220 protein-coding genes and 1 tRNA gene (1 of these 221 cut by a window edge) are annotated in these 230686 nt (G+C 48.5%); 198 read left to right on the top strand and 23 right to left on the bottom strand.

Going from position 1 to position 230686, the window contains the following annotated elements; genetic code table 11:
- From prmC to rplT, 17 genes are all read left to right on the top strand, one after another.
- On the top strand, positions 1 to 862 hold the 3' portion of the coding sequence (gene prmC, locus ACTQ1O_RS06730) for a peptide chain release factor N(5)-glutamine methyltransferase (RefSeq protein WP_441486631.1). 23 nt of this gene lie to the left of the window's left edge; 862 of the gene's 885 nt are visible here — the last part of the coding sequence; its start codon lies off the left edge, out of view; the stop codon is at positions 860 to 862.
- A gap of 16 nt (positions 863 to 878) precedes the next feature.
- Positions 879 to 1955, top strand: a complete 1077-nt coding sequence (prfA, locus tag ACTQ1O_RS06725; RefSeq protein ID WP_441486630.1) for a peptide chain release factor 1 — start codon at positions 879 to 881, stop codon at positions 1953 to 1955.
- A 281-nt stretch (positions 1956 to 2236) separates the two neighbouring features.
- Positions 2237 to 3151 carry a nucleotidyltransferase gene (locus ACTQ1O_RS06720; RefSeq protein ID WP_441486629.1) on the top strand — a complete coding sequence of 305 codons (915 nt, stop codon included), beginning with the start codon at positions 2237 to 2239 and terminating at the stop codon, positions 3149 to 3151.
- Between the two features lie 50 nt (positions 3152 to 3201).
- Positions 3202 to 4626, top strand: coding sequence for a tetratricopeptide repeat protein (locus ACTQ1O_RS06715; RefSeq protein ID WP_441486628.1), 1425 nt, complete (start codon positions 3202 to 3204; stop codon positions 4624 to 4626).
- A 37-nt stretch (positions 4627 to 4663) separates the two neighbouring features.
- Positions 4664 to 5899 carry a GTPase HflX gene (gene hflX, locus ACTQ1O_RS06710; RefSeq protein WP_441486627.1) on the top strand — a complete coding sequence of 412 codons (1236 nt, stop codon included), beginning with the start codon at positions 4664 to 4666 and terminating at the stop codon, positions 5897 to 5899.
- Positions 5900 to 5927: 28 nt separating this feature from the next.
- A complete protein-coding gene (locus tag ACTQ1O_RS06705; protein ID WP_441476125.1) occupies positions 5928 to 6995 on the top strand; it encodes a M24 family metallopeptidase in 1068 nt (355 codons plus the stop codon).
- A gap of 288 nt (positions 6996 to 7283) precedes the next feature.
- Complete coding sequence (locus ACTQ1O_RS06700; protein ID WP_441486626.1) at positions 7284 to 8000, top strand: IMP cyclohydrolase; 717 nt, start codon at positions 7284 to 7286, stop codon at positions 7998 to 8000.
- Between the two features lie 136 nt (positions 8001 to 8136).
- On the top strand, positions 8137 to 9315 hold the full coding sequence (locus tag ACTQ1O_RS06695; protein WP_441486625.1) for a phosphoribosylaminoimidazolecarboxamide formyltransferase: 1179 nt from the start codon (positions 8137 to 8139) through the stop codon (positions 9313 to 9315).
- A gap of 347 nt (positions 9316 to 9662) precedes the next feature.
- Positions 9663 to 10016 carry a hypothetical protein gene (locus tag ACTQ1O_RS06690; RefSeq protein WP_441476122.1) on the top strand — a complete coding sequence of 118 codons (354 nt, stop codon included), beginning with the start codon at positions 9663 to 9665 and terminating at the stop codon, positions 10014 to 10016.
- An 89-nt stretch (positions 10017 to 10105) separates the two neighbouring features.
- Entirely contained in the window at positions 10106 to 10585 is a 480-nt protein-coding gene (locus ACTQ1O_RS06685) for a DNA-deoxyinosine glycosylase (protein ID WP_441486650.1), read from the top strand.
- Positions 10586 to 10815: 230 nt separating this feature from the next.
- A complete protein-coding gene (locus tag ACTQ1O_RS06680; RefSeq protein ID WP_441098985.1) occupies positions 10816 to 11043 on the top strand; it encodes a hypothetical protein in 228 nt (75 codons plus the stop codon).
- Between the two features lie 250 nt (positions 11044 to 11293).
- Positions 11294 to 12127: a P-loop NTPase gene (locus ACTQ1O_RS06675; protein ID WP_441486624.1), complete on the top strand. Its 834-nt coding sequence runs from the start codon at positions 11294 to 11296 to the stop codon at positions 12125 to 12127.
- A 270-nt stretch (positions 12128 to 12397) separates the two neighbouring features.
- Positions 12398 to 15229 (top strand): ATP-dependent DNA helicase, encoded by a 2832-nt coding sequence (locus ACTQ1O_RS06670; protein WP_441486623.1) that lies wholly within the window; start codon positions 12398 to 12400, stop codon positions 15227 to 15229.
- Positions 15230 to 15316: 87 nt separating this feature from the next.
- Positions 15317 to 16255: a hypothetical protein gene (locus ACTQ1O_RS06665; RefSeq protein WP_441486622.1), complete on the top strand. Its 939-nt coding sequence runs from the start codon at positions 15317 to 15319 to the stop codon at positions 16253 to 16255.
- Between the two features lie 362 nt (positions 16256 to 16617).
- A complete protein-coding gene (gene infC / locus ACTQ1O_RS06660; RefSeq protein ID WP_441099142.1) occupies positions 16618 to 17115 on the top strand; it encodes a translation initiation factor IF-3 in 498 nt (165 codons plus the stop codon).
- Positions 17116 to 17136: 21 nt separating this feature from the next.
- Positions 17137 to 17334, top strand: coding sequence for a 50S ribosomal protein L35 (rpmI, locus tag ACTQ1O_RS06655; RefSeq protein WP_441098981.1), 198 nt, complete (start codon positions 17137 to 17139; stop codon positions 17332 to 17334).
- A gap of 142 nt (positions 17335 to 17476) precedes the next feature.
- Complete coding sequence (rplT, locus tag ACTQ1O_RS06650) at positions 17477 to 17830, top strand: 50S ribosomal protein L20 (protein ID WP_441098980.1); 354 nt, start codon at positions 17477 to 17479, stop codon at positions 17828 to 17830.
- A gap of 330 nt (positions 17831 to 18160) precedes the next feature.
- On the opposite strand, the gene aroC is transcribed toward rplT, so the two are convergent.
- Complete coding sequence (gene aroC, locus ACTQ1O_RS06645; RefSeq protein WP_441476118.1) at positions 18161 to 19264, bottom strand: chorismate synthase; 1104 nt, start codon at positions 19262 to 19264, stop codon at positions 18161 to 18163.
- A 163-nt stretch (positions 19265 to 19427) separates the two neighbouring features.
- Entirely contained in the window at positions 19428 to 20516 is a 1089-nt protein-coding gene (locus ACTQ1O_RS06640; protein WP_441486621.1) for a glycerol dehydrogenase, read from the bottom strand.
- Positions 20517 to 20909: 393 nt separating this feature from the next.
- Here ACTQ1O_RS06640 and ACTQ1O_RS06635 point away from each other — a divergent pair, with 393 nt between their 5' ends.
- From ACTQ1O_RS06635 to ACTQ1O_RS06625, 3 genes are all read left to right on the top strand, one after another.
- Positions 20910 to 21878, top strand: a complete 969-nt coding sequence (locus ACTQ1O_RS06635; protein WP_441486620.1) for a hypothetical protein — start codon at positions 20910 to 20912, stop codon at positions 21876 to 21878.
- A gap of 253 nt (positions 21879 to 22131) precedes the next feature.
- A complete protein-coding gene (locus tag ACTQ1O_RS06630) occupies positions 22132 to 23409 on the top strand; it encodes a diaminopimelate decarboxylase (RefSeq protein WP_441486619.1) in 1278 nt (425 codons plus the stop codon).
- A gap of 144 nt (positions 23410 to 23553) precedes the next feature.
- A tRNA-Leu gene (locus ACTQ1O_RS06625) sits at positions 23554 to 23637 on the top strand.
- Positions 23638 to 23699: 62 nt separating this feature from the next.
- Here the strand turns inward: ACTQ1O_RS06625 and ACTQ1O_RS06620 are convergent.
- From ACTQ1O_RS06620 to ACTQ1O_RS06600, 5 genes are all read right to left on the bottom strand, one after another.
- Positions 23700 to 24818: a tyrosine-type recombinase/integrase gene (locus ACTQ1O_RS06620; RefSeq protein ID WP_441486618.1), complete on the bottom strand. Its 1119-nt coding sequence runs from the start codon at positions 24816 to 24818 to the stop codon at positions 23700 to 23702.
- A gap of 242 nt (positions 24819 to 25060) precedes the next feature.
- On the bottom strand, positions 25061 to 25771 hold the full coding sequence (locus tag ACTQ1O_RS06615) for an NYN domain-containing protein (RefSeq protein ID WP_441486617.1): 711 nt from the start codon (positions 25769 to 25771) through the stop codon (positions 25061 to 25063).
- Positions 25772 to 25947: 176 nt separating this feature from the next.
- Positions 25948 to 26118, bottom strand: a complete 171-nt coding sequence (locus tag ACTQ1O_RS06610; protein ID WP_441486616.1) for a hypothetical protein — start codon at positions 26116 to 26118, stop codon at positions 25948 to 25950.
- A 30-nt stretch (positions 26119 to 26148) separates the two neighbouring features.
- Positions 26149 to 26820 carry a hypothetical protein gene (locus tag ACTQ1O_RS06605; RefSeq protein WP_441486615.1) on the bottom strand — a complete coding sequence of 224 codons (672 nt, stop codon included), beginning with the start codon at positions 26818 to 26820 and terminating at the stop codon, positions 26149 to 26151.
- 81 nt (positions 26821 to 26901) lie between these two features.
- Positions 26902 to 27591: a LexA family protein gene (locus tag ACTQ1O_RS06600; protein WP_441486614.1), complete on the bottom strand. Its 690-nt coding sequence runs from the start codon at positions 27589 to 27591 to the stop codon at positions 26902 to 26904.
- Between the two features lie 119 nt (positions 27592 to 27710).
- On the opposite strand from ACTQ1O_RS06600, the gene ACTQ1O_RS06595 reads away from it, so the two are divergent.
- Genes ACTQ1O_RS06595 through ACTQ1O_RS06585 form a run of 3 tightly spaced genes read left to right on the top strand, consistent with a single transcriptional unit; the run spans position 27711 to position 28403 of the window.
- A complete protein-coding gene (locus ACTQ1O_RS06595; RefSeq protein WP_441486613.1) occupies positions 27711 to 27917 on the top strand; it encodes a helix-turn-helix transcriptional regulator in 207 nt (68 codons plus the stop codon).
- A gap of 40 nt (positions 27918 to 27957) precedes the next feature.
- Complete coding sequence (locus tag ACTQ1O_RS06590; RefSeq protein WP_441486612.1) at positions 27958 to 28170, top strand: helix-turn-helix domain-containing protein; 213 nt, start codon at positions 27958 to 27960, stop codon at positions 28168 to 28170.
- Between the two features lie 2 nt (positions 28171 to 28172).
- Positions 28173 to 28403 (top strand): hypothetical protein, encoded by a 231-nt coding sequence (locus ACTQ1O_RS06585; protein ID WP_441486611.1) that lies wholly within the window; start codon positions 28173 to 28175, stop codon positions 28401 to 28403.
- On the opposite strand, the gene ACTQ1O_RS06580 is transcribed toward ACTQ1O_RS06585, so the two are convergent.
- Complete coding sequence (locus ACTQ1O_RS06580; RefSeq protein ID WP_441486610.1) at positions 28362 to 28775, bottom strand: DUF2513 domain-containing protein; 414 nt, start codon at positions 28773 to 28775, stop codon at positions 28362 to 28364. The two genes, ACTQ1O_RS06585 and ACTQ1O_RS06580, sit on opposite strands and share 42 nt — an antisense overlap.
- Positions 28776 to 28944: 169 nt before the next feature.
- On the opposite strand from ACTQ1O_RS06580, the gene ACTQ1O_RS06575 reads away from it, so the two are divergent.
- On the top strand, positions 28945 to 29079 hold the full coding sequence (locus ACTQ1O_RS06575) for a hypothetical protein (protein WP_441476107.1): 135 nt from the start codon (positions 28945 to 28947) through the stop codon (positions 29077 to 29079).
- Here the strand turns inward: ACTQ1O_RS06575 and ACTQ1O_RS06570 are convergent.
- A complete protein-coding gene (locus ACTQ1O_RS06570; RefSeq protein ID WP_441486609.1) occupies positions 29076 to 29426 on the bottom strand; it encodes a hypothetical protein in 351 nt (116 codons plus the stop codon). The two genes, ACTQ1O_RS06575 and ACTQ1O_RS06570, sit on opposite strands and share 4 nt — an antisense overlap.
- A gap of 59 nt (positions 29427 to 29485) precedes the next feature.
- Between ACTQ1O_RS06570 and ACTQ1O_RS06565 the strand changes: the two genes are divergently transcribed.
- From ACTQ1O_RS06565 to ACTQ1O_RS06515, 11 genes are all read left to right on the top strand, one after another.
- A complete protein-coding gene (locus ACTQ1O_RS06565; RefSeq protein WP_441476105.1) occupies positions 29486 to 29746 on the top strand; it encodes a hypothetical protein in 261 nt (86 codons plus the stop codon).
- On the top strand, positions 29743 to 29976 hold the full coding sequence (locus ACTQ1O_RS06560; RefSeq protein ID WP_441486608.1) for a hypothetical protein: 234 nt from the start codon (positions 29743 to 29745) through the stop codon (positions 29974 to 29976). Before ACTQ1O_RS06565 ends, ACTQ1O_RS06560 begins: the two co-directional genes overlap by 4 nt.
- Positions 29973 to 30242, top strand: a complete 270-nt coding sequence (locus ACTQ1O_RS06555; protein WP_441486607.1) for a hypothetical protein — start codon at positions 29973 to 29975, stop codon at positions 30240 to 30242. The genes ACTQ1O_RS06560 and ACTQ1O_RS06555 overlap by 4 nt, the downstream gene beginning before the upstream one ends.
- Before the next feature lie 166 nt (positions 30243 to 30408).
- Positions 30409 to 31125, top strand: coding sequence for a rolling circle replication-associated protein (locus ACTQ1O_RS06550; RefSeq protein WP_441486606.1), 717 nt, complete (start codon positions 30409 to 30411; stop codon positions 31123 to 31125).
- Positions 31126 to 31542, top strand: a complete 417-nt coding sequence (locus ACTQ1O_RS06545; protein WP_441486605.1) for a hypothetical protein — start codon at positions 31126 to 31128, stop codon at positions 31540 to 31542. It begins immediately after the preceding gene.
- 2 nt (positions 31543 to 31544) lie between these two features.
- Positions 31545 to 32042 (top strand): hypothetical protein, encoded by a 498-nt coding sequence (locus tag ACTQ1O_RS06540; RefSeq protein WP_441486604.1) that lies wholly within the window; start codon positions 31545 to 31547, stop codon positions 32040 to 32042.
- Complete coding sequence (locus tag ACTQ1O_RS06535) at positions 32039 to 33763, top strand: PcfJ domain-containing protein (protein WP_441486603.1); 1725 nt, start codon at positions 32039 to 32041, stop codon at positions 33761 to 33763. The genes ACTQ1O_RS06540 and ACTQ1O_RS06535 overlap by 4 nt, the downstream gene beginning before the upstream one ends.
- Positions 33764 to 33772: 9 nt before the next feature.
- Entirely contained in the window at positions 33773 to 35194 is a 1422-nt protein-coding gene (locus tag ACTQ1O_RS06530; RefSeq protein WP_441486602.1) for a hypothetical protein, read from the top strand.
- A complete protein-coding gene (locus tag ACTQ1O_RS06525; protein ID WP_441486601.1) occupies positions 35170 to 35553 on the top strand; it encodes a hypothetical protein in 384 nt (127 codons plus the stop codon). Before ACTQ1O_RS06530 ends, ACTQ1O_RS06525 begins: the two co-directional genes overlap by 25 nt.
- Complete coding sequence (locus ACTQ1O_RS06520; protein WP_441486600.1) at positions 35550 to 35891, top strand: hypothetical protein; 342 nt, start codon at positions 35550 to 35552, stop codon at positions 35889 to 35891. Before ACTQ1O_RS06525 ends, ACTQ1O_RS06520 begins: the two co-directional genes overlap by 4 nt.
- A 29-nt stretch (positions 35892 to 35920) precedes the next feature.
- Positions 35921 to 36298 carry a hypothetical protein gene (locus tag ACTQ1O_RS06515; protein WP_441486599.1) on the top strand — a complete coding sequence of 126 codons (378 nt, stop codon included), beginning with the start codon at positions 35921 to 35923 and terminating at the stop codon, positions 36296 to 36298.
- Positions 36299 to 36630: 332 nt separating this feature from the next.
- On the opposite strand, the gene ACTQ1O_RS06510 is transcribed toward ACTQ1O_RS06515, so the two are convergent.
- Together ACTQ1O_RS06510 and ACTQ1O_RS06505 are read right to left on the bottom strand one after the other, a co-directional pair.
- A complete protein-coding gene (locus tag ACTQ1O_RS06510; protein ID WP_441486598.1) occupies positions 36631 to 37023 on the bottom strand; it encodes a type II toxin-antitoxin system HicB family antitoxin in 393 nt (130 codons plus the stop codon).
- Positions 37024 to 37054: 31 nt separating this feature from the next.
- Positions 37055 to 37243, bottom strand: coding sequence for a type II toxin-antitoxin system HicA family toxin (locus ACTQ1O_RS06505; protein WP_441476596.1), 189 nt, complete (start codon positions 37241 to 37243; stop codon positions 37055 to 37057).
- Positions 37244 to 37334: 91 nt separating this feature from the next.
- On the opposite strand from ACTQ1O_RS06505, the gene dut (ACTQ1O_RS06500) reads away from it, so the two are divergent.
- The 35 genes from dut (ACTQ1O_RS06500) to ACTQ1O_RS06330 all read left to right on the top strand — a co-directional run bounded on the left by dut (ACTQ1O_RS06500) (position 37335) and on the right by ACTQ1O_RS06330 (position 67993).
- On the top strand, positions 37335 to 37748 hold the full coding sequence (gene dut, locus ACTQ1O_RS06500) for a dUTP diphosphatase (RefSeq protein ID WP_441486597.1): 414 nt from the start codon (positions 37335 to 37337) through the stop codon (positions 37746 to 37748).
- On the top strand, positions 37745 to 38245 hold the full coding sequence (locus ACTQ1O_RS06495) for a hypothetical protein (protein WP_441486596.1): 501 nt from the start codon (positions 37745 to 37747) through the stop codon (positions 38243 to 38245). The genes dut (ACTQ1O_RS06500) and ACTQ1O_RS06495 overlap by 4 nt, the downstream gene beginning before the upstream one ends.
- A 150-nt stretch (positions 38246 to 38395) precedes the next feature.
- Complete coding sequence (locus ACTQ1O_RS06490; RefSeq protein ID WP_441486595.1) at positions 38396 to 38821, top strand: hypothetical protein; 426 nt, start codon at positions 38396 to 38398, stop codon at positions 38819 to 38821.
- Positions 38822 to 39396: 575 nt separating this feature from the next.
- Complete coding sequence (locus ACTQ1O_RS06485) at positions 39397 to 39585, top strand: hypothetical protein (protein WP_441486594.1); 189 nt, start codon at positions 39397 to 39399, stop codon at positions 39583 to 39585.
- A 114-nt stretch (positions 39586 to 39699) separates the two neighbouring features.
- Positions 39700 to 39918 (top strand): hypothetical protein, encoded by a 219-nt coding sequence (locus ACTQ1O_RS06480; RefSeq protein WP_441486593.1) that lies wholly within the window; start codon positions 39700 to 39702, stop codon positions 39916 to 39918.
- Positions 39915 to 40352 (top strand): HNH endonuclease, encoded by a 438-nt coding sequence (locus ACTQ1O_RS06475; protein ID WP_441486592.1) that lies wholly within the window; start codon positions 39915 to 39917, stop codon positions 40350 to 40352. Before ACTQ1O_RS06480 ends, ACTQ1O_RS06475 begins: the two co-directional genes overlap by 4 nt.
- Positions 40353 to 40463: 111 nt before the next feature.
- Positions 40464 to 40946, top strand: a complete 483-nt coding sequence (locus ACTQ1O_RS06470; protein ID WP_441486591.1) for a phage terminase small subunit P27 family — start codon at positions 40464 to 40466, stop codon at positions 40944 to 40946.
- Between the two features lie 10 nt (positions 40947 to 40956).
- On the top strand, positions 40957 to 42693 hold the full coding sequence (locus ACTQ1O_RS06465; RefSeq protein ID WP_441486590.1) for a terminase large subunit: 1737 nt from the start codon (positions 40957 to 40959) through the stop codon (positions 42691 to 42693).
- A complete protein-coding gene (locus ACTQ1O_RS06460) occupies positions 42694 to 43968 on the top strand; it encodes a phage portal protein (protein ID WP_441486589.1) in 1275 nt (424 codons plus the stop codon).
- Positions 43955 to 44635 carry a head maturation protease, ClpP-related gene (locus ACTQ1O_RS06455; RefSeq protein ID WP_441486588.1) on the top strand — a complete coding sequence of 227 codons (681 nt, stop codon included), beginning with the start codon at positions 43955 to 43957 and terminating at the stop codon, positions 44633 to 44635. Before ACTQ1O_RS06460 ends, ACTQ1O_RS06455 begins: the two co-directional genes overlap by 14 nt.
- Before the next feature lie 29 nt (positions 44636 to 44664).
- Positions 44665 to 45813 (top strand): phage major capsid protein, encoded by a 1149-nt coding sequence (locus ACTQ1O_RS06450; RefSeq protein WP_441486587.1) that lies wholly within the window; start codon positions 44665 to 44667, stop codon positions 45811 to 45813.
- Positions 45810 to 45980, top strand: coding sequence for a hypothetical protein (locus ACTQ1O_RS06445; RefSeq protein ID WP_441476469.1), 171 nt, complete (start codon positions 45810 to 45812; stop codon positions 45978 to 45980). The genes ACTQ1O_RS06450 and ACTQ1O_RS06445 overlap by 4 nt, the downstream gene beginning before the upstream one ends.
- 3 nt (positions 45981 to 45983) lie before the next feature.
- Positions 45984 to 46280: a phage head-tail connector protein gene (locus ACTQ1O_RS06440; protein ID WP_441476470.1), complete on the top strand. Its 297-nt coding sequence runs from the start codon at positions 45984 to 45986 to the stop codon at positions 46278 to 46280.
- Position 46281: 1 nt separating this feature from the next.
- On the top strand, positions 46282 to 46599 hold the full coding sequence (locus ACTQ1O_RS06435; RefSeq protein WP_441486586.1) for a hypothetical protein: 318 nt from the start codon (positions 46282 to 46284) through the stop codon (positions 46597 to 46599).
- Complete coding sequence (locus ACTQ1O_RS06430; RefSeq protein ID WP_441476472.1) at positions 46592 to 46993, top strand: HK97-gp10 family putative phage morphogenesis protein; 402 nt, start codon at positions 46592 to 46594, stop codon at positions 46991 to 46993. The genes ACTQ1O_RS06435 and ACTQ1O_RS06430 overlap by 8 nt, the downstream gene beginning before the upstream one ends.
- Positions 46990 to 47325 carry a phage tail protein gene (locus tag ACTQ1O_RS06425; protein WP_441486585.1) on the top strand — a complete coding sequence of 112 codons (336 nt, stop codon included), beginning with the start codon at positions 46990 to 46992 and terminating at the stop codon, positions 47323 to 47325. Before ACTQ1O_RS06430 ends, ACTQ1O_RS06425 begins: the two co-directional genes overlap by 4 nt.
- 3 nt (positions 47326 to 47328) lie before the next feature.
- Positions 47329 to 47880 (top strand): major tail protein, encoded by a 552-nt coding sequence (locus ACTQ1O_RS06420; RefSeq protein WP_441486584.1) that lies wholly within the window; start codon positions 47329 to 47331, stop codon positions 47878 to 47880.
- 53 nt (positions 47881 to 47933) lie between these two features.
- Positions 47934 to 48335, top strand: coding sequence for a hypothetical protein (locus ACTQ1O_RS06415; RefSeq protein ID WP_441486583.1), 402 nt, complete (start codon positions 47934 to 47936; stop codon positions 48333 to 48335).
- 244 nt (positions 48336 to 48579) lie between these two features.
- Positions 48580 to 48858, top strand: a complete 279-nt coding sequence (locus ACTQ1O_RS06410; protein ID WP_441476476.1) for a hypothetical protein — start codon at positions 48580 to 48582, stop codon at positions 48856 to 48858.
- Between the two features lie 65 nt (positions 48859 to 48923).
- Entirely contained in the window at positions 48924 to 53042 is a 4119-nt protein-coding gene (locus ACTQ1O_RS06405) for a phage tail tape measure protein (RefSeq protein WP_441486582.1), read from the top strand.
- Positions 53035 to 55326: an RICIN domain-containing protein gene (locus tag ACTQ1O_RS06400; RefSeq protein ID WP_441486581.1), complete on the top strand. Its 2292-nt coding sequence runs from the start codon at positions 53035 to 53037 to the stop codon at positions 55324 to 55326. Before ACTQ1O_RS06405 ends, ACTQ1O_RS06400 begins: the two co-directional genes overlap by 8 nt.
- Positions 55323 to 56372, top strand: coding sequence for a hypothetical protein (locus ACTQ1O_RS06395; protein ID WP_441486580.1), 1050 nt, complete (start codon positions 55323 to 55325; stop codon positions 56370 to 56372). The genes ACTQ1O_RS06400 and ACTQ1O_RS06395 overlap by 4 nt, the downstream gene beginning before the upstream one ends.
- Position 56373: 1 nt before the next feature.
- Positions 56374 to 60264, top strand: a complete 3891-nt coding sequence (locus ACTQ1O_RS06390; RefSeq protein WP_441486579.1) for a hypothetical protein — start codon at positions 56374 to 56376, stop codon at positions 60262 to 60264.
- Positions 60265 to 60279: 15 nt separating this feature from the next.
- Positions 60280 to 60699, top strand: a complete 420-nt coding sequence (locus ACTQ1O_RS06385; protein WP_441486578.1) for a hypothetical protein — start codon at positions 60280 to 60282, stop codon at positions 60697 to 60699.
- Entirely contained in the window at positions 60692 to 60811 is a 120-nt protein-coding gene (locus tag ACTQ1O_RS06380; RefSeq protein WP_441476574.1) for a CD1375 family protein, read from the top strand. The genes ACTQ1O_RS06385 and ACTQ1O_RS06380 overlap by 8 nt, the downstream gene beginning before the upstream one ends.
- A gap of 5 nt (positions 60812 to 60816) precedes the next feature.
- A complete protein-coding gene (locus tag ACTQ1O_RS06375; RefSeq protein ID WP_441486577.1) occupies positions 60817 to 61227 on the top strand; it encodes a hypothetical protein in 411 nt (136 codons plus the stop codon).
- Positions 61228 to 61239: 12 nt separating this feature from the next.
- The gene (locus ACTQ1O_RS06370; RefSeq protein ID WP_441486576.1) at positions 61240 to 61506 is read left to right on the top strand and encodes a phage holin; all 267 of its coding nucleotides are present in this window, start codon (positions 61240 to 61242) and stop codon (positions 61504 to 61506) included.
- A 198-nt stretch (positions 61507 to 61704) separates the two neighbouring features.
- The gene (locus ACTQ1O_RS06365; RefSeq protein ID WP_441486575.1) at positions 61705 to 62754 is read left to right on the top strand and encodes a GH25 family lysozyme; all 1050 of its coding nucleotides are present in this window, start codon (positions 61705 to 61707) and stop codon (positions 62752 to 62754) included.
- A 244-nt stretch (positions 62755 to 62998) separates the two neighbouring features.
- Complete coding sequence (locus ACTQ1O_RS06360) at positions 62999 to 63685, top strand: transposase (RefSeq protein WP_441486574.1); 687 nt, start codon at positions 62999 to 63001, stop codon at positions 63683 to 63685.
- Positions 63686 to 63867: 182 nt separating this feature from the next.
- A complete protein-coding gene (locus ACTQ1O_RS06355; protein ID WP_441486649.1) occupies positions 63868 to 64044 on the top strand; it encodes a transposase in 177 nt (58 codons plus the stop codon).
- Positions 64013 to 64327, top strand: coding sequence for a DDE-type integrase/transposase/recombinase (locus ACTQ1O_RS06350; RefSeq protein WP_441486573.1), 315 nt, complete (start codon positions 64013 to 64015; stop codon positions 64325 to 64327). Before ACTQ1O_RS06355 ends, ACTQ1O_RS06350 begins: the two co-directional genes overlap by 32 nt.
- 76 nt (positions 64328 to 64403) lie before the next feature.
- Positions 64404 to 65606: a site-specific integrase gene (locus tag ACTQ1O_RS06345; RefSeq protein ID WP_441486572.1), complete on the top strand. Its 1203-nt coding sequence runs from the start codon at positions 64404 to 64406 to the stop codon at positions 65604 to 65606.
- Positions 65603 to 66568 carry a tyrosine-type recombinase/integrase gene (locus ACTQ1O_RS06340; RefSeq protein ID WP_441486571.1) on the top strand — a complete coding sequence of 322 codons (966 nt, stop codon included), beginning with the start codon at positions 65603 to 65605 and terminating at the stop codon, positions 66566 to 66568. The genes ACTQ1O_RS06345 and ACTQ1O_RS06340 overlap by 4 nt, the downstream gene beginning before the upstream one ends.
- The gene (locus ACTQ1O_RS06335; RefSeq protein ID WP_441486570.1) at positions 66558 to 67583 is read left to right on the top strand and encodes a tyrosine-type recombinase/integrase; all 1026 of its coding nucleotides are present in this window, start codon (positions 66558 to 66560) and stop codon (positions 67581 to 67583) included. Before ACTQ1O_RS06340 ends, ACTQ1O_RS06335 begins: the two co-directional genes overlap by 11 nt.
- Positions 67584 to 67759: 176 nt before the next feature.
- Entirely contained in the window at positions 67760 to 67993 is a 234-nt protein-coding gene (locus ACTQ1O_RS06330) for an IS3 family transposase (RefSeq protein WP_441475049.1), read from the top strand.
- A gap of 235 nt (positions 67994 to 68228) precedes the next feature.
- Here the strand turns inward: ACTQ1O_RS06330 and ACTQ1O_RS06325 are convergent, their stop codons facing one another.
- Positions 68229 to 68858, bottom strand: coding sequence for a hypothetical protein (locus ACTQ1O_RS06325; RefSeq protein ID WP_441486569.1), 630 nt, complete (start codon positions 68856 to 68858; stop codon positions 68229 to 68231).
- A 613-nt stretch (positions 68859 to 69471) separates the two neighbouring features.
- On the opposite strand from ACTQ1O_RS06325, the gene ACTQ1O_RS06320 reads away from it, so the two are divergent.
- The 12 genes from ACTQ1O_RS06320 (at position 69472) to glmS (ending at position 79224) form a co-directional block, all read left to right on the top strand.
- Positions 69472 to 69858: a hypothetical protein gene (locus tag ACTQ1O_RS06320; protein ID WP_279198801.1), complete on the top strand. Its 387-nt coding sequence runs from the start codon at positions 69472 to 69474 to the stop codon at positions 69856 to 69858.
- Between the two features lie 60 nt (positions 69859 to 69918).
- A complete protein-coding gene (locus tag ACTQ1O_RS06315; RefSeq protein ID WP_441475051.1) occupies positions 69919 to 70212 on the top strand; it encodes a hypothetical protein in 294 nt (97 codons plus the stop codon).
- A gap of 78 nt (positions 70213 to 70290) precedes the next feature.
- Positions 70291 to 71022, top strand: coding sequence for a LytR/AlgR family response regulator transcription factor (locus tag ACTQ1O_RS06310; RefSeq protein ID WP_279198803.1), 732 nt, complete (start codon positions 70291 to 70293; stop codon positions 71020 to 71022).
- A 20-nt stretch (positions 71023 to 71042) separates the two neighbouring features.
- Positions 71043 to 71360 carry a hypothetical protein gene (locus ACTQ1O_RS06305; RefSeq protein WP_279198804.1) on the top strand — a complete coding sequence of 106 codons (318 nt, stop codon included), beginning with the start codon at positions 71043 to 71045 and terminating at the stop codon, positions 71358 to 71360.
- Between the two features lie 105 nt (positions 71361 to 71465).
- Positions 71466 to 72167, top strand: coding sequence for a TIGR00266 family protein (locus ACTQ1O_RS06300; protein ID WP_441475052.1), 702 nt, complete (start codon positions 71466 to 71468; stop codon positions 72165 to 72167).
- Positions 72168 to 72477: 310 nt separating this feature from the next.
- Positions 72478 to 72804, top strand: coding sequence for a hypothetical protein (locus ACTQ1O_RS06295; protein ID WP_441098975.1), 327 nt, complete (start codon positions 72478 to 72480; stop codon positions 72802 to 72804).
- Between the two features lie 113 nt (positions 72805 to 72917).
- On the top strand, positions 72918 to 73778 hold the full coding sequence (locus ACTQ1O_RS06290) for a patatin-like phospholipase family protein (RefSeq protein WP_441475053.1): 861 nt from the start codon (positions 72918 to 72920) through the stop codon (positions 73776 to 73778).
- A 65-nt stretch (positions 73779 to 73843) separates the two neighbouring features.
- Entirely contained in the window at positions 73844 to 74212 is a 369-nt protein-coding gene (locus ACTQ1O_RS06285; RefSeq protein WP_441486568.1) for an ACT domain-containing protein, read from the top strand.
- Positions 74213 to 74370: 158 nt separating this feature from the next.
- Positions 74371 to 74979: a histidine phosphatase family protein gene (locus ACTQ1O_RS06280; protein ID WP_441475055.1), complete on the top strand. Its 609-nt coding sequence runs from the start codon at positions 74371 to 74373 to the stop codon at positions 74977 to 74979.
- A 112-nt stretch (positions 74980 to 75091) separates the two neighbouring features.
- Positions 75092 to 75769, top strand: a complete 678-nt coding sequence (locus tag ACTQ1O_RS06275; protein WP_441475056.1) for an acyltransferase — start codon at positions 75092 to 75094, stop codon at positions 75767 to 75769.
- Positions 75769 to 77106: a phosphoglucosamine mutase gene (gene glmM, locus ACTQ1O_RS06270; RefSeq protein ID WP_441475057.1), complete on the top strand. Its 1338-nt coding sequence runs from the start codon at positions 75769 to 75771 to the stop codon at positions 77104 to 77106. The genes ACTQ1O_RS06275 and glmM overlap by 1 nt, the downstream gene beginning before the upstream one ends.
- Before the next feature lie 279 nt (positions 77107 to 77385).
- The gene (gene glmS / locus ACTQ1O_RS06265) at positions 77386 to 79224 is read left to right on the top strand and encodes a glutamine--fructose-6-phosphate transaminase (isomerizing) (protein WP_441475058.1); all 1839 of its coding nucleotides are present in this window, start codon (positions 77386 to 77388) and stop codon (positions 79222 to 79224) included.
- Positions 79225 to 79507: 283 nt separating this feature from the next.
- Here the strand turns inward: glmS and ACTQ1O_RS06260 are convergent, their stop codons facing one another.
- On the bottom strand, positions 79508 to 80305 hold the full coding sequence (locus ACTQ1O_RS06260) for a type III pantothenate kinase (RefSeq protein WP_441475059.1): 798 nt from the start codon (positions 80303 to 80305) through the stop codon (positions 79508 to 79510).
- A 20-nt stretch (positions 80306 to 80325) separates the two neighbouring features.
- Positions 80326 to 80952, bottom strand: a complete 627-nt coding sequence (locus ACTQ1O_RS06255; RefSeq protein ID WP_441475060.1) for an ECF transporter S component — start codon at positions 80950 to 80952, stop codon at positions 80326 to 80328.
- A gap of 415 nt (positions 80953 to 81367) precedes the next feature.
- Between ACTQ1O_RS06255 and ACTQ1O_RS06250 the strand changes: the two genes are divergently transcribed.
- Together ACTQ1O_RS06250 and ACTQ1O_RS06245 are read left to right on the top strand one after the other, a co-directional pair.
- Positions 81368 to 82075: a 4'-phosphopantetheinyl transferase family protein gene (locus tag ACTQ1O_RS06250; protein ID WP_441486567.1), complete on the top strand. Its 708-nt coding sequence runs from the start codon at positions 81368 to 81370 to the stop codon at positions 82073 to 82075.
- On the top strand, positions 82068 to 83147 hold the full coding sequence (locus ACTQ1O_RS06245; RefSeq protein ID WP_441475062.1) for an HAD hydrolase family protein: 1080 nt from the start codon (positions 82068 to 82070) through the stop codon (positions 83145 to 83147). The genes ACTQ1O_RS06250 and ACTQ1O_RS06245 overlap by 8 nt, the downstream gene beginning before the upstream one ends.
- 723 nt (positions 83148 to 83870) lie before the next feature.
- On the opposite strand, the gene ACTQ1O_RS06240 is transcribed toward ACTQ1O_RS06245, so the two are convergent.
- Entirely contained in the window at positions 83871 to 84278 is a 408-nt protein-coding gene (locus tag ACTQ1O_RS06240) for a cation transporter (RefSeq protein ID WP_441486648.1), read from the bottom strand.
- A gap of 454 nt (positions 84279 to 84732) precedes the next feature.
- On the opposite strand from ACTQ1O_RS06240, the gene ACTQ1O_RS06235 reads away from it, so the two are divergent.
- From ACTQ1O_RS06235 to ACTQ1O_RS06135, 21 genes are all read left to right on the top strand, one after another.
- Positions 84733 to 85293 (top strand): prolyl-tRNA synthetase associated domain-containing protein, encoded by a 561-nt coding sequence (locus tag ACTQ1O_RS06235; RefSeq protein WP_441475064.1) that lies wholly within the window; start codon positions 84733 to 84735, stop codon positions 85291 to 85293.
- A 208-nt stretch (positions 85294 to 85501) separates the two neighbouring features.
- Complete coding sequence (locus ACTQ1O_RS06230; RefSeq protein ID WP_441486566.1) at positions 85502 to 86377, top strand: helix-turn-helix domain-containing protein; 876 nt, start codon at positions 85502 to 85504, stop codon at positions 86375 to 86377.
- Positions 86378 to 86909: 532 nt separating this feature from the next.
- Entirely contained in the window at positions 86910 to 87470 is a 561-nt protein-coding gene (locus ACTQ1O_RS06225; protein ID WP_441486565.1) for a hypothetical protein, read from the top strand.
- A gap of 388 nt (positions 87471 to 87858) precedes the next feature.
- Entirely contained in the window at positions 87859 to 92976 is a 5118-nt protein-coding gene (locus ACTQ1O_RS06220) for a hypothetical protein (RefSeq protein ID WP_441486564.1), read from the top strand.
- Positions 92977 to 92998: 22 nt separating this feature from the next.
- Positions 92999 to 97186 carry an Ig-like domain-containing protein gene (locus ACTQ1O_RS06215; RefSeq protein WP_441486563.1) on the top strand — a complete coding sequence of 1396 codons (4188 nt, stop codon included), beginning with the start codon at positions 92999 to 93001 and terminating at the stop codon, positions 97184 to 97186.
- A 222-nt stretch (positions 97187 to 97408) separates the two neighbouring features.
- The gene (locus ACTQ1O_RS06210; RefSeq protein ID WP_441475069.1) at positions 97409 to 98689 is read left to right on the top strand and encodes a DUF4430 domain-containing protein; all 1281 of its coding nucleotides are present in this window, start codon (positions 97409 to 97411) and stop codon (positions 98687 to 98689) included.
- Entirely contained in the window at positions 98679 to 99782 is a 1104-nt protein-coding gene (locus tag ACTQ1O_RS06205) for an energy-coupling factor transporter transmembrane component T (protein ID WP_441475070.1), read from the top strand. Before ACTQ1O_RS06210 ends, ACTQ1O_RS06205 begins: the two co-directional genes overlap by 11 nt.
- An 84-nt stretch (positions 99783 to 99866) precedes the next feature.
- Complete coding sequence (locus tag ACTQ1O_RS06200) at positions 99867 to 101747, top strand: ABC transporter ATP-binding protein (protein WP_441486562.1); 1881 nt, start codon at positions 99867 to 99869, stop codon at positions 101745 to 101747.
- Between the two features lie 45 nt (positions 101748 to 101792).
- Positions 101793 to 102659: an ECF transporter S component gene (locus ACTQ1O_RS06195; protein WP_441475072.1), complete on the top strand. Its 867-nt coding sequence runs from the start codon at positions 101793 to 101795 to the stop codon at positions 102657 to 102659.
- Between the two features lie 32 nt (positions 102660 to 102691).
- Positions 102692 to 103528 (top strand): class B sortase, encoded by an 837-nt coding sequence (srtB, locus tag ACTQ1O_RS06190; protein ID WP_441486561.1) that lies wholly within the window; start codon positions 102692 to 102694, stop codon positions 103526 to 103528.
- A 224-nt stretch (positions 103529 to 103752) separates the two neighbouring features.
- The gene (locus ACTQ1O_RS06185) at positions 103753 to 105117 is read left to right on the top strand and encodes an adenosylcobinamide amidohydrolase (RefSeq protein WP_441486560.1); all 1365 of its coding nucleotides are present in this window, start codon (positions 103753 to 103755) and stop codon (positions 105115 to 105117) included.
- A 30-nt stretch (positions 105118 to 105147) separates the two neighbouring features.
- Positions 105148 to 105570, top strand: a complete 423-nt coding sequence (locus tag ACTQ1O_RS06180; protein WP_441486559.1) for a C40 family peptidase — start codon at positions 105148 to 105150, stop codon at positions 105568 to 105570.
- Positions 105571 to 105739: 169 nt separating this feature from the next.
- Entirely contained in the window at positions 105740 to 106126 is a 387-nt protein-coding gene (locus ACTQ1O_RS06175; RefSeq protein ID WP_441486647.1) for an ABC transporter transmembrane domain-containing protein, read from the top strand.
- A gap of 202 nt (positions 106127 to 106328) precedes the next feature.
- Positions 106329 to 107408 (top strand): ABC transporter substrate-binding protein, encoded by a 1080-nt coding sequence (locus ACTQ1O_RS06170; protein ID WP_441486558.1) that lies wholly within the window; start codon positions 106329 to 106331, stop codon positions 107406 to 107408.
- Positions 107409 to 107966: 558 nt separating this feature from the next.
- Complete coding sequence (locus tag ACTQ1O_RS06165) at positions 107967 to 108917, top strand: ABC transporter permease (RefSeq protein ID WP_441486557.1); 951 nt, start codon at positions 107967 to 107969, stop codon at positions 108915 to 108917.
- Positions 108918 to 109715: an ABC transporter ATP-binding protein gene (locus ACTQ1O_RS06160; RefSeq protein WP_441098962.1), complete on the top strand. Its 798-nt coding sequence runs from the start codon at positions 108918 to 108920 to the stop codon at positions 109713 to 109715.
- A gap of 368 nt (positions 109716 to 110083) precedes the next feature.
- The gene (gene tadA / locus ACTQ1O_RS06155; protein WP_441486646.1) at positions 110084 to 110542 is read left to right on the top strand and encodes a tRNA adenosine(34) deaminase TadA; all 459 of its coding nucleotides are present in this window, start codon (positions 110084 to 110086) and stop codon (positions 110540 to 110542) included.
- Between the two features lie 131 nt (positions 110543 to 110673).
- Entirely contained in the window at positions 110674 to 110940 is a 267-nt protein-coding gene (gene rpsO, locus ACTQ1O_RS06150) for a 30S ribosomal protein S15 (protein ID WP_441098961.1), read from the top strand.
- Between the two features lie 233 nt (positions 110941 to 111173).
- Positions 111174 to 113321, top strand: coding sequence for a polyribonucleotide nucleotidyltransferase (locus tag ACTQ1O_RS06145; protein WP_441475079.1), 2148 nt, complete (start codon positions 111174 to 111176; stop codon positions 113319 to 113321).
- Positions 113322 to 113678: 357 nt separating this feature from the next.
- Positions 113679 to 116186 (top strand): TIM-barrel domain-containing protein, encoded by a 2508-nt coding sequence (locus tag ACTQ1O_RS06140; protein ID WP_441486556.1) that lies wholly within the window; start codon positions 113679 to 113681, stop codon positions 116184 to 116186.
- Between the two features lie 168 nt (positions 116187 to 116354).
- Complete coding sequence (locus ACTQ1O_RS06135) at positions 116355 to 117545, top strand: trimethylamine corrinoid protein 2 (RefSeq protein ID WP_441486555.1); 1191 nt, start codon at positions 116355 to 116357, stop codon at positions 117543 to 117545.
- Positions 117546 to 117551: 6 nt separating this feature from the next.
- On the opposite strand, the gene dut (ACTQ1O_RS06130) is transcribed toward ACTQ1O_RS06135, so the two are convergent.
- Positions 117552 to 117989, bottom strand: coding sequence for a dUTP diphosphatase (dut, locus tag ACTQ1O_RS06130; RefSeq protein ID WP_441486554.1), 438 nt, complete (start codon positions 117987 to 117989; stop codon positions 117552 to 117554).
- A complete protein-coding gene (locus ACTQ1O_RS06125) occupies positions 117986 to 118333 on the bottom strand; it encodes a DUF1292 domain-containing protein (protein WP_441486553.1) in 348 nt (115 codons plus the stop codon). Before ACTQ1O_RS06125 ends, dut (ACTQ1O_RS06130) begins: the two co-directional genes overlap by 4 nt.
- A gap of 398 nt (positions 118334 to 118731) precedes the next feature.
- Between ACTQ1O_RS06125 and ACTQ1O_RS06120 the strand changes: the two genes are divergently transcribed.
- Positions 118732 to 121578: an NYN domain-containing protein gene (locus ACTQ1O_RS06120; protein ID WP_441486552.1), complete on the top strand. Its 2847-nt coding sequence runs from the start codon at positions 118732 to 118734 to the stop codon at positions 121576 to 121578.
- Positions 121579 to 121960: 382 nt separating this feature from the next.
- On the top strand, positions 121961 to 122506 hold the full coding sequence (locus tag ACTQ1O_RS06115) for a TetR/AcrR family transcriptional regulator C-terminal domain-containing protein (protein WP_441475085.1): 546 nt from the start codon (positions 121961 to 121963) through the stop codon (positions 122504 to 122506).
- Between the two features lie 37 nt (positions 122507 to 122543).
- Here ACTQ1O_RS06115 and ACTQ1O_RS06110 read toward each other — a convergent pair whose 3' ends face one another.
- Complete coding sequence (locus tag ACTQ1O_RS06110; RefSeq protein ID WP_441486551.1) at positions 122544 to 123605, bottom strand: hypothetical protein; 1062 nt, start codon at positions 123603 to 123605, stop codon at positions 122544 to 122546.
- A gap of 293 nt (positions 123606 to 123898) precedes the next feature.
- Here ACTQ1O_RS06110 and ACTQ1O_RS06105 point away from each other — a divergent pair, with 293 nt between their 5' ends.
- From ACTQ1O_RS06105 to ACTQ1O_RS06040, 14 genes are all read left to right on the top strand, one after another.
- On the top strand, positions 123899 to 125020 hold the full coding sequence (locus ACTQ1O_RS06105) for a 4-hydroxybutyrate dehydrogenase (protein WP_441486550.1): 1122 nt from the start codon (positions 123899 to 123901) through the stop codon (positions 125018 to 125020).
- A 321-nt stretch (positions 125021 to 125341) separates the two neighbouring features.
- Positions 125342 to 125632 (top strand): 30S ribosomal protein S6, encoded by a 291-nt coding sequence (gene rpsF, locus ACTQ1O_RS06100; RefSeq protein WP_441098951.1) that lies wholly within the window; start codon positions 125342 to 125344, stop codon positions 125630 to 125632.
- 27 nt (positions 125633 to 125659) lie between these two features.
- A complete protein-coding gene (gene rpsR, locus ACTQ1O_RS06095) occupies positions 125660 to 125950 on the top strand; it encodes a 30S ribosomal protein S18 (protein ID WP_441098950.1) in 291 nt (96 codons plus the stop codon).
- A gap of 178 nt (positions 125951 to 126128) precedes the next feature.
- Positions 126129 to 127355 carry an FtsW/RodA/SpoVE family cell cycle protein gene (locus tag ACTQ1O_RS06090; protein ID WP_441486549.1) on the top strand — a complete coding sequence of 409 codons (1227 nt, stop codon included), beginning with the start codon at positions 126129 to 126131 and terminating at the stop codon, positions 127353 to 127355.
- A 289-nt stretch (positions 127356 to 127644) separates the two neighbouring features.
- The gene (acpP, locus tag ACTQ1O_RS06085) at positions 127645 to 127884 is read left to right on the top strand and encodes an acyl carrier protein (protein ID WP_441098948.1); all 240 of its coding nucleotides are present in this window, start codon (positions 127645 to 127647) and stop codon (positions 127882 to 127884) included.
- A 79-nt stretch (positions 127885 to 127963) separates the two neighbouring features.
- On the top strand, positions 127964 to 128701 hold the full coding sequence (locus ACTQ1O_RS06080; protein ID WP_441486548.1) for a Sir2 family NAD-dependent protein deacetylase: 738 nt from the start codon (positions 127964 to 127966) through the stop codon (positions 128699 to 128701).
- Positions 128702 to 128803: 102 nt separating this feature from the next.
- Positions 128804 to 130252 (top strand): glutamate--tRNA ligase, encoded by a 1449-nt coding sequence (gltX, locus tag ACTQ1O_RS06075; RefSeq protein ID WP_441486547.1) that lies wholly within the window; start codon positions 128804 to 128806, stop codon positions 130250 to 130252.
- Positions 130252 to 132114: an ATP-dependent helicase gene (locus ACTQ1O_RS06070; protein WP_441486546.1), complete on the top strand. Its 1863-nt coding sequence runs from the start codon at positions 130252 to 130254 to the stop codon at positions 132112 to 132114. The genes gltX and ACTQ1O_RS06070 overlap by 1 nt, the downstream gene beginning before the upstream one ends.
- Before the next feature lie 26 nt (positions 132115 to 132140).
- Positions 132141 to 132557, top strand: a complete 417-nt coding sequence (locus ACTQ1O_RS06065) for a zf-HC2 domain-containing protein (RefSeq protein WP_441475091.1) — start codon at positions 132141 to 132143, stop codon at positions 132555 to 132557.
- Between the two features lie 65 nt (positions 132558 to 132622).
- Positions 132623 to 135346, top strand: coding sequence for a DNA polymerase I (gene polA / locus ACTQ1O_RS06060; protein ID WP_441486545.1), 2724 nt, complete (start codon positions 132623 to 132625; stop codon positions 135344 to 135346).
- A 78-nt stretch (positions 135347 to 135424) separates the two neighbouring features.
- Positions 135425 to 136036, top strand: coding sequence for a dephospho-CoA kinase (coaE, locus tag ACTQ1O_RS06055; protein WP_441486544.1), 612 nt, complete (start codon positions 135425 to 135427; stop codon positions 136034 to 136036).
- Between the two features lie 30 nt (positions 136037 to 136066).
- Positions 136067 to 136864, top strand: coding sequence for an MBL fold metallo-hydrolase (locus ACTQ1O_RS06050; protein WP_441486543.1), 798 nt, complete (start codon positions 136067 to 136069; stop codon positions 136862 to 136864).
- A gap of 110 nt (positions 136865 to 136974) precedes the next feature.
- Positions 136975 to 137247 (top strand): ACT domain-containing protein, encoded by a 273-nt coding sequence (locus ACTQ1O_RS06045; protein ID WP_441475095.1) that lies wholly within the window; start codon positions 136975 to 136977, stop codon positions 137245 to 137247.
- A gap of 16 nt (positions 137248 to 137263) precedes the next feature.
- Positions 137264 to 138628 (top strand): PFL family protein, encoded by a 1365-nt coding sequence (locus ACTQ1O_RS06040; protein WP_441486542.1) that lies wholly within the window; start codon positions 137264 to 137266, stop codon positions 138626 to 138628.
- Positions 138629 to 138844: 216 nt separating this feature from the next.
- Here the strand turns inward: ACTQ1O_RS06040 and ACTQ1O_RS06035 are convergent, their stop codons facing one another.
- Positions 138845 to 140146 carry a tRNA(Met) cytidine acetate ligase gene (locus tag ACTQ1O_RS06035; RefSeq protein ID WP_441486541.1) on the bottom strand — a complete coding sequence of 434 codons (1302 nt, stop codon included), beginning with the start codon at positions 140144 to 140146 and terminating at the stop codon, positions 138845 to 138847.
- Positions 140147 to 140459: 313 nt separating this feature from the next.
- Here ACTQ1O_RS06035 and pta point away from each other — a divergent pair, with 313 nt between their 5' ends.
- The 21 genes from pta to ACTQ1O_RS05930 all read left to right on the top strand — a co-directional run bounded on the left by pta (position 140460) and on the right by ACTQ1O_RS05930 (position 162426).
- The gene (gene pta / locus ACTQ1O_RS06030; protein WP_441486540.1) at positions 140460 to 141458 is read left to right on the top strand and encodes a phosphate acetyltransferase; all 999 of its coding nucleotides are present in this window, start codon (positions 140460 to 140462) and stop codon (positions 141456 to 141458) included.
- Positions 141459 to 141634: 176 nt separating this feature from the next.
- A complete protein-coding gene (locus ACTQ1O_RS06025; protein ID WP_441486539.1) occupies positions 141635 to 142837 on the top strand; it encodes an acetate kinase in 1203 nt (400 codons plus the stop codon).
- Positions 142838 to 142982: 145 nt separating this feature from the next.
- Complete coding sequence (locus tag ACTQ1O_RS06020) at positions 142983 to 143288, top strand: hypothetical protein (RefSeq protein WP_441486538.1); 306 nt, start codon at positions 142983 to 142985, stop codon at positions 143286 to 143288.
- Positions 143289 to 143404: 116 nt separating this feature from the next.
- The gene (locus tag ACTQ1O_RS06015; protein ID WP_441486537.1) at positions 143405 to 143977 is read left to right on the top strand and encodes a hypothetical protein; all 573 of its coding nucleotides are present in this window, start codon (positions 143405 to 143407) and stop codon (positions 143975 to 143977) included.
- Between the two features lie 20 nt (positions 143978 to 143997).
- A complete protein-coding gene (locus ACTQ1O_RS06010; protein ID WP_441486536.1) occupies positions 143998 to 144240 on the top strand; it encodes a hypothetical protein in 243 nt (80 codons plus the stop codon).
- The gene (locus tag ACTQ1O_RS06005) at positions 144237 to 144428 is read left to right on the top strand and encodes a helix-turn-helix domain-containing protein (protein WP_441486535.1); all 192 of its coding nucleotides are present in this window, start codon (positions 144237 to 144239) and stop codon (positions 144426 to 144428) included. Before ACTQ1O_RS06010 ends, ACTQ1O_RS06005 begins: the two co-directional genes overlap by 4 nt.
- A 24-nt stretch (positions 144429 to 144452) precedes the next feature.
- A complete protein-coding gene (locus tag ACTQ1O_RS06000; RefSeq protein ID WP_441486534.1) occupies positions 144453 to 145046 on the top strand; it encodes a hypothetical protein in 594 nt (197 codons plus the stop codon).
- 81 nt (positions 145047 to 145127) lie between these two features.
- Positions 145128 to 145886, top strand: a complete 759-nt coding sequence (locus ACTQ1O_RS05995) for a ParA family protein (protein WP_441486533.1) — start codon at positions 145128 to 145130, stop codon at positions 145884 to 145886.
- A gap of 1 nt (position 145887) precedes the next feature.
- On the top strand, positions 145888 to 146859 hold the full coding sequence (locus ACTQ1O_RS05990) for a ParB N-terminal domain-containing protein (protein ID WP_441486532.1): 972 nt from the start codon (positions 145888 to 145890) through the stop codon (positions 146857 to 146859).
- 313 nt (positions 146860 to 147172) lie between these two features.
- On the top strand, positions 147173 to 147499 hold the full coding sequence (locus ACTQ1O_RS05985; protein ID WP_441486531.1) for a hypothetical protein: 327 nt from the start codon (positions 147173 to 147175) through the stop codon (positions 147497 to 147499).
- A 358-nt stretch (positions 147500 to 147857) separates the two neighbouring features.
- Positions 147858 to 148205: a hypothetical protein gene (locus ACTQ1O_RS05980; RefSeq protein WP_441486530.1), complete on the top strand. Its 348-nt coding sequence runs from the start codon at positions 147858 to 147860 to the stop codon at positions 148203 to 148205.
- The gene (locus ACTQ1O_RS05975) at positions 148199 to 148531 is read left to right on the top strand and encodes a replication initiator protein A (protein ID WP_441486529.1); all 333 of its coding nucleotides are present in this window, start codon (positions 148199 to 148201) and stop codon (positions 148529 to 148531) included. The genes ACTQ1O_RS05980 and ACTQ1O_RS05975 overlap by 7 nt, the downstream gene beginning before the upstream one ends.
- Positions 148532 to 148544: 13 nt before the next feature.
- The gene (locus tag ACTQ1O_RS05970; RefSeq protein ID WP_441486528.1) at positions 148545 to 149384 is read left to right on the top strand and encodes a replication initiator protein A; all 840 of its coding nucleotides are present in this window, start codon (positions 148545 to 148547) and stop codon (positions 149382 to 149384) included.
- A complete protein-coding gene (locus tag ACTQ1O_RS05965; protein ID WP_441486527.1) occupies positions 149311 to 149769 on the top strand; it encodes a DUF6017 domain-containing protein in 459 nt (152 codons plus the stop codon). The genes ACTQ1O_RS05970 and ACTQ1O_RS05965 overlap by 74 nt, the downstream gene beginning before the upstream one ends.
- Positions 149770 to 149790: 21 nt before the next feature.
- Positions 149791 to 150582 carry a hypothetical protein gene (locus ACTQ1O_RS05960; RefSeq protein WP_441486526.1) on the top strand — a complete coding sequence of 264 codons (792 nt, stop codon included), beginning with the start codon at positions 149791 to 149793 and terminating at the stop codon, positions 150580 to 150582.
- A gap of 96 nt (positions 150583 to 150678) precedes the next feature.
- Positions 150679 to 150894 carry a hypothetical protein gene (locus ACTQ1O_RS05955; RefSeq protein ID WP_441486525.1) on the top strand — a complete coding sequence of 72 codons (216 nt, stop codon included), beginning with the start codon at positions 150679 to 150681 and terminating at the stop codon, positions 150892 to 150894.
- A 56-nt stretch (positions 150895 to 150950) separates the two neighbouring features.
- Entirely contained in the window at positions 150951 to 153122 is a 2172-nt protein-coding gene (locus ACTQ1O_RS05950; protein WP_441486524.1) for a peptidase domain-containing ABC transporter, read from the top strand.
- Between the two features lie 46 nt (positions 153123 to 153168).
- Positions 153169 to 153858, top strand: a complete 690-nt coding sequence (locus ACTQ1O_RS05945) for a hypothetical protein (RefSeq protein ID WP_441486523.1) — start codon at positions 153169 to 153171, stop codon at positions 153856 to 153858.
- A gap of 8 nt (positions 153859 to 153866) precedes the next feature.
- Positions 153867 to 154556 carry an ABC transporter ATP-binding protein gene (locus ACTQ1O_RS05940; protein WP_441486522.1) on the top strand — a complete coding sequence of 230 codons (690 nt, stop codon included), beginning with the start codon at positions 153867 to 153869 and terminating at the stop codon, positions 154554 to 154556.
- Positions 154534 to 157095, top strand: coding sequence for an FtsX-like permease family protein (locus tag ACTQ1O_RS05935; protein WP_441486521.1), 2562 nt, complete (start codon positions 154534 to 154536; stop codon positions 157093 to 157095). Before ACTQ1O_RS05940 ends, ACTQ1O_RS05935 begins: the two co-directional genes overlap by 23 nt.
- Positions 157096 to 157518: 423 nt before the next feature.
- On the top strand, positions 157519 to 162426 hold the full coding sequence (locus ACTQ1O_RS05930; protein WP_441486520.1) for a VaFE repeat-containing surface-anchored protein: 4908 nt from the start codon (positions 157519 to 157521) through the stop codon (positions 162424 to 162426).
- A 446-nt stretch (positions 162427 to 162872) separates the two neighbouring features.
- On the opposite strand, the gene ACTQ1O_RS05925 is transcribed toward ACTQ1O_RS05930, so the two are convergent.
- Positions 162873 to 163658: a hypothetical protein gene (locus ACTQ1O_RS05925; protein WP_441486519.1), complete on the bottom strand. Its 786-nt coding sequence runs from the start codon at positions 163656 to 163658 to the stop codon at positions 162873 to 162875.
- Here ACTQ1O_RS05925 and ACTQ1O_RS05920 point away from each other — a divergent pair.
- From ACTQ1O_RS05920 to ACTQ1O_RS05820, 21 genes are all read left to right on the top strand, one after another.
- On the top strand, positions 163642 to 163914 hold the full coding sequence (locus ACTQ1O_RS05920; protein WP_441486518.1) for a hypothetical protein: 273 nt from the start codon (positions 163642 to 163644) through the stop codon (positions 163912 to 163914). The genes ACTQ1O_RS05925 and ACTQ1O_RS05920 overlap by 17 nt on opposite strands.
- Positions 163915 to 163947: 33 nt before the next feature.
- Positions 163948 to 164151, top strand: coding sequence for a helix-turn-helix transcriptional regulator (locus tag ACTQ1O_RS05915; RefSeq protein WP_441486517.1), 204 nt, complete (start codon positions 163948 to 163950; stop codon positions 164149 to 164151).
- A 68-nt stretch (positions 164152 to 164219) separates the two neighbouring features.
- Entirely contained in the window at positions 164220 to 164453 is a 234-nt protein-coding gene (locus ACTQ1O_RS05910) for a hypothetical protein (RefSeq protein ID WP_441486516.1), read from the top strand.
- Entirely contained in the window at positions 164454 to 164765 is a 312-nt protein-coding gene (locus ACTQ1O_RS05905; RefSeq protein WP_441486515.1) for a hypothetical protein, read from the top strand.
- Positions 164766 to 164768: 3 nt separating this feature from the next.
- Positions 164769 to 164927 carry a hypothetical protein gene (locus ACTQ1O_RS05900; RefSeq protein ID WP_441486514.1) on the top strand — a complete coding sequence of 53 codons (159 nt, stop codon included), beginning with the start codon at positions 164769 to 164771 and terminating at the stop codon, positions 164925 to 164927.
- Positions 164928 to 164950: 23 nt separating this feature from the next.
- Positions 164951 to 175516: a JAB domain-containing protein gene (locus tag ACTQ1O_RS05895; protein WP_441486513.1), complete on the top strand. Its 10566-nt coding sequence runs from the start codon at positions 164951 to 164953 to the stop codon at positions 175514 to 175516.
- 57 nt (positions 175517 to 175573) lie between these two features.
- A complete protein-coding gene (locus tag ACTQ1O_RS05890; protein WP_441486512.1) occupies positions 175574 to 176521 on the top strand; it encodes a hypothetical protein in 948 nt (315 codons plus the stop codon).
- A gap of 11 nt (positions 176522 to 176532) precedes the next feature.
- Positions 176533 to 176778: a hypothetical protein gene (locus ACTQ1O_RS05885; protein WP_441486511.1), complete on the top strand. Its 246-nt coding sequence runs from the start codon at positions 176533 to 176535 to the stop codon at positions 176776 to 176778.
- 88 nt (positions 176779 to 176866) lie between these two features.
- Positions 176867 to 177064: a hypothetical protein gene (locus ACTQ1O_RS05880; protein ID WP_441486510.1), complete on the top strand. Its 198-nt coding sequence runs from the start codon at positions 176867 to 176869 to the stop codon at positions 177062 to 177064.
- Between the two features lie 14 nt (positions 177065 to 177078).
- A complete protein-coding gene (locus ACTQ1O_RS05875) occupies positions 177079 to 177420 on the top strand; it encodes a TrbC/VirB2 family protein (RefSeq protein ID WP_441486509.1) in 342 nt (113 codons plus the stop codon).
- Between the two features lie 12 nt (positions 177421 to 177432).
- The gene (locus tag ACTQ1O_RS05870; RefSeq protein WP_441486508.1) at positions 177433 to 178266 is read left to right on the top strand and encodes a hypothetical protein; all 834 of its coding nucleotides are present in this window, start codon (positions 177433 to 177435) and stop codon (positions 178264 to 178266) included.
- 17 nt (positions 178267 to 178283) lie between these two features.
- The gene (locus ACTQ1O_RS05865; protein ID WP_441486507.1) at positions 178284 to 178658 is read left to right on the top strand and encodes a PrgI family protein; all 375 of its coding nucleotides are present in this window, start codon (positions 178284 to 178286) and stop codon (positions 178656 to 178658) included.
- Positions 178659 to 181331 (top strand): VirB4-like conjugal transfer ATPase, CD1110 family, encoded by a 2673-nt coding sequence (locus ACTQ1O_RS05860; protein ID WP_441486506.1) that lies wholly within the window; start codon positions 178659 to 178661, stop codon positions 181329 to 181331.
- 3 nt (positions 181332 to 181334) lie between these two features.
- Positions 181335 to 182984 carry a C40 family peptidase gene (locus ACTQ1O_RS05855; protein ID WP_441486505.1) on the top strand — a complete coding sequence of 550 codons (1650 nt, stop codon included), beginning with the start codon at positions 181335 to 181337 and terminating at the stop codon, positions 182982 to 182984.
- A gap of 21 nt (positions 182985 to 183005) precedes the next feature.
- Positions 183006 to 183341, top strand: coding sequence for a hypothetical protein (locus ACTQ1O_RS05850; RefSeq protein WP_441486504.1), 336 nt, complete (start codon positions 183006 to 183008; stop codon positions 183339 to 183341).
- Between the two features lie 67 nt (positions 183342 to 183408).
- Entirely contained in the window at positions 183409 to 183606 is a 198-nt protein-coding gene (locus ACTQ1O_RS05845) for a hypothetical protein (protein ID WP_441486503.1), read from the top strand.
- 320 nt (positions 183607 to 183926) lie between these two features.
- Positions 183927 to 184877, top strand: coding sequence for a hypothetical protein (locus ACTQ1O_RS05840; protein WP_441486502.1), 951 nt, complete (start codon positions 183927 to 183929; stop codon positions 184875 to 184877).
- Positions 184864 to 185124 carry a hypothetical protein gene (locus tag ACTQ1O_RS05835; protein ID WP_441486501.1) on the top strand — a complete coding sequence of 87 codons (261 nt, stop codon included), beginning with the start codon at positions 184864 to 184866 and terminating at the stop codon, positions 185122 to 185124. Before ACTQ1O_RS05840 ends, ACTQ1O_RS05835 begins: the two co-directional genes overlap by 14 nt.
- Positions 185121 to 185480 carry a hypothetical protein gene (locus ACTQ1O_RS05830; RefSeq protein WP_441486500.1) on the top strand — a complete coding sequence of 120 codons (360 nt, stop codon included), beginning with the start codon at positions 185121 to 185123 and terminating at the stop codon, positions 185478 to 185480. Before ACTQ1O_RS05835 ends, ACTQ1O_RS05830 begins: the two co-directional genes overlap by 4 nt.
- A 49-nt stretch (positions 185481 to 185529) precedes the next feature.
- Positions 185530 to 186927 carry a relaxase/mobilization nuclease domain-containing protein gene (locus ACTQ1O_RS05825; protein ID WP_441486499.1) on the top strand — a complete coding sequence of 466 codons (1398 nt, stop codon included), beginning with the start codon at positions 185530 to 185532 and terminating at the stop codon, positions 186925 to 186927.
- A complete protein-coding gene (locus ACTQ1O_RS05820) occupies positions 186927 to 187664 on the top strand; it encodes a hypothetical protein (RefSeq protein ID WP_441486498.1) in 738 nt (245 codons plus the stop codon). Before ACTQ1O_RS05825 ends, ACTQ1O_RS05820 begins: the two co-directional genes overlap by 1 nt.
- An 83-nt stretch (positions 187665 to 187747) precedes the next feature.
- On the opposite strand, the gene ACTQ1O_RS05815 is transcribed toward ACTQ1O_RS05820, so the two are convergent.
- The 3 genes from ACTQ1O_RS05815 to ACTQ1O_RS05805 all read right to left on the bottom strand — a co-directional run bounded on the left by ACTQ1O_RS05815 (position 187748) and on the right by ACTQ1O_RS05805 (position 189156).
- Positions 187748 to 187996, bottom strand: coding sequence for a hypothetical protein (locus ACTQ1O_RS05815; protein WP_441486497.1), 249 nt, complete (start codon positions 187994 to 187996; stop codon positions 187748 to 187750).
- A gap of 23 nt (positions 187997 to 188019) precedes the next feature.
- Entirely contained in the window at positions 188020 to 188319 is a 300-nt protein-coding gene (locus tag ACTQ1O_RS05810) for a hypothetical protein (RefSeq protein ID WP_441486496.1), read from the bottom strand.
- 228 nt (positions 188320 to 188547) lie between these two features.
- Positions 188548 to 189156 (bottom strand): DUF5688 family protein, encoded by a 609-nt coding sequence (locus ACTQ1O_RS05805; protein ID WP_441486495.1) that lies wholly within the window; start codon positions 189154 to 189156, stop codon positions 188548 to 188550.
- 898 nt (positions 189157 to 190054) lie between these two features.
- On the opposite strand from ACTQ1O_RS05805, the gene ACTQ1O_RS05800 reads away from it, so the two are divergent.
- The 35 genes from ACTQ1O_RS05800 to ACTQ1O_RS05630 all read left to right on the top strand — a co-directional run bounded on the left by ACTQ1O_RS05800 (position 190055) and on the right by ACTQ1O_RS05630 (position 230634).
- On the top strand, positions 190055 to 190900 hold the full coding sequence (locus ACTQ1O_RS05800; RefSeq protein ID WP_441486494.1) for a hypothetical protein: 846 nt from the start codon (positions 190055 to 190057) through the stop codon (positions 190898 to 190900).
- On the top strand, positions 190782 to 191651 hold the full coding sequence (locus ACTQ1O_RS05795) for a helix-turn-helix domain-containing protein (protein WP_441486493.1): 870 nt from the start codon (positions 190782 to 190784) through the stop codon (positions 191649 to 191651). Before ACTQ1O_RS05800 ends, ACTQ1O_RS05795 begins: the two co-directional genes overlap by 119 nt.
- 17 nt (positions 191652 to 191668) lie before the next feature.
- Positions 191669 to 193192 (top strand): hypothetical protein, encoded by a 1524-nt coding sequence (locus ACTQ1O_RS05790; protein ID WP_441486492.1) that lies wholly within the window; start codon positions 191669 to 191671, stop codon positions 193190 to 193192.
- Positions 193193 to 193204: 12 nt separating this feature from the next.
- Positions 193205 to 195637, top strand: coding sequence for a VirD4-like conjugal transfer protein, CD1115 family (locus ACTQ1O_RS05785; RefSeq protein WP_441486491.1), 2433 nt, complete (start codon positions 193205 to 193207; stop codon positions 195635 to 195637).
- A 52-nt stretch (positions 195638 to 195689) separates the two neighbouring features.
- The gene (locus ACTQ1O_RS05780) at positions 195690 to 195947 is read left to right on the top strand and encodes a hypothetical protein (protein ID WP_441486490.1); all 258 of its coding nucleotides are present in this window, start codon (positions 195690 to 195692) and stop codon (positions 195945 to 195947) included.
- Positions 195907 to 196995, top strand: coding sequence for an IS30 family transposase (locus ACTQ1O_RS05775; RefSeq protein ID WP_441486489.1), 1089 nt, complete (start codon positions 195907 to 195909; stop codon positions 196993 to 196995). Before ACTQ1O_RS05780 ends, ACTQ1O_RS05775 begins: the two co-directional genes overlap by 41 nt.
- A gap of 300 nt (positions 196996 to 197295) precedes the next feature.
- Entirely contained in the window at positions 197296 to 197547 is a 252-nt protein-coding gene (locus tag ACTQ1O_RS05770) for a helix-turn-helix domain-containing protein (protein ID WP_441486488.1), read from the top strand.
- A gap of 176 nt (positions 197548 to 197723) precedes the next feature.
- Positions 197724 to 197909 carry a 50S ribosomal protein L32 gene (gene rpmF, locus ACTQ1O_RS05765; protein WP_441100412.1) on the top strand — a complete coding sequence of 62 codons (186 nt, stop codon included), beginning with the start codon at positions 197724 to 197726 and terminating at the stop codon, positions 197907 to 197909.
- A 393-nt stretch (positions 197910 to 198302) separates the two neighbouring features.
- Positions 198303 to 199046, top strand: coding sequence for a hypothetical protein (locus tag ACTQ1O_RS05760; RefSeq protein ID WP_441486487.1), 744 nt, complete (start codon positions 198303 to 198305; stop codon positions 199044 to 199046).
- A 123-nt stretch (positions 199047 to 199169) separates the two neighbouring features.
- Positions 199170 to 200237, top strand: coding sequence for a phosphate acyltransferase PlsX (plsX, locus tag ACTQ1O_RS05755; RefSeq protein WP_441486486.1), 1068 nt, complete (start codon positions 199170 to 199172; stop codon positions 200235 to 200237).
- Positions 200238 to 200246: 9 nt separating this feature from the next.
- Positions 200247 to 200516, top strand: coding sequence for an acyl carrier protein (locus tag ACTQ1O_RS05750; protein WP_441486485.1), 270 nt, complete (start codon positions 200247 to 200249; stop codon positions 200514 to 200516).
- 222 nt (positions 200517 to 200738) lie between these two features.
- Positions 200739 to 201482, top strand: coding sequence for a ribonuclease III (gene rnc, locus ACTQ1O_RS05745; protein ID WP_441486484.1), 744 nt, complete (start codon positions 200739 to 200741; stop codon positions 201480 to 201482).
- Positions 201473 to 205039 carry a chromosome segregation protein SMC gene (gene smc / locus ACTQ1O_RS05740; RefSeq protein WP_441486483.1) on the top strand — a complete coding sequence of 1189 codons (3567 nt, stop codon included), beginning with the start codon at positions 201473 to 201475 and terminating at the stop codon, positions 205037 to 205039. The genes rnc and smc overlap by 10 nt, the downstream gene beginning before the upstream one ends.
- A gap of 119 nt (positions 205040 to 205158) precedes the next feature.
- The gene (gene ftsY, locus ACTQ1O_RS05735) at positions 205159 to 206088 is read left to right on the top strand and encodes a signal recognition particle-docking protein FtsY (protein ID WP_441486482.1); all 930 of its coding nucleotides are present in this window, start codon (positions 205159 to 205161) and stop codon (positions 206086 to 206088) included.
- A 111-nt stretch (positions 206089 to 206199) separates the two neighbouring features.
- Complete coding sequence (gene ilvA / locus ACTQ1O_RS05730; RefSeq protein ID WP_441475187.1) at positions 206200 to 207411, top strand: threonine ammonia-lyase; 1212 nt, start codon at positions 206200 to 206202, stop codon at positions 207409 to 207411.
- A gap of 77 nt (positions 207412 to 207488) precedes the next feature.
- Positions 207489 to 208124: an epoxyqueuosine reductase QueH gene (locus ACTQ1O_RS05725; RefSeq protein WP_441486481.1), complete on the top strand. Its 636-nt coding sequence runs from the start codon at positions 207489 to 207491 to the stop codon at positions 208122 to 208124.
- 173 nt (positions 208125 to 208297) lie between these two features.
- Complete coding sequence (gene argH / locus ACTQ1O_RS05720; protein ID WP_441486480.1) at positions 208298 to 209674, top strand: argininosuccinate lyase; 1377 nt, start codon at positions 208298 to 208300, stop codon at positions 209672 to 209674.
- A 97-nt stretch (positions 209675 to 209771) separates the two neighbouring features.
- Entirely contained in the window at positions 209772 to 210857 is a 1086-nt protein-coding gene (gene asd / locus ACTQ1O_RS05715; RefSeq protein ID WP_441486479.1) for an aspartate-semialdehyde dehydrogenase, read from the top strand.
- A 257-nt stretch (positions 210858 to 211114) separates the two neighbouring features.
- On the top strand, positions 211115 to 213157 hold the full coding sequence (locus tag ACTQ1O_RS05710) for a DNA topoisomerase (RefSeq protein ID WP_441486478.1): 2043 nt from the start codon (positions 211115 to 211117) through the stop codon (positions 213155 to 213157).
- Positions 213158 to 213269: 112 nt separating this feature from the next.
- Entirely contained in the window at positions 213270 to 213962 is a 693-nt protein-coding gene (locus ACTQ1O_RS05705; protein WP_441100399.1) for an iron-sulfur cluster assembly scaffold protein, read from the top strand.
- A gap of 18 nt (positions 213963 to 213980) precedes the next feature.
- A complete protein-coding gene (locus ACTQ1O_RS05700; RefSeq protein WP_441100397.1) occupies positions 213981 to 215000 on the top strand; it encodes a GGGtGRT protein in 1020 nt (339 codons plus the stop codon).
- 94 nt (positions 215001 to 215094) lie between these two features.
- On the top strand, positions 215095 to 217017 hold the full coding sequence (locus ACTQ1O_RS05695) for a YgiQ family radical SAM protein (protein WP_441486477.1): 1923 nt from the start codon (positions 215095 to 215097) through the stop codon (positions 217015 to 217017).
- A complete protein-coding gene (locus ACTQ1O_RS05690) occupies positions 217014 to 218957 on the top strand; it encodes a BMP family ABC transporter substrate-binding protein (protein WP_441486476.1) in 1944 nt (647 codons plus the stop codon). The genes ACTQ1O_RS05695 and ACTQ1O_RS05690 overlap by 4 nt, the downstream gene beginning before the upstream one ends.
- A 22-nt stretch (positions 218958 to 218979) precedes the next feature.
- Entirely contained in the window at positions 218980 to 219666 is a 687-nt protein-coding gene (locus ACTQ1O_RS05685; protein ID WP_441100393.1) for a metallophosphoesterase family protein, read from the top strand.
- Positions 219667 to 220150: 484 nt separating this feature from the next.
- Positions 220151 to 220705 (top strand): DUF3793 family protein, encoded by a 555-nt coding sequence (locus ACTQ1O_RS05680; protein ID WP_441486475.1) that lies wholly within the window; start codon positions 220151 to 220153, stop codon positions 220703 to 220705.
- Between the two features lie 29 nt (positions 220706 to 220734).
- Positions 220735 to 221157: a flavodoxin gene (locus ACTQ1O_RS05675; RefSeq protein ID WP_441486474.1), complete on the top strand. Its 423-nt coding sequence runs from the start codon at positions 220735 to 220737 to the stop codon at positions 221155 to 221157.
- A gap of 332 nt (positions 221158 to 221489) precedes the next feature.
- On the top strand, positions 221490 to 222890 hold the full coding sequence (locus ACTQ1O_RS05670) for an MATE family efflux transporter (protein ID WP_441486645.1): 1401 nt from the start codon (positions 221490 to 221492) through the stop codon (positions 222888 to 222890).
- 271 nt (positions 222891 to 223161) lie between these two features.
- On the top strand, positions 223162 to 223818 hold the full coding sequence (locus ACTQ1O_RS05665; RefSeq protein WP_441486473.1) for a DUF3786 domain-containing protein: 657 nt from the start codon (positions 223162 to 223164) through the stop codon (positions 223816 to 223818).
- Positions 223811 to 224914: a MurR/RpiR family transcriptional regulator gene (locus ACTQ1O_RS05660; protein ID WP_441486472.1), complete on the top strand. Its 1104-nt coding sequence runs from the start codon at positions 223811 to 223813 to the stop codon at positions 224912 to 224914. Before ACTQ1O_RS05665 ends, ACTQ1O_RS05660 begins: the two co-directional genes overlap by 8 nt.
- A 27-nt stretch (positions 224915 to 224941) precedes the next feature.
- The gene (locus tag ACTQ1O_RS05655; RefSeq protein ID WP_441486471.1) at positions 224942 to 226222 is read left to right on the top strand and encodes an NAD(P)/FAD-dependent oxidoreductase; all 1281 of its coding nucleotides are present in this window, start codon (positions 224942 to 224944) and stop codon (positions 226220 to 226222) included.
- Between the two features lie 407 nt (positions 226223 to 226629).
- Positions 226630 to 227313 carry a (d)CMP kinase gene (gene cmk / locus ACTQ1O_RS05650; RefSeq protein ID WP_441486470.1) on the top strand — a complete coding sequence of 228 codons (684 nt, stop codon included), beginning with the start codon at positions 226630 to 226632 and terminating at the stop codon, positions 227311 to 227313.
- Between the two features lie 13 nt (positions 227314 to 227326).
- Positions 227327 to 228178: a 4-hydroxy-3-methylbut-2-enyl diphosphate reductase gene (gene ispH, locus ACTQ1O_RS05645; protein ID WP_441486469.1), complete on the top strand. Its 852-nt coding sequence runs from the start codon at positions 227327 to 227329 to the stop codon at positions 228176 to 228178.
- Complete coding sequence (rpsA, locus tag ACTQ1O_RS05640) at positions 228159 to 229241, top strand: 30S ribosomal protein S1 (protein ID WP_441475120.1); 1083 nt, start codon at positions 228159 to 228161, stop codon at positions 229239 to 229241. Before ispH ends, rpsA begins: the two co-directional genes overlap by 20 nt.
- Positions 229242 to 229883: 642 nt before the next feature.
- Positions 229884 to 230495: a TetR/AcrR family transcriptional regulator gene (locus ACTQ1O_RS05635; RefSeq protein ID WP_441486468.1), complete on the top strand. Its 612-nt coding sequence runs from the start codon at positions 229884 to 229886 to the stop codon at positions 230493 to 230495.
- 4 nt (positions 230496 to 230499) lie between these two features.
- Complete coding sequence (locus tag ACTQ1O_RS05630) at positions 230500 to 230634, top strand: hypothetical protein (protein WP_441486467.1); 135 nt, start codon at positions 230500 to 230502, stop codon at positions 230632 to 230634.
- Positions 230635 to 230686 lie beyond the last annotated feature (52 nt).

Below are 230686 nucleotides of genomic sequence, written 5' to 3'. Positions count from 1 at the left end.
CCGTTTGCAGTCTTTTCATGACTGGTATCATTACGGGATTCGTCTGCTGTCCGCTTCCGGAATTGCCGACGCAAAAACAGATGTATGGCTTCTGATGGAACATGCGACCGGCATTACGCGCAGCTGGTATCTGCTGCACGGCGATGAGTGCATGCCTGCAGACGCTGCAGCGGAATACTCCCGGCTTCTGACGGAGCGCGGCCGCCGCATCCCGCTCCAGTACCTGACCGGTCAGGCCTGGTTCTATGGCAATTGTTTTTCCGTCAGCCCGGCTGTTCTGATCCCGAGGCAGGATACCGAGACTCTTGTAGAAGAGGCAGCCGGGATTCTGGAGACCGGCTGGCACATTCTGGACATGTGCACCGGCAGCGGATGCATCCTGCTGTCCCTCCTGAAAAGCTGTCCCAATGTGACGGGAACCGGCACCGATCTCTCGCCTGAAGCGCTCGATATCGCTCGAAAAAACAGAAGAGCTCTGGGCGTGCAGGAAGACCGCGCTGTTTTTTATTGCGGAGATCTTTTTGAAGCGCTTCCTGCCGGAGAGGAATATGACGTAATTCTCTCAAATCCGCCTTATATCCCCACCGGGGTCATCGACGGACTGGATCCCGAAGTGCGGGACCACGAGCCATATCAGGCCCTTGACGGACATGAAGACGGGCTCTATTTCGAGGAAAAAATCGCAGAGGAGGCCAGGAGGCATTTCCGAAAGGGACAGAAAGGATATCTATTTCTTGAAATCGGATACGATCAGGGAACGGATATACGGAGAATTCTTGAACGCCTCGGATATCATGATATCTGCATCACGAAAGATCTCGGGGGAAACGACCGCGTCGCCGGCGGCCGTTACCTCCGCTGACAGAAAGGTGGAAGCTATGTTTGAAAAGCTGGAAGATGTGCAGCTCCGGCTTGAAGAGGTTTTGAACCGTCTCAGCGACCCGGATACTGCCGGCGATCCGGCACGTCTGCAAAGTCTGATGCGAGAGCAGGCAGAACTGCAGCCGGTTGCGGATACCTATGCGGCTTACAAGAAAAATGAGGCCGCAATCTCCGAAAGCCTTGAGCTCCTGGAATCTGAAAACGATCCGGAAATGCGCGAGATGCTCAAAGAAGAACTGCAGAGCTCTCGCAGTCAGAGATCAGATCTCGAACAGCAGCTGAAGCTTCTGCTCCTGCCGAAGGATCCGAACGACGAGAAAAATGTTATCTTTGAGATCCGCGCCGGAGCGGGCGGTGAGGAAGCTGCTCTATTTGCTTCGGAAATTTACCGCATGTATATGAAGTACGCAGACAGCAGGGGATGGAAGACCGATCTGGTCAATCTGGAAGAAACCGGTCTTGGCGGATGCAAGGAATGCACCTTCAAAATCATCGGAAAGGGTGCCTATTCCCGTCTGAAATACGAGAGTGGTGTGCACCGGGTGCAGCGGGTGCCTGCAACCGAATCCGGCGGAAGAATTCATACATCGACCTGCACGGTTGCGGTCATGCCTGAGGTGACCGATGACATCAGCATAGAGATTCCGGACAAGGATGTCCGTATCGATGTCATGCGCGCGTCCGGAAATGGCGGACAGTGTGTCAACACGACAGACTCCGCCGTGCGTCTCACGCATCTGCCTACCGGAATCGTCATTTATTCACAAACTGAGAAAAGTCAGCTTCAGAACAAGGCCAAGGCATGGGCTCTTCTCCGTGCCAAGTTATACTTCCTCGAACAGCAGAAACGGCATGATGAAGAGGCCGAGATGCGCAGAAGTCAGATCGGAACCGGCGATCGATCCGAGAAAATCCGGACCTATAATTTTCCTCAGGGTCGCGTGACAGACCACAGGATTCATCTCACCCTGCATCAAATTGACAGCATCATGGATGGAAATCTTGACGATCTGATCGACAGCCTCATCGCCGCCGACCAGGCGGCAAAGCTCGCGAAATTACAGGAGCAATAAACAACCGTCATACTGCTGTACTGTATCAGCTCTTCGAAAACGCAGGCAGGATCGTCACACGCAGAGCGTGCGTAAGATGCGATTTCGAAGGCACCAGATATGACGATAAAGCGCGAAGTCGCGCAATCCCAATCCTCATACTTGGATTGCTGGATTACGGGAGTGCGAGACACGGAGCAATCCGCAGCTTATACTGTGTCTGGCGCGATGTATCGCACGGCATAGATTTTCAGATCATTCAGATAAATGCAGCACCAGAACAAATCATAGGAGGAACAAGTATGAAAAAGACTACACTGGCAGTTATGGCGGCCGGAATCGGAAGCCGCTTTGGAAAGGGAATCAAGCAGCTGGAGCCCCTTGGTCCGAACGGGGAAATCATTATGGATTACTCTATACATGATGCGATTGAAGCAGGTTTTGATAAAGTCGTATTCATCATCCGGAAGGATCTGGAGAAGGATTTTCGCGAGATCATAGGCAGCCGCATGGAGAAGAAAATTCCCTGCGAATACGCTTTTCAGGAGCTGGATGATCTTCCGTCAGGATTTACAAAGCCCGCGGGAAGGACGAAACCCTGGGGTACCGGCCAGGCAATTCTCGCCTGCCGCGGACTCATTGACACACCGTTTGCGGTTATCAACGCAGACGACTACTACGGCAAAAAAGCCTTTACTCTTCTGCACGACTATCTCGTTGCGGATCATCCGACACAGAACGGCATTCATCAGATCTGCATGGCCGGTTTCCGTCTTGGCAACACCCTCAGCGATAACGGAGGTGTTACCCGCGGAGTATGCGTCCTTGACTCCGACCGGAATCTGATCGGTGTCAATGAAACCCAGAACATCGTTCGTACCCCCGGTGGCGCTGCGGTTCATTCTCCTGACGGAGACGTTCCCATCGATGTCAATTCTATGGTTTCCATGAATATGTGGGGACTGCAGGCAGATTTCATCGATCTTCTGGACAGCGCGTTCCGTGAATTCCTTGCGCAGATTCCCGATGGTGATCTGAAGAAGGAATTCCTTCTTCCAACCTATATTGATCAGCTGCTTCACAAGGGCAAGGCTGTCGTAAAGGTTCTGGACACAGACGACACCTGGTTTGGCGTTACATATCAGGAAGACAAGGACAGCGTCCGCAAGGCTTTCTCCGACCTTTGCAGCAGGGGTGTTTACGGAAAGCTTATCTGAGTGCGCCTGCACAACCCGGAGGGGACCATATAATCAGAGGTAACCACATCATGATAAAGGATAAAAAATCAGAAAAATCTTTCAGAAAAGCCCGGATTTCATTGCCTGTGCTGCTGCTTGGCGCCACGCTGCTGTTTCCGGGCTGCGGGAACGCCTCTGACAGTGCCTATGCCAGCGGAATGTCAGCTCTGAAATCCGAAGATTACAACACTGCTATTACGAATTTTCAGTCGGCTGTTGATTCCGAGGGGAGAGAGGCAGAAGGATACCGCGGGCTGGGCATCGCTTATCTCAATCTCGGAGACTATGAAAATGCCGTGGATGCCTTCTCCAAATCACTGGCGGCAATAAAATATCCGCGTCAGAATAAGTCCTTCCGCGAAGATGTTCTCTTTTACCAGGCGCAGGCTTATGCAGAAGAGCAGCAGTACGACAATGCCATGACGATTTACAATGAATTGATCAAGTCAGAGGAACACGCCGGACAGGCCTTTCTGCTGCGGGGAAAGCTTTACGCCCTCGAGAACAAATTCGGCCAGGCCGGCCAGGATTTTCAGAAGGCATTGGAGCTGGATAACTCTTATGAGATTTATCTGGAAATCTATGACATTTATGTGCAGAATAACCGGCAGGCAGACGGAGCCGCATTTTTAAAGGATGCCTTAAATCAGAAGCCGTCCGAATCTGATGATTACTATCAGCTCGGACGGATCTGCTATGAACTCAAGGATTACGGCAAGGCAGAAAAATATCTCAAGAAAGCCATAGAAAAAAATATCCCCGGTGCCGTCATGCTGCTCGGAAGAGTCTACTCCGACACCGGAGACTACGACAGCGCAGAAGATTTGTATCAGAGCTGTATTGACAATGACACCTCCGTTTCTCTGGGATACAACGGCCTGGCTCTGATTGCCATCATGAAAGGCAATTATGACGATGCACTTCAGAAGATTCAGGCAGGGCTCGACACCGATGAGGCGGAGTACAAGGAAGAGCTGCTCTATAACGAAATCATCGCCTATGAGAAGAAGCTTGATTTCAAAACCGCGGCCTCGAAGATGGAAAGTTTTCTCAAATCCTATCCGACGAACCAGAAAGCTGTACAGGAGAATCTGTTCCTGCAGAGCCGCGTAATGGAGACAGAGGCAACGGCATCCGAGAACGTTACAAGTTCCTCCGGCAGTTCTTCCTCCCCGTCCGACGTCAGCGATACACAGAGCGAAGCATCCGGCAGCACACAATCCGAAACGACAGATACCGCCAATACGGATCAATCCAATGCGTCATACAATTCCGCAGGTGAAGGTCAGAGCAGCGGCGATGATTCCGGTTCATACCAGGGAACTGTCGATGCGGACAACGATGGTTACGACGATAATACCGGCGTCTACTATGGTACTGCCTACGGCACAGATACCAGCGCCTATGGCAATTACGATTCTGCCGGCTACTACGACGGAAGCACCGGGTATTAAACGGCAGCCTGAATGAACAGATGGATGGACAGCAGATATGTTTGACAATGCAGAGACAAGGGAACGGGTCATCCTGGTCGCCGTCAACACCGGCGATGAGGCAGAGACCCGTGATTCCCTGAACGAACTTAAGGCACTTGCGGAGACGGCGGGCGTCGAAACGGTGACTATGGTTCTCCAGAACCGGGAGAACCCGGATCCCGGGACCTACATCGGGAAGGGAAAAATCGAGGAAATCGCCGGCATGCTGGAAATGCTTCAGGCAGACGCCATTATTACAGACGACGAGCTTTCTCCAGCACAGATGAACAACCTGGCAGAGGAATTAAACTGCAGAGTATACGACCGCACAATGCTCATTCTGGACATTTTTGCCCAAAGAGCCCGGACAAGCGAAGGAAAAATTCAGGTCGAACTGGCACAGCTCCGCTACCGTCAGCAGCATCTGGTAGGAATGCGTTCCTACCTTTCCCGCCTTGGCGGCGGTATCGGAACCCGTGGACCCGGCGAGAAAAAGCTGGAAATTGACAGACGGCTGATCGCGGAACGAATCAGCGCCCTGAGAGCGGAGCTGAAGAAGGTCGAGGAGCATCGGGAGGTGCTCCGTCAGGGAAGAAAAAAGACAAATATTAAAACCGCGGCGATCGTAGGCTATACCAACGCAGGAAAATCCACCCTGCTCAATACCCTCACGAATGCGGGTGTTCTGGAGGAAGACGCGCTGTTCGCAACCCTCGACCCCACAACAAGACTTCTGAGCCTGCCCGAGGGCGGGCAGATTCTCCTGACCGATACGGTAGGATTTATCCGAAAGCTCCCGCATACCCTTATTGACGCCTTCCACAGCACATTGGAGGAGGCCGCTCTTGCCGACTACATCATCCATGTGGCAGATGCTTCCAGTCCGCATCTGGAACAGCAGATGCAGGTCGTCTACCAGACCCTGCATGAGCTGGACGCGGACCGGAAAAAGATCATCACCCTCTTCAACAAGCAGGACATGGTCTCTCCCGGCGTCCACATGCATGATCACCACGCCGATTATGTTATACCGGTCTCCGCTAAGTTCGGGGACGGACTGGATTTCCTCAGACAGATTCTGGAAAAAATCATCAGGGAGGACCAGATTCACATAGAGAGAACTTTTTCTTATGGCGATGCCGGAAAAATTGCGCTGATTCGCCAGTCCGGAACACTTCTGGAAGAAAAATATCTTCCAGAGGGGATCCGCATCGAAGCATATGTTCCGCAGGAAATCTACGGAAAACTATAACAGTATTTCATCCAAAGGAGGCTCTGACATGAGCAGAGAAATGATACAGGACATTTTCAAGAAAACCGGAGCACAGGCTCTTTTCATCACGGATCCTCACAATATGATGTATATATCCGGATTCCGCGGGGGCGAGGGTATGGTCTACATATCTCCGAAACAGCAGGTGGTGATCACCGATTCCAGATATACCGAAGCGGCAGGAAAGGAGAGCAGCTTCACCATCATCGAGGAGAACCGCACTCACAAGAGAACGCAGATTCTGCGCGAGCTGCTGGCGGTTGATGGCGCTGAAATTGTCGGATATGAGGATAAGTTCATGCGCTGCTATGAATTCAGCCGTCTCACGAACGCTCTCCCGGAAATTCAGCAGTGGCTTCCGCTCGATGAAAGCATCGATCTGATCCGACAAATCAAAACCCCCGAGGAGCTCCGTCTGATTGCCCGCGCAGAATCCATCGGAGACGCTGCCTTTACCGAAATTCTGAAGTTCCTGAAGCCCGGTGTCACTGAACTGGAAACCGCGGCAGAGCTGGAGTATCAGATGAAGCGTCACGGCGCACAGGGCTTCTCCTTCAATACCATCACGGCATCCGGAATCAACTCCTCCATGCCACATGCAGTTCCTTCCTCGAAGAAGATCGAAAGCGGAGATTTTGTAACCATGGACTTCGGCTGCACCTACGAAGGTTACTGCTCAGACATGACCCGTACCGTTGTTGTCGGAAAGGCAAATGAAAAGCAGAAGGAAATCTATACAACGGTTCTTGAGGCGCAGAACGCCGCCCTCAACGGAATCCACGCAGGACTTACCGGACAGCAGTGTGACGAGCTTGCCAGAAGCGTGATCCGGAATGCCGGTTACGGAGACAATTTCGGACACGGACTGGGTCACGGTGTCGGCCTCTACATCCACGAGGAGCCCCGCTTTTCTCCGCTTGACAGCTCTGTCATCCAGGAGAACATGGTGATTTCCGTGGAGCCCGGCATCTATGTTCCGGGATTCGGCGGCGTGCGGATTGAAGATCTGGTTGTCATCAAAAAGGACGGCATTGATGATCTCTCGCATTCCCCGAGAGAACTGATTGAGCTCTGATATCGTGAAGACGTGCCGCAGGTGTCAGTGTCACAAATGCGGAAAAGGCTGTCAGGCATTCATACGGAAGGGCTGTCAGGCGCTTATACGGAAAGGCGTCAGGCACTTATACGGAAAGGCTTGACAATTCTCTTTCTGCTACGTAATATAAAAAGTGACTCTTGAAAACTATATATAGTGGTCAGAAATGACGCAGGCGGCACATCATGTTATCCAGACGCTCCCCGGCTATCCTCCGGAATCCCGCGGATTCATGTCGTGTCCAGGAATCACAGGAGGAAGCTATTGATGCAGAAGATCAATCTGTCAGACGAATTGAAAAGCAACGCCTACCCCGGCCGTGGAATTGTAATCGGACGTTCAGCCAACGGAAGATATGCAGCCACGGCTTATTTTATCATGGGCAGAAGCGCAAACAGCCGTAACCGTGTATTTGTCAAAGAAGGGGACGGCATCCGTACTCAGGCATTTGATCCTTCCAAAATGGAGGACCCGAGTCTGATCATCTATGCGCCGGTCCGCGTGCTCGACAAGGCGCACACCATTGTTACCAACGGTGACCAGACCGATACCATTTTCGACGGAATGAAAAAGGGACTTACCTTCGAGCAGAGCCTTCGTTCCCGTGAATTTGAGCCTGACGGACCGAACTACACCCCGCGGATCTCAGGACTTCTGACCGTGGAGAACGGCATCTTTGGCTACACGATGTCTATTCTGAAAAGCGACAGCGGAAATCCAGCTCAATGTCTGAGATTTACCTTCGATTATCCGAATGCGCCGGCAGGAGAAGGCCACTTTATTTCCACCTATATTACGGACGGTAATCCGCTTCCAAGCTTTGAGGGCGAGCCGAAGCCTGTCGATGTCCCGGACGATATTGATGCCTGGACCAGCATGATCTGGAGCAGCCTGAACGAGGACAATAAGGTATCTCTCTTCGTGCGCTACATTGACATTCAGAGCGGAAGCTTCGAGACCAGGATTGTAAACAAAAATCAGTAACCGTGTGCGTTCTACAGAAAACGAACCGGAGCACCGCATATGCAGCCAGCGTGAAAGCCGCATACGTGTTTCCGCAGGAATTGATGTTTTCCGAAACATATTCACGATCTTCAAATATTAATACGAGGTGAAGCAGATGAAAGAATTACAGTTAAAATACGGATGCAACCCGAACCAGAAGCCTTCCCGCATCTATATGGAGGACGGCAGCGAGCTCCCGATCAAGGTAATTTCCGGCAGACCCGGATACATTAACTTCATGGATGCCTTCAACGGCTACCAGCTCGTTCGTGATCTGAAGAAGAACACCGGTCTTCCGGCAGCAGCCTCCTTCAAGCATGTATCTCCTGCCGGCGCCGCGGTAGGCCTCCCGCTTTCCGACACGCTGAAGAAGATCTACTTTGTCGATGATATGCCGGAGCTTTCTCCGCTTGCCTGTGCCTATGTCCGCGCAAGGGGAGCAGACCGCATGTCATCCTTCGGTGATTTCATTTCCCTGTCGGATGTCTGCGACGCAAGCACTGCTTCTGTCATCAAGCGTGAAGTTTCCGACGGCGTCATCGCCCCGGGCTACACGAATGAAGCGCTTGAAATTCTTCATCAGAAGAAGAAGGGGAATTATGTTGTCATTCAGATCGATCCTGAATACGTTCCGGCGCCCCTGGAGAAACGCCAGATCTTCGGCGTCACCTTTGAGCAGGGCCGTCAGGAGCTGGATATCAACGATGAACTTCTCTCGAACATCGTGACAAAGAACAAGGATCTTCCGGAATCCGCACTTCGCGATCTGAAGATTTCGCTGATTACGCTGAAATACACACAGTCCAATTCTGTATGCTTCGTAAAGGACGGACAGGCCATCGGCGTCGGTGCCGGACAGCAGTCCCGTGTACATTGCGTCCGTCTGGCCGGTCAGAAGGCGGACAACTGGTGGAAACGGCAGAGCCCGCAGGTTCTCAGCCTCCCGTTCAAAGATGACATCCGCCGGGCGGACCGGGACAATGCCATCGACGTCTATATCGGCGACGAATACATGGACGTACTCCGGGACGGTGAGTGGCAGAAGGTATTCACAGAGAAGCCGCCGGTATTCACCGCAGAAGAGAAGAGAGCATGGCTTGACAAAATGGAGGGCGTAACCCTCGGTTCGGACGCCTTCTTCCCGTTCTCCGACAACATCGAGAGAGCGAAGAAATCCGGTGTTCAGTACATCGCCGAGCCCGGCGGTTCCATCCGCGACGACGCTGTCATCGAGTGCTGCGACAAGTACAATATGGTGATGGCATTCACCGGAATCCGCCTCTTCCATCACTGATATCCGGGACTGTTTCCGGATTCTCTGAAAAACGTCTCCCGGAACATCTGCGCAGTTCCGGGAGACGTTCTGTATTTACGCGAACAGTGAGCCGCAGCCGAATGCGAAGTATTCGTGTGCGGCGAGCGTCGCGATAGCGAGATAAAACTCGCGCAGCGTGTTTTATCTCGTTTACGTGAACAGTGAGCCGCAGCCGAATGCGAAGTATTCGTGTGCAGCGAGCGTCGCGATAGCGAGATAAAACTCGCGCAGCGTGTTTTATCTCGTTCCCCCGTAATTCCGGGAGTCTGTCCGTGCAGGAAACTGGATTTCTTTGAAACAGGACTTATTCAGGGAAGGTCATACACATGCGTTATTCAGAATTTAAAATGGAGCGGGAAAATCTCGTCCGGGTTGGAGATGAAGTAACCATCACCGAGAGTCAGCTTCCATCCTCGTATTACTACACAATCATCCCGGCGATCGCGATGAGCAGAAACTATGCTCCCTATGAGCGGATTCATTCCAGAAGCGGAAGAGTCGTTGACATCCGCGATACCCCGCGCGGCTTCTACGTCGTGACCGCCTTTGATGAGGAGGGCATCGAAGGCGAGACCGAGGAGGACTTTCAGAAGATGCTCGCGAGAGACAGAGAAGATAACAAATCGACAGCCGGTGTACCGGCCGAACAGGCAGACGGCAAGACAGGAGAAGTCTCATGAGTGCAGAAAAATCCGGCCATTCTGTAAATCCTCGGAAGGAAATGCAGACCGGAAAACAGAAGCCGCAGACCAGACGGCAGCAGCCGCAGATGCAGGTGCATCCGATCCCGCCATTTTTTGACGAAAAATCCACCGTGCTGGTTCTCGGGAGTTTTCCGTCCGTAAAGTCCCGGGAAGCCGGTTTTTTCTACGGCCATCCCAGAAACCGCTACTGGATGGTCATTGCCGCTATCTTCGGCTCAGATCCTTTGACAACCATAGAAGAAAAAAAGGAGTTTCTCCGGAAAAATCACATCGCCATGTGGGACACGATTCAATCCTGCACAATTACCGGGTCCAGCGACAGCAGCATCCGTGATGTTGTGCCGAATGATCTCGACCGCATCCTGAAGGCTGCACCAATCCGCAGAATCTTCTGCAACGGGACCACTTCCTATAACCTGTATATGAAATATATTTACCCGAAGACAGGAAGGGAAGCCGTGAAAATGCCCTCTACAAGCCCGGCAAATGCCGCGTGGTCCTTACCACGGCTGATCGACGCATGGCAGATTCTGAAGGATGTGTGACCTGATTGTCAGCTGATTATTATACAAAAACACAACGAAACGGACACAGCCGGATGCCGCGCAGACCAGGACCGACCGGGTTTTCGCGGATTACCTGTATCCCCTCTATACGACAGCAGCGATGTTAAGCAAATCAAGAGCCAGGGTTAATGGCTACGAATTTACAAGGCTCCTCCCACCGCCCAGGGGCAGGTGGGTTTCCGCCCACAACAGTCGAAAGGATATAATTTATGAAAGAGTATGAGACCGTTTGGGAAATTTTCAATAAATGCCCGAACAACCAGATGAGGGATGTTTTCATCGATGAAGTGAGGACCGACGACCCGGAGGAATTCATACGCAATAAATTTAAGGACAAGGTCTTTACCTATGAAAAAACCGTGCAGGAAGACGGCACCATCATCTTTGACATCGTCACCTCCGGTATACGGCAGCGCTACAGCTTTACGGAGATCTGAAAACCGACAGCATGCTGTAAGCAATGGATGCGTAATTGTGATAGATACTACAGCTTTTACGGAAATCTGAAAACCGACAGCACTGCGGGAATGTGTGGTGCAAAGCAATCCGCAGCCCGCTTGATTTTGCGGTTCACATATCGCACAGTAATCCGTAACCTGTGTGCTTTGTCGTTCGCGTATCATGGTATATAATAGCTGCATCGGAGTCCCGATAGTAACCGAAACAATATTAAAAAAGGAGATTAGTATGGCAGAAGAAAACGTAAAATCCACAGAATCCGCCCGGCCCTCCGGGGATGAGCAGAAGCCGGATTTCCACATTGAGGAAAACGCATTTTCCAACATCGACCACATCATCGGCATAGTCAGCGGGAAGGGCGGTGTCGGGAAATCTATGGTGACCGCATCCCTCGCAAACGCGATGACGCTGCAGGGCTTCAGCACAGGCATTCTCGACGCAGACATCACCGGCCCTTCCATCCCGAAAATGTACGGAATCAAGGGAAGTGCCGAATCAGACGGCAACGGCATCTATCCGAAGATGGCCGCGAACGGCATCGAAATCATGTCCACAAACCTTCTTCTTCCCAATGAGGAGGATCCGGTGATCTGGAGAGGTCCGGTCATCGCGGGAGTTGTAAAACAATTCTATACCGATGTGATCTGGGGCCAGCTCGACTACCTGTTCGTGGATATGCCTCCGGGGACCGGCGATGTGCCGCTCACCGTATTCCAGTCACTTCCCGTTGACGGCGTCATCATCGTGACCTCTCCCCAGGACCTCGTGCGTATGATTGTCACAAAGGCATACAACATGGCCAAAATGATGAACATACCGGTTCTGGGTATTGTCGAGAACTACAGCTATATGAACTGCCCGCACTGCGGAGAAAAGATCTACCCGTTCGGCGAAAGCCACATCGATGAAATTGCTAAGGAGCTCGGCGTACCGGTTCTCGGAAAGATACCGATGAACCCGGAATACGCAAAGGCATCAGACGCAGGCGATTTTGCCGCTGTGAACAATACCAGCATCGATGAAGCTGCCGTTGCTCTGCGCAGCGCAGGGAAGAAGGCCTGAGCAGGAGCCTTCCATACGTACCTTAACCGGACGTACCTTAAACGAGATAAAACACGCTACGCGAGTTTTATCTCGCTATCGCGACGCTCGCCGCACACGAATACTTCGCATTCGGCTGCGGCTCACTGTTCGCGTAAATCATGAGAAACGAAAATTGACTGCGAAACATCCCGGGTCAAGCGCAAGTTTCTGGGCGTACCCTTAAACGATGAGTAATGAAACCCGTCTTTGAACAGAATTGCTGAAGTTTGTGAATGGAATCCGCGGCAGATGAAACAGAAAAGCAGGGAAAACAGCACAACCGAACAGAAAGAGAAAAATGTCCCGGAGAAAAAAGTTCTTCGGATTTCCGTGCGTAATCTCGTGGAATTTCTTCTGCGAAGCGGAGACCTTCAGGGTGCGCGGGAGGGATTTGCTGACCGTGAGGCCATGCAGGAGGGAAGCAGGATTCACCGCAGACTGCAGAAGCAGCGCCGAGCCGGTTATCAGGCGGAGGTCCCTCTGTCCTATGAGAAGGAGTACGAAAAATTCACACTCATCGTGGAGGGCCGCGCGGATGGTATCTATCACGGTTCCGGATGGGCAGATTTCTCAGGAGCTGAGTTCTGCGGCAAAGAAAGCGATACGACAGTTCAGGCATCCGGGGCACCGCAAAACGGCAGCATTTCGGCTGACACAGCGCAAAGCAGGGAGATCGGGACGGAGACAACGCAAGGTGGCACTGTCCAGACGGCCCAGACGGCCGCTCCCCGACACAGGCGCAAGCCCAGAACTGGTGCCAAAGCGATCACCATCGTTGAAGAAATCAAGGGGATCTCGCAGGATCCCGCACATCTGAACCAGCCTGTGCCGGTACACCTGGCACAGGCAAAATGCTATGCCTTCCTGTATGCACTTCATCACCCGGAATTATTTCCAGAGTCCCGCGATATCTCCGGCCAGCCTGTTCTCTACGTGTGCATGTCTTATGTTCGGCTGGAAACAGACAAACTCCGGCAGTTTCTTTTTGCATACACCATCCAGGATCTTGCGGACTGGTTTCAGGATCTTCTCTCACGATATTACAGATGGGCAGATTTTCAGGTCTCATGGGAAAGGGAACGGAATGGTTCCATCCACGGTCTGGAATTTCCTTACACATACCGCCCTGGCCAGCGTGAGCTTGCTGTAGATATCTACCGCACCATTCTCCGCAAGAAGGAACTCTTTGTTCAGGCCCCAACTGGGATCGGCAAAACCATTTCCTCGGTTTTTCCCGCGGTCCATGCGCTGGGAGAGCATCTCGCCGACAAAATCTTCTATCTGACAGCCAAGACCATCACCCGGACTGTCGCAGAAGATGCATTTTCGCGGCTGAAGGCCGGTGGTCTCCGCATCAAATCCCTGACGCTTACGGCGAAGGAAAAAATCTGTGTCCTTGACGAGCCGGACTGCAGACCCGAGATCTGTACCCGCGCCAGAGGACACTTTGACCGCGTCAATGACGCGATTTTTGAGATGCTGACCAGGGAAACGGAATACAGCCGCTCCGACATAGAGAAGCAGGCAGAAAAATGGTCGGTCTGTCCACACGAATTTCAGCTGGATCTGGCGCTTTTTGCAGATGCTGTGATCTGTGACTACAACTACGTCTTTGATCCCAATGCCAGACTGAAACGCTTCTTTGGCGACGGAAGCCGGAGAGGCGAATATCTGTTTCTGATTGATGAAGCTCACAACCTGGTAGAACGCGGAAGAGAAATGTTCAGCGCCGGTCTTTTTCTGAGCGATTTCCGGGGAATGCGAAAGAAATTGAAGGATTTCGCGGATACCCTTCCCTCAATGCCCGCCGGGAAGGGCGTCTCCGAGGATCTCCCGTTAAAGCTGAAGCAGTCTGTCCGCAGCCTGTCCGCCTGTATCAGAACACTTCTCAAATATCAAAAATCCTGTGAAAATCTGGAGATTCTCTCCCTTCCGGGGGATTTTCTCAATCAGCTGATGAATCTGAGCGGAAGACTCGAGGACCTCCTGGAGGATCTTCGCGAAGACGGCCCAAGAAAGGATACTCTGGAATTTTATTTTCAGATATACACCTTTCTCAATATCGCGGATCTGGCAGATGAAAATTATCTGATCTATGACGAGGTCACTGCCCCGAAGGATCTGCATATGAAGCTCCTGTGCGTGAATCCGGCTTCAAACCTGCAGCGCTGCCTGGACAAAGGCCGCTCTGCTGTCTTTTTTTCTGCGACGATGATCCCGGTCAATTATTACCGCAATCTTCTGACCACAAGAGATGACACCTATGCCGTATATATACCCTCCCCCTTTGACCGCCGAAAGCGCCTGATCCTCGCAGGGTCCGATGTCAGCAGCCGGTACCGGCGAAGAGGTCACGATGAGTATGTCCGCATCGCCTCCTACATCCGGATCATCACCGAAAAAAGGGCCGGCAATTATATGATCTTTTTCCCATCCTATCAAATGATGAACGATGTCCGCGAGATCTATATGACAGCATTTGCGGACATCGGCGGCGAACCTGTTTCGACCGGTTGTGACGAAACGGACAAAACCAATTCCGGCGCAGATGGAAACGTTGTCTCCTGTGTCAGCCAGACCCCGCAGATGTCCGAACAGGAGCGCGAGGAATTTCTGAGAAAATTCACGGAACAGCGTAGCGGAACACTGCTCGGGTTCTGCGTTCTGGGCGGAATCTTCTCGGAAGGAATTGACCTCGCAGGAGAGCAGCTGATCGGGGTGATAATTGTCGGAACCGGGCTTCCTCAGATCGGAACAGAGAAAGAGCTGCTCCGGCAATATTATGACCGGAAGCATGACGGCACGCAGAAGGAAAACGGCTTTGATATTGCTTACCGGTATCCCGGAATGAACAAGGTCCTCCAGGCTGCCGGGCGCGTGATCCGGACCACACGCGACTGCGGGATCATTGCGCTTCTCGATGACCGCTTTCTCACGGAAGAGTACCGCAGGCTTTTTCCGCGTGAATGGAGCGATGTGCAGAGAGTTACACTAAAGACCGCCGGAGAAAAGGTCGAGACCTTCTGGCGCTCTCTGGATATGCGCTTTCCTGACGGGTATATATTGAAAAATCCGGAATGATTGTGTTATCATAGGCTTGTTCTTCTGCGCCTTAAATAGCGCGGAACCGATATCCGTTTCAGAATTTAATAAGGGAGTGTGAAAAAATTGGGTAAAAAGGGACGTTTCGTATTATTTGTAATCAGCCTTCTGCTCACAATCGGCGTAGCCGGGTACATCGGATTCCGGATCGTACGGGTCCAGCAGGAGACAGCCACGTATCGCGCGTCACAGGCAGATGCCTCGGCAGAAGCCGTGAAATCGGATTCCTCTGTGGCTCCGGCTGAATCGGTCAGAGAATCCTCCGTATCGTCATCCAGCACGGGATCTAGTGTCGTCGCGAAAGCAACCGCGACGCCGACACCGACGCCTGCGGCAAAGACCATGATCAGTATCCGCGGAGATATTCTGGATGAAGACGGCTCCACAGATACCAGCTATCCGGATTATCTGTCACAGCTGCTTGAGAAGAACGGTTACACCAATTACACGGTAGAAAACAACACCTGGGACAACTCCGGAACCCTTTCACAGATGGCACTTGCCGGCGTAAGCGACAATGACATCAATACCTACATCACCGCGCATCAGAACAACGCGAATGGAGCGGAACTGGACGCGACCGAATACATCGTGCGCGATGATCTCAGCCAGTATAAGAAGGACCGCGATGATCTTGACGCCATTCCGGTGATCTGCATGGGTTATTACGGCGGATGGAACAATGATCCGAACGAGCTTGCCGAGCAGATTCAGAAGATCCTTGATACGTACACACAGAAAAACGACTACGTCGTTGTCGGCATGTATCCGTACAACGAAGTTGACACTGCCTCCTACGATCAGGCCATGACGGACGCTTTCGGCGATCATTACCTTGCGCTCACCTCAGACATCCTTGATCAGCCTGCCTTTGATGACGCCGGTCACCAGGAGATCGCGCAGGCGATTTACGACAAGCTGAACAGTCTCGGCTACCTGAAGTCACAGACCTCCGCAGAAAGCGCTGACAGCAACGCGGTCGCGTCTGCCTCCGAGGCACAGTAACAGATACCCATCGACTGTGTTACCGATGACAGCCGGTTTCAAAGGCCCGGCATTCATACATGCTGCATGGACAGGAAACCGTCATGAAAATAAATAGCTTTGAAGAATTCTGCAAATAAATATTGACAGCGCCTCATGATCATGGTATGTTAGTGAAGTTGAAAAGAAAGAAGAGCTTCCACTCTCACCTGATCACGGAGGCGTGTCTCAGGTTTATATCGTACGAGAAAGCAGGATTGTGAGCAGTCCAATGTTTTTCTCAGCGTATAGAGTGGATAGCCGTCTGGTTATTCACTTTTTTCTTTTCCGGAGTTGAACGGTAGGATCTCATGAAGGAGGGTAAGGAAATTAATAACGAAGCGATGATCAACGAGCAGATCCGCGACCGCGAGGTTCGTCTGATCGGTGAAAACGGGGAGCAGTTAGGCATCATGTCCTCTAGAGAGGCTTTTCAGAAAGCTCAGGACGCAGGACTGGATCTGGTAAAGGTAGCCCCAATGGCAAAGCCGCCGGTATGTAAGATTGTAGATTACGGCAAATACCGTTATGAGCAGGCACGCCGCGAGAAGGAAGCCCGCAAAAAACAGCATATCGTAGATATCAAGGAGATTCGTATGTCCCCGAATATCGACGCAAACGATCTGAACACCAAGGTTGGTGCAGCCCGCAAGTTCCTTACAAAAGGCGACAAGGTAAAGGTCACCATCCGTTTCAGAGGCCGTGAGATGGCTCACATGAACGCAAGCAGACCTGTTCTGGACAACTTTGCAAAACAGGTGGAGGATATTGCTGTTCTCGAGAAGCCGGCCAAGATCGAAGGCCGCAACATGAGCATCGTGCTGGGACAGAAAAGGAAATAACACACAAGGAGGATTTTAAAAATGCCAAAGATGAAAACACGCCGTGCAGCGGCAAAACGTTTTGAAGTTACAGGAACCGGAAAGATTGTAAGACATAAGGCTTACAAGAGCCACATCCTGACCAAGAAGACCACAAAGAGAAAAAGAAATCTGAGAAAAGCAGCCGTTCTGGATGCGACAAACGTTCGTCAGATGAAGAGATGCCTGCCTTACATGTAATGGGGTTTCCATCGCAGAAATTTTCCGAGATCTAAAGTTTCGGAGGGCAGACGAGAGGCAGACAGTGCATTCTGCCGATATACGACAGATTTCATCGAATCTGATTCATTTTGGTTCATTTGGTTAAGGAGGATAATCGAAAATGGCAAGAATTAAAGGCGGTTTAAACGCTAAGAAAAAACATAACAGAGTATTAAAGCTGGCTAAGGGCTACAGAGGAGCCAGAAGCAAACAGTATCGTGTCGCAAAGCAGTCCGTTATGCGCGCACTGACCTCTTCCTATGCGGGACGCAAGCAGAGAAAGCGTCAGTTCCGTCAGCTGTGGATCGCGCGTATCAATGCCGCAGCAAGACTGAACGGACTTTCCTACAGCAAGTTCATGTACGGACTGAAGAAATCAGGCGTAGATCTGAACCGCAAGGTACTGGCTGACATGGCGGTTACCGATAAGGAAGGCTTCACCAAGCTCGCCGAGCTTGCAAAGAGCGCTCAGTAAACCATCATGCCCCGCAGACGGGGCGTTACAATATGTATGAATATGTATGAAGACAGCTGCCAGAGTTGCTTTTCAGCTTTCGCAGCCGTCACATGCCGTCCCAGAGAAGAGGGGACACGGCAATCATATATTGTATAGCAGAACCCCGGCTGGAAACCAGCCGGGGTTCTGCTATATCTGCCAAATAATTCCAGCCACGCTGTTCCTGGCACATGACCTGCCTGCTCACCAGTGGGCAAGAACATTTGTGGCGGCGACAGATATGAACGAACATGGTACCGTGGAAATAACGCGAGAACGAGAACACGGCTAAAAACCAGGGAAATTTTCTCAGCGCTCAGGCATCCATATCCGGCGCACATTTTCCATCCGGCTACTCATTCCAACAAGAAGCTTGTCCGCAATCGTAATGGCCGTCATCGCTTCGACAACCACAACCGCTCTCGGTGCCACAATCGGATCATGTCTGCCGTGTATCTCAATCTCAACCTTTTTCCCGTCCCGGCTGACCGTCTGCTGCGGCCTTGCGATAGACGGAGTGGGTTTGCTCGCGCATCGGATCACAATATCCGATCCGTCGCTGATGCCTCCCAGGATTCCGCCGGCATGATTGGTCTGTTTCGTGATTCTGCCGTTCTCATCGATGGTAAAGTCATCATTGTTCTCCGCACCGGTTGCCTCTACAACACCAAAGCCGTCGCCGATTTCCACTCCCTTTATCGTTCCGATCGACATGATCGCCTTCGCCAGATCCGCATCCAGCTTGTCAAAGACCGGTTCCCCGACTCCCGCCGGCATTCCCTTCACAACGCATTCTATCATCGCACCGGACGAATTCTTCTCCGACATACATTTTTCCAGGTATGCGGAAGCCATTGCGGCCGCGGAAGCATCCGGCATATACAGCTTGTTGTTCATGATCTCCTTCTCATCAAAACTCCGGATCGGTATCGGCCCGATTTGTCTGACATAGGTAGTGATCGTGATTCCCAGCTGTTTGAGCAGAAGAGAAGCGATTGCTCCCGCGGCAACCCTTCCGATGGTTTCCCGGCCTGAGGACCGCCCGCCGCCCCTGTAGTCCCGTATGCCATACTTGCTGTCAAATCCGTAATCCGCATGTCCGGGGCGGTATTTATCCATGATGCTGCTGTAATCCCCCGAGTGTTGATCGGTGTTATGTACCATCATCGAAATCGGCGTTCCTGTGGTCATCCCCTCAAAAGTGCCGGATAAAATTTCAATTTTGTCGGATTCCGCACGCTTCGTTGTATACCGGCTCTGGCCGGGTTTCCTCCGGTCCATAAAGGGCTGTATATCCTCCTCTTTAAGAGGAAGCCCCGCCGGACATCCGTCCACGACAACGCCGACTCCCTTGCCGTGCGACTCTCCCCAGGTAGTGACGCGAAAGATTGTTCCAAAAGTTGATCCCGCCATGCTTTTTTCTCCTGACTGAATGGTAAAAATATGAGGCGGATGGCCGCGAAACAGTCCATCCGCCTCCAATATAAATCACTTTAGCACAGGGGAGCTGTCCTTTCAATCCCCCGCACCTCCTTCACCGCTTCACACACGAACCGGAAACGAACCGCTTTATTCCTTATTGCAGTTCTTTTCCAAGTGCATCTGCAGCCAGGATTGCGTCATACAGCTGCTCCGCCGTAACATCCGCAACCATGTTGTGAATGGATTCCCCTTCAACGCAAGCCAGCTCTGCAATCTTTCTGACCTGTTCATCAGTAGTTACACCGAGCTCTGCAAGCGTAACCGGAAGCCCCGTCTCACGGCAGAAGTTCTGCACTTCATCGAACTCTTCACGGGGAGCGCCCTCAAGCTGCAGCTGAACCAGCGTACCGAATGCAACACATAATCCATGCTGCGCCGGATGGTTCTCGAGACCGGTGTACCCATTGTAGAAGGAATGCGCAGCTGCCAGCCCGGCATTGTCCGCACCAACTCCTGAGAGATAGGTATTTGCCTCAATGATCGCATCCAGTGCGGGTGTTACCACATGATTCTCACACGCGCGAATTGCTGCTGCGCTGTAGTCACGCAGTGTCTTGTAGCAAAGCTCACAGAGCGCCATGGCAGAACGGGTGATTCCACCATTTTCAAGGCTCGGCGCATCGGTACGAACGCAGGCTCTTCCCTCGAAATATGTTCCGAGCGCATCACCAATGCCCGCAATCAGAAAACGGGTCGGCGCGTTTGCGATAACTGCGCTGTCCACTATTACAGCATCCGGGTTTTTCGGATAGAAGAGATAGCTGTTAAACGAGTGATCATCGTTGTAAATAACTGAAAGTCCTGTGCAGGGAGCATCTGTCGCGCAGACAGTGGGGCAGGAGACGTCATGGATCTTCTCATAATATGCGGTTGCCTTGGCGGTATCAATCGCCGATCCTCCGCCTACACCTACTACCGTATCGATGCCTTCCTCACGGACAATCTTCCGCATCTTTTCAATCTCGCCGATACTGGAGATACCGCTGAATACTTCATAATGACGGACGTTATCTGTTCCCTCAAAACTCTTCTCGATTTTATCATGGCAATTCTTATATCCGCTGTGTGAACAGATAAAAAGCCATTTTGATCCGAGATCCTGCAGCTGCTCACAGAAATGAAGCAGCGAATCCTTTCCCTGAACATACTTTAGCGGTGCTCTCATTAAACGTAATCTAGCCATAGTATCCTCCTTTATGGAATCTGTCTTGCATAATTCTCTGAGACCGTTCCGGAATCCTTTGTGATTCCGATGTTCTGTCCTAACCCCGGCCTGAAAAGTCCTAATATCCGCCTTCATCCAACCGGGATTACAATTCCATATTATGTCATTTTGTTAAATTGTTATCAACGAAGAATACGAGAAAGATGCGTCAAATATTGCAGACAGCCAACGCCAGGGCTGAGGCATTGTACGACGCCAGGGCTGCGGCATTGTGCGACGTTGACAACCCTTCGGCTGCCCCTTATAATTGTAGAAATTAACAAGAGAGCCGGCTATATCGTATCACCGGATGACAGGATATTCTGTTTCACCTGACATCCGTCTTAATACGGGAAAGAAAGGACAGGATCCATGGATTTTTTACACAAACTGGAACGGAAAATCGGAAAGTATGCAATCCATCATCTGACCATTTACATCATTATGACCTATGTAGCAGGATATATCCTCTACTTCATGGCACTCATGAATCCGGAATATGGAACGGTCTTTAACTATCTGACGCTTTCACCATCTCTTATTCTGAAGGGACAGGTGTGGCGTCTCGTATCCTGGTGGCTGATTCCCCCGTCATCTCTGAATATCTGGACCATCATCATGCTGATCTGTTACTATCAGCTCGGAACACTCCTGGAGCGGACCTGGGGCGATTTTCTCTATGACGTATACATTTTCTTCGGCCTGATCATGACCGTCATCGGCGCATTCGTCCTGTACGCCATCACCGGTGTGGATTATGGAATGATGTTCTCCACGTACTATGTCAGTCTGTCCATCTTCCTCGGATTCGCTCTGACCTTTCCCGATCAGAAAATGCTGTTTATGTTCATCATACCGATCCGGATCAAATACCTGGCCATCGTCGACATCATTTATCTGATCTATGACGTCATCAGTTCCCCCGCGTCAATGCGTCTTCCGAGGATCATCATGATTGTCTGCTCACTCGCCGGCACGATTATTTTCTTCTTCCTCACACATGGCACGCAGGGGATGAGCAGAAGCCAGCGGCAGACGCGGAGAAATTTCCGCCGCTACATGAACGGCTACAACACCGGCCGGAACAGTTCTCCCTACAATAGCGGGCAGAACAGCTCCCCTTACGGAAACAGCGCAAACAGAGGAGATAAAATTGACCGCAGCACCTTCGGCGCCGGCCAGGGCAATCCGAACAGCGGCCGACGGCCGATTCACCGCTGTGCCGTGTGCGGACGAACAGAACTCGATGACCCGAATCTCGAATTCCGGTTCTGTTCCAAATGCAACGGAAACTACGAATACTGTCAGGATCACCTTTATAATCATAAGCATATCCAATAAACCCTTATATAAGTCGTGCCACATACTGTATAAGCTACGGATTGCTCCGTGCTTCGCGCGTGACGATTCTGTATGCGTTTTCGAAGAGCTTATACAGTATATTTTAGCTTTGTAAAGTCACAAAGTGTTTTACATTTTAATCAGAGTATGTTTTAATGGTACAGGAAACCCGGTGTCCCGTGAATGGGGCTCCGCATACTGTATAAGTTCACCTCCGATCTGTTTGCCGGAGTCATTATAAGGAGATCTACCCATGAAGAAAACGCCTTTTGTCACAAAGGAGAAACTTGAAGAGATCATTCGCGATGTACCGACTCCTTTTCATATTTACGACGAAAAAGGAATCCGTAAAAACGCACAGGCGGTGAAGGAAGCATTTGCCTGGAATCCCGGCTTCCGAGAATATTTTGCCGTTAAAGCAACCCCGACACCCGCACTCATCAAAATTTTGAAAGAGTACGACTGTGGCTGCGACTGTTCCTCTATGACCGAACTGATGCTTTCCGAGGCAATGGGGTTTGACGGAGACCATATCATGTTCTCCTCAAACGACACTCCGCTTACGGAATACAAGAAGGCGAATGACATCCATGCCATCATCAACCTGGACGACTTCACCAGCATTGCGGATATCGAGGAAGCACTGGGATATGTCCCGAAACGTATCTGCTGCCGCTACAATCCCGGCGGGCTGTTCGAGCTTTCCAATGGAATCATGGACAATCCCGGGGATTCCAAGTATGGTATGACGACAGACCAGCTCTTTCAGGCATTCCGTATTCTGAAGGAGAAGGGCGTCGAGGAATTCGGCATCCATGCTTTTCTCGCAAGCAATACAGTCACAAACGAGTATTATCCGAAGCTTGCCGAAGTCCTGTTCAATCTCGCCGTAAAACTTCAGAACGTAACCGGCGCGCACATCGGATTCATTAATCTGTCCGGCGGTGTCGGCATCCCTTACAAGCCATGGGAAGAGCCGAACGACATCCATGTCATCGGCGAAGGTGTGCACAAAGTCTACGACAAGATCCTCGTCCCGGCAGGAATGGGCGATGTCAAGATCTTCACCGAAATGGGTCGTTTCATGATGGGCCCCTATGGAGCCCTTGTCACCCGCGCGATTCACGAAAAACACATCTACAAGGAATATATCGGTGTGGACGCCTGCGCGGTCAACCTGATGCGCCCTGCCATGTACGGCGCGTACCATCACATCACAGTGATGGGCAAGGAAAACGCGGAATGCGATCACAAATACGATATCGTGGGTTCGCTCTGCGAGAATAACGACAAATTTGCAATCGACCGCATGCTCCCGGAAATCAAGAAGGGCGACATTCTGTATATACACGACACAGGAGCACATGGTTTCTCCATGGGATACAACTACAACGGAAAGCTCTGGTCTGCGGAAATCCTTCTGAAGGCTGATGGCAGCTACGAGATGATTCGTCGTCCTGAAACGCCAAAGGATTATTTTGCAACTCTCGATTTCACCCTGGAATACCGTAAAATGTTCGGAGAGAAGTAAACCGTCATGCCCCGCAGGCGGGCATTGTGTGTCAGCGACGAGCGACGAGCGACGAGCTGTGAACTTTGCATTGATTTTAAATACCCGATATGCTACACTAACAGAGTGCCCGAAAAAGGCACTCTGTTTTATTTTCTGACAAACGCCGGTGTGTCGGAATCGGTAGACGAGACAGACTCAAAATCTGTTGTCAGCAATGGCGTGTGGGTTCGAGTCCCACCACCGGCAGTATAGTAATCCCCGGAATCCCTTTATTTATAAGGGTTCCCGGGGATCTTTTTTCTTTTCATCTAGCAAATATCTAGCATTTTCACGGATTTCAGCTTTTCGGCATCACTATTTCTCATCCGGTTTGTCACATGCATGTATACATCGCGGGTCACGCCGCTGTTTGCGTGGCCAAGTCTGCGGCTGATCGTTTCGAGCGGAACCCCTGCCTCTGCCAGAAGAGCGGTATGCGTATGTCGCAAGCTGTGGGGCGTGAGCCTCCGTCCAAGAAGATGTTCCGTGTTTTCCCGAAAATACTTTGCATACGCATCATAATTGACGTATTTTCCGTAATCGTCGGATACGAATAGATCTGTCCGATATACATACATCAGCTGCCGTTCCCTCTCGAATTTTTTGATTCGCCGGCATACGTCCAAAAGCTCGTCCTGAATAAACACGGTCCGTTCCGACATTTCGGTTTTTGTCGTGCTGATCTGCCGAATTTCCCTGGAAAAGGTTTTGGTAACAGATATTTCCCTGGTATTCAGATCCACGTCCGAATCATTCAGGGCGATAGCTTCGCCGATCCGCAGGCCGGAAAGAATCAAAAATTCCGTGAAGAGCTTCCAGCGTTCGATTTTCATGCCTGACAACAGCCTGTCTATCTCGTTGTGCTCCAGATATTTTTCCGCATCCCGAACGCGGGTAGATGGCACGCGCTTCTTCTGGATCCGGTCCAGATAGGCCACATCATCCACATAGCCGGCACGATAAGCCCAGCGCATGAGAGCCTTATAACGAGTAAGCCTCTCATTAAACGTAATATCATCTCCGGTATACAGCCTGTCAGCCACTACAGGCGCGCTCAGATGGCTTGCAATGGTATCGTGGCCAATTAATCGAATAAGAGTAGAAACACGTCTCCTCGTGGCTTCTGCGCTCTGCAGCTTCAATTCCTTATGCTGATACTCCACATACTTTTCACACAGATCCTTAAATGTGATGCTGTTGATAACCGGGTCTCCGGATGCCATAATTTTTTGTAATTTCTCCCGAAGGACATCCTCGGCCACTCTTGCATCAGACTTCCGTCCGGTCGGTTTCAACGTCACTGTAACTGTCTTTGTCTTCCCTGTCAGCGGGTCCTTGTACCGTTCGAAGTAACAGATGCTTCCCGATTTTAATTTCTGACTCCACATGCTTTCTCCCTTCCGGGATCAATGCTATAATTGAGTTGCGGGTGCATGATCCCTTGTCTTTCATGCTTCCCTCGGGGTATGCCAGTGCCCCGAGGTATTTTTATATGCAAAAAAGAGCCAGTAGCATAGGCTACCAGCTCAAACCGATAGAAGATAAGTGGATGGGCGGCGTATCCATCATCTCAGGTACCATTGCGGGTGCGTCGGGAACCTTTCCGACCTCAAATATCTTCTGGTAGCCATTATGAAACGCTATTTTCCCTGGGCTTGTCCAGGGTTGTTCGATCAGAGTTTTTACTACTCTTTCCCCAGGGAGAATGCAGACCGTCAATATGTTCAAATAAGCTATCTTTGATATTCGCCTGCATTGGATCAAGAATAAAATCAATCCCTTCTCGACGCGCCAATTTGGAAGCGGGTACAAAGTCGCTGTCTCCCGCAATCAAAATAATCTGATCAACTTGACGCTTGTAAGACAGCGACGCAATATCTAAACCGATTTTCATATCAACGCCTTTTTGCTGAAAGTTCACTTGGAAATCATTCTCGGTAAGATCCGCTATGCCGATTTTGCCGGTTAGTAGATTTTTAAGCTTTTCATCATTAAGCCTATAGCTCGCATTTTCTTCCGATAGTTCACCAAGCCGCAACGCCACTTTGCGTTGCATTTTTAATTCATCAAAGAAACTGTTTGTCCAACCAAAAGTTTCGGAATGGCGAAAGTCAATTCCTCTCTGTAGCAACGGATGATAAATGGTTTTATCCAACGGTGGACAGTCATAGTAAAAAATACGGTATAGAGTTCTCGAGGGCTCGAATCGTTGTTCGTGTTTCAGGTGAGCGTTGCAATATGCGATGAGTTCACTTGCTCTTCTGTCAGGCTCTTTTTTACCCCATAAATAAGAGGCCCGCTTTCTGTAGAATCCCCCATCGACTAAAATAGCAGTTTTCATATATTACCTCCAAAAACGAGTAAAGCCCTAGGTATCGGCAGCTCCCGTATCAGTGGGATGCCTAGCACCTAGGGCTTGTTTATGATTTTAAGATAGCACCCAAGGTCAAATTTGTCAATATGGTATAACGCTTAAATACGTGTATATGCGCCATGATGTGTTATGGTGATAGGTAGTTACAGCTTTCCCCTCACCTCCGTAACCCTTCCAATAACCTTCACTGGCAGCTCCTCAACCTCCTTCCGGGAGAAATACATCGGTGCAATACTGGCATTATCCGACAGCAGGGCGATGCTGTCCGCGTATCTCTTAACTTGCTTTCGGTGGAATCTGCTTATTCCAACCACAATATTTCTGGTGCTCTTCTTTACATGATTTTAATTGCTTTCCGCGTTTGCAAGCCCATTATAAAAATCCGCATCAGCTTTTACCCCTTTGTATAACTGGGTGAATTGTGCAAGAGGCATATCAGATAAATCCTTCATTTTAAGTTTTATTTTACTATAATCGTGATTAACACTATATGAATAACACGTAGTTTTGTGGTATTCGTTTCCTTTGTATGTGTATGTATCTAGCTGTTCTGCATTTATATCAAATGACAATTCTGCATCTGTTAGTGCATAACGACATTCATTGTCATAATCAAAAAATATGAAATAAAGATTATCGTTATCATAATAATCAGAAACTTTAGGAACGGATTCAAATTCAATATCATTTTTTTCTGAAGTAAGATAGCAATCAGCCGTCAATGGATTTGTTCCATCATCACGGTTAAGCAACCAATATAAATCATCATCATTAATTTTTGACCTATCTATCGTTATCACTGCGGCAAAAGAATAAGGATGCCCCTGCTCCGAAGAACGATTTTGATATAAATCAATTTTAGTTACTTTCATTTCGGTTCCTTTTAGCGTGATATCTGACGGAAGAGTGTCTACATCGATCATATTAACGCTATTTTCGGAATTTCCCGCACACCCAGATATTAGACAAGCAAATGATAAAACAGACGCAGTTACAAGCGGAATTACTTTGTTCATATTATTCCTCCTCATTTTATATCCTATTAATAAATCTTTACATTGAACTGTGATATGTCCCGATAACCTTTCCTATAGAATTTACAGCTTACCTCTTACCTCCGTAACCCTCCCGATGATTTTCACCGGCAGCTCGTTCACTTCCTTTTCCGAAAAATACATCGGCGCATAATTCGCATTATCCGACAGCAGGGCGATTCCATCCGCATACTTCTTGATCCTCTTGCAGGTGGCGTGATCCCCGTTTACAGTAGCGATCACTACATCCCCGTCTTCCCATCCCAATTCACTATCAAATATTACGGTATCCCCGTTCTGGATCCGCGGGATCATGCTGTTGCCTTCGATCCGGCAGGCCCTGACGTGTGCGCCCGGTTCCTTGTCGTAGTCGATCCACTCCAACACATCCTCTTCAGCAAAGATCGGCTTTCCTGCTGCCACAGTAGTCAGGACAGGGATGCGGTAATGACCGATCGGGATATCAGTGCGGAAGGCGTCGGATTTGCTTCTTTTGGCGTCTAAAAACTTGGCCTCGTCTTCGGATAGGAGCCTCGAGATTTTATCCCAATTCCCATTTAAATATTCCATGTTTACATTGAAAAGATCACACAAAGCCTCTCTCATTTCCATTTTGGGTTGTTTAACCCCACGCTCCCATTGAGACACAGCAACATTTGTGACTCCAAGTTTTTCGGCAAGCGTTTGCTGAGACCAACCTTTCGATAAACGTAACTGTTTTATTCTGTCTTTTATTTCTGCATATTCACCCATATTTAAACCCTCGATTAAATAACAAAGAACTTTGGGATTTGTTATTGACAATTATAAACCTCTGGTTTATTATAATCAACGTAAACCATAAGTTTACGAAAGGAGGATGAACACAGAAAATGAGCAATACAGCTGAGAGGATAAGAGCTCTAAGGATCGAACACAAGGAGACGCAGGCAGACCTCGGAAATGCGATAGGAGTCACGTCAATGGCGGTTTCAAAGTATGAAAGTGGGTTGTCAGTCCCGAGCGACGATACAAAAGTTAAGCTGGCAAGACATTATAACGTTTCTGTGGAATGGCTGTTTTTTTGTCCGCAGAAGTAAACCAAAAGTTTAACTATGAAATAGAAAGAGGGCGATCACGATGAATGCGGCAATGTCAGGCTCTCTCATAATTTACGAGAGATGTAAACGGCACATTAGCCAGAACACACTGGCTCATTACCTGGGCATCAGCATCCCGGCTCTACGGAAGATCGAGCGGGGCGAGAAGGTGCTGGATGAGGCAGTGAAGGCGAAGCTCTGCGAGGAATTCGGGGCGGAGCGGTTTGAAGGATGTTGGGAGGTGAAAGAGTAGAGATGCTTTCGACAATAGCGGCAGTTTTATTCGCAGCATTAACAGTTATTTTTGCGATACGAGCATTTATTTACAAAGTAGCAATGCATAAGGCAATTATGGTTTTTAAAGCATACATTGACCGGCACAATTACGATATTCCGTCAAAGGAAGAAATTGACGAATGCATTGCCTCTATCGATAACAACGATTTAGCTTCTGCTGTTTTTGGAAAAGTTTTCAAAAACTTCTGAAAGTTCGGAGGCAATTAACTGCGAGGCGATAGGGGAAACTAGATTCAAGGAAGAGGATCCAATAATTGCAAGAATTTTTAATACCTTTTTCCATCGAGGCACAGGGCGAATACTATCAATGAACTGATATCCATCATACGTAATACGAAAAACGCAGAGTTCATCAATAGAATCATCACCATAATTACCGATCGTTTGAATAAATCCGGCTTCGTCAAGAACTTTAAGTGTGTTTATTGTTTCCGGAATAGAGATTTTAGTATCTTCAGAAATTTGAGTATAGTCGATTTCCTCGAATCCATTTTCGGAAACAGCCAGGTTTTCCTCGAGATAGAGAAGGAGTGTGCGTATTGTATCCAAGTTTAGCTTCATACGAAATGTCCTTTTCAAAAATTGAAATTATTCAAATTATACCATCAAAACAAGATAGGGAGGGAATAAATACATGGATTGGAGAGATTGGGTATATCCAATTATTAGTTCAGCTGTAGCGGCGATCATCGTATCGCTGATTTTTAATCCGCGTAGGGGGCAATAAGAAGTGAAAAAGAGAGATGACAAAGACGACAAAGACAGTATTTGGGACGATATAAACATAGCCTATATCTGCGCAATTATCGCCATAGCGATAGACGCATTCGGAATAGGTCTCGCGATCGGAGCCCGCTTCTTCTAAAGGAAGTGCAGAACGATTGAAGCTATTATGCCAGATGCACTAATTACAAGTGCAACGATTGAGATAATCTTTGCTTCGCGGGCTTGTTTCTTTGCCTCTGCGTTTTCTATACGGATATTACGGACGTTTTCAACATATGCTTTGCCATTGTTCGTAATTTTGTAAGGGGAACGAACGGCAGAAACTCCCCAGTAGGAGTCATCGTCTTCATAGTGAAGATGAGAAGATACGAAGCCGAGTTCAGAGAGCGTATGCATGCAGTCCTCGTAATGAGATTCATCCAGAACATTCTCAGGGTGATCGTACATAATTTCAAGAAGTTGAACACATTCCTTATTAAGTAACATGGCACTGTCCTCCTAATGTGATTATACACAAAAGAGGAAAAGCCAGGAAGGGGAAGAATATGAAAACATACGAAAGCAAGAGACAGCTTGCCGCAAGATACGGCATATCGGTATCGACCGTGAACGGTCTGCTCAGCCGGATCAGGGATCTGATCGGGGTAAGGTATCCCAGGGACGCGGTGACGCACTGTGGAAGAATCGTGCGGATCCGGTCGGACGTGTTTGATGATCTCCTGGCATGGGGAGACGCCATAGACTGTGGCGTAGCTCCGCCATTCCAGGACAAAGAAACAAGAGTTATCTGGGAGCGGTTGGCATGATCAAAGAGATTTACAGAGGCAGAGGCATGACAGAACTGATCTGTATAGAGGGGGAAAATGAAAATGCTGTATTTGAAGATCATGAGCAGGATACTGGCCGCTTATTTGTTCCTGCTGCCAATATCAATGATCGGGATCGAGCGGCCGTCAAAGGCTATTATCGTGGTCGGGGCGGTGTCATTTTTTTATTTGATCACCTGCTCAGTTGCGGACGGAAACCGGGAGGATGAAAGTGATTAATCCGGATGTGAAACTGGTAGAAGAATTGGAAAAAATCACCGCCAAGGTCAGGGACCTGAGCGGGAGGATCGAAGAAAAAGTCGAAATAAAAACCTGCATAGGAAAAGACGGAGAAGTCTCTGCAACGGCAGCGGTAGGAGAGTATTCGTATGAGATCTTTTTCAACGGGGATACCTACCTGACCTACAAGAACGGGATCCACGGAACAGTAAAACCGGAAACGGTTAGATGGGGAAAGAAACCGACAGATTGGTAAAAGGAAAAGGACGCTGCGGAAGCGGCGTCCTGTGTGGGGTGGTACAAATTGGTATAAATTTATCTGCAATTAAATTGTATGCCACATCACACAAAAAGTCAATAAAAACAGGGGCCCGAAAGGCCCTTTCGAACTCGATTAGGTTATTAAAGATAGGTACAGGGCAGTGGCATACAGACAACGGAAATATGTGTTCCGGAATGCGATTGAGGTGGAGCAGTACCATTCACAGAGATACGGACCTCCCGGAGGGAGAAGCCCGAAAGAGAAACCGACACCGGAACAGATGGAAAAGATAAACCACCGGCTGAAGGTGAAGACATGCCGGCATAAACTGAGACAGAATTTTGACATCAACGATTATTTCGTCTGCTTGTCCTACCGGGTAGAAGAAAGACCGGAGAGTATGGAGCAGGCAAAGAAAGACTGGCAGCGGTTCATAACCAAAGTCAGAAGAGAATATAAAAAACGGGGAGAGGACCTGAAGTGGATCCGGAACATAGAGGTGGGAAGCCGGGGAGCCTGGCACACACACCTGATTATGAACCGGATCCCAGACACGGACATCATCATTGCGAAGTGCTGGACACACGGAAGGATTTGGCACGAGTTGCTTCACGACCGGGGAGAATTCCGGGAGCTGGCCGAATACGTGACAAAAGATGAAAAATCGGATCCGAGATTAAAAGAGGCCAGTTATTCAACCTCGAGGAATCTGCCAACGCCAGAACCAAAGAAAAGAGACTGCAAGAGGAAGACCTGGCCGTCAAAGATGTGGTGCCCGAAAGGATTCTACATCGACAAGGACAGCATCGAAGAAGGGATAAACCGGATGGGTTACGAATACCGGAGCTATACGGTATTGCGGACGAGGAGGATTTAAGTGGACATAAGAATTTACATAGGGGTATCGACCAAAAGCCCGAAAAAGTCGCAGCGGAAGATCTGCTATCTTCTGTCCTGTGAAAAAGACGGAAAAGAAGAAACCCGCGGAGGAGAGCCGGAAGAAGTGACCGAAACCTATCACGGTGCCACGGTGATAGCCGTGAGCCGTGCGCTGAAGCGGATCACCGGGCCGTGCCGGGTCACGATCTACGCGGAGGATTCCTGGACAATGAACATGATCACTACACAGATGCCGGCATGGGCAAAGAACGGATTCCGGGACAAAAAGGGGAAACCAATGCATCTGCAGCAGGAGTGGATGCAGATCTGGCTGATATCCAAGGAACATGACCTGAATACAGAGACCGGGACACATAAGTTCACTGAATGGATGAAAGAGCGGATGGAGGGATAAACATGTATGACATTTTCGGAGAGATGGGATCCGCGGAAGAACTGAATACTTTGGCGGAGAATCTGGTAAACGAAGGAGATATTGATTCGTTAAAGAAATTAGCGGAAGAAAACGGAATCGAAGAAGAATATGCTCTCGACTTCGCAAATGGTGACAGCGAAATCTTCGTAGACGCCACAATGGCAGCGGAAGGAAAGCTGTTTATCGAAGGCGAAGCCCTGAAACCGAAAGGAATTATGCAGGACTGGCTTTCCTACATCGAGGCCGAGGCGTTCGAGGATGAAGAAATGGCAAAGGCAATACGAAAAAACGGGAAGAGCCTGAAAGGATGCATAGCCGCATTGATGGAACTGTCATTCAAAAACCGAAAGCAGGTAGATAAAGAAATTATCGAAATGGTGAATTTAAAACCCAAGCCTTCACGCGTGGAATTCTATGTACCCAACATGCGCGAAGCGAAAGAAATCATCAGAAAGTACTATCTGGGGGATCGGAAATGAAAAAGAAAGAACTCCTCGCGGCGCTTCCCGATCAAATGCCGGACGACAACACCGCAAAGACGATAAAAACCACGGAAGGAAAAGCGCTGATGATTCTCCTGCCGGAGCATAAAGCAACATACAACTTTAAGAATGTACATGGAATCATACATTTTGTGTGGAAGAACGGGTATCTGACATACTATCCGGAAGTTGGTATCTGGACACGGCAGGCATACAGAAATATCCAATCTTGGTTCAAAAAATACGGATTCGGTGATAATTCCAAAGAAGAAGTTTCCCGGTTAACGGGAACGGAATGCATAGATGTAGAGCGCGAGATCAGAGAGTACGAAACAAATATTGATTACAAAAAGTGGAAAAAGTCGCAAAACCGAAGGGCGGAGAAAATAGCAAAAGAAGCAGAAGAAGCGCCGGCGCTTCCAAAAGGCTTTCGGGACTGGTGCAGAAAACAAATTCCAACGCTGAAAAAAAGGCAGAGACACCTGCACGGGAGGAAATATGTCCAGATGTTTCAGCCATGCGCAAATGGAATGTATGTCGAACGCAATTTCAGAATCGAATTTGACGTAACGAAAGAGGAGACATCATACAGCCTGACAGAAATCATCCGAGCTTTCAGCTTTGTGCCGATCGGGAAATGGGAGATGTGGTATTACGGAGTAGTTCGGGGGAAAATCGGACGCGAACAAATATGGTGGGACCGGAAAGGCGGGACGCAGGTAAATAATTGTCCGAATCGGATGATTTTATACAAAAAGAACCTGCCGGAGCTGGGCCTGCCGGAACATGTCGTGAAGACCCTGCAATCAATGAATATACCGATGGATTACGGACAGCTTGCGGTCACAGCTGACAATTATCCGGAGATAGAGCGGCTGATAAAAAACGGACTGGAACAGTTGACCTATGACATTGTAATGTACGCAAACGGAATGAACCGGGAAGAAAATCTGAAAGCAATCAAAAAACTTTCCACTCAGCAGAGAAGGAGAATTGCCGGGGTAAGCGGAGGAATATACGAAGCGGAAACTTTGCTCGACCATCCGGAAACCACAGACAAAACACTTGATGTTCTGACATCAATCAAGGACACAGAAAAGAAAACACTGATCATCACGGCAGCGGAAGGCCTGAACCTGAACCATATCGTAACACTACTGGAGAAAACAGAAGCCATGAAGACAGATGAAATCAGGGAATACCGGGATTACCTGAACATGGCCAAAGCAAGAGGAATGAATATTTCAGATGAGATTGTTTACCGGAACAAGAAATGGCGAACCTACCACGCGAAGTACATAGAGGAAAAGGAAGCGGACGAAGACAAAGAAATCAATAGGAAATACCAGAATATTATCAACGATTACGAAGAAAACTGCCGGGAGTTCCAGGCGGCAGCGGGAGACTATTTGTTCCTGGTTCCGCGATCCGCCTCAGACATCCGGAACGAGGGAAGATTGCAGCACCATTGCGTAGGCCGCGCCGGATACATCGAAAAGATGAATAAAAGAGAGAGCTTCATCGTTTTTCTGCGGAAGACAGCGGAACCAGAGGTTCCATATTACACCATCGAAACCGACGGAACCAGGATCATCCAGGCATACGGTGCATATGACCGCAAACCCGACTGGGACACGGTAAACAAGCTCTTACAGAAGTGGATCCGGGAAGTGCGAAAGCGAAAGGCGAGACTGGAATTGAAGACAGCGGTCGGATAAGGAGAAGAAATGGAATATGTGCAGATGACGCTCGACGACTGGGCGGAAATGAAGAAAAAGCTGGAAGAAGATCTGAACGGCGTCGCGGTATCCTTCGTGAAAATCGGGTACACGCTCCGGAAGATTGAAGACGGGAAGTTCTACGAGCGGGATGGCTATTCTTCCATCGCAGAGTTCGCAAAGAAGGAATACGGGCTTTCCCCTTCGACCGTTTCGCGGTTCATGTCGATCAACAAAAGATATTCGGTTGACGGATATTCAGAAAAACTCCGGCCCGAGTTTGACGGGCTGGGAAGCAGCAAACTGACGGAGATGCTGGCTCTGCCGGAGAGCGATTTTTCTATGATCACAACAGATACACCACGAGAAACCATTCGGGAACTGAAGGATTTCAACAAATCTGAAGAAGAGGGCACCGCGGACCGGGATAAATTCCTTGCTGAATTTTTTATCGGATGCAGTGGAGAGTGGAAATACACAGACCTGTCGGCCGATCAGATCAAAGAGGCACTGAATCCTTCCGGGAGCCGGGTATACCGGAAAGGAAAGTTCTTCATGGCTTTCTACGATTACGACGTAAAGATCAAGAAATTCGGCCAGGATCCAGAGACGCTGACCTGGGACCAGCTGTCTGCCTGGATCCAACAGCACCTCGAAGAAATCAAAGAAGTGCAGAAAGAAGAAACAACAGGAGGACCAGAAGAGAAGACCGTTGCGCCGGCGCAAAAACCCGCGGGATACAGGAACTTACTGTATCCGGAGGGCTCTGAAGAACCGCAGAATACGGAAGAAAAGGTGCCGGAAAACGCGGGGAAATACCAGGAAAATCCGGAGGATACGGAAAAATCCGAAGAAGAGGCAGTTGCGCCGGCGCAAAAGCCCGCGGGATACAATAACTTACTGTATACGGAGGGCTCTGAGGAAGAGGAAGAAAAGCAGGCAGACAACGAAAAAAGGACTGAAAAAGCGGATATTTCAGAGGATGAAGCTATTCCGAAGACCACAAAAGAGCCCGAAACGGCAGCGGATCCAGATGAACAGACACAAAAACCCGCGGGATACAGGAACTTACTGTATCCGGAAGGCTCTGAAGAGGATGAAAATCCCGCAAAAATTGAGGAAGAAGTACCGGAAAACACGGGAAAACACCAGGAGGAAGCTGAATCAACCGACAACGCGCCAGTTGCGCGGGCGCAAAAGCCCGCCACATACAATAACTTACTGTATACGGAGGCCTCTCGAGAAGAAGGAGGAAAGCTGTCAGACAACGAAGAAATAACTGACATCCTCGAGTTGGATAGCAGGCTGACGACTGCAATTTGTGACAAGAGGTGGGAAGGCGCCCTGAAAATCATGGAAGAGATGATGGAAGCCGTAAAAGAAAAGATCAGAAGGGAGGCTATAGAATGGATGAACAGGAAGGAAAACTAAAAGAAAATTTCGGAATCTGCAGGTTTTGTGGACAGGTGATTATGGTAAAGGCAGAGGAAGACGCGACCGAACAGGAACTGAATACCCTCGCCACAGATAAATGCGAGTGCGAAGGGGCAAGGAAATGGCAGGAAATGCAGGATCAGAAAGCATTCGCAGAAGCAAAAATAAAGGAAGTCTGCGCAAACGAAACCGTGAGGGATGTGCTGATTAGCCAGGTCGAAAACATCCAGCGTAACTCCTTCAGGAGCATCCAGATCACAACAGAGGATGGCGTAGCCTTTGCGATTCGAAGGACAACGACAGGTAAGTTAAAAATCAAAGCCAAAGAGATTACGGTGGTGGAGGCAGAGGCATGATCTATCCAAAGCGCCCAAGGAAAAAGCGACGGCAGCGGCACGCAAAGAGCATATTTATTCAGGCTCCGGGGACATGCTATTTGTGCGAGCTGGAAGGAGATTATTCACAGAAATACACCGAACTTCACCACATATTCGATGGACCAAACAGAAGAATCAGTGAAGCAAATGGCCTGACAGTAAGACTTTGTCTGAAACACCACAGAGAAGGGAAAGAAGCAGTCCACAACAATGCGGAAAAAATGCGGCTGCTGCAAAGAACCGCACAGACGAAGTTCGAAGAAAACCATTCGAGAAAAGAATTCATGCGCCTGATTGGAAGAAACTACCTGGAATAGCCGATTGGAAAGCAGAGCAGGAGGAAAGTATGACAAAGGCAGAAGCGTGGGACGTTGTGTCTGGAATTGTGGAAAACATAGATGCAGATGACATGACACAGCTGATTGAACGTTTGGACGATTTATTGCGGAAACAAATTGACACAGAGAAGAAATTAAACAAAGCAGCAAAGGAACGGCAGGTCATTGTGACATGGTACAGGCCTGCGGAGAAGGATCCTCCGGCAGACTATAGCGTAATAATCACCTTTTCCGGGAAATTGCAGAATGCTGAATACAACCACGCATTTGGCATAGCTTCGTATTTTCCGGGAGAAGGATGGATGATTGATGGTATGGATGAGAACGCATCAGACAGAATGACGATCGAAGCCTGGGCGGATCTTAATCCATATGGATTGGAGTGAATAGAGACGATGAATGACACAAGAGAAGAAGAGCTGAGAGCAGCGGCACAAAAAATGAAATCTGCTTGCAGGGCATATTACGACAGCGATGATAGCTGTAGTGAGTGCCCTGCATATATCGAGAACAGGTTGACCGGAGAAACAAGGTGCTATTTTTCTGAAACATGGACAGATCCGTGCGATTGGGATTTGTGAGGCCGGAATTGGCCCAATTATCGTTCAAAAATTAAGCGAACCCGTTGGAAAGTCTAACAGGTTAAACTGTTCGGAAATACAGAACGATTCATTAAAAAACGCCAGGGATTTAAGATCCCCGGCGTAGAGATAAAGATTTACGCAAGACGCTGAAGCAGTCCTTCTTGAAGCACCTTAGAGCAGTTGATATTGCGCTTATCAGCCATAGCGGCCATCCATGCAGGGAGAGAAACATTCTTCCGTACAGAACGGTCATCGGTCTGCGCGCGATATTCCAATGTGTCAATTTGGATAAGCGATTTAATAGCTCCGCTCGGAGCATCGATCATATCCTGCGGCGACGGCGGATTAATGGTGTCACCGTTATCTTCGGCGACAACAAGCCAGCCGCTTGCCGCATCAGTGATTTGATCAATGGCGTCGCTGAGGCTGTTCCCGGTTGTAATACACCCGGGTAGATCAGGAACACGAGCAAAGAATTTCGTTCCGTCATCGGAGGACATAAAAACAGCGGTATAGATATATTTCATAAACAACACTCCTTTCAGGGAGGAGAGCCTTTCAGCTCTCCTGATTGTGTTTGATTTCTTTCTTGATGTATCGCAGGTCGTATTCGTCGAAATCATGACGTTTCAGCGGAATTGTTTTTCTGAGTTCAGGATTTCGGTACTGATCATGATTCTTTCCGTGCCTGGCGAATTCATAACCGGCTTCCTGCAATGCTTTTACTGCTTTATCATGTGGCGTCATCTTTATCTCCTTTCTGATTATATTATACACACTAATACACAACGAGTCAATAGTAATACACAATATTACACAAAATAGGAGAACAAAATAAATGAAAGTCGTACTAGATGAAGGGGCTCATATACCGGAGAAGGCACACAGAGCCGATGCAGGATATGACCTCAGAACACCAAAGAGAGTTGTACTTCGCAGACACGAGAGTGTTTGCATCGATACCGGAGTGCACGTGCAGATTCCGGATGGATGGTTCGGCCAGATGTTCAGTAAATCTGGGCTGCATGTGAAGCATGATATTGTATCACTCGGCGGAACAGTGGACAGCCACTACACCGGAAGCATTGTTGTGAAGCTCTACAATCTCGGCAACGAGGACTATGTGTTCGAAGCGGGAGACAAGATTGTACAGATCGTATTCATGCCTTGCGGAAGCTTCAGCCTGACACAAGTGGATGAGCTGGAAGAAACCGAACGGGGAGACCGTGGGTTTGGGAGCAGCGGGAAATGAAAGAACCAAGAAAATATGAATACAACGGTATGATGCTGACGCAGAAAGAAATCTGCATCCGCACTGGAATATCACAATCAACTATGTCAAACCGACTAAGGAGCGGGATGACAGCTGCAGAAGCAGTTGCGCAGGGAATTAACCCGGGAAAAATCACACACAGGTCGACAGAGGCCATTAAAACGGGAGCGTTCATCGAATCCACAAAACGAGGAACTGACATGCAGCGGGTCATGGAGGTATTTGAGACCGACAGCACAGGGCAACGGAGAAAGAGGTGGAAATTCCTCAGTGAGAATGAAATTTACAAAATTAAGGAAAATTGCCGAAAATGTGAACACGCCTCAATGACCGGAACAACGGTATCAGGATGCAGCTATTATGATAATGTCGGACATTGCAGGAGGTGCGATCCCCGAGATTGTAAATCACTAGGGTTCTTTGAAAAAAAGAAGCGAGGCCCGAAGCGGCACAAGTTACCAGGTGTATTTCATTGACAAAGCGTCCCACGCATGGAAACCAACAAAAATTCTGGAGCAAAAATAAAAACAAAAAGTAGATGTAATTGTGTGCCTGCAACATGTTGACAAAACCTTTCCCTGGGCGTGGGCAGGGAGAAAGGAGGCACATAATTTGGGGGGAGAAAGATGCCAAAAGCAAGAGCCGGATGGAAACGCGGAGAGTATAAGCTGGAGAATCATGAATTTTATATGGCTCTTCACTTTGCTTTGCAATACAACAAATGGGTCGATAGATACAACGCCATTGCCGACACGTCAAAAGCAATCACATATGACACTGATCGGGTGCAGACAAGCCCGAATCCGGACGAGGTTGAAAATACAGCAATTGAGCTTGCAGAGCTTAAGGAGAATATTAATGCCGTCGAGGAGACGGCAAAGGCAGCGGATCCGTGTATCTGGATGTATATCTTAAAGGCTGCCACAAACGAGGGAATCACTTACAATTACTTGAAAAATGTAATGATGATTCCATGCAGCAGAAATTATTATTATGATCGTCGGCACAAGTTTTACTATCTTCTTTCAAAAAAAATCAAGGTAAAAACGTAAAGTGTGGGACTCAGGGGACAAGTCAATATGTTATCTTTATAGCATGGTAGTCTGGAAAGAGTGATGACGGCACTTTTTCCGAGATGCCGCGGGGCGTCGCGCATGGCCAAAACTATTGTTCCTCCGAACACATAAATGAACCCATATGATTCTTTTCTTAATTTGACGCCCCGCTTAATAAATACTGAACTTCTTTCTGATAATGCTTGACATACGTTAACGTATATGATATTATAATATCAGAAAGGAGGTAAGAAGATGGGAAAGAAAAAGAAACACAAAAAGAGCCTTATCCAGATCATTATCAAATTGATGTTTGCGACCGCCGCAATCATCACATCGATAGCAGAACTGATAAAGGCTCTCAAGTAGCGGAGGGGCGCAAGCCCCTTCAAAGGAATTATACCCCATCTAAAGAAATATGAAAACCAGATTTAATGTAATTTTTCTTGCGGCATCTGCATTCCTGTTTTGCGTCACAGACAAAAGCGTTGCATCGTGTGTTCTTCTTTTATCCGCTGGTGTCAACATGCTGATATCTGCATTAAACGAATTAGAACACTGGAGGGCGGAAAATGGAAGAAAGTAAAAAGCAGCGGCCACAAGACAAATGGGACGCAAAGGCCGGAGTGAAGACCCGTGGATACAAATTACACACAGCGATAGCGGATCAGTTTCGTGACGCGTGCAAGTCAGCGGGGATCAGCCAGGCAAGAGCACTTGAGGAACTAATGAAAGAGTTTATTGAACAACACAAGAAGTAACAAAGAAGGGACAGCTTAACCGGCTGTCCTTTTTCATGCGCAAAAGTGAGGGAGAGCGAATGGTTGGTTTTATTATCGGGCTGCTGATCGGGGCGGGTGGAATGCTGTTTAGTATTGCGGTGGTACAGTCTGGTGATCATTGAGGGCGAAAAGATGAACGGAGAACGGTATAGGGATCCGACAGCTGATGAGGCAGTGAAGCATGCAGACCGGACACCGGAGTCGGTGATGAAGGTGATCTACCTGCTTCGGGATATTGCAGGCCTTGCCGGGTTTGAGATTGTCGGGCGGATCTGTCTGAAGGACAAGAGCAGCGGGAGAGAATGGCGATGATTACAAAGCAGTGTAGCTTTTGCGGCAAGTGGATTCCGGTTGATCAGACATGCAGCTGCAGGGCAGCGGTGATGAAGAAACGCAACAGGGAGAGACACAAGGACTACGACACCCATCGGCGGAATAGAGAGGCGACAGGCTTCTACCAATCGAGAGAATGGAAGTGTACACGGGAGGCTGTACTTAATCTGGATCAGGGTATTGATGTTTATCGGTATATGACAGACGGAACGATTGTGCCAGCCGACACGGCGCATCATATCATTCCTCTCCGCGATGATTGGAGCAAACGACTAGACAAGAACAATCTTATGAGCGTCGCCGGGACCACGCACGGACGGATTGAAGACGAATATAAGAGGCTTGGCAAGCATGAGATGGAGCGAAGATTGACGGAAATGCTGCGAAGATATCGGAAGGAAATGGTGGAGTAATACCCAAGGGGGTATTGAAAAAGTTTTCTGACAATTCCCAAAAACCGCACGTTCCTCTCAAGCTTACGCAAAAATCCAAATGGAACTCTTTCCGGAAGGAGGTGAGCGCCGATGAAAGGGAAGGCAAGGAAACCATTATCCTCGCAAAAAGGGCATATTACCCGCGAGAAAATCATTCAGCTGCAGATGGAGCAGGAAGCGGTCCAGACAGAGTCGGACGAAATCGAGCGCCCGCCTGTCTGGCTTGTAGATAAAGAGGCCAGAAAAGAGTGGAGACGCGTAGTTCCGCAGTTAAAGGAAATTGGAGTTGTCGGAAACCTGGACCGTGCAAACATTGCAGGATACTGCAATGCCTACGCACAGTATCGGTACTATACGGAGGAGATCAAGCAGATCCGAACGCTGGAACGACCGCTGAACGACTATGAGCTGAAAGTGATTGGGGCTGCAGCAAATATGCAGATCAAGTACGCACAGGAGCTCCGGAGGTTTGCTGATATGTGCGGAATGTCCGTCTCGAGCCGACTGAAGGCGGCGGCGGAGAAGACCAACAAGACAGAAGACCGGATTCAGTCCGAGTTCGGAGCGATCTGAGGAATGCCATGTGACTATATTAGACGAAATCACACAATATGCAGAGGACTGCATTGACGGAACAATAGTTTCGTGCACGAAACACAGATATGCCTGTCAACGGCTATTGAACGACCTTGAAAAGACAGAAAATCCAGAATATCTCTATGAGTGGAATGAGCAGAAGGCAAAGGAAATTGTAGACTGGTTCGCCCTGTTTAAGCACAGCAAGGGAGTGCTTGCCGGCACCCCGATCATCCTGACGACATGGCAGAAGTTTATGGTCTGTCAACTGTACGGATGGAGAAACAAAAAGACCGGAGGAAAACGGTTTACAAAAATGTTTGAAGAGGTTGCCAGGAAGAACGCAAAATCGCAGACGCTTGGTGGTATTGCTCTGTACGAATTGGCTGTCGAAAGTACCAGACATGGAGAGGTGTACGAAGAGTACACTGCCGGAGTGAAACGGGATCAGTCAAAGATTGTATTTGACGAATGCGGACTGATGTCTCGAGGCTCCATCCTTCAAACAAAATTCAAATTCAACCGAAATGAGATTGTGCATATCAAATCGGGGTCGTTTTTGAAACCGCTGTCGAAGGACGATGGAAAAAGCGGAGACGGAACAAACGGAGCCGTGTACATTCTGGACGAATACCATCAGCACCAGAACACGGATTTTTACGACCTGGCATTGGGATCCAACACAAAAGAATCTCTGCTAATGATCATTACTACCGCTGGGAAAGACCTGAACGTCCCATGCTATCAGCAGGAATACACATACTGCTCAAATGTACTCAATCCGAATGTTGATGTATGGAATGACGAATATCTGATAGACATCATGGAGCTTGACCCGGAAGACTACGCAGATCCGAGCCATATCCCAGAGGAGACGTGGATAAAAGCGAATCCGATCCGGATGACATATCCGGAAGGCCGAAAGAAAATCCGGCAGGAATATAAGCTTGCCTGTCAGATCCCGGAAAAGATGACCGCATGGCTCACAAAAATGGGGGATGTGTGGGTACAGGCAAAGAAAAACGGCTACATGGATATGGAGAAATGGAAGGCGTGCGAAGTGAAAAGGCTGCCGATCGATTTGAGGGGGATGGATGTATATTGCGGAGTGGACCTGTCAAAAAAAATCGACCTAACTTCCGTAGCGTGGGTTTTCCCATACAGAAACGGGGAAGACGTGAACTATATTGTTTCCGAGCACAGCTTTATTCCAAACAGGGAAAAGCTTATGGAACATATAGCTGTGGACCATTTTCCGTACGATGCAGCGGAGCGGGCCGGGCTGATTACAGTTACGAACACGCCGATCGTTGATCAGTCCGCGGTTATGGAGTACATCAAAACAGCCGCAAAGGAAAACATGTGGAATGTTGTATCTGTTTGTTACGATCCTTCCGGAGCCTCAAAGTTCGCTATGGATATGGCGGCGGAAGGGTATGACATGAAAGAGGTATATCAGTCGCAAAAAAGCCTGAACGACGCAACGCTTGGATTCCGCGAAGCTGTGTATTCCGGGAAGGTCATTTATCTTCCGGATGCGCTGCTGAATTTCTGCATCTCGAATGCTGTCACGCGGACGGCAAACGGAATGATAAAGATCGATAAGGACGCAAGCCGGCAGAGGATCGACCCTGTTGATGCGGTCCTTTGTGCTTTTAAGCTCGCCATGTATTGGCAGACAGAACAAACGAAGAAACAGGACATTCTTGACGGAATAGACCGGTTTCTTGCTGAGGATTGGTAAATGGGAATATTTGATTTTTTCAAAAAAAGAAGATTGCGGAATCTGGCAGCAGCACTTAATGATTCAAGGATCCTCGAATGGTTGGGGATTGATCCAAAGAATACTCCGGCTATTCAAGAGGCCACATATTACACCTGTATCAAACTGCTGTCAGAGACGATGGGAAAACTCCCCTGGAAATATTATCAAGACACCGCAAGCGGGAGGATCAGAGCAGATCCTACGGAAATGACTGCGCTCCTTACAACAAGGCCGAATCCATACATGACACCATCCACTTTCTGGCAGACAATGGAGATGCTATGCCAGGAATACGGGAACGCCTTTGCTTGGGTGCAGTCGGACATTACAAAAACGGGAGAAGTACAAAAACCGTATCGCTGGCACTGGAGAGGACTGTGGATCATGCATCCGAAGGATATAACGATCTGGTATGACAATGCCGGGATCTTCGGGAAGAAGAACCAGATCCATTACCAGTACACCAACCCGCAGACGGGAGAGACCTTTCTTTTCGATTCATCGGAAGTGCTGCACTTTAAGACCTGGTATTCCAGGGATGGAGGATTGACAGGAGAACCGGTAAAAGTAATCCTGAGGGACACCATTCGTTCTCTGAGTCTGTCACAGCAGGCTATTACGAATAATTACGAACATGGTATGACGGCATCGATGGTGATGTACTACACGGATGAGCTGGACGATGACAGGATAAATAAATTGCAGGAAAAGTTCGCCAACCGCCTCATAACTCCGCAGAATGCCGGAAAGGTTGTGCCAGTCCCGCGAGGGCTGAAGCTCGAAAAGCTGAACAACAGTTTTGTGGATTCGCAGTTCTACGAACTGAAGAAATACAGCGCCTTGCAGATTGCTGCTGCATTCGGAATATCTCCGACGTTCCTGAACGACTATGAGAAGGCATCATACAGCAATTCGGAATCACAGAACATTTCGTTCCTTGTGAATACAATGCTTCCACGCGTGAAAATGTATGAGGAAGAGATCAATTATAAATGTCTGCTCCCGAAAGAACAGGAAGCAGGCTATTTTTATACCATGAATACAAACGCTCTACTCCGCACAGACGCAAAAACACAGGAAGAAATTGTTACCGGATACGTGAACAATGGCATTTACACACCGAACGAGGGCAGAAGAATGCTGCAGTTGCCGGACAAAGAAGGAGGAGACATCCTGATGTGCAACGGCAACTATATTCCGATCACACAAGTTGGAAAACAATATGGAAAGGAGGGAGACAATGGCGAGGATTGATATAAAGGGCGACATCATCACAAATGATGATGCATGGATTTATGATTGGATAGGATGGGATTACGTATGTCCGAAAGCGGTCAGGGACGCGATTGATTCTGCGAAACCAGACGAGACCATCGATGTTTACATCAACAGCCCCGGAGGTTATGTGAGCGCTGGACAAGAGATTTATTCCATGCTGAGAAATGATGCGCGGACGCGGATCCACATTGAAGGGCAGGCGTGCTCTGCGGCGTCAATTATTGCGATGGCGGGCCATTCGGACATTTCTCCGGTTGGCATGCTGATGATTCACAATGTGCAGGGGGCCGAACAGGGCGATTATCGAGACATGAAAAAAATGTCCGATGTACTGAAAGCCTTCAACAGCGCCCTGGCAGCGGCTTACGAAGAAAAAACCGGAAAAACCCATGAAGAAATCCTGAAAGCAATGGATAACGAGACATGGCTTACTGCGAACCAGTGTGTCGAGCTTGGCTTCATTGATGAGATTTCGGGGCCTTCAGGGCCTACCGGTATGATGATTAATGCAGTGGGCGGCATCCGACTGACCGAAGAAATCCGCAAAAAGGTTTTAGCAGAGAAAGCCAAAAAAGAGAGCGAGGAAGCCCAAAAGGCGGAACTCAACGAACTAATCAGCGATCTTGATGCGTTCGGCATCTGATCACATATTTTTAACATGGAGGTAATGAAATGAACAAAAAAGAACTTCTTGAACTGCTGAACAGCATCGAGACAAAGAAAGTGGAGGTAAAGAACCTCGCGAATGCCGGAAAGCTTGAAGAGGCAAAGAAGGCAAAAGAGGAGCTGAAAGCAATGCAGGAGAAGATGGATCTTCTGAAGGACATTGAACCTGCGGAGGATATCGAGAACCACGCAACACCGGTTCCGGGAGCAAATTTCGCCGGCGCAAAAGATCCGGTCAAGGATTTCGCCGACGCCGCGCGCCACGGATTCCGCAACTACAACAATGAAGGGACTGGAGCGGATGGCGGTTACACCGTGCCGCAGGACATTCAGACGCAGGTTAACACCCTTCGCGAGGCACAGTTCTCTCTTGCGTCCCTGGTATCTACGAAAAACGTCAGCACCTCTTCCGGCCGCAGGACCTATAAGACTCGTGCGCAGCACACCGGTTTCGAAAAGGTAGGCGAAGGCGGGAAGATCGGAAAGAAAGAAGGTCCGCAGTTCAGCATGATGAAATACAACATTTCCAAATATGGGGGATATCTTCCGGTAACAAACGAGCTTCTTTCTGATTCTGACCAGGAGATCACATCTATGCTGACACAGTGGCTTGCTGACGAAGACCTTGCAACCAGAAACTCCCTTGTGCTTGAAGCAATCGCAAAAGCACCAGAGGTCGATCTGAAGAACCTCGACGGAATCAAGAAAGCTGTAAATGTAACACTTGGTTCCAAGTTCTCCGGGCTGATTAAAATCGTCACAAACGATGACGGACTTCAGTATCTCGACACCCTGAAGGACAGCTCCGGAAGATATCTGCTTTCTGCGAATGCAAATGCAGCGGATCCGATCAAGAACGTGCTCGCGATCGGAACCAACAATATTCCGGTTGTGGTTGTTCCAAATGAGGTCCTTGCCAGCACAGCAGCGGATACCGCAAAGAAGATTCCGTTTAAAATCGGATCCTTTGCGGATTATGCGAAGATCTTTGACCGCCAGAAGATGAGCATTGCTGTCTCTTATGAGGCATCTGTCACAGACTTCAACGCATTCGAACAGGATATGACCCTGTTTCGAGCTATTGACCGGCTGGATTGCGAAGTCCTGGACGACAAGGCGATTGTAAACGGATATATTTCTGTGTCGGGGGAATGATAACCGCCGCCGAAGCTGACACCGACTCTGACGGAAAGCTTTCAGAGTCGGAATTATCCGCCCTGACGATCAGCCAGATCAGGGATGTGGCGGCGGAAAGAGGCTGGACAATAACGAAGACGAAAAAGGCTGACATCATAGCGGAGATTCTGGCACAGGAGGCGTAACCTATGACATTGCTCAATCTGGTAAAAATGCGCTGTGGGATTCCGGAATCAATTACCGCTTATGATAATGCGGAAATTATCCCACTGATCGAGGACTGTATCGCCGATATGAGAGGAGGAGGAGTTCAAAATAAACTTCTCCCCGACTCAACCGATGCAGAAAATACGGACTCTAGAGTAGTGACAGCGATTGCTCTTTATGTTCTGGCCCACCACGGGCAGGACAGAAGTGATACAGATAAATACCTGGATCTTTACCACCGAAGAGTATTTAAGCTTTCCCTGGAACCGGAGGAATGACATGTACGACAGAACAATAAGCCTTCCGGCGAAAGTAGAAGTAACAAGAGATTCGGAAGGGTACAGGAAAGAAACGATCGTCTGGGCATCCGGAATTCCCGCAAGTAGAAGAGACGCAACGCGAAACGATGAAATAATCGCACAGCAGGATGGATATACCGCAGATGTTGTTTATCGGATCGCATCCATTTGCTACAACGGAGAAAAGTACCTGAAAGATGATACCGATGATTATATCTATGACATTAAACGGCACTATCATGGAGATAAGCGGATGTATGTGGATCTAACGTGCCAGAGGAGGGAACGGAATGGCTAGGTTCGGCATAAGCGGTTTTGATGATATCTTGAGTCAGCTTGATTCTATGGAGAGGGAAGAAATTGCCCCCAAGATGCTGAAAGCCGGAGAACCGATTCTCGAAAGAAAAGTAAAAGCGGCGGCATCCTCCCATCGGAGAACCGGCAGCATGGCAGGATCCATCAAATCAACCGGAGTAAAGAAAAACGGAAGCGGACACTACCTGGTCGTGCGGCCGACAGGACGCGATGGCAAAGGCGTCCGCAATATGGAGAAGATGGCATACATGGAATTTGGAACGTCAAAGCAGACAGCAACGCCGGTATTGACTCCGGCTGTGCAAAGCTCTGAAGAACCTGTTCTTGAAGCCATGCAGAAGGTGTTCGATGAGGAAACGGAGGGGATGCAGCTGTGACGGCTCTTGATAAAGTTGCAGAGATTGCGGACGCTCTGGGGATTGATTCACAGCCTGATGTTTATACCGGTTCGGCAAAACAGTGGATCGTTTACAATTACACTTACCAGAACGGCAGAGAATTTGCGGACGATGCGCCACAGGCCGACGTGTCTTCGGTACAGGTGCATTTTTACGCACCGGTTGGCGAGAGCACCACAAAATTGCAGAAACAGATCCGCAATGCCCTATTTGACGCGGGATTTACCTATCCGGATATAACCATAGAACGCGAAGAAAAATACAGACACATCATCTTTGAGTGTGATATCGAAGAAGAAAGAGAGGCTTAAACAATGGCAAATATTGGACTGAGAAAACCGTTCTTTGCACCGTTTAAATCGACAGGGAGCGGCTACGATGCACCGACTGCTCTGGGACAGGCGGTCAGTGTAAAAATTTCCGTAAACAAAGCAGAGGGTGAGTTGTATGGCGACGATGTAATGGTTGAAAGCGACTCTGAGTTTTCAAGCGCAACGATTGATCTCGGAGTAACCACCATTCCGATTGCTTTCCATCAGAGCATGTTCGGCCACACTATCACTGAGCAGGAAACTTCCTACAGCGTCAACGATACTCCGCCGGAAGGTGGATTCGGCATTATTGGTGTGGAGAAGGTTGACGGCAAACGAAAGTATGTTGCGAACTTCTTCCCGAGAACCAAATTTTCGGAGCCGGATTCCGAGTATGAGACAAAGTCCGGATCCATTTCGTACAAAACTCCGTCGATCAGTGGCAAGGCTATGGCGGACACCACGGGAGTATGGAAGAAAGACAAAATCTGTGAAACCGAGGAAGATGCTATCAAGTGGATCAACACACAGTTCGGAGTCACTTCCGGATCATAAACGACAATAAAGTGGGAGGGGAAACCCTCCCGCTGATAACTGGAGAAAACAATATGTTCGAGAAAGAATTACCAAAGATGAAAATAAACGGGGTAGAGTACCCGTATAAATTTGATATATGTGTCTTGGAAAAGGTCCAGCAGAAGTATGACGATGTGATACAGTTTGAGTATGGCATTCGCGGGATGATTCCGGCATTCAAGGATGGTGTGCTTGATCTGAAAGAGACAAGGTGGACGGTTCCGAATATTGACATGACATGTAATGGAATCGTATGGATGATTCAGGAAGGGCTTGAGATCTCCGGATCGGAAGAGAAAGCACCCGATGCAAAGGCAATTAAAAGGCAGGATGATTACACCATCACCGATCTTGCAAAGATCGTATTTGAGGGGTACCAATCCTGTTTTTTATCAAGGACCAGCAGGACGAAAAAAGCGGAGAGCAGGAAATAACGGATGATCCACTGACCTTCGATTTTGCTGAAATCCTGTATCTTGGACTGCGGTTCGGCCTTCGTAAGAATGAAATCGGATGCCTTACCTATCGGGAATGGACGGATCTTTATAAGCAGTATCGGACAGAATGGAACATGAAGGCCAAGAAGATGATTTACTCCGAAGATGAAAAAATATCATCGTCCCTTGATCTATAAACGAAGAAACGGGTGTGATATATTAAATAAAAGGAGTGATCAGAATGAAAAAAGCCATAAAAAAAGTCTTCGTTGTTTATTTCCGGCTGCTTAAAAAACTCCCGGCAACAACTGCTGTTTCTACGGTATTTATTGTTATGTGCTTTGTACAAATGGACTTCTACATACTACTATTTCTATTGCTTTTTATTCCGGGATTGCTGCTTGCTGATCTGATTATAAAATTGCCATTCGTGGCATACCATGACGCAAAACACACGGCTGAACTGTATGGATATTCTGAAACACCTTTAAGAAGAGCAATAAAAGAAATTTTTAAATAAATACGATATTTCAATCCGTTTGCGAGAGCAGACGGATTTTTTGTGCAGAAAATTAGGAGAAAGATATGGCAGCACGCAAAATAGGCGCAACAATAGCGCTTGATGGCGAGAAAGAATTTAAGAGCGCGGTTTCAAATTGCAATAAATCACTGAAAGAAATGCGCTCAGAAATGAATCTCGTAAAAGAGAAGACCGCAGGTCAGGCTAATTCTCTTTCGACACTTAAAGAGAAGCATGAAGTGCTGACCAGAACCCTCGAAAAATACAAAGAAAAGCAGACTGCGGTTGCTTCCGGACTGGAACATGCCAGATCCGATTATGAGCGCGTCGGAAAGACACTTGAGAATTATAAAACTCAGTTATCAGAAGCACAAAAAGAACTGGACGACATGAAAGCTTCCGGGACGGCGTCACAGGAAGAAATGGACAAGCAGCAGGCCAAAGTAGACGAGCTTGCCGCAACGGTCAGCAATGGCGAAAAGGCATATGAAAAAGCCGGAAACCGCGTAAAAGACTGGCAGACCCAATTAAACAATGCAGACGCTGAGGTTGTAAAAGCCAACCGCTCCCTGAGCGAGAATGATCAGTATATGGCGGAAGCTGAGCAAAGCACGAATAAATGCGCAACCTCTATCGATAATTTTGGGAAGAAAACCAGCGGAGCTGTCCAGCAAATAAACAAAGTTGGAGATGCAGCTGTTAAACAATTCAAGTGGGATTCTCTTGTAAGCGGAATCGAAAAGGTGTCGGGAGCAATTACCGAACTTGCGAGCAAATCATACGATGCCGCAAGAGAATTAGATAAAGGATACGACACCATCACGGCAAAAACCGGAGCGACCGGCGAAGCTATGCAGAAAATGAGCGGGATTGCCAACAGCCTGTATTCGTCTATGGCGGTTTCTATGGACGATATCGGTTCTGCCGTGGGCGAGGTCAACACCCGGTTCGGCCTTCAGGGCGATCAGCTAGAGGAACTATCTGGACAGTTTTTGAAATATGCGGAGCTAAACGGAACCGATGTATCCAGCTCCATCGATACGGTACAGAAATCACTGTCCGCGTTTGGATTGTCAGCAAACCAGGCATCTGACGTTCTCGATCTATTCAACAAAGTGGGACAGGATACGGGAATCTCTGTTGATACCCTGTCGAATGATCTGGTATCAAATGCGGCATCGTTTACAGAAATGGGGATGTCCATTGATCAGGCCGCAAATTTCCTTGGAGCTTGCGAGAAGTCCGGAACAGATGTTTCCGTAGTTATGCAGGGCTTGAAGAAAGCCATGAAGAACGCCAGTGACGAAGGTGTTTCACTGGACGATGCATTGTCTTCTTTTTCCGCTACCATGCAAAGCAATGCATCTGACACGGAAAAACTGCAAGCCGCCTATGATCTTTTTGGATCCAAAGCGGGCGCGGCAATCTATGGCGCGTGCAAAACCGGATCGTTATCACTCAGTGATCTGACCGCATCAGTGGAAAATTACGGGGGGAGTGTTGCAAGGACATTCGAGGAAACAGAAGATCCGTGGGACAAGGCACAGGAGGCTATGCATTCACTTCAGATTGCGGGTAGTGATCTGACACAGAGTGCTCTTGGAGCTTTGACACCGGCAATCGAAAAGGTTGCAGATGTTGCGGATGGCGCAGCGGAAACCTTCGGTAAATGGCCAAATTCCATTAAGGCGATCATTGGAGTTAGCGGGTTAGCACTGACCGGAATGGCAAAAGTTGCCCCTACGGTTTCCGAGATAATCCGAACATATTCCGCGTGGATAGCGGCAAAAGGAACATCTACTGCCGCAACCGCTGCAGAAACGGCAGCCACGACAGCCCAGACAACAGCCACAGAAGCGGCAACCGTAGCGCAGACGGGGCTAAATACCGCAATGGATGCAAATCCCATCGGGTTGGTGGCATTGGCGATAGGCGCAGTTGTTACGGGACTAACCATTTATGCGAATGTTGCAGGAACGGCGACGGATAAGTCGAGCGAATTTACATCTTCTCTTGACGCGGCAGCGGCAAAATCTGAAGAATCAACAGCAGCGCTCCGAGATGCCACAAACGCATTTAATAGCAATTTATCAGAAACGTTCAACAGTGCAAACGAGAGCATAAGCGGAGCTGTAGCGTCGGCACAGATGGCGGGAAGCATTATTGATGAACTGGATGCTTTGAACCAGCAGGAAAGCCTTACAAGCGATCAGCAGCAGCGGATGGCACAGGATGTGTCTGTGCTAAATACACTGTATCCAGGAATGGGCGCAACGATTGATGAGACGACCGGTAAGCTAAATATGTCCACGCAGTCTATGCGTGATTTTGTCGAACAGGCAAAACAGACCGCGATGATTCAGGCGTATGTGCAGGCATACAAGAGTGTTATCGAAGAATCGACTGATGCACTGGAAAAGCAGATCAAGGCGCAGATGGATGCTAAGCAGGTAACGTCTGAAGCCGCCGATGTGCAGAAACAGCTCGGCCCAATCCTCGAAGATTACAACACAAAGCTGAACCGCGAAACTGAATTACAGGACAAAATGCAGTCGGGGCAGAGTCTGACCAATCATGAATTAAATGAGTACAACCGTCTGACGAATGAGGTCAGGGATGGTCAGATCAAGGTAAACGGGGAATGGGAAAACGCCTTCAGCCTTCAGCAGCAGTACAATGATGCTCTCTCAAAATCCACGAAGGCACAGAAGGATTACCATGATGCAACGGATGCGGCAAAAAGCGCAACATCGCAGATGAATAACGAGATGGAAGCGCTGAAGTCTGTTGCTGAAAAAAACGGTGTCTCTTTTGATGAAATTAATGATGCCATGAATCAGACCGGAAAAACAGCGGAGACAACCGGCGAATCATTAAATGGTCTTACGGAATCAGCTGACGGGCAGTCGGACGCCATCGACGGAGCTGCCGAATCAAATGAAGCCTATGCAGGCTCTGCCGATGCTGTGACGGGAGCCAACAGCGTACAGATACAGTCGTTTGCGGAATTGCGACAGGCGGCGATTGACGAACTGTCAAGCGCGTCGGATGCCTTCAAAAAATACGAGTCCGATTCCGATGTGTCCTTACAGTCTATGGCGGAAGCTCTCCAGTCACAGGCACAGGCGTACAACAACTATGCGGACAATATCAACACGGTAATGTCCGATACCAGGTATCAGACAGACTCAAACTTCCGCGCGATGGCCGACAGTATCATGAATATGGGGATGGACGGTGCGGACTATCTGCAGCAGTTTTCTGATGCTGTGAGAAGCGGAAGCAGTGATGTGGCGAGCATTACGGCTGACTATGGCAACATGGAGGCCGCAAAAGGAAGGTATGCATCCAATATTGCCGCAATGGAATACTACACGCAGGACGGCGTTTCCAACATGGTGAGCACGATAGCCGGAGCATCCGGAGACGTGGCATCTGCCGCAGGAAGCACGGCACAGGCAGGCGCAAATGCGGTGAAGGGAAAAGAAGGACAGTATACAAATTCCGGAAGACAATCAGCATCCAATTATGCTTCCGGTATCGGAAGCCAGAGGGGAAATGTATCCGGTCAGGCGTCGGGAGTCGCGAGCGGAGCGGATCGGGCGATGCAGCTGAATAAGACATACCAATATGGCATAAATATAGGAGTATCTTATGCGTCTGGTATTGCAAGCCAGTACGGCAACGCCCGGTCTGCGGCGCAGGGACTTGCAAATGGTGCGAGCAGTGCGCTATCGTCGATCGGAGGCAGCGCCTATACATGGGGCTCACATCTTGGAGCGGGATTTGCATCCGGTATTGCAAGCCAGTATGGAAACGTTGCGAGCTCTGCAAACGCTCTTGCACGGGCGGCCGCAAGATATATTCATCACACAACTCCAGACGTCGGCCCTCTTGCGGGGGACGATAAATGGGGCGCTGAGCTGGCAACACAGTTTGCGGCGGGAATGCGGCAGAATATTGGGGCGGTTGCATCAGCATCTGAGGCGATGGCCGGGGCTGTGGCCCGCCCAGAAATATCGGACTTATATCGCTCGCAGAAATACGGATCAGCAGCAGGAGAATCGAGGACTATCAATCTTTACATAGACGGAATCAAGTACAACACCGACAGTTATATCGATGGAAAGATTGATGATTTTGTAAAAGATATTATTCGAAAGGGGGCTATGTACAGTGGCTGAACTGGCAGATGGAACGTATGTCGTATTGACAGCGCTAAATACAAACTGCGCACTTGAGTGTCGTAGGGCATCTGACGCCGATTATGAAAATGTTCGCATCTTCACAAAAAACAACAGCGACGCACAGTTCATAACTGTTGTCACAAACAGCGACGGCTCCCGACGAATGTTATTCACAATGTCTGGAAAATCCATAGATGTAAACAAAGGAACATTCACAAACGGTACAAATGTACAGCAGTTTTCAAATAACGACAGCAGGGCTCAGAAATGGGACATCGTACCAGATGGAAACACAATTACCGTGGGCAGCACATCGTATTCTACATATGTAATCAAATGCACGGAAAACAAAAGCTTTGCAATGGATGTTTCCGGAGGTAAGGGTGCATCTGGTACCAACGTCCAGATTTATTCTGTAAACGGATCGAATGCACAGAGATGGGTATTCATTCCGAAAGATCCTGTTCCCCTTGGTACGTACCTTATCCGGTCGGCATTGGACACAAATGCTGTGCTTGATGTATGCGGTGCATCCAGTGCTAACGGAGCAAATATACAGCTGTATGGAGAGAATGACGGAAACAATCAGATCTGGCGTGTTCAGGAATACAGCAGTGGGCTCATGACTCTTTACTGTGTTGGAAGTGGAAAAGTAATGAGTGTTGGTGCCAATGCTCCAAAAAATGGCCAGAATGTGCAGCAGTGGGTTGGCTACCAGGGGCATCCGTTTAAATGGTATGCAGAGCCTTCTGGATCTATGAGCATTAACGGAGCAACAGTTCCAACTTATCGGCTCCATTATCTTACATCACAGGGTTTTGTACTGGATGCTGCCGGAGGAAAGTCAACACCAAAGACCAATATACAGGTATATGCAAACAACGGTTCAAGGGCTCAGCTATGGGCCTTTCAGCCGTTTTCGATTCTTACAAATAATTTACCGGTTCCAGAAAAGTTTGGGATTTCGGTAAAACAAGGAACATCGATCGCTGATCATGAGATAACTGCCAATGGAGTGACCTCTATATATTTGTCGTGGCAATGTTCTGGTACAACTTACCAGATCCGATACAGGTCAAGACAGCGGAAACCAAATCAGGCAATTGGTGATTGGAGCAGCTGGATGTCATATCCTGACGCGAGTACAGCAAATTCAGGATGGGGAGATATTGGATCTGCAAACTGTGTAACTGAAAACACGTCCCGCAAATTTGCTCCAAAAGCAATCGCAATGCTACAGCCGGTAGACGGAACAAATGTCGATTATAAAGAACTTCAGTTTGAGATCAGAAGATATGAAGCAAACTATAATGGAACATCTGGACTACATGCACACGGTAACAGCATTATTGAAACTTTCAGATTGACTTACACTCCGACGCTTACGATTAATTCGTGCAAGTGGTCTCCTGACGGACTCGATATTAGTTACACCTCGGACTATCACCGTGACGGAAACATTATTACATTTTCATCGGATGGTCTTTTCAAAGAATGCCGTTTCACAGATCAGCCATATACCGGAAATGTCATGATTCCTCAGAGCGCTCTTTCGAGGATACCTACAAACGGTGAGAGGATCACGATTCATTCCGCTATTATGTCAGATATCGAATCGAGTACGTCCGATCGTCCTGTGACGGTAAGTTATGTAAGCAGTCCAAGCCTTACAGTATCACCAAAGACTATAGACGATACTGACAGTTACACAACAACGGTTACATTTACTCCGTCAACAGATGATCATGTATATCTCTCTTACCCAGGCAATCTCATAGAATGCGAGGGAAGTAACGGGAATTATATTGTCACACCTCCACTTAATACAGAATGCACAATTTATGTGTTTACATCAAATGGATCTGCATGGGGAATGGCGTCTATAAAGAAAACCATGAAGGGAAAAGTATATGTATGGAACTGGAAGGGAAAGACGGCTGTTATCAAACTGAATGTAGATAAATCTCCGGAGTATTCAGATAACAGAGACTCTGATAATTCGTCTCAGGTGACAACAGGACGAGTTCGTCCCGTTTACACTTTTGGAAATACGATCACACGATCCCTGGATGTAAGCGGTGTTTATACTGACATTGTGCCAAATGGTAAAAGAGAAAATATGGACGAGCTTACAACGGCAGAACACGCAACATTTCGAAATCCACAGGGTGAGGTTTTACACACGGCGATATTGTCTGTGAATTTGACTCCAAAAGGTAACAGGTCGAGAATCGGAGAGTGGGGAGAAGTATCTGTTAAGCAAATGGAGGAATCATTATGAATGACCTTTCCGATTGGTCAGACAGATCAATCAAGAGCGAGATACGAGTCTTTATGATTGATCCTCACAATTTAAATATTATTCGTGGAGAATTGGAGCATCTGGTATTGTCCGGGTGCTCTGTTTCTTTTGGTTATGATACCGATACAAGAACATCTGCAAATCTGGAAACACTTGGAAGTAATTATATTTCAGGATCATGGCTGCGGATCGTTCTTTATCATGGAGACTCTGTGATTGAAATTGGTACATATGTCCTGAAAAATCCTCCGGGAATGACAATAAAAAACGGAGAGAAGCACTACACCTATGAACTCCAGTCTGTATTGTGGGGGTTGTCAGAAGATTATTGTGTCGGATATTTCTCGATAGGTTCAGGAACATATGCGGTTGATGCATTTGAAAAAATCTGCACTACCTGTCAGAAGGAGTATTTAATCAACGGGGCAAGAAATTACAGATATACAGCCACAAAGATTTTTGAAGCCGGAGAAAGTTATCTTTCTTTTCTTTTTGATATTTGTGACATATCAAGCAATCGACTGGATGTTGACGGGCATGGAAGAATTACTTTAAGTCCATACAATACGCCGTCTTCAATCACTCCTTCCTGGACCGTTGATGAAGAAGATCCAAACACGATGCTTTTATCGTCAGATATTAAAGAATCAACCTCTTCAGAAGATGTACCAGGACGGACGATCGTCATATACAGCAATGGGGATCAGGAAATTATTGCTTCGGCAGACAGAGATTCTTCTTCCGAATTTTCGTCTCAACGAAGGGGATTCATGATTTCCGAAAAATACCAGGTTAACGATCTGTCTCCTGCGACAAAGGCGAGGGCACAGCAGCTTGCAGAAGAATACCTGAAAAAATCTGACAAAGTAATTACATTGGAATGCAGCATGTTGTATTTCCCGTGCAAATGCGGGGAGACAATAAATCTTATCCTGGAAAACAAAAAGAAGAAATATATGATCCAGTCCATCAGCGAAATAAAATATGACGAGATGACAATGAATTTGACACTCAAAGAGGTGTAACATGGACAGTTTTGAGCTCGCAAAAATATTGTTAGGGAAAAAATCTAACGAAGGCACAAACGAAAAAGCCAAATCTACGGTCATGGCCACAGGAACGGCAACGTCCGACAGTTCAAACGGAAAAGTCATGGTTGATATGGGTGGAGACACAATCAGCTATGACGATGGGCAATCCGTAGAGATTGACACAAACATTTCTGTAAAGACCGGAGACATTGTACAAATTTTGCTTACCGGTGCTGCTGGAACGTCTAAGTATCCGGTTGTAATTGGTGTTATTGGACGTGGCGATGAGCAGAATGCTGAAATCCAGGAAGCCAAAGCAACCGCGGATCAGGCAAACAGTAATTCCGAAGAAGCAAAGAAAAAAGCAGAGGAAGCAAGTGAAAACGCGAATTCAGCGAAACAGAGCGCTAGTGCTGCATCTGAATTGGCCACTTCTGCAAACACGAACGCCAATGATGCAAAAGTCCTTGCCAATAGCGCGAACACAGCATCCAATCAGGCAAATGCAAAGGCAGAACAGGCAGAGACAGATGCGGCAAATGCAATCAAGACCGCCAATACAGCACAGAGCGGTTTAGCTGACGCAAATAAAGATATTTCGTCTTTACAGACATCTGTAAATGAAATGAATAATGATATTTCCGATGCCCAGAAGAAGGTTAAGGAAAACGGAGATGCCATTACCGGTATCAACCAGAACCTTGCTGCCAATTATGCGACAAAGACAGATGTTAGTGACACCAAAGCGGCTATTGAGTCTGATATTTCTACAACAGCAAGCTCGATTCAGGCAAGTGTAAAAGAAACATATGCTTCAAAGAATGATGTAAGTGAAATTAAAGGTGAACTTGAAAACAAAATTCAGGTCAATGCAGACGGAATCGAGTCCACAAGTAAGAAAGTCACAAGTCTTGAGTCAGATACACAGGACATATCAACAAAACTGAATGCTGCTTCGAAAACAGCATCAGATGCACAGGCTCAGGCAGACACCGCTGTTGCGAATGCCAAGGCAGCGCAGGAAACCGCAGATACTGCTGTTGCCAATGCCAAGGCAGCGGACGATAAAGCAAAAACGGCACAGGGTCAGCTTGATACAGCAAAGCAGAATGTAGCGTCTGCGGATGCATCATTGAAGACAGCAAAACAGAATTATGATTCTGCACTTAGTACATACAATAGCCTGACCTCAAGCACGACAGCAACGGAAGATCAGATCAGCGCCGCAAAAAAGAATCTTGACTCTGCACAGGCGGCATTAAATAAGGCTCTGGCGGATGTATTGACCGCTAATCATAATGTGACAGAAGCACAGACAGCAGCAAACGACGCTTTGAAGAATGCAACGACGGCATACAGCAATGCATCTACAGCCCTCACCAACGCCAAAACAGCGCAGGATACAGCAGACAAGGCGGTTGCGGATGCTGCTAAAGCGAACAAGGATCTGGCAGAGCTGACAAATACGGTCAATACGCAGGAAACAAAAATCACGCAGAATTCAGAAACTATCAGTTCACTGGCAACACGAACAACGACTGTTGAGAATAAGTTTACTGGATATTACACAAAAACAGAAGCTGATTCTAAAATTAAACAAACCTCTGATTCGATCACTTCTGAAGTCAAGAAGGTAGACCAGAAGATTGATGATTTGCAGGTTGGTGGAAGAAATTTATGGCTTAAAACAAAAGACTATGATGCTTCTGCTTACACTGGATGGGTTGATAATAATGGCGGAACTAGAGTGCAGACTACAGCGCCATATACAATTGTAAATGGATTTGGTGTTCAAAGGATTAGTGAAGCGTGGAGAGACATTAGTCAAAGAGTTGCAATAGAACCTAATACTGTATATACATTATCGGCATGGATTAAATGGGAATCGTCTACCGGTACTATGCATTTTTATACAAATACAGGTAGTATGTCAGGCACGAATATTACTAGTCAAGTCGGAACTGACGTTTATAAACGAGTATCCGTTACGTTTAATTCTGGAGATGCTACTATATCAACATGTAGATTTGAATGTGATTCAAATACTCCTTATTTAATATTTGGTTTAAAATTCGAAAAAGGCAATACCCCCACCGACTGGTCTCCTGCTCCGGAAGACCTAACTTCATATACCGATTCAAAAATCAAGCAAACCTCTGATTCGATTACTCAGCAGATCAGCTCTGTCAATAATGGTAAAAACATTATACAGCAGATCAACCTGAATTCCGGAGGACTAAAGATTAATGTTGATAACCTTGAAATTGGAAGCGCGATCTCGAACCTTGTAACTGGAACGGTTAATGAATATGCCATCAATACCTCGTCTTCGACATCCCCAACGTCAGGATGGAGTACCACACAGCCGGCATGGGCAGATGGTAAATATATCTGGATGAGAACAAAGACTACAAAGAATGATGGAACCGTGTCCTATTCCAATGCTGCATGTATCACCGGAGCAACTGGTGCAACCGGACCTAAAGGTAAAGATGGAAATTTCTGGGTTAGTAAACAAGACATTAACCTTACTTCGTCTTCGTATAATGTCAATACTTGGTATCCGGTTGTTGGAACCAGTATTCCATATGATGGGACTCACGAATTTAAAGTAGTTTCAATACTTAGTGGAATGTCCCATCCGTCGTGGTCGACGCATGGAAACGGATTTTCTGTTACGTTTGAGGTTGAAGATCAAGCATCAGGTTGGGGAACTACGAACCGTGGAACCAGAATATTAACTGACGATTACAGATGGGGAACTGGAGAATCGCCGGTCAGTTATACACAATTGATCACAGCGTCGTTTCCAGTTTTCTGGTTAAGAGGTGGTGGATATTATTCAATATATTCGACATATAATACGACATGGTCGATTAAGACATCAACGTATATAGCAAATAATGAATCGATTGCACCGTTATCATATAGGCCGGCTCCGGAAGGGGTTAATATCCTGTCAACACTAGGCTCCAAAAACAAAGTAATTTATTCAACATCCGACCCTTCGTCTACTTCTGGATATGCATCAGGAGATGTATGGTTTAATCAGTCAACCGGGGGCATCTGGCAGTTCAACGGATCAGCATGGACAGTACATCAGGTTGGGACAGTGAGTATCAAGGATGGTGCAATAACCGCAGATAAGATAGTAACACATGCAGTGACGTCAGAGAAAATTGGTGTTGGCAATCTTGCTGCTATCAGCGCAGACCTTGGTACGGTGACTGCCGGCGCAATCAGAACACCGGATGATGGGAAAACCTTCACGCTTGATGCTACCAACAAGAAATTTACTTGGAATTTACCACAGACAAGTATGTCTGAAGATGGAACAATTACCTCAACCGCCATGACTGCAAAAGGGGTAGAATACTTTTCTCAATTCGGTGCTGGAATGTTACATAATTATTCTTCATATTCAGGATATGAAACAACTGTAAACATGCACTCCGATAGAATTGAAGTAGTACATCATCTTACAGCAAATGGTGCAGATACTTATAATATGAATGTTATTGACGATACCGGCCTTCTCGTTAGTAAAAATGAAGTAGGAGGTATAGAAAAATTTATCTTTACAGCCCGCGAGCCTAATAATGGCGGATTAACCTACATGGGCTGTAAAGTCCCGGTAGTCGTTGACGGAACTGCAACTGCGTCTGTTGGTAGGACGTCATGCTATCTCACATCCTTATCTTCCTTACAAACCGCCGGATTGGATGGAAATCACATTATTGTTGTGGCAATGCTAATTACTGCAGGCAATGCAACACATATAGAGGGGGTTCAGTATTTGTCGTCTAATAGTTCATACTATGCTTTATTTAGTGGAGGAATAACAAGTGGAACATACGTTCGGTGGATGGCAATATCATATTTTTAACGAATGAGGTCAAAGATGGAAATATATGATGAATTAACAAATGAAAAGATCGATTACGAAGAAGCAATGGATATTGTCAACTCCGGAAAAGGTGCAATTTCATCCATAAATATGCAGATTGGAGTTGAAAAGAAATCGACCCCTTGGGGTGAAAGAGATATTCCAATAATGGGACAGAGAAATTTTCTTCATAAGTTTTCAGTCGAAGAAATTGAATTTCAAGAATCCTGCAAAAAAGAGTCCTTAATTCCGACAAACAACGACCTTTCCGACTCTGCTGTAGATCTTGGTCAGGGTGTTTCCGATAACGAGGATGCTCTTGCAGAGCTTGGAGATTATGCATCACAGTTAGAGGATCGTATCAAATCACAGGACGATACTATTGTGGAACTTGTAAACAGAATTAAAGCACTGGAGGGTAAGGATAATGGCTAAAATTTATTACAAAAGAATCAAAGCTGGTCTGATGACAATTGAAGATGTCCCGGACAAGTGGAGAAAAGCAGTAGAGGAAATGCTTGAAAAAGATGGACAGGAGGACAAGTGACACAAGTGGGACCATTTCAGGACACAATTTTTGGCGGGATATTGGGCGGTACTCTAGTGGGTGCCGTCCTTTTATTTATTCAATTTCTGATTAACCGATCAGATAAAAAGAAAGAACGAAACGATAAGATTATTGCAAAGCTGGAGGAGTTCAGTAATCAGTTAACTGCCTTCGGATCTCGAATGAACAAAGAAAATGCAGATGATGCCAGGAGGAGGATACTTTCCTTTGACGATGAGCTACGTCGTAATGTTGGGCACAGTGAGGAATCATATAACCAGATACTTGACGACATACGAGAATATGAGCATTACTGCAAGGCACACGATGATTATAAGAATTCAAAAGCAGTAGCCGCTACGGCGAATATTAAGGAAACGTATGTAACCGTAAAGAAAAACAACGATTTTATTTGAGGGGGTAGAGAAATGATTAACTGGAAAGTAAGAGTAAAAAATAAAAACTTCTGGCTGAGCCTGATTCCGGCGGTTCTGCTGCTGATTCAGGTGGTCGCGGCCCCATTTGGTTACAAATGGGATTTCGGCGTGCTCGGGCAGCAACTGACAGCAATCGTCAATGCTGCATTTGCTGTACTGACGATCATTGGCGTAGTCGCCGATCCTACGACAGAGGGCGTGTCCGACAGCCCACAGGCCATGACCTACAACATCCCGAAAAATACGGACGATAAGTAAACCAAGCGATAAAAAAAGCAGCCGGAGGCGGTGCAAGCCATCGACTGCTTTGAAACATGAAATACATTGTAATTGAATAATAGCACCCGGACAGTCTCCCAGTCAATACGTGTTATTACATACAGCTGTTGACACATTTATAAACGAAAAGGAGTCTCTTCGGGGGATCTTTTCATGCAAAAAAAGGAGGAAGTGAGCATGGAGCTGAATGGAATAGATGTATCTGGTTATCAATCGGATATTGATTTGTCGAAGGTGGCAGCGGATTTTGTGATCGTGAAGGCTACGGAGGGAATCAGCTACGTTTCTCCTTCGTGCGATCGACAGTACCAACAGGCAAAAAAGCTTGGAAAGTTGCTCGGGGTTTATCATTTTGCACGGCCAGAATACAATTCTGCGTACTCTGAGGTAGAGTTTTTTGTTAAAAACATCAAAGGATATTTGGGACAGTGCGCTATTTTTCTTGACTGGGAATCAGCCGGAATGTGGAACGTGTCATGGGCATTGCAGTGGCTTCAGTATTTCAAACAGAAGACTGGCATCACTCCGGTATTCTACACATACCAAAGTGTATTGCAGTCATACGATTGGTCGCCCGTTGCAAAGGCAGGGTTTAAACTCTGGGCAGCAAAGTATCGTGATTACGGCATTGATCGCAACTATGATATGTCATTGGCAGGATCAAAACCACAGATAGGGGCATTCAGCAGTATGATCATGTGGCAGTGGACATCTGTCGGACGGCTCGATGGATATGGCGATAATCTGGACTGCGATCGTTTTTACGGATCAGCTGACGATTGGCGTGCGCTGTACGGCAAAATTGCGCCGGCGCAAAAGACACAGACAAAAACAGCAACTACTCCTGTGTATCGCCTTTATAATCCAACAAGTCAGGATCATTTCTATACGATAGATCCTGGAGAGAAGACTCAGCTTGTCGGAACTGGATGGAGGTACGAGGGTATAGCATGGATGTCTCCTTCTTCGGGAACTTCGGTTGCTCGATTCTTTAATCCGAAGACCGGAGACCACATGTATACTGCATCAGAAGCGGAACAAAATAACATTGTGCGATCCGGCTGGAACCGAGAAGGAACGGCTTTCTTCGCGAAAACTTCCGGAACACCTGTATTCAGGCTGTATAAATCGAAAACCTGCGACCACCTGTTTACAGCGAGTGCACAGGAAAAACAGTCTGCACTTTTGATTGGATACAAGGATGAAGGTACGGCATTCTACGTGTAATAAATACAGAATGCCAATCCAAGAGCGACGTAATTCATCTAGCAAACATCTAGCAAAATGTAGCGTAATGGTGTATCATACCATAAGAAGAAGTTGCGTAACGGGTCTGTTTGTACGGAGGCGATAGGCTTATAAGGTCCCACCACCGGCAGTATATTAATCCCCGGAAAGCCTTTAAATTGATATGCTCCCCATATGGTAGACATTGGAAACATCCAAAATCTATCATATGAGGAGCATTATCATGTCTAGAAGAAAGTATTCCAAAGAATTTAAGTTAAAGGTACTGGCAGAGCATGAAGAGAAAGGTCTCTCCTTCTGGAAATTAGGAAAGAATTATGGTATAGAGGAGAGTATCATCAGAGGCTGGTGGCATGCTTTTGATGCATACGGTGAGAAAGGCCTTGAAAAACACAACAGCGATCTTTGCAACTTCTCTGCGGAATTCAAGGAGATGGTTGTAAAAGAGTACCTGGATGGAGGAATATCTCAACAATCGCTTGCAAAGAAACATGGGATTTTAGCTCCAAGCACTATCGGATGTTGGGTTAAAGCGTATAATAATCATGAGGAATTGACCGAGTCACGGCCGAAAGGGGAATATCTCATGATTAAGGAAAATAAGAGCAGGAAGACAACTCTTGAAGAACGCCTTGCTATAGTTGAGCACTGCACTGCTAATAACAATAACTATGCGCTTACAGCAAAGGAGTACCATTGCTCCTATGAACAAGTGTATTCCTGGGTAAAAAAATATGAAAAAAAAGGCATCGAAGGATTATACGACCGGCGCGGTCGGAGTAAGCCAATAGAAGAACTTACAGAACTGGAAAAGCTCAAAGCAGAAAACCGGCTGCTTAAGGCTCAGGCCAAACAGCAGCAGATGGAGATTGACTTCTTAAAAAAACTCGATGCCGTCGAGAGGAGGTGACTCTGAATCGAACACGGCATCTGGATATCTATATCACAATAAAAGAGCTTATTGAGGAACATCCTGATTATCCGGTAAACCGTCTGTGTAAATTTGGCCATATCACCAGAGCTTCTTACTACAAATGGAAAAATCGAGTGGATAATGAAAATGATGTTCTTAATAAACGAATAGCTGAAAAAATGGAGCAGATCCATGATGAACATCCAGACATGGGATACAGACGTATCCGTGATATTCTGGAACACGACTACAATATCAAAGTCAACGATAAGCGAGTTCTTCGTATATGCCGGAAAAAGAAAATCCGATCCATAATAAAACACCGTGGCCTATGTAGCAGAAAACATACTGAATAGGGAATTCCATGCCGACAAACTCAATGAGAAATGGGTTACAGATGTCAGCGAGTTCAAATTTGGTACTGGTGAAGACGAACGGAAGGGAAAGATATATCTGAGCGTTATACTGGATTTGTGTGACAGGCGACCGGTTGCATATGTTTATGGCGATCATAATGATAATCCACTTGTATTTTCCACATTTGACAAGGCCATGGAGAACGCTCCTGGAGCAACCCCGATTTTCCATAGTGACTATGCCGAAGAAAAAACTATGCCGAAGTTTTTCTTTGTTGCTTGAGTTTTCTTCGATGTCGAAAGATTCTTCGGCATAGTATTTTATACTTGAAGCATCAATTCTAAGGAGGTGCTTCAAGATGGATATAGATACTGTCTGCATGTTACTTATCAATGCCTTGAAAGATGCCGGATATAATGATTCCACCATTTTTAATTACCAAGGTGCTGTACGAAGGTTTAAGACATTCTGCAAAGAACACAATGCTGCGGAGTATAACCATGAAATCGGCAAGCTTTATGCTGATTCTGTAATCAGTCCCAAAACCGGAAAGTTCAGTAAAGAGCGTTATCATCTTCAAGGCCGTTTTATCAGGCTTATTGACTCGTACATCAGGACCGGTCAGTTTGTTTTTACGACCACTTCAAGGTCAAGATTGCAACCGGAGAATGCGTATTATCGAAAAGTCTACACGGATTACTGTTTCTATCTAAAAGATGAGTATGAAAACGAGAACACTCGCCATTTTTATGAGTATGGAATGTATGCATTCCTTTCTTTCCTTGAGGGAAAAGAGGATGTGGTCCCATTAGAAGATCTCACAGCAGCTATCTTCCTTGACTACATAAAGAATTCGAAACCCGAACGGCAACGTGGAATTCTTTGTGAAATCAGGAAAATCTGCCGATACCTTGAGCGGGATGATCTGCTGGCGGCACTGTCAGGCATTCACGCCCTGCGACATCATCGAATCATCCCGGTTCTCGAAGCAGAGGAACAAGAGCGTATTAAATCTGTTACTGATGATGATACTACACCATTGCGTGACTCCGCCATGATTCTCCTGGGATTATCCACAGGTATCCGTGCATGCGATATAATCAAGCTTCGACTAACAGATATCGACTGGCGGAACGATACGATCTCATGGAGACAAAGCAAAACGGGAAATCTCGTTTGTGTTCCCTTAACACCGGCCGTGGGTAATGCGATTGCCCGATATCTGACCACGCAGCGTCCAAAGACACCAAATGATTACCTGTTTGTGAGACTTATTGCTCCGTTTGATCCGCTTTCATGTCATTCATCCTGCTACATGATGGTCAAGCGTATTCTTGAGAAGGCAAGTGTATCTACTGATGACCGTATTCTCGGAATGCACATGCTTCGGCATAACGCTGCATCGACAATGGTCAGGAATGAAGTTCCTGTTGAGACGATCGCTGCCATACTTGGGCACTCGGATCCCGATACTACCGGAATCTATATCACAACTGACGAAAACCGGCTTAAAGAGTGTGTCCTTCCTTTTGATGGTATTTCAAGGGAGGTGCACACATGACGACTTTTGTTAGCAGGCTCGGCCCTTCAATATCTGACTTTCTGGATTACAAGCATGCTTTGGGTATTAAATATACATCAGCGTCCGTGTATCTTCGAGAATTAGACAGGTACAATGCCGCACACGGAGATCATCACACCCTTATCAAAGAGGTCGTTGATGGATGGGCACTGGAACATGCAGAAAAATCAACTACCAGCGACAGAAGCTGGGTCTCACCGATCCGTGAATTCGGCAGATACCTTGTCAATACCGGCGATATCAGCGCATATGTATTGGATAATTCATTTATCATCCAACGCTATCGTCCGGAAGTTTACCTGATGACAGAGGCTGAAATCCATTGCTTTTTTAAAGAATGCGATCAGTACGTACTCAGAAAAAAAGTCCCGGGCAGGGCATATGTCCTTCCAGCGCTATACCGTTTTATGTATTGCTGCGGCGTCAGATCAGCAGAAGCAAGACAGTTAAAGTGTCAGGATGTTCATCTGGATAAAAGCTATGTCGATATCCTGTGGGCTAAGGCACACCGTGACAGGCGACTTTTTTTATCAGAAGAACTGACGCAGTATCTTATAGATTATGATGCTGCCATACACAAGGTATTCCCGGAAAGAGAATACTTTTTCCCTGGTGGGCGTGGAGAAATCTGTTCCAGTACTGCTTTATCTGCTAACTTTAGAAATATCTGGCTGTCAGCAGGCTTAAAAAGAGACGGCAAAGTCAAGCCTCGGGCTTATGATTTTCGGCATCACTTTGCATGCGCAAATATCATGCGTTGGGCGTCGGAAGGCAAAGACATCCACGCAATGCTCCCGTATCTGATGCGGTACATGGGGCATTCTTCATTGGAAAGCACTTATTACTACATACACCTGATACCAGATTTCTTTCCCAAATACCGTGGCATGACTGCCTCCACAGAAGAATTGATACCGGAGGTGGATGCCGATGAAGTATAAGAGGAAGAAAGATAAAGACTTCTGGCAGATGGCACGGGCATATCTTCATGATTTTATGCCGGCGGTGCGCAACCAGTCGGATAAGTCTGTAGCAGCTTACAAACAATCCCTGAATTCTTATCTTACCTTTTTGGAAAGCAAGAAAGGGTTAAAGGAAAATCAGGTGACATTTGATGCATTCAGCCGAAATAACGTCAAGGATTTCGTTGAATGGCTGCATAAGAAGAAGTACGCTCCCAAAACGATAAATCTGAAGCTGACTGCAATCCGCTCTTTCCTTAAATACTGTGCTGATGAGGATTTTGAACTCCGCGGCATTTATAATGATGTCTGCACAGTCAGAAAAGTCAAGGAGGAGAAGAAACCAATCGAATACCTGCAACCGGAAGCAACAAAGGCCATACTGACGTCATATGATACCAGAACAGCCAAGCATCGCCGGAACCGTATGATCCTGATACTCCTCTACGATACAGGAGCTAGAGTACAGGAACTATCCGACCTGTCGATCTCATCGCTTCATCTGGATGTGCCCCATCCTTATGTTACGCTGATCGGAAAGGGACGAAAAACCAGAAATGTACCGGTTATGAATAAAACAGTTGCTCATTTAAGAAAGTACCTTAATGAATTTCATCCCGACTTGAAGGAAGCTCCGCTGTTCTATAGCCGACTTGACGGAAAGCCTCATCAGCTTTCTACGGACAGCATAAGCCTGATTCTAAAAACGGCAGCGAATGCAGCGCGTGTTACTTGTCCGGAGGTTCCGAAAAACGTTCATTGTCATTTGATCCGTAAAACAAAAGCAATGGATCTATATCGCAATGGAGTGCCGCTTCCTTTTATCATGCAGCTGTTGGGTCATGAAAGTATGTCAACAACATCCGGCTTTTATGCGTTCGCAACCCTTGAAATGATGACAGAAGCAATGAATAAAGCCGCCCCGGCATTTGAGGATGACGAAAAAATCTGGAAGAAAGCTGCTATAAAGAAGCTGCTCTATTCTCTGGATTGACCCGAAATACTATGCCGAAGAATCTTTTAACATCGAAGAAAACTCAAGCGACAAAGAAAAACTTCGGCATAGTTTTTTCTTCGGCATAGTCTGAATTATCCTGAATTCGGCATAATAGTGACAGAGGGTACCAATACACATCAAAAGAATTCCGGCAGAAAATCGTGGATGCAGGAATGACGCAAAGCATGTCAAGAGTGGCTCATTGTATAGATAATGGCCCCATGGAAGGCTTCTGGGGAATCATGAAACGAGAGATGTACTATGGACATAAGTTCAAGACGAAAGAAGAGCTTTTGCAGGCCATTGAAGAATATATGACCTACTACGCAACCAAGCGCGTACAGAGAAATCTGAACGTTATGACTCCAATGGAATACCACGAAATTAAGTTGAAGGAAGCAGCATAAAAACTGCCCGGCAGTAATACCGGGCAGAAAAAACTTTTGTGTTTTTTGATTGTCTACTTGACGGGTCGCACACCAGGATAATGACAATTTTGACTTTTTATTTGTCTCAAAAAAGCAAAAATCCGAGGCGTTGTGCCTCGGACTTTGTCTACAGTCTGAAGAGAGCCCGTTTTGGGCTCTCTTTTTTACAAAGTGTCTTCCTGGAGATGGTCAGACTCTGCAAAGAACTGGCTTTTTACTGACCATTTGCCGCAAGTAAACCAACTGCAGTGCCAAAGTAAGTGATGGTCTGGTCTGCATCCAGGTACTCCGCAGTGTAGGTAGTGCCATTCTGATCATAGAAAGCAGCAGAGCCGTCGTCTCCCTCAACACATCCGATGCTGAAGCTATTACCGGTATATACATCTGTTCCGTCCAGTACCGTCCACGTAATTCCGTCATCGCCGGATTCCTTCTGGGTTGCAGTGTACTGTCCGCAGAGGACGTCTCCGGTACCATCTGTATCCACAGTGATAAGTGCTACATAATTATTTGCATCCGGTCCCTGGAACAGAGCGAATACAAGCTCATTTCCGTTGTCATCCTTTGCGTACAGGCCAGTCTGAATCATATCAGCAGTAATATCGCCAAGAGAGAAGGTACCGTCCGAAGAAGTGCTTGCAGTATCCACGGAAGCGCTTGCGGACGCAACGGAGTCACCGGAAACATCTTCATAGCTGCCGGAATTTGCATAGCTGCTTGCGTCTTCTGTATAGCTGCCGGAGCTTGCAGATGCGCTGGATGCATTGCTGCCGGACCCGCATCCGGCGAGTACGGAAACGGAAAGTACACCAGTTACAAGAATCGTGACAAGTTTGTTTTTCATAATTTCTCCTCCTGATATTGTGGGATAATTCCCGGATTTATTAGATTTGCTGTGGGACGATGGCTTCAGGATCTGTCTCATTTCACCAAAAGCCTTATCATCTTTTTAGGGAAGAAAGATGATGTGTTGTCCGCAATATCTTTAAACACATTATGCATGAACAGCGGCGTGTGAAAAAGTACAGCTTCTCGACAAAAAAAATCAAAATTGGTACTTGACAATAGAAAAGATGATAGAAAAGGCGATAAAAAAGGCAGGAGCTGGGCAGAAGTTCAGACTATTGATAAATTTGCAAAATAAATAATTATATTATATCTCAAAATAATAATCAATAACCGATTTTACCGGCTGTATCCGATTTTCTGTACTACAAAGAGCCGATTAACTCTGACATAATGGAATCGAAGCAAGGAGATAGGAACGCAGCAAGGAATATTGAATTCCCTGAAACCAGACAAAGCGTTCCCTCAAACGAGATAAAACACGCTGCGCGAGTTTTATCTCGCTATCGCGACGCTCGCCGCACACGAATACTTCGCATTCGGCTGCGGCTCACTGTTCGCGTAAATAAGAGCTTTTATAATACTTATATACTTATGAGGAGGTTACAAAGATGCTAGGAGTAAAAATCAAAACAGTGAAGACAAAGAATGAGTACACCATCGAGGAGTTCTATGATGCGATTAAGGACAAGAGCTTCTCCGCCGGAGCACCGGCATTGACAAAGCATGGATTCAGCACCATCGTAACATTCCCGCCGCTGGATCGCAGAAATCAGATCTGGATTGTTCCGGTATTAGGCGTCGGCAAAAAGAAAGCAAGCAAATTCCAGCTTTCCAAGCAGGAGATCGCAGGAGCAGGCAACGCCGCCGTCAATATGGCATTAAATGATCTTACAGGCGGACTGCTGGGACTTCGAGGCATTGCCGGAAAGAATACAAAGACAGCGGAGAAACTGATCGACATCACGGTTGAAGAGCTGAATGCATTAGGACTTTGATAAACAGGTAATTCCTATTATGGGAAAACATAATTCGCTGAAATAAAAGGAGAAATAATTATGAACCAGAATGCACCCGCTCATGGGAAAGCCATAGCAAGTTTAATATGCGGTATTGTAGGATTTATTTTCTGCTTCTTTGGTTACTCGGCGATTGTCTCCGTCATTCTCGGAATCGTTGGAATAGTTCTTTCAAGGAAAGCTAAGGAGGAAGGCAACGATGAGGCTATTCGCAAGATCGGATCTATTATTTCAATTATCACAGTGATCGCGGGAATTATCGGCATTATTGTTGCGGCGTTTGTTGTAGGTGCTGTAGTAAGCGGACTTGGCGCTATAGGAAGCAGTATGTAATACAATAAGCAGCAGGATTGCCTGGCTGCGCAAATAACAGCCCTGGAAAGGAACGGTTGACACATGGAGCAGCTTCGGGTGGGTATATGTGAAGATGATAAGGAATCGCGTATCCGGCTTCTGGGTATGGTGACGGATTCCGCAGAGAAAGTTACCGCAGAGGCATTTGAAAGTGCTGAAGATCTGCTGGATCATTTCTTTCCCGGAAAATTCGATCTTCTGATACTTGACATCTATCTGGGAAAGATGACCGGAATTGACGCTCTGGAACAGATCCGAAGAAAGGATACACGTGTGGTGGCGGCGATTGCCACAACCAGTCAGGATTTTGCGCTGGAATCCTATCGTCTTCGTGCCGCCCGTTATCTGGAGAAACCTGTAAAAGAGGATGATATCCGGGACCTGATCCGGGATGTTATTCACAAGAAAGAATCTGAGCCGCATTTCGAAGGTGAATCGGGAGGCAAGAGGATACGGGTGCCTTTTGACTGTATTCTCTTCGCAGAACAGAGAGGGAAAAACATATGTCTGCATATGGATGACGGAGAAGAACTGGTCTTCCGCGGAAAACTGGATGACGAGAAGAGCAAATTTTCGGAGAAATATTTTTTTCGCTGTCATAAGAGCTTTCTGGTTAACCTCTCGAAAATTTGCGGTATAGACCGCGAGCTGCTGACCTTTGTCATGCAGGGGGGAGAACAGGTTCATATTCACCGACAGGGATTTTTTGCCGCAAAAAGAGCATATGAACATTATCTGTTTTCCATTGTTGAAGGGTGGAAAGATGAAGGACAGGGGACGGACAAGTAAACGAATGCCGGGAGGTAATCATGAAAAACGTTCTGAAAAAGCTTTGGCAGGCACTTTGCATCCTTTGGGAAGACGTCATGATCGGTCTGAAAATACTTTTTTACGTCTTGGTTATCATATTTTTTCTGTTCGGTGTGATTGCATTGTTTTCAGGAGGTCCTGAACTTGGTATCGTTCTGATAATTGTTAACTTTTTACTTTTTCTGCTTCTTCGTAAACTGGACCATGTCGCAGACTTGAAATTTGAGGAAGAGTTCAAGGAAATCACACGTAGAAATCGTGAAGAGTCAGGTGTGCAGGAACAGCAGTGCAAGGAGAGAAAAGACCTTGGGGGATGAAGATCCGAGCGATGGATTCTTCCTGTATATGTATGAGACAACAGGTATTTTTTAACATCAATAAACAATAACAGTTAAATTCTTATAGAACAAGGAGGTAACGAAATGAATCTGGAATTAATCGGTGATGCAGGATCTCAGCTGGCGAAAATTCACCTCGGAAATGGCGAGGCCGCTAAAATTGAAAATGGCGCAATGGTTTATATGCAGGATGTGAAGCTTGAAGGAAAGCTGAACAGCAGCAAGAAGGGTCTCGGCGGTCTTCTCGGCGCAATCGGAAGAAGTCTTGTCAGCAATGAGAGCATGTTTATTACGCAGGTTGTTGGTACGGCTCCGGAAGGCGTTGTTGCAATTGCCCCCTCAGTTCCCGGAAAGATTGCAAAGCTTGAGGTTGGTGCAAAACAGTACCGTTTGAATGATGGAGCATTCTTTGCCTGTGATGATTCCGTAAACTACAAGATGCAGAAGCAGAATATCAGCCAGGCGGTATTCGGAGGATCCGGCGGACTGTTTGTTATGGAGACAGAAGGACAGGGAGATCTGCTGATCAGCGCATTCGGCGATCTTATTGAGCTGGAGTGCACACCTGCGAAGCCGATCACCATTGACAATGAGCATGTTGTAGCATGGGATGCAAGTTTGAATTACAGTATCGAGGTAGCGTCCGGAACCTTCGGTTTCACAACGGGCGAGGGACTGGTTAATAAGTTTACCGGGAATGGAAAAATCCTGATTCAAACCAGAAATATTCATTCTCTTGCAGATGCTGTTAAGCCGTTCCTGCCGGATAAGTCGGATGGAGATTGAGCGTTAGAAATTGTTAAACAAAAGCCCCGGTTTCCGGGGCTTTTTATGTTGCAGTTGTAATTTACGTGCATTTCCCTTTATACTTAGGATTACAGGGACCTGTAACAACAAGATGGCGGGGAACTTCAATACAAAAACCGCCGCTTGAAATTCTAGCTCTGCCCCACACATTAAAAGTCCTATTGATTTAAGCGGTTTAATGCAGTATGATATAGAATAATGAATCAACACCGGCATATTACTTACCCGGAAATCTGTCGTATCGGATTTTCGGGTATTTTCATGGAAAACGAGGAAATGTAAAGCAATCATGATGAGTCTGGAGAACCGAGAAAACATGTATGATACGGACGAATTCTACCACCTTGAGAAAATTTTTGTCGGACTGATTATCGCAGCCGCGATACTGATCGGCGTTGTTTTCGGTTTTTTTATCGACCATACCCGGATACCCAGAATTGTGTTCGGGGCAGTCGGAGCCACTTCTGTGATTTCCTCTCTGGCGGGAATCATTCTGATCAATTCTCTTCAGCTCGGTTACTGCGATAACGCGCTGCCGGTGAGAATTCTTCTAATTGTATCAGCTGGTCTCATGGTCTGTTTCCTGGTTCTCGCAGTGATCGGCCTTTGCATCTGATCTCACCTGAACCTGTGGCTTCATCCGCAGGGACTATTTCACCTGAACCTGTGGCTTCATCCGCAGGGACTATTTCACTTACAGCTGCGTTTCCAGCAGAAAGAGGCAAAAGAATGAGCAAAATCGGACTTGTAGTCGAAGGCGGAGGTATGAAATGCGCATACAGCGCCGGCATTCTGGATAAATTTCTGGACGATACGATCTGCTTCGATTATGTGATCGGCGTGTCCGCTGGATCGGCGAACTGTGCCTCCTTTCTGGCAGGCCAGCGAGAGAGAAATCTTCGCTATTACACCGAACATCTGAAGAGAAAGGAATATTTTGGATTTAACAGTTTTCTGAAAACAGGTGATCTCTTCGGGTTGGATTTTATATACAGCACAATGACGAACCACGACGGCGACGATCCCCTCGATTATCCGAAACTTTCGGCGAATCCGGCCGAATATGAAGTCGTCGCTACCAATGCGCTCACCGGCGTTCCAGCCTATTTTTCCGGGAAGCAGATGTCCCAGGACAACTATGAAATTATCAAGGCGTCCTGTGCCCTGCCTGCCGCATGCAGACCCCGCTTTATCAACGGTACTCCGTATTTTGACGGCGGCGTCTCCGACCCGATTCCTGTCGACCATGCTCTTCGTCAGGGCCGCTGTGACAAGATCGTTGTCATTCTCTCAAAACCCAGGGATTTTCAGAAAAAGCCAGAACATATGCGGTTATTCTACTCTCTGCGTATTATGAAATATCCAAAAATCGTGGAAGCGCTGAACAACAGGCACATCAGCTATATGCAGCGTTTCCGCAGAGTCTTTGAGCTCGAGAAGGAGGGGAAGGCTTTTGTATTCGCGCCGAGCAGGCATCTTGAGATGAGTACCTACGCGATGGATCCGGAAGAAAACCGCCGCCTCTATGATCTCGGAATAGAGGACTACCGGAATGAGAAGGATCGTCTGGGTGAGTTTCTGACTCATTGACAACGGGTATCTGTTTCAACTGACAGGTTGCTGTAAACTATATCAAATATGTTTCGGAGGATGATATGAATATCAAGGTAATAGACGAGGAATTTTCCGTCTGCAAGGTAAAGGATTTCAGTGAGACAAATCTGGAGAAGAATTTCTGCTTCATGGAGCGTACCGATGAAGAGAATTCTCTGGTCTGCCTGACCAGATATATCCCGGAAAACGCCACCGATGTCGACTACGGATGGAAGGCTATGAGATTCGAGGGACAGCTTGATTTTAATCAGATCGGTATCCTTGCAAAGATCTCGGAAATACTCGCAGAGAACAGCATCAGTATTTTCGTAGTCTCTACCTATAATACAGATTATATCATGGTCAAGAAGCAGAACATCGAAAAAGCGCTCCACGCGCTGGAAAATGCCGGCTACCATATTGACCTGTAATGTTAAAAACAGACTCCTCCGGCACCTGTTACCGCAATTTCAAGATGATTCCGGCTGTTGCTGCCGGGTTTTCCAGATGATTCCGGCTGTTACCGATGGAATCTCCAGATCATTTCGGTCATTATTCCGATATCCATCCACGAGCGAAAGGATCTATTATGAAAATCTATCTTCTGAGGCATGGCGAAACCAGGATTAACGCGCTCGGCGGCCGGTTCCAGGGTCAGATTAACACCCCGGATGCCGCTCTTACCGAAAAAGGCAGGAGGCAGGCCAGGGAAGTCCGGGAAGAATTCCGGACAATGGGACTGCATTTTGATCTCGTATACACAAGCCCGCAGGAGCGCGCGGTGGAGACCGCCATGCTTGCGACAGGTCTTCCGGCCGAGCGGCTGACCATGGATGACCGGCTGAAAGAGATCAGCTTCGGGCCGTTTGAGGGACAGAAGTGGGAGAAGATGAACCCCAAAACCCTGCACACCATGTTGTATGACTTCGGCAACTATATTCCCGGTCCGGGCATGGAAAGCGGAATCCGTCTGATCCAGCGGGTGAGCAGTTTTCTCGAGGATTTGAAAAGAGAAAAACCGGCAGAAAGCATTCTGATATCCACTCATGGAGGCGTGATCCGTGCCGCTCTCGTTCACATTCACGCAGACCCCCTGAAGACCTTCTGGGAGAATCCTGTCGGAAACTGTGCGTGGTTCGAAATCACATGCGAAAATGGCGTCTTAACCTTGACAGGCTGCGACAGGAAAGAAAACTAAAGAAGACTGACCGGTGCGCGACATCACGGCGAGACCAGGGCAGTAGCGCTTCCTTACATTTTGTGATATAGTAATAAACTATATATTATTCCAACATATAGAGGAGCATCATATGTACACTATCAGAGATTTGTATGATCTGGATCATACTCTTGCAAAGGACTATCTCAGCCGTTTCACCTATCCCTGGGAGGCTCTTGCAGGAATTAAGGACCTGATTCTCTCCCTTGGCAGGGATCTCGACAAAAATGAATATACAGAGGTTTCCGAGCACGTCTGGGTTCATCGGACAGCACGGGTTTTCCCGTCTGCCTACCTCGGCGCACCGTGTATCATCGGACCGAACACAGAGGTCAGGCACTGTGCCTTTATCCGTGGCTCCGCCCTTGTCGGCGCTGACTGCGTAGTCGGAAATTCGGTTGAATTGAAAAATGTCATTCTCTTTGACCATGTTCAGACGCCGCACTACAACTACGTCGGGGACTCGATTCTCGGATATTTCTCCCATATGGGCGCAGGATCCATCACCAGCAACGTCAAATCCGACAAGCTCCCGGTGGTTGTCCACGGACAGGATGAAAATATCGAGACCGGTCTCAAGAAATTCGGAGCCATGCTCGGAGATCATGTGGAAGTCGGCTGCAACAGCGTCCTCAATCCGGGCACGGTCATCGGAAGAAACTGCAATATTTATCCGACCTCCTGTGTCAGAGGAGTTCTTCCTGAGAATTCCATCTGGAAGGACAACGGAACAGTAATCAGAAAAATTATCCCGGAGGAGAAGAGATAATGGGAAGATATTTCGGTACAGACGGCATCCGCGGCAAGGCAAACGAGGGTCTCACGGCGTCCCGCGCTTTTGAGGTTGGCAGATATCTCGGCTATTATTACAGCAGGAACGGCAGAAGCAAAATCATCATTGGAAAGGACACCCGTCTTTCCTCTGATATGCTGGAGAACGCGCTTGCTGCCGGCATTGCTTCCGAGGGATGCGACGCATATCTGGCAGGATACTGCCCGACCCCGATGATCTGCTACCTCACGGTTCATGAAGATTTTGCCGTAGGCGCCATGATCAGTGCCTCCCATAATCCGTTCTATGACAACGGAATCAAAATTTTTTCAAAGGACGGCATAAAGCTCCAGGGCGAGGTGGAAGCTCTGATCGAGGATTATATCGACGGCAAGGAGACCATTCATTTTGTGACAGATGAAAAAATCGGACGTGTAATTCCCTACCCGCAGGGCATTGAACATTATATCGATTTTATCTGCCGTACATTCCCGACAGACCTCACCGGAATGCGTGTTGCCATGGACTGTGCAAACGGATCCAGCACCTATACGGCAGAAAAGGTTCTGACCCGTCTGGGCGCATCCTGCACGGTTATGAACAACAAGCCCAACGGTATTAACATCAACAACAACTGCGGCAGCACCCACCCGGATGCTTTCCGCGAATTTATGAAGACAGGAAGCTTTGATCTCGGCCTCACCTTTGACGGAGACGCGGACCGGCAGATCCCGGTACGGCCTGACGGCGCACTTGTAGACGGAGACTTTGTGCTTTATATCTGCGGCAAATATTATCGTGACAAAGGAATGCTGAAGGGGAATACCGTCGTCACCACTGTCATGGCAAACCTCGGTCTCTGGAAAGCGATGGAGCGTGAGGGCATCCATGTGGAAAAAACCGACGTCGGCGATAAGTATGTCTATGACTGTATGCTGAAAAACGGCTATATCGTCGGCGGAGAGCAGAGCGGTCATATCATCTTCAGTGAATACGAGACAACGGGCGACGGACTTGTCACCGCCCTCGCGCTTCTGAAGATCATGAAGGAGACCGGCCGCACGATCAATGAGCTCTGTAAAGGACTGAAGATCTACCCGCAGCTTCTGGTAAATGTAAAGGTTACCGATAAGAATCAGGTCATGGGCGATCCGGAGGTTCAGGATGCCATCGATCAGGCGAACAGGAGCCTTAACGGCAACGGACGAATCCTGGTGAGACCGTCCGGCACGGAGCCACTGCTCCGGATTATGGCAGAGGCAGAAACCGACCGGATCTGCGAAGATGAATGTGAGAGAATAGCCTGCATCATCCGCAGAAAATACGGGGCCTGAGAACTCTGCCGGCTGTCTCGGTTCATGACATTAATTTCACAGCTCTGCTGTATTCACGAACCGGCAGACATTTCACTGCCCTGCTGTATTCACGAACCGGCAGGCATTTCACAGCTCTGCTGCATTCACAAACCGGCAGGCGCTTCAGATATGGCGGTCCGTGCCGCCCGGGTTGATTTTCTCCGGGTACTGATGTATGTTAGATTATATGCAGGCGGAAGGGTCTGTTCCCTTCCGCCTTATGCAGATTCATATGAAGAAAGACAGGAGATATTTATCATGTGTGGAATAGTAGGATATACCGGCGACTGCCAAGCGGCTCCGATCCTTCTTGAGGGTCTGACACGGCTGGAATATCGCGGATATGATTCCGCCGGAATCGCCGTACGAAATGGAGACAAGACAATCATCGTCAAGGCTAAGGGCCGTCTTTCCGAACTGAAGGACAAGACCGACAACGGCGCTGCTGTTCCGGGCTTCTGCGGAATCGGGCACACCAGGTGGGCAACACACGGTGAACCCTCGGAGATTAATGCCCACCCTCACTGCAGCGATGATATGAATGTCGTCGGCGTCCACAACGGAATCATCGAGAATTTCCAGGAGCTCAAGGCAAAGCTTCTGCGCCATAACTACACCTTCTACTCCGAAACCGATACGGAGGTTGCGATCAAGCTGATCGACTACTATTACAAGAAGTACGAAGGTACCCCGATCGACGCCATCAACCACGCACAGGTTCGTATCCGTGGTTCGTATGCTCTTGCCATCATGTTCAAGGACTATCCGGGTGAAATCTATGTAACCCGGAAGGACAGTCCCATGGTGCTCGGCACCAACAAGGACGGCTCCTTCCTCGGTTCCGATGTTCCTGCCATTCTCAAATATACCAAGAGCGTGTATTACATCGGAAACATGGAGGTCGGACGGCTTACCAGAGACGGAATCACCTTCTATAATCTGGACGGCGACGAGATTCAGAAGGAACTCAAGACCATTGAATGGGATGCGGAGGCAGCGGAAAAGGGCGGCTACGAGCATTTCATGATTAAGGAAATTCATGAACAGCCGAAGGCGGTCAGAGACACGGTCAATGCCTATCTCAGGGACGGCCATGTAAACCTCGAGGCACTTCATCTGACCGAAGGACAGCTTGCGGATCTCACCCGCGTATACATTGTGGCCTGCGGTTCTGCCTACCATGTCGGAATGGTCGCGAAATACGCGCTCGAGAAGATGACTGACATATGCGTAGAGGTTGACTTCGCCTCGGAATTCCGTTACCGGAACCCCAAGCTTCAGAAGGAACATTCTCTCGTTATTATCATCTCCCAATCGGGAGAAACCGCCGATTCACTGGCTGCACTTCGCCTGGCCAAAGACCGGAATATTCCGGTTCTCGCCATTGTCAATGTTGTCGGATCGTCGATCGCACGTGAAGCCGATCACGTGATGTACACCTACGCCGGACCGGAAATCGCAGTTGCCACTACAAAGGCATACAGCTGTCAGCTTATTGCCAGCTACCTCCTCGGCATTGCAATCGGTACCGCACAGGGCTCTATCTCTGAGGAACGGGAAGCACAGTATATCGACGCCCTTCTGGCGCTCCCGGATCACATCGAAAAGGAGCTTGAGGACAAAGAGCGCATCCAGTGGTTTGCGGCAAAATATGCCAGCGCCCACGATGTCTTCTTCATCGGCCGTGGTATTGACTACGCGATCTGCATGGAAGGCAGCCTTAAGATGAAGGAGATCAGCTATATTCACTCCGAGGCATATGCTGCAGGCGAACTGAAACACGGAACAATCAGCCTGATCGAAGACGGGACTCTTGTGGTCGGTGTCTGCACACAGCAGGATCTCTATGAGAAGACCCGCAGCAATATGGTCGAGGTCAAGAGCAGAGGCGCTTATCTCATGGGGCTTACCACCAATGGAAATTACAGCATCGAGGACGTCGCGAACTTTGTCGTATACGTTCCGAAAACGGAACCGGCTTTCGAAGCAAGCCTTGCCGTAATTCCGCTTCAGCTTCTGGGCTATTATATCAGTGTCGCAAAGGGCCTCGATGTTGACAAGCCGAGAAATCTAGCGAAATCCGTAACCGTAGAATAACCGCAGAATAACTTCAAGTGGATGTAAAAAAACGCCTGCAAACGCTGCCATCGCCATATGACAGTGCGCAGACGGTTACAGCCTGATCGTGCAGATTATTTACAGGTTGTTAGCGCAGACGATTACATCCCGATAAGGACTACAAAGCCGGGAAAAGCGGCACCTCCACGGTGCCGCCTTTCCCGGCTCTATCTTTTCCCCGATATTCTAACCATTCATCGGAATTCTCCGTTCTGATTCAATTTTTCGTTTCGTTCTGATTCAGTTCATCGGGATTTTTCGTTTACTTCTGATTCAGTTTCCAGATAATTCCCAGTCCTTTCAGAAGCAGTTCATTGTCTACAATGATCGAATGACGGCAGAACGGCGCGATCAGCCGTCCCATACCGCCAGTGGCAAGACATGTAGGTGAAACCTCTCTTCCCTCAATATCAGAAAGTTCTTTCGTGAACCGGTCCAGAAGACCGTCTATCTGTCCGGCAGAGCCGTAGACGATACCGCTGCGGATCGCGTTCACAGTATCTTTTGCTATTGCCCGGTCCGGCGCTATAAAATCAACGGCGGGCAGAAGAGAAGTATCCGCAATCAAGCCCTTCAGAGCAGTTCCCGGCCCTGGAAGTATGCAGCCTCCCAGATAAACTCCCCTGGACGAAAGAGCGGTCATCGTAGTCGCCGTTCCCATATCGATGATCAAGGCCGGCATCGGATATTCCGCCTTTGCGGCGACAGCGGTTGCCAGCAGATCCCCAGCAATTGCCGACGCGGGAATTCCGTTCATATCAAGTTCCAGACCGACCTCGACGCCTTCTCCGAGGATTCGTGCATTCTCACCGGTCAGAAGCCTTACTGCCTCAGCCACCACATGGGTGACAGACGGTACAACCGATGAAATCAGACACCCCCGGAATTCCTTCGGGTCTATCTTCTCCAGAGCAAGTATTCTGCTGATTTCGGCGGCATATTCATGGTAGGTCTCGATTTTGTTGGTACTCATCTGAATGTGACGAATCACTTTATTATCCGACTCACGGATACAGCCGAGAACCATATGTGTATTTCCGATGTCGATTGCGAGAATCATTTGTATTCCCCCGTTTACGCTCAGCTTCTGTCTTTCTTCACAATCCGGAGAATGCGGATGATTACCGGGGTGAGTGCGACATTGATTATGAACTCAACTACGAAGTTTAGTCCGATAAAGGTTGTCAGAAAAACGCCGAGCAGATTCTGGTCTGTTCCGAGCGCACCTGCAATGAGTCCGCGGAAAATCGTAAGCGCGGTGACACTGAAAATTCCCGTATTTATGATCGGCGCGATAATCGCCGCCAGGACAACTCCTGCGTAGAAATTGATTCTGGAGAACAGACGGAAAAACAGTCCGCTCACCAGACCGGCAAAGGTTCCCTTCAGGATGCAGACGAGAATCGTAGCCACCGGCTGGTACTCAAGCATCATTGTCGAAAAAGCGCCTGCCGCTCCGGTAATAACCTGAATCGATACCACGACCCCGAATACTGCTCCCAGAAACGCTCCGCCTGCCGGGCCATCAAGAATCGCTCCGATAATAATCGGAACCAGTGTCAACGTGATGGTGAATGGCCCGAGCGGTATGCTTACTGCCGCCTGCAGGATGATTACAATCGCCGCCAGGATCGCAAGCATGGTCATACGCTGAACCCTGCTCCTTGGTTTGTTTACAGAATCCTTTGTTACTGCTGCTGTATTCATTTTTTTCCTCCTTGCTGCTGTTTTGGTCAATCCAAATATAGCGCAGAATTACTGTAACATACTTTTCCCCGCATGTTAACCTTTTGTCAAAAAAAATGCTACAATGTACTGTATAAAGCCGTCGTCAAGCGGGCAGTTTTTGGGCATGCGAAGCATGCACAGAAAACTGCATGCTTGAACGACGCTAACATGTATGAGCATGGAGCGGTGTGAAACACCGCGAGAATGCGAATATGCGCGGGCAGTGAGCCACACCCGCTCACACAAAGTGTGAAGCGGTGGGGCGAACGCCGCGACAGACCGACGAAGTCGGTCACATGTGGCAGCTGCGAGAGTTGCGAAGCAACGGAGCAGCTGGCTTTATACAGTATCGTAGTCTCATCAGCTCTTCGAAAGCGCATACAGGAGACATTCTATGACCATTCGTCTGTATATATTCGACAACAATTGCCCCATTCAGAGAGAAGATCGTATCCGGGCTGCTGTCCGTTCTTTTACGCACGACTCTCAGGGCAGCCTGACCGCATCTATTAAAATTTGCAGGACGAACAGGGGCCGCCCATATCTGGTTCAAAACGGAAAAACATCGGAAGAGGACCCGTCTGTTCCGGAAATATCTATAACGGACAGTGGTTCCTGCTGGATTGTTGCTGTCTCGGATCAGCGAATCGGCATTGATCTCCAGGAAAACCGTATACGAAGACAATCCTGCCCGACGGATGACGCCGAACGCTGCCGAAGACTCGCGTCACGGTATTTTCACGTTTCAGAAAGTTCCTTCATTCTCTCTGCACAGACTGACGAAGAAACCATCCGTCGATTTTTTCAGGTATGGACCGCAAAAGAAGCTTACGTCAAATATACAGGCACCGGAATTGATGGCAACTTTTCCTCCTTCGCGGTAAATACCGGAACAACATATGCCAGCCGTGATCCCGATCACCCATTTTTCTACCTGAATCCGGAGCTTGACTGTGCGTTTCTCTATCCCCGCACTGACAGTTCCCGCACCCTCTGCGTCTGTACCGGCTGTTCCTGCAGGATTCCGGGATCAGTGCCGCCCGCCGACTTCCGGCTTTATTATTATGATCTCAAACAGAAAGGATTCCTTCTTTATGATTAAAATGATCGCTTCTGATCTCGACGGCACACTGCTTCTGGATTCCCGGACTGTCAGCGCACGCAATCGTATGGCCCTGACCCGGGCTGCAGCATCGGGCATCGAGGTCGTCATCGCAAGCGGGAGAGTATTGACCTCCCTTCCGGAGACAGTTTTCGGGATTCCCGGAGTGCGCTATGCCATCACCTCGAACGGAGCAGCAATCTACCGGATTCCTTCTGATGCAGATGCCTCATCTGGTGCAGATGCCTCATCCGGCGCAGATACTTCATCCGGTACAGATGCCTCTTCTGGTGCAGATGCCTCATCTGATGTTTCCTCAGCTCCCGCCCGGATACTCCCCGGCTTCCAGCCAGATAGACGGAAGAATTTTTACACAAAGTCGTATTCTGACTTTCAAAGTATTCTGGCCCGCAATCCCCAGAACTATTCTGACAGTTTCCGCGGCCGACTGTTGTCTTCGAAGCGAATTTACCACCGTCCCCTGTCAGAGAAGGCTGTACTCGACCTGCTGGAGCTCACCGCGGCATATCCTTCAGACCGTTTTCCACTTTCTTATGAGACCTTTATTAACGGCGTCGCCTATGCCTGTACCGCCTACATCAATGAACCCGGAAACTTCGGAGCGTCCTCAGCATATGTCAATTATGTGCGGACAACCCGTGTCATGAAGGATGATATCCGCGGCTTTATCTTTCAGCACAGAAAGGAGCTTGACGGACTTGATCTTGTCATCGGTGACGATGCGCTCTGCGAGCAGCTGCGCAATAAAATCCACAGCACGCTCAGGAATATCTATACCACCTCTTCCGTATCAAACCGCATTGAAAATTCCTCCCCTGAGGCGGGTAAGGGAGCAGCGCTTCGATTCCTGTCTTCTCAGTTAAAAATACGAAAGGAAGATATCGTCGCCTTCGGAGATGCAGACAACGATATCGACCTTCTGACCTCCGCAGGTACCGGAATTGCCATGGAAAACGGCACCGAGCGATGCAGAAAATCGGCCGACTACGTAGCCGGCCGCTATGACAGCGACGCAGTAGCAGAAGTTCTCCAATCCCGGTTCGCGATCTGACATCACATCCGAATTACAAGACTAGCCCGAGATCCTATGACGAAATCTTAATATTCCTCGTCGGGAAATCCGATCCGGACGAGGAATAATGTCCGATTGTGATTTGAGCGTTAATTTTTTGTGAAAGTTAAGGTCTTTCTTTGCTCTTCTTCCTGCCTTCTTTTGTGTCTTGGGAAAATATGTTAGAATACTCTGGGTGAAAATGAGAGCGTCGGCGGAGAATGCAGTTTGCTATGTGGGCGCCCGGCTGTGAAGCAGAATGCCAGGCTGTTGTCCGGCTATTTGAAGGAGTGATATGGGCTGGAGAGATTTTTTTCAGAGGTTATTCTAAAAAAGAGGCTGGATCTTTATAAGAAGAAAAGGGTTCTGGGGTTCAGCCGGACAGATGATTCGGCCATTGCCAGGGTTGCAGACGGAAGAAATTACCAGGTGACTGTCTGGTACAGGGATGAAAAACTGGCCGGAAGGTGCAACTGTGAACCTGCCAGGAATGGGCGTGTCTGCAAGCATATGGCAGCTGTTCTGTTTCAGTGGAAGGATATGACTGATCTGGTGGATAAGGTGGAGAAGCACGAGACGCTGCAGCTGGGAACCAAAAGCGCGATCTCCTTTGCCACGGACACCTTTGTGGACAGTTCTCTGCCCTTCTACCGCCTGATACGGAGCGAGGTTCGTCTGGGGGAGAAGCTGATGGACCAGATGATGAGTAAGCAGGTCTACTATTTAAGCGGCAGGGATCTGCTTGTCAAGAACCGGATTATCCTTTCCGGCAGCGGGCTGGATCGTTTTTATACCCAGGAGCTTGGGAAGGATGTGCCGGTGGCCGGCGGGGATGCCGAGCAGCTGCTCCGCCGCGACAGAAAAAATGGTGATGGATGTCGTCAGGCAGTCAAACAGAGAGTCCATCGCCGTGGCATGGAGAACGGTGGAGGAAATTTTTTTGCCGATTGCGTTGTAGAAAAAATACAGCCACAGCTTTGCCAGCACGGCAATGACCAGCAGCACCATCAGCACCGCGGAAAAACCCAGATTTTTCGGGTGAAGGATGTTCTGAAAAGACTCGCGGAAGAAGCTGATGCCGGAGGAAACCGCGTCGGAAAGGTTGTTTACGGCGTCCGCCGTTACCGCCATGGGAGAGAGCAGGATGCCGATGACAAGTTTGACCGCGAACAGAACCAGGTTTGTGCCGATTCCCACAATGCCGGCGGCGGTTCCGTAGGCGGCGCGCACGCGGACATCCTGCACATCAGAGCTGTTTTTAATCATTTTATCAAGAAATTTCCCATAGAAAGAACCCTCTTTCAGATTTTCCGCCGGATTCCTATTCGGTCTTTACTGTTCCCGTGCGGCATCTTTGTTTCCACCGATATTTCTGCCTGTGCTATACTGGCAGAGACGGTTTCCGGGGCTGCCAAGGCCAGGCCGGATCAGCTCGTGACGGGAATTTGATGTGGAGACGGTTTCCGGGGCTGCCAGGACCAGGCCGGATCAGCTCGTGACGGAAATTTGGCATGGAGACGGTTCCGGGGAACAGTCGGAAATGGAAATCTGCCGTGCACATTAGGAAAGGAGCAGCAGGAGAGAAATGAGCAGATATATACTGGAAAAAGGAAGGCCGACATCCATGGAGGGAAGGCTCGAAAAGGAAATCAGGGTCTATGATCTGCTGGACAGCCTTCACATGGAATACTGGCACACGGATCATCCGGACGCCCAGGCGTATACCATGGAAGCCTGCCGGGATATTGATGAGGTGCTGGGAGCCACCGTCTGTAAGAACCTGTTTCTGACGAACCGTCAGCACACAGACTTCTATCTGCTGATGATGCCGGGAGACAAAGTGTTTAAGACAAAGGAGCTGTCCGGGCAGATCGGCTCCGCGCGGCTATCCTTCGGATCGCCGGAGGAAATGGAGGAGATGCTGGACTGCCATCCCGGCTCGGCCTCTATTATGGGACTGATGAATGACAGGGACAACCGTGTCCGGCTGCTGGTGGACAGGGATGTGCTGAAAGGGGAATTTATCGGTGCCCATCCCTGCATCAATACATCCAGCCTGAAGCTCCGGACGGAAGAGGTTTTCGGAAAATTTCTGGAGGCGGTGCACCATCCCATGACAGAGGTGACGCTGACCGGGGAGGCCTGAGCGCCCGAAGATGCCTGCACTGCCGGTCAAGAAGAAGGCTGTTCCGGCAAAGAAAGCAGGAAAAACGGGCTGCTTGCGTAAAGGGACGGAATAGACTTAAAATAACCGGAGGATGACCGGCGCCGGAGCGGCCGGCTGCGGTCATTTGGAAGCAACAGGGCGAAATGCGGCGGAAAGCGGAAACAGATTGCGGAGACAGGGGATACTTATGAGGAAAGATCCGACACAGGACAGCGTTTTACAGTATATTGACTCAATTCTTGATACGGACGCGGACACCGGGCAGATTGCCCGGCAGTTCGGTTTTTCTCCCGACCACTTCCGGCACCGTTTTTCGGTGGACTACGGCATCAGCCTGGCCGCGTATGTGCGCAGGCGGCGGCTGACCCGGGCAGTGCGGGAGCTCCGGGACGGGAGCACAGCAGAGGATGCGGCGCACAAATACCAGTTCTCCGGCGTCGCGTCCATGTCCAAGGCCTTTCGGAAGGAGTTCGGCTGCTCCATGAAGCAGGCGCTGACGGAAGGGGACTTTGCCGGCCAGACATTCCCATGCCCGGAATACGACAGGGAACAGGTGCTGGTCAGCATTGCGGAGATCCCGGAGCTGTACATGGTCGGCAGGCCGGTGGAGATCGGCGGCGCGGAGGCGTCGGAGCGCCTGGACCGCGCGGCGTGGTGGATTGACCATTCCCTCCCGGAATTCAGCGAAGAAGAAAAACAGCAGATCGGCGCGTATCAGCGCGACGTGATTGCCATGTGGTATCACCCGGAGGAACTGCCGGAGATCGTCTATCTTGTCGGCCCGGTGGTGCAGCCGAGGCGCGCCGCAGGACCTCTGCCGGAAGGACTGATTGCGGTGCACATTCCAAAACAGCGCTACGCGGTCTTTCAGGTGCGCCGCCGGGTAAAGGCGCCCGGCAGGCAGCCGGAGATGGCGGAGGATATCCGGCATCTCTGCCGCTACATCTTCTGGGAGTGGGTGCCGGAGCACCACGCCGAGACGGACAAGTGGGGCTTTACCTTCGAGCGGTATCACGAGAGCAAGGCGATGATCTACCTGCCCCTGCTCCCCGAAAACGGATAAAAGTCAGCCGTTTTGGACAACGACAAATTCACAGAATTGTGCTACAATAGACACATAAAAGACACAAACATCTGTACAGAGACATCACAATTCAATAGAAGTGTCGCGGCTCCCGCAGACGTTCGCAGAGACAGGAAGCCGCGTAGATGGAAGAAGGAACCGTGAAAGCTTAAATAACAAAGGGAAGCTTTCCGTTTCTGACGTCGCCGACGCTGTGCGCGAGAGCGTTCCCCGAAGCAGGAAACTGTGAGCCGAAAGGCTACCACTGTGAGAGAACTCATGGGAAGGGAGGAGGAACGCGCAGGGGAGAGAAATTCTCCTCCTATCGCTAGTCAGAAGACTTACATTTCTAGTTGGATGTTACGCGGCGGGCGTGCGTCCAAAACAGAGTATACAAATACGGGTATACCGGTCAGAGATGATTGGTGTGCCCGCTTTTTTGTGTCCGGAAAAGCAGTAACAGGGCGAGAGTCCTGCCAAGGCGTACAGAAGCTTCATAAAAACTTTATGCATAAAAAAGGAGGGAAAAACTATGAAGCAGCTTAAAAAGAAACTTTTGACACTTGTATTGTCCCTGGTCATGGTGCTGGGAATGGCTGTGCCTGTACTGGCGGACGACACTGCTACAGCCAATAGTACACCGGCGTCTGTAACAGTTAGCTTTGAGTTTAACGATGTTACATTCGACGGTGATAATTATGACAATGATAAGGTAGATTCAATTAGTACAACTGTTGTTACTACAACTGATGCAACGCTGTATGATACGGTTGTCAAGGCACTGAGTCAGTTAAATATTTCCGAATCGGATTATGTGTTTAAGACCGTAACGGATTTTTATGATACTTCAAAAACACATAAAGCATTGGACAGTATTACTTATCAGGATGTGACTTATGCTACAGACAGCACGCACAATACCGCTAATTACTATCTTGGTGCCGGCTGGACCTATGACGGATCATACAGCAATAACGGCTTTGTCACTTCAACAAAATACAATAGTTACAACTATCTGGATTCAAATACAGTTACCGGAACATCAGCAAACATCAAATTAACCTATGGCGGATATAAATATAGCAAGAGCTGAAAAAGCCGCCTGCATTTATCCAGAATAAAGGACAACGGATACTGACAATCTAAGTCAACCCCCTTTGTTTCAAAAGCAAAGGGGGTTTTTAATAGGAATTAATAATATGCAAGAAAAACATAAAAAAACAGGTATCACAGGCTTCTTAATTTTACTGTTTTTATTACTCGGAATACTGGCCTTTTTCCCACAAAAAGCGTATGCGGATACGACTAAGCATGATGTCAGTTTTACCATATCCGATGCTTCGTCTACGCTGTTAGATAAGAAATCAAATTTATATACAATCAATAAAGGTATATGGACTCTCAATTTTAATCTGGAAATTCAGGTACAGCTTCCAAGCGATACTTCCAAGATCGTTTCAATTAAAAGCACCTACGATTCTATGAATGTGGACTATGACAAGGCAGCCACTATTACCTATGGAGATAATGGCCTGTGTACGGTTCTTTTTGCAAAACCGTCTTCTAATATCGTTCGTTCTACGCTTATAAACGGAAGTGCATATTTCGATTTTCTTGTCGATACGGACGGTGTTCAGACGACCTATCGGCTTTTGGTAGCTGCCGATACTTTTGATTCTCAATTTTGGGGAAATGTTAACAGGATCAATGTGAAAGACATGGAGAGCAATGAAATACTCAGCGACAACATGTCTATTGCAAAAGGAGATCTGAACAGCAAGGTATTATATTTAAGTCCATCGGATTGTTCAGGAAAGCTGGCATTCAACGTGCTGCGCACGCAAGATGATCTTGAGCCGGTGATCAAAGCGACACAATACGGACAGTGGATCAGTATCGGATGCAACTATATTTCGGTAAACGGCGGAGCGCCCCAGCGCTTTGATGTAGATTCTAGACAGTCTCAGAATAATGTCAGCGAAACGGTGACTTTAAAGAAGGGCTGGAATGAAATCAATCTGTTTTTTATACGTGGAAAAGGTGGCTACCTTGGTTCAAAAAAAAGGTTTTCGATATATTTTCCTTTTCCAGATTTTTCCAATCCTCTTGAAAGCAAGCCAATCAGAGATGATACTAACTGCACGGTTGCTACTTATCTGATTCACTGGGATGGAGCGGATGCTGAATCGGCGCAGGCAAGCTCAGATGCTTCTATTAAAGCGTTGGACCCGATCAATTACGGACGGGATGCGACAGACGAAATGACTGTGTACCCATATCAGTTGGGCGATAATTCAGCGGAAATTGTTCTGCCAAAATCTACGACAACAACCGCTATGCTTTGCGGAATTATCCCGAACAGTGCCGGCAGCCAGGTGACGGTGGAAGGACTGGACGAGAGCAAGTATGTCTGTGGGAACTATTTTTTCATAAAATACGCAAACAGCCGACTGTTTGGAGAAGACATAGAAAAAAATGTGGTGCAGAAAGATGACCAGGGCAGGCAGTATTTTACTGTTCATGTTACCGCACCTGACGGAGTGACGAAAAAGGATTACAAAATTTACCTTTTGTATAAATCCAGTGAGGCGCAGCTGAAGTCTGTCAATATCAAGGGAGCAACGGTAGACAATCTGGAGGAAGGGCTTGGAAACGGAGAGGACTCCTTTATCATGAAGCTGGATGCCGATAACGGAGATGTTACACTGTCGGATTTCCAGGTATCGGACGGCGCGACCTTTACCGTGGACGGAAAGACGGTGCAGGACGGAAGCATTACCGTGAAACCCGGCAATATTACCAGGATTCATGTCACGGCCGAGGACACCATTACAAGTAAGGATTACTATTTGGTGCATCAGAAGCAGGACGGAACATACCCGTACTTTACGGTATCGGACGAGACCAGGAAGCAGGCGGAAGCGCTGCTTGGCAACTGGTATGACCGGACGTACAGCAACCTGAGTTCCATGAAGCTGAAGAAAGACCTGACAGGCGATGTCTGGCCGGTGTTTGAGGTCGCCGCCACGGATAAACCGGGAGACGGGAAAAATGATCTGGACGGCATGGTTGTCTCTGATCCGAACGACAAAAATGCAAAGCTTTCGGAGTGGAGCCAGCCTTCCGATTACGCCAAGGTGATCCTCTACCTCTGCATGATCGGGGAGAACCCCTGGAATTATACCGATCCGTCCGGGAACAACCTTGTCACATATCTGCAGGCAAACTGGGACGGACCATACGCACAGCCGGTCTGGTCTCTGATGGCATTAAAGGCAGCAGGAGCGGAGATTCCGGAACAGTGCAAGACAACGGTTAAAGGAATGGCTAAGAGCGCTTCTGTGGATCTGGATATCCGCGGATGGTGCCTGAGCGCAATCGGAGACATGGTTTCTAAGGAGGAACTGGCAAAAATCGTTGAGAGTTTCCGTCCGGCTCTTCTTACCAGCGGTCCGGAGGCCGGCATGTTCTACAACAGCTGGTATCCGGAAGCCAATACAATCTCCCACGGCTGCGTGCTGGAGGGTCTGGCCGGGGCAGGCGTGGATCCGGAGAATATCTTCTCTGTATCAGACACCGCTTCTCCGCTGAAGTCGCTCTGGCAGTATGTCAATGCGGACGGAAGCTACGCATATAACAGAAGCGGCTCCGTACCAAACAACTACATGAAGGACATGATCATTGGTCTGGGCGATACGCTGAACGGCGACAACGTCTGGAAGCGCTACGGATTGACCCTGACCAAATACAATACGCTGCTCACCTCTGTGTCCGCTTATCTGGGCGGAGAGGATGCCAAAACCGCGGACGCGGACAAGCTGGCAGCGCTGAATACAGCTTATGAAGCGGCGAAGACTGCCTATACCGGAGCGGCAAGTCCCTACGGAATCGGGCAGCAGTACTACAATCTCTATGAGGCGATGGCGGCGCTGGATCCGACAGTTGTCGGAAAGCCGGATGTGCGCATCTGCACCATGGAGCAGTCGGATCAGGTGGATGCAGTGATCGAAAAGCTCGATAAGCTTCAGGATCTGGCCAGCGTAACCGACGACCAGGTGAAAGAGGCCAGAGAAGCCTATGACGCCTTGGGCGGCGATGACGAGACACTGCAGAAGAGACTGCAAAGCTATGTCAAAAATGCTTCCAATCTGACGGAGGCGGAGAGCTGCCGCGCCTTTGCGGGCAAGGTGGACGCCATCGGAGAGGTCACCGCGGACAGCGGGGATGCGATCGCGGCGGCGCAGGAAGCCTATGGCAAGCTGGACGAGCCGATGCGTGAAAAGGAAATCGTGCAGCAGAAGTACAGCGTTCTGCAGGATGCGGATGCGATTTACAAGGCACTCACTGCCATTGCGGCAATTCCGGAGACGGATCAGCTGACGGCGGCAGACGCGGACACGGTAAAGGCGGCGCGGGAAGCCTATGACCTGCTAAGCCGCACGCAGAAGGCAAAGATTACAACGGCGTCCAGACTGATCCAGGCGGAAGAGCGGCTTCGCGACCTGACGGCTATTTCGTCTGTGGTACAGGCGATTGACGCCCTGCCGGCTGCGGCGGATGTAACGCTGGACAATCAGGATGAAGTGGCGAAGGCGAAGGCGCAGTTCCAGGCGCTTACGCAGGCGCAGCAGGCGCTTGTGGGAGATGAGAGATCCTCCAAGCTCCAGGCGCTTGTGGCTGCCATTGCGCAGCAGCAGTCGGATGCCCAGCAGGTGGCGGCGGTTGTAAATGCCGTTGATGCCCTGCCGGATCCGGCGGCGCTGACGTTGGACAACTATGAGCAGTACGAGACGGCCGTCACCAATGCGGCAGGAATGTACAACGCCCTGGCGACAGACATCCTGCGCAGCCGTGTGACCAACGCAGACAAGCTGAAGAAGCTGCAGGACAGCATCGCGGATCTGCGCAGCCGGAACCTGCAGGCACAGGCGGAAGCCCTGCCGGATGCCTCGGCGCTGACCGGCAAGGAAGAGGACGGATCGGATGTGCAGGTTACCTCGCAGACGCTGAAGGAGATCGCCTACGCGCAGAATCTCTACGACGCGATGGCGGACGACGACAGACAGATTTTTGCCAACGAGCATCCGGAGCTGAATACAAAGCTGCAGGAACTCTTTAAGGCTGCCGGCGTCTACGACGAATATGTACAGGATGTGCTTCAGCCGCTGGTGGATAAAATCGGTGCGCTGGAGACGCCGCTGACCAGGGAAAATCTGGCGGAGGCAAACGAGCTGATCGACAAGTACAACAGCAATGATGCGGCGAAGACCTATCTGGACAGCATCACCTACAACGAGGGCACCGAAAACGCGTTTACTCTGAAGGACAAAATGGCCGAAGTGCAGAAGCAGGCGGATCAGCTGACCAAGGATCTCGCGGACGCCGCGGAAGTGGACGCGGAGCTGGAGAAGCTTCCCCAGACCGTGACCAGCCAGGAGGATCGGGACGCCGCAGAGAAGTCTCTTCAGGCGGCGGAAGAAAAGGTAAAGGCATTGAACGATCAGGCGCGCGCAAATCTGGCGTACGCAGACCGTGTGACCGCACTGCAGAACGCAATCAATGCCTTTGACGCGGATAAGACGGCGGCGGATGCCCTGCAGGAGAAAATCGAAGCGGCGCAGAACGCGCTGAACGAGAGCCAGACGGCGGACAGCACCGTGGCGGCGCTCAAGACGGCGGAGGAAGCATACAACGCCGCGGAGAGCACGCCGACGGTAAAGGCGCTTCTGACAGATGGGGCGAGAGAATTTATGGAGGCCAGCGCGGACGCGGAGCAGCAGATTCAGGTTGCCAAACAGAAGGCGCTCCAGACCAAGGCGGAGAAGAACGGCCTGCCGCAGCTGGCGGACGGCTCGGCCCTGCCCTGGGATGTGATGCTCACCGTTGAGCCTCTGGCGCAGAGCAATGACAGCTACGGAACCCTGCAGAATGCCATGAAGGGCAAGGACGCGGAGGCACTGAAGGCCTTCACGCTTACCGCAAAGCGCATCCTCGCGGACGGCACGGAAGAGAGCTGGACGCCGGACACGGCCCTGCCCTTTACACTTGACGCGGGACAGGATCTGACGGGAAGAACCGTCTACCTGGCGCTGCTTCCGACAGCCACGCAGCGGACGCACGGACTGATGCGCGCGGCAGTCAGCACAGCCGGCACGACGGATCCGGCATGGGTGAATACCTCCGTCAACAGCTCCCTGGTCAGCTTCTCGGCGGATCAGATGGGAAGCTACATGCTTGGCCTGAAGAACGCCGCGGCGGCGGACAATCAGGAAGAGGAAGACGACAACAAAAACAATAATGAAAATCTGAACGGCCAGGGCAGCGGCCAGAACGGCTCCGGAGGAAATGCCGGAAGGCCGGCTTCTTCCGGAAGCGGAAACACCAGCAACACGGGAAATGCCGCAAAGACGGCAAACGGCACGGCAGGCAAGACGGCTTCCGGTACGACAGCGGCCCTGAACGCAACGGCGGGCGGTGCGTCCGGCGTGCCCCAGACGGGAGATCCGATTCCGCAGGAGACTGCGGCGGCGCTGGCCATGGTGCTGCTGGGTGCCGCGGTGTTCGCGCTTGCGCGGAAAAAGAAAAAAGAGCTGCAGTAAGAAAATCAGGAGGATTGATTCGATGAAGAAGAGAATCACAATCGGAAAAAGGCTGCTGACCATGCTGCTTGCCGTCCTCCTGACAGCGGGGCTTCTGGCAGGGGTATCTCCTGCGCCGGTACAGGCGCAGGAGGCCGCTGCCTCCTCCTATGTTGTGCTCTCGGTGGAGAAGTTTGCCATCGGGCGCGGCTGGATTACGGAGCCGGACATCGTCCCGGTGACGGAGGGGGAGACGGTGGCGCAGGTGCTGCAGGATTACCTGCCGGCCAGGGGCTATCCGCTGGAGATCAAGGAGACGGCGTCCTACGGCGCCTACCTGTCCGGAATCCAGAACGCGGACCCGGACGGTACGCTGATGCTCCCGGAGAGCACAAGAAAGATGGCGGCAAAGGCGGGCATTACCATCCCGTCCGACCTGGCCAATAAGGATGCCCCGCACCTGCGGGAGTTTTCCTATGGGAACGACGCGGCCGGAACCAACACCTCCGGCTGGATCTATTCGGTAAACAATACGATTCCGGGCGTCGGAATCGGCTACTACAAGGTCAGTTCCGGAGATGTCGTCCGTCTGCAGTTTACGCTGTACGGCACGGGCGAGGACATTTCCGGGGAGGTCTACGGAGGCACGCCGGACTATGTCCGCGCGGACAAGTCGGCGCTGCTGACCAGGCTGGCCTATATTAACCAGAACCCGTCCCAGTGGCTGGACACAGAGGCAAAGCAGAGCGCCTATCAGGCGGCCTGCGCCGTCGCACAGCAGCTGGACGCCACGCAGTCCCAGGTGGACGCGGCGCTGAAGGCTCTGCCGGAGCGCGCCATGGTCTGGCCGGAGCTGGTGACGCTTTCCGTATCGGAGCTGACGCTCTATGTAAACGGGGAGTCCGAAAAGCTGACGGCCACCGTCAGCCCGGAGAACGCGGATTTTTCGGAGCTGACCTGGGAGAGCTCCGACAGCAGCATTGCCACGGTTGACCAGAAGGGAAATGTGACGCCCCACGCACGGGGCGACGTGCAGATTTCGGCGAAGACGCAGAGCGGCCTTGCCGGCCAGTGTACCGTGCATGTGGTAGACAGGCCGTACCAGAGCATCACGATGAACACGGCCTCCGTTTTTCTGGAGGCGGACCAGACGGCGCAGCTCTCGGTAACGGGTTCGCCTGCCAACGCCACGGAGGCGCTGCGTCTGACCTGGAGCAGCGACCGGGAGTCGGTGGCAAAGGTAGACCAGAACGGACTTGTCACATCGGTGGCAAAGGGCACCGCGAAGATTACGGCGGTTCAGCAGGGCTCCGGCATCCAGGCGGCCTGCACCGTAACGGTCGGGGACGCCAAGGAAGTGGCGGAGCAGGTGCAGGCGCAGATCGAGGTACTTCCGAAGGCAGGAGATCTGAAAATCAGTGACGCGGACGCGGTACACGCCGCGCAGACAGCGTGGGACAGCTTGAGCGATACGGCGCGCGGCTACCTGAAGGATGCGGACGCCCTGGAGCGCCGGCTGAAACGCTGCACGGAGCAGATGACGCAGCTGGAGAAAACCTACGCTGGCGTACTGGCTGTGGAGGCACAGATCGAAGCCCTGCCGTCCCTGTCTGCCCTGATGCTGGCGGACCAGACGGCGGTGGACGCCGCCCAGGCAGCGTATCAGGCGCTCTCCACCACGGAGAAGGGACTGATGGACGCCAGCCTGCTGCGGAAGCTGACGCAGGCATCCGGCAGAATCGAGGAGCTGCAGAAGCAGCTGGCCGCGGCGCAGCAGGCGCTTGCCGGGGTGGATCCGGACGGGGGTCTTTCCCAGGCGGCTGCGGTGGCGACCGCGGCGGAGGCATACCAGAACCTGGACGACGGGCAGAAGAGCCAGCTGGACGGCGCGCTTATACAGAGACTGAACACAGCCCTTGCCAACCTGACGGCGCAGGTGGAGGCCGCGGTCAACGCACTGGACACCGGGGCGGCCTTTAATCTTCAGGCGCAGACCGTACAGGACTACCTGGCGGCGGAAAACGCGCTGAACCTCTGCGGCGGCCTGCTGACGGTGTCGGATTCCGTCCAGCAGAAGCGCCCGGCGGCGCAGGCGTATATCGCCGGCGGCATTTCCACATCCGGAAAGGTAACGCAGAGCGGGTCGGACTGGTACTTGAAGCTGGAAGCCTCGCGGCTCTCGTCCCTGACAGCGGTCAGCAAGGCGGTGCGGAAAAAGGACGCCACGGCGGATGATGCCGCAGCGGCATGGAAGATCAGCTGGAAGGATCTGCGCAGCGGATCAGAGGCGGTTCCGGATCAGCCGGAGACGCTGACCTTCTCGGTCGGCGGCCTTTCCGACCTGTCGGATCCGGCGCTGTATCTGGTGCAGGACGCATCCTCCGGCGCGGGAAAGACAACAGTTAAAAAACTGCAGGCGCAGTTTAACGCCGCGGCCGGTATCGTAACGGTCCGGACGGATGTGCCGGGAACCTATGCGGTTGCCGGGCATGTGGTGCCGCTTACCGGACTGACGCTGCAGACAACGGCGTCCCTGCTTAAAGGAGAGTCCCTGCAGCTGACGCCCAGACTGGTGCCGACAGAGACGACGGAGCGGCCCTCCTACGTGTGGAGCAGCTCTTCGGAAGATGTGGCGACGGTCAGCAGCAGCGGCGTGGTAAAGGGTGTAAAAAAAGGAACCGCCACCATCACGGTGCGCGTAAAGGGAGACAGCTCCCTCTACGCATCCTGCAAGGTTACGGTGCGCACCGGGGCGAACGCCCTCTCGAAATCGGTCGGCACGATCCTGAAGGAAACGGACGCCTACGTGCAGTCCGTCGATACCAGCCCGACGGTCGGAAGCGAGTGGTATGTGCTTGCCTCCGCCCGCTACGGAAGGAATCTTTCGGACAGCTATTTTTCCACCTACTATAACCATCTGGCCAACTACCTGAAGGAGAAGAACGGCGTGCTCTCGGACACGAAGATGTCGGAGTACTCCAAGACAATCCTGGTGCTGACGGCTATCGGGAAGGACGCGCAGAATGTGGCGGGCTACAACCTGCTGCAGAATCTTGCGGATTTTGACAAGGTAAAGAGCCAGGGGCTGAACGGCCCGATCTGGGCGCTGATCGCGCTCAAGTCCAACCCGGCCTACAGCATCCCGAAGGTGAGCGGGGTCGGCACGCAGACCACGGAGGATGTGCTGGTGCAGTATCTTCTGGACCGACAGCTTTCGGACGGCGGCTGGGCGCTCTCCGGCACCTCGGCGGACACGGATATTACGGCCATGACGCTGCAGGCGCTTGCACCCTACTATCAGAAAGAGGGAAGAGAGAAGGTAACTGCGGCCATCGACAGGGCACTGGACCGACTGGGGAAAATGCAGCTCTCGGACGGCGGCTACGGCACCATGGGCGTGGAGACCTCGGAATCTGTCGCACAGGTGCTTACCGCTCTCACGGCGCTGGGAATCGACCCGAAGACGGACGCGCGCTTTATCAAGGGCGGCAGCTGGACGGTGGAGAACATGATCTCCTACCACATCGACAACAGTGGCTTTATGCATGTAAAGCCCGGCGCGGCCAATAACGGGGGCGCCGCCGCCGGATCGGTGGACGGGCTGGCGACAGGCCAGGGCTTCTATTCGCTGGTGGCCTATCAGCGGATGCTGGACGGAAAGGCTTCCCTGTATGATATGTCCGACGTCACTCTGACGGCGGGAGGACAGGGAGACGGCAAAGGCACGGGGCTGGAGAATACCAAAACCGGCACGTCCGGAACCGGAAGCTCCAGCGGAAAGACAGCAGGAGGAATAAACACCAGCAGCGGCTCCGGCAGTTCCGGGGGCTCTTCCGGCGGAAGCGGTTCGGGGGCTCGCGTCTACAGCGGCACAGCGGCCGCGTCCGGCGCAGCCGGAAAGACGGCGGGAAAGACGGCGGCCGGCTCCACGGGCGCAGCCAAGCCCGCAGAGTCCGTTTCTTCGGACAACTCCGGGAACAGCGGCTGGCAGTTTACCGGAAAGGATATGGACCTGACCGGGGATGAGGACGGAGAGGCCTCCGCGGAGATGGCGGTCGGCAGCACCTCCGGCGATCCGGGCAAGTCCGCCGCGGCTTCCGGAAATGGGGCCGAACAGGGCGTGAATTCCCATGCGGGCGCGTTCCTGCCGTATATCATCTGCATACTGGCAGGTGCGGCGGTGCTCGGTGTGTGCCTGTACCTGGCTTACAGGAAAAAGCGCAGGCCGTAGCGTGGGACAGAGTTTTACATAACGAGATATGTTGGGGTCAAAAGGTCTTTTGCCCCCAAATGATGTCAATAATTATTTATTTTTTGAAACTTCTGGCATCATCAGATAACTTTTGTGGTGAATTTCAAATCAGACGGAAGCCGGACTGCGTGGCGCCTCTTACGGGGTACTGCGCCGGTTTCGGTCTGATGGTTTCGGTCTGGTACCGGGAGGCAGATGATCATGCGGAGGAAACTCAGAAAGGGGTTTGCCGCGTTTCTCGCCCTGTTTGTGCTGCTGGCCTGTCTGGCCGGATGCGGCGGCGTAAACAGCAGTCAAGTAACGCGGATGGACCGGGACGCGCAGAAGACGGCAGAGGAGGTTGTCTCTTCCTCTTCCGGCGGCGCGGAGACACTGGAGCGGGAGACAGAGTTGCCCGCGGACGGCGTGATAACGCAGAAGCAGATGGAGTCCATTGCGGGGAAGCAGGGAGAATACAGCTTCTACGCGATGGACAAGGAGACTGGAATCCTCTATACGTGGATTTACGACGGAGCCAGGATACAGAACCCTGTGGAACAGAATCTTAAAGTCAGCTTCCCGCAGGACAAAACGGAGGAGGTAAAGAAAGCGGCGGATCACGCATCGGTCGGGCTGGGGATCTCTCTGCCCAAGACCAACCTGGCCGCTCCGGCGCGCCTGCGCCTGACGCTTACGGAGAAGTGGGACGCGGACACGGTGATCCTGGTCGGCATGGCGGACGGCTCCCCGGAAAAGGTGACGGATGTCACAGTGGGGGAGACGGAGAAAGACGGCGGCAAGGTGACAACGCTGGAATTCCAGGTGCGAAAGACGGGAGACGTCTTTTATCTGGTCGGCGGGAAGTCCGCGGCCGCGGACAGCAGCTCCTCTTCGGTTTCTTCCTCTTCGGGATCGGCCGGAAGTGAAAAGGGATCACAAAGGACGGCCGCTGGCGGCAGCACGCAGGGAAGTGCTGCGCAGGGCGGCACCGGGACGGCCGGAAACACAGGCGCCGCGAAGAATACGGAAGGCAGCGGCGGCACAGACGGTACGGACGGGACAGGCGGTTCCGGCAGCGGAAACAGCGGATCGGCGCATACCTGTACCATCTCGATCGACTGTATGACTATCCTGAACAACATGGATAACCTGAAGAGCACCAAGACGTCCTTTGTTCCGGCGGATGGGTATATTTTGTACGCCTCGACGGTGGAGTACACCCCCGGCGAGACGGTCTACGACCTTCTGTACCGGATCTGCCGCGACACCGGCATCCAGATGGAGGCTGACTACACGCCGGTCTACAGCTCCTACTATGTGCGTGGCATCAACCAGCTGTACGAATTTGACTGCGGCGAGCTTTCCGGCTGGATGTACAGCGTAAACGGGTGGTTCCCGAACTACGGCTGCTCGAAATACACTATCAGCGACGGCGACGTGATCCAGTGGCGCTATACCTGCGACCTGGGCCGCGATGTGGGAGACCAGTATTATGACAACTGAGAAAGCCGGACAGTCCGCCCCGGCCGGCAGCGCGGGTGCAGAACATAGCACGGGTCCGGAAGGCAGTCCGTATATGGAGGGCAGACCGGGGGCGGGGCGCAGTTTTTGTGCGAAACGCAGGGCGGATGCCTTTTCGTCCTGCCATCCGGCCGTAAATTTTGTGTATTTTCTGGTGGTGCTTCTGACAACGGTTCTGATGACCCATCCGGTACTGCTTGGCATCTCCTTTGCGGGGGCGCTCTGCTATGCGGGGCGCCTGCGCGGCTGGAGGCCGGTGCTGAAATTTAATATTCTTTATTCTATTCCGGCAATGATTCTGGTCGCGCTGATCAACCCTCTGTTCAACCACTACGGCGTGACCTTTCTGTTTTATCTGAAAACAGGGCCGGTCACGGTCGAGGCGATTGTCTACGGCGTTGTCCTCTCCTCGATGCTTTTTATCTCCATCCTGTGGTTTTCCTGCTGCAACGTCGTGATGACGACGGACAAGTTTGTCTACCTGTTCGGGCGCGTCATTCCGGCGCTTTCGCTGGTTCTGTCCATGGTGTTCCGGTTTGTGCCCCGCTTTCACGCGCAGGCGAAAATTATCCGGAACGGGCAGAAGGCGGTCGGCAGGGACGCGGGCAGCGGTAACCTGATACAGAGAATCCGGCACTCGATTACGATCCTCTCAGTGCTGATCACCTGGGCGCTGGAGAACGCGATCGATACCTCGGATTCCATGCAGTCCCGCGGCTACGGGCTGCACGGGCGGACGGCGTTTTCGATTTTCCGCTTCGATGCCAGAGACGGGATGGCCTGCGGTGTTCTGGGCGCGTCCATGGCGGTTTTTCTGCTGGGCGCGTCGCAGGGCGTGACGACGGCGGTATATAATCCGTATATCAGCATCGGGGGCTGGCCGCTTACGCCGGCCGGCGTCCTCTGCTTTGCGGCGTGGGCGGTTATCTGCTTTTTTCCGTCCGTGCTTGGTGCGGTGGAGGATGCGCGGTTCGCCTCCCTTGCCAGGAAGGCGCGGCTGGAGAGGCATCTGCCCTGGTACCTGCAGGACCCGGTACAGCACGGGAAGGAAAGCTCCTCCCCGAGCACCGAATAACATAGACATAAGTACAGATACATGATGACTGCCGCGGTGCTTCCATCCGGAAATGCTCCGCGGCTGCCTGGGAGAGATTAAGACGTGCATATTTTAGAGGTGGAAGCGTTCAGCTTCCAGTATCCGGAGGCTTCGGCTCCTGCCCTGAAGCAGGTAGACATGACAGTAGAGGAAGGCAGCTTTGTGGTGCTCTGCGGAAAAAGCGGATGCGGAAAGAGCACGCTGCTCCGGCAGTGCAAGAGCGTTCTTGCCCCGCACGGGCAGCGCAGCGGCGCGATACGCTACTGCGGCGTGCCGCTGGATGAGGTTTCCCACCGCACGCAGAGCGCGGAGATCGGCTACGTCCTGCAGAATCCGGACAACCAGATTGTGACGGACAAGGTCTGGCATGAGCTTGCCTTCGGGTTGGAAAGCCTGGGGTGCGACACGCCGACCATCCGTCTGCGGGTGGCGGAGATGGCGTCCTATTTCGGAATCCAGGACTGGTTTATGCGCAATGTGTCGGAGCTCTCCGGCGGGCAGAAGCAGCTGCTGAACCTGGCCTCTGTCATGGCCATGCACCCGCGGCTGCTGATTCTGGACGAGCCGACCAGCCAGCTGGATCCGATTGCCGCCTCGGATTTTCTGGAGACGGTGCGGAAGATCAACCGGGACATCGGAACGACCATTCTGCTTACCGAACACCGGTTGGAGGATGTCATACCGTGGGCGGACAGCCTTCTGGTTATGGACAGCGGGCGCATGATCGCAACGGGAACCCCATCGGAGATCGGACAGCGCCTTCACGATATGGGACACGACATGTTTCTCTCCATGCCCACGCCGATGCAGATTTACGCCGGGGTGACGGCGCGGGAGCAGAAAGCGCATGCACTTCCGTGTCCGCTGACGGTCAGCGAGGGACGCAGATGGATGCAGGAGTTGCTGGGTGCGGAAGCGGTGCGGACAGAACCGCAGCCCTCGGACGCGGCGGGCGCCAAAGAAAGAAATGGGAAACCCCAAAATCCGTCTGCGGGCAGAACAAGCCCGGAAGAGACTTTGGCGGCCTGCGGGGAAAGAGAAAAAGGAGCTTCGGCAGCCGCGGAGATGCCGGAACCTGCGGGCAAACGTAATCCGAAGGATGCCCGCGGCGGGGACATCCCGGCGATCCGGGTCCGGGATGTCTGGTTCCGCTATGACCGCGATCTGCCGGATGTCGTGCGCGGCCTCTCCATGGACGTGCGGCGCGGCGAGATTTTTGCGATTGTCGGCGGCAACGGCACGGGCAAGAGTACGACCATGAATCTGATTGCGCACATTCGTTTTCCCTACCGGGGACGGATCTGGCTGAACGGCCGCGACATCAATAAGTATTCCGATGATGAGCTGTACCACGGTTTTCTGGGAGTGATGCCGCAGAACCCGCAGAGTCTCTTCGTAAAAAAGACGGTGCGGGAGGATCTGTACGAGATGATAGACGGAAAACGGCAGAAAAAATCCTCCGCCTATCCGATTGACATGCCGAAAAAGGAAGCCGTGGAGGGTATCGTCTCGCTGACCATGCTGGAGGATCTGCTGGATCGCCACCCGTATGATCTGTCCGGCGGAGAGCAGCAGCGGCTGGCTCTTGCGAAGGTGCTGCTGCTGCGCCCGCAGATTCTGCTTATGGACGAGCCGACAAAGGGTATCGACAATTACTTCAAGCGGGATCTGGGGCAGATTCTGCGCCGGCTTACCGCCCATGGGGTGACGGTTCTGATGATCTCTCACGATGTGGAGTTCTGCGCTCAGTACGCGGACCGGGTGGGGCTGTTTTTCCAGGGCAATCTTGTCACAAGCAATACGGCCCGCGCCTTTTTTGCGGGGAACAGCTTCTACACGACAGCGGCGAACCGGATGGCCCGTCACTTCTATCCGGACGCGGTCACCGCGGAGGATGTGATCACGGCGATGAACCGCACATTAGCCCAGAGCCGCGGAAGCTGATATGGCGGAAGCCGGACGGAAAAGACTGGAAAGGAGAGACGATTCATGCTGGAGGAAGAAAAGCTTGACCGGTTTCTGGATGCTTTTCTGGAAAACAAGCGCCCGCAGCAGCCGGTAGACACGGATTTCCGCGACAGCGAGGCTGCGGCGCAGCCGGAGGATTCTGTTTTTGCGCAGGCACAGCAGATCCTCGTGGCTCCCTTGCACAAGGGAAAGCTGACAAAGCGCACCATTGTCTCCATTTTTATCATCCTGCTTCTGATACCGCTTACCATCTGGGTCGGCATTAATGTGTTCGGAGACAGAAAATATTTGGTCATCAGTCTGGTGATCCTGGTTTTTTCCATGCTGCCCTTTTTTATGGTGTTCGAGGGAAGAAAGCCGAAGGCGCGGGAGCTGATGATTATCGCGGTGATGACGGCTCTGGCGGTTGCTTCGCGTGCCGTGCTGTTCGCGTTTCCCAGCTTTAAGCCGGTGGAGACCTTTGCCATCCTTACCGGCGTGTGCTTCGGCGCGGAATCCGGTTTTCTGGTCGGATCGCTGACCATGCTCTCCTCCAATATGCTGTTCGGGCAGGGGCCGTGGACGCCCTGGCAGATGTTCTCGGCCGGCATCATCGGCTTTCTGGCCGGGATTCTGTACCAGAAGGGATGGCTGAAGGCCAGCCGCTGGTCTCTGTGCGTCTATGGTTTTCTGACCACGGTTTTTATCTACGGCGGCATTATGAATCCGGCGGCGCTGGTGATGAGCTCTTACGCGATTAACTGGAAGAACCTGCTGGCGATCTATATCTCCGGCGTGCCGGTGGATCTGGTACACGCGCTGGCAAACGTGCTGTGCCTCTGGTTTATCAGTCAGCCGATGCTGGAAAAGCTGGAGCGGATTAAGGTAAAATACGGTCTGATTGAATGAAGGGAAAGGAGTGCAGAAAAGTGCACAGTTGTATGGAACGGATTCGGAAATGGGCGCAGAGCCTGACACAGCGTCAGAAACGTATCATCCTTCGGGTGGTGATGGCCGCGGCGGCTGCGCTGATTGTTTTCGGCGCGGCGCGGATGTTCTGGCTGCAGAAGCAGTATGCGGACGCGGATCGGGAGTATGCAAAGGTACGGGAGCTGGCAGGTGTTACCGATCCGTCGGGGGATAACGACTTGGAGTCTGTCGGTACAGTTTCTTCTTCCTCATCGGGAAGTGCCGCGGCGCTTTTGCCCGGGGAGCTGCCGACGGTCGCGCTGGACAAGCTGCAGAAGGAGAATCCGGACACGGTCGGCTGGCTGTATGCGCCGGCGCTGGGAATCAACTATCCGATCATGCAGGATACGGACAACACGTACTATATTAAGCATACCTTTTCCGGCGGCCGCAATGACAGCGGCAGTATTTTCCTGGACGCGGAGGCAGCGGCGGACTTTTCCGATAAGAATACCTACATCTTCGGGCATAACATGCGGAACGGCTCCATGTTCGGGAGTCTGAAAAAGGTGCGGGAGACCGGGCTGGTATCGGAAAATCCGTATTTCTGGATTTACCGTGAGGACGGCTGGCACATGTACCAGATTTTCTCGTATCATAATGCCAATGCGGACCGGAAGGACATGGCCTTTCAGACGTCATTTGAGAATGATCAGGCGTATCAGCAGTTTCTGACCTACCTGCAGGAGCAGTCGGAGGAGGATCTGCATGTGGCGCTGGATGTGAACGACAAGATTGTCTCGCTGTCCACCTGCACCGGGGATTCCGCCGTGCGGCTTGTTGTGCACGGGAAGCTGGTGGACGTGTAAATCCACCGGCAGGTGAAAAGCGCTTACGCACGGACATAGTGCGCGGAGGTGGAAAAAGAGAATCTGCAGGAAGAAGGCCAGGCAGATTTCATCGGAGGAATGCCCCCGGAACCCCGGAAATATCTGCGGAGGCTCCGGCCGCCAGAAAGCTCGTCGCACCCACATCACAAATCTGAAATTCGGGCTTGACAGGAAGGAAAAGAAAGCGGAGAAGGAGAACAGAGATGGAAAATCTGAGCGGAGAAAAAAACGAAGCGGAAATGACATTCCGAAGGACAAACAGCAGCAGTATCTTTCACTTTAACAGCCCCAGAAAGACACTGTGCACCTCTCCTTTGAACGGAGGCATCCGGGAGGGAATTACCACCCTGATGAACATCAACTGCCAGGGCGACGGCTCCTATGAGGTTGTCATGAAAGAGGACGATTACGGGGAGGAGCTGGCGCGGCAGGTGCGGGAAGAGGGGGAGAATCCGGAAACTACGGTGGCCATGAGCACGGCGGCCTGGATCGAGCTGTCTGCGGAAGCAGAGGAAACCTATGAGGATCTGACCGTGCGCGCCGTGGTGTCCGGGGGAATTGAGCACAACGCGGTCAGTCCGGGAGATCCCACCTGGTATATGGAAAAGAACGGGCAGTATATCCCGGCTCCGGACGGCCGGGAGGACTGTCAGAAACGGATCGGGGGCACATCTGTCCGGAGCATGAGCCGGGAAGAACAGGCAGAGAAAGCAGGAAAAAAAGAACAGGGAGAACAGGCAGAGCAGGCAGGAGAAGAAGACCAGGCAGAACAGGAAGAGAAAGCGGGAAAAGAAGGACAGAAGGAGAAGGCAGAAGCGGACGGGAAGGATCCCGGATTTATCGGAACCATTAATATTATTCTGATGGTAAACCAGCGCATGACGGACGCCGCCATGCTGCGCGCGCTGGTTTTATGCTCGGAGGCGAAGGCGGCGGCGGTTCAGGAGCTGCTTCTGGGATCCTGCTATTCCCATGAAATTGCCACGGGGTCCGGGACAGACGGAACGATCATTGCTGCTCCGATGGAATCAGAATACCTGCTTACCACCGCCTCCGGCCATGTAAAGCTGGGGGAGCTGATTGGAAAGACCGTCAAAAAGGCGGTGAAAGAGGCTCTGGTGAAGCAGTCCTCCGCCTGCCCGGCCAGACAGTTCCAGATTCTCCAGCGAGTCCGGCGATTCGGGCTGAACGTGGGAAGCTTCTGGGATTTCTATGAAAAAAACAGGGAATTGTTTCAGAAGGCCGGCGTCTGTTTCTCCGGCGCGGAGGATCTGGTGACCAGGCTCCAGGCAGTCAACCAGTCCTCCACAGGCGTTATCGTCACCTCTCTCTATGTTCATCTGATGGATCAGTTCCGGTGGGGTCTGGTGATGTACCCGGAGGTCATCCGGGAAGGGAAGCGGCTGCTTCAGCAGAATCTGTACTGCGGGAACGGGAAGTTCCTCTGCGATGTCTTTCCGGAAGCGGTCTTAAATCCGGAGGAAGGAAAGAAATTCAATTCCGTGACACAGTATATGTATTTTCTGATGTTATATATGTGGGTTCTGACAGGAGCAAATTTGCACTGACAGACGGCCGGCGCATCGGATTCATCCGGGGTGTCTGAGACATTTGCAGGCATCCGGCCTGGCAGCTGCAGTACATGCCATCATCCGGGTTTTCCGCGATACTTGCGGGCATCCGGCCTCACCTGCGGACGGAACCTCTGGGGCGGCAATGATATCTACAACGGCTGCGACTGCTCCGGCCTGGTGCAGCAAATCTACGCACGGGTCGGTATTTCCCTTCCCAGGGTAGCGGAAGCGCAGGCGCAGGTCGGAACCAAGATCACACCAGCCTCCGCTCAGCCGGGAGACCTGATCTTCTACGCGGAAAACGGCTATATCTACCATGTGGCCATCTACGCAGGGGAGCGGAAAACAGTAGAAGCTTACGGCACGGATTACGGCATCCTCCCGACAACAGCCTTTTCCGGCCGCCCGGTCTGCTGGTGTACCAATGTCATAGACGAACTGAATTAACGCCGGAACGGCAGAAGGCAGAGAATGAGTATTCACAGAAGCTCGTTCTCTGCTTTTTCTTTTTCTGTTTCTGTCCAAATTCTGTCAGTTTCTGATGAGAAAGCCTGGGATTCTTGTCAGCAAATTGAAATGCAGGCAACTGGATTGTGTTTTTTGAGATGGAGGATAGATTTCTATCATTCTATCTGTTCTGCTTTCTTTTGTGAATCAGATTGTGATTGATCATTTTACAGAACAGCGTAGTTATACGGGTTCCCTGAGCGCTGTATTCCGGGAAAGCTTCCGCTGGATCCCTATGGCGGTTGTATCCTTAATTCTTGTTCAGATGGTACTGGGACTTTTGCGTAATTGGATGCAGATGCGTATGTCGCTCAGGGTCAGCCATCATCTGATGGAAAGGTATTCTGAAAAGATTCATCATGTCCCGCTTCATGATCTGGAAAATTATCAGACGGGAGATTTGATCCGAAGAATTCTGAATGGTATCTTTTTTGGATATCCGGAAATGACTTGGCAAGAAAAGCAAGCCCTGAATGACCTGAAATCGCTGAAATGATGAAAAAAGCAAAGGGAGGAAAATAAGGTGAAAGTTAACAATTATTTTTTATAAGCTTCAGATTGACGGCCACCCCGGTATGTGGTAAATTATCTTTTAAATACTTTAATACAGCAACGTGTAACGCTTTTAAGCGTTAAAGCGTTTTGTATGATCCAGCAAAATCCAGCATCAAAACAGTAATATTTAGGGAGGACAAGAAATGAAATTAAAGAAAATCACATCCGTCTGTCTTTCGGCCGTCATGGCAGGAGCGCTTCTCGCCGGCTGTGGAAGCGGCTCTACAGCTTCTTCTGCGGCATCATCCGCAGATTCTTCCGCTTCGTCCGCGTCCGCTTCAGCGTCGGTAACCGCCGCCTCCGCATCGGCCGCAAAAGCATCCGGAAAATATACGATCGGTATCTGCCAGCTCGTACAGCACCCGGCTCTTGACGCCGCAACAAAGGGCTTCGAAGACGAGCTTAAATCCGAACTCGGAGAAGACAACGTAACCTTTGACGAGCAGAATGCCGCAGGCGACGCCGCAACCGCGACACAGATCTGCACAAATCTTGTATCTGAAAACGTAGATCTGATTCTGGCAAACGCTACCGCCGCTCTTCAGTCTGCAGCTGCAGCGACAAGCACAATCCCGATCCTCGGAACTTCCATAACAGACTACGGCGTTGCGCTTGATATCGACGACTTCAACGGAACGGTCGGCGGCAACATCTCCGGAACATCCGACCTTCCTCCGCTTGATCAGCAGGCGGACATGGTTACCGAGCTTTTCCCAGATGCAAAAAATGTCGGCATCCTGTACTGCTCAGCTGAACCGAACTCCAAATATCAGGCGGATCAGGTGAAGGGCTATCTGGAAGACGCAGGACTCACCGTAAATGTCTACACCTTCTCTGACTCCAACGATGTAGCCTCTGTCACCGGAGAGGCATGCAACAACAGTGATGTTCTCTATATCCCGACCGACAACACAGCGGCTTCCTGCACCGAGGCCATCAACAATGTAGCCCTTCCGGCAAAGGTTCCGATCATTGCAGGTGAAGAGGGTATCATGGCCGGATGCGGCGTTGCCACCCTTTCCATCGATTACTACGGCCTTGGTCAGACGACCGGCAAGATGGCGGCACAGATCCTGAAGGGAGAGGCAGACATCTCCGAGATGCCGATTCAGTACTATGACAACCCTGTGAAAGAGTATAACCCGGACATCTGCGAAAAGCTCGGCATCACTGTACCGGACGGATACACCGCATATAAGGCCGACAGCTCCGACAGCGAATAAAATTCAATGATTTCACGCGCGAAAATCAAACATTTATGACACCAGCTGTCAATGTGTGATATACTATTCAACGTGTTCGTGAAACAGATCCATCAATGTTTCCCCACCAGGGTGTGAAGAGCACATGGTGGGGCTTTTACTGTATAAGCTCTTCGAAAACGCAGACAGGATCGTCGCACGCGAAGCGCGCGTAAGAGACTGGATGCGATTTCGAAGGCAACAGGTATGAGCACGAAGTGACGCATAAGCGGCACGGAAGTGCGAATGTGCGCGGGCAGTGAGCCACATCCGCTCACACAAAGTGTGAAGCGGTGGGGCGAACGCCGCGACAGACCGACGAAGTCGGTCACCTGTAGGATTGCGGGAGTGCGAAGCACGGAGCAATCCGTAGCTTATACAGTATGTAGCACGATGTATCTATAAGCTCTTCGAAAACGCAGACAGGCCGCCTGCCGCGAAACGCGGCACATATAATCCGGACATCCGACAGATCTCCGGACACACCTTCGCCAGAAAAGCAACAACAGAGAAAACGAAAACCAGGAGGAACAATTATCTATGGAGGCATATTTCGCATCGCTGAACCCGATGGATCTGCTGGGCAGATTCCCCTCAGGCATTGCACAGGGCCTTATCTGGGGCATCATGGCTCTCGGCGTCTATATTACTTTCCGTCTGCTCGACATTGCAGACCTTTCCGTCGACGGAACCTTTTCAACCGGTGCAGCTGTAACGGTAATGCTGATCCTCGCGGGCTGGAACCCGTGGGCGGCACTTGTAATAGCTTTTATCGCGGGCCTGATCGCAGGGTCGGTCACCGGCCTCCTTCACACGGTATTCGGAATCCCGGCCATTCTCGCAGGAATTCTGACACAGTACGGTCTGTACTCCATAAACCTCGTAATCATGAAGATGAAGGCCAACCAGGCTGTCAGTGTTGACAAATATAACCTGATCATATCCGGGCGGAATGTACCGAATGCTATTCTGGTAGGCGGCATCTTCGCCATCGCCCTCATAGTCATTCTCTATCTATTCTTCGGAACCGAGCTCGGATCGGCGATCCGCGCAACCGGCTGCAACCAGCAGATGGCAAAGGCACAGGGCATCAACATCAATATCATGAAAGTTCTCGGCCTGGCGATCTCCAACGGAATCGTAGCCGTTGCCGGTGGCCTTGCCGCTCAGTATTCCGGCTTTGCAGATGTCAACAGCGGACGCGGATCCATCGTCATCGGACTTGCAGCTGTCATCATCGGAGAAGTGCTCGGAGAAGCGATCCTCCACAAAAAGCTGAATTTCTTCGGCCGCCTGGTTTTTGTTATTGTCGGCGGCATCATCTACTATCTGGTATACACTCTGGTTCTGTGGCTGAAGATCGACTCGAACCTGATGAAGCTTTTCACCGCCATCATCGTCGCCGTCTTCCTTGCAGTGCCATATCTGAAGGGACAGGCAAAAAGCTCCTTCAGCCGTGCCGGAAAAAACTCGAGATCGGAGGGAAGGTAAATGTTAGAGGTCAAAAACATCAGCAAAACATTTAACCCCGGAACCATAAATGAGAAGAAGGCCCTGAGAGGTGTCAGCCTCACGCTCAATGACGGCGATTTCGTGACCGTTATCGGCGGCAACGGTGCCGGAAAATCCACTCTTCTGAATGCCATTGCCGGTGTATGGCCGGTAGATACCGGATCCATCACGATTGACGGACAGAATGTGACGGGGTTCCCGGATTACAGGCGCGCCAGCCTCATCGGCCGGGTCTTCCAGGATCCCATGACAGGAACTGCCGCAACTATGCAGATTGACGAGAATCTTGCACTGGCCAGACGCCGGGGTGCCAGAAGAGGTCTTCGATGGGGCGTAACCGCCGCGGAAAGAAACGAATACCGCGAACAGCTCAAGATTCTGAACCTCGGCCTCGAAGACAGACTCACAGCTAAGGTCGGTCTCCTGTCAGGCGGCCAGCGGCAGGCACTTACCCTGCTCATGGCAACCCTGCAGAAACCGAAATTGCTGCTTCTCGACGAACACACAGCCGCTCTTGACCCGAAGACAGCCGAGAAGGTTCTCAACGCGACAGAAAAGATTATCAACCGCGATCATCTCACAGCACTGATGATCACCCACAACATGAAGGACGCCATCACCCACGGAAATCGTCTGATCATGATGCACGAGGGAAATATCATCTACGATGTGTCCGGAGAAGAGAAGAAAAATCTGACGGTTTCGCAGCTTCTCGATAAATTCGAGGAGGTATCCGGCAACGAATTCGCAAATGACAAGATGATGCTCGGTATCTGACCACAGAAATTCTGAGAACAAAAGCAGGATAAAGCCGTCAGCCAGGCATATCGAGCGTTAAGCACAGCATATGTTAAGCACAGCATATCCTGCTGACAGGGCACCATATTATGAATGACAAGAAAAGAAAAATCGAAATATCCTCCACGGCAGAACAAAAGGTCTTTCCGGCTGCCGGGGAGGATATTTTCCTCTTAAATAATAATAACAATAATATAGAGACCGACCGGACCGCACTTAAGGAGGACCGGCGCGCGGCAGACCGCGCCGCCAAGCAGGTCAAATGGGAGAAGAGAATGCGTCGGAAAAAGGCACAGGAGGACAGCGCCCGAAAAGAAGAAGAACGAAAAGATGCCGAAATCCGGTCCATGCATGAAAAATACATGAGAGCTGCCCTTGAGGAAGCGCAGAAGGCAGCCGCCCTCAGAGAGGTCCCCATCGGGTGCGTCATTGTAAAGCAAGGCACAATCATCGCCCGCGGATACAACCGGCGCAACACTGACGCGAACACACTGTCTCACGCAGAGCTGAACGCCATCCGGGAGGCCAGCCATGCTCTCGGCGACTGGAGACTCGAGGGCTGCACCCTGTATGTAACTCTTGAGCCCTGCCAGATGTGCGCGGGTGCCATCGTCCAGTCCAGAATCGATGAGGTCGTCATCGGCTGCATGAATCCGAAAGCGGGCTGTGCCGGATCCGTTCTGAACCTCATGCAGGTACCCGCATTTAACCATCAGGTGAAGATTACGCGGGGAATTCTCGAGAAAGAATGCAGTCATCTCATCAGCAGCTTCTTTGAACAGCTCCGCTCCGAGAAATCCGGATAAAGAAAATCATTTACTTTTTCTATACGCTATGCTATATTGAGTGAGCATGAGTTTTAACCTTGATTCAGATCCCGGAAACTCCGACCAGATCTTAATCACAGGCGATTAGAAATATTCAGGAGGAAAATGAAATGATTACAAAAGAACTCAAACAGCAGATTATCAAAGAGTATGCAAGAACAGAGGGCGACACCGGTTCACCTGAGGTACAGGTTGCAATCCTCACCGAGAGAATCAAAGAGCTCACAGAGCATCTGAAGACAAACCACAAGGATCACCATTCCAGACGCGGTCTTCTGAAGATGGTAGGTAAGAGACGTGGACTTCTTGATTACCTCAAGAAGACAGATATCGAGAGATATCGTGCTCTGATCGAGAAGCTGGGACTTCGTAAGTAATCGAATCGCTTTCAGGGCGGGTAGGACTCACCTATCCGCCCTGTTTCCGTGTTTACAAGCAATGAGCCGCAGCCACCGCGAAGCGTGACTCATCTCGTTTTTCGGAAACCGGGACAGATGTTCCGCACAAGGATCCGTCCGTTTTCAAAGAGTAACATCCGGCGCCGCAGCATGGCCTGCACGGTCATGGCGGTTCGGAACAATGGCATTCGCCGAGAAGTAAAGGAGTAAAGATGGAAGAAAACAAGACATTCTCAACCAGACTTGAGAACAACTACAAGACCTATGAAATGGACCTGGCTGGAAGAAAACTTTCCGTAGATATCGGGAGAGTAGGCAAGCAGGCAAACGGATGCGCGTTCATCCATTATGGTGACACCACACTTCTGTGCACCGCAACCGCTTCCAAAGAGCCGCGGGAGGGAATCGATTTTTTCCCGCTTTCCGTTGAATTTGAGGAGAAAATGTACTCGGTCGGCAAATTCCCGGGCGGCTTCAATAAGAGAGAGGGAAAAGCTTCCGAGCATGCCGTACTCACATCCCGTGTTATCGACCGCCCGATGAGGCCTCTTTTCCCGAAGGATTACAGAAACGATGTCACACTGAATAATATGGTGATGTCCGTTGATCCGGAATGTGACCCGGAAGTTGTCGCCATGCTCGGCGCGTCTCTCGCCACATCCATTTCCGATATTCCTTTTGACGGTCCCTGCGCCGCCACACAGATTGGAATGATCAACGGCGAATTTGTCATCAACCCGGGTTATGAGAAGAAGGCAGAATCAACGCTTGCACTGACCGTTGCCTCTACAAGAGAAAAGGTCATCATGATCGAAGCCGGCGCGCAGGAAATTCCGGAGCAGAAGATGATCGAGGCCATTTATCTTGCCGATGAGACAAATAAAAAGGTTATTGCTTTCTTTGATCATATCGTGGCAGAGTGCGGAAAACCAAAACACACCTACGAGAGCTGCGCGGTTCCGGAGGAGCTTTTTGCCGCGATCCGCGAGGAGGTTCCGGATTCTGAGATGGAAGTTGCCGTGTTCACGGATGACAAGCAGACCAGAGAGAACAACATCGCCGCGATCACAGACAGACTGAAAGAGAAATTCGCGGACAACGAAGACTGGCTTGCCCTTCTGCCCGATGCTATCTACCAGTATCAGAAGAAGACTGTCCGCCGCATGATTCTGAAGGAGCATAAGAGACCGGACGGACGCCAGATCCGCCAGATCCGTCCTCTGGCAGCCGAGGTGGATGTCATCCCCCGTGTACACGGCTCCGCGATGTTCACCCGCGGACAGACACAGATCTGCGACGTTGTGACTCTCGCTCCTCTTTCCGAGGCGCAGAAGGTAGAGGGACTTGATCCCTATATCACAAAGAAGCGCTACATGCATCAGTACAACTTCCCGAGCTACTCTGTCGGTGAGACAAAGCCGTCCAGAGGACCGGGGCGCCGCGAAATCGGTCATGGCGCTCTTGCAGAGAGAGCTCTCCTTCCGGTTATGCCTTCGGAAGAGGAATTCCCATACGCAATCCGTGCCGTATCCGAGACCTTTGAGTCTAACGGTTCCACCTCACAGGCTTCCGTCTGTGCTTCTTCCATGGCACTGATGGCTGCCGGCGTGCCGATTAAGAAGCCGGTTGCCGGAATTTCCTGCGGTCTTGTTACCGGAGATACCGACGACGATTATATCGTGCTCACAGACATTCAGGGTCTTGAAGACTTCTTCGGAGACATGGACTTCAAGGTTGCCGGAACACATGACGGCATCACCGCAATCCAGATGGATATCAAGATCCACGGCCTTACCCGTCAGATCGTGGAGGAAGCCATTTCCAGATGCAAGGAAGCCAGAGAGTATATTCTGACCGAGGTAATGGAGAAGGCAATCGCCGGACCGCGTCCAACCGTCAACGAGTACGCGCCGAAGATCGAGCAGATCAAGATTGATCCTGACAAGATCGGTGATGTTGTCGGCAAACAGGGAAAGAATATCAATGAGATCATCGCCCGCACGGGTGTAAAGATCGATATCGACGAAGACGGATCCGTCTCCATCTGCGGAACGGACCGCGCGAAGATGGATGAGGCCGAGAAATACATCGAGGTCATCACCACAGATTTCGAAAAGGATCAGGTTCTGAAAGGAAAGGTTATCAGCATCAAGGAGTTCGGTGCTTTCCTTGAGTTTGCTCCCGGCAAGGAGGGAATGGTTCACATTTCCAAGATTGCAAAGCAGCGTATCAATCACGTGGAGGATGTCCTCACCCTCGGCGATGTTGTAAAAGTTGTCTGCCTTGGAAAGGATCGCATGGGAAGGCTGAGCTTCTCCATCAAGGACTGCCCGAAAGACGCAAAGGCGATCAACGAATAATCAGCAGTATACATATTTATATGGGGAATCCCCTGCCATACACCAGAAGGTATGGCAGGGGATTTTTATGTTCATGCCCCGTCGTCGGGACGCCACGATGTGTATAAGCCAACGTGTCACTTATGTTCTTGGCCCACTTGTGAGCAAGCTCCCCGTGGGCCAAGAACATTGCGGCTGGACTTCTACAGAAAAAAAGTACATAAAACGGACAAACCGGTGCATGGCAGTTTTTGGTACTTTTTTATAAAATGTAGTTGTAATTCGATCACGGAGCAATCCGAAGCTTATACAATAGGTGGAGCCCCGCCTGCGGGGCATGGACATTTATGAACAAGATATGGAAAGAGAAAATCCAGAATGAAGATACAAGATTGTCAGAAAATCAGCGATAACAAGATCCGGATCCGGACAGACCGGGGACTGCTTCTCGTCTCTGCAGAGGCGGAAAATATTATAAGCTGCGTCTATACCGGAAGAGAGCAGGAAGCTTCCGTGTCTCCTCTTCAGATCAGGCACAACGAGTCCGCATGTCCGCTCGCGCTGGAGGTGCTGGATGGGGGTCTGCAAATTTCCACAAGCCTTCTCACACTCCGGATCAGGCAGGCAGACGGCTGTTTTGTCTGGATTCGAAGAAAAGATGGTTTTCAATTACTGGAAGAGGGAGAGAAAGAACTTACCGGGATTCCTGTCATGAAATACTCCACCTGTGGAGAGAAACCCGTCATCCGCAGAGTGAAAACAGTAGACGGTGAAAGAAATTTTGTTGAAAATCTGAGAGAGGTTGAAGACCACAGAGCATATCGGGCGAAGCTTTCCTTCCGATTCCAACCCGGAGAGCAGATCCACGGACTCGGACAGGGGGAAGAGGGCATCTACAACTACAGAGGCCACACCCAGTACCTCTACCAGCACAATATGCGCATTCCGGTTCCTTTCCTGATCTCGGACAGAGGCTACGGTATCCTCGCGGACTGCGGAAGCCTCATGACCTTTAACGACGATGAGCGTGGCTCCTATCTCTTCTGCGACACTGTGGAACAGCTGGACTATTATTTTATCTCCGGGGACTCTGCGGATGCACTCATCGATGGATTCCGGCAACTGACGGGAAAGGCGGCGATGCTCCCGAAGTGGGCCTTCGGATACATCCAGTCCAGGGAAAAGTATTCCACGCAGGATGAACTCGTGGAAGTCGCCGAAAAATACCGCCGGATCGGTGTCGGTCTCGACTGCGTCGTGCAGGACTGGAAGACCTGGCCGGCAGACGACTGGGGATGCAAGATTCTGGACAAAACACGCTATCCGGATATCCGGTCGGCAATCGACAGAATTCATGAGCTTCATGTCCACACCATGGTGTCTGTCTGGCCAAATATGAATTACGGAACGAAAGATTATTGCGAGATGTCCGACGCGGGCTTCCTTCTCAATGACCTGGCGACCTATGACGCTTTTGACGAAAAAGCCAGAGAGCTGTACTGGAAGCAGTGCAGCCGTGAGCTTTTCTCCGGTGGCTTTGATTCCTGGTGGTGCGACTCCACAGAGCCCTTTTCCGGTCCGGACTGGAACGGAGAGTATGAGCGGGAACCCTGGGAACGGTTTCTTCTTGTCGGCGGAGAGCACAAGAAATTCCTCGGCGCAGACCGGGCTAATCTCTATGCTCTCGCCCATGCCAGAGGCATTTTTGAAAACCAGAGAAAGGCGGATCCGAACCGCAGAGTCTTGAACCTCACCCGCTCCGGATATGCCGGAAGCCAGAAATACGGAACGGTTCTCTGGTCCGGCGACATCTCCGCAAGATGGGATGTGCTGAAAAAGCAGCTCCCCGAGGCGCTCAACATGGCGATGAGCGGCATGCCTTACTGGACCTTCGACATCGGAGGATTTTTCGTCGTACATGAAAACTGGGCTGCACGCGGCTGTGAGTGCAGCGGGGATCCTTCAATGAAATGGTTCTGGCGCGGCGACTACGAAAACGGGCTCAAGGACCCGGGCTACAGGGAACTGTATGTCCGCTGGTTTGAATTCGGCTCCTTCCTCCCGATGTTCCGCTCCCATGGAACCGATGTGCCGCGTGAAATCTGGAACTTCGGAAAGCCCGGCGATCCTTTTTACGATGCACTGGAAAAAACGATCCGCACAAGATATCGCCTCATGCCCTATATTTATTCCATGGCAGGCGCGGTCGTACAGCAGAACAGCACCATGGTCCGGAGCCTGCTCTTTGATTTTCCCGATGACAGCAAGGCAGCTTCGCTTGATTCCGAGTACATGTTCGGGGAAAGCCTGCTGATTTGTCCGATAACCGATCCCATGTATTACGGCAGAGGCGGCGAACAGCTCAACGCCCCGAAAACCTGGACGGTCTACCTGCCGGAGGGAACCGGATGGTATGACTTCTACACGGACAACTATTATGAAGGCGGACAGACACTGACGCTCACAGTTTCTCTGGATCACATTCCTGTGTTTGTGCGGGCAGGAAGCATCCTGCCGATGGAGTCCGGCCTCACCTATGCAGAGGAAGTGCCCGACACCCCCTTTGAATTTCATCTGTACCCGCTTCGCCATCCGCGACAGAAAGCCCTCTCCTTGCACCGGATTCTGTACTACGAGGATGACGGCGACGGATATGGTTATGAAAGCGGAGCATTCCAGCAGATTCCCGTTATCTGGGATGAAAAAGATAATCTCTTTTCTATCGGTTCGTCGCCCTTCCGCTTCAGGGGAGGTATCGCCGGCAGGGATATCCGCCTCGTATTTGCCGGCGGTGGAGAGCAGCTCTTCCGTTACCGGGGTGAAGAGCACACCGAACATCTTTCATCTTCTTGCCGGTCACTGAGCCACATACCGGAGAAAGAATAACATACGAAAGGAAGCACACAAATAATCAGGCGTGGAACAACACCCTCGAATAATCGATTGACATACTCGATTGATATACAGGCCCTGAAATAAATCCGCAAACAAGGGATCTCCAATTCAGAGATTTGTTATTTCAATCCATAAAAAAGCAAAGTAAAGGAGAATGCAATGCAATACAAGGACAACTGGGATGAAACGAAAAAGAAATTTGACGGCTGGTGGCACCAGAGCAATACCGGAAGACCGCTGATGCACATCGTCGCGCGGAAACCGGAGATTGAACACCTGTCCGATGGTCAGCCGCACGAGGGAGGAATGGATCAGGTCTTCTGCCAGGGCCTGTATTATGATCTGCCAGAAAATCTCAGATGGAAAGATATGGAGGACAAATATATGAACCCGGAGCGCATGGTACTCCGGTACCGCGACTTCTGTGAGAAGCATCTGTTCCTCGGAGAGGCATTTCCGAACATGGAAACCAACTTCGGACCGGGCTCCGTCGCGGCTTATCTCGGTTCTGATATCGGATTCAAGGAGGACACGGTCTGGTTCAAGCCCTGCATCGACGAAGATGACGACTGGGAAGACGTTCCGCCGCTGAAATTTGACCCGGAAAACAAATGGCTTCGCAGACATCTCGAAGTGGTCGAGGGCTGCAGAAAATTCGCGGGCAATGATTTTTGCCTGGATATGCCGGATCTCATGGAAAACGTTGATGTGCTTTCCTCTCTCCGGGGCGCCCAGACCCTCATGATGGATATGATTGAAGACCCGGACTCCATTGAGGAGCGGGTCGGACAGGTGACCGACGCATATTTCGAGTTCTTTGACCGTTTCTATGATCTCGTCAGAACCCCTGACGGGGGCAATTCCTATTCCTGCTTCCAGATCTGGGCTCCGGGAAGAATGGCAAAACTTCAGTGTGACGCCTCGGCCATGATGTCGGTTGACTTCTTTGATGAATTTGTTCTGGATTCGCTGAAAAAACAGACGCAGAAGCTCGACTATGCCATGTATCATCTGGATGGTCCCGGAGCCATCCGCCATCTCGATCATCTTATGGAAATTCCCGGCATCAATGCCCTTCAGTGGACACCGGGAGACACCGGTCCGGACGGCACTTACGAAGAGTGGGACAAGATCTATGACAAGGTAATTGCCTCCGGCAAATCCTTGTGGATCAAGGTATACAGCGGCGGCTTTGACGACTGGATCCGGAACTGTGACAGAATTGTCCGTAAATACGGCTCCTCATCCATCATGTTCTATTACCCGGAGATGTCTCTGTCACAGGCTGAGCAGCTTCTGAAATACGCGGAAGAAAACTGGTCGGATATCAAAGGATCCTTTCGCGGATAATTAAGATCAGGATTTTCCGGTGCTTCCAAAGCCCCCTTCTCCCCGTTCCGTCTCGCCGAGCTGTTCCACTTCCTCAAACTCGGCGGGAAGGAAGGGAAGGATCACAAGCTGCGCAATCCGCTCTCCCGGAGTCACGCGTCGGGCTGTCTCCCCGTCATTGTGAACTGCGATCATAAAGGGACCCCGGTAATCCGCATCAACGACGCCGACACAGTTCGCCGGTCGGAGAGATTCCTTTGCAGCAAGTCCGCTTCTGGCAAAAATGGCTCCGAAATAGCCTTCCGGAATCTCCATCGACAAGCCTGTGCCAACCATAACCGTCGCATGAGGCTCAATTTCCACCGGAGTTTCCACGTCAGCATAAAGATCGTAACCCGCAGCCGACACGCTTCCGCGCGTCGGCATCTTGGCGGTCTCGGTCAGTTTCTTCACTCTGATTTTCATGTCTCATCCTCCGTAAGGTCAATGTTTTTCGTCATAGCCTCGAAAATCTCCGAAGCCTCTCTGTATTCATCTTCACTTTCAATCTGTGTCACAACCGGCGCGCCTTCATCATCTGTATCAAAATGATACAGATACGCCGTACCTTTCGTACTTCCGTCCTCCGGAATCAGAACGATATATTTCTGCGCTGGTGTCTGGAAGATCCTGACGATTGTGCATCTCACGTCCCTTCCGTCCTCATACGTCAGTGTCAGACTTTCCTTATCCGTATCTATAAAAGAGCAGCCCTCCGTGCGGGCCCCACCTTCCGGCGCATTGTTCTTCTGTTCCCTTTCTTCCGCCATATTTTCCTCCATTTCAGACTGTTGAGTCAGCCATCCATATTCCTCTGGTTCAGGCTGCCTTGAGCCGGTCATCTATTTCCTTCTGATTGTACCTGTTTCCGGAGCATGTTACAATACTTCACAGAAAGATCTGTCTCCCCGGATGGCATGCGGTCAAGCTGATGTGTGGCATCCTCCGGAGGCAGTACGGCACGACGCCCATGCCCTGCAGGCATGACGCCGCAATATGAACGAGATAAAACACGCTGTGCGAGTTTTATCTCGCTATCGCGACGCTCGCCGCACACGAATGCTTCGCATTCGGCTGCGGCTCACTGTTCGCGTAAATAAGCTACAGATTGCTTCGTGCCTCGCACTTTCGCAATCTTACATATATGAGCAGAACAGAAGGATAAGCAATGAGCAGCAGACATATCACAGCAGGAATTCTGGCACATGTAGACGCAGGAAAGACAACTCTTTCCGAGAGTCTTCTGTACCTTTCCGGAAAAATACAGAAACAGGGAAGAGTCGATCATAAAGATGCCTATCTTGACACCTGGCAGCTTGAGAAAGACAGGGGCATCACTATTTTTTCCAAGCAGGCGGAGCTATCCTTCGGCGGCACCGACGGGCTCTCCGTAACCCTTCTGGACACACCGGGTCATATCGACTTTTCACCGGAAACAGAGCGGGTTCTTCAGGTTCTCGACTGCGCTATCCTGGTTATCAGCGCGGCGGATGGCGTCATCGGGCAGGTCCGGAATCTCTGGAATCTTCTCGCACATTACAGAATTCCGACATTTCTTTTCGTAAATAAGATGGATCAGCCGGGTGCGGACACCGCAGATCTTCTCCGCGATATCCGGGATAATCTCAGCTCGCAATGCGTGGATTTTACCGGAGTTCAATTTGACCCTGTGCTGCAGATCCCGGAAAATCAGGCAGAGAATATTGCTGTCTGCGATGACCGTGTTCTGGAACACTATCTGGAGACAGAAGAGATCCGGGAGGACGATCTCCGCACCATGATCCGGGACCGGAAGCTCTTTCCCGTTTTCTTCGGATCCGCGCTGAGAAACGAAGGTGTCAGCACGCTGATGCGGGCGATGGACGCTCTTACGCTGATGAAACATTATCCGGACGAATTCGGCGCGCGAATTTTCAAGATATCCCGCGACGATTCCGGAAACCGCCTGACCTGGATGAAGATCACCGGCGGCAGTCTCAGTGTCCGTTCTGTCATCTCTGTCAGAAATGAGGACAGCACAGGAGGCGGCGGAGAGAACACGGACCAGAAGGTCAACCAGATCCGTATCTACTCCGGCAAAAGCTTCGTGCAGGTGCCCCGGGTGGACGCAGGCTCCGTCTGTGCGGTTACCGGACCAGACAAAACCCGGATCGGAATGGGCCTCGGCTTTGAACATGACTCAGATGCATCCGTTCTCCAGCCGGTATGGAAGAGCCGCATCCTTCTTGCGCCGGACCAGGACAGAACCGAAGCTCTCCGGAATCTTCGGGTTCTTGAAGAGGAAGAGCCGCTTCTTCACATTGACCAGGATGACGCATCCGGTGAGATTTCTGCCCGCATCATGGGAAAGGTCCAGATGGAAATTCTGAAAGAGCTCTGTGCACAGCGGTTTAACATGCGAATTGATTTCGCACAGCCTTCGATCATGTACAAAGAGACCATAGCGGATTCCGTCGAGGGCGTGGGTCATTACGAGCCTCTGCGGCATTATGCAGAGGTGCACCTTCTGATGGAACCCGGCGAGCCGGGAAGCGGGCTGGTTCTGGAATCCGACTGCAGCACCGATGATCTGGCTCTCAACTGGCAGCGCCTTATCCTGTCTCATCTGGAGGAGCAGCCGTTTCCGGGCGTTCTGACAGGATCGGAAATCACAGATATTAAGATCACCGTGATCGGCGGAAGAGCATCGGAAAAGCATACCTCCGGAGGGGATTTCCGACAGGCGGCACACAGAGCCGTCCGTCAGGGTCTGATGATGGCAAAAAATGTTCTCCTTGAGCCGGTCCTGCGGCTGCACGCAGAACTGCCGTCCGGGAGCATGGGCCGCTTCATGACAGATATCCAGAGAATGGAGGGATCCGCGGATCTTCGTGAGAATGACGGCAGCACTGCGGTCATCACAGGTTCTGTGCCCGCCGCTTCCCTCGGAGATTATCAGCAGGATTTTATGTCCTATACCCACGGACACGGAAGACTGAGTCTGACACTCAGGGGTTATGAGCCCTGCCGCCATCCCGAAGAGGTGATTCTCGAAAAGGGTTATGATCCCGAGGCGGATACCGATCATCCATCATCCTCCGTATTCTGCTCCCACGGAGCCGGAATCCGGGTGCCGTGGAATCAGGTCCGGGACTATATGCACATCGACACCGGATGGCGTCCCGATATGAAATGGCTAACCGCAGAGGACCAGGAACTCTCTGCCGACGGTCTGAAAGCAGAAAATACAGAAAAGACAGGCGAAAAAAAGATTTTTTCCGCGGGCTGGCAGAAAAAACACAGGACAAGAGAGAAATCATGGACAGAAGAGCAGCGCACCCGCGAAAACGAGGAAAATGAGCTGCAGCAGATTTTCGAAAAAACCTACAGCGGATCCAGCTGGAACACTCCCATCCACAGCGCTGCGAACAGCTATTCAAATGAGGCCGGAATATGGAGCCGTGACGGCTCTCTGGAAAGGGCGGAGAGAGACAAAACAGAGCAGAATAAATCGGAGAGCTGTGGAACAGCGGCCGCAAAATCAGCTGGTGAACAGACCTCCTCCGGCAAAAATCAACGCTCCGGAATCACCGGAGTCACTCCGAAGAAGGAGGATTATCTGCTGGTTGACGGATACAACATCATCTTCAGCTGGGAAGAACTCCGCAGCCTTGCGGCTTCCGGCATGGATGCCGCAAGAGACCGTCTGATCGACATTATGAGCAACTTCCACGGCACAAGATCCGGTACCCTGATTCTGGTTTTTGATGCGTATAAGGTGCCTGGCGGGAGAGGTGCGGTCTGCCGTTACCATAACATCTATGTTGTTTACACGAAGGAGGCGGAAACTGCAGACGCCTACATTGAAAAGACTGTACATAAAATCGGAAAGCAGGGCAATGTCACCGTCGCGACCTCCGACGGCCTCGAACAGGTGATCATCTTCGGGGAGGGCGCGCGCCGTATGTCTGCCCGGGAATTGCTGCTGGAAGTAGAGGCCTCCCGGAAGGAACTCCGTTCGACCTACCATTTATAATTACCTTTGATAACGGACTTCAATGATGGGTTTCGATGGCGGTCCTCGATAACAGCCATCGATAATGGTCTTCTATAATAGCTTTCGATAACAGCCCTCGATAATGATCTTCTATAATAGCTTTCGATAACAGCCTTCATAATGGCCTTCAAGATACAGAATCTGGCTTTCCCTGTATCCTGTCCTGTGATATAATTGGAACAGATTTTGGAATGTGTTACCGGATAAATATCTGTACATATATGATATTTATTTACAAGATCAGACACCTCTGCCTGCCATAAGCCGGCAACAGTCTGCTTCCGGCCCGGCGTGCAAAACGCCCTGCGTCGATCTGGCGCAGTCCGGTGTCTGATTTCAGAATGGACAGGAGTGTGATTTTGTGCCCGACGCTAACATAACGAAGAATGCACTTGCCTCTTCCATGAAAAAGCTGATGAAGGAAAAGCTTTTTGAGAAGATCAGTGTCATCGACATCTGTGAGGGCTGCGGAATGAACCGCAAGAGCTTTTATTATCACTTCAAGGACAAGTACGATCTGGTCAACTGGATTTTCTACACCGACTTTATCAAAACCGCCAGCAAACGATCCTATACCAACGGGTGGGATCTTCTGACCGCGGTTGTCGAGCTGTTCTCCAGTGACCGTGCCTTCTACAAGGCGGCTCTTGAGATCCAGGGTCAGAACTCCTTCCGTGATTATTTTTATGAGGCGACCGTGCCGATCTTCTCCATGTTTTCGGAGGCAATGATCTCCGACACGGAAAGCGCTGTCCTCGATCCACATTATTTCACGGACGCCTTTCTGGTCATCATGTACCGCTGGCTCAGCCAGAAGACCGATCAGAGCCCCGAGGAATTTATCGAGAGTCTGAAGAATGTACTCGTAAAGATCGGAAAGGATATTGTCAGATCAGAAAATTCCTGATACATCTCCCCCGTGGATCCGGTGACAATCATCGGATTCATGAGGGATTTTCTCTTGGAAGGCCGATCGTAAACAGCTGATCCAGCGATGTCGTGTGTCTGAAATCAGAGATCGTCTCCGTCGTGGTTTTGATGTCTCCGTTCTCGAGAAGCTCGAAGTAACATTCATCCTCTGAGATGATGTGGTTGATCTGCACAGCATCTCCTGCCAGATCGAACAGGATCATCGGATACTCCGGATGCGTACGCAGAGACCGGCAGTACTTCGCGACCTTTGCTCCGTTCCTTTTCGAACAGGTGTCGTCGCTGACCAGAAGATTGATACCTGCATTGAGCTCCGCGAGCCCCTCGGCTTTCTGATCATTGTACCAGGCAGCCGCGTCTTCATTCCCGTACACCGCGTAAATGCCATAAAGGATCTTGTTTTTCTTCATTGCGCTTACATTATCTGCCGTTGCAGCGCCCCTGTTCTGGAACATAACCATGCTGTTGGTACACTCTTTGATTCCCGCAACCTGAACCGGATTCAGCGGCTCATCCGGAAGCAGCGACACAAAAGCACACTCCGGATGCTGCTTCACCAGATCCATGAGTCTTCCAATACAGGTAATTGCGCCGGAGAGACGGATGAAATAGCAATATATTCCCATCGCCGTTCCCTGACGGACACAGCTTTCCAGTTCGCTGACCGACAAACCGTCCTTCAGCGTCGGATTGATCCGGAGTGTAAGTGCCCACGGAATGTGATAGGGAAGCGACAACTCATGTTCCCGTATCACCTTGCCGCCATAGGTAAGTCCACTGTATCCAAAGCTGATCCCGAAATCCTTCAGATTTTTCCGGTCCGTATTCCGCAGCATCTGCTCAATTGCCTCATAGTAAGGGCTGTCATCATTGCGAAGGAGATCCTGCACGATGCTCAGCACCTCGTCCATGAATCTTCCCTTGATGAACATCCGGCCCATGTCCGTGAGCTTCCGGATACTCCGCTTCGGGTCCTCCTCGATCTCACGAAGCCCCCGGTCTACAGACGCGTCGATTAGCGCCCTTGTTATATTATTCGGTCCCTGTGGCTTATTGTCATCCCTCGAATTTTTCATTGCTTTTCCTCGTTATTTTCTAAAATTCAATTCATTATAGAAAAAATGAAAGCAGATTCACACGGTCAGATTTTTCCGTTTGTCTAAAGAATCTGTCATTCCCAGTCCGTTCCGGAAATCCCAGAGCACCAGAAGGTTGATATAGGTACCCGATCAGGCTGAATCCATAAAATTTAATGAAATATGAGTACCTGATCGAGCTGAATCCATAAAATAAAAGAATGGAATATCTCAAAGCAGGATATATAATTGTTATAAAAAGCGCATGATATGCAAACAAGGAGGCAGAGAAATTGGAAGGTTTTTGCATTCGCACCAAAATAAAGGAGTATGACACATTTAAGGAGTTCGCGAATGATGAGCAGCTTGGACCGGATGACCTGATTCTGACCAATGAATACATTTACAGTCCGTCCATCGAGCCGCTGGGGCTTGGATGCCAGACATTGTTTCAGGAAAAATACGGAGCAGGTGAACCGACAGACAACATGGTAAACGCTATTCTCGATGATCTGCGTGACAAAAATTTCACCCGGATTATCGCAGTCGGAGGAGGAACAATCATTGATATCGCAAAGGTTGTTGCTGTAGCGTCTCCGGAAGACCATGTCGACGATCTGTACGATCATAAGGACAGCCTGAAGAAGCATCACGAGCTGATCATTGTGCCCACGACCTGCGGAACCGGAAGCGAGGTGACAAACATCTCGGTCATCAACCGTGTCAGCAGGGGTGTAAAAATGGGTCTGACCTCACCGTCCATGTATGCGGATGCCGCCGCCATGATTACAAATATGCTGGCAACCCTTCCCTACAAGGTATTCGCTACCTCCTCCATCGACGCGATGATTCACGCCGTGGAATCTTATCTAAGCCCGAACGGTTGCAGCATTTCCAGAATCTTCTCCGAGGCTGCCCTCCGCACGATTCTGAAAGGCTGGAGTCTTTCCGTGGAAAGCGGAGGAAACGAGGCCTGGAAGGCGTACAGCGCAGACTTCCTGAAGGCATCCAACTGGGCAGGCCTTGCCTTCGGCTATGCGGGATGCGCTGCCGTTCATGCCCTGAGCTATCCTCTCGGAAGTGTGTACCATGTGCCGCACGGCCAGTCCAATCAGCTGATGTTCGCGGATGTAATGCGTAAGTACAAGGAGATCAAACCGGTCGGAAGAATCAACGATCTCGAGAACCTTCTCGCGGAGTGCCTGGGCACGAAGCCGGAGAACGCGCTCGACGCTCTGTACGCATTGATGGATAAAGTTCTGAAGAAGGAGCCGCTCCGCAGCTTCGGCGTGAAGGAGTCCGACCTTCCGGTATTCGCGAAGAATGTACCGCAGACGCAGCAGCGTCTTCTGAAGAACAACTATGTACCCCTGACCGAAGCACAGATCCTCGAGATCTACAAAGCCGCCTACTGAACATGCTCTTCGAAAACGCAGTGCGGAGCAATCTGCAGGTTATCCCGTACGGTATCATGAATCCCTCTTCGGAAGCGCCTTTGATAGCGCCTTCGATAGCGCAGCTCAGGGTTTAAAAAAATTTGCAGCACAGAGTATTAAAAATTTACGCAGCACAGGGCATTAAAAATTCACGTTAAAAATTTACGCAGCACAGGGCATTAAAAATTTACTTTACATTCGAAAAACCATATGCTAAAATATCTAGCCGTGAGACAATCTCTTACACCTTGTTTTCTGCGAGACGCAGAAAGCCACTAATGTCCAGAAGGGAGAAATACAATGCATAAGTATGAACTGGCACTGGTAATCAGTGCAAAGCCGGATGATGAGACCAGAGCAGCTATCCTTGATAAGGCGAAAGGTTATATCACCCGTTACGATGGAACCATCGGAGAGATTGAGGAGTGGGGCAAAAAGAAGCTTGCTTACGAGATCCAGAAAGAGACTGAAGGATTTTATTACTTTATCCCGTTTGAGGCACCGGTAACCGCACCGGCAGAGATCGAGAGACATTGCCGCATCATGGACAACGTTCTTCGCTATCTGATTGTACGCACAGACGAAGAGTAATTCATTTTTAATAAGGAGGATAAAGTAATGGCAGAAGTAGAAAATACAACAACTGCAGCAGCAAACGAGAGACCGGCAAGAACCGAAGCTCCGGCAAGAAGAAGAGTACAGCGCAGAAGAAGAAAAGTATGCGTTTTCTGCGGTAAGGACAACGTTATTGATTACAAGGACGCGGCAAAGCTCAGAAGATACATCTCCGAGAGAGGCAAGATCCTTCCGAGACGTGTCACCGGCAACTGCGCAAAGCACCAGAGAGCAATCACCTCTGCGATCAAGCGCGCAAGACATCTGGCAATTCTTCCGTATGTTGAGGATTAATTCCGGATATTTCAGTCAGGTTATTTCGCTGTAATGGCAAGGAAGCTGTCAGGCTATATAATAGCCGGGCAGCTTCTTTTGTTTTGCGTAATCATCCGCTATGTGCTATACTTTGCTAAAAGATGAACCGTGAGCCGTACCTGCTGCGGTCCGCGCATCGAAGGAGAGAGTAAGATCCATGCCTTTTTCCAGAAAAACTGCCCGGAAACCTTCCGCGTCCCGCGCATCCAGAAAGAAGGAACCGGGATATTTTGATTATAATCTGCTCGCTGTTATCATTATTCTGATCTGCTTCGGCCTTGTCATGCTGTACAGTGCCAGCGCATATGAGGCAAAGAACGATCCCGTGATCAACAGCGACATGTATTATTTTATCCGACAGGCGGGATTCAGCGCCGCAGCCATTGCAATCGCTCTTATTATATCCCGGATCAACTATCATCTCTGGATTCGCCTTGCGCCGGCAATATATGTCCTCGCCATGATCCTCATGGCGATGGTACGTTTCACACCATTCGGAATCACGGTAAACGGTGCCAGGAGATGGCTGAAGATCGGCATACAGTTTCAGCCGGCAGAGATCGCAAAGATTGCGATCATCGTGTTCATGCCATACATGATTCTTCTCATGGGCAGAAATCTGAACACCTTGAGAGCGGTCTTCTTTCTTGCGATATTCGGCGTTGCCCAGGCAGCCGGCGCGTATTTCTTTACCGACAACCTGAGTACTGCGATCATCATCGCGGGAATTGTAATCGGAATTATTTTCCTCGCACACCCGAAGACAAGGGAATTTATCGTGTTCGGTCTGGGGGCAATTGCGCTGGTCATTATTATCCTGATCATTATGAACTACTCCATGACTTCGAGCAGCAGCTTCCGTCTGAGACGTATTCTGGCCTGGCTCCATCCGGAGGAGAATCTGAGCACTGACAGCTATCAGGTACTGCAGGGATTGTATGCAATCGGTTCCGGCGGGCTGTTCGGAAAGGGCCTTGGCAACAGTGTGCAGAAGCTTTCCATCATCCCTGAGGCTCAGAATGACATGATCTTCGCGATTATCTGCGAGGAACTCGGGCTTTTCGGAGCGATTCTGCTGATGCTGCTGTTTGGCTATATGCTCTACCGGCTTATCGTTATCGCGCAGAACGCACCTGATCTCTACGGAACGCTGATCGTCAGCGGTATCTTTATCCATATAGCTCTTCAGGTCATTCTGAATATCGCCGTCGTTCTCAACGTCATTCCAACGACAGGCGTCACGCTTCCGTTCATCAGTTACGGAGGTACGTCGGTCATATTCATCATGATTGAAATGGGAATTGCGCTGAATGTCGCGCGTAACATCCGTAATACGGAAACTGCGGAAAACCGGCGGTTTGAAAGGGTATTTCGTGAGAATTGATCTCCTGCCCGCACAGAACCGCTTTACCGGCAGAATCCGCGTCTTCGCTTTCCGGATCTTGTGCTGCCCCATGTGTGCCGCCAGCCGGCGTCCGGCTTGCATTCCGCCGCGTGGCTTAGCCAGGATTAAAAGATAACCTGCAATATAAATTCTAAAATGGAATGCCATAATATAGTGCGGCAATATTAAAACAGAGTACCAGGATATAGTGCTGCAATATAACACTGCAATACTGTACAGAGAAGTATAAAAGGAAGTATAAAAGAAATAATGACAGAGAGGTGATAATATGTTAGAGAAAATGAAGAAAATCCTGTCGGAGCAGCTTGATATTGACGAAAATGAGATTACACCGGAATCCAGATTCAAGGAAGACCTTGATGCCGATTCCCTTGACCTCTTTGAGCTGCTAACCACACTCGAGGAGCAGTATGACATCGAAATCCCTGCCGAGGACATGGAGGGACTGACTACTGTCGGAAAGGTAATTGACTATCTAAAGTCAAAGGGGATTGAATCCAGGATGTAATACCGTAAATGATCAGGCGGGCTTCGCGTGTCCGAAACCGCCCGACGATGGCTTGATACAGTAGAAGGGGGCTTTTACTATGAGCATCGGTTACTTAAAATCCATTCTGGAGAATGGAAGAAATATCGTATGCCTTCTTGGGAGAGGTCCGGCGGCTGAGCAGGGATGCGACCTGTATCGCGAGGATTTCAGCTACGATGTCGAAGTGCGCTACGGGCGTTCTCCCAGTGAAATCGTCAACAGCACATTCTACAACAACCGGCCAGAGGTCTTCTATGAATTTTACCGCGAAGATATTCTGAACCGAAGAGGGGAGCCCGACGAGGTGAACTTCTGTCTGAAAAGGCTTGAGGATGACGGAAAGCTCAGAGGCATTGTAACAAGAGGATTTTTTGATCTGTCACGGCGTGCCGGCTGTCACAATGTGATTCACCTGTACGGCAACATTGACCGAAACTTCTGTCCGCATTGCGGAAGGATTTATGACGCGGAATATATATTAAGCCATAAGCCGCTTCCACTCTGTGAGAAATGCGGAACCCTGATTCACCCGGGAATCGCGCTGTCAGGCGAGATGCTGGACCGCCGCACCATGAACCGGGCGATTGAACTCATCAGCTCTGCGGACATTCTTCTGGTCGTGGGCACTGATCTGCAGTCCAGGCTCGGCTCGATGGCAAAGTACTTCACCGGCGACAGAATCTGCCTGATCAATACGACAGATCATTATTCTGATGAAGCGGCGGACTGTGTATGCATCGGCAACATCGCAAAAATCATGCACGAGGCATATCCGGTTTCCCTTGGCATTAAATAATGCTCCGAACCCGGCCAGAATACGCCCTGTTCTGCATAAAAGCCCGTGTCAGAAACGCCGCAGGCAATTACTAACCATACCAACATGAAGGAGATTTTGAAAATGACACCAGTAAAAACCAGATTTGCTCCAAGTCCCACCGGACGCATGCATGTAGGCAACCTCCGCACAGCATTATACTCCTATCTGATCGCCAAACATGCCGGAGGCACCTTTATGCTCCGCATAGAGGACACCGATCAGGAACGTTTTGTCCCGGAAGCGCTGGATATTATCTACCAGACGCTGAAGGACACCGGTCTTGAGCATGACGAGGGTCCGGACAAAGATGGCGGTGTGGGCCCCTACATCCAGAGTGAGCGCTGCAAGCTCGGCATTTACCAGAAATATGCCGACCAGCTCGTGGAACAGGGCGATGCCTACTACTGCTTCTGCAGCAAGGAGCGTCTGGAAAGCCTGAGACGTACCGTCGGAGGCAAGGAGATTTCTGCATACGACAAGCATTGTCTCCACCTCTCGAAGGAAGAGGTGCAGGCGAAACTGGCAGCGGGAGAGCCCCATGTCATCCGTTTCAACATGCCTCTGGAGGGCACCACGACCTTTCACGATGAAATCTACGGAAACATCACGGTAGAAAACGCGGAGCTTGATGATCTGATTCTGATCAAATCTGACGGCTATCCGACCTACAATTTTGCGAACGTCGTCGATGATCACCTGATGGGCATCACACACGTGGTCCGCGGTAATGAATATCTTTCCTCAACGCCGAAATACAACCGGATTTACGAAGCCTTCGGCTGGGATATCCCGACCTACGTCCATTGCCCGCTGATCACCAATGAAGAAGGGCAGAAGCTCTCCAAGCGTTCCGGTCACTCCTCTTTTGAGGATCTGATCGATCAGGGCTATCTGAAGGAAGCCGTTGTCAATTTCGTTGCCCTTCTCGGATGGAGCCCGGCGGGAGACCGCGAAATCTATTCGCTCAAAGAGCTGACCGAAATCTTTGACTATCATCATATCAATAAGTCCCCGGCTGTCTTCGATATGACCAAGCTGAAATGGATGAACAGCGAATACATCAAGGCCATGAGTGACGAGGATTTCTATCCGCTCGCGGAGCCGTATCTGAAGAAGTATGTTACCGGCCCATACGATCTGAAAAAGATTGCTGCGATGGTTCGGACCCGTATTCAGATCCTGCCCGATATTGAGGAGCAGGTGGATTTCTTCAATGCCGTTCCGGACTATGATGTGGATCTGTTCAACCACAAGAAATCAAAGAGCACCATTGATTCTTCGCGCGCCATCCTGAAAGATGTTCTTCCGCTTCTCGAAGACGCCGGAAACTTCGACAACGACACCCTGTTCAATATCCTGAAGAACTACGCGGCGGAGAAGGAATACAAGGTCAACACCGTGATGTGGCCGCTCCGCACCGCAGTTTCCGGCAAACCGGCGACGCCGGCGGGCGCCACCGGACTGATGGAGGTGCTTGGCAGAGACGAGACCATCGCCCGTATTCAGGCCGCGATCCGGAAGCTCGGCTGATGCGGTACAATTCTTCTCAGCTGAAGGCGATTGAGCACGGAGGCGGTCCTGCGCTTGTACTTGCCGGGCCCGGCTCCGGCAAGACCGCCGTCATTACCGGCCGAACCGTCCGGCTGATTCAAAACGGAATCTCTCCTTCCTCCATTCTTGTTGTGACCTTTACCAGGGCAGCGGCAGCGGAGATGAAGGAGAGATTTTTAAAAATGACCGGACGTTCCGCCAGTCCGGTAACCTTCGGAACCTTTCACGGGATTTTTTACGGGATTTTGAAAAACACCTATCGCATCAGCGGCAGCAACATTCTTGCGGACGCCAGAGCTCTGCAGCTTCTCCGCGAGATTCTGGAGCACACCTGTCCCGATACGCAGGAGGCGGATCTGCCATCTTCCGTCGCACGGGAAATCAGTCAGGTCAAGGGCAGCCGGATGGACATCAATCATTTCTACTCCGGTGTTCTTCCCACGGACGCCTTCCGCAAGGTCTTCCGCGCCTATGAAAATTGGAAAAGGGATAACCGGATGCTGGATTTTGACGATATCATTACCCGCTGCTACGAGCTTCTGACGACGCGTCACGATATCCTGAGTCTCTGGCAGCAGAAGTTCCGGTACATCCTTGTCGATGAATTTCAGGATATCAGTCCTCTGCAGTATGAGATCATCCGGCTTCTCGCCCTTCCCGAAAACAACCTCTTTATTGTCGGAGACGACGACCAGTCGATTTACCGTTTTCGCGGCGCCAATCCGGATCTGATGCTGAATTTCCCGAAGGTCTATCCGGGCTGTCAGGTCATCGCGCTGGAGGAAAACTACCGCAGCACTCCCGAGATCCTGAAAGCCGCGGAAAATCTGATCTGCCACAACCGGAAACGCTTCAGGAAGAATATTCTCTCTTCCAGGCCCTCCGGTTCTCCCGTTTCCTTTGAATGCTTTGACAATCCGAGAAAGGAATGTGTGCGCATGGCACAGCAGATCCGGGAAGCACATGACGGAGGAGTGCCATATGAGAAAACCGCAGTACTGTTCCGCACGAATGTCGGATGCAGACAGGCTGTTGAACAGCTGATGGCCTATCAGATTCCTTTCCGGATGGGTGATGTCATCCCCTGTGTCTTTGATCACTGGATCGCAAAGGATGTCATGGCCTACATGGATCTTGGAGCCATGAGCCGCGAACGCAGAGGAAAGAGAAGTGATTTTCTCCGCGTATACAACCGCCCGAACCGTTATTTTTCCAGAGAAGCGTTCTATGACCCGCTGGTCACCTATGAGAGTCTGTACAGTTATTATGAAGATAAGGACTGGATGGTACGGAGAGTCGATGAGCTGGAAACCAATCTCACCATGATCCGTCACCTCGCCCCCTATGGTGCCCTGAACTACATCCGGAGAGAGATCGGTTACGAAGGTTATCTCCGTGATTATGCGATGCAGCGGAACATTCCGCCGGAGGATCTTCTGCAGGTTCTCGATGAACTGACGGAAAGCGCCCGCAATTACAGGACCTGTGAGGAATGGAAGGAGTCCATCGAAAAATATCGGGAAAAGCTGGAGCAGCAGCGGGCTCTCCGTTCCGAGGAACATTCCGGCGTTGTTGTATCTACTCTGCACGCCTCCAAGGGTATGGAATATGACACCGTATATATCCTTGACGTAAATGAGGGAATCATCCCCTATCACAAGGCAGTTCTTGACGCCGACCTGGAAGAGGAACGGCGCATGCTCTATGTCGGAATGACCCGCGCCCGGAAAGACCTGTACATCTATTCTGTCCGGGAGCGGTACGACAAGAAGATCGCTCCGTCCCGCTTTCTGCGGGAAATCGAGGCAGGGCTTACCGATACCGCCCGTCAGCAGACGTAAGCCGTATTCTATCAGGGAGAGAACATATGGATTCTTCTGAATTTATCAGCAAAAGCAGGAAAATCACCTGCCGCGAGGCGGAAGCAATGATCCCCGATTACCTTGAGGACAGGCTGTCGGACAAGGATCTTGCGGTTTTCCTGAACCATATAAACAACTGCAACAAATGTCACGATGAGCTGGAGACGAATTTCATGGTGGACCTTACGGTCCGTTACCTGAATGAGGAGGATCCCCAGGGGTCTTTTAATCTGAAACCAATGCTGCAGAAGAACATCAACGAAAAAACAGCCCGTCTCGTTCATAAGCACCGCATGAGGAAGCTGAGAGCATTGATATTCTTTATCACCATGATGCTGATTATTCTCTGGCTCCTGGACCTCGCCCATGTTCTGGGAATCACCGACGCGGCTGCAGAGTTCTTCCGCGGAATCGGACTGTAATCAGCATCCCTGCAATCCTGCACCATATGATCATCCTGCAGCATATAATTTAAGGAGAGAATGCTTTGAGTGAAACATTTCTGGTAATAGACGGACACAGTATGATGAACCGCGCCTTTTACGGTCTTCCCGACCTCACCAATGCCGAAGGCAGACACACCAATGCCGTCCTTGGATTCCTGAACATCATGCTGAAGGTTCTCGAGGAAGAGAAACCCGCGTATCTGGCGGTCGCCTTTGATGTGCACGCCCCGACCTTCCGGCACCGTATGTTTGAAGCCTACAAGGGCACGCGTCATCCGATGCCAGAGGAACTAAAAGAACAGATTCCCCTCATTCAGGAAGTCCTGAAGGCGATGGGAATTCTGATCCTGACAAAGGAAGGCTACGAAGCCGACGACATCATCGGCACTATATCGAGAAGAAGCGAAGCGAAGGGGATGAACGTCACCATCCTCTCCGGCGACCGGGATCTCCTTCAGCTCGCCACGGACAAGGTTCTGGTCAGGATTCCGAAGACGAAGGGCGGACAGACCGTTGTCCAGGACTATCATACCCGGGAGGTCATTGAAGAATACCAGATCACCCCTGCCCAGGTCATTGAACTGAAAGCCCTGATGGGAGACAGCTCCGATAATATCCCGGGTCTTCCCGGAGTCGGTGTCAAGACCGCGACAAAGATCCTGCAGAGCTATGGAACTATTGAAAATGCCCACGAGCATCTCGAAGAGATCAAGCCAAGGAAAGCCATGGAGGCGATGCGGGATCACTGGGATCTTGCAGTGCTCTCCAAGAAGCTGGCCACGATCAACACCGACAGTCCGATCGTTCTGGACTATGATCAGGCAAGACTTGGCAATATTTTCACGCCTGAGGCATACCAGCTCTTCAAGGAACTGGGCTTCAAAAAGCTATTGCTTCATTTTGACTCCTCTGCCCAGAACACAGAAGACGCACTCACGGTTCAGACGGTCAGAGACAGCGAGGAAGCCGACCGCATCTTCACGAAGACAGCCTCCTCCGCGGAGGCCGGGATTTATCTGCTGCAAAGCTTTGAACCCATATCCCGCACGCCAGAGATCTTCGGTCTTGCTGTCTCACTGGCAGATGTCGGAACCTGGTACATCCCGGCTTCCGAAACGATTTCCGCCTCAAAGATCAGGGACGGAGTACTGCGGATCGCACAGAGTCCCTGCGTGCTTTCCACCTTTGCGCTCAAGGACCAGATGAAATCTCAGCCGCTTCCCGAGGATTTTTTTACCGAACCCGCAAACGGCAATCCGGAGGTTTCCTCAAAGGGAAACGGCACGGATCCCTCCGTCACCGGAATCTTTGACATCAGCATAGCCGCTTATCTTCTGGATCCTCTCAAAGCAGACTATCCCTTTGACAGCATCGGCGCCGCGTATCTCACAGAGCCCGTTCTGTCCGCCGGAGAGATTTTCGGCACAAAGAAGCTGCCCGCTCCGGGGGAAATGGAAGAGTCGAAGGCTGCGCTCTACGCCGGACAGATTGCCCGGATTTCGCTGAAGGCAAGGGCTCCGATGATCCGCGCGCTGAAGGAATCCGGCATGTACCAGCTCATGACAGATATCGAGATGCCGCTTGTGTTCACCCTTCATGATATGGAGACAGAAGGGATCCGCATTCTGCCGGAGGAGCTTGCAGCTTACGGGCAGAGACTTGCCGGAGGAATTGCCTCCCTTGAGAAACGGATCTATGAGGAGGCGGGAGAGGAATTCAATATCAATTCTCCGAAGCAGCTCGGCGTCATTCTTTTTGAAAAAATGAAACTTCCCGGCGGCAAGAAGATAAAGACAGGGTATTCAACCTCGGCAGACGTGCTTGAAAAGCTCGCTCCCGATGTCCCCCTTGTTCAGGATATTCTGGATTACCGGCAGCTCTCCAAACTGAAATCCACCTACGCGGACGGTCTCGCCGGCTTTGTGTCGGATGACGGACGAATCCACACAACCTTTAAGCAGACCATCACCGCAACCGGCAGAATCAGCAGCACCGATCCGAACCTTCAGAACATCCCGGTACGGATCGAACTTGGCAGACAGATCCGGAAGGTCTTTGTCCCCAGGGAAGGGTATATCTTCGTGGACGCCGACTATTCGCAGATCGAACTGCGTGTGCTCGCGTCAATGTCCGGAGATGAAAAACTGATCGAGGCATATCGGGAGGCGAAGGACATACACCGCATCACTGCATCGCAGGTCTTCCACGTTCCCTTTGACGAGGTCACACCGGTCATGCGGCGGAACGCAAAGGCTGTGAACTTCGGAATCGTATACGGGATCAGCGCCTTCGGCCTGAGCAGGGACCTCGACATCTCACGGAAGGAGGCCGCGGATTACATCGAGCGCTACTACGAAACCTATCCCGGAATCCGGTCGTTCCTGGATGGTCTCGTCACAGACGCGAGGGAGAAAGGCTATTCCGTCACCAGATTTGGCCGCCGCCGTCCAATGCCAGAGCTGAAATCCTCCAATTTCATGCAGCGCTCCTTCGGTGAAAGAGTCGCGAAGAACGCGCCGATTCAGGGCACGGCCGCCGATATCATCAAGATCGCCATGAACCGGGTGAACCGGCGCCTCCGGAGAGAGCATCTGAAATCACGGCTTCTCATCCAGGTTCACGATGAGCTTCTCGTAGAGACGGCAAGGGATGAGGAAAAACAGGTGAGGAATATTCTCCGGGAAGAAATGGAAGGCGCGGCAGACCTTGCCGTCCGCCTTGAGGTCGATATCCATGACGGGTCAAGCTGGTACGAGGCAAAATAAAGCGCCTGATACTGCGGCGTCTGGCTTTTTACAGTACATGGTGCCCCGCTCTTGCGGGGTACGGCAGGAGGAATGACATTGAAAATAATCGGAATTACCGGCGGCGTCGGAAGCGGAAAAAGCGAGGTCATGAAGTATCTGGAGACCCATTACGACTGTGATCTGATCCGCTCGGATGAGCTGGCACATACGATGATGAAGAAGGGACAGGCCTGCTACGGCCCGATTCTTGACCTGCTTGGGCCTGGTGTTCTGGCCCCCGACGGTGAGTTTGACCGGAAAGCCGTTGCGGCAAAAATCTTTGCGGACAAGGGGCTTCTGGAACAGATGAACCGGATCACACATCCGGCTGTCCGCAGAAGCATTGCCCTGTCCATGAAAGAGGCGGAGACAGAGGGCCGGCCGTTTTTCTTTCTCGAGGCAGCCCTTCTGATCGAGGAAAAATATGATGAAATCTGCGATGAATTATGGTATGTTTATGCAGATGCGGAGGTAAGGAAGAAACGTCTCCGGGAAAGCCGGGGGTATTCTGACGCGAAAATAAGGGAGATCATGGCCAATCAGCTCCCGGATTCCGAGTTCCGGAGAATATGTGCGTTTGTTCTCGATAACAGCGGCCCGTTTCCGGATACCATTCGCCAGATTGACGCCAGAATGCGTTCCTTCGGGCCGCAGACGAACACCGATTAATCATTTTAGAACAGAGGAAGCGTATTATATATGAAAATGTGCAGTCTCTCCAGCGGAAGCAGCGGCAACTGCATTTTCGTCGGAAGCGAGCATACCAGTCTTCTTGTCGATGCCGGGATTTCCGGCAGGCGGACAGAGCAGGGGCTCAACACCATCGGATATACCGGGAAGGATATTGACGGAATCCTGATCACCCATGAGCACTCGGACCATATCAAGGGTCTGGGCGTTCTTTCAAGGAAACTGAATCTTCCGATCTATGCCACAAAGGGAACCTGGGACGCGATCCGGAGTAAAAATTCAACCGGAAAAATCCCGGAAGATCTTTTTCACGAAATCCGTCCGGACCAGACGCTGCGGATCGGAGATCTTGACGTCGAACCCTTCAGCATTATGCACGACGCCGCAGACCCTGTAGGGTATCGGATCTGCAGCGACGGGCGTTCCTGCGCCGTGGCGACCGATATGGGAACCTACACAGATTATACAATCCGTCATCTGCAGTATCTGGATGCCATTCTGCTGGAGGCCAATCACGACGTCAACATGCTGGAGGCCGGACGCTATCCATATCCGCTGAAGGTCCGCATTCTAAGCGACAGAGGCCACCTCTCCAATGAAACTTCCGGACAGCTTCTCTGTCAGATTCTGCATGACAACATCCGGCATATTTTTCTGGGCCACCTGAGCGCGGAGAACAACTATCCCGCCCTCGCCTATGAAACCGTATGCAGTGAAGTCACCATGGGAGAAAATCCCTACAAGTCCGGCGACTTCCCGATTACCGTCGCAAGAAGAGATACGGTAAGCGAATTCGCGGAATTCTGAAAAAAGCCGTGCATCTTCCACGAATCGTAGTATAATCGAACAAACAACGCAAACCGAAGGTGTCCCTGATCTATCATTCAGGCACCGCTATTCACCGAGGAGACAAGATCATGAAAAAAACAATCATCACAGTCACCGGAAAAGATACTGTCGGCATTATCGCCAGGGTCTGCAACTACCTTGCAGAGAATAATGTGAATATCGAAGATATCTCCCAGACCATTCTGCAGGGATATTTCCATATGATGATGATCACCGATGCGTCCAAATCCGAGAAGAATACTGCGGAACTCGCCGAGGATCTGAAGAAAGTCGGAGAGGAGATCGGTGTAATGATTCACTGCCAGCGGGAAGACATCTTCGACATGATGCACAGAATCTGAACAGAAAGGTACAGCCATGATTAACATTTTTGAAGCAAATGAAACCAATGAAATGATCGAAAACGAAAATCTGGACGTGCGTACCATTACTCTCGGCATCAGCCTTCTGGATTGCATCGATTCAAACCTGGACCGTCTGAACCAGAAGATCTATGACAAGATCACAACACTTGCCCGCAACCTGGTGCAGACCGGCAAAGACATCGAGGCCGAGTACGGCATCCCGATCGTCAATAAACGGATTTCCGTGACACCGATTGCCCTGATCGGAGGCGCAGCCTGCAAGACACCGGAGGATTTTGTGACAATCGCCGAAACGCTGGACCGAGCAGCTCATACCGTCGGCGTCAACTTCCTCGGCGGTTATTCCGCCCTTGTATCCAAGGGCATGACAAAGGCTGACGAGCTCCTGATCCGTTCTATTCCGATGGCAATGGCGCGCACCGAACTTGTATGCAGCTCCATCAATGTCGGTTCCACAAAGACCGGCATCAACATGGACGCGGTGAAGCTGATGGGCGAGATCGTGAGAAGCACCGCGGAGGCGACGAAGGACAACAACTGCCTCGGCTGCGCGAAGCTCGTTATTTTCTGCAACGCGCCGGATGACAACCCCTTCATGGCAGGCGCCTTCCACGGCGTCACGGAGGCGGATGCCATCATCAATGTCGGCGTATCCGGCCCCGGCGTTGTAAAGCATGCGCTGGAAAAGGTAAGAGGGGAGAATTTCGAGATTCTCTGCGAGACCATCAAGAAGACCGCCTTCAAAGTCACCCGTGTGGGACAGCTCGTCGCCAGAGAAGCATCAAGACGTCTCGGCGTCCCCTTTGGCATTATTGATCTGTCTCTGGCTCCGACTCCCGCGGTCGGCGACTCTGTGGCGGACATTCTTGAGGAGATCGGCGTGGAATCTGTCGGTGCTCCCGGAACGACAGCTGCACTTGCCCTTCTGAACGACCAGGTAAAAAAAGGCGGCGTTATGGCTTCCTCCTATGTCGGCGGACTCTCCGGTGCCTTCATTCCGGTCAGTGAGGACCAGGGAATGATCAATGCCGTTAACCGCGGTTCACTCTGTATGGAAAAGCTCGAGGCGATGACCTGTGTCTGCTCCGTCGGTCTTGACATGATTGCTATCCCCGGAAACACAAAGAGCACTACCATCTCCGGCATCATCGCCGATGAGATGGCAATCGGCATGATCAACCAGAAGACAACGGCAGTCCGTGTAATTCCTGCCATCGGTAAGGATGTCGGAGATTCCCTGGAGTTCGGAGGTCTCCTCGGAAGCGCGCCGATCATGCCGGTCAGCCGCTTCGGATGCGACGCACTGATCAGCCGCACCGGCAGAATCCCTGCCCCGGTACACAGTTTCAAGAACTGACAGCGTTTCATCTGCAGAAAACAGACGGTCTCCCTTCTTGCGGGAGCCGTCTTTTTCTTTGCCCGGATGACCACGCCTAACATTCTTGTCGTATCGTCCTTCTGCCGCCTCTGTCAGAATCCAGGTGACCACCCGGACTACCTGTTATATTTTCCAACTGCCGCCTCTGTCAGCCTCTGATCTCCGCCACGCATGGACCGGACTTCAGCATTCTCATCATACCCGGATTACCTGTCTCCTGAATTCATGAATAAAATCCTGACCGCTCTTCACTGACCGGACCGATTCGTACAGATTCGACGCGAATACATCGGCCCGGGTCAGCTCCGGCGGAAGAGATGAGATTTTTGCCACAGGACAGAGCCGTCCCGTTCCTCCTGTCTTGATCTCCCTCAGTACCTCCCGTCCTTTTTCAGAGAACCCAAGCAGATGTACATATTCCGGATGAAGTGCCCGGCTCAGATCATCCTCCCGGATATTCAGAAGAATATGGAGCAGTGCGCGGTTCATCTGCGTCACCGGATAATTTTTTGCCGAGAGCAGTTCTGCAAATTGTGAAAATGACCGGTATCTGCTCAGATGATTTCGTATCCTCAGAGCAAGATCTTCCGTCACATCCAGATACTGTGAAAATGTCCGGCTCTCCGGCGCTTCCTTCCCGCTCCCTTTTACCTCCGTCACACCTGAATGCCTGAAGATATTCCCGCTCTCCTCCCGCAGCAGCTGATACCGCAGCATCGCGGAAAAATCGTCTTCCCGGACAGGAGCGGACGAACGGCAGGCATCCCTGAGAATGTTGTACACCCGTGGCGGAACAGAGTCCTCCAGAAGTTCGGGACCATTCTTCTCAAAAATCTGACAACGGATTGCGGATGCCGAATTATAGCCGTTTTCCTGTTTAAAGATGCTGTCATTGAAGCCGGCTCCGAGCCTTTGAATCGTCCTCGGTACAACGGCGCTGGCTGTTTTTTCGAGAGCGATGCAGTACTCCAGACCCAGAATATTATTCGGCATGCTCAGAAACTCCCGGATTTCTTCACCCATCCTCGGTGTTCCCTTATCTTTGAAATAACCGATGAGTGCCTCTTCCCTCGCACGGGGAAAAGAGAACCCTGCAGCCAGCCATTTTCTGAGAAGGGACCGGTATTTCTCCGGCTCAGTGGAGAGAACCGGCGCGAGCAGACGGAACATGTCCATTTTCCCGGATTCACTTCCGAACCACAGTTCATCGACCACGCCGATTCCATTCAAAACAGCCACGGAGCCCTCCGCAAACCGCTGGGCGGACGAAGCGGCGGCTGCCGTCGGAAGCTCCAGCACCAGATCACATCCGCCCGCGAGAGCCATTGCCGTCCGCGTATACTTATCGAATACTGCAGGCATCCCCCTCTGTACAAAATCGCCGCTCATAACCGCCACCACAGCGTCAGCGCCGGAAATCTCCCTCGCCTTCCTGACCAGATATGCGTGACCGTTATGGAACGGATTGTATTCCGCTATGATACCGATTATCTTCATGAACATTCTCCTCGAAAAACCTGCTGCAGGACTGATTTTTCTGCACTTTATCATATCGTATCATGATATGCCTTCTCCTGGCAAAAGGAAATGGATCTTCCGGGACTTTCCCCTCGGGCAACCCTGTCTGGAGACGACCGGATCCTCCTGTTTTTCTGCTTTTGTATTATTTATAATACAATTTTACTGCTTGTCGAAGGCCTGAGAAGGTACTATACTTTATTCATGAAAGTGAGTGCGTACAGGTATGTTGCGGACTTTTCAATCAGTGTGTTCGGAATGCGTTAAGGCATATCCAGAAAGGAGCCTGGAAATGGCATTTATTGACAGTATCAAAGAAAAAGCAAAATCCAACAAGAAAACAATCGTATTACCGGAGTCGATGGACCAGCGCACCTATGAGGCCGCTGTAAAGTGCACCAGAGAGGGCATCGCGAACATCATTATTCTCGGTACCCCTGAAGATATCCAGAACCACGGTACCGGTTATGATCTGACAGGAATCACGATCCTTGATCCTTTCACCGATCCGAACCGCCAGAAATATATTGACAAATTCGTTGAGCTTCGCGCAAAGAAGGGCGTTACACCTGAGATCGCAGAGCAGCAGATGACCAAGGACTATATGTATTATGCATGTCTGATGTGCAAGTGCGGAGATGCCGACGGCGTTGTTTCCGGCGCATGCCATTCCACAGGCAACACCATCCGTCCTGCGCTTCAGCTTCTGAAGACAAAACCCGGCGTAAAGAGCGTTTCCGGATTCTTCATCGTAGAAGTTCCGAACTGCCCGTATGGTGAGAACGGTACCTTCCTCTTCGCCGACTGCGCTGTCAATACTGATTTCGATTCTGAGAAGCTTGCAGAGATCGCAGGCCTTTCCGCTGACTCTTTCCGCGCATACATCGGAGCGGAGCCGAAGGTCGCTATGCTTTCCTTCTCCACAAAGGGCAGCGCAAAGCACGACAATGTAACCATGGTAGCAGAGGCAGCAAAGATCGCGAAGGAGAAATATCCTCAGGTGAAGATCGACGGAGAGCTTCAGTTTGACGCGGCTATTGTTCCGGAAGTTGCGAAACTCAAAGCTCCGGTCAGCGAGGTTGCCGGCCACGCCAACACCCTGATCTTCCCGAGCCTTGAGGCAGGAAATATCGGATATAAGATCGCGCAGAGACTGGCTCACGCGAATGCGTACGGTCCGGTTCTGCAGGGTCTTTCCATGCCGGTTAACGATCTGTCCCGTGGATGCTTTGCAGATGATATCGTAGGCGTCGTAGCCATGACAGCAGTAGAAGCCATGATGAACAGCTGATTTCCGGTCATTCTTTTGCAAAACAAATCGAGAAATAACCGAACCCCCAGAAGGCTCGGTTATTTCTTTGCGTCCTTTGTAAATCCGCTGTCCGTCACGGATGGCGTCTGCGGCAGGCTTTTCCACCTGTGTGCAGGATATAATCTATATAATCACATGATCAGGAGGGTTTATTCATGAAAGTTTTAGTCATTAACTGTGGAAGTTCTTCTCTGAAATATCAGCTGATCGACTCGGATTCCGAGGAGGTTCTTGCCAAGGGACTCTGCGAGCGTATCGGTATCGACGGCCGTCTCGTATATCAGAAGGAAGGTCTCGACAAGGAAATCACAGAAGCACCGATGCCGACACACAAGGAAGCCATCAAGATGGTTCTCGATGCGCTCACCAATGACAAGACCGGCGCGATCCGCTCCCTGAAGGAGATCGATGCGGTAGGTCATCGTGTCGTACACGGCGGCGAGAAGTTCGCGTGCTCCGCAAAAGTAGACGATGCCATGATCAAGGCACTGGAAGACTGCTCCGATCTGGCACCGCTTCACAACCCTGCGAACCTGATCGGAATCAATGTCTGCAAGGAGCTTATGCCGGGCGTTCCGATGGTCGGCTGCTTCGACACTGCCTTCCATCAGACCATGCCGGAGAAGGCATATCTGTACGCGATTCCGATTGAGTATTATGAGAAGTACCGCATCCGCAAATACGGCTTCCACGGCACAAGCCACAGCTTTGTCTCCAGGGAAACCGCAAAGTTTCTCGGTCTCGATCTCAACAACAGCAAGATCATCGTCTGCCATCTGGGCAACGGCGCGTCGGTCAGCGCTGTGAAGAACGGCAAATGCGTGGACACCTCCATGGGCCTTACTCCTCTTGCCGGTCTTGCCATGGGAACCCGCTCCGGCGACCTTGATCCTTCCGTTGTTGAATTCCTCGGAAAGAAGCTGAATCTCGATGCTTCCGGTATCCTTAACATTCTGAACAAGAAGTCCGGCGTATACGGTCTCTCAAGAGGACTTTCCAGTGACTTCAGGGATCTGGCCGATGCGGCGAAGAAGGGGAATCACGACGCAGAGGTTGCGCTTGAGGTATTCGCGTACCGCGTAAAAACCACCATCGGTGCTTATGTGGCGGCTATGGACGGCGTTGACGCAATCGCGTTCACGGCAGGAATCGGAGAGAACGACGGAGCCACCCGCGCCAGAATCATGGACGGCTTCAGCTACCTCGGCATCAAGATTGATCCCGAGAAGAACAAGCTCCGCGGACAGAACGTAAAAATCTCCACAGACGACTCCAAGGTAGCTGTCTGCGTCATCCCGACAAACGAGGAACTCGCGATCTGCCGCGACACCGTAGCGATCCTCGGCGGAGACAAATAATTTTTCCTCGGCGGAGACAGGTGTGTTTTAAAATGAATTGCGAAAGGAGATATTAAATCTCCACTCGCAATTCTTTCCCCTTAAAAATAGTGTTGCGAGAAAATCTCGCAGCACTATTTTTTTATTTTTCAGAAGGAGAAAAACTATGAAAAAGATCATCAATGGCAAGGAGTACGACACGAACACAGCAAAGTGTGTGGCAGACTGGGAGAATGGATATGGTCATAACGATTTTATAAGTGTGGAAGAGCATCTGTACCGCAAGAAAACCGGAGAGTTTTTCCTTCACGGTGAGGGCGGTGCTATGACAGAGTATGCGGAACATTGTTTCAACGGATACTGCTATGGCGAAAAGATCATTCCCTTTTCTGTGGGTGAAGCAAAGGAGTGGGCAAAGAACCATCTGGACGGTGACACATACGAAGATATATTCGGCTCTGTCGAAGAATAATCCAAAGCTGTCCTAACGGCAAGATGGGGAGAAAGGAAAGAGATCTTATAAAATGGCTTTATGAATTCGGACCATTTTCGGGAATTAGAATGTAAAAAAAGGAAGGAACAACAGGAATGAGGGACATGAATAGCGGATATGACGGATACAGAATGTCGAAAAGGGCTTCCGAAGCGTACAGGAATGGCGAGAAGCCGTTTTCGAAATGGACGAAGAAGGAGATTGTCTCACTTTCCGGAGATGAAAGGATGGCGGGATATCCTCTTTCCGTCTTGAGACAGTACTTTCTTTGTCAATCAAGTTGGCACCACACATCACGGTATGCCAACAGAACAGATTTCTTCTCAATCAGCGAGGACGCCATCAGAAACATCGACATCGACGAGCTGGACAGAATCAACGAGCTGGACAGGAAGCAGAGACAGGCATCCGCCATAGAGAAGCCGAAGAAGGCTATCATCTCATATGGCGAATGGATAGGAACGAGAAGCCATCCCCGTCTCGCAATGCGAGAGGAATACGCCATAGTTATCGGGCGTTGGGCGTACCTCGAATCGGGAAAGAGGAAGGACCTCTCCGGCAAGCATGTCGAGTCGTGCAGGACGCTCGAAAGAGCACCAAGAGGAACGGCTCCCGTGTTCCGCAATATCGAGAAGGCGATGAAGAAGAGGAGGAAAGAAACAAGCTAAATAGAAAGGAGGATTGACAAATGCCTTTTAAAAGAAAAAAGAGAGAATATAAGATGCCGGATAGCTACGCACTTTCTGTGGTCCGAGACGTAAAAGCAAGTGATCAGCGAGCTGGATATATCCGGCCACCGCAGTACTACGACTGCTACCGGAAATTGCTTTCTGACAAGTTTCGGAGATACAAACAGGCTGACTTTGAGCTGGACGTAAAGCGTCTTGGACCCAGTCACTACACAAAATTAAATGAGGTAACGCTTGGATGAGACATTTGACTTTTGCAGACCGAAAAAAGATCGAAGCATATATCCATGATGGATGCCTGCCTAGGGAAATTGCAGAAAAAACAGGCTTTCACATAGCAACGATCTATCGGGAATTACAAAGGGGGATTAAGGGAGAAAACTTTAATACTTATTCGGCAGAATATGCAGAAAAGATGAAATTGCGATAGTTCTGATGCTGGGAAGGGGATGTGATGGAAAATGATGATTTCGATCTAAATGGAAATGACTTATTCTTTCTGCTTGCCCACTACGAAGAAGAACTAAGAAGCCTGACTCAGAAAATCAGCCATCTGTACGATATGATCGTATCCATACAGAAAGAATCTGCAGAAAAGATACGACAAGCCTCTTTCCATCCGCAAAATACGGATCTGGGTGCAAGAATCCAAACTTCCGGTGGTTCTGATCTTTTTATTGTTCTTCAGTCTGTATCTCAGATCAAAAAAGAAGAGGTCCAGGACATCAGCGAACAGATTGCTGTGGTCAAGGCTCGAAAAGATCAATTAACCAGAATTAAAATTTCGTATGATCTGATTTCAAATTGCTGGGAAAAAGAAATATTTGAGGTTTTTCTGAAAGCAGAGAAGATGAAAAGAAATCCAGAGCCAATGATCTTACAAAAGGGAATTCAGCGTAGCCGTGCATATAAGATACGGAAAAAAATGTTGGAGACATTAACCGGGATTTATGCGAGCGATCTCACAACGCTCCAACTGCTGCAGATATCTCCGATGGGGCTGAAAAAGGCACAAAACTTGTTTTTGAAAGAGCAAGGGCACAATTAATTAAAAAAGGAACCCGGTACTGCATGTGGGATGGAGCCCAGGATGCAATACTTGAAATAAGTGTAAAGAAAGGTGGCAACCATGAAAACAATCACGATTTGGAACCGAAAAGGTGGAGTAGGAAAGACAACCATTTCCTTTAACCTTGGATCAGAACTGGCAAAGGAAGGGCATCGGATTCTCTTTCTTGATCTCGATTCCCAAGCTAATTTGACCTATTTCTTTGAACCGGAACTTCGGCGGAAAAAGTGTTCCTATCCGGATATTTCGGAGTTGGCAGAAAAACATGCTGAAAGCGTAAAGCCTGGTATTTATATTTCGGAACGGTTCAAGAACGTGTCCTATGCCAGGGGATCGAACCAAACATCTGAATTTGAGTTTCTGGATGATTTGAAAAAGATGCTTCTTCCGGTAGAAGATCTGTATGATTTCTGTATTATCGACTGTCCTCCGGACGCACATTCTGCAAGTCAGAATGCGATTGTGGCAAGCGATCTTCTCCTGGTGCCGATTTTTTTGGACGGATTTTCAATTTCCAATTTAAACCTTATTTCTTCTACGATCGAAGATTTGGAAGATGCTTCTGGAAAGAAAATCAACTGGTCTGCCGTAATCAATCACTTAACAATGACAAAGGACCAGATGAATAAGCTGGATGATCTTACGAATCATCACGATTATCCGGTTTCCGATATCTTTATCCGGAACACGGCAAAGGTCAATAGCAGCCTTTCTCTGTTCAAGCCACTCCTTATGCATCGAAAAACCGCAGACGTTACCAAAGATTTTGAAGAGTTGGCCCAGGATGTCCTGAGTCGTTTTGCAGAAAAGGAGGCATGATATGGGAAGATTGCAGAGAATCCAGGCAATGTCTTCTTTCGCTGAACCGAAAGCAACTACGCCTTCGCTCCATATTCGGAACATTGACTATCACCAGTTGGAGGAAAGTCCCTATCAATATCGGGATCTGACACCGGAAAGCGTACATCGGTTGGCTGATATTATACTTCTGGATGGAAGAGTATTGGAACCATTGATTGTCCGGAAGAAGGCAGGAGATACCTTTGAGATTTTGTCCGGGCATAAGCGGTATCGGGCTTGCAAATATCTCGTGGAAGAAGAGCAGGAAGAATCGTTTTCCATGATCCCATGCTGCGTCATGAACGATATGGATGATGTCCGGGCAGAATTTACGGTTTATTCGACCAATGCCTATGACCAGAAAACTTCCTACGAAATCACACAAGAGATTAATGGCATGAAGAAACTCCTGGATTCCTATCCGGAAACGTTTCAAAGGCCGAAGGGAAAACGGACCGTCGAGATGATTGCCGAAGAGCTGCATCTGTCTCCTTCTACCGTAAAAATCCATCAGGCGATCAGCAACCGTCTGGGTGAGAGCGGAATGGAGCAGTACAAGGACGGTGCTCTGACCAAAGATGCTGCCTACGAACTGTCCAAACTTCCGGTAGAAAAGCAGGATTCTCTTTTGGAAAAGGGAGTGACCACAGCAAAGGAGATCAAAAAAAACATTAAAAAAGTAGAATCGGAACATTTTGTGTCAGATTCTGACACAGAAGAATCTGAACCCGGAACTTTTCAGTTTTCTCGTAAGACAGATAAAACTGAGAAAAACGAACCAAAGCAGTTGGATCAGAACAAAAATAAAATCATCAATCCACAGAAAGAGACTCTCCAGGAAGCAGTTCACATTGGTATCTGTCCTTTCTGCAGAAGAAGGCTGATTTTCGAATCCGGCTTTAATTTTTGCGGATATTGTGGAAGCCAAGTCCTGTGGGTCTTGGAAGAATGAGGAGAAGAAAAGAAATACGGAATTGAAGAGGAATAGAATTAACAATCTACCATTATTCCTTGTCGAATGTGCGTAGAGAGAAAAGAGGGAGAGGAGAAATGGAATGATTTTTCGAAAAAAAAGAAATCGAGCAAGGTCATTTCGGTCTGTTTTGGAAAGAAACAATCGGATCGAAGACTCAATGGATGAAGATTCCCTGGAAACGATTGAGGTTACAACTTGTCCTTATTGTGGAGCAAAACTAATGATTTTTGATTCCAAAACCAAATTCTGCGGTCGTTGCGGAAAAAGGTTCTAAGAAAAGGAGAAAAACATGGAACAGGAAAAAAGGTATGGCCGAATGGTGGATTCGGTAAAAAACGGATCAGCAGTCCCTTTCCAGGTGGAAGGAAAAGACTATTGCGTTATTAAGGAATCCCTGCAAAAGCTTGGGGATGATCCCTTCATTACCGGATACGGTTTCGATGCAGCAAACAATGGCTATCGTTTTGAGTGGTTCATTGCTCCGGATTTTCAAAATATAGAAGAATTGGACTGGTTCAAGGAAAAACACCTTTCGAGGGTCGAGACTCTTCTTTACGGTATTTTTCTCGAAAAACCGATCCGCATCGATTTTGATAAGGTCTGGCCAAATGAATAAGAAAAAAAGGCAAAAAATCGGAAAGGACCTTATTAAAAAGCTGATTCTAGCTCTTATTTCGGTTGGCGTTCTGGTCCTTCTCGATGTTTTCAAATGCAAAAGCCTTCCGTTTTTGTTCCTTCGATTAGCCTGTTTTGGTGTGATGGTTTGGATTCTCTATTCCTTATCCTCCCGCGGCGAATAAGACAGGCTCCCTCTTTCGGGCAATGTCGGCCCATCGCTCATTACGGGAAAGAGGGCTTCCGGGATCTTCCCGGAATGGTTTTACCACCTTTTTTCGCACCTGCGGTGCTCCATCACCGTAGGTGCAACCATAAGTGGTATTCACAAACAACTTGGTATTGGAAAGGAGACATTAATGAATCCTAACAATTTCTCGAAAAAGGACTACCAGAATTTCTTTCAATTTTGCCAGGAAAATCGTCCCGATGTGACAGAACTCTTTCTTCGTTATGAATTGCAATCGCTTCATGAACGATTCGAGCTTGCCATCGATTTCTCCGATGCAGCCTCGAAAAAATATACCGACCATCTGAAAAAGATGCAGCTTGTAATCAAGGAACAGGGACTAGCAGCTGCAGAAGCAATGCTGGAGGAAAACAACCGTCTGAAAAAAGAAATGCAGAAGGCGGATCGAAAGGTTGCCAAGTTACAGCATCAGATCGATTGTTTCTCTAAAAATCTACGGGAGGGCAAGTCATGTTAATGGATTTATTTATCGATTCATATTATCTTCCTTCTTCATTAGTCTCCTCCGAAGAGTATGAGAAGCTTTCCGATTCATCGAAAATCCTTTATAGCATTTTGATGAAAAAATACATAGAGGCTGCAAAGACTGGAAACCGGGACCGATCCGGGAAGGTTTTTATCAATTATTCCCAAAGAGATATGGCATCCGATCTTGGGTGCTCCACACGAAGTATCAGGCGTTACATTTATGAGTTGAAGCAGGCGGGATTGATTGACCATATCAGGAAAAATGCTCCCGGCGATAATGGCTCGATTTTTTTAAATGTTGTAGAAGCATTCTAGACTGGAAGATATCATGGCACCAAAACTTGAACGATTTCATGATTACCGAAAAGGTATTCGATACAACTTCATCCCGATTCCAATGATCCTTATCTATGATGATGCATATCGCTCTATGTCTGCCTATGCAAAGATTCTATATAGTTTAATTTTGAACCGGATGCATCTCTCAGAGCGAAACCATTGGGAAGATGAACAAGGAGTATATATCAAGTACTCGACCACAGAAATCTGTGAAGATCTGCAATGTTCCGACCGATCTGCACTTAAATATCGGAAAGAACTGGTAGACTATGGTCTGATCGAAGTCCAAGTAATGGGACAGGGCAAAGAATCGAAAATCTATCCTTTCGATTTTGCAGAACCACTTCCAGAGCAGGAAGAGACAGTCCCGGAGAAAAAAGACGAAGATATTCCGGTTTCTAATGCCGATATGGATCATGGGAACGAAAAAGCAGAAGAGAATCCAAATGTATCGCAAAAGGAAAATTTCGATAATATCGGCAAAAAATTAGTTGATTTCAATCAAGTAACTGAATATACTGAAAATATAGATAGGACAAAAATGGCCTGTCTTGAACGGAAAAATCTTCCGATCAAGAACGGAAAAAATCTCCGATCAAGAACGGAAAAATCTTCCGATCTAGAACGGAAAAATTTTCCGGCAGAGAAAGAATATATAGAGAAAGATATAAATATATATAATCCATCTATCCATCAAGAAACCCAAAATAGATCTTCCAGCGAACAAAAAGAAAAACAGATGGATGGATGGATGGATGGACAGAAAACAGACGTTCGAACAGCAGATCAAGGAAAAGCTGTCGATTGCTGCCATGAGGCAGCGTACTGACTGGCCAGACTTGGAGATGTATCTGGAACTGTACCAGCTCATTATTGATAGCTGTCGGACAAGCAGTCCAACAATCCGGATCGGAGGCGAAGACTATCCGGCAGCGAAAGTACGAGAACGGTTTCTGGAACTGAACTCGTTTCACCTGGAGTATGTGATCGATGCCATGAAGCATACCAAGACAAAGATCCGCAATATCCGAAGCTATCTTCTGACCGCCTTGTATCGATCTCCGCAAACCATCACAAGCTACTACCAGGCAGAAGTCAATCACGATCTTTACAATCCGGAGAAGCCCAGAGCGGAGAGCGGACCCGGACGATCCAGTCCATCGTATACGGACGAAGAATTAGCTGATTTGGAGCGAAAACTGTTAAGCGATTAACGTGCTAGAAAGGACATCGCCATGAAAAAGTATTTCACAAAGTTTCTTGATCTCATAAAATCGCATAAAAAAATATCTGTTGCCGTCCTTCTGGTTCTTGTATTCTGTCTTGTTGGCGGGATTTGGTTTGCCCAGACAGGAAGTCGGAATAAGGTAACATTGGCTGACAAAGCAAGTGCCGAAAAAGCAAATATCTCTGTAAAGTCCGATAGCAAAGAAGACGAAAAGGTAGATTCTTCCGAGGATTGGAAAGATCCCACGACCGAAGACTCTGAAGAAAAAACGGAGCAGGAAGCTACGGAGAGTACGCCTGCACCCATTGAAAGCAGCACTACTCCCGCTGAAACATCCAAAACGTCAGTTAAGTCAAGCTCTAACAGTTCTGCCAAGACTTCTTCCGGACAGAAGGGATCTGCACAGAAACCAAGCACAAGCAAGGCAAGCTCTGCTTCGACACAGAATACACATCCCAGTAGTCTGGCAGTAAAGCCGACTCAACCGAAACAGAATACACAGACCGCACAACCCGCTCAACCTTCACAGCCTTCCGGCCATTATGAAACGAGACAGGTTCTTGTTTCGGCTGCCTATGACGAACCAATTTATGAAACACAGGCAGTAGGATCTAAATGCAATACTTGTGGGCAGGTTTTTCCGACTTCTGATGCATGGGATGAGCACGCTCAAGATATGGCATTCAATCACAACGATTATACTCATGGAAGTTATACAGTCGTTTTTGATCAGGTTCAAGTTGGCACCAAGCATCATGATGCTGTGTATAAGACACAACAGGTATGGGTGCAGAATTAATAGTTTGTGCATCCACATGCTTTAGAAAGGAAGGTGATTCCAATGCAGTAGTAATTATCCAGTTGATAACTGTTGTTGAATTGGAGGTGTTAAGAAATGAGTAGTATTATCGGAATGACTAAAATGAACGATAATGAAATGAAATTGTATCGGGGAGGGGTATGTAACAGTAATTATGGGTATTATTTTTGCTGCCCATCTTCTGCTAGTAAAATGGTTGCACAAATAAAGAAGTACGAAAATGCTGGTCAACATGCAAAGGCAAGTAAATATATCCAATTTTGCTATGAAGTTTGTGGATACACGGGCTAAAATTTACTGGACGGGTGAGAGAAATCTCACCCTTTTTTTAAAAGGCCAGAAGCCATTTGTATTCAGATGATGTCTTATCACATATTTTACAAGGATATATAATCGTGTTGAAAAAAAATTATAAGTGTGTTCGTCAATATGACACTACAGATTGCGCATGTGCTTGCATTGCTACTATTGCATCTTATTTCGGTATGAAAATTAGTTTAGCTGAGGTAAGAAGAATAACAGAAATGACGGAAGAAGGAGCATCAATTTATGAATTGTGTCATGCTATGAGTAAATTGGGACTAGAAGCTGAAGCATATATCAAGACTGGAGATGAGATTGACATAAGTCAAATAACATATCCGTGTATTGCTTTAACAACTGACTATAATGGTGCTTTCCATTTTATTGTTTTATATGGTGTAAAGAATGGAAAATTAATTGTCGCTGATCCTGCACAGGGATTTCTACGAGTTAATGAACAGATTTTTTTCGAAGGGAATAGAAGCGACAAATTTTATTACAAATGGGAAGGTATTTTAGTAACATGTGAAGTCACTGCAAGATTTAAAGAAATAAAACAGGCTGAAGCTAATTCGCCAGAAAAAAATAATTTTTTGAAAAAGAGTATATTAGACAATAAGAGAAAAATTATTACTATTATTTTGTGCTCTATAGCTTCGGCAATATTTGCTGTTGCGTTTTCTTTTTATTTCGGAACAGTTATTGATTCAGTAGTGCCTTACAAATTATTCTATACCCTAATTTATTATACAGCTATCAGTATACAGATGATTTTGCTAAAGGTTTTGGTAGATTGGTTTCGAGTAGAGAACTCGTTGCAATTGGGAAAAAATATTAGCGAGACTCTATTTAAAAAATATTATCATTGTATTTTAAGATGGCCTCTGTCATTTTTGGAATCAAGAAAAAGCGGGGAAATTCTATCACGTATTCGGGATGTAGCGCAAATAGAAGATGCATGCGTTACGTCGATTTTAATTATTCCTTCTGATATTTTATTGATAGCTATTGTAGGTATTATACTGATCCGGAAAAGCATTAAGATTTTTATTTTATCAATTATAATATTATTAGCATACTTAATTGTTATTGAATCATTCAAAAAAATATATGATTCGCAAAATATTTTATTAAGAAATTCTGATGCACGAGTAACTACTCTTTTAGTTGAATCAATAGAAGGCGCTCAATCTCTACGTGTTAACAGCCTTGAAAATAAAATGATGATTGATGGAACAGACTGTTTTCACTTATGGCAGCAACGTGTTTTTTATCTTGGGGATTTGGAGAATAAACAAGCTGCAATAAAAATGATAATTAATGGTATCGGTGAGGTTGCATTAATATTTATCGGAATAAACGAAGTGATGAATGGAATGCTATCGATAGGAGAATTGGTTACATTAAATATTTTGATTGGGTTTTTATTATCACCCATGAAAGATATTGTTGATTTGCAAACAGTATATCAGGCTGCTAAAGTATCAAAGGAAAGATTGCTTTCTCTAATTAACGTTAAGAGTGGTGAAGATGAAGGTATAGAGATCTGCAAATTTAACAATATTAGGACCAAAAATATAGGATTTGGATATAATTCTTATTCTCGTGTATTGGAAGGCTGTTCTATTGAAATAAATGAAGGGGATAAACTGTTTATAAAAGGCGCTTCCGGGACAGGTAAAACGACGTTTGCAAAAATATTATGTGGATTGTATGAACCGTGTGAAGGCGAAATTTTGTTGAATGATGTGCTTTATAAAAAAATTTCATCTAGATGTATTCATCAAATGATTTATTATGTTTCAGACGATGAATATCTTTTTTCAGGAACAATTGCTTCGAATATTTTTGCTAGTAATGATGCAGATGTTGATTCACTTAATATGCTGATCTCAAGATTAAAATTGGATGCCCTTATATCTAGACTTCCACATGGTATTAATAGTGTTGTAACTGAAAATGGGAAAAATTACTCTAAAGGAGAGCGCCAAAAGATCGCTATGGCTAGAGCGCTATATGCTAAACCTGAGGTTTTGATCATGGATGAAGCATTAGAAGGAGTGGATTCTGAAGATTCAACAGATATTATGAATTTTTTATTGAATATATCGGATTTAACTTTAGTCATGATAAGCCATAATGACTCCTTTTCACAACGATTTGATAAGCAAATAAACATAAATAGTATGGGGAAATGGCTTATTAGTAGAAATTAATTCGTCTGATAAAATCAATTATAAAAATTAGGAGGAGAGAGTTTATATGGCAAACGTAAAGAATAATGAAATGGAAACAACACATAACCGAAAGAAACTTGTACTAATCCTTATTTTTATAGTAATTATGTTATTGTTTTCGTTGATTGTATGTTTTTTTATTCATCCTAAAATGGAGTCAGAGAAATCCACTTATGGAGTAAAAGTAAATGAGCTTTTCTCTAATAAGGAACACTATTATGTATATTTTTATAAAGATGATTGTCGCTACTGTAAAAATATAGAATCTGCTGTAAATGATTTCTCAAAAACACATAAATTAAAAAAAGTAAATGTGGAATCATGTGTTGGATTAAAAGATTTCGATTGGGAAAGTTTTGAAAAAGATAATGACGTTAAAATTGGATATGAGAATGGGTCTGGTGACATTATTTACAATCAAAATATGAATGCTTCGCAAGTAGAAAAGAAGTATCCTCCTTTGTTGTATAAGATAGTTTTAATTAATCAAGACTATGCTACTTTACATAAAGGGAAAAAAGCAGGAGAAGTATATGCAGTATCAACACATCCTCAATTACAATTCAGAAAGAACAATTTTGTAGTTCCTGGAGTCCCGATGTTGATTGAGTTTAACAAAGGTAAAGTTGTCAATTACTATTTTGATGATAAAGAGATAATTAATTTTCTTCACGTTAACATTAAGCCTTTAGACAATTATTGGAATTTAGAGTGAGATATTGTATGAGTAATGACATACTTGTGAGAACCAGAGCATTGACGGTAGATTTTTCGTGTGGAATGACTTTTTTACGAGCTTTAGATAATGTTGACATAACGATTCAGAGGGGAGAATTTGTGTCTTTAGTTGGAGTTTCCGGGAGCGGCAAAACCACTCTTTTGAACGCAATCGGCGGATTAATTGTCCCGACTTCCGGTTCCATAATCTTTAACAGCATTTGTTTTGATTCTATGAATGAAGAAGAACGAACAATTTTCAGAAGAAACCATATCGGGTTCATTTTTCAAAATTACAATCTCATTCCCTCGCTAAACATATTTCAAAATATATGTTTTTCCGCTCAACTGTCGCAAAAATCCATCACCGCTCAGCAAGTGGAGAAAATCGCGCAGCAACTGGGCATAGAGGATAAATTAACGCAGATGCCAGCTGAATTATCCGGAGGGCAGCAGCAGAGAGCTGCGATTGCAAGGGCAATGCTTGCAAGTCCATCCCTGTTACTTGCGGATGAACCTACGGGAAGTCTGGATTCGGTCAATGGCAGATCTATCATGCAATTGCTCCGAACTGCAGTATCTGAAAATAACATGTCCGTTCTTATGGCGACACATAATGAAGAATTTGCTTTACAAACCGATCGGATTATACATATTGAGGATGGTAAAATCATTGCGGAAGAGAGTAAAAAATGACAATTTCATAGATCTTGCCTATAAGAAAAAGAGCGCATTATACCGTCGGTTTCTTAAGGGAACTATCGTAATCGGCGTTTTTTTGCTGACCCTTCTGCTGAAGCTGTCTGCGTCAAAGATCATGAATTCAGCAGCCAGGAGTGTGCAGGAGCACGGAAATACCGCAGAAGTTCAAGTAGAAAACGCAGATGCAGAGGTAGTCTCATCTCTTTCGGGGTCGCTTCACATTAAGAAAATCGGAAGAATCCATGATTTAGGAAAGCTCACCGATAAAGAACAGGTTTATGCGTCATGCGTTTACTGCGACACAGATACGTTTCAGACAATGATCCGTCCTTCTTTTACCTCTTTCAGCGGTACATATCCCGAAAAAGTTAATGACATCATGCTTTCCACAGCAGCTTTAAAATATCTGGGGATCTATCATCCGGAAATCGGAATGACGATTTCTGCCGATTTTTATTGGAATGATCTTTTTCATACGCAAAATACAGGAAAACGAACCTTTACATTAACCGGTTATTACGATAGCTTGTCTGATACCTCAACGGCATATATTTCCGAAAATGCAAAAATGCAAAGCGGATTCCATGATTTTCCCTGCACACTGCTGGTTTCATTTACAAATCCTGTGATAACCAAAGCGGAAAGTCAGAACATCCTTTCCAGACTGGTAGCTGATAAACAAGTTCAGATTACATATGAGGATTCCGCACTTTATACATCGCTGGTGCATTTTTCCGGGAATATCGTTCTGGCCGTTTTCTCATTCCTTATTATTTGCTGTGTCATGATATTTTTCATCAGCCGGATTATTCTTACCACTTATAAGGAAAGTGTGCGGTTTTGGGGTCTGATGAAGGTGTTGGGAGTTACCAACAAACAAATTGCCTTTGTATTAAGGAAGGACGAATGCAATACCTGTCTCTGGCCTTATCTTCTCGGTGAAATGTCGGCCTATCTGATTATGTTTTTGAGCAGCCGGATCGCTCTCTATAATCATCATGACGGCCTTTTTATTTTCAATTTGAAATCCGATGTGCTGATCTGCGGATTTGTTTTACTGATTGTCCTAGCATCTATTATCATTCCGACTTCAACGGTTCTTAAAAAAGTCAATTCGATTTCACCGCTGGTTACCGCTTCCTATTATGGGAAGTCTCATGAAATGACAGGCAGAAAGGTGCGACCAGCCAAATTGTTAAAGTTTACTGGTAAAAACATCCCTGTGCAGCTGTCCCTGATGTTTCTATCGAAGCAGAAGAAGGCATTTATGGCAACTGTCATTTTTCTCTTTTTGGGATGTGAAATGGCTCTTGTTTCCCATACCTTAGCCTCCGGTGCTGATTACGAAAAGGCATTTTTAGCAATTCCGGATTTCCAGGTCAGTATCACACAGAATGCATGCGCGAATATGAGAGAAAATCTGTCGGAAAACACCGAAAATCAGATGTTTACGTCGGGTATGGTTCATGATTTGACGGACAACCTGCATGATTCCATCTGTGACATTCGTTTTGTGAAAGGATATTTTCCATCCCTGGACACAGATCAGAAGAGTGTGCTTGGAGTTTTAAATATTAAGGATGATACACAGATCGTTATCCAGCCAATGGATAAAAGCACAGTAGGCAAGTTGTGTTCCTATGAAGAAAAGGCAGGAAGAAAAATAAATAAAAATGAATGGGAACAGCATCATGGTGCGATCATCATAAGCAAAAACCTGCTTTACAGCAATTCAGATTCAGCTATCCGTTCAAACATGGGAAAATCCTTTACCGTATATGATACCTTGCCAGATGGTTCTGACCTCGATGATTATCCATCCGCACAACTATCAGTTTGTGGGTATGCCGAAGCTGAGGAAAAAGCTTTTCCCAATATTCCTCTGGCATGGGATGGGGACAATGTTGTCATTATTGCGGTGACACCTGATACCTATAACTCACTTGGTGCCTTTATGCACGAACAGATCCTGTCTATCAGTTTTAATGCGGCTGGTAACTTGGAAAGCAGCGTGAAACAGCAGCTTAATGTGTGGATCCGAGATGAAAACTATAACTACAATATGGAAAAGGGGCTGACCACTATCAATCTTCTGGAATGTATATCAAGGACTGATCTGATTGCGGAAAATAAAAATTATATTACGTTCAGCCGGATCACAATGACCGGGGTAAGCATCCTGTTTTTCTTTCTCGGAACCATTGTCTTCCTCAATACTTTATTGACGGAATATGTACGTGACAAACAGGAACACACTCTTTTACGTTATCTTGGAATAACAAAAAAAGAAATGATAAAAGCCTTCATGATGGAAGGGGTATTATATTTTTCAGTATTAGCTTTATTGTTAGGTACACTAGGAATATACTTGGACTTTATCATTGGTAAACTAGCAAAGATAGAAATTCCTTATTTTGAATTTGCTTTTCCTTACCATACTTTCATTCTGCTGTTAACTATTTTTTTTACAATAGGTGTTTTATTGCCCCCAATAATCAGCCAACTTCAATTGAATAATCAGGCAAAAAAGTAATTAAATAAATAATTAACATTCGAATATATAATGTACCTAAAATATCTAATTATCACTTTCTATTTAGCGCTTACAACTTAATGCTTTTATGTACTCTAAAAAAAACATTAGAGAGTACACAAAAGTACACAAAAGTACACAAAAAATATGCTATCCTTAAAATAGCAAAGGAACCGGAGCAGGAGTTAAACCTGTTCCGGTTTTTATATTGAAAGAAAAAGGCATCGTCCGTGGAAATTTCCATGGTCGGTGCTTTTTTATTCCCTTTTTTGGAAGAGGAATGAGGTTTAGAAGGGAGGATTTTGATGCTTTGTTTGATCCGTGCTGGTCCAATGAAGGCTTTGTAATTAGAAGAACGATAAAAGGGAAATGGATTCTCTTCCATTTCTTAAGTTCTGGAAATACGTTATGAAGGAGAATTATATGAAGTTCAAATTTGGGAAAAAGGTTCTGGCAGTTACAATGGCTGTTTTAACCATCCTCACGACCGGAATCTCTTCCTTGCCGACAACGGTACATGCCGAGGAAGGCACGGGAGAATCGGCATCGGTCGTGACGAATGATACCTACTCACAGTTCGGTAAGCACTCCGGACATTATGTGTTCAGTACTGGCGGAGCACAGTATACCGCTTTCTGTTTGCATCCGGATAAGGAAAGCCCTGGAAAGCACGATACATTCAATTCCATTGGTTATTCCGATAACCAGATGTTACGGAAAGTCATGTACTATGGAGCAACAGGTCCTGCGGATATCGTGACTTCCTTCTATGGCGGTGATGCACAGAAAGCTTACCTTGCGACGCACTATCTTGCGTCGGCTGCAAATGCCGGAGCTGCAACCATCGACGATTCCCCCTACAAGGGCTACTATGGAGATCTTAATAATGTAAGAAATCTCTATAATTCCATCGCAGCCCAGGCAAGCCCTCCGGAAGAGTTCAAAGTAACCTTATGGGCTTTAAAGGGCAATCCGAACAAGCAGACCCTGTCTACTTTTAAAACGGTCGCAAAGCCGGATACGTATCTCACAATGAAAAAGACAAGTGCACTTCCGGAAATCTCGGATGGCAATAGCTGCTATTCCCTGGCCGGAGCCGAGTATACGGTTTATACCGACGGGGGATGCACCAGTCCGGCAAAGGATGTCAACGGAAATACCGCTGTTCTGACTACCGATGCCAATGGCAATGCGAATACCATTCATTTCAATTTCGAGGGTACGGTTTATGTCAAAGAAACCAAGGCTCCACAGGGTTATGAAATGGATTCGAATGTCCATTCGGTTGCTTTAACAAAGGACACAACAGCTACCTTTACTGCATCGGATCAGCCAGGAAACGACCCTGTAAACCTATTTCTTTCCAAGAAAGACGCTGAGACAGGGGAGAACAGTCCAGCAGGTGGTGCAAAACTCGAAGGCGCCGAATATACGGTTCGATATTATGATACCATTTCGACTTCCGATCCGGCAGCATCAGGAGCTACCCCGAAGAGGACCTGGGTATTTCGGACGAATAAAAATGGATATTTTTCTCTCTCAGACTCCTACAAAGTGTCCGGTGATGCTTTGTATCAGCAACATGGGAACTATGTTCTTCCCCTTGGAACTGTAACATTTACAGAAACAAAAGCACCGGAAGGCTATCAGCTCAATCCGACGGTTTATGTTGCCAATACTTCTATGGACCCAGCAAGCCGTGCAGTAAGAACGACAAACCTTCCTACCGAAGCAACGGCTGCCAAGGAACAGGTTTACCGTGGAGATTTTCGTATCCGTAAGATCGAAGCTTCTTCCGGCAGAACCTTAGCGAATATTCCGTTCCGTATTACATCGGTTGAGACTGGTGAATACCACGATATTATGACCGATGAGAATGGTGTCTATGATTCTTCTTCCAGCTTTGTTAAGCATAGCCAGGACACCAATGGAGGAAAGGCAAGTTCCGGTCTTTGGTTTACTGGAGAATCTACTGGAACCAAGGCTCCGGTTGATGATTCCCTGGGTGCTCTGCCGTATGGCAACTACAAGATCGAGGAGCTTCCATGCAAGGAAAACGAGAAGTATGTACCGTTCAATGATACGTTTACCGTATCAAGGGATGGCTATACCGTTGATTTCAACACCATTCCGAACTGGGAGAAACCGGAGATCGCATCGGATGCGACCGGAGATCTTGGAAACAGCCATTTTGCAATGTCTGACACAGGCATGAGCATCAATGATCGTGTTTCTTATAACAATATCACGGAAAATGCCCTGAAATATTACGGCGTCAACGGCACAAGTAACCTCACAATGGTTTCGAAGATCTTCGATAAGACCACCGGAGCGTTCCTTAAGGACACCAACGGCAACGATCTTTCCTTCTCTAAGACCTTTGAAGCAAAGCGTCAGTCTGGTTCGATCAGCATGATGCTGACCGCAGATAGCAGCAATCTTGCCGGACATACCTTAGTCATTTACGAATATCTCTATGGCAAATCCGCAGACAACGCAGATATTCTTCTTGCCAAGGAGGAAGATCCGGACGAAGAATCTCAGATGATCTTCATTCCGAAAATCGTAACCAATGCAACCGAAAAGACCATTGGCGATCATTTTCTGAAGGCAGGTTCAGAAGCTACTGTAAACGACACTATCACTTATACGAATCTGCCGGAGAACAAGACTTTCTTCATTGACGGCAAGCTCGTTGATTCTGAAACAGGTGAGACTGTGACCGATGCCAATGGTCAGCCTGTTGTAAACACTCTGAAAGTTACAACCAATGCCCAGAACGGCACATTTACGAATTCTTTCCATTTCCTAGTACCTAGCGAGTGGGAAGGCAGAACTTTTGTCATTTGTGAGACAGTCCGTGATCGTGGAAACATGTTCTATACTTCCGAGGAAGATCTGAAAAATGCAGACCAGTCCTTGCATGTTGTTAAGGTACGGACAACTGCATCGGACGGACAGACCAAGGATCATGTGGGAACGCTCACAAAGACCGCAACGATCGTGGATGCCGTTAAGTTCTGGAATCTGATCCCAGGAAAGACCTATACGATCAGCGGAACCTTGCAGGATAAGGATACCGGGAAGGCTCTAAAAGATGCTTCCGGCAAGAACATTTCTGCTACTAGGACCTTTGTTGCCGACAAGGCCGATGGCACAATGGATCTGACCTTCGCTCTGGATTCTTCGATCCTGGAAGATAAGCAAGTTGTTGCATTCGAATCTATCACCGTGAAGGGCAAGGAAATTGCTGTCCATGCAGATCTTTCGGACGAGGATCAGACAATCCATTATCCGAAGGTACGGACCAAGGCCATCGACAAGTACACAGGCGATCATGTCGGAACTTTGTTCGGAAAGGTAGAAACTGCCATTCGGAATATGCTCCACATTGAATCTAAAGACAAGCAGAGTATTGTCGATACTGTTTCTCTAAGTGATCTTATTGTCGGTCAGAAATATACTGTTTCTGGTGTTCTGATGGACAAGAAAACCGGAGAAGCTGTTAAGGATTCTGATGGTAATCCGATTGTTGGAACAACCGGAGAATTCACGGCTACCGCAGCCAATCTGACAAAGGAAATCACGTATTCTGTAGATGCTTCGAATTATGAAAATACAACCTTTGTTGTATTCGAAACCTTAAGTCATCATGGCGTCGATGTTGCAAAGCATAATGATATCCATGATGAAGATCAGTCGATCTACAACATGGAATCCCATACCACCTATGTTTCTGGTGAAACCAAGGACCATGTTGGTGTTGTGACTGAAGCCGGAAAGACCACGACTACAACCGATACGGTTGCCGTTAACAATCTGAAGGCAGGAGAAACCTATACCATCACCGGAACCCTTCATGTCAAGGAAACCGGAGAGGAACTGAAGGACAAGGACGGAAAGGCCATCACAGCCACAAAGACGTTCCAGGCAGGAGATACCTCCGCTATGAATGTTCTCAAGGCAAATGGCAATTCCATCAGCGGAAGCATCGATCTGACCTTCACTTACGATAGCTCGCTTCTGTCTGGCAAGACCGTTGTTGCTTTCGAGACGGTTGACCATAATGGAAAGACCATCTATGTCCATGCAGACCTCTCTGATGAGAATCAGTCCGTCCACTATCCGGATCTTTCTTCTAAGGCCCTTAATACAGAGACAAAAGATCAGTCCGGAAGCCTTGGAACCATGAAGCTCACCGATACCATTACCATGAAGAATCTGATACCCGGACAGGAATATACTGTCAAGGGAATCGTCATGGATAAGGATACCGGAAAGACCGTATCCGCAGAAGGAACCAAGACCTTTACGGCAAAGAAGTCCAAGGAGCAGATCGTTCTGTCCTTTACTGTAAAGAATGATGGCAGCATGGAAGGACATACATTAGTTCTTTGCGATACCATGTATCACAACAATACCTTGATAAAGAGCCATAAGGATCTGAACGACAAGGATCAGTCCATCTACGTTCCGATGATTCGGACCACCGCAGTTGACGGGAAGTCCGGCAGTCATTCCGGCATTATCGGATCGACAACATTGGTTGATACGATTTCCTATGAGAATCTGATCCCTGGAAAGGAATACACCGTATTTGGTTCTTTGATGAATGCCCGGACCGGAGCAAAGATGATTGACCTGGCCGGAAACTACATGGAAGCGAAGAAGACCTTCACGGCAACAACAAGAAACGGCAAAGTCTCTCTTACCTTTGCTATCGATTCGCGACTTCTAAAGGATGTGACTGTTGTTGCATTCGAGGATCTGTATCACGAAGATGTGAAAGTTGCAGTCCATGCAGATCTCACAGATAAGGATCAGAGCGTGCATTATCCTGGCATGGGAACTAGTGCTACTGTAAACGGAAGTCACTATGCTCCAACCGCAAAAAAGACCAAGCTTGTTGATCGTGTTTGGTATCAGAACCTAGTACCGGGACATACCTATCGTGTGGAAGGTACTCTGATGGACAAGGCAACCAATAAGCCAATCCTTATTAACGGCGGAGAGGTAACGGTAAAAAAAGATTTCGTACCGAAGTCCGCAAACGGATATGTCGATATGGAATTTGAATTCAATTCTTCGTCCCTGGATAAGCATACGGTTGTTGTGTTCGAGCATATGTATGATGGCAAGGTCCTTCTGACCAGCCATGCAGACATTAACGATGCTGCACAGTCAGTTCGATTCGATAATGCTCCAGCAAAGGGACTTTCCCCGAAAACCGGAGATCCTACGAATCCATTCCTTCCGGCTGTTTCTTTTGGAGCTGCATCCCTGATGCTTGTACTTCTTCTGCTCAAGAAGAAAAAAAGAGTAACCCGTTAATCTAATTTTTTAGCCAGTAGATCATTTGATCTACTGGCTACTGTTTTTTTATCGGAGCCTGGAAAAAATGAAACCTCCTTCTATTGGTTATCATCTACCACGCAAATTCCAGGCTTCCATAAGAAAATAGGTTTTCAGAAAGGAGAGATATTTTGCTATGAATGATTAAAAAATGCACACGTTTCGGAGCAAAAATGTACAAATGAAAGATGTGAATAGTATGAAAAAAGAAGAAGGAAAAAATCTATATGTGCGAGTTCTGCAATAACAAATTTTATCATACAGGATGTGGGAAAACATTTTTTGGACAGGGAATAGAAGGCAATTTAGTCGATCATACCTTTGATGGTGGGCATATGGTTCTTTATCCATATCATGAAGATCCAAACGAACAATATATCGTGCAGATTAATTATTGCCCGTTCTGCGGTCGTGAAATGACATGCTCATCTACCGATAAAGAAAATCTGTGATTGTTTGGCTAACTGGCATTGAAAAATATAGTCTGAATCGTCTGATCGTGCCCAGACAGCAGCAACAGCAAAACGTACTTTGTGGTAATAGCATTTATCAAATCCACCAAATAATTTTTTCTTGAATGAATTGATAGATGTTCGGGAAGGGAAATGTACAAGAAGGGAATAACAGGTGTCTGATGTACTATATCTCGGATAGTTCATACAAATCGAAACATCATTTACGAGATAAGCAAATGTTCCTTCAATAATGCAAAACCCAGGAGTACGTTGTTGAAAACAATCCTTATTTTCTAGGCAGGCATAGATATCGTTAATTGGGATATGGTTGTAGGTTCCATTAACTCCAAGATGATTGCATACGGCCCATAATTTTTTCGCAGTTCTAATAGGAATATGGCTTCCGGTTCCAATGGTTCCGTTTGTTGAATGAAATTGTCCAGTATGAATATTATTCTGCTGTTCATGACTGCAAATTGTCTGAATTGCAAGATTCAGATCAAATTTAGATTCGTCATATTCGTCTGGATTAAAAGAAAGCGATGAATCTGTACAATAATCGTATTTGTGATCTGCTTTGTGGATGCTTCGAAAATAAGCAGTCCTATTACTTGAAGGATCACATAGTATCATTTTGGCTGAACAACCAGGCATAGCACAAATATAAGAAGCATTTACACCATAGGTTTCTAGGGCCTTTTCAGCCCGAATTTCCTGATGGTCGGAGGATGAAACAGGTATGGCAAATTTAGACATAAAAAAATCTCCATGTAAATATTGTAAACCGGATGGTACAAGAAAAGAATTTCAGACTATGCAAGGGTCATGGGGTAAAGCAAAACTTTGTATCATCTTTCAGAGAAAGGAATTATTGGAAATCGTGTCACAAGATTTTGCCTTTGAGCCAAATAATGATTCTTTTCCCGGTATCATTTTTTCAAATTCTAAGGTTGTTCGCTATTTTACAATTCAATATTGTCCGTTTTGTGGAAGAAACCTGACAATAACTTGATTCTTATTATAGTTGCATAAAAGGAGCAAATCAATGAAAAAGCAGATTAATCAGGATGCAATTAAAGAAAAAATGGAACAATATCACATGACGCAATATGGTTTAGCAAAAGCTGCGGGAGTGTCAAGATCCATGGTATCTCGGATTCTGACAGGAAAGATGAATAATCCGACTCTGCGAACGCTCCTTGCGATTGCGGAAGTATTGGAAACGACCGTAGACGAATTACTCTGTTAAGAGATTGTGGTCCTTGTGAAATTACGGTTTGGAAAGGAGTTTTTATGATAAAAGAGGTGATACATCGGATGAAAAATTATGTCTGGCCACTTGTGGCTTTGCTAGTAGTAGGGGATTTCGTTTTAACTTTTTTCTTCCTTCTGGTCTTGATTTTCTTTATTGGTGTTTTGGGAGGGCCTGCTTTTTCATGGATAAAAGTCTTAGTGGCGAGCTTATTTTTTACGTTTTGCCAATGGATTATTTTTCTTGTATTTGCAATTGTATCTGACATCGATCAGAAAAAGGAAAAGGGGACGTTTTAGATGGAAGGAGCTGTTTACGACGAGCCTACGATGGCAGAAAGGATAAAGGACTACAAAAAGGTTTGCAAGGACTTAAACCGGATCGAAAATTTTACCAGGGACGAATTTCATTTGATCGTGCGTACTGATGGCTCGATTACGGCAGAAACCTTGACTTTTTCGGATGCAAAAGCGATGGCAAAAAGATACCTGTGTAAGAATAATTTTGCAGATATTTTCGCCGTATTAGGAGGAAAAATCGTCTGCGAATATACCTACGACAGGAAGACGGATTCGATTGATCCGGAACCGAGCATTTTGGGGCGGAGGTGAGACATGGAAGAAATTGAACTCCATAGCATAGAAGAACTCCAGCATTTCCTAGCAACTCAGAAGAGTACGTTGGTTCACCTGGAGGTTGGTTTTGTGTCAAAATCTGACACAAAAGCAGAGCTAGAAAATCCTGTGTCAAAATCTGACACAAAGGAAAGTTAGATTAATAGAGAAAGGAATGCGATATGGCGAAAGCAACAGATGATCTGTCCAAGTATGGACTGAAAGAGGTTACGGTCCGGCTGAAGCTGGATAAAAGCGATCCCAGGATGCCGGACATGGTTGTAAATTCTCCTTACGACGCAACGATTTTTGCCCGCAGCTTAATGGAGAATTTGGATCGGGAATATACGATGGTTGTTAATCTCAGCAACAAGCTGAAGCCGATCAATTACAACATTATTTCGATTGGTGATCTTACAACGGCTCAAGTTTCGTTAACAAATGTATTCAAATCATCCATTCTTTCCAATGCTTATGGATTTATGTTTTTCCATAATCACCCATCCGGCGAAGCTACTCCATCGGAAGCTGATATGGAAATGACAAAGCAAATGATTGAAGCTGGAAATCTCATGAATATTCCCCTGTTTGATCACATTATTATCGCAGGAAAGAACAGGGATTATTTGAGCCAGAGTTATTTTAGCTTTCGGGAAAATTATAAAGAACTGTTCTCCACTAACAAGGCAATCGATCTGGCATACATCCGCTCATTTTCTCATGGTATGACAAAGGCGGAAAAAGTCGGAGAACAAAATCGTACATTCCACACAGAAAGAGGTCAAAGAATGGATTTAAAAGGACAACGGGATTCCGTTTTTTCTGCTACAATAGAAACGAAAGATGCATGGTGCACGTATCTAAAAAATGCTTCGTATTTTGTGACGTACAATTTGCTTTCCGCTATGCAGATTGTGGATCGGTATCCGAATGGAACGGCTGTAGCAACAAAAGAAATTTGGGAAAGCATTGGTTATCATATAAAAGAGGGAGAAAAAGGGCTTTCGATTCTTGCAAAGAGAAACGGCGTTGAATCTGAGAAAATTGTCTATGAGCTTTCTCAAATGGACGATCAAAAAAATTTTTCCAATTCGTATCTCTGGTCTTTGCAGGGAATCCATGCAAAGGATCTCTACCAAACCCTTGCAAAGGTCTATCCGGAAATCGGACAGGAAGGAATGTCACCAAGCATGGCTGTTCAGCTCATGGTTCGAACTGAGTTTGCCAAGGCAGCTTCGAAATACACGACTCTCAATTCGAACACCATTCTTTCCCTGGAACATTTTGTGACGGCATCCGTCACCTATTCGATTCTAACTCGGATGTTCAAAGAAACGGATCGGAAAATATTTTTCCCTGTTTCTGATCAGCAGTTTTCGGATCTGAAAAAACATAGAACTTTGGAGCCTGCTTTGCGACTTTTCTATGAGGTCGAAAAGCAGGTTTCCGGAAGGCTTTCCGATTGCGTGAAGTCAATTCGGAAAGAATATTTGGAAAGGAGCAAGGAAAATGAGGAATCAGAGAGCAGCGTACTTCGAGGACGTGCTTCCGCTGTGGGGATATTGCCGGAAACGGGCAATTTGGCTCCGGAAGAACCATCCGGAAGTGTTACAGGAACTCGTAAATCAGGGGCAAGGCAAAACGATGACGTACTTTCTGCAGTTCCAGTCGGACTGCAGCGAAGCGGAGTATCATTACATGGAGAAAATGAAGGAATTGAGGAAAGACGAAATGCCGGATCGGCAGACGCAGAGCGTGCAATGGGGCATGTGGATGCAGGCGCTCCAGATCGAAGCGAGAAATTACGTGGATCACGAGATGGTCTGCAAACTGTAGAATCGGAGAATCCTGTGTCAAAAACTGACACAAAAGCAGAATCGGAGAATCCTGTGTCAAAAACTGACACAAAAGCAGAATCGGAGAATCCTGTGTCAGAAACTGACACAAAAGTAGAAACGGAAAATTCTGTGTCAAAATCTGACACAAAAAATTCGGATCGATATGAGATTCATAAGCTCTCCGGGAATCCTTATCAGAAATATCGCTACCTCAAGTCGGTTGCTCCTTTATCAGAGGAACTTCTTTCAAATCTAAGCTCGGAAGATTGGACCAACAATCAGAAAGATGAGCATAAAACGGGCGTTTTCCCGGTAGAGAAAGAGAAAGAAAATTCGATTGTGCCGAAAGAATGGGCAGAAGTCTGCGATGCTGCCCTTCGGGACAATCCTTTGATGTGGTTTCATGGTCGGCAAGAACTGGTCACAGAATTTTCGGTCGCTCTTTCGACTGGTTTTGGTAACATCACGGATATTGTAAAAAAGAACCTTGGGTCTGTGGAATATGGAAGCGGCTACCGTTTCCGGGAGCCGGACGGAAAAGCAAAAGATTTTTGCTCCTGGTTCACACCGGATGGGATTATTCTTGCAAAGGGAAGAAGCATCCGGGATACTTCGGAAAGAATTCTGGTGAGATGGGAGGATGCAGCACTTCGAATCAAGGGATTGCTTTTGTCCGGGATGTATTTGCCGGATTCTGAGATGGATCAAATGCGGAACAAATATCTCAAGGATGCTGCGGAAGCGTTTGCCTTGACTACATCTGATTTTGGCAGATTTTCCTCTACATTGGATGATTCTTTCTTGCATGATCTTGCGAAATGTACTGGAACGAAGGATATCAAATCATATTACCCGGATCGGACTAACCTCATCATGCTTGCATTGAAGGGCAAAGATGGTGCCGGAAAATTAGCAGATCTTGCCCGATATTATTATGATCTGATTGCTTTTGCTTTTTCTTCAGATCAGTCACCAATGATTAAGCATGTTTTGAGACAGTTTCGAGAGAACATTTTGCCGAAGTTCGATGTAATTGAGCAATCTTATTCTGCGTTTCCGAGAACTGGCTTTACATACGATAATCGTCCGGAAATCTATATCTCAGATGAAGAGATGGAGAATCTTTTTCGGAAGATTCCAACCGGGAAAAAGTTTTCTTTTTTGGAAGCAGTTGAAAACAAGGTTGATCCCGTAAAGGCATTTCATGGAATTTATAATACCTTTGAGGGTGGCACATTTGGTGGTCGATATTTTTATGATGTAGATTCCTCTAAGATTTCTCTGACAAAAGAACACATTATTGGGCATGAGGACATAGAAACGTCTTATGCTCTGAATAAGGCGGGAAAAACGGTGATGGATATGAAAAACCATCATCGTTTTCTTTTTTCGGATGATATTAAGAAAGAGCCGATTTTTGCCAGCGATTGGCTGTCCGGAGAAATCCTTAAGATCTTTTCCAATGAAGATAAACTTGGTAATCTGATCCGTTATTCCGAAAAGATACTTGGTCGTGAGACGGTTAACGAAAAGGATTTTGGTGCTTCTGCAAATCTTCACGTTATTCTTTCGAGGGAGATTTTTTCGAAAGAAATGGCAGAGAATACGGATACCTTTTCTGATCTGCATCAAGAACTTCAGAATCTGGCCGAGAGTGCTTCCAAAGAAACGCAAGATAGAATCCAAAAGGCAATCAGTCACCTGGAAGCCTTTGCTCGTCATGATTATCATCCCTTTGGCAATCTTTCCGAGCAGATGGCCTACAATCCTTCTCGTTTGCCGGAAATCATTCAAAAGGAAAAAGAAAATCCGTCAAAGAACATTGGTTTTGCAACGGAAGATTCACCGGAGTCGGAGCAGTTATCATTCTTTAATCTTTTGAATCAGCAGAGTATAGAAAATTCTGTGTCAAAATCTGACACAACGTATATTCTGTCTTACCCGAATCCGGAGGAAATGCCAAGCCGGAATCCAGCAGTTAAGAACGTGGTCAATGAAATGGCTACCCGTCTGCAAGGTAAGGAAATGTCTTATATGACTTTTTTCTTGCCGGAGAACAGGTTCTATCTTGAGATCATGCGTGGAAACAACAATCTTCTTTCTTCCGAAGAAATAGAATCCGGTATGATGCAATGGGATGTGACCTCATTTCATGACAATTTTTCTGATAGAAACCGTATCCATGCAATGACAATTAAAACGGCAGCACAAGAGAAACTTCATCCGGAAGATCTTCTCTATACAGCTATGTACGGCCTTGGACTTCTGGATAGTTCTTACCAGGTGGTCAACCATTTTCTAGGGAATCCGGATTCCGTTGGAGAAATGGAAAATGGAAACAAAATCGTTTTCCGCTTTGCTCAGGATCGATTCGATCAAGAAATTTATGATGCTTTTCGCTTCAACGATTTTCATGCTGATGATGGAAACTATCGTTCTACGTTAGCTTGGGTTACATCCTTCGGTCGGATCGATAGGATGGATGATCGACTGACTGAAGATGAAAGAAAGGAAATTGAAGCGAAATCATCTTCCTTGCGGGAGGAGTTTCGAAAGAAATATGATCAACAAAGTCCAGACAAAAAATTTGAGTTTGTACGAAGGCATGCAAGTCAAGATATTCAGCTTGCCATGCTGCACGACAAAGAGGAAGGACTTGGAGCTGATCAAGTAGCGGATCGTTACTTCTATTTTGCTTTATATAAGGAAGGCGATCAGCCAAAGCCTTATCGGAAAGAACCGGAAAAGTTAGCCGAAAACGTTAAAAATGTTATTGAGAAAGCATCGGATACGCCAGATCGCAAGCGTCCGGTGCTTTCTTTGGGTCCGAAGCACAGGTGTTATCAGATGTTTAATTATCTGTTTCCGGATCTTCTGAACAAAGAGAGCGATACCACCTGGCTCCATTACAAAATGAAAGGCTATGAAGATCTGAACGTCGAACATTTATACGACAATGTTTACTCCATCGCTCATACATATGTGCAAAACGGCGATCTTATGAACGATCCGAGCATGGAAGTGATGGTCGATGATCTTCTGCAAGTGGTAGAAGCCTTGGACTTCCGCAACGATGGGGTCGGCGTCTATGAGGATTTCCGGGATAATTATGGAATTCCTCTGGTATCCCGTGAAAAGCGGGATGCTGAGGATTTCCTTCTAACATGGCTTAAGAATATCGATGCACAGGGATATGTCCTGACGCCGAATCTTGCGAAGAAAGAGGAACGGGATTTTGTGCCAGATTCTGACACAAAAGTTGAGACGGAAAATCCTGTGCCAGATTTTGACACAGAAACAGAGGGTAAGACCGATAGCGAAGAAACAAACTGGTCCAAATTAAATCCGGATGCCGTAAAACAGCACTTGGAAGAAGATGGTGTCCTGCACGGGGAAGTCATTGACGAAGAGGAACTTCAGAAAGATTCTCTTGTGACGATGATGGAAACCTCTGCGGTTCGCCCGAATTCAGAACAAGAAGTTACAAAACCGGATGATAACTTTGTAATCTCGGATGATCTGATCGCCACCGGAACGCCGAAAGTCCGCTTTCAGAAGAATGTGGATGCACTTCGTACTTTGTTCCAGATCGACAAGGAAAAAAGAGCAGCCACAAGAGAAGAAAAGGTTGTTCTTGCAGAATATTCCGGCTGGGGCGGTCTTTCCGCAGCTTTCGATGAAAAAAATGAATCCTGGCAGAAAGAATATGCTTTGTTAAAAGATCTTCTCCCGGAAGAAGAATATCAGTCTGCTATCGGTTCTACGTTAAATGCCCATTATACCGGATCAGAGATCATCCGTGGCGTGTATCAGATGCTGTCCCGGATGGGATTTTCCGGTGGAAAGGTATTAGAACCTTCTATGGGAACAGGTCACTTTTTCGGGCTGATGCCGGATAGTATGGCTAAAAAATCTACTTTAACAGGAGTGGAACTTGATACCATCAGCGGTCGGATCGCCCAGCTTCTGTATCCTTCGGCGAAAATTACGATTGATGGATTTGAAAAAACTAAGTCAGTCAATACCTATGATCTGGCAGTAGGAAATGTGCCATTCGGCAAGTATGGCGTGAGTGATCCAAAGTTCAATGCGATGAATTTGACGATTCATAACTATTTCTTTGTGAAAGCTCTCGATGAAGTTCGGCCTGGTGGATTGGTTTGCTTTCTAACATCCCGGTATGCGATGGATGCGAAGGATTCCAAAGTGCGGAAATATCTTGCAGAACGGGCGGAGCTTGTTTCTGCGGTTCGTTTTCCTCAAGATGCTTTTAAGGAGACAGCAAATGCAGAAGTAATCACGGATCTTCTTGTTTTCCAAAAGAAGGAACGCCCGGAGGTCCTAACGGAATATCCAGATTGGGTTAGTCTTGGTCTTACGGAAGATAATATTCCGGTCAATGAGTATTTCCTCGATAACCCGGATCATGTATTTGGAACTTTTGCAACAAAGTCGGGTCCTTTCGGGCCGGATCTTGCGGTGCTGCCACAGAAAGATCGGAGTTTAGAGGAGCAGTTTTCATCGATTTCTGTTCCTCATACCTATTATCCGGCGATTCGACCTTCTGTGATTACAGATCCGGAGCATCCTGGTGCGGTTCCTGCAGATCCATCCCTACGGGACTTCAGCTACGGCATTATTGATGGCAAGCTTTATTATCGAGATGGTGAAATCATGTATCCACCGGCGATTGGAACAATGCCGGAAAATCGGATTCGTGCCATGATCGGCCTTGCATCGATGATGCATAAGGTTATTGATTTGCAGATTAACGGTGCGGAGGATCAGGAGATCAAAGCAGCACAGGCAGACTTAAATGAAACTTACGATTCTTTTGTTAAGACCTACCAGAGAATCAATAGTACGGCGAATTCACGGGCCTTCTCCCAGGATTCCGACTACTTTCTCCTTTGTGGTCTGGAAATTCTCGATACGAAAGGAAAATTTGTATCGAAGGCGGATATCTTTACGAAGCGGACCATCAGTCCGATAAAAGCTGCTGTCCATTGCGAAACGGCAGAAGACGCCTTGGTGGAATCCGTTCGGGATATCGGCCACGTTGATCTCGACCACATGAATGATCTTTTGGGATGGGGTTCCAATGGAAAAGATCGGATTCTAAAGGATCTTTCCGGTGTGATTTTCCGTGATCCAACATATGAAGGAGATAATTACTATGAGGGCTGGGAGACTTCCGACCAGTACCTTTCCGGGAATGTTCGGATCAAGTTGGAAAAAGCAGAAGAAAAAGCATCGAGTGATCCACGTTATATGGTCAATGTGGAAGCCTTAAAAGCGGTTCAGCCGGAACCGATTGAAGCTTCTGATATTGCCATCCGGCTTGGTGCTACCTGGATAAAGAAATCGTATTATGAGCAGTTCATGCGGGATCTTTTTCAATTAAAAGGTTGGCAGGCACGGTCCCACGAAATTCTTTTTGAACCGATCACAGGAAAATGGAAAATCACAGAAAAGAATCATTTTGGATACGACAACGTGGCTGTTAATGAGACATATGGAACAAACAGAAAGAATGCAGCCTATATCCTGGAAGATTGCCTAAACTTGTCTGCAACCATTGTCTATGATTCGGATGGACATGGACATTCTTGGAAAAATGAAAAGGAAACACAGCTTGCCCAGATGAAACAGGAGGAGGTGAAGCGGGCATTTGCTGACTGGATTATGAAAGATCCGGTTCGCAGGAAAGACCTCACGGATACCTACAATCGAATTTTCAACAGTACAAGGGAACGTACTTTTGATGGCTCTTACCTTAAGAATCATCTTCCAGGAATAAATACCTCGATACAGCTTCGTCCGCATCAGTTAAGTGCGGTTGCCCGGACCTTGCTTTCCGGGAATACCTTGTTGGCTCATGCAGTTGGAGCCGGAAAAACCTTCGAAATGATCGCATCTGCAATGGAAGCAAAGCGACTTGGCCTTTGCCACAAATCTATGTTCGTTGTTCCAAACCATCTGGTAGAGCAATGGGGCAAAGATTTTCTCCTTCTCTATCCGGGTGCAAACATTTTGGTCGCTGACAAAAAAACATTTTCCAAGGATAATCGGAAAAAGTTCACGGCAAGAATTGCAGCCGGAGATTATGATGCAGTCATCATAGGCCATAGCCAGTTCCAGATGATTCCGTTAAGCGATGAGATGCAGGAAGATTACTTCAATCGTGAGATCAGTTCCGCAGTTGAGGCGATTTCCAGGGCGAAAAGTGAGGAATTTGGTTCTCAAAGAGGATTTACCGTTCAGCAGCTCCAGCAATTCATCAAGTCCATGCAGCATCGCCTGGAGAAGATCATGGACAAAGGAACGAAAGATGATGTGATCCGGTTTGAGAAATTGGGAATAGATCGTTTGTATGTAGATGAAGCTCATAATTACAAAAACCTGTATTTCTTCTCGAAGTTATCCAGAGTGCCTGGTGTCAATTCCGGTTCGGACACGAATAAGACGCTCGATTTGTCGATGAAAGTGAACTATATCAACAAGTTAACGGACTACAAAGGCGTGATCTTTGCCACCGGAACACCTGTTTCGAACTCCGTTTCCGAGTGCTATACGATGATGAAATATCTGGAGCCACAGGTTTTGGAGGAGAACGGATTCAACAACTTCGATGCCTGGGCTACGACATTTGGAGAAGTGACAACGGCAATGGAACTGGCTCCGGAAGGAAACGGATTCCGTATGAAACAGAGGTTTGCCAAGTTCTATAATGTGCCGGAGCTGATGAAAATTTTCCGTGAAGTATCGGATATAAAAGTATCGGAGGATTTGCAGCTTGATGTACCAGATGCGGAACGGGAATCTATCGTTGCGAAACCGAGTCAGGATCAAAAGAGCATGATGGAAGGATTAACAAAACGTGCCGAGGCAATTCATAAGCATTTGGTCGATCCAACGGAGGACAATATGCTGAAGATCACTACTGACGGTCGGAAAATCGGTCTTGACCCAAGGCTCATTGATTCGGATGCTTTCGATGATCCAGAGTCTAAGATCAACCTTGCTGTTGAAAAAATTTATCAGATCTGGGACGAAACCAAGAAGAACAAGTCCACGCAGATGGTCTTTTGTGATTTTTCCGTTCCAGGGAAAGGGGGCTTTAATGTTTATGACGATATGAAGGATAAGCTGATCGACAAAGGAATTCCTACGGAAGAGATTGCGTTTATCCATAATGCAAACACAGACGCAAAGAAGGAACAGCTTTTCTCAAAGGTTCGTGCCGGAAATGTCCGGGTTCTCTTTGGCTCGACTGCCAAGATGGGCGAAGGGACAAATTGCCAGGAACGCTTGATCGCACTTCATCATCTGGATGCACCGTGGAAGCCTTCGGAGCTGGATCAGCGGGATGGACGTATTATCCGGCAGGGCAATACGAATCCGAAGGTCCATATTTTTACATATGTCACCGAAGGAACATTCGATGCATATTTGTATCAGACATTACTTCGGAAGCAGAAATTCATTGGCCAAATCATGACAAACAAAACTTCTGCACGTCAGATGGATGATGTCGATGATCGGGCGATGAACTATGCGGAGATCATGGCGGTCACCGCAGGTTCTCCGGAACTTCGGGAGAAGCTGACTCTGGACAATGAGTTAGCAAGCCTACGGGAATTACGAACCACTTGGGCTAACAACCGGATGCGGTTGGAAGATAAGGTGAGAGAGACTTATCCGGAAACGATTCGCAATCTGAAAGCTCGGATTGAGAACTATAAGACGGACAAACTGGTTGTAGAACAGAATCCTTTGCCAGCAGAAGATGAAGTAGACGAGGATGGAAAGAAGAAATTTGTTGGAATGGAGGTCAATGGTAAGCATTATGCTACTGTTCAAGATGCTTCTGATGTAATCCATGCCTGGGCGAATGCCTACGATCCTTTGACTCCGCAATCGATTGGCCATTATCGTGGGTTTGAGGTTTTGCTCCGGTATTCTTCCTTAAGTGATGATTTTGAAGTCACCTTACAAAATTCTGGCTCTTATAAAGAAAATCTCGGAAAAAGCGGATATGCCTTTTTTGCAAGACTGGATCATATACTAGATGGTCTTTCGGATGCGGAGAAAAGCTGCACCGAACGATTGGAATCGACAGAAACAGCATTAAAGGATGCGAAGGTAGAAATTACGAAGCCGTTCCCACAGGAAGAAGAGTATCAGGCAAAAGAAAAACGACTTGCAGAGTTGAATGCGGTCTTATCTTTAAACGATAATTCTGAAGATGGCATTGAAGAAGAATCTAAAGAAAAAACGGATGCCGTACAGAAAGCGGAGGAAGAGGACATCAAAAAGACTCTCACAAGTGCTCCGGAAAACTTTCTGCACTTTGCGAAAGAATGTGATCCGGATATTTTTTCTTCTGCTTCCATTGCTTCAAAAACATCTATCAATATGGATCAAAAGCGGATTGGATTTACAGTTCAGTATGGTACCGATCCGACAGACTACAATCATGTTTTTGCCGAGATTCAGAACGATCATACCGTGAAATACTGGATGGATGGAGCAGATGGACTTGAGATAATCCGTGAGAACTATATGAAGCGTGTACTGGATAAGACGGAGGAGCTCTATCATGCTGCTGATGTTCCTATCCAAAATCTGCATGGTGAATCTTTCGGTCCGTCCGGCCATATGATTACGCTAACATTTTTGGAAAAAGGCGAATCGGTAAAACTCTTTGGCTGTATCGATCACGGATCTCTTCGGTTGTCGTTTGAGAATGGTGTTGTGTATTCCGATTTTCTAAAAAAAGCTGCTAAAGAAATTGCTAAATCACAGATGGAAGGACTAGGAGAACAGGACAGTATGATAAGTTCGCCTGTGGAAGCGGTGGCGGAACCTGTTGAGAATATCAACCATGCCTATCACCCAAAATTATAAACTGACTATAGTACCCGGTGGAGTTTTCCATCGGGTACTTGCTTTAAGGAGGAACCCTTGGAAGAACAAAATTATGATCCCTATGCGGAATTAAATTCGCTCATTTCGAAAGAAGATGCAGCACAATCCTCTGACAGAAGGAATCCAAAGAAAGCGAAAAGAGAAAAATCAAATAAGGATATTCCCAAAAAGGGAAAACCAAAGAAAGATAATCCGAAAAAGGAGAAGAGGAAAGGACCAATACGATGGATTCTTTTGATTTTGCTTCTTCTCTGTTTGGCTCTTGGAGCTATTTATTTTTTAAAGCCAAAGCCGATCATGAGACAGATTGATCGGATGGAAAAAATCATACAGAAAACGGAGAAGAAAACAGAGAAAAAAACGGTGACTAAGCCGAAGAAAAGCTCATCGCAGTCAAATAACAAAAATGTGTCAAATTCTGACACAAAATCAAAAACGAAATCATCGAAATCGAAGTCCGATGAGAAGAATCCTGTGTCAAATTCTGACACAAAAACTGATAAGCCGGAGAAGATTCAGCCTCAGCAATCAGTTAATGGTGGCTTTTCTTATCAGGATGGAGCAGTTAATGTTGTTCTCTGCGGGAATTCTTTTGAATTTCCTTTTGCTCCGAATGCCGTTGCAGACAAGGGATGGAATGGTATTTCCGTAAATGCGGACCCAGACAATGCTTCGCTTTCCGTTTCGACTTGGACCAATGTTGATGGCTCCACCTTGTATCTTTATTATCCGAGCAATATGAATGGAGCGATGGTCACAAAAGCCGAATGTTCCTTTGTCGGAACGGCTTCTTCTTTTCTTGGATTGTCTATGGAGAAATCTACAACGGATTGCGATTTTTTGTTTTCAGATGCCGGACGAAAAGATATAAGCGGTTTGGATGCCAATGGCAACGGAAAGGAAATTTTTTATTATGACACCTGTCAGATTGCTGTATCTTTCCAGAATGGCTTTGTGACTTCGTGCTCGATTGAAAAAATTTAAGGAGGAACATTTTGGAAAACCGGAAATCCTTAGAAGAATTGTCAAAAAGCATTTCAGAGATCTTACAAGCAATGCTTGAGGAATCCAGGAACGAAAAAGAAGAACTGTCGAAACAAATTAAATCCTTACAAAAGGAGCAATCCAATCTTCAAAAAGAAGTGGAAGCATTAAAGAAGGAACTTTCAGAAAAAGAAGATCGAATTCATTCGTATGAAGATGAACGGATCAAACTATTAAAACAGATCATGGAGGGATAAGTCATGAGCAATCATCCGGTGCGTCCACCTTAAGAAAGATCATTCACCAAGTACAAATCACAAACACAAATAGAAAGAGGTAATTATTATGCGTAGAGGAACAAACCCGTTAGCGGTTCTTTTGATGGTTGTCGTCTTTGTTGCAGCGATCGTTGTGGCATTAATTGTTCGCAATAATCTTCCGGCTTCAGTTTCCCAGTTCAAAGACTTGATCTTTTGGGGAATCGTTATTGTAATTGGCGGTGTCGGCGGTGTGCTGATCGGGAAGAACATGAATAAGAGATAAGGGAGGATTTTGTCATGAAAAATTATTTTTTGAATATCAAGAAAAAATTAACCCCGGAAAAAGCAGAAAGGATCATGGTACTGGGCGTTTTGTTTAGTTCCATGCTTTTTTTCCCATCCAATGTTTTTGCAAGCTCAGGGGCAGAAACGGTCACAAATGGATTCAATAACTTAATGGATATCGTAAAGGCCTTGATCTCCTCCATCGGTGCGATTGTCCTGTTATGGGGGTTCTTCGAGTGGGGTACATCGATGCAGTCCCAGGATGGCGTCTTGCAATCCACAGCTTTTAAAAGGATCGGCGGTGGCCTGATTATGGTTCTCGCTCCGCAGTTAATTTCAGCTTTCGTATCTTAAAGGAGAAAGGTCATGCCAGGTTGGTTAAAAGATTTTTTTCAAATTGGCTCTCTTTTTAATCTTGGTCAGCAGATCTGGAATTTCTTCATGGGTATCACAAGCTCCCTCATGGGAGCTGATGCCCTTGAAACGATCTCTCCGGATGCTTGGAATTTCGTTTCCGAGACAGTTTATCCCTGGATGTTGTCGGCTGCTACAGTTTTTCTTAACTTGTTTTTTATGATCGGTTTTATCCGACAAAGCACTAATTTAAGAGAAAACTTAACGATTGAGAACTGGATCGAACTGATCATCAAAGTAATAATCTCAAATTCTTTAATGATCCAGGGCATTTCATTGATGCAGAGTTTCTTTACCGTTGCTTCAGATATGAAAGCAGTATTCTTTCCGGGTGGAACGAGTATTAATATTCAGCCAATGGATGTAGACGTTACGTATGTTTTGTACGAACTGGCGGCAGGCTTGATCTATCTTTTACTCTGCATTATTTCCGGTATCATCATCATGGTTGAAGTTTTTGGACGGTTCTTAAATCTCTATCTATTGATTTGCGTTGCTCCGATTGCCTTATCCACGATGGCAGGCGGTCGAGGACTGGAAAACACGGCCATATCTTGGTTTAAGAGTTTTTTAACGAATGTTTTTCAGATTGTTATCATTGCTCTTATTCTCCGGATCGGAGGATTGATGATTGCAAACTGGGGGTTCTCCAACCAAACAGGGACACCACTTGACTGGTTTGATGGTTATCAGTCCGTTCTCACATCGATGGCCCAGATCACTCTAATTACTTCCGCTGTGAAAGGCTCAGACGCCTTCATGCGGCGTGCTTTTGATTTAAGATAGATTGAGAGGAGGAGACAATGACAATTCAGATTAATAAGGATTTTCTCACAGAGTATAAGGACGATGTATGGAAAGGCTTCAATGGCAGAGAATTAATATCTATCATCACGGGAGGGGCCATCGCCTTTGGAGTCGTGATCTTGCTTTACTTTCTAACAAAGATGAACCCGGCTACACTGGTATACTTTGCCGTGCCTTTTGCTCTTCCGGCAATTGGAATTGGGTTCTACCGATACCAGGGATATTTGTCCATCACAGATTTTTTTAAGGAGATTATGTACACTTGGTATACAAAAGAGCTGCATTTTGAATCAGAGGAAGATCTTCCGGGAACAACTATCTTTTCTACGGAGATTAACCCTGCGAATGCCGGGAAAGGAGGAAAAAAATAAATGGCTTTTATTATTAACCCGGATGCCAAATTCCGGCAGTCGAGCTATATCACGAAGTTGTCGAAAAAAAAGGAGCATCCCATGAACTGCCGGGATGCTTTTTGTATATCCAAAGTTTATCCTAACGGTATTTTCCAGATCGAAGAAGGCATAAATCCGTGCCAGTATGATCGTTGCTACATCTTTTCCGATATTAACTATGCGAACAGGGATGAAAACGAGCAGACCGATATTCTACGCAATCTTGCGAAGGTTCTAAATGCGATGAACTGCGATTTTAAGATTACGGTCGCAAACGAATATCGGAATATGCAGCAATACATTGACTCTGTATTCTCGGATATTAACAAGAAAAACTATCCATCCATCTATAAGGGGATGCAGGAATGGATCAATGAGAAGATTAAGGATGCAGACCTTCACAACTTAAAGAAGCTTATGTATCTGACTATTACGGTACGTTCTTATTCCTACAAGGAAGCCAGGAGCTATCTTCTTGGTATGGATACGGAGTTGGACCGCCTTTTCAAGAGCCTCCAGTCTGTCATACTGCCTCTCAATGCAAAACAGAGACTAGATATTCTCTCCAACTTCTTTTATCGGTCTGAAGATACCGTAAACTACGATTTTGTCGATGAGTTGGCGGATCCGGTTCATGACGTGATCCCTGTCTCCATCAATGCGGAACAAAATTTTATGATTTTTAACGGAAGGCAGTATGCGTCCGTTCTTTTTGCCCGCTCGGTTGCTTCGACATTAAATGAACGGCAGACGATCTATTCGCTTACCAATATGGATTATCAGTCCTTTTGCACGATTGATTATGCTCCCGTTGACAAGGCTGTTTTAAAGCAGAAGTTAAAATCTGCGAATATTAATAATGAGCGGGCCATAGCAAATGAAATTGATTCTAAACGAAAAAGCGGGCAGATCATGGCGGGTGTTTCCTATCTGAAGGAAAAGCAGAAGGAAGAGCTGGAGGGCTACATCGACCAGGTCGATGACAATAACGAATCCTGCTTTCTTGTCGGCGTTCTTTTGGTCGTAACAGCAAGCACCGAAGATCAGCTGGCGGAGCGAATCAAATCTGCTATTCAGACCGGAAAAGATGTCGGTGTGACTTTGGAAACGATGAACTATGTACAACTAAAGGCATTCAACACAGCTTTGCCTGTCGGCTGCCGACTGGTAAAACATCGGAGGGCATATTTTTCTTCTTCTCTTGTTGCACTTCAGCCCTTCTTTGCACAAGATTTGATTGATCTAAACGGTATGTTTTTTGGTGTCAACCGAACCACAAAGAATCTGATCTTTGCTGACCGGAAAAAGCTCGCTTCTCCGCATGGAATGATTGTTGGCCATACCGGCTCCGGCAAATCCTTCTTAATTAAGGAAACCGAAGTCGTACAGACGCTGCTTTCTACGCATGATGATCTTACGATCATCGATCCACAGAATGAGTTCCAGACGATCTGTGAATTTTATGATGGACAATACATCGACTTTACTCCGAAATCAGAATTCCACATGAATCCGATGGAGATACCGGACGAGGTTTTCCAGGATCAGACACCGAATCGGGATGCCGTCATTAACGGATTTGTGGCAGACGTGACCGGATGGGTGTTCTCGTTTTGTTCTGCTGCAATGAAAAACATGATCTTCTCACAGGAACACCAGTCTTTTATTGGTCAATGTATCCGAAGTCTTTACCAAAGGGCTTTTCAGCAAAGAACGCTGAAATGGCAGCCAACGCTGACAGACCTTCGGGATGAGCTTTCCAAGCTCGAACAGACCATTGAGAATGACCATGACAAGGAAATGCTTCACGCTATGTACAACGCCTTACAAGAGTACACAGAAGGCGCATATGATATGTTTGCATATCCTTCCAACTTAAATCTCCACAAACGCTTCGTTGTCTTTGGACTAGCGAATGTTTCAAGCGAGTTCTGGGAACCTGTAATGATTACGATCATGTTCTTCCTTTCCAACAGGATGGCATACAACCGGAAATACCAAAGGGCAACCCGTCTGATTATCGATGAGACACAGGTCGTTACAGCAAATCCTTCATCCGCTAATATGCTTCTGAAAGCGGTTGTAACCTACCGAAAGTTCGGCGGTATTGTCACGATGGCTATGCAGAACTTTTCCCGTGCAATCGACAATCCGGAGCTTAGAGACATGTTTTCGAACTGCGGCTATAAATGTTTTCTGGACCAGGGCGGTATGGATGCGAATGCCATCCGGCAGATCCAGGATCTTTCCTCTATGGAATATAAAAGTTTGTCCGAGCCACAGCCGGGCTATGGCTTGATGGTCTGGGGAAAGAAAGTGATTCTTTTTGACTGCCGGATGAGTAATTCTAATCCGATCTACTATCAGATTTCGACAAACTTCCATGAGAATGCCGCAAAAGCAAAGAAAGAGGAAGAAGAAAAGCACATTAAACCTGTAATCGTAGATTCCAAGGAAGCGGATAGTTTATCAGCAAAAATTCTCCGTATTACGGCTACGGTCCCAATTACAGAAGAAGAGATCCAACAAGTTCTATCAATCTCGAAAGCGGAAACCGATAAGACCATTCAGACGATGCTTGAATCAGGGGCTTTGATCCGCATGGAAGAAGATTCACGAATCGTTTACAAGAAAGCGGACCAGAAGGAGTAAGCAATGCAGATTAAGAAGGCTTCGGAAACACGGATTTTTTCAAAAAGCACGAACCTTTCTCTCGCTGCGGATTTGATTAAGAAAACGGAAAATCCGGTTCTTTCTGCCGTAAAAAATGCAGATATTAAGATCAATACGAAAGACCAGGAAAGACTTGCCGTTGAATCTTATTTATCTCCCGCAGAGCTTCGAAAATGGCAAAGAATGTCTCCGAGCCGGAGAGAACGGTTACTGAAAAAAGCATCGAAACATCCATCTGTTGCAAGATTGGAAACAGAAATCAAGAAGGAGAAAGAAAAACAAAAATACCGGACTTCGGAAGATCAAACCAACAAATCATTTTCAGAATTGAAAAAAGAAAAAGGATTTTCCGAGAAAAATCTGGAACAAGACGTTGGGAAAGTTGCTAGTAAAAGTGTAGAAACCGGAGCGAAAGCTGGAGCAAAGGCTGGAGCAAGAGCGAGTGCTGATGCAGCGTCCGGAGGTACTTATGAAATTGTTCGGGCTGCGGAAAAAGCAGCAAAAAAAGTAACGGATCAAATAAAAAATTCTTTGGACAAAAGCGAAGAAGGAAAAAAGGAATCACTTAATGAAGATCAACAGAAACAAATGGCTCAATTTTCCTCCGGCTCCCATGCTATTAAGCAAATGGCTAAAACCGTTGTTGTTGCAATCGGAGCAATCACTCCATTGCTTGTCCAAGGAATGCTGCTTCCTTTTCTGATTGTTGCTTTGCTTTTCACAGTTTTCACAACCATCTTTTCATCCGCCACGCAATCAGCACCAGAATCTGCAAACCTATCTCAAACAACGGTTGCTTATGCTTCCATTGTACATGAGGTGAGCGAGAGCATGGGACTTTCCGTAGAGGATGAAACAAATATTTTGGCAATCATCGAAGTGGAATCTCATGGTAGCGGGAATAATCCAATGCAATGGTCGAATGATATTACTGGTGATGGCAAATTTGATGAAAAAGATGAAGCTCTTATGACACCGGAAAAGTCGATTCGTTTAGGAATTGGGTTATATAAGCAGCTTAGAGATCGGCAAGCACAAACAGGATGTGATATCGAAACGATGATCCAGGCATACAATTATGGTCCAGGCTTTATCAATTTCGTCATGGCAAACGGAGGGAAGTATAGTGAAGATTTAGCTTATCAATTTTCTTCCAATATGAAAAAAAAATATGGATTGAAAGTTTATGGGGATCCGTCCTATGTTTCCAAATGGAAAAAATATATCGCTTCTGAATCTATAAGGCCTATCGATTCTTCGGATTTCCAAACGATTCATGACGAGGCATACAAATATATTGGTAAGGCATATGTCTTTGGAGGTAGTGATCCAAACACAGGATTTGATTGTTCCGGTTTTACGAAGTGGTGTTTTGCAAAGGCCGGAATTCAATTACCGAGAACCGCCCAGGATCAGTATAACGCCACGACTCATATTGGAATTGAACAGGCACAGCCTGGCGATTTGGTATTTTTTACCGGAACGTATGATACTTCTGACTATATCACTCATGTTGAAATCTATGTAGGAAACCACACATCGATTGGTGCAGGCGATCCGATTCGAGAGCACAATCTCGATGGAACGTATTATAAAAACCATTTTGTTTGTTTTGGAAGAGTAGGGAAGTAACTTGGAAAGTGAGGAAACAGGATGCAAGATATCGTAGATGAACTCATTCAAAAAATAGATTCTGAATGGCAGTACTACTACATCGATCAGCTCACTCAGAGCAAGGCAAATATTTTTGCCAATTCAGATTTGATCTCAAAAAAAAGAACGATTAGTTTTCTGCTGAAAAAAATCGGACGCAGGATGTCAGAGGACATCCTGCGACGAGTCCTTTATCTAGAGGATTTGACGGACGAAGCATTTCGTTTCTGCAATGATCATCCGGAGGATTCTCTGGAAGATTCCATTCGGATTTTCTTCCAATCATTTTCTGACGAAAATTGCAGAAAAGATCCGATGGACACTTCAAAAAAATGAGCAGAAAAGAGAGCGTACTTTTTTTAGCATCGAAAAAATATTGAAGATTTTTTGGGGTGATTGGAAAATGGCTGCAAAAAAAATCATAGGATTTTTCAAGGCATTTGAAAAATGCCTGTCAAAAAAATGGGAAAAAATGAAAAGCTCCTTCGCAGATTTCTGCGAAGGAGTTTCCATTTTCCAAGGCAAAGCCTTGGATTTTTCTTTTCTATTTTCCGAGCAAATTAAGGCTCGGATGGGTCTTAGGGGAACCCTAACAAGATGAATTTTGTATCACAAAATGCGTATCTTGCAGTTAATAATACTTGGTTACCAAAGTTGGTTACCAAAGCAAAAAATTAAGGCAGAAATGCCGTAAAATCAATGGTTACCAATGGTTACCAAGTTGGTTACCAAACCAAAAGACATAGCTTTAGCTTGGTTACCAATGGTTACCAAGCTAAAAAGCATGGCAGAAATGCCGTAAAATCAATGGTTACCAATGGTTACCAAGTTTTATAAAATCGGCTAAATATTGTTTTTTGGTTACCAAGTTGGTTACCAAAAAAATTAGTCGTAAATTGTTCTAGAAAAGAGGTGTTCTTTATGGCGAGAGAAGATGAAAAAATCTATCGAGTTTCCGGTGAAGCAGGTGATACATTCGAAAAGTTCCGATCAGAATTAATACGTTCTGGAATCTTAGAAGAGAATTCTTCGAACAAAGATTTCATGGAATATCTTTCGAATCATCTATCAGCTATTGTGCCAAAAACAGATTCTTCGAATGAGAACCTGGAAGAAGATGATTCCAAAAAATCAGATGTCTTTGTTCCAGATCAGAAAATGGAACAGAAGATTTTTTCCTGTCTGAACGAAGTAAACGATTCTATCCATCACATGGAATTGATGCTCGAAGAATTTATTTGCTCGTATTTTCGTCGTGGAATTTTTATGCCGGGCGGAGAGCAGCCTGGAAAATTTTTGGTCGAAAATACTTCGGATCTTTTTACATCGACCTTTGGATCAGCGACACATCCAATGGTAGATGATCCGGATGAGGATCTTCCAGAAGCAGTCGTGCCTTATGACAAATGGATTCCAGATTTCAGTCCGGAAGAGATCGAATACCTTAAGCAATTTGAATCAGATGACTGGAACAAAGGGTATTTTGTAACAAGAGATTCCAAAGGACGATTGAAACTTCCGAAGGGCCATTTTTATGATGCCAATGATTTTCCTCATGATTCCTCCGGCTTTGCTTACGTGAGAACTCCCTTCGGATTCTATCCGCAACTGATTTGCGAAACGACTTGGCACTTAATTAATCCGGCTAGATTTCCGCATCGCTTTTTCAAAGAACGGAATCGGAAATTCCAAAAATGGTACGGCAGAGATCCGAAGGCAGATTGGTACAACGCCATTGATCCATCTTATCGCTATGAAGACGATCCGACAAACTTTGTTGTATCGGATGTAATCGGATTCATTAAGGAACATAATCTCTATTTTTGGGAATGCACAAAGAAAGGAAAGGCAACCGAGTATGAACAAGTATAACAAGAAGATTGAAACGGTACAGGGTGAAATTTCTTCATTGCAAAAAAAATTGACGGAAAAGAAAAGGCTTCTCCATGACCTGGAACTCAAACAGAAAGAGGAAGAGAAGAAAGAACGAATCGAAGAAAATGAAAGGTTAAGAAAGCTGATCGAGGAGCGATATGGTTCTGTCTCTCCGGAAGAGGTTCTACAGATTCTGGATCAGAATATGAACGAGGATCATTCCAACGATGGGAGCAACCTATGAAAGAAAAAAGTCATCGATCCAACTGGCTGCACGTTCGGTTGACAGATTTGGAAGCAGAAAAATTAGAGGAAGAGCTTCATCGCCTGGAAGAAAATAATCGGAAGATTTCTGCCAGCACTTATGCCAGACAGCAACTTTTTTCCAGTTCTCCGGAACGGATTCGTATGATGTGCAATGATATTCGTGCGATCCGTTCCGAGATCCATTATTCTCTTCGTAGGCTCCAGGAATCTGAAGATCCGAACCAGAAGGAAATCATCGAGATACTGAAAAGCTGTGATGACCGACTTGCCAAAATTCGAGAGGAGGTGATAAATCATGGCGGTAACGGTTCTGAAAAATCTGAAGGAGAGTAAGATCAAAGGCGATCCTGCAAATCATCTTCGCAGAGCAATCTATTATATCTTGAATCCAAAGAAGACCAGAGATGGTCTTCTTTCTTTTTCAAATTGCGGAACATCACCGGAGTCCATCTTTGATGCGATGATCGTCACAAAAAAAGATTATCAAAAAGAATGGGGACGCCAGGGCTACCACTTTGTTATTTCTTTTCAGCCTGGTGAGTGCGATGAAGATACGGCGATGAAAGTCGGTCGGGATTTCTGCGAGAAATATCTTGGGGATGCTTATGATTATTGTTTCTCCGTTCATAACGATCACCCGCATATGCACATCCATATCGTTTTTAATTCTGTTTCAAGATACACGGGACTGAAATACAGATACGTCAATGGCGATTGGGAAAAATCTATCCAACCGATTACGGACATGATCTGTGAAAAATATGGATTATCGAAATTGGAATATGAAAAGAGTGACAAGCGGATCGGTAAATCATATGCCGAACATATCGCATCGAAAAAGAATGCTTTTACCTGGTCAAAGATTATCCGGGCAGACATTGATCACGCTATCACCATAAGTGAGAATCTGGATGATTATTTTCAGATCATGAAAGGATATGGTTATCAACTCCGTATCGGGCAGTCGGAAAAGCATGGAAAATATGTTGCATATTCTCATCCTGGAGTATCAGAGCGGGAGAGCAAGAAGGCTCATCGTGATTATTCCCTGGGGAAAGATTATACGCTGGCCAGGGTCGAAGACAGAATCTGGCTGAGAGAGAAAAAACAAAAGACCTATATCATTCCGTCCATGAGTGAGATTCCTTATCTCCCGAAACCAAAAAAGAATCGCTTTCAAGTCTGCCTCTACAATCGAGTGCAGCAGGCTTATGCATTCCAATTTTTGGATCTTCGGATTGAATCTCAGATTCGGGCGAGAAAGGATCTTTTGCATATCAACCAGATTGCCGAAGAAGCCGAATACATCATCAAAAATGATATGTCTGATTTTGAATCATGTGAGAAACGACTGAGTGAAGTAAAGGCAGAGATCAAACAGATGAAAGATACTGGATTTGCAGATTCTGAAATGGAGCTGACAGCGGATGAGGTGGCTGATCGGAAACGGTATGAAGAGATCCGGTCAATCTTAGCGAAGAAGGAAGATCAGCTTTCCGATGAAGATTTTGAAAATCTATCTGATGAGCTGGAGAATCTGGGAGAAAAATATAAAGAAGATCCTCTTGTTCTATCAAACCAGCAAAAAAATTCAAAATATGAAACGTTAAACGAGGAACGGAAAATACTGCTCCGAATCTTGCGTGAAAAACCGATCATTAATTCTGTTGAAGATGTAAGAACCACTAAATCGAAAGATGAGAGCAAACAGTTTTCAGAAGCTCCGATAAATAATTCTCTGGAGGATACTCCAGACCACAAAGAAAGTAGGAGGTTATAATGGAAAAATTATCCCAGGAACAGGTCTTTTCCATTGTCCAGAATTTTGCCACAGACTTTGGCGTTGATTCTGGCTATTTCGATCTTCTGTCTGAGGCAAAATCGGATCAGAAATATTTCGAATTGCTTTTCCATTTTGCTTTACGGGGACTGCCTGCGTTCGCAGCAGAAGAGTGCATTAAGAAATCAAAAGGGAATAAGACGGTTCTGAACGATCTATTGATCGAAGCACTCTTTGACCAGTATACGCCGAAGGACGGTCTGCAACGTAGAATTTCAGATACAGAGAAAAAAGTCACACAGACGGTATCGGATACGAAGGTCGTAACAGATCGGTATGTTTCTTTGGTGGAAGGACTTCAGAGCACTCTATCAGCACAAAATCAAATCATAGAAAATCTCACAAAGGAACTGGATTCTTTTAAGAATAGCACGAATGTGATCCAAACACAGGATTTGGACTACAAACAACCAGAGCCTTCCATCAAACTTCCCTGGAGAAAAAGAAGAAAGGCGGAAGAGATCGAACGTCAAAAACAACGAGAAATGGAAAGCCAGAAGTTCATCGAGCTGTACGCCAAGAACAAAGCATATTCGAAAGAGCAGATTGCATTTCTTACGCAATGCCTTAACGAAGGAATCGAAGTTGGTTCCTTTGTTAATTTCTGCTATCCTGGCATAGATCTGGATTTAATGAAGAGGTTGAAAGATTATTATGTAAATGGTTCAAAAAAATGAACGCTCTTCGTTCCAATAGTTAAGGCATAGGAAGTATGGTTGTCTTTTCCATCGATTCCTATGCCTTAGCACTCTTCTCCGTATCATCTGGCGATAGCATTAAAATCCAAACATCTTGTGATAAATTCGATCTCATCCGGTCCAAACTTTGCATCTCGCAGAGCTTGTCTGATTTTATCAAGACTGATAGGATAATCTTCTGTCACATCCTTAATTGAGATAACTTCTCCATTCCCCTCTACATACTCTCTGACTTCCTTTTCGCTATTCGCTGGGATAGCTGCCTTAAAACAATTCCTTCCGTCATCCATATAAACCATGTATTTTTTCATCGTATTCTCCTTTCTGTATTCAATTACTTCAAATAAAACTGAATCGTTTCAACATCCTCTTCGTCCGTTCTACCTTCAAGCAAGTATCCAAGAAAATCTTTTTCAAATACAGTTAATCTAATAATTCCAGTAAAGTTATCTGCTTTATGATATGCCCTTAGTGCTTTATCACAGATACTTCTGCCTGCACCCTCTGTAAATCCTTCTGTCAGCACTCTCAAATTGTCTAATCTCTTCATTCTCTTCATGAGTTCTGGTTTATCAAGTTTGCTTGTACATTTAAAACCGTCTGTAAATGTGTATGTACCCATATACTTTTTCATTCTAATCCTCTTTTCCCCCGTCTAGCCGATAGAACAGCCGATTGTTTACCTAAAAATATAATTAACAAAGCTTTCTAAAAGTCCTGGTAATACAAAAAACACAGACCATAACAAAATCCCTTCGACGATTTCCAAAACTTTTGCTAAAATTCTTCTTGTAGTCATAAAAATCCTATCCTTTCTTGTAGGTCATAGGCGAGACTGTGGAATCCCGCCTATGTTTTTTTGTCAGTTAAAATCGATGATGTAAGCTCTGTCTGTTAACCGTTCGTTCGGTTCTACCATTGAGTGATTAATTTCTTTGACCATGTTGGAAAGATCCCCTTCTAAGAGTTCTGGGTTTGGAACAATTAACATTTCGTGAATGGAAGATGGAAGAAGAGCGATTCGATGGGTATGGTACATTCTTGAAAAACCTTCTAATGTTTCGTGGATCAATGCACATCCGGCTCCCAAGTAATTCCAGGTATTTGAGATAACATACGGCATACCCTCATTTTCTGGTAAACTCAGATTAAGTAAAAAATTAATAGGAAGGATTTGACTGCATTTTTTAGTATTTTCCTCGGCTAGTTTCCATGCATCGTTCTCATTCCAGGAAAGCGAGTCCAAATATTGTTTGATGCTATCCCTATGCCGGACAAATCCTTGTTTTCCACTTTCTGAATCACGAATTTGGATCATCAAATATTTGCTGATACCTTCCATCTCGCTTTCTTTTGTCAGATAGTTGCAAGATTCTTCTGTTTTGCAAGCTCCAATAGATAATCCGGTTTTCAAGTTGTTTTCAGCTTCTTCTCTGTTTGTGATTTGTATTTTCATTTCTTGAATCTGCATAATTCTTTCCCTTTCTATGCGTTCATATAAACGATTGTTACGATCCGAAATCTTGCGGAATCTGGAGCCGAGGGAGGGGAGCGGGTATTTTGGAATTTACAGTTTCTCATTTTTTGTTTTCTCCTTTCTTATTGAAATCTTGCGTCTATCTATCGCGTCGGTTTTGGGTTTGCGGTGAAACCGACACAAATCGTGCTCTTCCCATCCGCAAGGGACAAGGATGAAAGGCCGATACGCCGTAGGGCAGCCCTTGCGGATGGGGAGGGTGCGATTTAGGTTGAACATACGCAAACCAACCGATGCGATAGAGGAGCAAGACTTAAGAAAGGGGAATAGGAAAAGAAACGGTAAAGGACAAAAAGGGGGTCCCCTGGGGGAACCGTTGGAGAAAGGGGACTTCTCATCCTTCCTCTTTTTGAAGGTGTATTTGTCTTTGCTACTGATTAACTTTTTTGAAACATTTTCAAAAAAGTACACAAAAGTACACTAGACCTGTGCTAAATTATAAAATAGAAAAGGAACCGGAGCAGGAATTGATCCTGTTCCGGCTTTTTCTACCATTAAAAATAAAAAAATCTCAAAAGACTGCACAAAAGTGCAGTAAACCTGTGTTATTTTGTAAAATAGAAAAGGAACCGGAACAGGGATAGAACCTGTTTCGGTTTTTTTGTACCCGTGTGGCGTTAGAAAGGGGTTAATTATGTCGATGCTGGAAGGTGATATCTACGAACGAGCGAATAGTATCCTGGAATACTATCTTCCGATCCGGCTGAAAGAGCAGGGATTGGATTGTACGGTGGTTTCCAAGAGGGATGGGCCAAGAAATTTAAAAGTATCTTTGTCCATTCCAGGTTCGGAAGAAGTTCGGACCTTTAATACGGAACCGGAGATCAAAAAAATGAATCTTGATCGGGATGCTCTGAAGGCCGAGAAAAATCTGGTTACGTTTTTTTCGGTCCAAGTTCGGCTGATGGAAATGGAGTTAACCGAGTGTCACGGAATCCATCGCAAAAAAGACGGATCTTTGCATATCCCGTCTAAGTATGCTTTATTGGACAGTTTCTATCTTTCCCTGATTCCGAAAGAATCGATGGATTCGCTTTCTGGCATCCCGCACAAAAGGCTTGTAGATGGGGCAGATATTATCGTAGCGATCGGCTATAACGTATTCGATGAGATTGAGAATGTCCGACGCTTTTCATACGTCCCGTATGAATATTTGGATTACTTCAAAATTCCCGTGGAAGAAGCATGGAAAACTGCGGAACAGAATACAATCTCTGTCACAAAGCCGGAAGTGATTCCATTTGCCCAGAAATCACTAGATGGAAGTGTCAATGACGGAGATATCTATTTCCTCGAGGCCAGAGAAGATCCCTATGTTGCTGCCGGAAGTATTGCACTACCGGGATTTCTAAAAAGAGTATCGGAAAAACTTCATCATAATCTATGGATCCTTCCGGTCAACAACATGGATGTGCAATTTTTCATGGAGGGAAGCACGAATCCTTGCAGCATGGAAACTGTAAATCGGCTCACGGAACAAATGCAGAAAGTGAGTGCGGTCTGCTCCGTTCATCGGGTTCTGCCGGACCGGGAAATTCTGCACTACGACAGGGATACGGATGCTCTGGAGACAGGCAGGGAGTACGTTCAAAGAAGGCTTAATGCTACGAAAATGCCAGAGCCTGTCATTGACTATGGCTATGATTCTGTGTTTGCAAAGAATTTCAAATCTTTTTAAGAGAAAGGAGAAAAATGGTATGGAACATACAATTCCATTGGAACATATCAACTGGTCTGCCTGTGGGCAGGTTGTTCGGGAAAGAAGGCAGGAGCTGGGTCTAAGTATCCAGGGACTTGCCGATTCCGCCGGAATTTTGGATTCTGAGGTTGTATCTGAATTAGAGGAGGGGAAGCAGCAGAGATCATTAGGATTTGCATCCATGCAGAGCCTGGCGAATGCTTTAAAACTTGACCTTTCTTCGATGCTTGTCGGAAAAAAGATCCCTACGCCAGAACGAATCGAATTAACAAAACAGCTCGACCGGATCGATGGTACAATTCAGTCTCTCTCTGGATGGAGAAATGATCTTTTGCTTCGGATTGCTCATCTTTCCGACAGCCGTTATGAAGTTCGGCAGACAGAGGAGAGCCAGGAGCCTGTCTATTGCTTGTATGATTCGGAAAAGCAAGAATTTGTAACCTCCCAGGACGGTTCCCTTGTAACATTTCAAGATTCCAGTACGGCGTTCGACTACTGCGACAGACTGAACGAACATCCGGAACTGGAAGAATCCATATTGGAAGGCTACCAAAACATAAAGGAAGGAAAAAAATCAGACGAAAAAAATGTGTCAAAATCTGACACAAAAGAAACAGAGAAAGAAGAAGACGAAAAGAAAGAATACCAAGAAAAGGAAGAATACCAAGAAAAGGAAGAATACCAAGAGCAGTCCGAATATTATAAGCCGACTGCAGGATTAAGAATTTAACAAGGAGGAATTAAATTATGTCTGAAGAAACCAGAGATATGTACTTCGACATCGAACGAAGTGCCCAGGCAGCAGCATTGTCTTTAAAAATGACTTATTACGGAGGTAAGCAAATTATAAAATTGCTTCAATTCATGATGCGTTTGTTAGAGAAAGGTGTCTTGTCGAAGTCTGATTTCGAAGACTTCAAAGCATTTATGAAACTTACCAAGGGAAATTTCACGAACATGGCGATTCCTGTCGATATGAGAGGAATCACACAACAGGAAAAGGATAGTCTTTTATCTGCAGCGGACTCTGCCATGAATCCAAGCCTTAGCGAAGAGGACTTTCAGAAGAAGATGGATCAGCTTGGCAAGGACTTTAAAGATTTCCGTGACAACCTGCAGGGCGAAAATATTGATAAGATCGATGATCTCATAAAAAAAGCAAAGGAAAGCCCAAAACAAGGAAGAGAGCAGATCCTTTCTAATCTATGGGATTCCATCTCGAATCTAGATACTATAAGCCTCGAAGATAAGCTCCGAGAATTGAAGGATTCTTTACAAGAACAGGGTATTCACTTCTGCGTGATGCCAGGTTGTAAGTCCGAGAATCGTCCTGTGGTTACGATTGCGATCGACAAGGCAGATACAAATAAATTCATGCCATTTTTTCAAAACTACATTAATAATCAGATGTCTGGTGGACAGCATCGTATGGATGCCATTCGAGCACTAACGGATGGGAAAGCCAGTCTTGCACCGATCCACGAAGAGATCCTGGACAAATTCTGTGAGATTTTGGATCGGCAAAAGATTGATTATGCCATTGCTCCGGACAATAATCTCGATGATGGCATCCGGCATCTGGTGATTCCGAATGATCAGCTTACGATGGCGAATTCGCTATATTCTCAGCTCCGGGCTGCATTGCTTGAAACCGAGAAAAAAGATTATGGTCAGATGAAATCCGTTCCTTTGGAAAGTTACTTCAAAACGTCTTCGCTAACGACGGACGAAGTGATGCAGAAAGCCAGAAAAGACAGTCCGGAGATTGATGAGGCTATCCGATCTTTTGAAGGTCCTCATGCAGCTTCTCCGGCAGAAGATCTGATCAATGGTATGGGCCGGGAACCGGAGGATGCGGAAAGTTTTGCTTGTGGAGAGTTCTTTAACAATGATGATTATGTTCCTTTGTCTGTGTATGATTCCCTTACGAATAATCCGAAAGATCCGGTTCTTTCCAAGGTGAAATCCGGTTCACCGGATCTGTTCTGCTGTCGGATTCCTGGAACCTGGGGACAGGAAGAGCAGATTCTTGCGGTTCCTCCTGAGCAGGTCTTTAAGGACAGCCTGACTAATCGGTATATCGTTTTTATGCCGAAGAACGAATCTCCGGCAGTATTAACGAAAGACGGAATTAAGAGGGATATCTATAAAAGCGGCCAGGATCTTTACAAACATTTTAATAAAGAGAACCAGGATGCCTTCATCCCGATCAAACCGGAGAAACTGCAGTCCATTATCCAGGAAGTACCAAAAGCAGCACCAGTGATGTAAGGAGGAGATAATTTGTCGAGCAATCGAAAAAAAGAGACCTTTCAGCCTCTTACAAAGCATACGATCTCTCCTTGGATTTATGTGATCCTAGGCGGAGCGATCTTTCTGGCATGTTATGTTTTTTCTGTGATTTTTCTGTATCCGCAGGCCAATATCATGAATTTCTCCGAATACCTCCAGCTTGGACTGAAAGAACATAGTTGGAAGCTTTGGACCTATTACAATGAGAAAACCATTCCCTGTCTTGGCGTTGGTCTGATCGCTTGGATCTTCCTTGTCTACTATATCTCTTACAATTTTCGGAATTACCAAACAGGAAAGGAATATGGTGTGGCTGATTGGGCGGATCCGTATGAAGTAACCAAGCGAAGAGCTAACCCAGATGATCGATGGAACCGATATCTGACCCGGAATCTTTCGATTGACACGCAAGGGGATGGAAAACCATCGAATAACAACATGATCATCTTAGGAGCTTCCGGTTCCATGAAAACAACCTCTGTTGTAACTCCGAATATCCTTCATGGATCAAGCAATCTGATCATCATGGATGTGAAAGGAGAGCTGAAATTCAAATATGGCCTATGGCTCAAGGCACATGGCTACGATGTACGCATTTTGGATTTGGAGAATCCGGACCAGTCGGATCGGTATAATCCTTTTTCCTATGTAGAAAATGAGGACGATCTGTTGTATCTCATCACAGCACTCTACGATTCCTTAACGCCGGAGCAAGCGACCGAACAAGACCCGTTCTGGCCGGAAGGTACAAAATTTTGGTTAATGTCTGTATTCTTCTATGAGTGGTGGGATGCCCGCTTCGGAGGGAGCGAGCCAAGAGATCCTTCCATCAATAATGTCATGGAGTTAATCACCGAAGAAAGTCAGCCTGTCGATATTGGTCGGCCCTTGAAGCCAGGAGAACGCCCGATATCCAAATTGCAGGCGAGGATGAATGAATTAGCCAAGAATCCAAAGAATAAGGAAGGCGAGAACAATCCGGCGGTCAGATACTATCGAAAAGTAAAAGAAGGTGCAGAAGAAACAGTTCGATCCATTAAGATCATCGCAAATTCCAAGCTCAAATATCTGGAGACTCCTTCTCTGAAACGGATCTTTTCCGGGAAAGATGAAATGAATCTCCGGGATTTTGCTACTGGTGTTGGCGGGTCCATTACAAAACGTCCCGATGGGACTTATGACAAGCATCTGACGGATAAAAAGGTCGCCCTCTTTATTTGTGTGCCTAAAAATAATGATAACTATCATTTTGTAGCTTCGATGCTTTATACGCAGGCGATTATGATAAACTGCCGGATTGCCGATAACGCTTTCCGGGAAACGGGCGGGGCACTTCCGATTCCTTTGGAACTGTGGATGGACGAATTCTATAAGGGTGCCAGGCCATATGATGTGACCGGACTTTTCGGTATCACCCGGTCTAACAATATCAGCTTGATTCCGGTTCTACAGTCCAAAGCACAGCTGGAAGATCTGTTCGGTGACAGCAAGGCAAAGACTATCTTTGATAATATATCTACCTTGATCTTTCTTGGAGCCGGACGAGCTGCCGATGATACGCAGAAATGGATCTCCGAAATGATCGGACAAATGACCGCAGACAAGGCTTCGGACAGTAAAAATGGTATGAATATCTCTTCCAGCCATGACCGTGTTGGTGTGTCTTTATTAACGCAGCAGCAGGTCGGAAAGATGCCACTTTCAGATGCGATTGTCTTCCTGGAGGAAGAGGACCCGATTTACGACCGGAAACGGATGCCCTGGGAAGACCCAAAGTTCTCTGATAAAAAAATAGAGCGTATGAAGGAAAAGGCACAAGAAAAGGGAAAGCCTTTTGTCAGCCCGGAATCCCATTATTATGAAGCTCTCCGACTGAATTCTGAGAATAAAAAATATCATGGATATGTGCATTTTGTTCAAATCTGTACGGATCCGGACGGTGTGCAGCATACCATCACCGGGAAAGAAAATACGGAACCACTTGAGATTTTGGATACGGTTCCTAAGGAGACACATCCCTATTCGATTTCCGTGGATGATTTTCTTCGAATGGATTTCAGTAAAGAAGATGCTCTGGATCGTGCAGCCAAGACTGCCGTCAAAGCCTTTTCTCAAGATTTTCCCAAAGATCTTCCGGAACAGGAGCCTCTCATCCAGGAAAGTCGAAAAGCATCCAAAGCGGAAGCACAGAAAAAGGATAAGAAGCCGAAGAAAGAAGCAAAGGATTCTTCTTCTAATGATTCTTTTACCGAATTATTGGAGAGTAAGAAGGATCAGCTATCTGAAAAGCGGAAAAAGCTCTTGAGAGCTGCCATGATTGATGGGCGGTCGGAAGCTGAGTTAAAATTTCTTCTGGAAGCAGACGAGAATAAAATTAGAACTTATCTCGCTCTCAGTCCTTTGAATGTTTCTTCGGTGGGTTGATATCAGTACACACCTGTGGTATAATTCGTCGTAAAAAGGATTGGTAAAACTTATGGAAAGAAATAATTCTCGGAAAAAAACTGCCAGAGAGGAAAAGAAGGAGATATATATTAAAGAGCATTACGAAAGTGTGATGTTCCGTGTCCACAATGGTGAGCGGGAACGGCTTCAGGCATATGCGAAAAAACTAGGACTTTCCGTAAACGAATTCCTTTACCAATCTGTTGAGGAAAAGATCAAGCGAATTGACGAAGAAGGTCCACACAGCGATGGAGAAACAGAGAAAATTTCGGACACTAAATCGGAGTGACAGGCTTCAACTGGAGGCACTCTATAACAATGGAACACCTGTGAAGGAGATAGCGAACTATCTGGGATTCCATATAAGTACCATTTACCGGGAGCTGAAACGGGGATTCTATACCCATACCAACTCTGATCTCACCGAATGTACGAAGTATTCTACCGATCTGGGGCAGTTAAAACATGATACTTTAAACGAAAATCGTGGCAAGCAGCTTAAAATTGGACACGATCATAAGTACGCAGAATTTCTCGAAAAAATGATCTCGGAGAAGGGCTACAGTCCGGAAGCAGCACTCTATGCGTCCAAAACCTGTGGGGAAACGTTCGAAACGACAATTTGTGTCCGAACGCTCTATAACTATATTGACCGGGATCTCTTTTTGAACATTTCCAATAAGGATCTCCCGGTGAAAGGCCATCGGACCAGGGAGGTAAAAAAGGTACATCCGGTTCAGAAACGTCGCTCCGCAGGCCGTTCCATCGATCAAAGACCGGATGAGATTGATTCGAGAGAAGAATTTGGTCATTGGGAGATGGATACTGTGAAAGGTAAAAAGAATGTGTCCACGAGCTGCCTTCTGGTCCTTTCCGAGCGGAAAACCAGAAAAGAACTTGTATACAAAATGCCAGACCAAGGAGCTGCAAGTGTTGTAGCGCGGATCGACTGGCTGGAAGAGCATTTAGGAGAATGTTTTTCCAAACTTTTCAAAACGATCACTATGGATAATGGTGTCGAATTTTCTGATGTCAAAGGCCTGGAAACATCAAAAATCTCGGATGGCAAACGAACAGACCTTTACTATTGTCATGCCTATCATTCCTGGGAGCGGGGAACAAATGAAAATATAAATAAAATGGTTCGCCGGAAAGTTCCGAAGGGAGCGGATATCGATCAGTATAGTGAAAGTGATATCCAGGAAGCAAAAAACTGGATCAATCATTATCCTCGGCGGATCTTCCACGGAAAATCAGCGGATGATTTGTTTCTGCGAGAATTATATCAGATCGATGATCTGAATACGGAAAAAGTGGCCGAACTGTTAGCCATTTAACGTTCCGAGTATCATACGTCCACTTAGCCAACTTATGGTTGGTCTTTTTTTCGTACCATTTTTGAGAAATACAAAAAATGTACAGATATCTACACCAATTTGGTGTAGTATATTTTTATAGAGAAGCTACCTTTTGAGCTTTTACGGACAGGGTTAAGACTTCTGGTGCCAGCTCCTCAAATTTTATGATTATTATGACTTCTTTCGTAGACTTATCTGTAATCATAATGAACGGAGAACGAGATTAACTTTGCAGGCTCAACAGGTGGCTTTTTATATATGAAGGAAGGTGTGCATTTAATGTATGAAAATGATATCGATGATGAACTTCTTAGAGAGATCGATGAGAAGTTTCCGGACGTGAAAGTTCCGCAGAAGAAAAAGCACTACATCACGTATACAGATCGGCTCAAAATTCAGAAGATGCTTACCGATGGTCAGCGGATCGACTACATCGCCCAGATCATCGGTACTACGAGTGCTGCCATATATCGAGAAGTTCGTTTGGCAGGCACTCCATATGATGCTGACTATGCTCAGGGTATACGCTAAATATTGTATCTAAATAAGTACAATATACTTTCGCAATAATACTTGCAATTTAGGTTCCTCGGCGGAGACAACTAATTTTTCTTGACAAACCCATACCTCCTGTGTATAATTCTTAAAGTGCGATTGAGAAAATCAGCGGTTTATTTTGAATTCAGGAAGTATGAGGAGGTGTTATAATGTCCATCTGTCCAAAAAATAAATCATCCAAGTCACATAGAGACAAGAGAAGAGCAAACTGGAAAATGTCCGCTCCGAACCTTGTTAAGTGCAGCAAATGCGGAGCACTTATGATGCCTCACAGAGTATGCAAGAACTGCGGAACCTATAACAAGAAACAGGTTATCAACGTAGAAGAGGCATAAACTTCTGCATCCAATATGTGAACAATCCGGACTGTCACGAAAGTGGCAGTCCTTTTTTTACGCGAACAGTGAGCCGCAGCCGAATGCGAAGTATTCGTGCGCCGCGAGCGTCGCGATAGCGAGATAAAACTCGCGCAGCGTGTTTTATCTCGTTGTCTCATTTTTGCTTCAGGTAACGGGTCCGACGCCCACAGGCGCGTTTTGCGTGATAGCGCCGGCAGGCGCATTTTGCGTGACATTGACAGTCACCTGAATCGCGTGATATAATTTTGAATAACTATGAGATTGTAACAAACCTGTAACTTTTTATCGGATACAGGCACCACTGCAGCCGGCGAGCCGGCTCACGAATTTCTTCCGGTAAGAGTTGCGCAATCAAAAGGGGAATACAGTATGAAGGCTCTTAAAATTTCAGGAATACTTGCTGCCGGAATAAGCACGGCGATGCTTCTTGCAGGATGCTCGTTCTCAGGCGGCATGAACCGTCTGGTCGGCACCGTCACAGACACCGGGAAAGAAACGGTTGTCTCGGCTTCCAGTGAAGAGGGCACGCCGGTTCAGGCGCTTTCCTTCAATACAGATGTAGCGGCACCGGCTTTTAAAAGTGATCTTTCCGGCTCAACCGATGTAGCGGTAAACGGAAAAACAACTCTCTCTGCCAAAGCATCCGCTTCTGACGGAGGCAAGATTACCTATCAATGGTACTCTAACAACGTAGATTCAAATGGCGGCGGAACGAAGATCCCCGGAGCGACCTCTGCAGACTATACACCCGATACTTCAGAAGGAGGGACCACCTATTACTATGTGGTCGCGATCAATACTGTGAAGGGACAGGTCAACGAGACCACCAGTTCCACCCACAGCGTCACCGTCTGGGCGAATATGTACTGGCAGCGGAATGCGGACAACGGCGGCTATCAGTATCTGAACCACGACGACGGATCCTATCCCAGCAATACCTCGATGGAGATCGATGGCGTCACTTACACCTTCAATGACAGCGGATTCGCGGTGGATCCGGACACCGGCGATTATGTCGATGTGACACAGTTCGGAGAAAATGCTTCTGAAAGCTCATCCTCGAACAGCAGCGCATCCGCAAACGACGCGGTGCAGTCTTCCTCCGCCCAGTAACATTGTACTGTTCCGGCGGGACAGACCGATTGCTGCTCCCCCGTCTCGGGAAGCTGCCGCAGAATAATGAACAGCTGTGAAAACTGCTCAGCTCATATTTTATATAATGGAAGTGAAGAAATTATGAATGAAAAAGTCAGAGTAGTTGTAGATGCCATGGGCGGTGATTATGCTCCGGAGGAGCCCGTGAAGGGGGCTTTGGATGCGCTTCAGGAGGACAGCAGAATCGAGCTCATACTGACCGGTCCGGAGGCCCGCATCCGCTCGGAGCTTTCCAGGTATACCTATGAGGAAAGCCGTGTGAAGGTGGTGGACGCTCCCGAAGTCATTGAAACCGGAGAGCCGCCCGTGAAAGCCATTCAGACCAAAAAGAATTCTTCCCTTGTGGTTGGGCTGAATCTCGTTCACAAGGGCGAAGCAGATGCCTTTGTATCCTCCGGAAGCACCGGAGCCGTCCTTGTCGGCGGCCAGGCAATCGTCAAAAAGATCCGTGGAATTCACCGCGCGCCTCTTGCTCCCCTCCTTCCGACCGCAAATGGCGTATCGCTTCTGATCGACTGCGGTGCCAGCGTAGATGCCAGACCGGCTCACCTGGTACAGTTTGCCGTCATCGGATCCATCTACATGAAGAGCGTCCTTGGAATCCAGAACCCCCGCGTCGGGCTTGTGAACATCGGCGCCGAGGAGGAAAAAGGGAATGCGCTCTGCAAGGAGACCTTCCCTCTACTCAGGGAATGCAAAGACATCAACTTCATCGGAAACGTTGAAGCAAGAGATATCACAAAAGGCGTTGCGGATGTCTATGTGACCGAAGCCTTCGTCGGCAATGTCATTCTGAAAATGTACGAGGGCGTCGCGAGCACTCTGCTTCACGAGATTAAGAGCGCGATTTATTCCTCCCCACGAAGCAAGATCGGCGGACTTCTGATCAAACCGGCTCTGAAGTCCACCCTGAAGAAATTCGACGCAACCGCGTACGGCGGCGCGCCACTGCTCGGTCTGAAGGGCCTTATCGTCAAGACGCATGGCAGTTCAAAAGCTGTCGAATTCAAAAACACCGTTCTCCAGTGCATCCAGTTCAAGGAAGAGGATGTAAACGGGAAGATTCAGGAATTTCTTGCAAAGGAATCCGCCGCAAAAGAGAGCGGGCGTTCGGACGCTGCTGTCTCTGCCGCAGAAGATCCGCAGTGAGGCTGACGAATGGAATTTCAACTGCTTCAACAAATCATCGTGGAGATCCTGCACGTTGATCCGAGAGAGATCACAATGAGCACCACCTTTGCAGAGGATCTCGGTGCCGACTCCCTGGATCTGTTTCAGATCGCCGCGCTTACCGATGAAAAATTCGAAATAGAGATCACCGAAGACGAATTTCTAAATATCAAAACAGCTGGAGACCTTGTGAAGCTGATCCGGAATAAAACCAGCAAACCGCCGCGCTCCACAGGCGGGGCATCGCACACTGTATAAACTGCGAATGGCTCGTGCTTCGCACTCCCGCAATATGTATCCAGCAAGCGTATAAGAAGACTGCTCCCGGTTAACTGCGTCCTGTAACCGTCAGCAGTCTTTGTGTTACCGGCCGCGTAACGCCCTGACAGACAGTGTTTTTTCCCCCGTCCTGTCAGCTCCGCGCAGACGACAGCATCCTTATCGCTTCGACGCAGCAGTGCAGAAAGGAAAAAATACAATATGGAAGAAACGCTGTCGGAACTGCAGCAGAAAATCGGTTATACTTTTACAGACGTCAGCTGGCTCGAACTGGCACTTCGTCACAGTTCTTATGCGAATGAGCATAACCTCGGGCATGAGGGCTGTAACGAGAGGCTGGAATTCCTCGGAGACGCGGTCCTCGAGCTGGTATCAAGTGAATACCTTTACGATCATTACCCACAGCTTCCGGAAGGGCAGCTTACAAAACTGCGGGCGAGTCTCGTCTGTGAACCGACACTCGCCTATGACGCGCGCCAGTTCGGGCTTGAAAACTATCTGCTGCTAGGAAAAGGAGAGGACGCGACGGGAGGAAGGAAAAGAGACTCCGTGGTCTCTGACGCCCTTGAGTCGGTCATCGGCGCAATTTTCAAGGATGGAGGCTTTGAACGGGCGAAGGCATTTATTCTCCGCTTCGTGATGGACGACGTGGAGCACAAGCAGCTGTTTCACGACTCGAAGACACACCTCCAGGAAATGATTCAGGCTGTTTCAGAAGAACCGATCCGCTATGAGATCACCGGAGAAAGCGGGCCGGATCACAACAAGAAGTTCACCGCACAGGTATGGCTCGGGGCAAAGCTTCTGGGTCAGGGAGACGGTCATTCCAAAAAAGCGGCGGAGCAGCAGGCAGCATATCAGGCAATTATGCGTTTTTCACCGGCTGATATTGCGGCAGGCACGCAGAACGGATCACAGAAGGAAAGAACAAATCCATGTATCTAAAATCAATCGAAATGCAGGGCTTCAAATCCTTTGCGCTCAGAACAAGGCTGGAATTTCATAATGGTGTCACCGGAATTGTCGGACCGAACGGGTCCGGTAAAAGCAATGTCGGCGATGCGGTCCGCTGGGTTCTCGGAGAACAGAGCGCCAAGTCTCTGCGCGGCGGCAATATGCAGGACGTTATTTTCGCCGGAACGGAAAACCGGAAGCCTGTCGGATTCGCCATGGTCGCCATCACGCTGGATAACGCCGACCGGAAGCTCAATTTTGACGCAGACGAAGTGACGGTCATGAGAAAGCTTTATCGCTCCGGCGAAAGCGAGTATCAGCTCAACGGAAGGAGCTGCAGGCTCCGCGACATCAACGAGCTTTTCTATGACACGGGAATCGGAAAAGAAGGATATTCCATTATCGGACAGGGACAGGTCGAGAAGATCCTCAGCGGCAAACCGGAGGAACGCCGAGAGCTCTTCGATGAAGCGGCAGGCATTGTAAAATTCAAGCGAAGAAAAGCAACCGCTCTGAAAAAGCTGGAGGATGAGGAGGCGAATCTTGTCCGCGTCAATGACATTCTCAGTGAGGTCACCCGTCAGATCGGTCCTCTGGAGAAGCAGTCCGGGAAGGCCGAGGAATATCTCAGAAAGCGTGACAGCCTCAGAACCCTGGACATTCAATTGTTCCAGATTGATGAGGGAAGGACCGAGGAGCAGCTTCGGGATCTGAATCAGAATAAGCAGATCGCGGAAGAGCATCTTGCCGATCTCAATGTCCGGTTTGAAGAGACAAGGCTCGAATATCAGCGGGTCGAGAAAGAGCTGGAAGACCTCGAAGCAAGCATCAGCACTTCCAGAGACAGCCTGCAGGCAGCCGCGCTCGAAAAGCAGCAGCACGAAGGGCAGATCAACGTTCTCCGCGAGCAGATCCGCGCGGCAGAGACCAACCGGAAGCTTCTCCATGACCGGCTTGATACCATAGAGGAAGACAAGGCTTCCCGGATCCGCAATGCGGACGAGCAGCGGCAGGAACAGCAGAAACTGACAGAAAAGCTGACAGAAGCTGAAAAAGAAAGGGATGCCCGGGAGCGCGACGCATCGGAAATTGAGGCGGAGATCGCCGGAAAAAATTCCGCCGCAGAACAGAGCCGCAGCGATACCATCGCGCTCCTGAACAACCGGACTACGATCCGGGAACGCCTTCAGCGTTACGACACAATGCTTGAGCAGATCGAGATACGAAAATCCGAGCTTTCCTCCCGCATCCTGCAGATGAAGGAAAACGAATCCCGGGAAAAGGAAAACCTCAGAAAATATGAGGAAGAATTTTCCGCAGTCAGCTCCGAGGTCGAAAAATACCGCAAATCGGAAGCGGAAAAGGAAAAGCAGATCATCGCACTCAAGCATCTGCTCGATGAGGAGAACCATCAGCTGGAAACCGGTCAGACCGCCTATCACAGAGAGGCTTCCCGTCTCGAATCTCTCCGGAACATTGCCGAGCGGTACGAGGGATACGGCAACAGCATCAAGCGCGTGATGGAACAGAAAGACAGCAATCCCGGCATTCACGGCGTCGTAGCGGATCTGATCAAGACCGACAAAAAATACGAGACTGCCATTGAAACCGCACTTGGCGGTGCTCTACAAAATATTGTGACCGACAACGAGAGCACTGCGAAATACCTGATTGAATACCTGAAACGCGGTCACTTTGGAAGAGCCACCTTCCTTCCTCTGACTGCCATGAGAGACGACACCCCCCTCTCACAGAATATCCAGTCGGTTCTTCGGGAGGATGGAGTCCTCGGCGTCGCCGACACGCTCGTCTCCTGCGATAAAATCTATCAGAGCGTAATCCGCCGTCTCCTTGGCAAAACCGTCGTTGTTGATACCATCGACCATGCGATCGCCGTGAGCCGGCGTCACCGTCAGTCCGTCCGGATGGTCACACTCGAAGGTGAACTGCTCAGCCCGGGAGGCTCCATGACCGGAGGTTCTTTTAAGTACAACAGCAATCTCCTCGGCCGAAGAAGACAGATCAAGGAGCTCGAGAGCAGCGTCCAGTCCCTGAAAAAGGAAATGCAGGAGCTTCAGAAAAAAATCGAGGGACAGCGCGCTCAGAGAAATGACCTGCGAAGCCGCCTCGCGGAAGAGCAGGATGCCCTCCAGAAGCTTCTGATCCGTCAGAACACTGCCCGCGTAAACCGCGACGGCGCAAAGGAAAAGAGTGATTCTCTGAGCGCAGATTTTGGCCGCCTGACGGCAGAGCGCGACGAGATCAACGGCCAGATCGCCGAGATCCGCGAAAAGCGCTCCCTGATCGGCGGCGAACTGGAAAGCTCTCAGAAGGAAGAGGAGAATCTGGAGGATAAGCTCCGGCAGATCACAGATGAATCACAGGCGCTGCGTCAGAAGCAGCAGAATGCTATTGCCGAGAGGGATCAGGCGCGGCTCACATGTTCCAACATCCGCCAGCAGGCTGCCTTCCTCGAAGAAAAACTCCGCACTACAGAATCCGAAATCCGCCGTCTCGACGAGGAGCGGGAAACTCTTCTTCACTCCATTGACGACGGTGAGAGCGACACCGACAGCAAAGAATCAATGATCACGGCGATTCAGAACAAAATAGACGAGCTGACCGGGACAATCTCAGACGCCCGCGAATACGGCGAGTCTCTTCAGACCAGAAAAGAGGAGCTCACCAGAAATCACCGTGAATTTTTCGAAAAACGCGACCGCCTCTCCACAGAGAAGACAGAGATGGATCAGGAGATCTTTCGTCTCGATTCCCAGATTGAAAAGCTTCGCGAGCAGAAGGAAAACCAGATCAACTATCTGTACGAGGAATATCAGATCACACCCGATCAGGCCGAGGCTGTCCATTTCGACGAAATGCCCGACCGTACTCCGCTCCGCAGACAGATCACTCAGCTGAAATCCGAGATCAAAGCACTCGGAACCGTAAACGTAAACGCCATAGAGGAATACCGTGAACTGAAGGAACGCCACGATTTCCTCCAGAGCCAGCACGATGACCTGATCAAAGCCTCCGACGATCTGAAGGGAATCATCCGACAGCTCGATGAAGGCATGCGCAAGCAGTTCAAGGAGCGTTTCGAACAGATCCGGGTGGAATTCAACAAGGTATTTCAGCAGCTCTTCGGCGGCGGCAAGGGAACCCTGGAGCTGACCGATGAGGAGAATATTCTGGAATCCGGCATAACCATTACGTCACAGCCGCCGGGGAAAAAGCTCCAGAACATGATGCAGCTGTCGGGAGGCGAGAAAGCTCTCACCGCAATCGCGCTTCTCTTCGCGATTCAGAACCTGAAGCCGTCGCCCTTCTGTCTGCTGGACGAAATCGAAGCTGCCCTCGACGATAACAACGTAGGCCGCTTCGCCGCGTATCTGCACAAGTTGACAAAAAATACGCAGTTTATTATTATTACTCACAGACGCGGAACCATGGCGGCGGCCGACCGCCTGTACGGAATCACCATGCAGGAAAAGGGCGTATCGGTCCTTGTCTCCGTTGACCTTATCCGCGAGCAGCTCGACAACTGACAGCAGCATTGCGATGAAAAGCAGCTGCTTCCCGGCTCTATCGCAGCTGTATTCTGTTTCTACAGCGGCCGCATTACGTTTCTGCAGCAGCTGCTTCATGATTTTAAAGGAGAAAAAATATGGCAGGTTTTTTCAGCCGGCTGTTTAAGGGACTGTCCAAAACCCGTGACAGCATAAACGAAAATCTGGACGAGGCCTTCGGATGCTCCGAGATCGACGACGAGTTCTATGAATGTCTGGAGGAAGCCCTCGTCGCCAGTGACATGGGAATTGAAACCACCGAGACCGTTATCGACAATCTGAAGGAAATCGTGTCGGATCTCGATCTCAAAAAGCCGGCAGACTGCAAGAAATACATGGTTGACTGTTTTCGCCAGCAGATGAAGGTGGAAGAAAACGCCTATGAATTTGAAAACCGAAAGTCCGTCATCCTCGTCGTCGGGGTCAACGGCGTCGGCAAGACAACAACCGTCGGCAAGCTTGCCGCCAAGCTCCATCATCAGGGCAGAAAGGTCATCATCGCAGCGGCGGATACCTTCCGCGCGGCAGCAATTCCGCAGCTGGAGACCTGGGCGGACCGCGCGAAGGTGGATATCATCACCGGTCAGGAAGGCGCAGATCCCGCCTCCGTCGTATATGATGCAGTCGCCGCGGCGAAAGCCCGTAAGGCTGATGTTCTGCTGATCGACACGGCGGGACGTCTCCATAATAAGAAGAATCTCATGAACGAGCTTCAGAAGATTTATAAAATTCTCGCCAATTCATACCCGGAGGCATATCTGGAGACCCTGCTGGTTCTTGACGGAACCACCGGCCAGAATGCCATTCTTCAGGCCAAAAGCTTCGCCGAGGTCGCACACATCACAGGTCTTGTAATCACCAAACTCGATGGCACCGCGAAGGGCGGCATCGCTGTCGCCGTGCAGTCCGAGCTTCAGATCCCGGTTAAATATATAGGAGTTGGAGAGCAGCTTGACGACCTGCAGAAGTTCGATCCGGATTCGTATGTAAACGCGCTCTTCGAATCCAATCCTGAAAACGCACAATGACAACAGCAGCAAGGACAGAGGCGCGTATCCTGACGCGGATCCTCCTCCCTGAAAAGCACAATGACAGATTCCGCACTGCAGAAAGGAAAAACCAAGATGAGTGAGAAAGAGATGCTTACACTGAACGCCTTTGAAGAAGCCTCCGAAATTGTAAAGAGGGTTACCTCCGACACCAAGCTGGTATACAGCGAATACTTCACCAATCAGACCGGAAACCGCTGCTATCTGAAGCCGGAGAACATGCAGGTAACCGGCGCCTACAAGATTCGCGGTGCCTATTATAAGATCAGCACGATGAGTGAGGAGGACCGTCAGAAGGGTCTCATCACGGCATCCGCGGGCAACCACGCACAGGGAGTCGCGTACGCCGCAAAAGCCTACGGCTGCAAGGCTGTCATTGTCATGCCGACAACGACACCCCTGATCAAGGTAGAGCGGACAAAGAGCTACGGCGCGGAGGTTGTTCTCTACGGAGATGTCTATGACGATGCCTGCAAGAAGGCTCTTCAGCTCGCTGCGGAAAACGGCTACACCTTCATCCATCCCTTTGATGATCTGACCGTCGCGACCGGCCAGGGCACCATCGCCATGGAAATCATCAAGGAGCTCCCAGTTGTCGATACCATCCTGGTACCCATCGGAGGAGGCGGTCTCGCGACCGGCGTTTCTACCCTCGCCAAGCTTCTGAATCCGAAGATCCACGTCATCGGTGTGGAACCGGCAGGTGCGAACTGCATGCAGGTATCCCTGAAAAACGGCAAGGTCACCGAGCTCCCGAGTGTGAACACAATTGCGGACGGCACTGCCGTAAAACGTCCCGGCGAAAAGATTTTCCCATATATCCAGAAGAACATCGATGAAATCATCACCATTCCGGATGAGGAGCTCGTGGTGGCATTCCTCGACATGGTGGAAAATCACAAGATGATTGTTGAAAACTCCGGTCTTCTCACGGTAGCAGCCCTCAAGCATCTGAAACCGGAAAATAAGCGCGTCGTAGCAGTCATGAGCGGCGGCAACATGGATGTCATCACCATGTCCTCCGTCGTTCAGAACGGTCTGATCGCGCGAGACAGAATCTTCACCGTCTCTGTCCTTCTGCCGGACCGTCCGGGAGAGCTTGTACGGGTGTCCACCGTCATCGCTCAGAATCGGGGCAATGTCATCAAGCTGGAGCACAATCAGTTCTACAGCACTAACCGCAACGCAGCGGTTGAACTCCGGATTACCATGGAGGCCTTCGGAACCGACCACAAGAATCAGATCCTCAAGGCACTTGAAGAGGCGGGGTTCAACCCGAAGGAGAAACACACAAGTCTCTGATTCCTCTGATATTATTAAAGCACTACAGGAATCCTTCCGGCATCCACCCGGATCAGCGGAATCATCGGTCAGAAAACATGAATCAGAAAATCAACTATCAGAAAGAAATGGAAAAGATTCTGGCAGAGCTGGAAGCGGAAGGCCGTACGCCGCGGCTTCTGCTTCACAGCTGCTGTGCCCCCTGCAGCAGCTATGTGCTGGAATACCTGTCACCGTATTTTTTTATCACAGACTTCTACTACAATCCGAATATAGCTCCGGCGGATGAGTACCGGAAACGTGTCAGCGAAATGCAGCGCCTGATCCGTGAGATGCCTCTGCCGCATCCCGTGGAATTCGAGGAAGGTATCTACGACCCTGACCGTTTCTATGAGATGGCCAAGGGAAAAGAAGATATCCCCGAAGGCGGGGAACGCTGCTTTGCATGCTTTGAAATGCGTCTGCGTGAGGCGGCACAGGAAGCTCTCCGCCTGCATATGGATTATTTCACCACCTCTCTGTCGATCAGTCCGCTGAAGGACGCGCAGAAGCTCAATGAGATCGGCATTCGGCTCGGAGAAGAGTACGGCGTTCCCTATCTGGTTTCCGACTTTAAGAAAAAGAACGGATTCCGCCGCTCCACCGAACTTTCCAGAGAATATCATCTCTACCGCCAGAACTACTGCGGCTGCGTCTATTCCAGAAGGCAGGCGGAAAGGGAAGGCAGAGTATAGCAGAAGATATTGTTTTTATCGTCATCCGCCGGGTGCCTTGATCTCAGATCTCAGCAATCCGACGATCTCGTTTTTCAGCGTCAGCAACCCGACGGCCTTTTTCAACGTCAGCAACCCGATGATCTTGTTTTTCAATATCAAATCTTTTCAGTATCAGAAAGGGAGCATTCACTATGGCACAGCTCTGGGGCGGACGGTTCACCAAAGAAACCGACAAACTCGTATACAACTTTAACGCGTCAATCAGCTTTGATCAGAAATTCTACCGGCAGGACATCCGCGGCAGCCTTGCACATGTGCGGATGCTTGCTAAGCAGGGAATCCTCACTGAACAGGAGAGGGATCAGATCATCGACGGACTGAACGGCATCCTGAGGGATGTCGAGAACGGCACTCTCAGCATTACCGACGAGTATGAAGATATCCACAGCTTTGTCGAGGCGAATCTCATCGACCGGATCGGCGATGTGGGCAAAAAACTCCACACCGGAAGAAGCCGGAACGACCAGGTTGCTCTGGATATGAAGCTTTATGTGCGGGACGAAATTGACGAGCTTGATCCGATCCTGAAGAAGCTTCTTCTTGTGATCGAGCGGATCATGGAGGAGAACACAGAAACCTATATGCCCGGCTTCACCCATCTGCAGAAAGCGCAGCCGGTTACTCTCGCACATCACTTCGGCGCATATTTCGAAATGTTCCGCCGCGACAGAAGCCGCCTCGCCGATATCCGCAGAAGAATGAACACATGCCCGCTCGGAGCAGGTGCCCTCGCCGGCACCACCTACCCGCTTGACCGTGCGTACACCGCCCAGCTGCTTGACTTTGACGAGCCCACCGCCAACAGCATGGATTCCGTATCAGACCGCGACTATATCATCGAGCTCCTTTCCGCCCTTTCCACCATTCAGATGCATCTGTCCCGTTTCAGTGAAGAGGTTTGCATCTGGAACTCAAACGAATACCGTTTTGTGGAAATCGATGACGCATACAGTACCGGAAGCTCAATCATGCCCCAGAAGAAGAACCCCGACATCGCCGAGCTCGTAAGGGGTAAAACCGGACGTGTCTACGGCGCGCTGATGCAGATGCTGACAAGCATGAAGGGCCTGCCTCTTGCCTACAATAAGGACATGCAGGAGGATAAGGAGCTCACCTTTGATGCCATCGACACCGTAAAGGGCTGCGTGGTCCTCTTCACCGGCATGCTTGACACCATGAAATTCCGAAAAGACATTATGGAGCAGTCCGCAAAGCACGGCTTCACCAACGCCACCGATGTCGCGGATTATCTGGTCCGCAAGGGAATTCCGTTCCGCGACGCACATGGAATCACCGGCCGTCTTGTCCTCGACTGCCTGGACAGAGGCTGCTCCCTGGATGATCTTCCACTCGAAGAGTTCCGCAGATATTCTCCGGTCATCGATAGCGACATCTACGAAGCCATCAGCATGAAAACCTGCGTGGAGCGCAGAAACACTACCGGTGCCCCCGGACCCGAAGCCATCCGTGCGGAGATCGAACGGAACCGGAAGTACCTCTCCGCCTGATAAAATCAACTTTTTGCGGGATACCGGTTGCATTACCGGAAAAAAAGGAATAGAATACGTGAAAACAATGAAAGATCAAATGTAAGGAGATTGAACAATGGACAGAAAATTAAGAGTCGGCATCCTCGGTGCCACCGGAATGGTAGGTCAGCGTTTTGTCACACTCATGGAAAATCATCCTTGGTTTGAAGTCACAGCTGTGGCAGCCAGCGCCAGAAGCGCCGGACAGACCTATGAGGAGGCTGTCGGAGGCCGCTGGAAGATGGAAACTCCGATGCCGGAATATGTAAAGAACATGACGGTAATGAACATTACGGAGGTTGAAAAGGTCACCGCTCTCGTTGATTTTGTGTTCTGTGCTCTGAATATGCCGAAGGATCAGATCCGCGAAATCGAGGATCTCTACGCAAAGGCAGAGACTCCTGTCGTATCCAATAACAGCGCAAACCGCTGGACACCGGACGTACCGATGGTCGTTCCGGAAATCAATGATTCCCACTTTGATGTAATCCCGTATCAGAGAAAGCGGCTTGGCACCACCCGCGGATTCATCGCCGTAAAGCCCAACTGCTCCATTCAGAGCTATGCTCCGGTTCTTACCGCGTGGATGAAGTTCGAGCCGACCGAGGCCGTTGTTACGACCTACCAGGCAATTTCCGGTGCCGGCAAAACCTTCAAGGACTGGCCGGAAATGGAGGGAAATGTCATTCCCTTCATCAGCGGTGAGGAAGAGAAGAGCGAGCAGGAGCCGCTCCGCATCTGGGGTCATATTGAGAACGGAGAGATCGTAAAAGCGGAAGGTGTGAAGATCACCAGCCAGTGTCTTCGTGTCCCCGTACTGAACGGCCACACCGCTGCCGCTTTTGTGAACTTCCGGAAGAATCCTTCCAAGGAAGAACTCATCGAAGCAATGGAGAGCTTCCGCGGATATCCGCAGGAACACAATCTTCCAAGTGCTCCGAAGCAGTTCATCCGCTACATGACCGAGGATGACCGTCCTCAGGTTCGTCTGGATGTAAACTTCGAAAATGGAATGGGCATCAGTGTAGGACGTCTCCGCGAGGACAGCATCTTTGACTGGAAGTTTGTCGGCCTCTCCCACAACACCCTCCGCGGAGCTGCCGGCGGCGCCGTCCTCTGTGCAGAGACCCTCGTCGACAAGGGGTATATCACTGCAAAATAAAATCCGGCCGTCGGAAAGCCGTCGAGCCGACCGACACCCTTTTTCAGAAAACCGGGATCCTGCCGCGGCAATGCCGGGCAGGATCTTTTTTCCCTTTTCCCTTTCTATGTTCTTCCCTTATGCCGCCAGCCCTCGTCTGTCCCGTCTTCCATATGACAATCAGAGTCCTTGTAGAAGAACCCTTGTTCACGTAAATAAAGAAATCACCATCCACAACAGGCGCAGTATCTCTGTATAAAGGAAAGTGAGGCCCCTCATTGCCGAAATCACTCTATATCGCCGAAAAACCCAGCGTCGCGCAGGAATTTGCCAGAGCGCTGCATGAAAACCCGGTCCGCCATGACGGATATATGGAATCCGACAACAGCGTCGTCACCTGGTGTGTAGGACATCTCGTGACCATGTCCTATCCGGACAAATACGACGAAAAATACAAGAAGTGGTCCTTTGACACGCTTCCTTTTCTTCCCGCACAATTCAAGTATGAAGTCATCAGCTCCGTCCGAAAGCAGTTCCAAATTGTCAGCGGTCTTCTGAATCGTGAGGATGTTGAAACCATCTACGTCTGCACCGACTCGGGGAGGGAAGGAGAATATATCTACCGCCTTGTCGCCATGATGGCGAAGGTTCCCCCAACCAGGGACCAGCGGAGAGTGTGGATCGACTCGCAGACAGAGGAAGAAATTCTCAGGGGGATCCGCGAGGCGAAAAACATATCGGAATACAACAATCTGTCCGAAGCTGCGTTTTTGCGGGCAAAGGAAGATTATCTGATGGGCATCAATTTCTCCCGGGCACTTTCCCTGCGTTATTCCTATGACCTCTCCTCCTACCTCGGCGGCAAATATCACGCCATCGCCGTTGGAAGAGTCATGACCTGTGTACTGGGCATGGTTGTTCGCAGAGAGCGTGAGATCCGGGATTTTGTAAAAACCCCGTTTTTCCGTGTTCTTGCTGATCTGTCCTGGCAGGGCAGGCCATTCGAGGGCGAATGGAAAGCCGTTGAAGGCAGCCGCAGCTTTCAGTCACCGAAGCTTTACAAAGAGAACGGCTTCCGGAAAAAAGAAGATGCAGAAGAACTGATTCAATACCTTGACTCAATCCATCCGCAGGAAATGAAGGCGGTCCGCGTGGAGAAGAAAACCGCCCGGAAAAACCCGCCCCTCCTGTACAATCTGGCGGAAATTCAGAACGACTGCTCCCGGTTCTTTAAGATCAGCCCCGACCAGACGCTGAACATCATTCAGGAGCTCTACGAGAAAAAACTCGTAACCTACCCCAGAACGGACGCGCGCGTTCTGTCCACCGCGATCGCAAAGGAAATCAACCGGAATATCGGAGGCCTGCGGAATTACGGTCCGGCTGCGTCCTTTGCCTCTGAGATCCTGGATAAAGGTACCTGGAAGGGCATCGGGAAAACCCGCTACACCAACGATAAACAGATCACCGACCACTATGCGATCATTCCGACCGGACAGGGCCTCCAGAACCTGAAAAATCTGACCCCGCTCGCCGGTAAGGTCTATGATCTGATTGTCCGGAGATTCCTGAGTATTTTCTATCCGCCCGCAGTCTACCAGAAGGTCAGTCTCGAGACACAGATCGAGACCGAGCATTTCTTTTCCAATTTCAGCGTACTCACAGAAGAGGGATACCTGAAGCTGGCGTACCGGAACACTGCGAAAAAAACAGGCGCGTCCACTGACAGCTCCGGGGAATCCTCTCCGTCCGAGAATACGGAAGAGCAGGTCGACACGGCCTTCCTCGAAGCATTGAGGCAGCTGCATAAGGGCAGTATCCTTCCGGTCGGCGGCTATAAGATCAAGGAAGGGGAAACCTCCCCACCCAAAAGATATACCTCCGGTTCCATGATACTGGCGATGGAAAACGCCGGACAGCTGATCGAGGACGAAGAGCTTCGGGAACAGATCAAGGGAAGCGGCATCGGCACCTCGGCTACACGCGCGGAAATTCTGAAAAAGCTCTTCAACAATAAATACCTCGAATTGAATAAGAAGACTCAGGTCATTACCCCGACACAGATCGGAGAAATGATCCATGATGTGGTATACTGCTCGATTCGATCTCTTTTGAATCCGGAGCTCACCGCATCCTGGGAGAAAGGGCTCACCTATGTCGCGGAAGGAACCATAGAGCCCTCTGAATATCTGAACAAGCTTGAGACCTTCGTGGCGAACCGCACAAACCAGATCAAGCAGACAAACAACCGGGCGATTCTTCAGAAACGATACGATTACATCTCCCAGTTCTACAAAAAGAGCCGCCGCAGGAAATCATAAAACACCCGTGTGGGATCGTTCTTTTTTATGGCGAAATCCCCTTTACGAAAAGGACGATTTATGCGAGAATATAAACGGCTATGTGAAAAACTTTTTTGAAAGGAGTTTTACAATGATTTATTCACAAGAAGTAGAAGATATGTGCGTTGTACATCAGGGCGTACATCATGGCGCTGCTCCTATTCCTGAAGAAGCTAAATGGGTTCAGGCAAAGGAGGTTAAAGATATTTCCGGGTTTACACATGGTGTAGGCTGGTGCGCACCGCAGCAGGGTGCCTGCAAGCTGTCTTTGAACGTCAAGGAAGGAATCATCCAGGAAGCTCTGATCGAGACGATCGGCTGCTCCGGTATGACCCATTCCGCTGCAATGGCAGCAGAGGTTCTTCCGGGACTTACCGTTCTGGAGGCACTGAACACAGACCTTGTCTGCGACGCTATCAATACTGCTATGCGTGAGCTCTTCCTCCAGATCGCTTACGGCCGTTCCCAGAGTGCGTTCTCCGAGGATGGTCTTCAGATCGGCGCTGGTCTTGAAGATCTTGGAAAGGGTCATCGTTCTCAGGTCGGAACCATGTACAGCACTCTTGCGAAGGGACCGCGTTATCTTGAGATGACAGACGGCTACGTAAAGGAACTTGCTCTTGACGAGAATGATGAGATCATTGGATATAAATTCGTAAACTTCGGAAAGATGATGGACTTCATCAAGGCCGGCGACGATGCGAATACCGCATTTGAGAAGGCTTCCGGTCAGTACGGCCGCGTAGCTGACGCCGTGAAGTTCATTGACCCGAGAAAAGATTGATAGAGGAGGACGACAAAGATGGCTTTATTTGAATCATATGAAAGAAGAGAAAAACAGATTCTCGCAAAGCTTGCTGAGTACGGGATCAACTCTATTGAAGAAGCTGCAGAGGTAACAAAGGCAGCAGGTCTTGATGTATACCATCAGGTCGAGAGCATTCAGCCGATCTGCTTTGAGAACGCAAAATGGGCTTACACCGTAGGCGCAGCAATCGCAATCAAGAAGAACTGCCGCACGGCCGCTGAGGCTGCTGCCGCTATCGGTGAGGGACTTCAGTCCTTCTGTATCCCGGGATCCGTAGCTGACCGCCGCAAGGTTGGTCTCGGACATGGAAACCTTGGCAAGATGCTCCTGGAAGAGGACACCGAGTGCTTCGCATTCCTCGCCGGCCACGAGTCCTTCGCAGCAGCTGAGGGCGCCATCGGTATCGCCGAGAAGGCAAACAAGGTACGTAAAAAACCGCTGCGTGTCATCCTGAACGGTCTCGGAAAGGATGCGGCTCAGATCATCTCCCGTGTAAACGGCTTCACCTTTGTGGAGACCTCCTATGATTACAAGACAGGCGAGCTCAAGGAATTAAGCCGCACCTGCTATTCCAAGGATCCGAACGGCGCGCGCGCAAAGGTTAACTGCTACGGTGCCAACGATGTACAGGAAGGCGTTGCCATCATGTGGCATGAGAACGTTGATGTTTCCATCACCGGCAACTCCACCAACCCGACCCGCTTCCAGCATCCGGTTGCAGGCACCTACAAGAAGGAGCGCCTGGAGGCAGGCAAGAAGTACTTCTCCGTTGCTTCCGGCGGCGGCACAGGCCGTACCCTTCATCCGGACAATATGGCTGCAGGTCCTGCATCCTACGGTATGACAGATACCATGGGACGTATGCACAGCGACGCTCAGTTCGCAGGATCCTCCTCCGTTCCGGCTCATGTAGAAATGATGGGTCTGATCGGTGCAGGCAACAACCCCATGGTCGGCATGACCGTTGCGGTTGCAGTTGCGGTTGAGGAAGCTGCAAAGGCAGGACGTTTCTGATCTGACACTGCCCGGGCTGTATACACCAGTTTCCACGCCCCGGAAACATCCGAACCGGATGTTCCGGGGTTTTTCTTAACGGAGGCACTGTTTCATGAGTTTTTTGCCCGTTTCCAGAGAAGACATGAAAAAGCAGAACATCACACAGCTCGATTTTGTCTATGTCTGCGGCGACGCCTATGTGGACCACCCCAGCTTCGGTTCCGCGATCATCGGAAGAGTCCTTGTTTCCCGCGGCTACAGCGTCGGTATGATCTGCCAGCCCGACTGGAGGGATCCGGCAAGCATCGCCGTTCTCGGTGAGCCGAGGCTCGGTTTCCTGGTATCCGCGGGGAATATGGATTCCATGGTTCTTCACTATACTGTCGCGAAAAAGCGCCGGCACGAAGATCTGTACAGCCCCGGCGGCCGGGGCGACTGCCGCCCCGACCGGGCTGTAATCGTCTACTGCAACCTGATCCGGCGAACCTTCCGGCACACCCCGGTCATCATCGGAGGAATTGAGGCAAGTCTTCGAAGACTCGGCCATTATGACTACTGGTCTGACAAGGTGCGCAGGTCCATTCTTCTGGAGTCCGGCGCGGACCTCCTGTCCTACGGGATGGGAGAGCGCAGTATTGTTGCGATCGCTGACGCTCTCGCCTCCGGCATCCCCGCAAAGGATATTACCTACATCGACGGAACCGTTTACAAGACCAGGGATGAAGAGAGCATCTACGATGCCGTCCGCCTGCCCGATTTCAGCGAGATCAGCGAGGACAGTGAAAGGGGCCGCAGAAAATACGCCGAAAGCTATGCGGTGCAATACGCCAATACAGATCCCTTTCAGGCAAAACGGATCTATGAGGGCTATGGGAACGGTGTCCGCGGCAGCGACGGCTCCGATCACGGGTCCGGGATGACCTATGTCGTCCAGAACCCGCCCTCAAAGCCGCTGACGCAGATGGAGATGGACGACATCTACGCGCTTCCCTATATGCGCCGCTGGCATCCGATGTACGACAGGCAGGGTGGAATCCCCGCCCTCGCCGAGATCCGTTTCAGTCTGACCAGCAACCGGGGCTGTTTCGGCGAATGCAACTTCTGCGCGCTCACCATGCACGAAGGCAGAATCGTCCAGGCCAGAAGCCATGAATCCATTCTCCGGGAAGCGCAGCAGATGATACGGGAAAAGGACTTCAAAGGCTATATCCACGATGTCGGAGGTCCCACGGCGGAGTTTCGCGCTCCCGCCTGTGACAAGCAGCTGAAGTACGGTGCCTGCGTGCACAAGCGATGTCTCTATCCCCGCCCCTGCAGCAATCTGCGCGTTGACCACTCCGACTACCTGAAGCTTCTGAAAGAGCTGAGAAGTCTCGACGGTGTGAAAAAGGTATTCGTCCGGTCCGGCTTCCGCTTCGATTATCTCATGGCGGACCGGGACAGGAATTTTCTCCGGGAGCTTTGCCGTTATCATGTGAGCGGACAGCTCCGGGTCGCCCCCGAGCACATCTCCGACAATGTTCTGCGGGAGATGGGAAAACCGCCGGTAAAGATCTATAATGCCTTCGTACACGAATTCGAAAAAGTGAACCGTGAGCTCGGCCTGAAGCAGTACATCGTTCCGTATCTGATGTCCTCTCACCCCGGCAGCCGTCTCTCAGACGCAATTGCCCTCGCCGAATATATACGCGACATGGGATACATGCCGGAACAGGTTCAGGATTTCTATCCGACACCCGGCACGGTTTCCACCACCATGTATTATACCGGTCTGGACCCCCTGTCCATGCAGCCGGTGTATGTCGCAAGGAATCCACATGAAAAGGCGATGCAGCGCGCCCTGATCCAGTACCGCAGGCCGGAAAATTATGATCTGGTAAAAGAGGCCCTCCAGAAAGAGGGGAGAGAGGATCTGATCGGATTCGGTCCCCGTTGTCTGATCCCGCCGAGAAAAATGGCAGAGCATTCCGCACACAGCACCGGAAGAAACGTTCATTCTCACAGAAAACCGTCCGGAAGGAGGAAGAGAAGATGAGAGAGGATTATGTAAAGGCAAAAAAGCAGGCTGACAAGGCGCTCCGGAAAGCAGCCAGCGAGGGAAGATATCCGTATCTGACCTCTCTGGACAGTTTTCTTCCCAATTACATGACACTGGCGAAGGTACCCGTAGGAGTCAAGGACATCCCCATCCGCATGATTGCCGGCACCGTAACAGAAAGCCGGCAGAATGCTTTTACCTGGAACTTTCTGCCGACTCTGAGATACTACACCGAATTCGGTCAGAAGTGGTCCACCCTCTACGACGCCCAGCAGGCCGAGGGAATCCACGACCCGATCAAGTGTTTTGAATATCTCAACCGTTTCTATGTCCTTGAGGGCAATAAACGGGTTTCCGTGCTCAGCTACTGCGGAGCCAGATCGATTGCCGCAGACATCACCCGCATTCTTCCGATAAAGTCGGATGACATCGATATCCGCGTCTATTATGAATTCCTGGATTACTACAAAGTCACTCAGCTCTACGGCATTGTTTTTTCCAAACCCGGCTGCTATGCGAGACTGGCCACACTGTACGGAAGAGACCTGACCGAACCCTGGCCCATCGAGACGGTCGAGGATCTGCGTTCGGATTTCAACCGTTTCTCCGACGCATACGACGCAAAAGGCGGGGAAAATCTTCGGATTTCCGCAGGTGACGCCTTCCTGATTTACCTGGGTTTCTACCACCGTCAGAGTCTTCAGGAGGACACCCGTTCCTCCATCGAGAAGAAAATCGGCTTGATCTGGAACGAGCTTCTGAGCGCAGAGAACGAGGAAAATGCGGCCCTGCTCGATACTCCGGACACCTCCCGGAAGGGGAACATCCTCACAAATCTGTTCAACCCGGTATACACGAAGGAACAGCCTCTCCGCGTCGCCTTCCTCTACTCACGTCCGCCGAAGACCTCGCGCTGGCTTTATGGCCATGAGCTCGGCAGAAATGAACTGAATCAGACCTACGAGGGCGTCGTGGATGCCATCTGTTTCGACGACTGCAATACAGAGGAAAAGCTCGACGCCGCCTTTGATGCCGCTGCGGCGGATCTCGATGAAGTGGTCTTCACCACCTCACCGGACATGATGGACGCTTCCAAACGCGCAGCTATACGATATCCGAACATGAAGATCCTTAACTGCTCCATCGACCTTATGAGCAGCGCGGTCCGCACCTATTATCCGAAGATGTACGAGGCAAAGCTCATCATGGGCGCTCTCGCGGCGTCCTACGCAGAAGACCACCGTATCGGCTACGTCGCAGACTATCCGCTGAACGGAAACATCGCGAACATCAACGCTTTCGCGATCGGAGCCGCCATGATTGATCCGGAAGTCAGGATCCTCCTGAAATGGAGCGGCATAAAGAACAGCCGATGGGAGGAGGAGTTCAATGAGCAGGCGATCGGGGTCATCTCCGGTCCGGACCTTATCCGGCCAGATGAAGCATCCCGGAAATACGGTGTGTACAAGCGTCTGGCGGACGGAACCATCCGCAATATTGCCGCGCCCCTGTGGAACTGGGGACAGTTCTATATTCAAATTGTAGACACCATCCTCGATGCCTCCTGGAACAACCGTGAGAACATCAGCAAGGAGCAGGCAATCAACTACTGGTTCGGTTTTTCCAGCGGCGCCATCAATGTGATTCTCTCCCAGAATATTTCGTATTATTCCCGCAAGATGGCATATCTGTTCCAGCAGGGCATCGAGAACGGAACCATCAATCCATTCTGCGGCGAACTCCGCAGCCAGACCGGACTCATCCAGGATGCAGGCGGAGGATCACAGCTGACCAATGACCAGATCATTCACATGAACTGGCTCAACGACAACATCATCGGATCACTCCCGGATCCCTCGCAGCTCACAGATACGATTCATTCCACGATGGAGCGGAGCGGAGTTCAGGGAATCCCCTCTGCTGAAGAGCAGAAATAAGGAACAGAACGGAGAGATAAAAATGAAATTACTGCTACTGGCCGACGAGGAAGTCAAACAGCTCTGGGATTTCTACAGACCCGGCATGCTCAGGGATTACAATCTGATCGTATCCTGTGGAGATCTCAACAGAAAATACCTGGAATTTCTTGTCACAATGGCGAGCTGCCCGATCCTCTACGTCCGGGGCAACCACGACAAAACTTACAGGGAACAGCCGCCGGAAGGATGCATCTGCATTGAAGACACCGTCTATGACTACCATGGTCTTCGGCTTCTCGGACTGGGCGGATCCATGCGCTACCGTCCGGACGCCGACAACATGTACAACGAAAAGGAGATGGAAGACCGTATTCGCAGAATCACGCGCGAAATCCGCCTTCGCAACGGCTTCGACGTCCTTGTCACCCATGCTCCCGCAAAGGGCTACGGAGATCTCGAGGATCTCCCGCACAGGGGATTTGAATGCTTCAATGAGCTGATGAACAAATGGCACCCGAAATACATGTTCTACGGCCACGTTCACAAATCCTACAACAACTGCCACTTTGAACGTGAAATTCTCCACCCGAGTGGAGCCCGTCTGATCAACGCCTACCAGAAATACGAGCTGGAGATCGGTGATGACGAATATCCTTCCGTCGGACATACCGGTTCTTTTATCTACGACCTTGTAATGTCCATGAAGAACAAAAAGAATCCATACTGAAAATAGCTCAATCGCGCCGGTTACTCTCCATCGAAAAGTTCCGGGGAATTTAATCGGCGCGATTCTGCTTCAATTCTGCTTTGATCCCGATTCTATTCTGCTTTGACTCTCATTCAATTCTGTCTCAATTCAGATTTGACTCTAATTTGATTTCTGTTTGATTCTGATTCCTGTTTGATTCTGATTACAGTTTGATTCTGTTTCCCGTGATTCTGATTCCGGTCACACTTCCCGTTGACAGCTCCGTGTTCGTATGATATATTAAATCTGCGTTAGATATATCTAATATTAGTAAAATTATCTGTACTATTATGCGCAGTTACCAGACTATGCGGATTTCCGTTTCGGCCGTCTTGACTCTTCCCTGGCCGTAAACGCCTCAGGCTTCGCGAAAAAATGTCGGAAAATCTGCCTTATTTATTGCCGCAGAGCCGGTTTGATTCAGGTCATTCATTATAGATGAAGACCGGATATCGGAGGAATCATGTCAGACCAGACACTTGTCGATCACGCCTCACCTACACTCGCCGGACTGAAGACAGGGGCCCTTTTTCCTGTTCATTACCCGGACGAACAATCCATGAGAGAAGATATTCGACGTTACAACAGACGCATGCAGACAGCCGGGCTCCGGCTTCTTCCGGTCCGCTACAGAGACGGCCGCGCTCTGCTGTATCTGTACCGCGGAAAAGATCTGGACAGGGATCTCGGGCAGGAGAAGAGCCGGCGAATCCTCGCGTCAGCGGGCTACACAGGGACACATGCCTCGGAGTGCGTCTGTGAACTCATCTGCCGCATGCGGCAGAACCGGGATTTTCCCCACGAGGTCGGCGTCTTTCTCGGATATCCGCCGGAAGATGTCGAAGGGTTCATACAGAACCATGCGAAAAACTTCAAATTTGTCGGAACGTGGAAGGTTTACGCAAACGAGGATGAGGCTAGAAATTCCTTCGACCGGTACAAAAAATGCACCCGGTGTTACCAGAAGCTTCTGTCGGTCGGTATTCCCCTGGAGAAGCTTCTGGTTTCTAACCGGTAATTAAATCACAGAAAAAAGGAGAAAATGTCATGAGCAAGGTAGCAGTAGTATTCTGGACACAATCAGGAAACACGGAGCAGATGGCACAGGCGGTAGCCGACGGCGCAAAGAATGCAGGCGCGGATGTCGATCTTCTGGAGACATCTGATTTTTCACCTGCCAGCGTCTCCGAGTATCAGGGGCTTGCCTTCGGATGCCCGGCCATGGGAGACGAGCAGCTGGAGGATTCCGAATTTCAGCCCTTATGGGATTCCGTGAAGGGCAGCCTGATCGGAAAGAAGATCGGCATTTTCGGTTCATACGGCTGGGGAGACGGCGAATGGATGCGCAGCTGGGAAGCGGAATGCAAAGAGCTCGGCATCACGCTTGCATCTGACCCCGTCATTGCAAATGAAGCTCCTGACGACGGCGCCGTCGAGGCATGCCGCTCACTTGGTGCCTCTCTCGTCTGATTCCGGATACCCTCCGGGGTATCCTCCGATATCCTCAGTCCTCAATTTTCATCAAAAATATCATTGAGTTTTTGGTCACAATATACTAAAGTAAGGGAAACAGCGTGTTGCAGTTACTGCGTAATTCCAGTTGATTGCACACGCTGTTTTTTTTTACGCGAACAGTGAGCCGCAGCCGAATGCGAAGTATTCGTGTGCGGCGAGCGTCGCGATAGCGAGATAAAACTCGCGCAGCGTGTTTTATCTCGTTTGTGCCGCAGCCGGCCCCTGTGCAGACCGGCTGATCTATAGAACAGGAGGATATTCATATCATGAAGGAAACAGCAGATAAGGTGCACACAGAAAATAAAATGGGAACGCAGCCGATGGGCCGTGTTCTGTGGACGATGGGTATTCCGATCATCGTTTCGATGATCCTGCAGGCGTGCTACAACATTGTGGACAGCATGTTTGTAAGCCGGATGCCGGATATGAACGGACTGGCTCACACAGGAGAGTACGCCATGAACGCGCTGACTCTGGCGTTTCCCATCCAGATGCTGATCGTCGCCTTTGGCATCGGTACAGGCGTCGGCGTGAATGCACTGATGTCAAGAACCCTCGGGCAGGGAAACCGGACGAAAGCCGCGAAGGCAGCGGGAAACGGAATAATGCTTGGAATCATCATCTACCTGTGTTTTCTTGTCTTTGCAGTCTTCGGTATTCGCGGATATCTGAAAACCCAGACTAGCGATCCCGTCATCCTTTCCATGGGTACAACCTATCTGGCGATCTGCACCTACCTCAGCTTCGGAAACATTATGTACGGAATCTATGAGAAGCTGCTGCAGTCCACCGGAAAAACCCTGCTTTCCACCATTGCTCAGATTGCCGGTGCTCTCACCAATATCATATTTGATCCGATCATGATCTACGGACTGGTTGGCTGTCCCGCCATGGGAGTTGCCGGCGCCGCCTACGCGACAGTCCTCGGTCAGTTCGTATCTCTCGCCCTCGATATGTTCTTCCACTACAAGATGAACAAGGAGGTTCCGGCAGGTATCCGCTATCTGAAGCTCGACGCGCAGACGGTGAAGGAAATTTACCAGATCGGTATTCCCGCCATTATCATGCAGGCCCTCATGTCCGTCATGACCTATGGCGTAAACATCATCTTTGCAGGAGTTTCGACAGCAGCCGTCACCGCCTATGGCATTTTCTACAAGATCCAGCAGTTCATTTTCTTCGCCGGCTTCGGCCTCCGTGATGCCATCACGCCACTGGTCGCATACAATTACGGCATGGGAAACTATAAACGGGTCAAAGAAGGAGTCCGGTACGGAATCCTTGACACAAGTCTTATTATGATCGTCGGAATCATCGCCATGGAGATGTTCGCGCATCCGCTCGCACAGATTTTCGGCCTGTCCGAGCACACGGAAATTCTCTGCGCGCGGGCGATGCGCATTATCGCTCCCGGATTCATCTTCGCCGGAATCAACATTTCCTCGCAGGGAATCTTTCAGGCGCTTGAAAAGGGCACATACTCTCTGTATGTCTCTCTGCTGCGGCTGGTTATTGTTGTTCTGCCCCTTGCTTATCTCTTCTCCATTATGAAGACTGCGGAATTTCTGATCTGGTTTGCCTTCCCGATCGCGGAGGCAGTCGCCATGCTCGCCGCCGCTTTCCTCCTGAAACGAACCCGCGTTCAGAAGATTGAACCGATGAAGAACTGGGGCATGGATCAAAATTAATCCAATAGAATAGATAAGAAACAACCCGGCTGACGGCAAGTGCTTTCACAATTCTTCCTGTTCGTTAAAGACCGGCAGAGGCATTGGTAAATATTGTCCCTGTGAGTTGCGCCCGAACCGGAAGTGTGATACCATCGGCATAAAAAGCATGACGTGTAATCTTGCAGAATCCCCGGAAAATCTGTCGGCAGTACCTGTTTTTTTACTGCCGGCTCAAAAATCGGGGCCGATATGAATAAATATCCGTCATAATAATACCGGGGGTATATCAATGGAAGAAAAAACAGAAACAGCAGCACAAAACAGAAAGCCGGACTACAACAGACACAGCCTGCAGGAGCAGCCCATCGAATTCTATACACAGAAGTTCCGTGAAGCCGATCCCGCAGAAATTGCGGTCCGGACACACACAGACTACAACAAAGAGAAACATTGCTTCACCTTGCGTTTTCTGGGCAGGGATTACAGCATTTCCTGGCCCGGCTTTGAGATCACACCGCAAATCGCAGACAACAGCGGAAGAGTACTGATTCTCCGCTATCTGCTTTTTGCGGAATATGAGGCATTCAGCAATCACTTCATCTCGTTCCGCGACATGCCTTCCGGCGATTTGTATTTCGGTCCCTTCCAGGGCAGATGCATCTTCCGCTTCAATCACAAATACGGCAGCCGGAAAAGCGTCTTTCAAAAAGTCCTTGAGGGTATGGGAGCCACAAAGGTAGACTATGCCGACGCCTGCTATGACGTTGAGTTTCTCCCGGAGCTGTACATCCGCTTTATCCTGTGGGAAGGCGATGACGAATTCCCGGCATCCTCTCAGATTCTTTTTTCCGATAACTTCAAGAAGGCATTCGCGACCTACGACCTCGCAGAGGCCGGCGGCGTCTGTCTCAACGCCTTCAGTGCATGGGAGGCAGATCATGCGTAAGGAAGACGAAAGCTTTTCTTTCAGCGCAGCGCCCCGGTCTGGCAGGTCAGATGAAAGCATCTGTGAAGGCAGCTTTTGTCCGGAACCCGACGAATCCCCGGATCCCGGCGAAAAAAAACACATTCAGGAATTCTCCATCAGCAGTCCTTCCGCAGATCACCGGAAAGCACAAGAGGACAGTCTCTCCTCCAGAATCAGCCGGCTCTATCCAAACATGAGCAAGGGCCAGAAGCGTCTCGCCGACTATGTCACCGAGCACTATGAGAAAGCCGCCTTTATGACCGCGGCAGAGCTCGGCAAGCAGGCCCACGTCAGCGAATCCACTACGGTGCGCTTCGCAACTCTTCTGGGATACCGCGGATTTCCCGAATTTCACCAGACACTGGAGGAGCTCGTCCGCAACCGTCTGAATTCTATCCAGCGTATGGAGGTCACCTACGAACGGATTCCTCAGGACAAAATTCTGGACACCGTTCTGACAAGCGACATTGAGAAAATCAAGCTGACACAGGAGCACATGGACCGCAAGGCCTTCCATCTGGCCATCGAGACCATTCTCTCCGCGAAAACCATCTATGTCATGGGGCTCCGGAGCTGCGCGCCGCTAGCCGCTTTTCTCGCCTTCTATCTGAATGAAATTTTTGACAATGTCCGGCTGGTGAATTCCACAGGCTCAAGTGAGGTATTTGAGCAGCTGATCCGAATCGGAGCGAAGGATGTCATCATCGGGATCAGCTTTCCCAGATATTCGATGCGCACGCTTAAGGCGATGGAATTTGCCAATAACCGCAACGCAAAAGTCATCACGCTGACCGACAGCATTCACTCCCCGATGAACCTGTATTCCTCCTGCAATCTGATTGCCAGAAGCGATATGGCTTCCATCGTAGACTCGCTGGCTGCGCCCCTCTCCGTGATCAACGCGCTGATTGTGGCGCTTTCCATGCGGCGGCAGAATGAGGTCGTGAACACCATGACCACGCTGGAGCGGATCTGGAATGAATACCAGGTATACTCGCGCGACGAGATCAATCCTCTGGATGATCACCGCGGTATAAACCTGAAGGATCCTGACCGTAATACAATTGATGACTGAATTTTTCAAGAGACCGGGGGAATATCTATGTCTAAAATCTGCGTGATCGGAGGCGGAGCGGCAGGCATGGCCTGTGCCATGTTCGCGGCGGAACGCGGCTTCAAAGTTCACCTTTTTGAGCGAAACGAAAAACTGGGCAAAAAGCTCTTTATTACCGGCAAAGGCCGCTGCAACTTTACAAATGCGTGTGAGAAAGACGAGCTTTTCCCCCACGTCGTATCCAATCCGCGCTTTTTGTACAGCGCCTTCAACAGCTTCAGCAGTCAGGATACCATCCGTCTCTTTGAGAGTCTTGGCGTGCACACAAAGGTGGAACGCGGCAACCGGGCATTCCCATCGTCTGATCACTCCTCTGACATCATCCGCGCGCTGGAAAACCGTCTCCGGATGCTGGATGTGAAGATTCATCTGAAGACCAGGGTCATGAAAGTTCTGACGGAGAATCTCTCCCCGGAGGAAACCATAAAGAAGCAGAACCGGAGAGTCAGCGGCATCCTTCTGGAAAACGGATCCGTAATCCCCTGCGACGATGTGATCCTTGCGACCGGAGGGCTTTCCTACCCTTCCACCGGCTCCACCGGAGACGGCCTTATCATCGCGGAAAGTCTCGGCCATACCCTCCAGAAGCAGCGCCCCGCGCTGGTTCCTCTCGAGACCGCCGAGCCCTATATACCCGAACTGCAGGGACTGTCCCTGAGGAATGTCACACTGACCATCCCCTACGGAAAGAAAAAACAGTTCCGCGAATTCGGCGAAATGCTCTTTACCCACTTCGGAGTCAGCGGTCCTCTTGCTCTGACCGCGAGCTCGTATATTGGAAAGTACCTGGAAGACGGACCTCTTGCGGCATACATTGACCTGAAGCCCGCTCTCACCGACGAACAGCTTGACGCAAGGCTCCTCAGAGAATTCGAAAACGCACGGAATAAAGGGCTGAAGAACGCCACCGCCTCCCTTTTCCCGGCGAAACTTCGCCCGGTCATGATGAAGCTGAGCGCAATTCCCGAAGACAAACCGGTCAATGAAATCACCAGAGAGGAAAGAGCCGGCTTCCGCCGACTGGTAAAAGCCTTTCCTTTCACCATAACCGGTCTTCGCAGTTACAACGAGGCCATCATCACCCAGGGCGGGATCTCTGTGAAGGAAATCAATCCGTCCACCATGGAATCCCGTCTGGTTCGCGGCATGTATGCGATCGGAGAGATCCTTGACCTTGACGCCGTCACCGGAGGCTTCAATCTGCAGATCGCGTGGTCTACGGCAAAGGTATGCGCCGACGCGCTTTCAGACAATAACCGGTCTTCATAACCAGCTCAGATGGGCCGGCCGCGGCAGCTCCGGACAGAAGATACGGACTAAGTCGAGTCACTCGTGGACAGGGAAGCGGATGACGGTCTTCACAATTTCTGCCGGATCGTTTATAATTTCCTGCAGTGTATCTATGCAAACAGCCGCTCCGCCACCGCGGAGCGCCACATTATTTCTGCCGGACGGTTTATCATGTGCCGGCAATGTAACCAGGTAAACAGCCGCCCGCGAGGGCGGGACACAACATTTATTCAGCCTGCGGATTGCCCAACGAGATAAAACACGCTGCGCGAGTTTTATCTCGCTATCGCGACGCTCGCCGCACACGAATACTTCGCATTCGGCTGCGGCTCACTGTTCGCGTAAATTATATGCTTCTCCGGCGTCCGGCAGGCACGAGGTCAGAAATGAGTTTTCAGATTGCAATTGACGGCCCCGCCGGAGCGGGGAAAAGCACTATAGCCAGGCGAGTTTCCGAAGCACTTGGCTTTATTTACGTTGATACCGGAGCCATGTACCGCGCCATGGGCCTTTATTTTCTGGACCTGGGAATCGACACGGAGGATGAAAACGCCGTCAACGCGTCACTTCCCGGCGCCAGGCTGAGTCTGCAGATCATCGAGGGCAGCCAGCATGTATTTTTAAACGGAAGAGACGTTACCGGACGGATCCGTTCCGAGGAGGCGGGAATGATGGCCTCCAGGACAAGCCGGTACGCCGCGAACCGTGAGAAAATGGTAGCCATGCAGCAGGAGATCGCCCGCTCGCAGAACGTTGTGATGGACGGAAGAGATATCGGAACCGTCGTCCTGCCGGATGCACCGCTGAAGATCTACCTGACCGCAAGCGTTCAGGTCCGCGCTCTCCGCAGGTACCGGGAACTGCTTCAGAAGGGTCAGACCCCCGTTCTTGAGGAGATTGAAAAGGACATTGCCGCAAGGGATGACCAGGACATGCACCGGAAGAATTCCCCGCTTCGAAAGGCAGAAGACGCCGTCCTCGTAGACAGCTCTGACATGACGATCGAGGAGGTCGCAGATACCATCACGGACCTTGCCCGTGCCAGAATCGCAGAAAAGGGCAGCTGCTGAGAGGAGAAGACGGATGGAGATTATCAAAGCAAAGAGCGCAGGATTCTGTTTCGGCGTAAAAAGAGCAGTTGACGAGGTTCAAAAACAGATTCGCGATGGCAGAAAGCCCGTCTATACCTATGGACCGATCATTCACAACGAACAGGTGGTAAATAAGCTCGCAGCCCAGGGAGTCCGGGTTATCCGCTCAGAGGAAGAACTCGATCAGATCCATGAGGGTACCATCATCATCCGCTCTCACGGCGTTCCCGAACGGATACAGAAAAAAATGGAATCACTGGGAGTGAACCTTGTGGACGCCACCTGTCCCTTTGTCAAAAAAATCCATGAGATTGCCCGGAAGGCAGGCGAAAACGGTGACATCCTCATCATCGCCGGGAACCCGAATCACCCTGAAGTACAGGGCATCATGGGCTGGACCAAAGGAGAGGTCTATGCCGTCGAATCCCCTGAAGAATTGCAGAATCTGAAGATCCCGGAGGGCCGGAAGGCGGTTCTGGTCGCCCAGACCACTTTTGATAAGGTAAAATTTGAAGATATTGTTGAAATTTTTGCCAGAACGCGTTATAGTAGTTATGTTGTAAATACTGTGTGCAATGCAACTGACGAGCGGCAGACAGAAGCGCGGGAGATTGCGCAGAAAGTAGATGCTATGGTTGTCATCGGAGGCAGGCATAGTTCTAACACACAAAAGCTGTATCATATTTGCAGTGAGAAATGTGCGAATACTTACTTCATTGAGACACTTGTTGATTTGGATTTGAAACCTTTTCAATCTTATTCTCGTGTAGGTATCACAGCTGGAGCATCTACTCCAAATAGTATAATTGAGGAGGTTACAGAACATGTCAGAATTAAGCTTTGAAGAAATGCTGAACGAGTCTTTCAAGACCGTACATAACGGAGAGGTAGTCGAGGGAACGGTCATCGACGTCAAACCGGAGCAAATCATCCTGAACATCGGGGTTAAGGCTGATGGCATTCTGACCAGAAACGAGTATTCTAATGATAACTCTCTGGATCTGACAACCGTCGTTAAAGTCGGTGACAAGATGGAAGTCAAGGTCATGAAGGTCAACGATGGCGAGGGTCAGGTACTTCTCACCTACAAGAAGCTGGTTGCCGAGAGAGGCAATAAGAAACTCGAAGAGGCATTTGAGAACCATGAGGTTCTGAAGGCAAAGGTTGTCCGCGTTCTGAACGGCGGACTGAGTGTCAACGTAGACGGCGCGCGTGTATTCATCCCGGCCAGCCTCGTATCTGACACCTTTGAGAAGGATCTCAACAAATACATGGATCAGGAGATTGAATTCGTGATCATCGAGTTCAATCCGAGAAGAAGAAGAATCATCGGCGACCGCAAGCAGCTTGTTGTAGCCGAGAAGAAGAAAGCCCAGGAGGAGCTCTTCTCCAGAATTCACGTGGGCGATGTTGTCGAGGGAACTGTTAAGAATATCACTGATTTCGGTGCATTCATTGATCTCGGCGGAGCGGACGGTCTGCTTCATATCTCCGAGATGAGCTGGGGCCGTGTTGACAATCCGCGTTCTATCCTTTCTGTAGGGCAGAAGGTTACCTGCCTGATCAAGGATATCAAAGGCGATCGCATTGCGCTGAGCCTGAAGTTTGACGATCAGAATCCGTGGCTTACCGCCGATGAGAAGTACGCGGTTGGAACCGTTGTAGAGGGCAGAGTAGCCCGCATGACTGACTTCGGCGCTTTCGTTGAGCTTGAGCCCGGCATTGACGCTCTTCTTCATGTATCTCAGATTTCCAGAGATCATGTCGACAAGCCGTCTGATGTGCTGAATGTCGGCGACATCATCACTGCGAAGATCGTTGATTTCAATGCAGAGGATCGCAAGATCTCCCTCAGCATCAAGGCTCTTCAGAACGATTCTCAGGATGAGGCTTCTGACGAACAGTAATCCGCCGGAGAATCCCCAGATTTCTCTTATATATCTTATATATCAGAGTTTTATAAAGCACAGATGAGTACGCAAAACCCGCAGATCCTGTTTTTCAGGATTTGCGGGTTTTTTCTCTTCTTCGTTTCATGAAAGCTCAATATCGCATGCAGTCTCTTACGCGCGCTTCGCGACAGACGGCCTGTCTGCGTTTTCGAAGAGCTTATACAAAATGGCCATACGATACATCGTGCCACATACTGTATAAGTCCCCGCGTCACTTCGCTGCTTCGCAGCTTCCGTGCCGCTAACAGGTGACCGACTTCGTCGGTCTGTCGCGGCGTTCGCCCCACCGCTTCACACTTTGTGTGAGCGGATGTGGCTCACTGCCCGCGCATATTCGCATTCCCGCGTTGCTTCGCACCGCTCCATGCTCATACCTGTTGTCGTCGCTAATGTTCTTGCCCACTGGTAAGCAGGCTCCCCGTGGGCCAAGAACATTGCGACTGGACTTATACAGTAATATATTGACCATGTAGTCGATAAGTGGTATATTTCATATATCGACCGCATGGTCATTTATTTTAGAGACACCTGATCTGTCAGCTCCAGCATCGGCAAGGCAGTGGGTTACCGATTGCAGCAAACGAAAGGATTATATGTATGAACAGAGAAGAGAAGAACCGTCAGACCCGGGCGAAAATTCTGGCAGGCGCAACCGCTGAATTTGCGATGCATGGATATGAGGCTGCGTCACTGAATACCGTCTGCCTTTCCGGCGGCATTTCCAAGGGGATCATCTACCATTATTTCGAATCCAAGGACGTACTTTATCTGGCCTGTCTTGAGGAATGTTTTCACTCTCTAACGGAATACCTGAAGGAACATCTCACCGGGGAAGCAGAACAGGAAGATCCTCTTGCCGCCTATTTCAGCGCACGCCTGGATTTTTTTCATACACACGAGGACTACGCCCGTATTTTCTGCGGTGCCGTTATTTTTCCACCGGCCTGTCTGCAGAGCAAAATCGCAGATATCCGGCGGGATTTTGACGAAGTGAATGATAATTGCCTGCGCAAGATTCTCAGAAACCGGAAGCTGCGCAGTGATCTCACGGAAGAAGAAATCATAAGAGCTTTTCGCATGATGCAGGATTCACTGAATGCCAGTTACCATCATCCGTCAGAGGACGGTCTGGATCTGGCGAGACACGAAAAGGATTGCAGAACTCTCGTGAATATCTTCTTGTACGGAATTCTGAAAAGAGAGGAATAATGACATGGAGACTCTGGTTATGATTCTTCGCTGGGCAGGGGCCCTGGCTCTTGCCTGGCTTTGCGGAAAGCTGATCACAAAAATCGCCGCCACCCGTGAAACGGGTGGTTCGGTCCGGGCTATAAGCCCGTGTTGCTAGGCCAGCGTCTCAAGGCGCTGGCTTTCACTTTATGGCTACGGGAAGTTTCTTT

Origin of the sequence: Bilifractor sp. LCP21S3_A7 (assembly GCF_052118825.1) — a bacterium.
Taxonomy (GTDB): Bacteria; Bacillota; Clostridia; order Lachnospirales; family Lachnospiraceae; genus Bilifractor.
Note: the sequence above shows the minus strand (reverse complement) of the source record. Positions and strands in the feature narration are given on the sequence as shown.

Bases quoted from the DNA above. Each gene is read 5' to 3' on its own strand.
- prfA (WP_441486630.1), top strand. From the start codon at position 879: ATGTTTGAAAAGCTGGAAGATGTGCAGCTCCGGCTTGAAGAGGTTTTG.
- ACTQ1O_RS06720 (WP_441486629.1), top strand. From the start codon at position 2,237: ATGAAAAAGACTACACTGGCAGTTATGGCGGCCGGAATCGGAAGCCGC.
- ACTQ1O_RS06715 (WP_441486628.1), top strand. From the start codon at position 3,202: ATGATAAAGGATAAAAAATCAGAAAAATCTTTCAGAAAAGCCCGGATT.
- hflX (WP_441486627.1), top strand. From the start codon at position 4,664: ATGTTTGACAATGCAGAGACAAGGGAACGGGTCATCCTGGTCGCCGTC.
- ACTQ1O_RS06705 (WP_441476125.1), top strand. From the start codon at position 5,928: ATGAGCAGAGAAATGATACAGGACATTTTCAAGAAAACCGGAGCACAG.
- ACTQ1O_RS06700 (WP_441486626.1), top strand. From the start codon at position 7,284: ATGCAGAAGATCAATCTGTCAGACGAATTGAAAAGCAACGCCTACCCC.
- ACTQ1O_RS06695 (WP_441486625.1), top strand. From the start codon at position 8,137: ATGAAAGAATTACAGTTAAAATACGGATGCAACCCGAACCAGAAGCCT.
- ACTQ1O_RS06690 (WP_441476122.1), top strand. From the start codon at position 9,663: ATGCGTTATTCAGAATTTAAAATGGAGCGGGAAAATCTCGTCCGGGTT.
- ACTQ1O_RS06685 (WP_441486650.1), top strand. From the start codon at position 10,106: ATGCAGGTGCATCCGATCCCGCCATTTTTTGACGAAAAATCCACCGTG.
- ACTQ1O_RS06680 (WP_441098985.1), top strand. From the start codon at position 10,816: ATGAAAGAGTATGAGACCGTTTGGGAAATTTTCAATAAATGCCCGAAC.
- ACTQ1O_RS06675 (WP_441486624.1), top strand. From the start codon at position 11,294: ATGGCAGAAGAAAACGTAAAATCCACAGAATCCGCCCGGCCCTCCGGG.
- ACTQ1O_RS06670 (WP_441486623.1), top strand. From the start codon at position 12,398: ATGAAACAGAAAAGCAGGGAAAACAGCACAACCGAACAGAAAGAGAAA.
- infC (WP_441099142.1), top strand. From the start codon at position 16,618: ATGATCAACGAGCAGATCCGCGACCGCGAGGTTCGTCTGATCGGTGAA.
- rpmI (WP_441098981.1), top strand. From the start codon at position 17,137: ATGCCAAAGATGAAAACACGCCGTGCAGCGGCAAAACGTTTTGAAGTT.
- rplT (WP_441098980.1), top strand. From the start codon at position 17,477: ATGGCAAGAATTAAAGGCGGTTTAAACGCTAAGAAAAAACATAACAGA.
- aroC (WP_441476118.1), bottom strand. From the start codon at position 19,264: ATGGCGGGATCAACTTTTGGAACAATCTTTCGCGTCACTACCTGGGGA.
- ACTQ1O_RS06640 (WP_441486621.1), bottom strand. From the start codon at position 20,516: ATGGCTAGATTACGTTTAATGAGAGCACCGCTAAAGTATGTTCAGGGA.
- ACTQ1O_RS06635 (WP_441486620.1), top strand. From the start codon at position 20,910: ATGGATTTTTTACACAAACTGGAACGGAAAATCGGAAAGTATGCAATC.
- ACTQ1O_RS06630 (WP_441486619.1), top strand. From the start codon at position 22,132: ATGAAGAAAACGCCTTTTGTCACAAAGGAGAAACTTGAAGAGATCATT.
- ACTQ1O_RS06620 (WP_441486618.1), bottom strand. From the start codon at position 24,818: ATGTGGAGTCAGAAATTAAAATCGGGAAGCATCTGTTACTTCGAACGG.
- ACTQ1O_RS06615 (WP_441486617.1), bottom strand. From the start codon at position 25,771: ATGAAAACTGCTATTTTAGTCGATGGGGGATTCTACAGAAAGCGGGCC.
- ACTQ1O_RS06605 (WP_441486615.1), bottom strand. From the start codon at position 26,820: ATGAACAAAGTAATTCCGCTTGTAACTGCGTCTGTTTTATCATTTGCT.
- ACTQ1O_RS06600 (WP_441486614.1), bottom strand. From the start codon at position 27,591: ATGGGTGAATATGCAGAAATAAAAGACAGAATAAAACAGTTACGTTTA.
- ACTQ1O_RS06595 (WP_441486613.1), top strand. From the start codon at position 27,711: ATGAGCAATACAGCTGAGAGGATAAGAGCTCTAAGGATCGAACACAAG.
- ACTQ1O_RS06590 (WP_441486612.1), top strand. From the start codon at position 27,958: ATGAATGCGGCAATGTCAGGCTCTCTCATAATTTACGAGAGATGTAAA.
- ACTQ1O_RS06585 (WP_441486611.1), top strand. From the start codon at position 28,173: ATGCTTTCGACAATAGCGGCAGTTTTATTCGCAGCATTAACAGTTATT.
- ACTQ1O_RS06580 (WP_441486610.1), bottom strand. From the start codon at position 28,775: ATGAAGCTAAACTTGGATACAATACGCACACTCCTTCTCTATCTCGAG.
- ACTQ1O_RS06570 (WP_441486609.1), bottom strand. From the start codon at position 29,426: ATGTTACTTAATAAGGAATGTGTTCAACTTCTTGAAATTATGTACGAT.
- ACTQ1O_RS06565 (WP_441476105.1), top strand. From the start codon at position 29,486: ATGAAAACATACGAAAGCAAGAGACAGCTTGCCGCAAGATACGGCATA.
- ACTQ1O_RS06560 (WP_441486608.1), top strand. From the start codon at position 29,743: ATGATCAAAGAGATTTACAGAGGCAGAGGCATGACAGAACTGATCTGT.
- ACTQ1O_RS06555 (WP_441486607.1), top strand. From the start codon at position 29,973: ATGAAAGTGATTAATCCGGATGTGAAACTGGTAGAAGAATTGGAAAAA.
- ACTQ1O_RS06540 (WP_441486604.1), top strand. From the start codon at position 31,545: ATGTATGACATTTTCGGAGAGATGGGATCCGCGGAAGAACTGAATACT.
- ACTQ1O_RS06535 (WP_441486603.1), top strand. From the start codon at position 32,039: ATGAAAAAGAAAGAACTCCTCGCGGCGCTTCCCGATCAAATGCCGGAC.
- ACTQ1O_RS06530 (WP_441486602.1), top strand. From the start codon at position 33,773: ATGGAATATGTGCAGATGACGCTCGACGACTGGGCGGAAATGAAGAAA.
- ACTQ1O_RS06525 (WP_441486601.1), top strand. From the start codon at position 35,170: ATGGATGAACAGGAAGGAAAACTAAAAGAAAATTTCGGAATCTGCAGG.
- ACTQ1O_RS06520 (WP_441486600.1), top strand. From the start codon at position 35,550: ATGATCTATCCAAAGCGCCCAAGGAAAAAGCGACGGCAGCGGCACGCA.
- ACTQ1O_RS06515 (WP_441486599.1), top strand. From the start codon at position 35,921: ATGACAAAGGCAGAAGCGTGGGACGTTGTGTCTGGAATTGTGGAAAAC.
- ACTQ1O_RS06510 (WP_441486598.1), bottom strand. From the start codon at position 37,023: ATGAAATATATCTATACCGCTGTTTTTATGTCCTCCGATGACGGAACG.
- ACTQ1O_RS06505 (WP_441476596.1), bottom strand. From the start codon at position 37,243: ATGACGCCACATGATAAAGCAGTAAAAGCATTGCAGGAAGCCGGTTAT.
- dut (WP_441486597.1), top strand. From the start codon at position 37,335: ATGAAAGTCGTACTAGATGAAGGGGCTCATATACCGGAGAAGGCACAC.
- ACTQ1O_RS06495 (WP_441486596.1), top strand. From the start codon at position 37,745: ATGAAAGAACCAAGAAAATATGAATACAACGGTATGATGCTGACGCAG.
- ACTQ1O_RS06490 (WP_441486595.1), top strand. From the start codon at position 38,396: ATGCCAAAAGCAAGAGCCGGATGGAAACGCGGAGAGTATAAGCTGGAG.
- ACTQ1O_RS06485 (WP_441486594.1), top strand. From the start codon at position 39,397: ATGGAAGAAAGTAAAAAGCAGCGGCCACAAGACAAATGGGACGCAAAG.
- ACTQ1O_RS06475 (WP_441486592.1), top strand. From the start codon at position 39,915: ATGATTACAAAGCAGTGTAGCTTTTGCGGCAAGTGGATTCCGGTTGAT.
- ACTQ1O_RS06470 (WP_441486591.1), top strand. From the start codon at position 40,464: ATGAAAGGGAAGGCAAGGAAACCATTATCCTCGCAAAAAGGGCATATT.
- ACTQ1O_RS06460 (WP_441486589.1), top strand. From the start codon at position 42,694: ATGGGAATATTTGATTTTTTCAAAAAAAGAAGATTGCGGAATCTGGCA.
- ACTQ1O_RS06455 (WP_441486588.1), top strand. From the start codon at position 43,955: ATGGCGAGGATTGATATAAAGGGCGACATCATCACAAATGATGATGCA.
- ACTQ1O_RS06450 (WP_441486587.1), top strand. From the start codon at position 44,665: ATGAACAAAAAAGAACTTCTTGAACTGCTGAACAGCATCGAGACAAAG.
- ACTQ1O_RS06445 (WP_441476469.1), top strand. From the start codon at position 45,810: ATGATAACCGCCGCCGAAGCTGACACCGACTCTGACGGAAAGCTTTCA.
- ACTQ1O_RS06440 (WP_441476470.1), top strand. From the start codon at position 45,984: ATGACATTGCTCAATCTGGTAAAAATGCGCTGTGGGATTCCGGAATCA.
- ACTQ1O_RS06435 (WP_441486586.1), top strand. From the start codon at position 46,282: ATGTACGACAGAACAATAAGCCTTCCGGCGAAAGTAGAAGTAACAAGA.
- ACTQ1O_RS06430 (WP_441476472.1), top strand. From the start codon at position 46,592: ATGGCTAGGTTCGGCATAAGCGGTTTTGATGATATCTTGAGTCAGCTT.
- ACTQ1O_RS06420 (WP_441486584.1), top strand. From the start codon at position 47,329: ATGGCAAATATTGGACTGAGAAAACCGTTCTTTGCACCGTTTAAATCG.
- ACTQ1O_RS06415 (WP_441486583.1), top strand. From the start codon at position 47,934: ATGTTCGAGAAAGAATTACCAAAGATGAAAATAAACGGGGTAGAGTAC.
- ACTQ1O_RS06410 (WP_441476476.1), top strand. From the start codon at position 48,580: ATGAAAAAAGCCATAAAAAAAGTCTTCGTTGTTTATTTCCGGCTGCTT.
- ACTQ1O_RS06405 (WP_441486582.1), top strand. From the start codon at position 48,924: ATGGCAGCACGCAAAATAGGCGCAACAATAGCGCTTGATGGCGAGAAA.
- ACTQ1O_RS06395 (WP_441486580.1), top strand. From the start codon at position 55,323: ATGAATGACCTTTCCGATTGGTCAGACAGATCAATCAAGAGCGAGATA.
- ACTQ1O_RS06390 (WP_441486579.1), top strand. From the start codon at position 56,374: ATGGACAGTTTTGAGCTCGCAAAAATATTGTTAGGGAAAAAATCTAAC.
- ACTQ1O_RS06385 (WP_441486578.1), top strand. From the start codon at position 60,280: ATGGAAATATATGATGAATTAACAAATGAAAAGATCGATTACGAAGAA.
- ACTQ1O_RS06380 (WP_441476574.1), top strand. From the start codon at position 60,692: ATGGCTAAAATTTATTACAAAAGAATCAAAGCTGGTCTGATGACAATT.
- ACTQ1O_RS06370 (WP_441486576.1), top strand. From the start codon at position 61,240: ATGATTAACTGGAAAGTAAGAGTAAAAAATAAAAACTTCTGGCTGAGC.
- ACTQ1O_RS06365 (WP_441486575.1), top strand. From the start codon at position 61,705: ATGGAGCTGAATGGAATAGATGTATCTGGTTATCAATCGGATATTGAT.
- ACTQ1O_RS06360 (WP_441486574.1), top strand. From the start codon at position 62,999: ATGTCTAGAAGAAAGTATTCCAAAGAATTTAAGTTAAAGGTACTGGCA.
- ACTQ1O_RS06355 (WP_441486649.1), top strand. From the start codon at position 63,868: ATGGAGCAGATCCATGATGAACATCCAGACATGGGATACAGACGTATC.
- ACTQ1O_RS06345 (WP_441486572.1), top strand. From the start codon at position 64,404: ATGGATATAGATACTGTCTGCATGTTACTTATCAATGCCTTGAAAGAT.
- ACTQ1O_RS06340 (WP_441486571.1), top strand. From the start codon at position 65,603: ATGACGACTTTTGTTAGCAGGCTCGGCCCTTCAATATCTGACTTTCTG.
- ACTQ1O_RS06335 (WP_441486570.1), top strand. From the start codon at position 66,558: ATGAAGTATAAGAGGAAGAAAGATAAAGACTTCTGGCAGATGGCACGG.
- ACTQ1O_RS06330 (WP_441475049.1), top strand. From the start codon at position 67,760: ATGACGCAAAGCATGTCAAGAGTGGCTCATTGTATAGATAATGGCCCC.
- ACTQ1O_RS06325 (WP_441486569.1), bottom strand. From the start codon at position 68,858: ATGAAAAACAAACTTGTCACGATTCTTGTAACTGGTGTACTTTCCGTT.
- ACTQ1O_RS06320 (WP_279198801.1), top strand. From the start codon at position 69,472: ATGCTAGGAGTAAAAATCAAAACAGTGAAGACAAAGAATGAGTACACC.
- ACTQ1O_RS06315 (WP_441475051.1), top strand. From the start codon at position 69,919: ATGAACCAGAATGCACCCGCTCATGGGAAAGCCATAGCAAGTTTAATA.
- ACTQ1O_RS06305 (WP_279198804.1), top strand. From the start codon at position 71,043: ATGAAAAACGTTCTGAAAAAGCTTTGGCAGGCACTTTGCATCCTTTGG.
- ACTQ1O_RS06300 (WP_441475052.1), top strand. From the start codon at position 71,466: ATGAATCTGGAATTAATCGGTGATGCAGGATCTCAGCTGGCGAAAATT.
- ACTQ1O_RS06295 (WP_441098975.1), top strand. From the start codon at position 72,478: ATGATGAGTCTGGAGAACCGAGAAAACATGTATGATACGGACGAATTC.
- ACTQ1O_RS06290 (WP_441475053.1), top strand. From the start codon at position 72,918: ATGAGCAAAATCGGACTTGTAGTCGAAGGCGGAGGTATGAAATGCGCA.
- ACTQ1O_RS06285 (WP_441486568.1), top strand. From the start codon at position 73,844: ATGAATATCAAGGTAATAGACGAGGAATTTTCCGTCTGCAAGGTAAAG.
- ACTQ1O_RS06280 (WP_441475055.1), top strand. From the start codon at position 74,371: ATGAAAATCTATCTTCTGAGGCATGGCGAAACCAGGATTAACGCGCTC.
- ACTQ1O_RS06275 (WP_441475056.1), top strand. From the start codon at position 75,092: ATGTACACTATCAGAGATTTGTATGATCTGGATCATACTCTTGCAAAG.
- glmM (WP_441475057.1), top strand. From the start codon at position 75,769: ATGGGAAGATATTTCGGTACAGACGGCATCCGCGGCAAGGCAAACGAG.
- glmS (WP_441475058.1), top strand. From the start codon at position 77,386: ATGTGTGGAATAGTAGGATATACCGGCGACTGCCAAGCGGCTCCGATC.
- ACTQ1O_RS06260 (WP_441475059.1), bottom strand. From the start codon at position 80,305: ATGATTCTCGCAATCGACATCGGAAATACACATATGGTTCTCGGCTGT.
- ACTQ1O_RS06255 (WP_441475060.1), bottom strand. From the start codon at position 80,952: ATGAATACAGCAGCAGTAACAAAGGATTCTGTAAACAAACCAAGGAGC.
- ACTQ1O_RS06250 (WP_441486567.1), top strand. From the start codon at position 81,368: ATGACCATTCGTCTGTATATATTCGACAACAATTGCCCCATTCAGAGA.
- ACTQ1O_RS06245 (WP_441475062.1), top strand. From the start codon at position 82,068: ATGATTAAAATGATCGCTTCTGATCTCGACGGCACACTGCTTCTGGAT.
- ACTQ1O_RS06240 (WP_441486648.1), bottom strand. From the start codon at position 84,278: ATGGCGGTAACGGCGGACGCCGTAAACAACCTTTCCGACGCGGTTTCC.
- ACTQ1O_RS06235 (WP_441475064.1), top strand. From the start codon at position 84,733: ATGAGCAGATATATACTGGAAAAAGGAAGGCCGACATCCATGGAGGGA.
- ACTQ1O_RS06230 (WP_441486566.1), top strand. From the start codon at position 85,502: ATGAGGAAAGATCCGACACAGGACAGCGTTTTACAGTATATTGACTCA.
- ACTQ1O_RS06225 (WP_441486565.1), top strand. From the start codon at position 86,910: ATGAAGCAGCTTAAAAAGAAACTTTTGACACTTGTATTGTCCCTGGTC.
- ACTQ1O_RS06220 (WP_441486564.1), top strand. From the start codon at position 87,859: ATGAATGTGGACTATGACAAGGCAGCCACTATTACCTATGGAGATAAT.
- ACTQ1O_RS06215 (WP_441486563.1), top strand. From the start codon at position 92,999: ATGAAGAAGAGAATCACAATCGGAAAAAGGCTGCTGACCATGCTGCTT.
- ACTQ1O_RS06210 (WP_441475069.1), top strand. From the start codon at position 97,409: ATGCGGAGGAAACTCAGAAAGGGGTTTGCCGCGTTTCTCGCCCTGTTT.
- ACTQ1O_RS06205 (WP_441475070.1), top strand. From the start codon at position 98,679: ATGACAACTGAGAAAGCCGGACAGTCCGCCCCGGCCGGCAGCGCGGGT.
- ACTQ1O_RS06195 (WP_441475072.1), top strand. From the start codon at position 101,793: ATGCTGGAGGAAGAAAAGCTTGACCGGTTTCTGGATGCTTTTCTGGAA.
- srtB (WP_441486561.1), top strand. From the start codon at position 102,692: ATGGAACGGATTCGGAAATGGGCGCAGAGCCTGACACAGCGTCAGAAA.
- ACTQ1O_RS06185 (WP_441486560.1), top strand. From the start codon at position 103,753: ATGGAAAATCTGAGCGGAGAAAAAAACGAAGCGGAAATGACATTCCGA.
- ACTQ1O_RS06170 (WP_441486558.1), top strand. From the start codon at position 106,329: ATGAAATTAAAGAAAATCACATCCGTCTGTCTTTCGGCCGTCATGGCA.
- ACTQ1O_RS06165 (WP_441486557.1), top strand. From the start codon at position 107,967: ATGGAGGCATATTTCGCATCGCTGAACCCGATGGATCTGCTGGGCAGA.
- ACTQ1O_RS06160 (WP_441098962.1), top strand. From the start codon at position 108,918: ATGTTAGAGGTCAAAAACATCAGCAAAACATTTAACCCCGGAACCATA.
- tadA (WP_441486646.1), top strand. From the start codon at position 110,084: ATGCATGAAAAATACATGAGAGCTGCCCTTGAGGAAGCGCAGAAGGCA.
- rpsO (WP_441098961.1), top strand. From the start codon at position 110,674: ATGATTACAAAAGAACTCAAACAGCAGATTATCAAAGAGTATGCAAGA.
- ACTQ1O_RS06145 (WP_441475079.1), top strand. From the start codon at position 111,174: ATGGAAGAAAACAAGACATTCTCAACCAGACTTGAGAACAACTACAAG.
- ACTQ1O_RS06140 (WP_441486556.1), top strand. From the start codon at position 113,679: ATGAAGATACAAGATTGTCAGAAAATCAGCGATAACAAGATCCGGATC.
- ACTQ1O_RS06135 (WP_441486555.1), top strand. From the start codon at position 116,355: ATGCAATACAAGGACAACTGGGATGAAACGAAAAAGAAATTTGACGGC.
- dut (WP_441486554.1), bottom strand. From the start codon at position 117,989: ATGAAAATCAGAGTGAAGAAACTGACCGAGACCGCCAAGATGCCGACG.
- ACTQ1O_RS06125 (WP_441486553.1), bottom strand. From the start codon at position 118,333: ATGGCGGAAGAAAGGGAACAGAAGAACAATGCGCCGGAAGGTGGGGCC.
- ACTQ1O_RS06120 (WP_441486552.1), top strand. From the start codon at position 118,732: ATGAGCAGCAGACATATCACAGCAGGAATTCTGGCACATGTAGACGCA.
- ACTQ1O_RS06110 (WP_441486551.1), bottom strand. From the start codon at position 123,605: ATGAAAAATTCGAGGGATGACAATAAGCCACAGGGACCGAATAATATA.
- rpsF (WP_441098951.1), top strand. From the start codon at position 125,342: ATGCATAAGTATGAACTGGCACTGGTAATCAGTGCAAAGCCGGATGAT.
- rpsR (WP_441098950.1), top strand. From the start codon at position 125,660: ATGGCAGAAGTAGAAAATACAACAACTGCAGCAGCAAACGAGAGACCG.
- ACTQ1O_RS06090 (WP_441486549.1), top strand. From the start codon at position 126,129: ATGCCTTTTTCCAGAAAAACTGCCCGGAAACCTTCCGCGTCCCGCGCA.
- acpP (WP_441098948.1), top strand. From the start codon at position 127,645: ATGTTAGAGAAAATGAAGAAAATCCTGTCGGAGCAGCTTGATATTGAC.
- ACTQ1O_RS06080 (WP_441486548.1), top strand. From the start codon at position 127,964: ATGAGCATCGGTTACTTAAAATCCATTCTGGAGAATGGAAGAAATATC.
- gltX (WP_441486547.1), top strand. From the start codon at position 128,804: ATGACACCAGTAAAAACCAGATTTGCTCCAAGTCCCACCGGACGCATG.
- ACTQ1O_RS06070 (WP_441486546.1), top strand. From the start codon at position 130,252: ATGCGGTACAATTCTTCTCAGCTGAAGGCGATTGAGCACGGAGGCGGT.
- ACTQ1O_RS06065 (WP_441475091.1), top strand. From the start codon at position 132,141: ATGGATTCTTCTGAATTTATCAGCAAAAGCAGGAAAATCACCTGCCGC.
- ACTQ1O_RS06050 (WP_441486543.1), top strand. From the start codon at position 136,067: ATGAAAATGTGCAGTCTCTCCAGCGGAAGCAGCGGCAACTGCATTTTC.
- ACTQ1O_RS06045 (WP_441475095.1), top strand. From the start codon at position 136,975: ATGAAAAAAACAATCATCACAGTCACCGGAAAAGATACTGTCGGCATT.
- ACTQ1O_RS06040 (WP_441486542.1), top strand. From the start codon at position 137,264: ATGATTAACATTTTTGAAGCAAATGAAACCAATGAAATGATCGAAAAC.
- ACTQ1O_RS06035 (WP_441486541.1), bottom strand. From the start codon at position 140,146: ATGAAGATAATCGGTATCATAGCGGAATACAATCCGTTCCATAACGGT.
- pta (WP_441486540.1), top strand. From the start codon at position 140,460: ATGGCATTTATTGACAGTATCAAAGAAAAAGCAAAATCCAACAAGAAA.
- ACTQ1O_RS06025 (WP_441486539.1), top strand. From the start codon at position 141,635: ATGAAAGTTTTAGTCATTAACTGTGGAAGTTCTTCTCTGAAATATCAG.
- ACTQ1O_RS06020 (WP_441486538.1), top strand. From the start codon at position 142,983: ATGAAAAAGATCATCAATGGCAAGGAGTACGACACGAACACAGCAAAG.
- ACTQ1O_RS06015 (WP_441486537.1), top strand. From the start codon at position 143,405: ATGAGGGACATGAATAGCGGATATGACGGATACAGAATGTCGAAAAGG.
- ACTQ1O_RS06010 (WP_441486536.1), top strand. From the start codon at position 143,998: ATGCCTTTTAAAAGAAAAAAGAGAGAATATAAGATGCCGGATAGCTAC.
- ACTQ1O_RS06005 (WP_441486535.1), top strand. From the start codon at position 144,237: ATGAGACATTTGACTTTTGCAGACCGAAAAAAGATCGAAGCATATATC.
- ACTQ1O_RS06000 (WP_441486534.1), top strand. From the start codon at position 144,453: ATGGAAAATGATGATTTCGATCTAAATGGAAATGACTTATTCTTTCTG.
- ACTQ1O_RS05995 (WP_441486533.1), top strand. From the start codon at position 145,128: ATGAAAACAATCACGATTTGGAACCGAAAAGGTGGAGTAGGAAAGACA.
- ACTQ1O_RS05990 (WP_441486532.1), top strand. From the start codon at position 145,888: ATGGGAAGATTGCAGAGAATCCAGGCAATGTCTTCTTTCGCTGAACCG.
- ACTQ1O_RS05985 (WP_441486531.1), top strand. From the start codon at position 147,173: ATGGAACAGGAAAAAAGGTATGGCCGAATGGTGGATTCGGTAAAAAAC.
- ACTQ1O_RS05980 (WP_441486530.1), top strand. From the start codon at position 147,858: ATGAATCCTAACAATTTCTCGAAAAAGGACTACCAGAATTTCTTTCAA.
- ACTQ1O_RS05975 (WP_441486529.1), top strand. From the start codon at position 148,199: ATGTTAATGGATTTATTTATCGATTCATATTATCTTCCTTCTTCATTA.
- ACTQ1O_RS05970 (WP_441486528.1), top strand. From the start codon at position 148,545: ATGGCACCAAAACTTGAACGATTTCATGATTACCGAAAAGGTATTCGA.
- ACTQ1O_RS05965 (WP_441486527.1), top strand. From the start codon at position 149,311: ATGGACAGAAAACAGACGTTCGAACAGCAGATCAAGGAAAAGCTGTCG.
- ACTQ1O_RS05960 (WP_441486526.1), top strand. From the start codon at position 149,791: ATGAAAAAGTATTTCACAAAGTTTCTTGATCTCATAAAATCGCATAAA.
- ACTQ1O_RS05955 (WP_441486525.1), top strand. From the start codon at position 150,679: ATGAGTAGTATTATCGGAATGACTAAAATGAACGATAATGAAATGAAA.
- ACTQ1O_RS05945 (WP_441486523.1), top strand. From the start codon at position 153,169: ATGGCAAACGTAAAGAATAATGAAATGGAAACAACACATAACCGAAAG.
- ACTQ1O_RS05940 (WP_441486522.1), top strand. From the start codon at position 153,867: ATGAGTAATGACATACTTGTGAGAACCAGAGCATTGACGGTAGATTTT.
- ACTQ1O_RS05930 (WP_441486520.1), top strand. From the start codon at position 157,519: ATGAAGTTCAAATTTGGGAAAAAGGTTCTGGCAGTTACAATGGCTGTT.
- ACTQ1O_RS05920 (WP_441486518.1), top strand. From the start codon at position 163,642: ATGGCAAATTTAGACATAAAAAAATCTCCATGTAAATATTGTAAACCG.
- ACTQ1O_RS05925 (WP_441486519.1), bottom strand. From the start codon at position 163,658: ATGTCTAAATTTGCCATACCTGTTTCATCCTCCGACCATCAGGAAATT.
- ACTQ1O_RS05915 (WP_441486517.1), top strand. From the start codon at position 163,948: ATGAAAAAGCAGATTAATCAGGATGCAATTAAAGAAAAAATGGAACAA.
- ACTQ1O_RS05910 (WP_441486516.1), top strand. From the start codon at position 164,220: ATGAAAAATTATGTCTGGCCACTTGTGGCTTTGCTAGTAGTAGGGGAT.
- ACTQ1O_RS05905 (WP_441486515.1), top strand. From the start codon at position 164,454: ATGGAAGGAGCTGTTTACGACGAGCCTACGATGGCAGAAAGGATAAAG.
- ACTQ1O_RS05900 (WP_441486514.1), top strand. From the start codon at position 164,769: ATGGAAGAAATTGAACTCCATAGCATAGAAGAACTCCAGCATTTCCTA.
- ACTQ1O_RS05895 (WP_441486513.1), top strand. From the start codon at position 164,951: ATGGCGAAAGCAACAGATGATCTGTCCAAGTATGGACTGAAAGAGGTT.
- ACTQ1O_RS05880 (WP_441486510.1), top strand. From the start codon at position 176,867: ATGCGTAGAGGAACAAACCCGTTAGCGGTTCTTTTGATGGTTGTCGTC.
- ACTQ1O_RS05875 (WP_441486509.1), top strand. From the start codon at position 177,079: ATGAAAAATTATTTTTTGAATATCAAGAAAAAATTAACCCCGGAAAAA.
- ACTQ1O_RS05870 (WP_441486508.1), top strand. From the start codon at position 177,433: ATGCCAGGTTGGTTAAAAGATTTTTTTCAAATTGGCTCTCTTTTTAAT.
- ACTQ1O_RS05865 (WP_441486507.1), top strand. From the start codon at position 178,284: ATGACAATTCAGATTAATAAGGATTTTCTCACAGAGTATAAGGACGAT.
- ACTQ1O_RS05860 (WP_441486506.1), top strand. From the start codon at position 178,659: ATGGCTTTTATTATTAACCCGGATGCCAAATTCCGGCAGTCGAGCTAT.
- ACTQ1O_RS05855 (WP_441486505.1), top strand. From the start codon at position 181,335: ATGCAGATTAAGAAGGCTTCGGAAACACGGATTTTTTCAAAAAGCACG.
- ACTQ1O_RS05850 (WP_441486504.1), top strand. From the start codon at position 183,006: ATGCAAGATATCGTAGATGAACTCATTCAAAAAATAGATTCTGAATGG.
- ACTQ1O_RS05845 (WP_441486503.1), top strand. From the start codon at position 183,409: ATGGCTGCAAAAAAAATCATAGGATTTTTCAAGGCATTTGAAAAATGC.
- ACTQ1O_RS05840 (WP_441486502.1), top strand. From the start codon at position 183,927: ATGGCGAGAGAAGATGAAAAAATCTATCGAGTTTCCGGTGAAGCAGGT.
- ACTQ1O_RS05835 (WP_441486501.1), top strand. From the start codon at position 184,864: ATGAACAAGTATAACAAGAAGATTGAAACGGTACAGGGTGAAATTTCT.
- ACTQ1O_RS05830 (WP_441486500.1), top strand. From the start codon at position 185,121: ATGAAAGAAAAAAGTCATCGATCCAACTGGCTGCACGTTCGGTTGACA.
- ACTQ1O_RS05820 (WP_441486498.1), top strand. From the start codon at position 186,927: ATGGAAAAATTATCCCAGGAACAGGTCTTTTCCATTGTCCAGAATTTT.
- ACTQ1O_RS05815 (WP_441486497.1), bottom strand. From the start codon at position 187,996: ATGAAAAAATACATGGTTTATATGGATGACGGAAGGAATTGTTTTAAG.
- ACTQ1O_RS05810 (WP_441486496.1), bottom strand. From the start codon at position 188,319: ATGAAAAAGTATATGGGTACATACACATTTACAGACGGTTTTAAATGT.
- ACTQ1O_RS05805 (WP_441486495.1), bottom strand. From the start codon at position 189,156: ATGCAGATTCAAGAAATGAAAATACAAATCACAAACAGAGAAGAAGCT.
- ACTQ1O_RS05800 (WP_441486494.1), top strand. From the start codon at position 190,055: ATGAATCTTGATCGGGATGCTCTGAAGGCCGAGAAAAATCTGGTTACG.
- ACTQ1O_RS05795 (WP_441486493.1), top strand. From the start codon at position 190,782: ATGCTCTGGAGACAGGCAGGGAGTACGTTCAAAGAAGGCTTAATGCTA.
- ACTQ1O_RS05790 (WP_441486492.1), top strand. From the start codon at position 191,669: ATGTCTGAAGAAACCAGAGATATGTACTTCGACATCGAACGAAGTGCC.
- ACTQ1O_RS05780 (WP_441486490.1), top strand. From the start codon at position 195,690: ATGGAAAGAAATAATTCTCGGAAAAAAACTGCCAGAGAGGAAAAGAAG.
- ACTQ1O_RS05775 (WP_441486489.1), top strand. From the start codon at position 195,907: ATGGAGAAACAGAGAAAATTTCGGACACTAAATCGGAGTGACAGGCTT.
- ACTQ1O_RS05770 (WP_441486488.1), top strand. From the start codon at position 197,296: ATGTATGAAAATGATATCGATGATGAACTTCTTAGAGAGATCGATGAG.
- rpmF (WP_441100412.1), top strand. From the start codon at position 197,724: ATGTCCATCTGTCCAAAAAATAAATCATCCAAGTCACATAGAGACAAG.
- ACTQ1O_RS05760 (WP_441486487.1), top strand. From the start codon at position 198,303: ATGAAGGCTCTTAAAATTTCAGGAATACTTGCTGCCGGAATAAGCACG.
- plsX (WP_441486486.1), top strand. From the start codon at position 199,170: ATGAATGAAAAAGTCAGAGTAGTTGTAGATGCCATGGGCGGTGATTAT.
- ACTQ1O_RS05750 (WP_441486485.1), top strand. From the start codon at position 200,247: ATGGAATTTCAACTGCTTCAACAAATCATCGTGGAGATCCTGCACGTT.
- rnc (WP_441486484.1), top strand. From the start codon at position 200,739: ATGGAAGAAACGCTGTCGGAACTGCAGCAGAAAATCGGTTATACTTTT.
- smc (WP_441486483.1), top strand. From the start codon at position 201,473: ATGTATCTAAAATCAATCGAAATGCAGGGCTTCAAATCCTTTGCGCTC.
- ftsY (WP_441486482.1), top strand. From the start codon at position 205,159: ATGGCAGGTTTTTTCAGCCGGCTGTTTAAGGGACTGTCCAAAACCCGT.
- ilvA (WP_441475187.1), top strand. From the start codon at position 206,200: ATGCTTACACTGAACGCCTTTGAAGAAGCCTCCGAAATTGTAAAGAGG.
- ACTQ1O_RS05725 (WP_441486481.1), top strand. From the start codon at position 207,489: ATGAATCAGAAAATCAACTATCAGAAAGAAATGGAAAAGATTCTGGCA.
- argH (WP_441486480.1), top strand. From the start codon at position 208,298: ATGGCACAGCTCTGGGGCGGACGGTTCACCAAAGAAACCGACAAACTC.
- asd (WP_441486479.1), top strand. From the start codon at position 209,772: ATGGACAGAAAATTAAGAGTCGGCATCCTCGGTGCCACCGGAATGGTA.
- ACTQ1O_RS05705 (WP_441100399.1), top strand. From the start codon at position 213,270: ATGATTTATTCACAAGAAGTAGAAGATATGTGCGTTGTACATCAGGGC.
- ACTQ1O_RS05700 (WP_441100397.1), top strand. From the start codon at position 213,981: ATGGCTTTATTTGAATCATATGAAAGAAGAGAAAAACAGATTCTCGCA.
- ACTQ1O_RS05695 (WP_441486477.1), top strand. From the start codon at position 215,095: ATGAGTTTTTTGCCCGTTTCCAGAGAAGACATGAAAAAGCAGAACATC.
- ACTQ1O_RS05690 (WP_441486476.1), top strand. From the start codon at position 217,014: ATGAGAGAGGATTATGTAAAGGCAAAAAAGCAGGCTGACAAGGCGCTC.
- ACTQ1O_RS05685 (WP_441100393.1), top strand. From the start codon at position 218,980: ATGAAATTACTGCTACTGGCCGACGAGGAAGTCAAACAGCTCTGGGAT.
- ACTQ1O_RS05680 (WP_441486475.1), top strand. From the start codon at position 220,151: ATGTCAGACCAGACACTTGTCGATCACGCCTCACCTACACTCGCCGGA.
- ACTQ1O_RS05675 (WP_441486474.1), top strand. From the start codon at position 220,735: ATGAGCAAGGTAGCAGTAGTATTCTGGACACAATCAGGAAACACGGAG.
- ACTQ1O_RS05665 (WP_441486473.1), top strand. From the start codon at position 223,162: ATGGAAGAAAAAACAGAAACAGCAGCACAAAACAGAAAGCCGGACTAC.
- ACTQ1O_RS05660 (WP_441486472.1), top strand. From the start codon at position 223,811: ATGCGTAAGGAAGACGAAAGCTTTTCTTTCAGCGCAGCGCCCCGGTCT.
- ACTQ1O_RS05655 (WP_441486471.1), top strand. From the start codon at position 224,942: ATGTCTAAAATCTGCGTGATCGGAGGCGGAGCGGCAGGCATGGCCTGT.
- cmk (WP_441486470.1), top strand. From the start codon at position 226,630: ATGAGTTTTCAGATTGCAATTGACGGCCCCGCCGGAGCGGGGAAAAGC.
- ispH (WP_441486469.1), top strand. From the start codon at position 227,327: ATGGAGATTATCAAAGCAAAGAGCGCAGGATTCTGTTTCGGCGTAAAA.
- rpsA (WP_441475120.1), top strand. From the start codon at position 228,159: ATGTCAGAATTAAGCTTTGAAGAAATGCTGAACGAGTCTTTCAAGACC.
- ACTQ1O_RS05635 (WP_441486468.1), top strand. From the start codon at position 229,884: ATGAACAGAGAAGAGAAGAACCGTCAGACCCGGGCGAAAATTCTGGCA.
- ACTQ1O_RS05630 (WP_441486467.1), top strand. From the start codon at position 230,500: ATGGAGACTCTGGTTATGATTCTTCGCTGGGCAGGGGCCCTGGCTCTT.